We start from the raw sequence: 221,728 nt of genomic DNA, 5'->3' as shown, positions 1-221,728 counted from the left end.
TTCGATCTTGGCGGCCGTGATCCGATCCTGCGTCATGAGCAGCACGCCTTCGGGAGCACGCTCTTCAGTATGCGCTTCTTCAGGGCGTTGGGCTGACCCGTCCGGCTTCGCCTGGACGCCGGCAGCAGCCAGATAGCTACGGGCCATCTGGGGCAGTTGCGGAACCATGGCGCTGACGACGACGCCACCGAAAAGCGCGGCGGCGGCAATGACAATGACCTTCATGGTGTCTGGCTCGCGAACGTGAAGATGAGAGCGACGTGGTTCATTGGAGAACCGCAATGGCCGGAGCCGGCTCCGGGGCCGTGCGCGGGGCCGCAGGACGATCAGGACCGGGCGGCGTGCCCAATGCCTTGAAGAGCCCGACCGAAGCGACGGCCGCCCCCTCGCGCGCATCGGCGAGGTCGAGTTCGGCCTGCCGCAGGTCGGTCTCGGCCTGAAGGCGCTCCGTGAGGCCCGTGAGGCCACCGCGATATTGCCTGTCGGCCAGATCAAGGGCACGACTTGCGGCCGTTACCGCCGTCGATTGCCGTTCGAGCCGGCTGCGCGTCGCACGGATCGTGGCCAACGCGATTTCCACGTCTTCGACTCCCCGCAGCACGGCCGAGCGATAGGCGGCCACGGCCTCCCGCCATTGCGCCTCGCGGGCACGCACGACATTGGCGCGCATGCCCCAGTCGACCAGCGGAATCGAGATGGCCGGTCCGCCAGTGAGCGTCACTGGAGTTCCAAGCAGCGGCTTGCCGAGCAGGTTTCCGGCGATGTCCAGCGTCCCCGCGAGCATGAAGCGTGGGTAGAGGTCCGCCTCGGCGACGTCCGCCTCGGCAGCGCGCTGGGCGATGACAACCTCGGCACGGCGGATGTCGGCGCGCCAGCGCAGGATCGATGTGGGTAAGGGACCAACGGCGGTCGAGATGATCCCGATACCCCTAGAGCGGGTTGCCAGCCGCTCGTCGGGACGGGCCGAACCGGCGAGGGTCGCCAGCCTCTGAAGCGCGACACGCACGGCCAGGTCGGCGGCAGGCGCCCGGGCGCGCGCGGCCTCGTAGGTCGAGCGCGCGCGCTGGACATCGAACTCGCTCGACGTGCCGGCGGTCTGCTGGACGCGGACCGAGTCGAGCAGCGAACGCCGGGCCGCAATCTCGCGCAGGATGACGGCGCGGCGGCCCTGCGCGCCGCGCAGTTCCAGATAGGTCCGGACGACTTCGGCGATCAGGATGAAGCGCGCATCGTGAAGCTCTTCCGACGCCACGAGCGCCGCATGCTCCGCGGCCAGTGCAGAGTTTCGGACCCGGCCGAAGAAGTCGAGTTCCCAGCGCGCATCGAAGCCGGCCTGGAACACCCCCACCGTGCTGCGTGGCGACTCGCCGAAGAAATCCTCGCCGGCCGCATTCAGCCCTTGCGTCGGCCCGGAGAGCCTCGACTGAAGGGTCGCGCTCGCTGCGCCATCGACCGTCGGCAGCCGCTGGGCGCCCTGTGCCCGCGCCAGGGATCGTGCTGCGAAAACACGCTCGCGAGCTTCGTCGAGTGTAGGATTGGCTGCCAGTGCGCTGTCGACCAGCCGATTGATCTCGGGATCCCGATAGCGGCGCCACCAGGTCGCCAACTCGGTTTGCGCCAGAGCCTGGACGCTCGTCTGCCCGTTGCTCCAGCGCGAGGGAAGCGTCACGGAGAGCTGCGCCGAGCGATCCCTCGGAATGCAGCCGGACACGGCAAGGGCTATGGCGCCGGCGGCGGCGCAGCGAAGAAGGACGGTCAAGGTCGGCTGGTCCTGCATGTATCGGTACGGACGCATCCAGGCGTCCGTACCGGAAAGATGGGTCAGAGGACTGCGCGGACCGTGCCGCCGCCGGGAATCTGCAGCTGAACGGCACCCTTCGTGCCGGCAGGTACCGCCACCGGGGCCGTGCCGGTTAGGCGGGAGCCTTCCGCAGCGGTCAGCGGCACCCTGTGGGTAGTGCCGTTGACGACCACGGTCGCTGCGCCAGAGAAGCCAGTCGCGGGAATTGCACGCGAGTTGCCGTCGCTGACGAAGACGTTGATCGTCGTCGAACCATCGAAGACCACCTCGACGTGATGACGAGGACCGGCATCGACTTTCCAGCCGCCGTTGGGGCCGCGCTCAGGGGCGCTGGCCAGGGCTATGGCCGGAATCGAGGCGAAGAGGAGAACAGCGGCGGAGCGCCTGCTGAGCATGATCGAGACTCCTGGAGCTTGAGATCCGCAACACCCTCGCCAACCACGACGGCGAAGATGCACCCACAGATTGATTGTGCATCTGCGAAGGGCAGAATTATCCCTCGCAGAAAAGCCCTGTCGGTGCTTTGCGGTTGTGTTACGAAATATTGCGAGCGGGTCCCTGAATCGGCAGGACAATGATCGCCTCGATACCGCCGCCAGCGCGGTTTCGTATCTCCAAGCTGCCATTATGGGCCTGAACGATCTCGCTGGCGATTGTCAGGCCGAGCCCGAAGCCGCCGGTTTCACTATTTCTTGAAGTCTCCAGCCGCACGAAGGGCTCGAACAGCATCGGAATGCTCTCCTCGGGAACCCCCGGTCCTCGGTCGGCAATGACGATCGTTGCGGCATCCTGTCCTCCAGACAAGGAGACCTCGGCACTACCGGCATACTTGATTGCATTCTGCAGGAGATTGGATAGGGCGCGCTTCAACGCCAGCCGCCGTCCCTTGACGACAAGGCTCGGCGGCGACGACAGCAAGACTTCATGCCCCATGTCCATCGCCTCATCGACGATGGACCCGACGAGCGCAGCCAATTCGACAGATTGCACCCCTTCACCGGCGCGGCCACCCTTCAGGTAGCTGAGCGTCGCCTCGATCATTCGCTCCATCTCGTCGATGTCGTGTTCGAGGGCCGTGCGCAGTTCGTCGTCGCCGAGTTCTTCGAGCCGCAACCTAACGCGGCTGAGCGGGGTACGAAGATCGTGGGACACCGCCGCGAGCGCGTGCGTCCGCGCGCGCAGCTGGCCCTGGATTCGCTTCTGCATGTCATTGAAAGCCGTCGCCAGCGTACGGATCTCACGCGGCCCTTCCTCGGGCACGGTCTCCGCCGAAGAGGTGACGTGAAAGGCTCGTGCCGCCGCGGATACACGCTCGAGTGGCCGGGTGAGCCAGCGGATGAAGACGATCGAGATCATCAGGACCGCGAGCGCGACGAGCGTGGTCGTCAGGATGGTCACCCAGGAGCGTGGCGGGTGATAGTGCGGTGCCAGCACGCCGACATTGATCCAGGTGCGGTCCGGCAGCCGCAGGGCAACGATGGCGACATGCAGCGATGCCGTCGGCGAAGCCTCGAGACCGACGAGAATGTCGCCCGGGTCGGTCAACCGCAGCCGCTCGAGCAATTGTTGCTGCAGGCTTTGCCATTCGCTGCCCAACAGTGTGACGACGCGAGGCCGCACCCCCCAATGCGCCTCCACCGCACCGCTCGAAAGGTCGTGGGCGGTCTGGTCCCGCGCTTCATCGGGAAGGTGCGCGAGCGCCTGGTAGATGGAGACGATCCGGTCGGCGAGACGCTCCTGATTGGCGATCGCGGCCTCGCTGGACAAGGTGGATTCGTAGATCCACTGACTGGACAGTTGAACCGCGGCGATGCCGGCAAGGATGATGATGATGGCCCGGCCGACCAGCGAGTCGAGAATGGACGTCAAGCTCGGGTCACCTTGGGGGAAAAAAGGTAGCCCGCGCCGCGCACGGTCTTGATCATGTCCTCACTGCCGGGGCATGACATCAACTTGCTGCGCAGCCGGCTAACCTGGACATCGATAGACCGGTCATAGCCCGTAGAGACTCGGTTGCGCGCGGTATCCAGCAAATGCTCGCGCGTCAGAACGCGCTGTGGTGCCTCGCAGAACGACACCATCAAGTCGTACTCGCTCGACGACAGGTCGATGACCACACCGCGATTGTCGACGAGCTCGCGGCGGCGCGTGTCCAGCGTCCACCCGTCGAAGCAGAACATCCATTTGTCATGGTCACGGGCAGGTTCCGCCATGGTGCGCCTGAGCACGGCCCTGATGCGAGCCGCCAGTTCGCGGGAACTGCAGGGTTTCCCCAGATAGTCATCGGCGCCAAGTTCCAGCCCGACAATCCGGTCCGTTTCCTCCCCACGCGCGGTCAGAATGACGATGGGAATCGAGGACGCCGCACGCAATTCCCGGCAGAGATCGAGGCCACTGGTACCCGGCAGCATCAGGTCGAGCACGACGAGATCCACGTCGGTGTTCGCCAGCACCTCGCGCATTTCGCGCCCATCCCGGGCCCCCGTCACCTTGAATCCCGACTGGCGCAGGAATTTCGACGTCAGCTGACGGATCTCATGATCGTCATCGACGAGAAGAATATGAGGTTCGCTCATGCCTTGTCGGTCTCACGATGGTGGCACCCAGAACATAACGGGCTTCGAATGTCGCGACTTTGCACTGAGGTTTCAGTTTATTGCGGGCGCTGTGCGCGGAAGCACCGTCGGCAACAATTTGCAACGCGGAAGCGTCGATCCGTAATTCTCCGGACAAACCGCTGCAAAGTGGAGGTGCCAGCTTGGCCGGCGCAGATCAACGAGGTCTGCGCCAACAGGAGATAACGATGCAGCGCGTTCTTGTAACGCTTTCATTCCTGGCGCTTTCCGGCGCCGCCATGGCCAACGGCATCTACCCCACGACCCTGTCGCCCGAAGAGCGGGAACGGCACGAATTTCTCGATGTCCAGCGCGGCATCCGCTCCGGCGTCGCGCCGACCGTGCCGTCGGAGATGATCGGCGCCTCCCGTGAATTCGGAAGGCCGGTGAAGCCGTCGCCGTCCGAGGCCCGCAACATCGCTCCGAACGAGAGCGCTGGCGGCAATTTCTGACCGACCGGTCGCCGGAGGCCTCCCACGGGAGGCCTCATGCGGCCCCAGCGCCGCCATACCAGGCTCACGGGCTATGGCGCGCCGGCCAGCGCGGATGCAGATCGTCGATGACGAACGGGTGCGCATGCCGACCGCCGTCGTGACTTCCGGCGAGATGCGGATGATGTGAGGGCAGGTCGGCATGAACATGAGCGACCGTCTCAGTATCGTCGGCAGGCCATAGCGATCGCGCGAGCAGCACAGCAGCCGCCGCGCCGATTGCGAGAAGAGCTGCCGTCGCGGCCAACCCCAGCACCGCGCCGCCCCACCCCGCCAGTGGATAGGCGACGAGCCAGCAGGCATGCGACAGCGCGAACTGGGCGGCGAACAGCGCCGGCCGGTCCTCAGGATGTGCCGACCGGCGCAGCAGCCGTCCCGACGGCGTCTGAGCGGACGAATAGCCGATGCCGATCACGAACCACAGGGGCAGCATCAGGCCAAACGACGGCAGAGCGGAGGCCGCGAGCGTTCCGACGCCGAGAAGCGCTGCACCGGCCAGCATGGTGGTGCGATCCGACAGATGCTCCAGCATGCGCGGCAAAGCCAGCGCTGAGGCCATGGAGCCCGCGCCGAAGGCGGCCAACGCGAGGGCCGTGCTCTGTTGGCCAAGTCCGAAGGACGCCTGCACATAGACCACTGTATTGACGATGATCAGGGCGCCGGCCATGGCCACGGCGAGGTTGATCGCGAGCAGCCCGCGAAGGCGAGGAGTTGAGAGATAGATGCGAATCCCGCGCGTGGTGCGATCATAGATGCCGCGCGGCTGCACCGGCTTCGGGCTAGGCAGCACGACCGACAGCACCAGCGCCGCCGAGAGCAGGAAACCCACGACCGTCCCGGCGAAGAGATTGTGGAACGACAGGAAGGACAGCAGCGCCGCCGCGAGCGCCGGGCTCGCGACACTCTCCAGGTCGTAGGCCAGCCGCGAGAGGGACAGCGCACGCGTGTAGTCCTTCTCATCCGGCAGAATGTCGGGGATCGTCGCCTGGAGCGTCGGCGTGAAGGCCGCCGAGGCCGACTGCAGCATGAAGATCAGGACATAGACCTGCCAGATCTCCGTGACGAAGGGCAGCAGGACCGCGACGCCCGCCCGCACGAGATCGAGCGCCACCAGCATGGCCCGGCGCGGCACACGCTCGGTGAAGGCAGAGGCGATGGGCGCGACCGTGACATACGCGACCATTTTGATGGCCAGCGCCGTTCCCAGCACGGCGCCGGCATTGGGCCCGGCGAGGGAGAATGCCAGCAGGCCGAGGGCTACGGTGGCCAGCCCGGTGCCGACCAGAGCCACGACCTGGGCGAGGAACAGGTGGCGATAGGTCTGATTGCCAAGGACGCCGAGCATCACAGGTACTTCGTGATCTGCTTGAATTCGTCGATCGGCCGACGCTGTTCGGCACCGACATCCCCCACGGTCGCTTCGAGGCAGTGATCGAGGTGATCCTGGATCAACGTCTTCTTCGCCTGGCCGATGGCCTTCTCGACCGCATGGAGCTGCTGGACAATGTCGAGACAGGGCTGCTCCTGCTCGATCATCGCGATGACCTTGCGCAGATGCCCTTCGGCCCGCTTCAGGCGCTTGGCTATATCGGCGTGGTGCGCGTGGACGTGGCTGTTCATGGGCTTTACCTATCCTCGGGGGGAGGATATTGCAACATGGTGTGATTCGGTGGCGGGCGGCGTTGCGCCGCCATATTCCTGCCGATCTGCACCCTCAAAAGGGAAACGATGTCGACGCGCGCCCGACGCCTGATCTGCCTGCTTCTGGCCGTTCTGGTCGGCCTGTCCGGTCCCGCCTTCTGGAGGGGAGCCGGATCGAGCCATGCCGCCACAGCATCAACGATCTCCGCTCCGGGGGAAGGGCATGGCCATTCCCATTCGCACGATCATGACGGCGACAGCAGCCAGTCCATGCCGCACGGGCCGGATCACTCGCATGTCACTCTGGGGCTGGCGCAGCCATCCAACTACGTGATCGGGCCGGTGCGCGTCGCCATACGGCCATTGCGCCACGCAGCGCCGGCGCTGGACGTGGTCATGCCGTTCGAGCGGCCGCCGCGCACCCTTATGCCGCGCTGATCCGGCGCCGGCTGCGGCCGGCTGTTCTCATATCAACTGGAAATCTCCCATGCGAACCTTTCGCCAGGGGAACGCTGCGGCCGCACGCATCATGCTGCGAAGTCTCGGCTTGCCCCTTCTCATCCTCAGCCTCGCCGTCTCTTGGACGAGCGAGGTCCTCGCGCACGCCGTCGCCGAGGGCGACAAGGGCTACATCCAGGAGATGACGGGGGTGCACCTCGCGCCCTTCGTCTATCTCGGCGCCAAGCACATGGTGACGGGATACGACCACCTGCTGTTCCTGGCAGGCGTGATCTTCTTCCTCTACCGCCTCAGGGACATCGGCCTTTACGTGAGCCTGTTTGCCCTCAGGCATTCGACGACGATGCTGCTCGGCGTCTATTTCAACATCGGGATGAACGCGTTTCTCATCGCTCCCGGCTCCATGACCAGATCGATCAGCCTTACGGACAGCGTGGCGGCCAACTTGTCCAGCGTTTGGACGGTCGGATTTTCGACCGCGCGCTCCAGCCTGCCGATGTAGCTTCGGTCTAGGCCCGCATCGACGGCCAGCGCCTCTTGGCTCAGGCCGCGGGGAACGCGGAGCCTTCTCAAATTCCAAGCGACAATCGCTGCCCCATCCATTTCCGGATAGGGCGTCTTTGCAGACTACAAAAACACGCACTGTAAATCCCGGATTAGCAACTTCCTGCGCCCTCGTCCGAATCATGCGCAGGAACGGGGGAGCGCATGTCCGGCAACAACAACACGACTCTGACCATCATCGGCCTCGTGTCGGTGGCAACAATCTTCGGTGCATATGCCTACGAGAAGGGGCTCTTACCCAAGATCGGTGCTTGGTTCGGATCAGGGGTGATCGCTGGACAGATGCCGGTTTGCGAGAGCAGCACGGCCCGCAGCCTTCTCCGCGAGGCGATCGACAAGTCGCCCCGCGCAATCCAGTCCGGGCTGAAGGTCTCGGAGATTGGGACGATCAAGGACTACGCCGAGGACCCATCTCTGGCCGCAAGCACGACGGTGGAGATGCGCTTCTGCCAGGCCACCGTCTTCACCAACGCCGGGAGCGGCCAGGTGCATTTCGTGATGAAGTGGGTGGACCCCGACAAGTCGCGGCTCTGGCTGGAAACGACCGTCTGGACGTTCTGAGCCTTAACCAGCCGGCTCGTTCGTCTTGTCCTTCATGAAGTCCGGAATTTTCTCCAGCTCCCGTAGTAGCGTGCGCATCTCGTACTCACCATAGTGGGCTGAGACATTCTTCCGCCCGTGCCCGGTGATAGCGTCGAGATTGTCGAGGGCGAGGCCATAGCGTCGGCCCAGCGTCTTCAGGCGGTGTCGCCAGCTGTGGTTCGGTGAAAGACGCTCATCCTTGAGCCCGACGGTGGAACGCACCCAACGGCTCAAAATCTTGGTGGCGTTGCCGCCGCGACTGCCGAAGCGATCTGGCTCAAGATCGGCAAACAGCGGCCCTTCCTTGATTGTTGCGGCGAAGGTCAGGAAGCCCTCTGCAATAAGTGCAGGATGCAGTGGCAGGGCCCGCTCAGAGTTGGCGTTCTTCAACGATCCTGCCTCGGCCGCGAAGACCATGCAGGGAATGTCGTGAATAGTCCGGATGTCCTCGGCCCGAAGTTGGCAGAGCTCAGCCACTCGGGCTCCCGAATAGGCCGCGAGGAACGGCACCCACCGGCGCACCGGATCCTTCTCCTTGCGAGCAGCGGCTAACACCACCTTAGCTTCATCATCCGTGTATGAACGCTTCCGCTTGGCCTGAGCGACCTTCACGTTGATGGTGATCCGCTGAGCAACGTTCTCGGTGAGCCGTCGATTGTCCACGGCCCATTGAAGCAGAGCACGCACCGGCGCGAGCTTAGCGTCGCGGATCGTCTTGCTGCTCCTCTCCTTCGCGATCAAATCGTTCTTCCAGGCGACCAGATCGTCCGCGGTCAGTCGCCTCGCATCGTCGTGGCCAAGGAACATCTTTAGAGCGTTCAGAACCCTCTGATACGAGTAGACCGTCCTTTCGACTGGCTTGCGCTCCCGAGCCCAGCCATCGACCAGTTCGCTGAAGGGAAGTGGCTTACTGGCACCTGCCACGATTGTGCGGTTCGCGCCGGATTGACCGACCTTAGTCGGCCCCGGAGGCGCGTCGACACCACGAGCAACATCGCCCCAGCCCAGCTTCGGCAACATCGCCAATGATGCTCGCTGGAGGCCACGGGAAGCGGCTTTCGCGAGTCGAAGCCTACCGTCGTCATCGACCTGTAAGCCACGCTCAGCTGCGAATTCGTCGGCGCACTCGTAGGCGAACCTCCTCATTGATGAATCAGCGTAATCTTCCACTGGCGTCTTCGTGGGTGGGCGCGGTCGCTGGACCTGTGTCCAGAGGTTTTCGAATTCGGAGATGCGCCAGAACGTCTGTTGGCGATCGCGATGGTGCGAAACCCATCGATCGCAAATCTCCTGTTCGAGTTCCGCTATGAGCGCTTCCGTTAGTCCCGGCGCCGCGCCCTTGCGCATCACGGCCCACTCAGCCTCGATCTCGGCGAGCGCCGCGGCGTGAAGGCGCTTCGCTTCCGCTGGATTCTTGGTGCCAAGGGTTTTCTTAATCTCGGTTTTGCCGAGCGCCGCCCTAAGATCGTCGGGCACGCGCTTGCGGAGCCAGTACATGCCAGTGTCGGGATGCTTGAACGGACGAGACATCGAAAGTGCCATGTGGACCACGCGTATGTACTAGTTGCGCGGCACAAGCCCTTGAAAGTCAAGGAACTATTGAAATCACTGACGTTTTGGGATGGTGGCGGACAGGGCGGGATTCGAACCCGCGATACGGTTCCCCGTATACACACTTTCCAGGCGTGCGCCTTCAACCACTCGGCCACCTGTCCACGGAAGGCGCTGCATAAAGGCCCCGCCGGGCAAATGCAAGGCGCGCGGGCGGTGAATCGCCTCGCGCCTGCGGCGGAGCTCAGCGGCGCAGATACCACTCCAGGAAATGGCGGTTGTCGTTGCGGGGCGCGACGGGGGCCACGGCCTGCGGCGCTGCGGCGCGGGTGGCGAAGCGAATGCCGGATGAGCGCGGCGCGGCCTGAGCGCTGCGCGTGCCGGCGGGGACGGCGGCGACCTGACGGCCCGGCTGGGCGAGACGCATCTGGGCGGTGCGCGGGGCCGCCGCGGCGCTGCGCCCGGCGCGGCTCGCGACGAGGGCGGGCGGGGCCTGCCGCGGCGAGGTGCCCTCGATGACGATGCGGGTGGCGCCGCGCTGGCGGGCGACCATGTCGAAGAGGGTGCGGGCATTGCCGGGAGCGAGGCGGATGCAGCCGTGGCTGTCGACCCGACCGAGCCGGCCGACCATGTTGGTGCCGTGGATGGCGTAGCCGCCGCGGAAGAAGATGGAATGGGGCATGGGGGCCATGCCGTATTTGCGCGAGCGCCAGTTCCGCTCCAGGCGCTGCGGCCGGTAGGAGCCGTTGGGCGTGTTGTAGCCGGCGCGGCCGGTGGAGACCGCCCAGGTGTAGCGGTGCTCGCCGTCGACGACGACGCGCATGGTCTGGCTGGTCTTGTCGACCCGGACGACAATGGAGGCGGCGGCCTCGGCCGTCCACAGGAAGAGGCCGACGAGAAGAGCGGCCGCGCAATGGAATGCACGCATGGATGTCCCCTCCGACGCGATACGAACAGAGCTTCCCTCACGGGGCCGCAGCCAAGTGATTCCCAAAGCGGGGGCCGGTGTAAAGGGGTGAGAAGGCGTCAACCTTAAGACGACCATCACCGGGCGGCCGCACCTTCCTCTCGGAGAGGCCCGGCCGGACCTGCGACAAGGCATCGCCGCGGCGGACAGGAATGGTTAATGACATCCTGACTAGGGTGAGCGCAGACGATTCACGGGACCCCTGCCATGACCCGCCCCCTCCTCATCGCCGCGCTGCTCCTTGCCGCCGCGGCCGGCGCTTCGGCGCAGACGCCCGGCACGGTCACTCCGCGGCCCCTGCCGCCGCTCGCCAATCCGAACGATCCGAATCTGCCGGCCAAGGAGCTGTTCGGCCGCGCCACCACCGGCGCGCCCATGGAGGCGCGGTCCTTCGGCTTCTATTCGCGCGGCTGCGTCGCCGGAGCGGTCGCCCTGCCGGTCAACGGCGAGACCTGGCAGGTGATGCGCCTGTCGCGCAACCGCATGTGGGGCCACCCGGACATGATGGCCTTCCTTGAGCGCTTCGCGGGGAAGGTGCCGCAGGTGTCGCGCTGGCCGGGCATCCTCGTCGGCGACATCTCGCAGCCGCGCGGCGGGCCGATGCTCACCGGCCACGCCTCGCACCAGATCGGCCTCGACGCCGACATCTGGCTCACCCCCATGCCGCGCCGGCGTCTGACGACCGAAGAGCGGGAGATGACCTCGGCGGTGAACATGGTGCGCGCCGACCGGCGCGACATCGATCCGGCGACATGGACCGCCGACCATCTCCGGGTGATCAAGGCCGCGGCGCAGGACCCCGTGGTCGAGCGGGTGCTGGTGAACGCCGCGATCAAGAAGGCGCTGTGCCGCGAGGCGGGCGCCGACCGCTCCTGGCTGTCGCGCGTGCGCCCCGTGCCGGGCCACAACTACCACATGCACATCCGCATCCGCTGCCCGGCGGGCAGCCCGGGCTGCCGGCCGCAGGACCCGCCGCCGACGGCCGACGGCTGCGGCGCCGAGCTCGACTGGTGGTTCACCGATGCGGTTCTGAACCCGCGGCCGAACCCGAACTGGCGGCCGCCGCCGCCGATCACCATGGCGGGGCTTCCCGAGGCCTGCCGGCAGGTGCTCGTGGCGCGGTAGGGCCGGGCTGGCCGACGGTAGGGCCTCCTGGCCCTACTCGGCCGGCACCGCGACGGGCTGGGCCACCGGGCGCTCCTTGATCGGAATGTTGATCAGGCCGGAGCCGATGCAGAACAGGATCGAGAGATACCACATGACCTCGTAGGACCCGGTGCGCTCGTACATGACGCCGCCGAGCCAGGCGCCGAGGAAGCCGCCGACCTGGTGGGAGAAGAAGACGAAGCCGTAGAGCATGGCCATGTAGCGGGTGCCGAACATCAGGGCGACGAGGCCGGAGGTCGGCGGCACGGTGGAGAGCCAGAGAAGGCCCATCAGCGCGGCGAAGACGAGGGCCAGCGCCGTGCTCGGCGGGAAGACGAAGAGCAGGACCACCGCCGCGCCGCGCGAGAAATAGATCCAGACCAGCAGCCAGCGCTTCGACATGCGCGCGGACAGCCATCCGGCACTGAGCGACCCCACGATGTTGAACAGGCCGATCAGCGCCAGAGCGACGCCCGCCACCCAGGCCTCGATGTTCAGGTCCCGCAGATAGGTCGGGTAGTGGGTGGTGATGAAGGCGAGCTGGAAGCCGCAGGTGAAGAAGCCGATGACGAGATAGATGTAGCTCGGATGGGCGAAGGCCTGTTTCAGCGTGGCTGCGATGCTCATCTCCGCGCCCGTGCCCTGGCCGACCCCCGAGGAGGGGCGCGTCGCCAGCGCGAAGGACAGCGGGATGATGAGGACCGGCACGCAGGAGAAGACGAGCAGCGCCGCCTTCCAGCCGAGCATGTCGATGAGGAAGGGCGTCAGCGGCGCGAAGACGAACTGGCCGAAGGAGGAGGCGGCGGTGCCCATTCCCATGGCGGAGGCGCGCCGGCTCTCGGGGAGCAGCTTGGCGAAACAGGCGAGCACGAGGTTGAACGAGACGCCGGCGAGGCCGAGGCCGACCAGCGTGCCGGAGAGGACGTGCATGGCGAGCGGCGGCAGCGGCAGCACCATGCAGGCGAGGCCCAGCCCGTACATGAGCGCGCCGGCCCAGAAGACCTTGAGCGTGCCGAAGCGGTCGGCGATGGCGCCAGCGAAGGGCTGGCCGACGCCCCACATCAGGTTCTGGATGGCGATGGTCAGCGAGAGGATGTCGCGGGTCCAGCCGTTCTCGGTGGAGACCGGCATGAGGAACATGCCGACCACCGAGCGCGGGCCGAAGGAGAGCAGCCCGATCAGGCAGCCGCAGAGGATGATGACGAAGGGGGTACGCCAGCCGTCCTGACGGGTGGATGAGGTCGTTGCGGTCATCGGGGGAGCTCCGGCCCTGCATCGTGCAGCTACACGTCCGGCACTCTAGTTCCGAAGCGGCACCTCCGGAAGCCAAAAGCCGTGATGGCTCCCATACCATTTCCCGATGCCGAGGGCTGGCAGCTGCCGAGGCAGCCGATCAGCTTTCATTGCCGCGCGGAGCGGCGAGCTGAACCTGCGGGCCAGACCCCCAGTTGCGCGGCCGGTAGAACACATGGATGCCGATCTGCTGCAGCCGGTTCATCGAGCGCGCCCACCAGGGCCGGACATAGGTCGCGTGGTAGTGGGTGGCGTGGCCGACTTCCGGCAGCCAGAGCCGCCCGGCCATCATCTCCTTGGCGATGGTGATGGCGCGGGTCCAGGGTCCGGCTTCGGTGGGCACCAGGCTGCGACGACCCTCGCAGGCGAAGGTGAACTGGCAGGCGAGGTAGCGGTGGGCGTTCTGGTAGACGACGCCGCAGACGTCCCGCGGATAGAAGCCGGAGACGGAGCGGTTCAGCACCACCTGGGCGACGGCCATCTGGCCGCGCTCGGGCTCGGAACGGGCCTCCCAGTAGATGGCTTCCGCCAGGCAGCGCTCGGCGCGTGCATGGGCGGGGCCGGACAGGCCGAGGGCGACGGCGGGATGGACGGCGGCGCCGATGCGCGGCGGCGACCGGTCCGCGGACGGCGTCTCAAGGCTCGGCGCGGCGGGCCGCGCGGTGAGGCGGGCGAGCAGGCTGTCGGGGCGGTCGCCGCGGGTGTCGGTGGCGAAGGGGCCGAGAACGGGGTCGAAGCCCGGCACCGGGTCGTGGGTGGCGGTGACGCGGAAGGGGGCGCTCTCCAGCGGCATGGACGGGGCGCCGAAGCCGGCACCGGCGCGGGCGATGGGCCCCTCGCCGCCGACGGCGATGCCGGCCCTGTCCTCGTCGAGGGTGGCGGCGAAGCGCCGACCCTCGGTGATCTCCTCGCCGGCTGCTTCCAGCGGCGGCGGAGCGAGGCCGAGGCGGGCGGCGGGCGGGGCGTCGTCGAGGGTGGCGGAGGGCGAGACCGCGGCGAGCTGCAGGCCGCCGATGGCGAGCGGCGAGTGTTCGGTGTCAGACCCCTCGTCAGGGGCGGCTGGGGTGAAGCGCGAGACCTCCGAGAGGTCGGCGGGGGGCAGGAGGATGGAGGGGTCGTTGTGCAGCGAGCCGATGCTGAGCCTCAGCTTCGGCCGCTCGAGCAGCAGGTCGCCCTTCGCCTCGCGGTTCGGCACGGGATAGATGACGGCGCGGTCCATGCCGGCGCCGAGGGCGGGACCCGGGCGCGGGCCGGCGCGCCTGAGGTCGGCGGCGGGGGCCATGGAGAGGCTGGCGAGGACGAGGCGCGGCGCCTCGGGCTCGGGGGCGACGGGGCGGCTGAAGACGAAGCCGGCGACCGTCGTGGAGGGCCTGACGAGGCTCGCCACGTGGCGGCGCCAGGTCTGGTCGACACCGGCGCGGCGCGCCATGTGGCTGACGAGATCCTGATAGGCGACGGGCTGGGAGGAGAGGAGGAGAAAGGACGCCGCCGCTCCGGGAACGAGCAGGGCCGCCTTGAGGCCGGGCGACGAAGGCCGACGCAACGCACGCATAGGCACGCACTCCACGCAAACGCAACTGACGCCACAGGACCGATGCGAACGCGCACCGCCACGAACACGCCGCGACCGCACAGTGCGGTCATCGACCGCTAACCTTATCGCCCGGGTAACGTTGAGAGCGGGTTAATGGCGCGCCGGTCAGGCGAGGCGGGCCTGGAGCCGGGCCGCGAGCAGGGTCTCGCGCAGGAAGGGGCCGCCGGCGGGCGGCGCCGCCACAGCCCCGGCGAGCGCGAGGCCGGCGGTGCCGAAACGGGTGCGCAGCGCCTCCTCCACCCACTGATCCTGCTGCGCGGCGCGGCGCGCGGCGAGGCGCCCGCCGGCGAGCCAGGCGCGGTGGGCGGCGAGGGCCGCGGCGAGCCTGTCGAGGCCCTCGCCGCTTGAGGAGGAGACCAGCACGACGGGCGCCTGCCAGGCGCCGGCGTCGCGGGCCACCAGCGTCAGCGCGCCCTCGACGTCCGCCTTGGCGCGCTGGGCCGGGGCGCCCATGTCGGCCTTGGTGACGACGATGACGTCCGGCAGTTCCATGACGCCGGCCTTCATGAACTGCAGGCTGTCGCCGGAGCCCGGCTGGATGCAGAGCACCACCGTGTCGGCGACCATGGCGACGTCCGCCTCCGACTGTCCGATGCCGACGCTCTCCACCAGCACCCGGTCGAAGACGGCGCGCATGATCACCATGGCGGCGACCGTCTGGTCGGAGAGGCCGCCGAGCCGGTCACGGGCCGCCATGGAACGGACGAAGACGCCGCGGTCGGAAGGATCGGTGGCGATGCGGGCGCGGTCGCCGAGCAGCGCGCCACCGGTGCGCCGCGAGGATGGATCGACGGCGATGACGCCGACGGTCTCGCCGGCCTTGCGCCAGCCGGAGACGAGGGCGTTGGTGAGGGTCGATTTGCCGACGCCGGGCGGGCCGGTGAGGCCGAGGGTGGCGCCGCGCGCCTCGCGGCAGGCCTCGTCGAGGAAGCCGGCCAGGGCCTCGCTGCCGGCATGGGTCTCGATCGCGGCGAGGGCCGCGGCAAGCGCCCGCTTGCCGCCGCTGCGAACCTCCGCGATCGAGGGCAGGCTCACGCCTGCCCCGCCGCCGCCTTGCCGAGCGCGGCCTGTGCCGCCGCGAGGCGGGCGATGGGCACGCGGAAGGGCGAGCAGGAGACGTAGTCGAGGCCGACCATCTCGCAGAAGTGGATGGAGGCTGGATCGCCGCCGTGCTCGCCGCAGATGCCGAGCTTGATGTCGGGGCGCGTCTTGCGGCCGCGTTCGGCGGCGATCTGCACGAGTTCGCCGACGCCCTCCTGGTCGAGGGAGACGAAGGGATCGACCTCGATGATGCCCTTGGCGAGATAGGGGTTGAGGAAGCTCGCGGCGTCGTCGCGGGAGATGCCGAAGGTCGTCTGGGTGAGGTCGTTGGTGCCGAATGAGAAGAACTCGGCGCTCTCGGCGATCTTGCCGGCCTGAAGGGCGGCGCGCGGCAGCTCGATCATGGTGCCGACGATGTAGTCGAGGCTGGCGCCCGTCTCCTTGATGACCGCCTCGGCCATGGCGACGATGCGCGCCTTGACGAGGTCGAGTTCGGCCTTGGTGGCGACGAGCGGCACCATGACCTCCGGAACCACCGGCCTGCCGCTCTTGCGGCCGGCCTCGACGGCGGCCTCGAAGATGGCGCGGGCCTGCATCTCGGCGATCTCGGGATAGGCCACCGCCAGGCGGCAGCCGCGGAAGCCGAGCATCGGGTTGAACTCGTGCAGCTCCTCGGCGCGCGCCTTCAGCTTCTTCGGGTCGGCGCCCATGGCGGCGGCGACCTCGGCGATCTCGGCCTCGGTGTGGGGCAGGAACTCGTGCAGGGGCGGGTCGAGCAGGCGGATGGTAACCGGCAGGCCGGCCATGATCTCGAAGAGCTCGACGAAATCGGAGCGCTGCATGGGCAGGAGCTTGGCGAGCGCCGCGCGGCGGCCCTTCTCGTCGTCGGCGAGGATCATCTCGCGCATGGCGACGATGCGCTCCTCGTCGAAGAACATGTGCTCGGTGCGGCAGAGGCCGATGCCCTCGGCGCCGAATTCCACAGCGACGCGGGCGTCGGCTGGGGTCTCGGCATTGGTGCGCACCTTCAGGCGACGCACCTGGTCGGCCCAGCCCATGAGGGTGGCGAACTCGCCCGAGAGCTCGGGCTGGAGCATCGCCACCTCGCCGAGCAGCACCTGGCCGGTGGAGCCGTCGATGGTGATGACGTCGCCCTTCTTCAACACCTTGCCGGCGATGGACATGGTCTGGGCCGCGTAGTCGACGCGCAGCGAGCCGGCGCCGGAGACGCAGGGCTTGCCCATGCCGCGGGCGACCACCGCGGCGTGGCTGGTCATGCCGCCGCGGGTGGTGAGAATGCCTTCGGCGGCGTGCATGCCGTGGATGTCCTCCGGGCTCGTCTCGACGCGCACCAGAATGACCTTGTGGCCGCCGGCCTTCATCGCCTCGGCCTCGTCGGAGTTGAAGACGATCTCGCCCTGGGCGGCGCCGGGGGAGGCGGGCAGGCCGGTAGCGAGGACGCGGCGCTCGGCCTTGGGGTCGATGGTCGGGTGGAGAAGCTGGTCGAGGGAGCCGGGCTCGACGCGCGAGACGGCCTCCTCCCGCGTCAGCACGCCCTCGTTGGCCAGTTCCACGGCGATGCGCAGGCTCGCCCGCGCCGTGCGCTTGCCGTTGCGCGTCTGCAGCATCCAGAGCTTGCCGCGCTCGACGGTGAACTCGAGGTCCTGCATGTCGCGGTAGTGCTTCTCGAGCGTCGCGGCCACGGCGATGAACTGCCCGTAGACCTCGGGCAGCGCCGTCTCCATGGAGGGCTTGTCGGAGCCGGCGGCGATGCGGGCCACCTCGGTGATGTTCTGCGGCGTGCGGATGCCGGCGACCACGTCCTCGCCCTGGGCGTTGATGAGGAATTCGCCGTAGAGCTCCTTGGCGCCGGTGGAGGGGTTGCGGGTGAAGGCGACGCCGGTGGCCGAGGTCTCGCCCATATTGCCGAAGACCATGGCCTGGACGTTGACCGCCGTGCCCCAGCTCTCGGGGATGGCGTGGAGGCGGCGATAGGTGATGGCGCGCTGGTTCATCCAGGAGGAGAAGACGGCGCCGACCGCGCCCCAGAGCTGCTCGCGCGGGTCCTGCGGGAAGGGCGCTCCGGTCTCCTCCTCGACGCGGCGCTTGTACTCGCCGACGAGGTGCTTCCAGTCTTCGGCGGAGAGGTCGGTGTCGAGGGTGAGGCCCTTGCGCTCCTTGTAGACCTCCAGGATGTCCTCGAAATTGTGGTGGTCCACGTCGAGCACGACGTTGGAATACATCTGGATGAAGCGGCGGTAGCTGTCATAGGCGAAGCGCTCGTCGCCCGAGCCCTTGCCGAGGGCGGCGACGGTGACGTCGTTGAGGCCGAGATTGAGGATCGTGTCCATCATGCCGGGCATGGAGGCGCGGGCGCCGGAGCGGACCGAGACGAGGAGCGGATTCTCGGCGTCGCCGAAGATCTTGCCCGTGAGGGCGCCGATCTGGGCGAGGCCGGCCTCGACCTGGTCCTTCAGCTCGGCCGGATAGGACCTGCCGTTGGCGTAGTACCAGGTGCAAACCTCGGTGGTGATGGTGAAGCCGGGCGGCACGGGCAGGCCCATGTTGGACATTTCCGCCAGATTGGCGCCCTTGCCGCCGAGCAGGTCGCGCATGCTCGACTGCCCCTCGGCCTTGCCGTCGCCAAAGGTGAAGACCCATTGCGTCATGGTCGGATTCCCGGACTTGTCATGCGCTGCACCGACGCCGGACGGGGCCGATTGCTGCGGCGCGTTTCTTTAGGCGCTTTCGCCCCGCCATTTCAACCGCGCGGCGTCCGGCCTGCCCGCGGCGACGATGATGACGCGACGATGAAGGCTGGATGAATGCGGTGCGGCACGATTATACTGCGACGCAAGAGGATTGTTCCCCGCCCGTGATCAGCGTCATCATTCCCACGCTCAACGACGAACGCCGGCTGGTGCCGACGCTGGCCTCGCTCGTCTCGGGCGCGGCAGACGGGATTGTCATCGAGGCGGTGATCGCCGACGGCGGGTCCGACGACGGCACGGAGGCGGTGGCGGACGTCGCCGGCTGTCGCTTCCTGCGCGGCCCCGCCGACATCGGCGACCGGCTCGCGGCGGCGGCCGGCGGCGCGAAGGCGCCGTGGCTGATGTTCATCCGCCCCGGGGTCGTGCTGGACGAGGGCTGGATCCGCGACGTCCACGGCTTCCTCGACCAGGTGACGCGGCGCCAGGAGGCACACCGTCGGGCGGCGGCCTTCACCCTCGGCGTGGACGATTACGGCTTCGCGGCGAAGGCCAAGCTGGCGCGGGCGCGCTGGAAGTTCCTGCTCGGCGGCGGGGCGGACCCGCGCCAGGGCCTGCTGCTGTCGCGAGACCACTATCGCGCCGTCGGTGGCCACAGGCCGGGCCCCGACAGCGAGAGCGCCCTCGCCCGCCGACTGGGACGCCGGCGGACGCTGACGCTGCGCAGCCGGGCGACGCAGGTCGCCCGGTAGCGGCGGGGTTCATGCGGGAAGGCGCTCGGCATATTCGCCCTTGAGGCGCTGCCATCCGGACCAGAAGGTCTCGCGCGGCTCTCCGGTCAACAGGCTGACCATAACGTCGAGATGCATGTGCCAGCCGGCCGAGACGTTGAGCATGGAATTGCGGTCGACGAGGCGCCGGTGGGTGACGGTGAGCAGCACCTGGTCGCCCTGGGGCGACAGGTCGAAGGCGACCGAGCCGCCCTCCGTGCCCCAGGTGATGACGAGGCGGCGCGGCGGATCGATCTCCAGGACGCGGCCCGCCATGCGATGCTCTTCCGGCAAGCCCTCGGGACGCCGGCCCGGTGGGTCGTCGAGTTCGCCGTTGCGCCAGACGAATTCGAAGGCCGCCCCCGCCTGCGGTTCCAACATCCCGGCGGCCAGCCATTTGCGCCGGAGTTCGCCGTCGACGAGGTAGGACCAGATGCGCTCCGCCGGGCCCGGCAGGAGCCGGCGGATGGTGAGGGTCGCGGGCTCGGTGAGCACTCCATAGGAACTGCGGGTCGCGAGGTCCGTCATGTCTTGTCTCCTGTCGGGGGCTTTGACCTGTTGCTGGCGTCGTCCTCCCGCAGGAGGCGCTCCAGGACGTCGAGGCGGCCGGTCCAGAACCGCTCGTAGAAGCTCAGCCATTCATGGGCGCCGGCGAGAGGGCCGGGGGCGAGGCGGCACCAGTGGGTGCGGCCGCGCACCTCGCGGGCGACGAGGCCCGCCTCCTCCAGCGCCCTGACGTGTTTGGAGGCCGCCGCCAGCGACATGGCGAAGGGCGCGGCCAGCCGGCCGACCGTGGTCTCGCCCTCCGCCAGGGTGCGGAGCATGCTGCGGCGCGTGGCGTCGCCGAGGGCGCGGAAGACGGCGTCGAGGGTATGGGCCTGATGTTCAACCATGAGGTTGAATATCGACCGGCGCGATGCGATTGTCAACCATCTGGTTTAATATTTCCGCCGGGAAACAGAATTGGTATCCGGGCACTTAACATTTACGCCGCGTTATCGAAGTGCAGGCATGCTCGTAGCCCTCACGCCGGAACGCGAGCCCCCATGCTTCCATCGCTCGAAAATCCCGTCGAACAGGTCCTCGCCGCGGTGGAGCAATTGCCGCCGGCGGCGCAGCAGGCCCTGGTGACGGGCATTCTCGGCCAGTTCGGCCCGGACAGGCCGCGCCCCTCGCCCAAGGCGCAGGAGCGGCTCGACCGGATCGTCGCCCACCTGCTGCCGCCCATGCCGATCGACCGGCGCGTCCATTTCGCCCGGGCCTTCGGCGCCCTCGACCTCGACCTGCCGCGCACCTTCGCCGCCATCGACAAGGACGAGGAACTGGTGGCGGAGATCTCGCTCGGCCATGCCACGCCCGAGCCGTCGACCATCCTCAACCTCGGCAAGCAGCGCCGCTACGTCGACACCCGCATCATGGCGGACCGCGAGGACCTGAGCGGGGAAGCCGCCGAGGCCCTGGCCGAGGTGGGCGACGCGCGCACGGTGCGCACCCTCGCCGACAACCGCTTCGTGACGCTGTCGCCGAAGGCCATGTCGCGCATGGTGACGCGCGCCTCGCACGACCCGCAGCTCCAGCAGCAATTGTGCAACCGGCCGGAACTGGGACCCGAGGAGGCGCTGCGGCTCGCCCTGGTCGTGCCCGACAATCTCAAGGCCTGCCTGTTCGAACGGCTCGACCGCGACGCGGTGCAGGAGGCCCAGAAGCTCGCATCCGAGGCGGTGCTCGCCAAGGTGCGGCGCATCCGCCTGCTCAAGGACGTGACCGAAAGCGCCGCCGACGTGCGCCGCGACCTCCGGGACGGCACCAAGTCGCTGGCCGAGGCGCTGACGCTGCTGGCGGCCACCGACCAGGTCATCCCCGCCCTGGAGATCCTCGGCACGGCGCTCGGCATCGAGCGGGAGGCGCTGATCACCGCGCTGGCGCGCGGGCGCGTCGAGCCGTTCGAGGCCATGGCCCGCGCCGTGGCCCTCGACGAGAACGTCTTCGTCTCCCTCGTCGGCTCCTTCTGCCGCCGCTGGCGCCGGGCGGCGCCCGATCCGCGCGGGCTGCTGCGCCGCTACCGCATGCTGACCGACAAGGAGATCGACGCGGAACTGGCTCTGCTGCGCGGTGCAGGGGTCAAGCGCGTCGCCGGACGCCGGCCGCCGACCGAGCCGGTCTCCGTGCCCGTGGCGATCGGCTGAGCGGCAGCCATTGACGGCGGCGGCCGAGGCTGCCACAGCCGCTCGTCATGACAGCCACACGCCTCCTTCTCCTCGCCGCCGGCCTGATGGGCGCTACGGGCGTCGCCTTCGCGGCGATGGCCAGCCATGCCTATGCGGGAACCAGCCTCTCCGTCGCCGCGACCATGCTGTCGCTGCATGCGCCCGCCGTGATCGCGGTCGCGATCGGAAGGAAGGCGGGACTTCTCGCCGACCTGCCGGCGCGCATCGCCGCCTGGGGCCTCGTCGTCGGTACGGCCCTGTTCAGCGGCGACCTCGCCCTGCGCAGCTTCGCCGGCATTCCGGTCTTCCCGATGGCGGCTCCCACCGGCGGCATGGTGATGATCGCCGCCTGGATCGGCGTCGCTCTGGCGGGCGCCGCCGGCGGCCGGCGCGAGGGCTGAGGCACCGGCGGCGCTGCACAGAAGCTGCGCGTCGCTGCCGCTGTTTTGTGCAGATCGGCGGTGCTAGCCTCACGCTCCCTTCGGCAGGCAGGCCTCCCGTGCAGCAGATGTCCCCCGACCGTTACCATTCCCCCGCGTCCGACATCGACGGCCGCGCCGCCTGGCTCCGCCTCGCGGTGGCGCTGGCGCTGGGCACCATCGGCGGCGTCGGCATGTGGTCCGTCGTGGTGGTGATGCCGGCGGTGCAGGCCGATTTCGGCATCGGCCGGGGCGAGGCCGCCCTGCCCTACACGCTCGCCATGCTGGGCTTCGCCGGCGGCGGCGTGCTGATGGGCCGGCTGTCGGACCGTTTCGGCATCATGGCGCCGGTGATCGGCGGCAGCCTGTTGCTCGGGATCGGCTATGCCCTGGCGGCGGCCGCGCCCTCGATCCTCGTCTTCGCCCTGGCGCACGGCCTGCTCATCGGCCTCGGATCGGCGGCGGTGTTCGGCCCCCTCCTCGCCCATGTCTCCTTCTGGTTCGACCGGCGGCGCGGCATCGCGGTGGCCATCGCCGCCTCGGGCAACTACCTCGCCGGAGCGATCTGGCCTCAGATCGTCAGGTTCAGCCTCGACAGCCTCGGCTGGCGGGCGACGCATCTCGTCATCGCCGGCGCCGTGGTGGTGCTGATGGTGCCGCTCGCCCTGCTGCTGCGCCGCCGGCCGCCGGTGGCCGAGGTCGGGGGCACCACCCTCGCCCGCTCCGCCAGCCCGGCCGCTCTCGGCCTCTCGCCGAACATGCTGACGGTGCTGCTCGCCATCGCCGGCATCGCCTGCTGCGTCGCCATGTCCATGCCGCAGGTCCACATCGTCGCCTATTGCGCCGACCTCGGCTACGGCGTGGCGCGGGGTTCGGAAATGCTGTCGCTGATGCTGGCCTTCGGCATCATCAGCCGCGTCGCCTCGGGCTTCGTCGCCGACCGCATCGGCGGGCTCGCCACCCTGCTGCTCGGCTCGACCCTGCAGGGCCTCGCCCTCGTCCTCTTCCTCACGTCGGACGCGCTGACGCCGCTCTACGTCTTCTCCATCCTGTTCGGCCTGTTCCAGGGCGGCATCGTGCCGAGCTACGCGATCATCGTGCGGGAATATTTCGCGCCCGGCGAGGCCGGCACGCGCGTCGGCATCGCGCTGATGGCGACGCTGCTTGGCATGGCCTTCGGCGGATGGATCTCCGGCGTCATCTACGACATCACCCGCTCCTACCAGGCCGCCTTCGTCAACGGAATCCTGTGGAACCTCGTGAACCTCGCCATCGTTGGGTGGCTGCTGATGAGGCGAGAGCGGCTGGCGAAGGCCTGATCGCTCTCGACGCCGGCAAGCCGCGGCCGCATCCTGCGCGCACGGCCGGTCCGAGGGGGATCTCAATGAGCGACAAGACCCGCATCGCGCTCGACGTCCGCGACGTCGAGCAGCTGTTCTCCACCTTCGATCCCTCGCCGTTCCACGACTTCAGCCTCAACACCACCGCCGCCCAGTACATCGCCTCCCAGGCCTGGTACGCGCCGCCCCGGAACCGCTTCGTCATCGCGCTCAGCATCCGCGGCAAGCCGGCCACGGCACGGGACGCGGCCAAGCTCCAGGACGTGGTGCGGGTCCACTTCACGCGCCTGGCCGCCAGCGAGCACCAGAACCTGCGCCAGATGATCCGCACCGGCGTGATCTCGCTCGGCATCGGCCTGTGCGTGCTCGCCTTCTGCACCGCCCTGTCACGCGTCGTCGACAACTCGTCCCTGCCCGACGGCTGGCGCGAGGGGGTGCGCGACGGCATCTCGGTCTTCGGCTGGGTGGCGAACTGGCGCCCGGCGCAGATCCTGTTCTACGACTGGTGGCCGGTGCGCGGGACGCGCGATCTCTACCGCCGGCTGCAGGAGGCCACCGTCGAGCCGGGTACGCCGGGCCCGCACACGGCCGAGGCGGACGAAGTGGCGCCCATCGACACGATGCCGATCGCCGCCGACAGGATCTGACGGCTCACTGGGCGCCGGTGAGGCGGATCGCCGCCGGCCCCATGATGACGACGAAGAGGCAGGGCAGGAAGAAGACGATCATCGGCACGGTGAGCTTCGGCGGCAGGGACGCCGCCTTCTTTTCCGCTTCCGACATGCGCATGTCGCGGTTTTCCTGGGCCATGACGCGCAGGGTGTTGGCGAGCGGGGTGCCGTAACGCTCGGCCTGGATGAGCGCCATGGTGACCGCCCTGACTCCGTCCAGATCGGTGCGCTTGGCGAGGTTCTCATACGCCATGCGGCGGTCCTGGAGATAGCTCAGCTCGGCGGTCGTCAGGGTCAGTTCCTCGGCGAGCGCGATCGACTGCGTGCCGACCTCGAGGCTGACCCGCTTGAAGGCCATCTCGATGGACATGCCGCTCTCCACGCAGATGAGCAGCAGATCGAGGGAATCGGGAAAGGCGCGGCGGATCGACGTCTTGCGGTGTTCGATCTTGTTCTTCAGATACAGCATCGGCAGTTGCAGGCCGATATAGGCGGCGAAGAGCGACAGCAGCACCCGCACGATGGCCGGCTGGCCGAGATCGTTGATGGCGAAGAGATAGACCAGCGCCGCCAGCACTGTGACGATCGGCACGATGAGGCGGAACAGGAGGAAGACCACGTAGGGGGCCTGGCCGCGATAGCCGGCCTGGACGAGCTTGTCCCGCGCTTCCTCCTGCGCCAGGTGCTTGCCGAGTTGCAGCCCGTCGACGATGTACTTCACCCAGGCCTTGGGCGTGCGGCGCACGGCGATGCGCTCGCCGCTGGCCAGCCGCGCCCTCTCCCGCTCGCGGATCCGGTTGCGCTCCACCGAGACGGCCTTCATGCGGCGGCCGAGATTGTCGCCGGCCAGGAGCGGCATGGCGAAGGTGAGGACCGTGGCGCAGACCGCGATGGCGATCAGCAGCTGGATCACGAAATCCCGGTCGTGCATCTTCTCGATGACGAGCTTCAGCATGGTGTCCGTCGCTCCATCAGAAGTCGAAATTGATCATCTTGCGCATGACCATCACGCCGGTGAACATCCAGAACAGGCAGACGGCCAGCAGCAACCGCCCCATGTCCGTGGTCCACAGCAGCGAAATGTATTGCGGGGTCGACAGGTAGACGAAGAACATCACCGCCGGCGGAAGGCAGGCGATGATGGCGGCCGATGACTTGGCCTCCTGGGAGAGCGCAACGATCTTCGACTTCATCTTCTTGCGGTCGCGCAGCACCTTGGAGAGGTTGCCGAGGGTTTCGGAGAGGTTGCCGCCGGCCTTCTGCTGGATCGAGACAACGATGCAGAAGAAGTTGGCCTCCGGCACCGGCATGCGGTCGTAGAGCTTCATCACCGCCTCGTGCAGCGGAATGCCGAGGGCGGTCTGCTCGATGATGTGCCGGAACTCGCTGCGCACCGGCTCCTGCGATTCCGTGGCGACGATGCGGATGCAGTCTCCCAGCGGCAGGCCTGCCTTCACGCCGCGCACGATGACGTCCACCGCATTGGCGAGCTCGTTCAGGAAGGCCAGCATGCGGCGCTTCTTCAGGTGGTTGAGGATCCATTGCGGCAGGCCGAGGCCGAAGACGATGGCGGCGGCGAGGACGGCCAGCGGCGGCATGCCCATGACGAGGGTCACCAGCGCCCCGCCGAGGGCGAGCACGCCGGAGATGATGTAGAACTGCTTCGCCGTCCAGGACAGGCCGGCCTGGGCGATGCGGACCTGCAGCGGCGGCTTGGACGACTTCTGCTGCTTGCGCTCGATCTCCTTCAGCGTGTCCTCGACGCTGAGGCGCTTGGCGGAGGTGTCCTCGGCCTTGGCGCGCGTCGGACGGGCGGCGACCTGGGCCACCGCCTCGCGGCGCTGGTCGGCCTTCACCTCGCCCGAGAGCAGGGGATAGATCAGCGCATAGGCCAGCCCGCCGGCACAGAGAACGGCGAGGCCGATGATGGCGAGTGTGTCGATCTCAGGCATGGGCTCACCTCATCGGCTCGCCGACCTCCGCCGCATCCAGGGCGGCGGCCAGGCGCTTGTCCTCGCCGTAATAGCGGGCGCGGTCCCAGAATTTCGGCCGGCCGATGCCGGTCGAGCGGTGGCGACCCACGATCTTGCCGTGCTCGTCCTCGCCGAGCATCTCGTAGACGAAGAGGTCCTGGGTGATCGGCGTATCGCCCTCCAGGCCCAGCACTTCGGTGACGTGGGTGATGCGGCGCGAGCCGTCGCGCAGGCGGGCCGCCTGGACGATGACGTCGACCGAGCCGACGATGATCTCGCGCACGGTCTTGGCGGGCAGCGAATAGCCGCCCATGGCGATCATCGATTCCATGCGCGACAGGCACTCGCGCGGCGAGTTGGCGTGGATCGTTCCCATCGAGCCGTCGTGGCCGGTGTTCATCGCCTGCAGGAGGTCGAAGACCTCGGGACCGCGGACCTCGCCTACGATGATCCGCTCGGGACGCATACGCAGGCAGTTCTTGACCAGGTCGGTCATGGTGACGCGCCCCTCGCCCTCGAGGTTGGGCGGGCGCGTTTCGAGGCGCACGACGTGGGGCTGCTGCAACTGCAGCTCGGCCGCGTCCTCGCAGGTGATGATGCGCTCGTCCGAATCGATGTAGCGGGTGAGGCAGTTCAGGAGCGTCGTCTTGCCGGAGCCGGTGCCGCCGGAGACCACGACGTTGCAGCGCACGCGGCCGATGATCTTGAGGATCTCGGCGCCCTCCGGCGAGATCGAGCCGTATTTGACGAGCTGCTCGAGGGTCAGCTTGTCCTTCTTGAACTTACGGATGGTGAGGGCGGCGCCGTCGATGGCCAGCGGCGGGGCGATGACGTTGACGCGCGAGCCGTCGGGCAGGCGGGCGTCGCAGATCGGCGAGGATTCGTCGACGCGGCGGCCGACCTGGCTGACGATGCGCTGGCAGATGTTCATCAGCTGCGCGCCGTCGCGGAAGCGCACGCCGGTCTTCGAGATCTTGCCGGAGACCTCGATGTAGACCGTGTTCGGGCCGTTCACCATGATGTCGGCGATGTCGTCGCGGGCGAGCAGCGGCTCCAGAGGCCCGTAGCCGAGAACGTCGTTGCAGATGTCCTCGAGCAGGTCCTCCTGCTCGGCGATCGACATCACGATGTTCTTGATCGTGATGATCTCGTTGACGATGTCGCGGATTTCCTCGCGCGCCGACTGGGCGTCGAGCTTGGCGAGCTGGGAGAGGTCGATGGCCTCGATGAGGGCGCCGAAGACCTGGCTCTTGGTCTCGTAGAAGGAGGACGAGCGCTGGCGGTCCTCGACGGGCGGCAGCGAGGCGGCCGGGGCGATCGGCGGCGACGGCATGGTGGGGGTGCGGGCCGGCTCGGGCGCGCGGGCCGCCGCCGGCGGCGGGCTGCGTTCGAGCGTGCCGCCCCCCGAAGGGGGTTGCCGCCCGATGCCAGATCCGGAATTGCCGCGCTTGCCGAACATGCTGCCTCAGATGATTGCGATCGGCCCTCAGGCCTTCTTGCGGAGCTGGGTGAGCTTCTCGAGAAGGGGGGAGAGAGGGCCGAGGAGCCCAGGCCGCGCCCGCCGCGTGTCGTGACGGCCGGTCAGCGCCAGGGCGAGATCGGTGAACTGCTGGGCGACCCGGTGACCGGGCTCCATCTCGGCGATCATCTGGCCGTTGTTGGCGGCCGTGCCGAAGAGCTGCGGTTCGAAGGGTATGACGGCGATCGGTTCGGCCTCGAGGGCCTTGGCGAAGTCCGTCGGCTTGATCTCCGGGCGCTTGGCGAGCCCGGTCTGGTTGAGGACGTAGCGCGGCGGCGTGTCGTTGGGCCGGGAGGCGCGCAGGAGGTCCATCAGGTTCTTGGCGTTGCGCAGGTTGGCGAGGTCCGGCGCTGCGACGACGAGGATGTCGTCGGCGGTGATGAGGCAACGCCGCGTCCAGCCGGTCCATGCGTGGGGAAGGTCCATCACGATGGAGGGGACCGTCGCCTTGAGGATGTCGAAGAGCGGGTCGAAGGCCTCGGGGCCGAGGTCGCTGACCCGCTCCAGCGTCGCCGGGGCGGCGAGCAGGGACAGCTTGTCCGAGCAGCGCGACAGCAGGCGGTCGATGAAGGCGGTGTCGACACGGTCGGGCGAGAAGACCGCGTCGGCGATGCCCTGCGGCGGGTCCTGGTTGAAGTCGAGGCCGCCGGTGCCGAAGGCGAGGTCCATGTCGGCGATGCAGGTGTCGACGCCGATGTCGCGCGAAATGGCCCAGGCGAGGTTGTGCGCGATGGTGGAGGCGCCGACGCCGCCCTTGGCGCCGATGACGGCGAGGGTGCGGCCGACGGGCTTGGCGCCGTCGCTGGCATAGAGGCCGGAGACCGCGCGGATGATGTCGAGCACGTCCGGCGCGCCGATCAGATATTCGCTGACGCCGCGGGCCATCAGCTCGCGGTAGAGGACGATGTCGTTCACCTGGCCGATGACAATGACCTTGGTGGTGGCGTCGCAGACCTCAGCGAGCTCGTCGAGGTGGCCGAGGATCTCGCCCTTGCGGCCGACGGTCTCGAGAATGACGACGTTGGGTGTCGGGGCCGAGCGATAGGCCTCGACGGCGCCGGGAGCGCCGCCCATCTGGACGCGCACATGGGCCTTGTCCATGCGGCGGTCCTCCGCCGCGTCGGCGATGACGGAGGCCAGTTCCGGCGTCTCGCAGAAGGCCTGCAGCGAGATGCGGGGAACCGGGGCGATCTGCTCGCCGCCGTCGGCGACCTGGATGACGTCCTCTGCCACGGGCTCAGCCTCCGCCCCGCACGGCGCTCTTGATGTCGGTGAGCGGCTGGATGGGGGTGTGAACGGTGTGGGGACCGGGCGACTCGCCGCGGCGGTAGCGGCCGAGAACGGTCTGGCGGCGCGCCGCGTCCGACGGGCCCTCGGCCCGCGGATGCAGGAGGTCGTTGGGATTGGCCACGATGGCCGCCAGATTGTGCTGGGTGGCGCAGCCGTGGTTCCAGTGGGGGCGGTTGAGGGCGCCGGTATTGCCGGGGGCCACGCCGAGGTCCTCGGGCCACTGGCCGCACTGGGAGGCGACGTAGGCACCCTGCGGCCCCACCACGATCGGGTGGCGCAGGCGATAGTCGTGCGGATAGGGGTCGTGCATCGTGGCGACCGACTTGCAGCCGCCGAGTGCGAGAGCGAGGCCCGCCAGGGCCAGCTTCGCAGTGGTGCCGAACGACATGATGCTACCCCTCTGAATGTGCGCGCGGTCAGTCACGGATGAACCCCACCGGGCCGTTGAAGCGCCCGCCGGCGGCCGGCGGCTGGCCGGAGCCGTAGATGCGGTTCAGGCGGCCGATCAGGATGCCGGCCGGGTCGGAGGCGTCCTGGAGATTGTCGTCGGGCCGGGCGAGCTGGTTGGCCGAGGTCGGCCGCACGATGTAGGGCGTCACCATGACCACGAGCTCGGTCTGGCCGCGCTGGTAGTCGCGCGATCGGAAGAGCGCGCCGAGGACCGGGACGTTCAGCAGGCCGGGCGTGCCCGAGATGTTCTGGCGCGTCTGCTCCTGCAGCAGGCCGGCCATGACCATGGTGCCGCCCGAGGGCAGTTCGATGGTCGTGTCGGCCCGGCGGGTGCGCAGACCGCGGACCGTCACGTTGGAAAGCTGCACGGTCAGCTGGTTGTCGATCTCGCTGACCTCGACGCCGACGCGCAGGCTGATGCGGCCTTCCGAAAGCACGACCGGCGTGAAGGCGAGGCCGATACCGAAGGGCTTGAACTCGATGGTGGTGTTGCCGGAAAGATCGCGGCCGGTGGGCACCGGGAACTCGCCGCCGGCGAGGAACTTCGCCTGCTCGCCGGAAATGGCGGTGAGGGTGGGCTCGGCGAGGGTCCGCACGAGGCCGTGCTCCTCGAAGGCCTGGATGGTGCTGGTGAAGACGTTGTTGCCGACCCGCGTGCCGATGACCGCGGCGTTGGACGGGGACGTGCCGTTGGCGTTGTAGCTGCTGGCGGTGAGGAGGCCGTAGACGAAGCCCCCGGCATTGCCGAGATTGCCGGTCGTGCCGGTGAGTGTCGAGGTCGGGTCGAAGGCCGAGAGGTTGACGCCGAGCTGCTTGATGGCGCTCCGCTGGACCTCCGACACGGTCACCTTCAGGTGGACCTGATCGCGGCCGCGGATGGCGATGGCGTTGACCACCTTCTTCTCGTCGCCGACGAGCTTCGTGGCAATGTCGATGGCCTGCTGGGCCTCCAGCGGCGTCAGGACTTGTCCGGAGACCACGACCGCATCGGCGACCGAGCGCACGTCGATGCCGGCGTGAGGCAGGGCGGCGCGCAGGGTCTGGCGCAGGCCGACCAGGTCGCGGCCCACCTCGATGTCGTAGGAGGCGATCTGCCGGCCCTCGGCGTCCAGGAAGAAGACGTTGGTCTGGCCCACGGCGACGCCGATGAGGAAGGCGCGCCGGGCCGAGCGGACCACGGCATTGGCGATGGCCGGATTGGCGACGATGACGTCGCGGGCGTCGCGCGGCAGTTCGACGGGCAGCGACTTGCCGACGCCGAGCGTGATGGTGTTGCTCCCCGTCGCCACGCGCTGCTGGCGCGGCACCTGGCTGTGCTGGGCCATGGCGGGCGCGGCCGCCAGGGCGACGGCCGCCAGCGAGGCCAGGACGAGGCCGAAGCGGCGGCCGGCCGTGATGGAGCAGCGCATCCGGGCGAACATGGTGGCCTCTTTCGGAACGGGAATGATCTGGCGCCGCATGGTCATTCCGCCGCCTGACCGCCGACGACGGACCGCACGCCGTGGCGGACGATGGAGATGCGGCCCTCGCCGGCGCCGAACAGGGCGTCGCCCGTGCCGGCGCCCTCGCCCGCGAGGTTGGAGACGGCGGAGTCGGCGAGGCTGCGCAGCGACAGGGAGAGCGTCCCCAGCTCGCGGGCGAGAGCGAGGGTCTCGGCCTGCGCCGGGGTGAGCTCGAGGGTGGCGGTGCGGCCGACGATGGTCTTCTCGCCGCCGCGCTCCTCGACCGTCTGGTCGACGGCGAGGACGCGCACGTTGCGCAGGACCGTGGCGGTGGAATGGGTCATGCCCTCGGCCGCGGCGGCGGGACCGGTGTTGCGGCGGGCGAGGATGACGTCGACCCGGTCGTTGGGCAGGATGAAGGCGCCGGCGCCGCGCGAGGGATCGTCGATCGGCGCGGCGATGGCGCGCATACCGGGGGTGAGGATGGCGGACATGAAGCCGCGGTTGCCCTTCACCAGCCGGTTCGGGCGGATGGGCTCGCCGGGGACGAAGGTGGTGCGGACGATGGAGCCGACCACCTCGTCCATGGCGGCGGCACCGGTGTCGCCGTTGCGCCGGACGACGAAACTGCCGGTGCCGGCCTCTTCGGGCCAGCGGCGCCAGGTGACGTCGTTGGGCAGGATGATCTTGCCGAGCGGCAGGTCGACATTGGCCACCAGGACCTCGACCGTCGGAATCTGCTGTGCGGGGGCGGCCACCTGCTGGGGCGGCGGGTCGGCGGGACGGCGGTTTCCCATCATCATGGCGGCGAGGCCACCCGCACCGAGCGCCACGGCAATGACCACGATCTGTGCAGGCTTCAAACGCATCCCACGAACCCTCGACGCGACAAGGCGCAACCCGCCTTGGCTCGATGCGGATTCCATCAGGGAAAGGTCAACTTATGGTTAATCGCCGGTGAGCAAATTGACTTAACGGATCGTGAGCGCGCGGCGGCACGCCGGCGCTCAATGCAGGGCGCCCGTCATCCAGAAACTCTGGGGGTAGAGCACGAGGCCCGCGGCCGCGAGGGCGATGCCATAGGGGATGCCGGTCTTCGCGTCGGTCATCCGCGCATACCAACCCTCCCGGAGCAGGAAGGGAGGGTGGAACGGCACACCGCGCAGGGCGAGGAGAGCGAGGGTGAGGAGGCCGCCGAAGAGGGAGGCATAGACCGCGTAGTCGAGGAGCTGGGTCCAGCCGAGCCAGAGGGCGGTGGAGGCCGCGAGCTTGGCGTCGCCGCCCCCCATCCAGCCGAGGGCGAAGCAGACGAAGCCGACGGCGAGGACGAGGAAACCGGCGGCCAGATGCAGGCCGATCACCTGCCAGCTCATGCCGGTGAGAAGGGCGAGGACAAGGAAGCCGGCGACGAGGACCAGCGACACGCGGTTCGAGATGGTCATGGTGAAGAGGTCGCTGGCGGCGGCAAAGGCCATCATCGCCGGGAAGATCAGAAGGATCGCGAACTCGAACATAGGGCCCTCGCAGACGTCGGCATCCGAAGCTTGCCGGGCGCCGGTTTCAGGACAGTGAATGAACCAGCACGGACAGGCCGGTCACCAGGGCCGCGGCCAGAACCAGGACGACGAGACGCAGGTCGCGGTCGCGCGCGCTGCGCATCGCCGCAATCGCGCCCGCATCGAGCGCCGCCGACGCGGCGGCGGGCCGAGGGCGGGATATGGCCGGGATCACGTTCATCGCCTGGACCCTGAAGAGGTCAATGGCCCGCCGGTGGCGGGCCATCGAATTTTGGGGCGAGGCCCGCGATCACTTCATCGCGGTGTTGATGTTGGTGAAGGTGGTGTTGACCTTGCTGCCGAGGTTGTAGACGGCGGTGATCACGACGGCGGCGATGCCGGCGGCGATCAGGCCGTACTCGATGGCGGTGGCGCCCGAATTGTCCTGGGCGAAACGAGCGAAGAGGTTCTTCATGGCTGACTCCTAGTGTCCACGTTGCGCTGTGACGCGCTGTCCGTCGGTTTTTTGTGACCCGTTCGAACTGCGGCCACCGTAGCAGCCACGCCTTGCGCCTTCGTTAAATCGACCTCATGAATTCAGCCCCTCAAGAGCGATCGACATCGTGGTTAATGCGTAATTTATTGCGCACAATATGGTTTCATCGCGTTAATTTTTGTGTTTATATTTCGCCATACAAGAGATATACATGCATTTCTCAAATGCCCGAGATCTTTACGTTGGGTCTTTCTCCCGGCGAGACAAGTAGATCTGCTGTTCAAAGCCGTTGAGCCCGCCCTCAGACCCCGACAATAGCCGCGTGCCCCAGGGCCTCGTCTCCGCTGCGGCGGTGCGCTGGCCGGGGTGTAGACAATTCGCGCCGGAAATGCCGGCCCGAGGCCTGCAGAAACGCAAAACGGCCAGGCACCGCAGCGCCTGGCCGTTCTCGCATTGGCTCCGGAGGTCCCGCCAGCCGGCTGGGACGCCCGGATGGTGATCACTTCAGCTCGCCGTTGATCTTGACGAAGGTGTCGTTGACCTTGCTGCCGAGGCTGTAGACGGCGGTGATGACGACGGCGGCGATGCCGGCGGCGATCAGGCCGTACTCGATGGCGGTGGCGCCCGAAGTGTCCTGGGCGAAACGGGCGAAGAGGTTCTTCATGGCTGACTCCTTGATGTCCACGATGCGCCTTTCGCAAGGCGCCGTCCGCGGGCCGTGTTGACGAGGACCCGTTCGAACTCGCTCGACACTAGCAAGCAGCTCTTTCCCTATCGTTAAAGTGATATCTTGGAATTCCGGGTTTTTTCCGCGTATCTATCGTAGTTAAGATGGGATTTATCGGTCATATAAAATGTCATACAGCATGTAATCTCTGGTTTCTTTCCGTTAAAGACTGTTTCTCTACTAATATTGTTGGTGACACTTGTGAATTGATACTCATTTTTTGCATCTCAATCCTTGATTTTGGTAGTCGCTTCAGCCATTTGAACTGCGCGACACAGCGCTGGCCTGGCCGACAGAGATCACGTCACGACGGTATAATTGCAGCGCGCCACCTCTCCGGCTGCTCCGTACCGGTGCGGGTGGGTGTCCCGCCGCTCCGCGAGGTCTCGCGCTGCCGGGCCGACGCATTGGCAATTCATTCACCATTTTCTGGTTGTCTGGCCGCCGTAGACAGCCCGTCTTGCCGACGAGAGTTTCGATGACATCGACGATCAGGCCCGCCCTCACGACCGGAAGCCGCCTGCGGGCCGGGACGCTGGCCGTCGGCGTCCTGGCCGTGCTCCTGCCCCTCCAGACCGCCCGCGCCACCGAGACGCCGCTCGCCGGTGCGCCCAGCCCGGATCTGGCCGGTGCCATCGCCCAGGGCATGACCGTGACCATCGACCAGGCGCGCGTCATGCGCCTTCCCGCCCATGTCGCCACGCTGGTGATCGGCAACCCGCTCATCGCCGACGCCTCGGTGCAGCGCGGCGGCCTGATGGTGCTGACGGGCAAGAGCGTCGGCTCGACCAATCTCATCGCGCTCGACGCGCGCGGCGAACCGCTGCTGACCATGCAGATCCGCGTGCGCCCGCAGAACGACTCGGTGATGCAGGTGTACCGTGGGGTCAACAGGGAGACCTATTCCTGCGCGCCCGTCTGCGAGCCCACCATCGCCCTCGGCGATTCCAAGGCCTTCTTCGAGACCGCCCTCTCCAATGCACGCACGCGCGACGGGGCGGCCTCGGGTGGAGCGGCTGCCGGAGCGCGCTGACCGCGCATCCGCGAGGTCTTCGCGGCAAAACGCGGCGGTCGGGGCAAGGGTTCGTCAACGGGTTTACGTTAGAACATGCTTCCGGGGACGTCCCTAGGGCGTCCGGGACTGACGGAGGCTGGGGGATGACTGCTGGGTCGGAAAGCTCTCCTCGCGCCGGCTCGCGCAGGTGGGGCCGCATGCGGCTCATGGCGGCGGTGCTGGCGAGGCCGCGCATCGTGCGGCGTTTCCGCCGCGAGGACGACGGCGTCGCCGCGGTCGAGTTCGCCCTGGTGGCGGGTCCCTTCCTGTTCCTGCTCTTCGCCATCATCGAGATGGCCATGGTCTTCTTCGCCGGCCAGGTGCTGGAGACCGCGACCTCCAGCGCCTCGCGCCTCATCATGACCGGCCAGGCGCAGAGCCAGAACTTCGACCAGACCGCCTTCAAGAACGAGATCTGCAAGAAGACCAACGCGCTGATGAACTGCGCCGGGATCGCCGTCGACGTCAGGACCTATACGAGCTTCGGCGGCGCCAGCACCTCCAAGCCGGTCTCCTCGGGCACCGTCAACTATTCCGGCATGACTTACAGCCAGGGCGCCGGGGGCGACATCGTCGTGGTCCGGGCCGTCTACGAATGGCCGGTGCTGATGCCGACCTTCGGTCTGACCATCGGCGACCTCGCCAACGGCAAGCGCCTGCTGATGGCGACGGCCGCCTTCCGCAACGAGCCCTTCTGAGGAGCCGAGATGAGCTTCGCCTCGCCCCTCTCCCGGCTCAGGTCCGCGGCCGCCGGGGCCACCGCCGCCCTCGCGGCCCTGCGCCGCGATTCGCGCGGGGTATCGGCGGTCGAGTTCGCCCTTGTCCTGCCGCTCATGGTGACCCTGTTCCTGGCGACGGTGGAGACGACGCAGGGCCTGCAGGCGGACCGCAAGGTCTCGCTCGCCGCCCGCGCGCTGTCGGACCTGTCCTCCCAGGCGACGGCCATTTCCAATACCGACATGAGCAACATTCTGGACGCGACGGCGGACGTCATCGCGCCCTTCGCGATCGGCAATGCCAAGATCGTCGTCACCGGCATCCAGACCGACATCAACGGCGTCTCGCGCGCCGTGTGGAGCGATGCGCGCAACGCCACGCGCTACACCTGCGGCCAGACCATGACCGTGCCGAGCGAGCTCAAGCCCACCCTCGGCACCACCGGCTTCCTGGTGCTGGCGGAGGTGAGCTACACCTACACGCCGACGGTGGCCTATCTCATCTCCGGCTCGATCCTCCTGTCGGATCGGCTCTATACCCGCCCGCGCATCGGCGAATCGGTCAGCCGCACGCCGAGCCAGGGCTCGGGCTGCATCTGACCTACCAGTCCGGCGCCGTGTCCGCGTCCGGCGGCAGGCCGAGCCGCGCGGCGATGCCCGCCGCGGCCGCCGCCCCGGTGGCGAAGGTCGCCTGCAGCAGGTAGCCCCCCGTCGGGGCCTCCCAGTCGAGCATCTCGCCGGCGACGAAAATCCCCGGGAGAGCCGCGAGTTCGAACCCCTCGCCCAGCGCGTCGAAGCGGACGCCGCCGGCGGTCGAGATGGCACGGTCGAGCGGCCGCACGCCGGAGACGGCGAGAACCGCGTGCTTGACGCGGGCGGCGAGCGCGGGAAGGTCGCGCGGCAGGGTGCCGCCCTCCGTCTCGCGCAGCAGCGCCACGGCCTGGGGGCTGAGCGACAGGCGCTTCTTCAGCACGGCCGACAGCGAGTCCTTCGGCCGGGCGCCGGCGAGCCGCGCGGCGACAGCCTCGGGCGACAGGTCCGGCTTCAAGTCGAGGGCCAGCCGCGCGCCGGCTTCGGCGACAGCCTCGCGAAGGGCGGTGGACAGGGCGTAGATCGCGCCTCCCTCCAGCCCCCCGGCGGTGATCACCGCCTCGCCCCGCACCCGGCGCTCGCCGAGGGAGAACGCCACGGCCTTCAGCGGAGAGCCGGCGAAGCGGGCGGCGAAATCCGCCGACCAGGCGATGTCCACGCCCATGTTGGAGGGGCGGAGCGGCGCGACCGGCACGCCCAGCCCTTCGAGAAGAGAGGTCCAGCCGCCGTCGGACCCCATGCGCGGCCAGCTCGCCCCGCCGAGGGCGAGGAGGGCGGCGTCGAAGCTCACGTCGCTCCGCCCCTCCGGTCCCTCGAGGACCAGGCTCTGCGGGGCGATGCCGACGAGGCGGTGGCGCATGACCAGGCGCACGCCGAGGCCGGCGAGGCGGGCGAGCCAGGCGCGGACCAGGGGCGAGGCCTTGAAGGCGCGGGGAAAGACCCGGCCGGACGTGCCGACGAAGGTCGGCTCGCCGAGCCCCTCGGCCCAGGCGCGCAGAGCGGCCGGCGGAAAGGCGTCGAGCGCGGCCGAGACCCGCGGCGGCAGGGCGGGATAGCGGCCGATGAAAGCGTCCCGCGGCTCGGAATGGGTGAGGTTGAGCCCGCCGCGGCCGGCCAGCAGCAGCTTGCGGGCCGGCGAGGGCATGCGGTCGTAGACGGTCACGGCGGCGCCCGCGGCAGCCAGCCGCTCGGCGGCGAAGAGCCCCGCGGGGCCCGCGCCGACGATCGCCACCGCCGCCGGCCGGCTCATCCGCCGATATGGGCCGCCACGGCCGCCCGCTGCTCCGCATCGAGATGGAGACCGAGCTTGGAGCGCCGCCACAGTACGTCCTCGGCGGTCACCGCCCATTCCTCGCGCCGGAGGTAGGCGATCTCGGCCTCGGTGAGGCCGCCGCCGAAGTCGCGGCCGAGATCGGCCATGGAGGCCGCACCCGCGAGGATGCGGCCGGCGCGGGTGCCGTAGGCGGCGGCGAGGCGGGCGGCCACCGCGGGGTCGAGGAAGGGGTGGCTGCGCCACAGGCTCTCGCCGGCGGCGACGGGGGCGTCGAGATCGATGTCGCCGCCGGGAAGCGGTGCGGCGGCCGTCCAGTCGGCCTTGCCGCGGAGCGCCGGCAGGTCCGCCGCGAGTTCGGCGAGGGCGCCGATGGCAAGCCGGCGATAGGTGGTGATCTTGCCGCCGAAGACCGAGAGGAGCGGCGGCACGTTGCCGCCGCCGTCCTTGTTGAGGACGTAGTCGCGGGTCGCCTCCTGGGCGGCGGAGGCGCCGTCGTCATAGAGCGGCCGCACGCCGGAATAGGTCCAGACCACGTCGGCGGGCGTCACCGGGTCGCGGAAATACTCGCTCGCCGCGGCGCAGAGATAGGCGATCTCCGCCTCGCTCGCCTTCACCGCCGCGGGATCGCCCGCATAGTCCTGGTCGGTGGTGCCGATCAGCGTGAAGTCGCGCTCGTAGGGGATGGCGAAGATGATGCGGTTGTCGGCGTTCTGGAAGATGTAGGCGCGGTCGTGATCGAAGAGCCGGCGCACGACGATGTGCGAGCCCTGGACGAGGCGCACCCGCGCCGGCGGGGTGGTCTTGGCCGCGCCGGTGAGGAAGCTCTCGACCCAGGGACCGGCGGCGTTGACCAGCGCCCGGGCCGCGACGGTCTCGGTGCCGCCGTGGAGGCGGTCCTCGAGGGTAACGTGCCAGAGGCCGCCCTCGCGGCGCGCCGCTACCGCCCGGGTGCGGGTGCGGATGAGGGCGCCGCGGTCGGCGGCGTCGCGGGCGTTGAGCACGACGAGGCGCGAATCGTCGACACGGCAGTCGGAATATTCGAAGGCCTTGCCGTAGCCCGCCTTCAGCGGCTTGCCGGCGGGGTCCGCGGAGAGGTCGAGGGTGCGCGTCGGCCACAGGCGCTTGCGGCCGCCGAGATGGTCGTAGAGGAAGAGGCCGAGGCGCAGCAGCCAGGCCGGCCGCAGGCCCTCGTGGTGCGGCAGCACGAAGCGCAGCGGCCGGATGATGTGCGGCGCGATGGCCCAGAGCACCTCGCGCTCGATGAGCGCCTCGCGCACCAGGCGGAACTCGTAGTGCTCGAGATAGCGCAGGCCGCCATGGATCAGCTTGGTGGACCAGGAGGAGGTGGCGCTGGCGAGGTCGTCCTGCTCCACCAGCATCACCGAAGCACCGCGTCCGGCGGCGTCGCGGGCGATGCCCGCCCCGTTGATCCCTCCGCCGACCACCAGAAGGTCGACCGTCGTCTCGGTCATGCTATTCCCCACGCGCCGCGCGCCAGGCCCCTCGTCTGACGCCTTTTGGCTTCCGCCGCAAGGCCGGGAGGTGGCACAGTGGACGCAATCCGGCAGCGGCCGAGCCGCGCCTTGCATGAGGAAACGCGCATGCCCTCCGATCGGCACCAACCCGTGATCGTCGCCATCGACCAGGGGACGACCTCCTCCCGCGCCATCGTGTTCAGCGCGGAGCTGGAGGTGATGGCGGTGGCGCAGCGCGAGTTCACCCAGCATTTCCCGGCCTCCGGCTGGGTGGAGCACGATCCGGAGGAGATCTGGACGAGCGTCGTGGAGACGACGCGGCAGGCGCTGGCGAAGGCAGGCGTCACCGCCGCCGACGTCGCCGGCATCGGCATCACCAACCAGCGGGAAACCGTGGTCGTCTGGGACCGGGCCACCGGCGAGCCCGTCCACCGCGCCATCGTCTGGCAGGACCGGCGCACCTCGGCCGCCTGCGCCAGGTTGCGCGCCGAGGGCCACGAGGCGCTGGTGCAGGCCCGATCTGGCCTCATCATCGACCCCTATTTCTCCGGCACCAAGCTCGCCTGGATTCTCGACACGGTGCCGGGCGCTCGGGAACGGGCCGAGCGGGGGGACCTCGCCTTCGGCACCATCGACAGCTTCCTGCTGTGGCGGCTGACCGGCGGCAGGGTCCATGCGACCGACGCCACCAATGCGGCGCGGACCATGCTGTTCGACATCCACCGCGGCACATGGGACGAGGATCTTTGCCGGCTTCTGCGGGTGCCGGCGGCCCTGCTGCCCGCAGTGATGGATTGCGCCGCCCCCTTCGGCTCCACCGATCCGGCGCTGTTCGGCGGCGCCATCGCCATCGGCGGCATGGCCGGCGACCAGCAGGCGGCGACGGTGGGCCAGGCCTGTTTCGCGCCGGGCATGATGAAGTCGACCTACGGCACCGGCTGCTTCGCCCTGCTCAACACCGGCGGAGAGGCCGTCGCCTCCCGCAACAAGCTGCTCACCACCATCGCCTATCAGTTGAAGGGCCAGCGCACCTATGCCCTCGAAGGCTCCATTTTCGTCGCCGGCGCGGCGGTGCAGTGGCTGCGCGACGGCCTCGGCATCGTGAAGATGGCAGGCGAGACGGGCGCGCTCGCGGCGGCCTCCGACCCGAACCAGGAGGTCATCCTCGTGCCGGCCTTCGTCGGCCTCGGCGCGCCCTATTGGGACGCGGACTGCCGCGGCGCCATTTTCGGCCTGACGCGCGGGACGGGGCCGAAGGAGATGGCGCGGGCGGCGCTGGAGAGCGTCTGTTTCCAGACCGCCGATCTTCTTGGCGCCATGAAAGCGGACTGGCCGGGAGCGGGCTCCTCCGGCACGGTGCTCAGGGTCGACGGCGGCATGGTCGCCTCCGACTGGACGATGCAGCGGCTCGCCGATCTGCTCGACGCGCCGGTGGACCGGCCGAAGGTTTTGGAGACCACGGCGCTGGGGGCCGCCTATCTCGCCGGTCTCGCGCGAGGCGTCTGCCCGGAGCCGGCGGAGTTCGCGCGGAGCTGGGCGCTGGAGCGGCGCTTCACCCCGGCCATGGAGGCCGCGACCCGCGAGGACAAGCTGGCGCGCTGGAAGGATGCGGTGGCGCGCACGCTGACGCGTCGGTGAGGCCGGGGCCACCCTCCCCTGGAGGGGGAGGGTCGGCGGCCGTCAGGCCGACGGGGTGGGGTGACGCCCGTCAAGGCACTGATGACCGCGTTGCTCTCCCGGCGGGCTCGGTCACCCCTCCCCGATCTCGCTCCGCTCGATCGACCCTCCCCCTCCAGGGGAGGGTGGAAGCCGGCACGTTCGGGCCCTTTCGAAGCGGGCAGACACGTCACGCCCCGTGCGGACGTGAGCGCCGCGCGTCGCCCCTCCTCAACTCAGGTCGAAGGGCACGACCTTGCGCCGGTCGCTCGGCACGCGGATCTCGCGGTCGATCGGCGGCACGGCGCGCTGGTGGCAATTGGCGCGCTCGCAGATGCGGCAGGAGACGCCGATCTTCGCCACGTTCGCATCGGCCTTGAGGTCGATGCCCTCGGAATAGACGATCTCGCCGGCATAGGAGATCTCGCACCCCAGGCCGAAGGCATAGCGCCGCACCGGCGCGCGCCAGTGGGCCGCGCCCTTGGTGACGGCCCGGGCCAGGGAGAGATAGCGCGTGCCGTCCGGCATTTCCGCCACCTGGACGAAGGTGCGCCCGGCCTGTTCGAAGGCCTCGTGGACGTTCCACAGCGGGCAGGCGCCGCCGAAGCGCGCGAACTGGAAGCGGGTCGCCGAGTGGCGCTTGATCACGTTGCCGGCGCGGTCGACCTTGACGAAGTAGAAGGGGATGCCGCGCTGGCCGCCGCGCTGCAGCGTCGACAGCCGGTGGCAGACCTGTTCGAGGCTCGCCCCGAAGATGCGGCCGAGCCAGTCGAGGTCGTGGCGCGTCTCCTTGGCGGCGGCGAGGAAGCGCCGGTAGGGCAGCAGCAGCGCGCCGGCGAAATAATTGGCGAGGGCGACGCGGCCGATATCGGCCGCCGCGCGCGAGCGAAAGCCGGCGGCCGAGACGATGGCGGCCATGGTGTCGGACTGTTCCAGCCGGGCGATGCGGTTGGCGAGCAGGAAGGCGCGGGTGGAGGAATCGAGCGAGCCGTCGAGGGCGATGATGTTGGGCCCGGCCTCGTAGCGCTCCAGCACGTCGTCGCCGAGATTGGCATTGGCGTCGACGTTCAGGCCGTGCCGAGCGGCGAGATAGCCGGCGAGCACCTGGACCCGGTCGCTGGCGGCGGCGAGGCCCAGCCGCTCCGCCAGATCCTCGGCGGCGCGGTCGAGGTCGTCGACGTAGTTGTCGACGTAGTGGAAATAGTCGCGCACCTCCTCGTAAGGCAGCAGGGCGCCGGCGGTTTCCTCGCCCGACGGCGGCAGGATGGGTGCATCGCCCGCCGCCTGGAGGCGTTCGCCGAGGCGGCGCGCCGTCTGGTGCAGGCGCAGGAAGGCCCGGGCGAAGGCGGGGCTGTCGGAGGCGACCCGCTTCAGGTCCTGGAGGCTCGGCGCGGCGTCGGTGAGCAGCGGGTCGGCGGAGGCCTCGCGCAGGTCGGTGACCAGGCGGTCGATGTCGTCGGTGGCGAAGGTGGCGAGGTCGACGCCGAAGGTCTGGCCGAGCGCCACGAGCACGCTCGCCGTCACCGGCCGCTGGTTGTTCTCGATCTGGTTGAGATAGCTGACCGACAGGCCAAGCCGCTGGGAAAACGCTGTCTGGGTGAGGCGCGTCTCCTCGCGCAACCGGCGTAGAGCGGGACCGACGAAGACCTTGCGCGACATGGAACCACTCCGAGCGGCTTGTTCTTTCGTCTTAGCCTAAACCACATTGGCCGTTAGGTGTAGATGCAAAATTTTTGCAATTTTGCAGCATGATCTTTCGCATTTTGACAGCCGGCAGCGGGGTGCTAGCGTCCGCCTCAAGCAAGATCGGAACAACCGGCGCGCCACACGGCCCTTGGAGGAACCGAACATGACTGCCGAAAATCCCATTCGCGAGACTTTGCACTTCGCCGTGCGCCATGCCTTCCCGATCGTCGCGGAGACGATCGAGGCGCTGGTGCGGGCGAGCCATCCCGGCGCCCAGGCGAGCGACCCGTCCAAGGCCAGCCTGGTGATCGCCAGCCTCTCCGACCTCGACGGGCTCGACTGCGCCGAGGGCGCCCGCGTCGCCGTGCTGATCGACCACGCCGACCGCCGTCCCGTGCAGGAGGCGCGCGCCCGTGGCGCCGTCGCCGCCATTCCGCTGGATCTGCCGGCCGACCACCTGCGCGCCGCTCTCGGCAGCGTCATCGCCCAGCGGAGCTGGTGGCCGGTGGTGACCGCCATCGACCCGGAGGGCGACCTGTCGTCGTCGCGCAAGCTCGACGCCCTGTCGGGTCAGCAGTTCAAGGTCCTCGACCTGATGAGCCGCGGCCGCCTCAACAAGCAGATCGCCTACGACCTCGGCATTTCCGAGGGGACCGTGAAGTCGCACGTCTCCTCGATCCTGCGGAAGCTCGGCGTCGAGCGCCGCACCCAGGCCATCGCCACCTTCATCACCGCCCACGAGGCCAGCGCCCGCATGCCGGTGCGCAGCGTGCCGGACGGCGCCGCCGCCCACCTGTCGCGCGCCACCCACGCGGCGCGCTGACACCTCCGCAGCTTCCCTGATGGAATGCCGGACGCCGCTGCCCTAGGGTGGCGGCGTTCGCGTCTGCCGCCCTCGGGGGGACACCATGTCCGCAAGGCTCGTCACCGCCGCCCTCTTCCTCGCCGCATCGACCGCCGGCCTCGCCGCTCAGGACTACAGCGGCTGGTCGTGCCGCGACCTGTGGCTGGAGCGGAACCAGATCTACAAGGATGCCGGCTACTGCTTCTCCACGCCGCGCGCCATCCGCACCTTCGGCAATGCCGGCTGCGTCTATGACCGGCAGGGCGACGTGCCGCTGTCGAACACGCAGCGCCGCATCATCGAGGCGATCATCCGGGCCGAGCGGTTCAACGGCTGCACCGATTGACGGCCGTGGGGCCGACGCGGCGGATCCTGTTCGGGGCTCTGGCGGCACCGCTCCTGGCGCTCCGGCCCGCGGCCGCCGATGACGGCGAGCGCCTCGGCCGTCTCGCCGCGGCCTATCCCGACCACATCGCGCGGCGCGAGGGCGCCGATCTCGTCTGGCGCGACGGCACGCGGATGGCGACGGGTGCCGGCGCGCCGGAGCGCCCCTTCGAGGTCATGCTGCGCGACGCGACCCTCGCCGACCAGATGCGCCAGGCTTACCCGGCCGGCCCTCCGGCGGGGCCGCCGCCGCGCAACCACAGCCCGGGGCGGCTGCGCAACACCGCCTTCTTCGTGAAGATGTATGGCGACTGCCGGCACGGCGGCGCGCAGGGGCGCCACCGCACCGTCACCTGGATGCCGAAGACGCGGCCGCAGGCCCTGCCGGTGACGACGGTCAACGACGTGGCGACGCGGCTGGAGCGCGTCGTCGCCGATCTCGAGGGCCTGCCGGACCGGCTGAAGGCCTATCTCGTGCCCTCGGCGGGCACGTTCAACTGCCGCACGGTGGCCGATACCGGCCTCCTCAGCATGCACGCCCATGCCGCCGCCATCGACCTCGCCGTCGCCCATTCCGACTACTGGTCATGGGCGCGGGCGCGCGGCGACATCCCCTACCGCAACCGCATCCCCTATGCGATCGCCGAGGTGTTCGAGGCGCATCGCTTCATCTGGGGCGGCAAGTGGTATCACTACGACACCATGCATTTCGAATACCGGCCGGAGCTGATCGGCGGGTCTTAGCGCTCCCAGGCCATCTTGCCGCCATAGGCGATCATGACGAGGCCCGTGCCCATGGCGAGGGCGCGGGCGGCGAGGCCGGGCCGGCGGGCGAAGGGCAGAGTCCTCAGCGCCAGGCCCAGAGTGACATAGTAGAGCATCGACATGGCGACCATGATCCCGACCCCGGCAAGGCCGATCGCGAGCGGCTGCTCGGCGAGGCGGGTGACCGCGAAGAGCGACGAGACGAAGACGAGGCTCTTTGGATTGCCGAGCGCCGTGGCGAGCCCGGTGAGGAAGGCGCGCCGTGGCGTGAGCATGGCGGCAGGCGCCCGGGCGGTCTCGGGCAGCGGCGACCAGTTCCGGCGCAGCAACCCGAGGCCCATCCAGGCGAGGTAGAGGCCGCCCGCGACCTTCACCGCCACGGCCGCGGCGGGAAAGAGTTCGAAGAGCCAGAACAGGCCGAAGAGACCGGCGAGGCCCCAGGAAGCGGTTCCGATCAGGATCGCCGCCGCGGTCGCCATGACCGAGGGCGTGGGCGAAGACAGGCCGACCGCCATGAACAGGATCATGTTCGGGCCGGGAGTGATGACGGCGATGAGCCAGAGGCCGGCGAGGGCGAGGAGCGTGTCTGCGGGGGTCATGAGTCCAGCGGCCCAGGCATCGTGTGACTCACCCTATTCGCCATGGCCGGGCTTGTCCCGGCCATCCACGACTTGAACACACCGAGCAAAGGAGAAGTCGTGGATGCTCGGAACGCGCGCGGGCCTGGCGCAACCCAAAAAGGCCGCGTGCAGCCGGGTCAGCCCGCAATCCCGTCCATGCGCACCGGCAGGCCGGCCGCCTTCATGTGCCGCTTCACCTCGCCGATGGTGAAGGTGCCGAAGTGGAAGACGGAAGCCGCCAGCACGCCGGTGGCGCCGCCCTCGGCGACCCCGTCGACGAAATGGTCGAGGGCGCCGACGCCGCCCGAGGCGATCACCGGAACCGGCACGGCGTCGGCCACCGCGCGGGTCAGCTTCAGGTCGAAGCCGGATTTGGTGCCGTCGCGGTCCATGGAGGTGAGCAGGATCTCGCCCGCCCCCAGCGCCACCACCTCGCGGGCATAGGCGACCGCGTCGATGCCGGTCGGCTTGCGGCCGCCATGGGTGAAGATCTCCCAGCGGTCGGCCTCGCCCTCTGCCGAGACCTTCTTGGCGTCGATGGCGACGACGATGCACTGGTCGCCGAACTTGTCGGCGGCGCGACCGACGAAGGCGCGGTCGTTCACCGCGGCGGTGTTGATCGAGACCTTGTCGGCGCCGGAGACGAGCAGGGCGCGGATGTCCTCGACCGTGCGTACGCCGCCGCCCACCGTCAGCGGCATGAAGCAGGCCTCCGCCGTGCGCGTCACCACGTCGAACATGGTACGCCGGTCGTCGGAGGAGGCGGTGATGTCGAGGAAGGTGAGCTCGTCGGCGCCGGCCGCGTCATAGGCCTTGGCGGCCTCGACGGGATCGCCGGCATCGATCAGGTCGACGAACTGGACGCCCTTGACGACGCGGCCGTCCTTGACGTCGAGGCAGGGGATGATGCGGATCTTGAAGGTCATGCTGAAGGCGCATCCGGAATGCCGGCGAAGATGTCCGCCATGGGAAGGGAGAGGGCGAGGGCCGGGACCTCGACCGAGGCCTCGCGGCCCTCGATCATGACGGGGCTCGCCGGAAACCGGCCGTCCTGGCGGAGAAAGAGCCAGGCCCGCGGCTCGTCCTGGGCGCAGATGAGATAGGCCTCGAGGCTCGGGATCTGCAGGTACTCGTCGCGCTTCTCGATCATGTCGATGGCGATGGAGGAGGGCGAGAGGACCTCAGCGATGAAGATCGGCTCGCGCGCAGCGTAATCCTTGCCGGTGCCGACGCCAGCATCGACGAGAATGTCGGGACAGCGGATCCCGTGTTCGGTGCGGACACCGAAATCAGCCGTGGTCAGCAGGTGGGTCGTCCGGTCAAACTTTCCCAGCAGGACGGCAAGCAGATTGGTGCAAATCCGCGCATGGGCCTGGGACACCTGCACCATCATCATGGTCACCTCCCCGCGCGAGAGTTCGACATGAAAGCCCTCGAGCGCGGGCGTGCCGGCGGCCCAGGCGAGGAAGCCGTCGGGGTCGCGGGGCGCGCCTTCGGCGAGGCGCAGGGCGCGGGGTGGCAGCGCGTTCATGGCGCCATGATAACCGAAAGGCGCGGCTTGCGTCACGCCGCGCGGGCGCCGCGCACCAGCGCGATGGCCTCGGCCGGGTCGAGCCGGCCGTCGTAGAGCGCCTTGCCGGTGATGGCGCCCTCGAGCTTCGCCGCCCGCGGCGTCATCAACTGGCGCACGTCGTCGAGGGAGGCGAGGCCGCCGGAGGCGATGACGGGGATGGAGACCGCATCGGCGAGGGCGATGGTGCCGTCCCAGTCGATGCCGGTCAGCATGCCGTCGCGGGCGATGTTGGTGTAGACGATGGCGGCGACGCCGGCGTCCTCGAAGCGGCGGGCGAGGTCGTGGGCGGCGAGGCTCGAGGTCTCGGCCCAGCCCTCGACCGCCACCCAGCCGTCGCGGGCGTCGATGCCCACCGCCACCTGGCCCGGGAAGGCCTTCGCCGCACTCCTCACGAAATCCGGATCGCGCACAGCCGCGGTGCCGATGATGACGCGGGAGACGCCCTTGGCGAGCCAGCCCTCGACCGTCGTCATGTCGCGGATGCCGCCACCGAGCTGGACGGGGAAGGAGGTGGCGGCGCGGATCGCCTCCACCGCCGCGGCATTGACCGGCTTGCCGGCGAAGGCGCCGTCGAGGTCGACGACGTGGAGATAGTCGAAGCCCTGCGCCTCGAAGGCGCGCGCCTGGGCGGCGGGATCGTCGGCGTAGACGGTGGCCTGGTCCATGTCGCCCTGGCGCAGGCGCACGCAGCGCCCCTCCTTCAGGTCGATGGCGGGGAAGAGCCTCATGATGCGGTCTCGAATGCGGTGTGACGAACCCAGCGGGTCTTGGTCAGCCCGTCATCCCCGGCCGAGCGAAGCGAGGGGAAGGGGATCCAGTGGTTGACGGGCGCATGTGCGAGGACGGGAACCACGCCAAGGCTGGACCCCCTTCCCTCGCCCTCCGGGCTCGCCGGGGGTGACGGACAGCGGAAGTCCGCCGTCACGGCCGCCATTCCAGGAAATTGCCGATCAGCGACAGGCCGAGGGTCTGGCTCTTCTCGGGGTGGAACTGCGTACCGACCATGGTGTCGCGGGCGATCATGGCGGTGACCGGCATGCCGTAATCGGCCTCGGCGAGGATCACGTCCTCGGCCGTTGCGGTCAGATGGTAGGAGTGGACGAAATAGGCGTGCAGCCCGTCGGGGCCGGTCGGAATGCCCGCGAGCACCGGGTGATCGCGCGTGACGTTCAGCGTGTTCCAGCCCATGTGCGGGATCTTGAGGCTCGCATCGTCCGGGCGGATCAGGTCGATGTCGCCGGGGACCCAGCCGAGGCCGGCGGAGGTCTCCTTCTCCAACCCGCGGCCGGCCATGAGCTGCATGCCGACGCAGATGCCGAGGAAGGGGCGGCCGCGGCCGCGCACGGCCTCCGTCATGGCTTCCACCATGCCGGGCACGCCGACCAGGCCGCGCTTGCAGTCGGCGAAGGCGCCGACACCGGGGAGGACGATGCGGTCCGCCTTGCGCACGAGATCGGGATCGGCGGTGACGACGACGGGGGCGTTGAGACCGCGCTCGCGCGCCATGCGCTCGAAGGCCTTCTGCGCCGAGTGCAGATTGCCCGAGCCGTAATCGACGATGGCGACGCTCACCGGATGCCCCTCGGGCCCGGCTCCGCCTCGGGGAAGAGGCCGATCACCGGCTGGGACGGAAGGGACGACGCCGGCAGGGCGGCGGCGAAGCGCGGCTCGGTCCGGACGGCCGGGGCGGCCGCTCCGCGTTCGGCGAAATAGCGCCGCTCCGCCTCGTCCTGCGATCCCGCGACGACGACGGCGACCTCGCGCCAGCCGCGGCGGCCGAGCGTCCAGCGCTTCAGGTTCGTCGCCTCGAGCCCGATCAGCAGGCTGAGGGCGGTGGTGATCATGGTGCGCAGCAGCGGCGACAGCCCGACGAGGGTGAGAGCGAGGACGGTGAGGCCCATGAGCGCGAGATAGGCGAACGTCACCAGCCACAGCCGGTGCAGCGGGAACCAGGCCCAGGGGAAGAGGAAGGCAAGGGGCGAGAAGGAATCCGGCACGAACTGGATCGCCTCGTCCTCGCCGCGCCCCGCGGGGGGCAGGTGCACCGTGTAGCTGGTCTGGCGTGCCATCTAGAGCACCCCCTTGGTGGAGGGGATCTCGTCGGCCCGGCGGGGGTCGATCGTGAAGGCTGCCCGCAGCGCCCGGGCGAGGCCCTTGAAGCAGCTCTCGGCGACATGGTGGGCATTGTCGCCGTAGAGCGTCTCGACATGCAGAGTGATGCCGGCATTCATGGCGAAGGCCTGGAAGAACTCGCGCACCAGCTCGGTGTCGAAGGTGCCGATCTTGTGGCGCTGGAATTCGGTGCGGAAGACGAGGAAGGGCCGGCCCGACACGTCCACGGCGACGCGGGTCAGCGTCTCGTCCATGGGCAGGTGGACGTCGGCATAGCGGGTGATGCCCTTCATGTCGCCGAGGGCCTGCCGCACCGCCTGCCCCAGCGCGATGCCGACGTCCTCCACCGTGTGGTGGTCGTCGATGTGGAGGTCGCCCTTCGCCTTCACCGTCAGGTCGATCATGCCGTGACGCGCGATCTGGTCGAGCATGTGGTCGAAGAAGCCGACACCGGTCGAGACCTCGGCGCGGCCGGAGCCGTCGAGGTCGACGGAGACGGTGATGTCCGTTTCCTTGGTGGTGCGGGTGATCTGGCCCTTGCGCATGGCTCTCTCCGGCGGATGGCCGGACTTCTATCGTCCCGCACCCCTTTTGGAAAGGCGAGGCTCGTGGTTTGGTTGCTTTGCGGCCGGTCCGCCCCGTGGCGCTCTCGCCCCGGACGTTTGCATGAGGGGACGCTTCCGATGCCGATCACGTCGACTGCCGCCATCATTGCGGCCCTCGCCCTGACGGGGCTGAGCCTGCTGGTGAGCCTGGCGCGGATGAAGGCGGGGACGGATATCGGCACGGGCACCGATGCCGGCCTCCTGCGGCGCATCCGGGCGCAGGGCAATTTCATCGAATATGTGCCCATGGGCCTCATTCTCCTTGGCCTGGCCGAATATCGCGGCGCGGGGTCGCTGGTCCTGTGGCTCCTGGCGGCGCTGCTCGCGGCGGGACGAGGCGCGCACGCCGCCGGCATGATCGGCGGCTCGACGCCCCTGCGCGGCGTCGGCATGCTCGCCACCTATGGAGCGCTGCTGGGTCTCAGCCTCGTCCTCGCCCTGAGCCTCGTCTCGGGCGCGCCTCTGCGCTAGCCGCCCGCCGCCGGCCAGATTTCGTCGCAACCGCTTGCGCCGGCGCGGCGCCGGTGCAAGGGGACCGCTTGCGCCGCGCGGCGGCCGGCCTACATCTCGTGCTTTCCGGAGCTTCCCCATGTCTTCGCAGAACGACGCCTTTCCCGGCTGGCACGCCACGACCATCTGCACCGTTCGCAAGGGCGGCAAGGTGGTGATCGGCGGCGACGGCCAGGTCAGCCTCGGCCAGACCGTCATCAAGGCCAATGCCCGCAAGGTGCGCCGGCTCGGCCGCGGCGACGTGATCTCGGGCTTCGCCGGCGCCACCGCCGACGCCTTCACCCTGTTCGAGCGGCTGGAGGCCAAGCTCGAGCAGTTTCCGGGCCAGTTGACCCGCGCCGCGGTGGAGCTCGCCAAGGACTGGCGCACCGACCGCTACCTGCGGCGTCTGGAGGCGATGATGATCGTCGCCGACAAGGACGTTTCGTTGATCCTCACCGGCACAGGCGACGTGCTGGAGCCGGAAAACGGCATCGCCGCTATCGGGTCTGGCGGCAACTATGCGCTCGCCGCCGCGCGGGCGCTGGCCGACACCGACCAGGACGCCGAAGCCATCGTGCGCAAGGCGATGACCATCGCCTCGGAGATCTGCGTCTATACCAACGGCAATCTCGTCATCGAGAGCATCGGCTGAGGAGCGCGGGGCGGATCAGGAACAGGACGCGTTTCCGCCCCGCCCCCTTCATGACTTGCGACGCGTCGGCGGCTAAAGTCGCGCCATGACCATGACCTCCTCCCCCTTCCAGCGCATCTCCCCCATGACCGGCCCGGCCGCCCGCGACAGCGGGCCGGCGGGCGGATTTCCCTGGTGGCAGGCGCTGCCGCTGATGCTCCTCCTCCTCGCGGTGCAGGCCGGCGTGCTCTACGCCATGGGCCGGCTGCCGATCTGCGCTTGCGGGACCGTCAAATTCTGGCACGGCATCGTCAACAGTTCGGAGAACTCGCAGCACCTGGCGGACTGGTACACGTTCAGCCACATCGTCCACGGCTTCCTGTTCTACTTCGTCGCCTGGCTCGTCCTGCCGCGGAGTTCGATCTGGACGCGGCTGGTGCTCGCCGTCGTGGTGGAGGGCGCCTGGGAGATCGCCGAGAACACGCCGATGATCATCGAGCGCTACCGCGCCGCCACCATCTCGCTCGGCTACAACGGCGACACCATCGTCAACTCGCTCGCCGACACGGCTGCGATGATCGCCGGCTTCCTCCTCGCCGCGCTGCTGCCGGCCTGGGCGACGATCGGGCTCGCCATCGCCATGGAGGTGGGCGTCGCCGCCGTGATCCGAGACAACCTCATCCTCAACATCATCATGCTGGTGCATCCGATCGAGGCAATCCGGATCTGGCAGCAGGGCGCGGGATGAGCCGGCTCCTTGATCGGCGGGCGACAATCGCCATCTCTCCGCTCTTCCGATCCGCACCGACCCCAGGGTCCCGATGACCGACTTCTCTCCCCGCGAAATCGTTTCCGAACTCGACCGCCACATCATCGGCCAGAAGGACGCCAAGCGCGCCGTGGCCATCGCGCTGCGCAACCGCTGGCGCCGCCTGCAGCTCGACGAGAGCCTGCGCGAGGAGGTGCTGCCGAAGAACATCCTGATGATCGGCCCGACCGGCGTCGGCAAGACGGAGATTTCGCGCCGCCTCGCCAAGCTCGCCAACGCGCCCTTCCTGAAGGTCGAGGCGACCAAGTTCACCGAGGTCGGCTATGTCGGCCGCGACGTGGAGCAGATCGTCCGCGACCTCGTGGAGGTCGGCATCGGCCTGGTGCGCGAGGCCAAGCGCAAGGACGTCCAGGCGAAGGCCCATCTCGGCGCCGAGGAGCGGGTGCTCGACGCCCTCGTCGGCAAGACCGCCTCCCCCGCCACCCGCGAGAGCTTCCGCAAGAAGCTCCGCGACGGCGAGATGGACGACAAGGAGATCGACATCGAGGTGGCGGCGGGCAATCCGCAGGGCATGCCGATGATGGACATTCCCGGCATGCCCGGCGGCCAGATCGGCATCGCCAACCTCAACGACATGCTGGGCAAGATGATGGGCGGGCGCACCAAGCAACGCCGCACCACGGTGAAGGAGGCCTACGAGCCGCTGGTGCAGGAGGAGGCCGACAAGCTGGTCGACCAGGACAATCTGGTGCAGGAGGCGATCCACCTCGTCGAGAACAACGGCATCGTCTTCCTCGACGAGATCGACAAGATCTGCGCCCGCGAAGGCGCCCGCGGCGGCGAGGTGTCCCGTGAGGGCGTGCAGCGCGACCTGCTGCCGCTCATCGAGGGCACGACGGTCGCCACCAAGCACGGGCCGGTGAAGTCGGACCACATCCTGTTCATCGCGTCCGGCGCCTTCCACGTGGCGAAGCCCTCGGACCTCCTGCCGGAGCTGCAGGGCCGCCTGCCGATCCGCGTCGAGCTCAAACCCCTGACGCGGGAGGACCTGCGCTCGATCCTCACCGAGACCGAGGCGAGCCTCACCCGCCAGTCCATCGCCATGATGAAGACGGAGGGCGTCGACCTCGTCCTCACCGACGACGCCGTCGACGCCATCGCCGACCTGGCGGTGGAGGTGAACGCCTCGGTGGAGAACATCGGTGCGCGGCGGCTGCAGACGATCATCGAGCGCGTGCTCGACGACATCTCCTTCACCGCCGCCGACCGCGCCGGCGAGACGGTGACCATCGACGGCGCCTATGTGCGCCAGACGGTCGGCGACCTCGCGCGGAACGCCGACCTCAGCCGCTTCATCCTCTGAGCGGCGGGCGCGTCAGAGCGCGAAGCCGTTCTCGGCGGCGAGCGCCTTGAGGTTCGCCTCGGGGCGGGCACCCATGTGGCTGATGATCTCGGCGGCGCAGAGAGCGCCGAGGCGCAGCGAGGTCTCGTGCGGCAGGCCGCGGGCGAGGCCCGAGAGGAAGCCGGCGGCGAAGAGGTCGCCGGCACCGGTGGTGTCCACCACCTTGTCGACCGGGAAGGCCGGAGCCGAGACGAGGGTTGCCCCCTCCACCGCGATGGCGCCCTGCTCGGACCGGGTGACGACGGCCAGCGCCGCATCGGCGCGCAGCGCATCGAGGGCCGTGGCGAAATCGGCGGTCTGGTAGAGCGACTTCAGCTCGCTCTCGTTGGCGAAGACGATGTCGACGGTCTTCGCCTTGATCAGGCCGAGGAACTCGTCGCGGTAGCGGTCGACGCAGAAGCTGTCGGAGAGGGTGAGCGCCACCTTGCGGCCGGCGCCGTGGGCGATCTCGGAGGCCTTGACGAAGGCCTTCTTGGCCTCCGGCGGATCCCAGAGATAGCCCTCGAGATAGGTGATGCCGGAGGCGGCGATGGTCTCGGCGTCGACGTCGGCGGGCGACAGGTTCTGCGCCGCGCCGAGATAGGTGTTCATGGTGCGCTCGCCGTCGGGCGTCACCAGGATGTAGCAGCGGGCGGTGGCCGGCCCTTCGGCCGCATCGGCGGTGGGGAAGTGGATGCCGGCAGCCTTCATGCCGTGGCGGAACGAGGCGCCGAGCTTGTCGTCGCGGACCTTGCCGAGGAAGGCGGGCTTCAGCCCCAGCATGCCGATGCCGGCGATGGTGTTGGCGGCCGAGCCGCCGGACATCTCCACCGTCTGCGCCATGGCGGCATAGATCGCCTCGGCGCGGGGCTCGTCGATGAGCATCATGCCGCCCTTGGGCACGCCGAGACGGGCGAGGACGTCGTCCTCGGTGCGGGCGAGCACGTCGACGATGGCGTTGCCGATGCCGGCGACGTCGTAGCGGGACTGGGACATGGAGGCTCTCTGAAGCGAAAACGTTGGCGCCCTCTACACGCTGGGGCGGCGGCCGGCAACGGCGCGCCATTGACTTCTCAGCGAAGTTCGGTTGCTTCGACGGGAAGAAGAAGACTGGCGGAGGACGTCCATGCAGATCGGCGTGGTGGGGCTCGGGCGGATGGGCGCGAACATCGCGCGCCGCCTGATGCGGGCGGGCCATGCCTGCGTGGTGCACGACGCCGATCCGGCGACGACGCAGGCGCTGGCGGCCGAGGGCGCGACCGCCGCCGGGTCGCTCGCCGAACTCGTGGCCGCTCTGGCGGCGCCGCGCACCGTCTGGGTCATGCTACCGGCCGGCGACGTCACGGAGAGCGCCCTTGCCGAGCTCATCGGCCTGCTCTCGCCCGGCGACACGGTGATCGACGGCGGCAATACCTACTGGAAGGACGACGTCCGCCGCGCCAAGACGCTGGCGGACCGCGGCCTCTCCTATCTCGACATCGGCACGTCCGGCGGGGTCTGGGGCCTCGAGCGCGGATATTGCCTGATGATCGGCGGCGACAAGGCGGTGGTCGAGAGGCTGGACCCGATCTTCCGGGCGCTCGCCCCCGGCCGCGGGGACATTCCTGAAACGCGCCACCGCGAGGCGCGCGAGAGCACGGCCGAGCAGGGCTATCTCCATTGCGGGCCGAACGGCGCCGGCCATTACGTGAAGATGATCCACAACGGCATCGAATACGGGATGATGCAGGCTTTCGCGGAAGGGTTCGACATCCTGCGCAACGCCGCCTCCCCCCGCCTGCCGGAGGAGATGCGCCTCGACCTCGACGTCGCCGACATCGCCGAGGTCTGGCGGCGCGGCTCGGTCGTGACCTCCTGGCTGCTCGACCTCACCGCCGAGGCGCTCGCCGCCGACCCCGCGCTGTCGCACTACTCCGGCCATGTGGCCGATTCCGGCGAGGGCCGCTGGACGGTGGAGGCCGCCATCGAGCAGGCGACGCCGGCGGAGGTGCTGACCTCGGCGCTCTACACCCGCTTCCGCTCGCGCCAGGACCACACCTTCGCGGAGAAGGTGCTCTCGGCCATGCGCGCGGGCTTCGGCGGCCACCGGGAGCCGAAGTGAGCACGGGCCACACCCTCCCCACCGCCATCATCGTCATGGGCGTGTCGGGCTCGGGCAAGTCGACGGTCGGCCTCGGCCTCGCAAAAGCGCTCGGCTGGGACTTCCGCGACGGCGACAGTTTCCACCCGTCCGCCAACGTCGCCAAGATGCGCTCCGGGGCGCCGCTGACCGACGACGACCGCTGGCCCTGGCTCGACGCCATCGGCACCCATATGGCGGCGCTGGAGCGAACCGGCGGCCATGTGGTCATCGCCTGCTCGGCGCTGAAGCGGGTCTATCGCGACCGGCTCAGGGCTTCGGGCGCGCGCCTGCGCTTCGTGCATCTCGACGGGACCTTCGCGCTGATCGACGCGCGGATGCGGGCGCGGCGCGACCATTTCATGCCGGCGAGCCTGCTGGAGAGCCAGTTCGCGACGCTGGAATCGCCGGCCGCCGACGAGAACGCGGTGACCGTGCCCATCGAGGAGGATCCCGGCGCCATCGTCGCCGCGATCCTCGCCCGTCTCGCGCCCTGAGATCAGCGCCGGCCGGGGAACTTCGCCTTGTTGCGCGCGAGGTCGGCGACGGCGCCGGCCCTGACCGCCGCCATGTCGCATTCGCCGATGACGATGCCGTAGCCGCGCTCGGCGAGCGCGAGCGGATCACGGCCCGGGATCGGGATGGTGCCGAGCACCTTGCCGGCCTTCAGCGTCGCCTCCGCCGCCCGGTCGATGCTCGCCAGCACGTCCGGCTCGGTGAGGCGGCCGAGCTTGCCGAGGGATCCGGCGAGGTCATTGGCGCCGATGAAGAGGCAGTCGGCGCCCGGTAGCGCGGCCATGGCGGCGGCGTTCTGCGAGGCGAGGTCGCTCTCCACCTGGAGGGCCAGGAACGTGTCCTCGTGGGCGGTGTCGATATAGTCCTCGTCGAAGCCGTAGAGGCCGGAACGGGCGACGGAAGCCGAATAGCCGCGGCGGCCGCGCGGCGGATAGAGGCAGGAGGCGATGATGCCCTTCGCCTGGTCCACGGTGTCGATCATCGGCACCATCAGCGAATGGATGCCGGCATCCAGCATCCGCTTGAACATGCCGAAGTCGTGGCTCGGGACGCGCACCATGGCATCGCCCCCGCCCGCCTCCACCGCGCGCACGCAGGCGAGCGTCTCGGCCATGTCGATGGGCGTGTGCTCGGCGTCGATCAGCACGATGTCGTAGCCGGCCAGAGCATAGGTCTCGCAGACCGCGGGCGCGCCGGAAAACACCCAGGCGCCGAGGAGTTTCTCGCCCGCCAGGGCGCGGCGCTTGATGCGGTTGCGGGTCATGGGGTCGTCCTCCGATGCGGCGGGTTTCTCTGCTCCGCCAGGATGGCAGCCGCCGCTTCGATGGCGGCGAGCTCGGGAATGCTGGTCTGGGCTCCGGGCCGGGCGCAGGCGAGGGAGCCGGCGGCGGCGGCGAACTCGATGGCGGTCTCGAGGCCGCGGCGGCGGTCGAGGGCGGCGGCGAGCGCCCCGCAGAACGTGTCGCCGGCGGCGGTGGTGTCGACCACCTCGACCGGATAGGCGGGGGATTCGTGGCGGATGCCGTCGGCCCAGCAGACGGCGCCCTCGGCTCCGAGCGTAACGGCGACCGCGAGGCCGTGGCGGGCCGAGAGTTCGGCGGCCACGGCGTCGGGCTCGCCGGTCACGCCGAGGCCGGCGCCGAGCGCCAGCACCTCGTGTTCGTTGACGACGACGATGTCGAGCAATGCGGCGAGGTCCGCCGAAACGGGCCCCGCCGGGGCGCGGTTGAGCATGACGCGCAGGTCGCGGGCGCGGGCCCAGCGGGCGGCGGCGAGGATCTCCGCCTCCGGCACCTCCCACTGCATGAGCAGCGTGTCGCGCGGCGCCGGCGCCAGCCGGTCCAGCGCCGCAGCCCTGACCGCCGCATTGGCGCCGGCGGCGACGACGATCTGGTTCTGTCCCGCAGGATCGACGGCGATGAAGGCGACGCCGGTCGGGGCGTCCACCGGCGCGACACCCGCGAGGTCGATACCCGCCCCGCCGAGGAGGGAGAGGGCGGGCTCCGCGAAGCCGTCGCGCCCGACTGCTCCGACCAGGGCGACCTCGGCCCCGGCGCGGCGGGCGGCCAGCGCCTGGTTGGCGCCCTTGCCGCCGGGGATGACCTCGTAGCCCGGCCCCGCCACGGTCTCGCCGGCGCGCGGCAGGACGCCGACGCGCGCGACCAGGTCGATGTTGATGGAGCCGAAGACGATGATCATGAGGTGCGGCGGAGGACGGGAGAGAACGCTTGCGCGCCGGGCGGTTTGGGGTCAAGCCGGCGGGCGACAGGGCGGCCTTGCGCGCGGTGGTGTTTTTCATCAGCGCTTTTGATTTGCCCTCGCCCGGCAGCCGCCCCATGTGATCGCCCATGAGCCCACCCGCCGCCATCGCCGTGAAGGACCTGGTCAAGGACTACGGACCCGTCCGGGCCGTGGACGGGCTGAGCTTCGCCGTGGCGCCGGGGTCGACCACCGCCCTGCTCGGCGGCAACGGCGCGGGCAAGTCGACCACCATCGGCATGATCATGGGGCTGGTCCTGCCGAGCGCGGGAACCGTCACCGTGCTGGGGACGGACATGGTGCGGCGGCGCCACGACGTGCTGCACCGGATGAATTTCGAGAGCCCCTACGTGGACATGCCGCATCGTCTCACCGTCCGGCAGAACCTCACGGTCTTCGGCATGCTCTACGGCGTGAAGGATCTCGCCGGCCGGATCGCCGCGCTCGCCGCCGACCTCGACCTCGACGGGCTGCTCGACCGGCCGTCCGGCAAGCTCTCGGCCGGGCAGAAGACCCGCGTGGCGCTGGCCAAGGCGCTGATCAACGAGCCGGAGGTGATGCTGCTGGACGAGCCGACCGCCTCGCTCGACCCGGACACCGCCGACTGGATCCGCGGCCATCTCGAGCGCTACCGCGACCGCCGCGGGGCGGCCATCCTGCTCGCCTCGCACAACATGGGCGAGGTGGAGCGGCTGTGCGACCGGGTCATCATGCTGAAGCAGGGCCGCATCGAGGACGATGCGGCGCCGGCCGAGCTGGTGCGCCGTTACGGGCGCAGCAATCTCGAGGAGGTCTTCCTCGACGTGGCGCGGGGACGAAGGGAGGCCGTGTCGTGAGCGCCCGCACCCGCGTCAAGATCTGCTGCATCTCCTCGCTCGCGGAAGCCGAGATGGCGATCGCCGCCGGCGCCGACGCCCTCGGCATGGTCGCGGCCTCGCCGCCCGGCTCCGGCGCAGCGGACGATGCGACGATCCGGGCCATCACCGCGGAGGTGCCGCCGCCCGTCGCCACCTTCCTCTTGAGCTCGCACCTGACCGGCCTGGCGATGGCCGATCACCTGCGCCATTGCGGCGCCGGCACGATCCAGATCGTCGACCATATCGACCCCTCGGAGATCGCCATCCTCGCCGTGGCCATGCCGGCGGTGCGGCGGGTGCAGGTCATTCACGTGGAGGGGCCATCGGCGCTGGAGCTGATCCCGCGCTACGAGCCCTATGTGCACGCCTTCCTGCTCGATTCCGGCAAGCCCGGCGGCACGATGCGCGAACTCGGGGGCACCGGCCGCACCCACGACTGGGAGGTGAGCTGCGCCTTCGTGCAGGCGACTCGCCGGCCGGTTTTCCTCGCCGGCGGCCTGACGGAGGCCAATGTCGGCGAGGCCATCGCGAGGGTGCGGCCCTTCGGCGTCGATCTGTGCTCGGGGGTGAGGACCGACGGGCGTCTCGATCCGGTGAAGCTCGAAGCCTTCATGGCGGCGGTGAGGGCGGCATGAGCTTTTCCGTCCGGCGCGTCGGGGCGCTGTGCCTGCGCTATCTCTACCTGCTCGCCTCGTCCTGGCCGCGGCTGCTGGAACTCGTCTACTGGCCGGTGCTCAATCTCCTGACCTGGGGCTTCCTGCAGACCTATGCGACGAGCGCCTCCGGCACCACGCTCTTCGTCGGCGGGGCGCTGGTCTCCGGCCTGCTCCTCTGGGAGGTTCTGTTCCGCGGCCAGATCGGCTTTTCGGTGTCGTTCCTCGAGGAGGTCTGGTCGCGCAATCTCGGCAACCTCTTGATGAGCCCGCTGAGGCCGGCCGAATTCGTCGTCGCCCTGATGGTGATGAGCCTCGCCCGCCTCGCCGTCGGCATGATCCCCGCCACCATCCTCGCCATCGCCTTCTTCGGCTTCGACCTCGCGCGGCTGGGGATCGGCTTCGCCGCCTTCTTCGCGCTGCTGGTGGTCACCGGCTGGGCGGTCGGCCTCGTCGTCTGCGGCCTGATCCTGCGCCACGGCCTCGGGGCGGAGAGCCTCGCCTGGACCATCATGTTCGTGTTCTGGCCGCTGTGCTGCGTCTACTACCCCCTGAGCGTGCTGCCGGCCTGGCTGAAGCCCGTCGCCCTCGCCCTGCCGCCGACCCATGTCTTCGAGGGCATGCGCGCGGTGCTGTCGCAGGGTGTCCTCAGGCTCGACCACCTGGCGGCGGCCACCGCCCTGAACGTGGTCTGGATCGTCGCGGCGGCCTTCGCCTTCGCTGCGCTGCTGGACAAGGCGCGGGAGGCCGGCAGCCTGCTCTCCAGCGGCGAGTGATCCCCTCGCCTTTCGTCTCATGTCACCGCAATACCACGTTCACGAGGGGTTAACGGTCTGTCCCGCAGGCTCGGGTTGCACAAGTTGTCGCAGGTCCGTTACAAATTTCGGCAGTGCAGCAATCGAGATTGGAACTTTGCGGGTCCGTCAGGCCTTTCTGGAGGTCAGACCCGACAGGTCGCCGGACGGACAGAGGCGAACTGGACCAATCCTCCCGTCCCCGGAGGCATTTGCGTGCTTTACCACTGGTATGAAGCCACCCACGCCATGCTGTCGCCCTATCGGGCCATGGCGGATGCGACCCGGCTGGCGCTGAACAATCCCGTCAACCCCTTCTCCCACATGCCGATGGCCCGCCAGATGGCGGCGGGCGCCGAGCTGTTCGAGCGGGCGACGCGGCGTTACGGCAAGCCGGACTTCGGCCTGCCGACGACGCTGGTCGGCGGCGAGCGGGTGGCCGTCACCGAGGCCGTCGTCTGGAAGCGCCCCTTCTGCGACCTCCTCCATTTCCAGCGCGCGCTTCCCGCCCGGCACAAGCCGGACCCGAAGGTCCTCATCGTCGCGCCGATGTCCGGCCATTACGCCACGCTGCTGCGCGGCACGGTCGAGACCTTCCTGCCCAATCACGAGGTCTTCATCACCGACTGGGCCGATGCCCGGATGGTGCCGATGTCGGAGGGGCGCTTCGACCTCGACGACTATGTCGACTACATCGTCTCCATGCTCCACTTCCTCGGCCCCGACACCCATGTCATGGCGGTCTGCCAGCCGGCCGTGCCGGTGTTCATGGCGGTGTCGCGCATGGAGGCGGAGGACGATCCCTACGTGCCGACGACGCTGACGCTGATGGGCGGGCCGATCGACACGCGCTCCAACCCGACGGCGGTGAACAAGCTCGCCGAGGAGCGCGGCACCGAGTGGTTCCGCCGCAACGTCATCACCACCGTGCCCTTCCCGCATCCGGGCACGATGCGGCCGGTCTATCCGGGCTTCCTGCAGATCAACGGCTTCATGTCGATGAATCTCGACCGCCACGTCGACGCCCATCGCGAGCTGTTCCGCAACCTCGTCAAGGGCGACGGCGACGGCGCGCAGAAGCACCGCGAGTTCTACGACGAGTATCTCGCCGTCATGGACCTCACCGCCGAGTTCTACCTGCAGACCATCGAGCGGGTCTTCGTCGAGCACCACCTGCCGCGCGGCATCATGATGCACCGCGACCGGCCGGTGGACCCCAAGGCGATCCGCCGCGTCGCGCTGCTCACCGTCGAGGGCGAGAAGGACGACATCACCGGCGGTGGACAGACGCTGGCCGCCCACAGCCTCGCTACCTCGATCCCCGAGGACATGCGCCATCACCATCTGCAGCCGGCGGTCGGCCATTACGGCGTGTTCAACGGCTCGCGCTTCCGCGCCGACATCGCGCCGCGCGTCATGGACTTCATGCGCACCCACGCCTACCGCAAGGCGCAGGCCGCCAAGCCGGCGGCTAAGGAGAAGGCCTCCACGGCCTCCACGGTGCTCAAGATGATCCGCGGCGGTCGCGGCGAAGCGGCCAAGGGCCACTGACCGCCCGAGCCGGCCTCGTGGCCGGGGCGTGGCAGCAGGCGTCGCGACGGCACCGCCGTCGCTGGCCTGGGGCCCGCCGACTCGGATAAAGTCGCCGCCATGTCCATCATCCGCAGGTTGTTCCAGCGCGAGCCCGACCCGTCGGCGATCACCGTGTCGCACGAGGGCGTGCCCTATGCCGTGGAGCTGCGCCGGCTGCCGCAGGCGCGCCGCTTCACGCTAAGGGTGCGTGCCGCCAGCCGCGACGCCGTGCTGTCCATGCCGGCTCGGGCGAAGCTCGCCGACGCGGTGGGCTTCGCCGAGCGGCACGGCGCCTGGATCGCCACCCGCCTCAACCGCATTCCTGAGGCGCTCGGCTTCGCGGAAGGGGCGGTGGTGCCGCTGCGCGGCGTGCCCCACACGGTGGTCCATTGCCCCGGCCGGCGCGGCACCTGCTGGGTGGAGGACGGCGCCATTCTGGTGGCCGGCGACGCCGCCTTCCTGTCGCGCCGCGTTCAGGACTTCCTGAAGCGCGAGGCGCGCAAGGACCTCGAGGCGGCGACGCGGCTCTATGCCGAGAGGCTGGGAGTGAAGGTGACGCGCATCGGCATCCGCGACCAGGCGAGTCGCTGGGGCTCGGCCTCCTCGTCCGGTGCCATCAACTATTCCTGGCGGCTGATCCTGGCGCCGCCCTTCGTGCTCGACTATCTCGCCGCCCACGAGGTGGCGCACCTGCGCGAGATGAACCACTCGCCGCGGTTCTGGCGCATCGTGCGGGACCTGTGTCCCGGCATGGAGGCGGCAAAGGCCTGGCTGCGCGCCAATGGCGCCAACCTGCACCGCTACGGCGCGCCGTAGACGATCTGCTTCTGCACGAAGACCAGGTCGAGCTTGCGGCCGAATTTCTCGCCGATGCCCGGCATGCGGCCGACCTCGATGAAGCCGGCGCGGCGGTGCAGCCGGAGCGAGGCGATGTTGCGGCCCTCGATGCCGCCGATCATCACCTGCTTGCCGTCGGCCCGCGCCCGCGCCAGCAGCGCGCCGATGAGGAGGGAGCCGACGCCGGAGCCGCGCCGGTCGTCGCGCACATAGACGGAATGCTCGACCGCGTGCCGGTAGCCGGACCAGGCGCGGAACTGCAGGTAGGAGCCGAAGCCGACCACCTCGCCGTCGTCTTCGGCGACGAGGACGGGGCTGCCCGCAGCACGGCGATCCTCCAGCCAGGCGTGGCGGCTGGCGAGGTCGACCGGCTCGTCGGACCAGATCGCCGTGCTGGTGGCGATGGCGTGATTGACGATGTCGAGTATGGCCGGCATGTCCGCTTCCGCGGCGTCGCGCACCGTGGCGGTGGAGACCGGCGTGCCGCGCGGCGGCGACAGGTCCTTCAGATAATAGGTGGTGTCGCAGAGGCCGCCGTCGGGCAGCAGGGCGAAGTCGGGCACGAAGCCGAAGCGTGACCAGCCACCGCGCTCATAGACGCGCTTGGCCTCCTCGCTCGCCGTGTCGAGGATGAGGAGCTTGCGCCCGCGCTTCAGCGATTCCTCCTCGATCCGCCGCAGCATGGAGCCCGCGATGCCCTGGCGCCGCCCGTCGGAGTGGACCAGCATCTTCTTCACCTCCGCCCGGTGGGGTTGGTTCGGCGGCATGTCGAGGCCGAGCTGGGCGGTGCCGATGACGCGGTCGCCGAGGAAGGCAGCGACGAGGACGGTGTCGCCGGCGGCGACGCTGTCGGCGACCTTGGCGAAGAAGGCTTCGCCGTCCGCCTGGCCGAAGGGCTTCATGAAGCTGACGGAGGCGCCGTTGGCGACGCAGTCGACGAGCACCTCGGCGAGAGCGGGGATGTGGCGCCGCGCCGCCGCGGCGTCGAGGGTCTCGATCATGATCATCGGCGCAGACCCGCTGGCATGGCGTGGGGAACGAGCACCACACAGTACCGCGCGGGCGCGTCGGTCCGGTTTTCGAAGACGAGCGGCGTGTCGAGCCGCATGACCCGGCAGTCGCCGGGCCCGAGATCCGTCGCCAGCCCGCCATAGGTGAGGGTCAGCGTTCCCTCGAAGACCCAGACGAACTGCTCGACGGGGATGACGACGATGTTGTCGTAGGCGACGCGCTTGCCGGCGGGGAGCATGACCTCGACGATGTCGGTGCCGGAGGCGTTGGGGGGAGCGACGTTGCGGCGGGTGTAGCCCGTCTCGGGATCGGTGCGCACCGCGGTGGCCGCAGCGCGGCGCACCGGGTCTGGCTGGGGCTGCGGCTTCTCGAAGAGGGCGGCGAGGGTGACGCCGAGGGCGGCGCCGAGCTTGACCAGGAGCACCGCGGTGGCGCTCGCCTCGGCCCGTTCGATCCGCGAGATCATGGCGCGCGAGACGCCGGAGAGCGCGGCAAGCTGGTCGAGGGTCAGGCCCTTGGCGGCACGCAGCTCGCGCACCCGCTGGGCGACGATCTGATCGAGCTGGTCCGTCGTGTCGGCGGGGCTATCCATGATTTGAGACTATCATTCTCGGATAATGGAATCAACCCGCGATCAGCCGACGGCCGCGACGATCTCCTCCAGTCGGGCGATGTCCTCGGGGCGGGAGAGGCGATGATCGCCATCCTTGACGAGCGTCACCACCACGTCGTCGCGGGCGATCTTCTCGGCGAGCAGCATGGCGTGGCGCCACGGCACGTCCGGGTCCTCCATGCCCTGGAGGATGTGGACGGGGCAGCCGGTCTCGACCAGGCCGGTGAGGACGAGGTTGCGGCGGCCGTCCTCGATGAGGGCGCGGGTGATGGGATAGCCGCCCTCGTCATAGGCCGAGGGGCGCACCCAGCGGCCCTCGGTCATGATGGTCTGCCGGACCTCCTCGGAAAAGGCCGGCCACATCAGCGCCTCGGTGAAGTCCGGCGCCGGCGCGATCAGCACCATGGCGGTCGGCGGCGCGGCCATGGCGCGGGCGACGAGGAGCGAGATCCAGCCGCCCATGGAGGATCCCACGAGAATGGGCCGAGGGCCCGCGAGAGCGACCACGGCCGCCGCCTCCTCGGCCCAGCGGGAGATGGTGCCCTCCTCGAAATCGCCGTCCGATTCGCCGTGGCCGGAATAGTCGAAGCGCAGGAAGGCGCGGCCGGTGCGCGCCGCGAAGGCGGAAAGCGCCTCGGCCTTGGTGCCCTTCATGTCGGACTTGAAGCCGCCGAGCCAGACGATGGCGGGGCCGCGACCCTCGATGCGGCGCCAGGAGATGCGGCGCGCGGCGGGGCCGGTTCCCACCGTCAGGTAGGAGGGATCGGGAAGGCTGGTCATGGCGGCAGGCTCCGGCAGCAGGCGGTCACGGTCGCCCCTGCCTGACCACGGCTGTGGTATAAGGGCAAGGCCGCCGGCGAAAATGCGGCGAACCATTGACTTCCTCTGCAATTCTACCGATCTTCGCCACCCTCCGGATCATCAGGGATCGGCCGGCGTTCTTCTCCACAGGGGAACGCGGCCGCCCCCGGTCCGGCCCCGTCAACGTCTGAAGGAGACGCCCCCATTCGCAGACCCATGAGAGCCGCCGCCCCCGTCGAGCGTGACGGGCCGCGCATCAACGACATGATCCGTGTCCGCGAAGTCCAGCTGATCGATGCCGAGGGCGAGAACCGCGGCGTGATCCAGACGCGCGATGCCGTCCAGATGGCCGTGGAGGCCGGGCTCGACCTCGTCGAGGTCGCCCCGAACGCCGTGCCCCCCGTCTGCAAGATCATGGACTACGGCAAGTTCAAGTTCCAGGAGCAGAAGAAGGCCGCCGAGGCCCGCCGTAACCAGAAGACGGTGGAGGTCAAGGAGATCAAGCTGCGTCCCGGCATCGACGACCACGACTACGACACCAAGATGAAGGCGATGAAGCGCTTCTTCGAGGAAGGCGACAAGGTGAAGGTGACCCTGCGCTTCCGCGGCCGCGAGATGGCGCATATGGACCTCGGCGTCAGGGTTCTCGACCGCGTCAAGTCCGATACGGTCAACATCGCCAAGGTCGAGCAGGAATCGCGGCTTGAAGGCCGCCAGATGATCATGGTGCTCGCGCCGAAATGAGGCTTGCCGCCTTCGGCGGGCCCCGGCAACGTCACCGACGCCTGCGATCCATTCGCAGGCGTTTTCGTTTCTGAAGAGCCCCGGGCACGGGGCGTCCTGGAGAGAGCCATGAGTGCCGTCGCGGACATCACCACCCTGAGGCGGGAACTCGCGGCCGCGCTGCGGCTCGCGGCGCGCTTCGACCTCAACGAGGGCATCTGCAACCATTTCTCGGTCGTCGTGCCCGGTCCGGACGAGCGCTACCTCATCAACCCCTACGGCATCCATTGGGGCGAGATGCGTCCCGACGACCTGCTGCTGATCGACGGCGAGGGCACGATCCATCAGGGCTGGGGCGAGGTGGAGGCGACTGCGCGCAACATCCACATCGCCGGGCATCGCGCCAATCCGCGCCACCAGGCGATCCTGCACGTCCACATGCCCCATGCCACGGCCTTGACCATGGTGGAGGGCGGACGGCTGGAAATGGCCCACCAGACCGCCTGCCGCTTCCTCGACCGCACCGCCTATCAGGGCTTCGGCGGCGTGGCGCTGAACGCCGAGGAGGGCGAGCGCATCGCCCAGGCGCAGAAGGACAACCCGCATGCCGACGTGATCTTCCTCGAGCATCACGGCGTCACCATCGGCGGGCCGACGGTGGCGGTAGCCTTCGACGACCTCTATTACCTGGAGCGCGCCTGCCGCCAGCAGGTGCTGGCGATGTCGACGGGCCTGCCCTTGAAGATCATCCCGGCCGAACAGGCGAAGCAGACGGCGCGCGAATGGATGCAGGTCCTCGACTACCAGGCGACCAAGCATTTCCAGGCGCTGATGCGCATCAACGGTTTGTGAGGCGGCGCGACCTTCGGCCCATGGCGAGGCCGATTGGAACGATGCTAGAGAGCGGCCCAAGCCCTTGATCGACGTCAAGGCCGCAGCGGATGTGTTCCGGCACATTTGAAGTCCCCCCGACCTCTCGCCGGGGCTCGCACGGATCGACGAGCCATGACCTACGCCCATTTCTTCGAGACCGCGGTCTCCCGCCTGAAGGATGAACGCCGCTACCGGGTCTTCGCCGATCTGGAACGCAAGGTCGGCAAGTTCCCGCAGGCCACCTGGCACTCGCCGCAGGGGCCGCGCGACGTCGTCATCTGGTGCTCCAACGACTATCTCGGCATGGGACACCATCCGCGCGTCGTCGAGGCCATGGCCGAGACCGCCCGCACCATGGGCGCGGGGGCCGGCGGCACGCGCAACATCTCCGGCACCTCCCATCCGATCGTCGAGCTGGAGCGCGAACTCGCCGACCTGCACGGCAAGGAGGCCGCCCTCGTCTTCACCTCGGGCTACATCTCCAACCAGGCCGGCATCTCGACCATCGCCAGGCTGCTGCCCGACTGCCTCATTCTCTCCGACGCGCTGAACCACAACTCGATGATCGAGGGCGTGCGCCAGTCGGGCTGCGAACGCGTGGTGTTCCGCCACAACGACCTCGCCCATCTCGAGGAGCTGCTGGTCGCGGCGGGACCCGAGCGCAACAAGCTGATCGTCTTCGAGAGCGTCTATTCGATGGACGGCGACGTGGCGCCGATCGCCGCCATCTGCGATCTCGCCCAGCGCCACCGCGCCATGACCTATATCGACGAGGTGCATGCCGTCGGCATGTACGGACCGCGCGGTGCCGGCGTCGCCGAGCGCGACGGCCAGATGGGCCGGCTCGACGTCATCGAGGGTACGCTCGGCAAGGCCTTCGGCGTGATGGGCGGCTATATCGCCGGCTCGGCCGCGGTGATCGACGCGGTGCGCTGCCATGCGGCCGGCTTCATCTTCACCACCGCCCTGCCGCCGGCCATCGCCGCGGCCGCCGCCGCCGCCATCCGCCACCTCAAGACCTCCTCCATCGAGCGCGACATGCAGCAGCGCCAGGCGGCGCGCGCCAAGCGCGTGCTGTCGCTGGCCGGCTTGCCGGTGATGACGTCGAGCACCCACATCGTGCCGGTGCTGGTGGGCGACGCGGAGAAGTGCAAGGCGGCGAGTGACCGGCTCCTCGCCGAGCACGGCATCTACATTCAGCCGATCAACTATCCGACCGTGCCGAAGGGCACCGAGCGGCTCAGGATCACCCCGGGCCCCGCCCATACCGATGCGATGATCGACGACCTCGCCGGCGCGCTCATGCAGGTGTGGATGGATCTGGGGCTGCCGCTGCAGCGCTACCAGGCCGCCGCCGAATAGGGGTCAGGCGGGAAGGGCCTCGCTGGCGCGCATGCGCGCCAGCGGCAGGCGGGAAATCACCCTGTCGATCTCGGCCGGGCGCATGAGGCGGAAGCGCACCGGCGCCTTGTGGACGTCGGTGAGCGGCTTGCCCGCGGTGACGCGCCAGGCGTGAACCAGTATCTCATAGGTCTCGGCATCGACGCCGGCGATGTGGCAGATGGCGCCGAGCGCCTTCTCGTCGTCGCGCTCGAGGATCTTGCGGCCGGCGTCGCGGTCGCGGCCGATGCAGCGCATGAGGAGGTCCATGGCGGGGACGATCTGCCGCTCCTCGGCGAGGGCCTGGAGCTGCTCGAGAAGCTCGTCGCCGCTCGGCACGTCGCGGGAGACGGCGGCGCCGAACTTCGTCGCCAGATCGGCCGGGCAATCGGCGCGCTGGGTCAGCATGGACCGCACGGTGGGGTCTGCGCCATGGCGCGCCACGATCTCGGCGAAGCCGTCCGTGGTCAGTTGCGCGCCGGGATTGCGCACCAGCGTCACCACGGTCGCCGCCTCGCCCATCTCGACGATGGCGCGGGCGAGGAGGGCGGAGACCTTCTGCCGCTTGGCGATGATCTGCATGTGCTCCTGACGGTCCGGCGCGCAGACCCGCAGCATGATCTCGTCGGGCAGGTCGGGAGCGTTGAGGATGGCCTCGGCGACGGCGATGACGTCGCAGGCGAGCGTGGTGGCGGCCTCCGGCAGGGTGCCGGCGCAGCGGGCGAGGCGCGGCGATGCGCGCACCCGGCTCGGCATGGGCGCATCGCGCAGGGCTTCGGCGACGATGTTGTCGAGGACGAGGGCCTTGCGCGATTCAGCGTCGAGCCGCTCGCGCGTGATCTCGTCAACGAGCTCCTCCACCAGCGCCCCGCGCAGCTTGGGCGCGAGAGCGCCGATCATGGAATTGATCGGCTTCAGGGCTTCGTCGAACGGCGTTGTCATCCACCATGACCTTTGGGTCAGGATGACGCAGATGTCTTAATCAGCTCTGAACCGGTCCCGCCCGTCGCCGGCCGGCGTGAACCCGAGGGCGCGCAGCGCCTCGCCCGCATCGGCGACGGCCTCCTCGAACAGCGCGAGCACGTCCGGGCGGCGCGGCGCGCGCGCCACGGCGAAATCGTAGTGCTCTTCCGCCAGCGGAATGAAGCCGAGACCGAGAGGCCGGGCGGCGGCGGCGATTGCGACACCCCAGTCGGCGCGGCCCTGGGCGACGGCGGCGACGACGGCATTGTGGGAGCGCGGCTGGTTCCAGTAGCCGGGCGGCGTGCGGCCGGCGAGGAGCCCGTCCAGCAGCACCCGCGTGCCGGCGCCGGTGTTGCGGTTGACCATCAGGCAGTGGGGATCGGCGAGGGCGGCGGCGAGCGCCGCCTCGGGCGTCGCGGCGCCCGCGAAGCGGGGATCGTCGGCGCGGTGGACGATGCCCTGCATGCGTCGCCAGCCGGGCACCAGGCGCATCTCGGCGGTCAGGAAGGGCGTGTTGTAGCGGCCGGTGGCGGGATCCAGCAGGTGGATGGGGGCGACGTCGCATTCGCCGCGCCTGAGGGCCGAGAGACCCCCGAGGCTGCCGAGCGCCAGCGAGCGCGCGGTGATCCCCCGGGCGGCGAGGCGCTCGACGACCGCGTCGAGGCCGGTGCAATGGCTGCCCATGACGGCGAGGTCGGGCGGGGCGACATGGGGGGCGAACAGCGTCACCGTGGTCTCGGTGCCGGCGGGCATGGCCTCACTCAGCGCGTCGATGGCGAGGAAGCCGTCGGCCTGGCTGAAGGCGGTCACCGCACCCGAACCCTTGCCGACGGGATAGGCGACCAGCCCGTCGGCGCCGTCGGACAGCGCCACCATGACGAATTCGGTGCGGCCAAGATCGGAGGGGATGCGTGCCGGCACGCGGGCGGTGACGGCCGTCTCCGCCCGTTCCGGCAGGCCGGCGAGAATGCGCAGCACCGGCGCGACGATGTCGTGGAAGGTGAACATGGCCGAGGTCGGAAAGCCCGGCAGGACGACCACGGGCTTGCCGTCGCAGACGGCGAGGCAGAGCGGCTTGCCCGGCTTCAGGGCGACGCCGTGGGCGACGATGCCCGGTGCGCCCAGCGCCCCGACGATGCGGTAGGTCAGGTCGCCCGCGCCCTTGGAGGTGCCACCGGACAGGATGACGGCGTCGCAGCCGGCGTGGGCCTGGCGGATCGCCGCCTCCAGCGCCGCGGCGACGTCGGGCACGGCGCCGAAGCGGACGGCGATGCAGCCGTTCTCCTCCAGCGCCGCGGCGACGATGGGGCCGTTGGAATCGTAGATCGCGGCGGGCCGCAGCGGCTGGCCCGGCGCCACCAGTTCGTCGCCGGTGGAGATGACGGCGACGCGCGGCTTCCGCCAGACCGTCGCCGTGGCCGCGCCGACGGCGGCCAGCATGCCGATCTCGCGCGCGCCGACCACGGTGCCGCGGCGCAGCAGGGTCTCGCCGCGGGCGATGTCGGAGCCGGCGAAGGCGATGTTCTGGCCGGGCCCCACGGCGCGCCCCACGGCCAGGCGGCCATCCGCCTCCAGCGTGGTGTGCTCGATCATCACCACGGCGTCGGCTCCGCGCGGCACGGGGCCGCCGGTGGCGATGGGGGTGGCCGTGCCGACGGCGACCGTCAGCCGGGGCGCGGTGCCGCAGGCGATCGTCTCGTCGTTGAGGGCGAGCAGGACCGGCGCGCCTTCGGAGGCGGCGGCGACATCGGCGGCGCGGACCGCGAAGCCGTCGACCACGGACCGGTCGAAGGGCGGCGTGTCGACCGGCGCGGCGATGGTTTCGGCGAGAACGCGGCCGGCCAGCGCGTCGAGTGCCACGGTCTCGACGCCCACCGGCCGCGACTGCAGCGCGGCGCGGAAACGCGCGACGGCCTCGTCGCGGGACAGGACTTGCAGGAACTGGTCCTGCACGGTGGCGGCGCTGGGGGTCATCGCGGTTCGAAGGGCTCCGTGAGGGGCATGGCGGCGAGCATGGATCCGGCGGCGGCGCCTTCGCTGGCGGGGCCGAGGACGGCGACGGCATCGGCCGCGAGAAGCGCCGCGAGCGTGATCCGCCCGACGCCGAGCGGCTCCCAGCCCTCCGCGGTGGCGCGCAGCAGGGCGAGATCGGCAAGGCCGACCTGCGAGACGATCTTGCGGGTGAGCGGACGGGAGAGGGAGCGCAGGCCACGCCCGGCGGCGGCGGCGAGGAAGGGCATCACCAGCGCGAAGAGCCCCGCGGCGAGGGCGTCGAACCGGGGCGAGAGGACCAGGGTGCGGCGATCCGCGTCGAGGACGAGCACAGCCTCGCCGCCGGGCTGGAGCGCCGGGCCCGCCCCGGGAGCGTGTTCGGCCGGGTCGCGGGCGAGCCGGAGGACGAGATCGGCGGGCAGGGCCTCCGTGACCATGCAGCCCGCCTGCGCCAGCCACGCCCGCAGCCAGGCGGCCGCAGGACCGTCCGCCTCGCCGGTGACGGCGACACGCGGGCGGCGGACCGAGACGCTGGCGATGCCGGCAAGCGTCAGAGCGAGAACCGCCTCGGCCGTGATCGTCGTCCCCGCGGCGACGATCGCCGCGTCGGCGGCAAGGTCGCTGCCGGCCAGGGCCGCGCCCTCGCCCGGATAGGCCGGCTGGCCGATCTCGTGGAAGGGGCCGCTCGCCGCCACAGCATCGGCGGGCAGCACCGCGTCGGCGCCGGCGGGCAACTCGTCCCCGGACAACACCGGGGGCGGCGGCGCGGCCAGCAGGATCGGCGCGTGAGGCGAGGCGCCGATGAGGCCGGCGCTGGCGACCGCGATGCCGCGGCGCAGGGCGAGCGGCCGGACAGGCACGGCCGCCGGTGCCCGCAGCGTCGCGGCCGCGACCCATCCCGCGGCATCCGCCACCGGGAGGAGTTCGGCTGCGACGGGGTGCAGCCCGGCGAGCAGGCGCGCGAGGACCTCATCGAGCGGACGGAGGGCGGATGGGGACGACATGAGCGTCATATGGGGCATGGCGGCGACAAGTCACCGGTTCAGTCGCACGATGCCCGCCGACGCGACATCGTAGCCGCCCAGCGCCTCGGCGCGGCGGGTGAAGGCCGGTTCGCGCAGGAAGCCGAAGAGCCGCTGGGCCGGAGGCTCGAAAAAGGTGCGGCGGCGCAGGACGAGATCGAAGCGCTCCCAGACCAGCGGCACGAAGTCGAGCCCGTGCATGGCGGCGACCGCCCGGGTGGCGATGCCGCAATCGATCTCCCCGCCGCGGATCGCCAGGGCGAGGTCGGGGCCGGTCGGATAGGCCACGGGGGCGCGGCGCAGACTCTCGAGGGCGAGGCCGGCGCGCGCCGCCACCGCCGCGAGCAGGAGCTGGGCGCCGGCACCCGTGGGCCTGAGGCCGATGCGGGCCTCGCGCCGGGCCACGTCGGCGAGGGTGCCGAGGCCGAGGGGGTTGCCCGCGGCGACCAGAAATCCCTGTTCCCGGCGCGCGAAGCCGATGACCACGGCGTCGTGCAGACCGGCGCGGGCGGCGACGCCCGCGATGTTGGCCGCCTCGTCGTCCCCCTCGCCGTGCAGGTGGATGGCGGCGGCGGCCACCTCGTTGCGCTCCAGCCGATCGAGGCCGGACTCAGACCCTTCGGCGAGGAGCGCGAGGCCCGAGGCGGATTGCCGGAGGCTCCATTCCAGCAGGGGATCGTGGCTGCCGCCGACGATGGGCGGCGCGGGTTCGGCGACGAAGCCGTCGGGCTTCGCCAGGCCCGCCGCCACCCAGCGGTCGAGGGCGGCGCGGGGGAAGAGCCATTTGCCCGTGACCTTGGAACAGGGGACGTCGCCGTTCGCCACGAGTTCATAGAGCTTGCGCTCCTTCAGCCGGAGATAGGCGGCCGCTTCATCCGTGGTGAGGAAGACATCATCCTGCATGAATATGCTCTGGAACGCATTTATTCCGGATTTGCTTCTACCTACGCAAAATCTGTAGATTGCGCAAGCATCTGCCTCGGAGCCTGCTCGCCGTGGACCTCGCCCAGTCCTTCAGCGCCGCCCTGGGGCTCATCCTCGGCGGCGACCCTGCCTTCCTCGCCATCGTCGGCCTGTCGCTGACGGTGACGCTGTCGGCGGTCGCCATCGCCGCCCTGATCGGCCTGCCGCTCGGCGCCCTGCTGGCGCTGGCGCGTTTTCCCGGCAGAGGCGCGGTCATCGTGCTGGTCAACGCGCTGATGGGGCTGCCGCCTGTGGTCGCCGGGCTGCTCGTCTTCCTGGTCCTGTCCCGGTCCGGACCGCTCGGAGCCCTCGGCCTCCTCTTCACGCCGACAGCCATGGTGGTGGCGCAGGCGCTTCTCGTGCTGCCCATCGTGATCGCCATCACCCGCCAGCTCACCGAGGATCTCCACGGCGAATATCGCGAGCACCTCGCCTCCCTCGGCCTGGCGGGCTTCAGGGCCATCCCGACCCTGCTCTGGGACGGCCGCTTCGCCCTCGCCACGGCCATCCTCGCCGGGTTCGGACGGGCCAGCGCCGAGGTGGGGGCCGTGCTCATCGTCGGCGGCAACATCGCCGGCTACACCCGCACCATGACCACCGCCATCGCGCTGGAGACGTCGAAAGGCGACCTGCCGCTGGCGCTCGGTCTCGGCATGGTCCTCATCCTGCTGACGCTCGCCATCAACGCCGTCACCTATGGCGCGAGCCGGGTCGGCGCGCGCTTCGCGGGATGAGCGGCATGCGCGACACCCCCTCCATTCTGCCGCTGACGGTGACCGACCTCGTCTTCGAAGCCGGCGGGCGACGGCTGGTCGACCGCATCGGCTTCACCGTCGCGCGCGGCGGCCTCACCGTGCTGATCGGCCCCAACGGCTCGGGCAAATCGCTGACGCTGCGGCTCTGCCACGGCCTGCTGACGCCGGCCGCCGGAACCGTCTCCTGGGCGGCGGAGCTGGGGACGATCGCCGGCGTGAAGCGCCATGCCATGGTGTTCCAGAAGCCGGTCATGCTGCGCCGCTCGGCCCGCGCCAACATCCTCCATGCCCTGGCGGCGGCGGGGCTCGGGCGCGGCGAGCGGGCGGAGCGCTGCGCCGAGGCGCTGGAGCGCTTCGGCCTCGGCGTCCTCGCCGACCGGCCGGCGCGGCTGATGTCGGGCGGGGAGCAGCAGCGCCTCGCCATCGCGCGCGCCTGGGCGCTGCGCCCGCAGGTGCTCTTCCTCGACGAGCCGACCTCGCAGCTCGACCCCGGCGCCACCCGGCAGATCGAGGAGATGCTGGCGGCGCTGCGCGGCGAGGGCATGACGCTGGTCATGGCGACGCACGACATGGGCCAGGCGCGCCGCCTCGCCGACCGGGTGCTGTTCCTCCACCGCGGGCGCCTCGTCGAGGACGCCGAGGCCCACGCCTTCTTCACCGGCCCGGACAGTCCCGAGGCCCGCGCCTTCATCGCCGGCGACATCGTCTGGTGACCCGCCGAAGACCCTGAGGAGACGACCATGCTGACCAAGAGGCATCTGCTGGCCGCGACGGCCGCGCTCATCGCCTGCGGCGCCGCCGCCCTGGCCCAGGACGCCCGTCCGGCCGCCCCGGCCCAGGCGCAGACGGGCACCCGCTTCATCACCGTGGCCTCGACGACGTCGACGGTCGATTCCGGCCTGTTCAACCACCTGCTGCCGCTGTTCCGGGCGAAGACCGGCATCGAGGTGCGCGTCATCAGCCAGGGCACCGGCCAGGCGCTCGACACAGGACGGCGGGGCGACGCCGACGTGGTCTTCGTGCACGCGCGCGCGGCCGAGGAGACATTCGTCGCCGATGGGTTCGGCGGGCCGCGGCGCCCGGTCATGTACAACGACTTCGTCCTCATCGGGCCGAAGTCCGACCCCGCCGGCATCAAGGGCTCGCGCGACATCGCCGCAGCGCTGACCGCCATCCAGACGAAGGCCGCCCCCTTCGTCTCGCGCGGCGACCGCTCCGGCACCCACCAGGCCGAGCTCGCCCTGTGGCGCGCGGCCAATATCGATCTCGCCGCCACCCGCGGCACCTGGTATCGCGAGATCGGCCAGGGCATGGGCGCGGCGCTCAACACCGCCGGCGGCATGAACGCCTACGTCCTCTCCGACCGCGCCACCTGGCTCTCCTTCCGCAACCGCGGCGATCTCGACATCCTCGTGGAAGGCGACCGGCGCCTGTTCAACCAGTACGGCATCATGTTGGTGAACCCGCAGCGCCACCCGCACGTCAAGCAGGCCGATGCCCAGGCCTTCATCGACTGGATCGTCGGGCCGGAGGGTCAGAAGGCCATCGCCGACTACAAGATCAACGGCCAGCAGCTCTTCTTCGCCAACGCTTCCGACACGGGGGCGTGAGACCTCCGGAGCGACGACGCGACCGTGGCACGGCGCCGCGGCGCCGTGCTATGCACCGGCCGACCTCGCAAGCTCCGGTGCCATGCCCGCAACGCCGCCCCTCATCGTTCCGAACCCCGCCGATCCCCGCCTCACCCAGCGGGTGACGGGCGTCAACGAACGCGGCGAGCGGATCGAGACCTCGGTCACGGTCGAGCGGCCGCTGACGCTCTATCTGAACGCCCAGGAGATCGTCACCATGATGACGATCGGCGACTATCCGGATTACCTGGCGATCGGCTACCTGCTCAACCAGAACATGCTGAAGCCCACCGACGTCGTCACCGAGGTCGAGTACGACGAGGACCTCGAGGTGGTGGTGGTGCGCACGGAAGAGCACACCAATTTCGAGGCGAAGCTGAGGAAGCGCACCCAGACGTCGGGCTGCGCCCAGGGCACCGCCTTCGGCGACCTGATGGAGGCGCTGTCGGAGATCACCCTGCCGCAGGCGGAGTTCCGCACCTCCTGGCTCTACCGGCTGACCCACGCCATCAACACCATGCCCTCCCTCTATCTCGAGGCTGGCGCCATCCATGGCTGTGTGCTTTGCCGGCAGGACCAGCCGCTGGTCTATATGGAGGACGTCGGCCGCCACAATGCGGTGGACAAGATCGCCGGCTGGATGTTCCGCCACGGCGAGAGCGGCGCCGACAAGATTTTCTACACGACGGGGCGGCTGACCTCGGAAATGGTCATCAAGACGGTGCGCATGGGCATTCCCATCCTCGTCTCGCGGTCGGGCTTCACCGCCTGGGGCGTCGAGCTCGCGCGCCAGTGCGGCCTCACCCTGATCGGCCGGGCCAAGGGCAAGCGCTTCGTGGCGCTGGCCGGCGAGGACCGCATCGTCTTCGACCAGGACCTCGCCTATGTCGAGGAGGAGAGCGCGCGCCACCGGCGCAAGGGCGCGGAGGACTGAACGTTTGGCCCATCCCGAAACCCTCGGCGTGCTGCTGGCGGGCGGCCTCGCCCGGCGCATGGGCGGCGGCGACAAGCCGCTGAAGACGCTTGGGGGCGTCACCCTGCTCGACCGCGCGGTGGCACGCCTCGCGCCGCAATGCGACGGCCTCATCGTCAACGCCAACGGCGACCCCGCGCGCTTTTCGGGCCTCGGCCTGCCGGTGGTGGCGGACACCGTGGAAGGCTTCGCCGGGCCGCTCGCCGGCATTCTGGCGGCGCTGGAATGGATGGCGGCACATCGGCCGCAGACGGGCTGGCTCTTGTCGATCCCCACCGATTCGCCCTTCCTGCCGGCGGACCTCGTCCCCCGTCTCCATCAGGCGCGCGAGGCCGCGGGGATGCCGCTCGCCTGCGCCCGTTCCGGCGACCAGACCCATCCGGTCGTCGGCCTCTGGCCGGTTTCGCTGGCGGCGGATCTGCGCCATGCGCTGGTGGTGGAGGACCTGCGAAAGATCGACCGCTGGACGGCGCGCCACGGCATCGCCGAAGCCGTCTGGCCGACCGCCCCCTACGATCCCTTCTTCAACGCCAACAGCCCCGAGGACCTCGCCGAGGCCGAGACCGTCCTCGCCCGCTTTCCCGCGGCCTAAAGGCTCAGCGCAGCAGGGCGTAGGAGAGGAAGGCGACGGTGTCGCCGGCCGCAACGCGCTCGACCGCCTCGGGCAGTTCCACGAGGCCGTCGGTCTCGGTGAGCGAGGTGATGACGCCGGCGCCGTCACGGGGGTGCTTCACCGCCTCGACGGCCCCGTCAGCGCCGCGCCGCAGCGCCACCCGCACATATTCCCGCCGTCCGGCCTTCTTCCTGTAGGGGAAGGCGCAGCGGACGGGCAGCGCCAGCGGCCGCTCCGGGGTGCCGCCCGCCAGGACCGTGAGGAACGGCCGGACGACGTGGGCGAAGGTGACGAAGACGGCGACGGGATTGCCGGGCAGGCCGATGAAGGCGGCGGCCTCGCCGTCGCCGCCGGCGGGGATCACGCCCATGGCGACGGGGCGGCCGGGCTTGATGGCGAGCCGCCAGAAGGTCAGGCTGCCCACCTGTTCCACCGCCGCCTTGACGTGATCCTCCTCGCCCGTCGAGACCCCGCCCGAGGTGAGGATGAGGTCGTGGTGGGCCGCCGCATCGCGAAGGGCCGAGGCCATGGTCGCGCGGTCGTCGGGCAGGATGCCGAGATCGGTGACGTCAGCGCCGAGCCGGCGCAGCAGCGCCTGCATCATGAAGCGGTTGGAATCGTAGAGCTGCGCCGGGCCGAGAGCCGCCCCTGGCGAGACGATCTCGTTGCCGGTGGAGAAAACCGCGACCCGCACGCGGCGGCGGACGGCGAGCCGGGTGACGCCGAGGGCTGCCGCCAGGGCGATGGTCTCGGGCGCCATCATGCGGCCGGCGGCGAGCGCCCGGTCGCCAGCCGGCAGGTCTTCGCCCGCCGGGCGGCAATTGGCGCCCGCGGAGAGGCCGGGCGGCAGGATCACCGCATCGCCGTCGAGACGCACGTCCTCTTGCATGAAGACGGTGTCGCAGCCCTCGGGCATGGGCGCGCCGGTGAAGATGCGCACGGCCTCGGCGGCGCGGGAGGCAGCGGCCTCGGCGCCGGCCGGCACGCGCGAGCCGACGGTGAGGCGCGTCTCCGCGCCCTGCGTCAGGTCGGCGAAGCGGACCGCGTAACCGTCCACCGCCGAGTTGAAGAAGGGCGGCAGGCTGACGGGGGCGACGAGGTCCTCGGCGAGGATGCGGCCGTCGGCCTGGACGAGCGGGACCACCTCGGTCTCGGCGACGGGGCGCAGGCCCTCGCCGACACGGGACAGCGCCTCCTCGACGGAGAGGAGCTGGCCGCCGAAGGCGAACTGGTCGGAGGAGAGCTGGGCCATGGCGTCAGGAGGCCCGGGCCGATTTGCGCGGCTGACGCGCGAGTTCGATCGGCGCGGATGCGCGCAGCCGGCCGACGACCTCGGCGAGGGGCTCGGCAGCGGCGGCCAGGAGGCCGGCGGCGGCCTCCGCGTCATCGAGCCCGACGCGCGGGCCGGTCCAGCCCGGCGGCTCCGCGTCGCAGATCAGGCCGCGGACATGGGAGACGTCGGGGAAGAGCCAGGGCTTGCCGTTGGCGGCGCGATGGATCTCGACCTTGGGATGGGCCTCGCGCTTGAAGCCCTCGACGATGACGAGATCGACCGGGGAGAGCCGGGCCAGGAGATCGGCGAGGCGCGGCTCCTCCTCGTCACGCAGCTCGTGCATCAGCGCCCAGCGGCGGCCGGAGGCGACGAGCACCTCGCGGGCTCCCGCCTCCCGATGGGCATGGGAATCCTTGCCCGGCTGGTCGATGTCGAAGGCGTGATGGGCGTGCTTGACGGTGGAGACGGCGAGACCCCGCCCGGTGAGCACGGGAATGACCCGGGCCAGCAGCGTCGTCTTGCCCGCTCCGCTCCAGCCGGCCAGTCCCACCACCTTCATCGCGCCTCAGCCTCCGATCGTCGTTCGCCGGGACACTAGGGCGGCGGCGACGGCGCCGCCAGCCCCTGAAACGACGACGCCCGGCCTTGCGACCGGGCGTGCCTGACGAGGATGGGTCGCCCGCTTATTCGGCCGGCTGGCCGGCGGCGTGGGGATGCACGGCGCCGCGCGCCAGCTTCTCCTCGACCCAGAGCGAATGGTGCTCCTTGGCCCAGTTGAGATCGACCTCGCCGGAGGTCATGGCGTCCGCCGCTCCCTCCATGCCGATGGAGCCGATATAGATGTGGGCGATCATGGCGGCGATGAGCAGAACCGCGACGACCCCGTGGACGATGTTCCAGAACTGCAGGGCGAGCACGCCGCCGGCCGAGGCCGGGAAGAGCATGTAGACGCCCGACAGGGAGAGCAGGCCGCCGCCGACGATCACCGACCAGAAGATGAGCTTCTGTCCGGCGTTGAACTTCTTGGCGGGGGGATGCTCGCCGCCGACGAGGCCGCCGCCCTTCTTGAACCAGACGATGTCCGTGCCGTCGGGGATGTTGTGGATCACCCAGGTGACGAACATGAAGACCAGCCCGAGCATGAAGGGCCAGGCGAGGTAGTTGTGGGCGTATTTGGCCCACTGCGACAGGGCGGCGAAGGCGCCCTCGCCGACGATCGGCGCCAGGATGAACTTGCCGAAGGTGACGTTCAGCCCCGACAGGGCGAGGATGATGAAGCAGCCCGCCGTGAGCCAGTGGATGAAGCGCTCGAAGGTGGAGAAGCGCAGGATGGAGGCGCCGGAGCGGCCGGCCTCGATCATGATGCGGCCGCGCACCAGGTAGAAGAGGGTGAGCGCCGCCAGCATGCCGAGGATGGCGATGGCGCCGATCCAGTGCATGGTGCCCTGGTGGAAGGCCCGCCAGGCCTGGCCCTGGGGCTGGATGAGATTGCCGGCACCCGCGTCGGGAATGGTGATGCGGCCGGAGAGCGTGGTGCCCTGGCCGGGCGTGCCCGCCTGCAGGGCCTGCATCAGCTGCTGCTCCTTGACGGAGGCGGCGGTCGGATTCACGGAAGCCGGCTGCTGGGCGAAGGCCGGCGCAGCGACGAAGACGGCCATTGCAACGGCGAGGGCTGCAACGAGAGACCGAAGCGAGACGCGCATCGGATGGTCCTCCCTGCGGACGGTCCGCACCCTGCGGCCATCCGGAATTGACGAGGCGATGAGGCGGCGGGCGAACCCGCCGCCGCGACGGATCAGATGGCGATGGTTTCCTTGTAGGCCGTCTGCCAGCCCCAGGCGCCGGAGCCGTAGCCGCGCTTCAGCACGCGCTCCTTGTAGATGGTCGCGATCATGTCGCTGTCGCCGGCGAGCAGCGCCTTGGTGGAGCACATCTCGGCGCAGAGCGGCAGCTTGCCCTCGGCGAGGCGGTTGGCCCCGTAGGAGGCGTATTCGGCGGCGGAGCCGTCGGCGAGGGGGCCGCCGGCGCAGTAGGTGCACTTGTCCATCTTGCCGCGCGAGCCGAAATTGCCGACGCGCGGATATTGCGGTGCGCCGAAGGGGCAGGCGTAGAAGCAGTAGCCGCAGCCGATGCACAGCTCCTTGGAGTGGAGCACGACCGCATCCGCCGTGGTGTAGAAGCAGTTCACCGGACAGACCGCCGCGCAGGGCGCGTCGGTGCAGTGCATGCAGGCCATGGAGATGGAGCGCTCGCCCGGCTTGCCGTCGTTGAGGGTGACGACGCGCCGGCGGTTGATGCCCCACGGCACGTCGTGCTCGTTCTTGCAGGCGGTGACGCAGGCGTTGCACTCGATGCAGCGATCAGCGTCGCAGAGGAATTTCATGCGGGCCATGGTTCGGTCCTCCCTCTCACGCCGCCTGGATCTGGCAGAGCGTGGCCTTGCCTTCGTGCATGCCCGTCACCGGGTCGTAGCCGTAGGTGGTCACGGTGTTGACGCTCTCGCCGAGGACGATCGGATCGGCCCCCTGCGGATAGTTCTTGCGCTGGTCCTCGCCCTGGTACCAGCCACCGAAGTGGAACGGCATCCAGGCGACGCCGGGACCGACGCGCTCGGTGACGAGCGCCTTGACCCGGGCGCGGCCGCCCTCGGGGCCGGCCACCCAGACCCAGCCGCCGTCGGCGATGTTGCGCTGGGCGGCATCCCGCGGGTTGATCTCGACGAACATGTCCTGCTGCAGCTCGGCGAGCCACTTGTTGGACCGCGTCTCCTCGCCGCCGCCCTCATATTCGACCAGGCGGCCGGAGGTGAGGATGATCGGGAACTGGCGGGCGATGCCCTTGTCCACGGCGCCCTTCTGGTAGGTCGTGTGGAGGTTGGGCATGCGCAGGTTCCGCTCGTCGGCGCGGGCCGGATACTTGGCCACGAGATCGGGGCGGGGCGTGTAGATCGGCTCGCGATGGATCGGCACGGGATCGGGCAGGTTCCAGGCGATGGCGCGGGCCTTGCCGTTGCCGAAGGGCACCACGTTCTTCTGCAGGCAGACGCGCTGGATGCCGCCCGACAGGTCGGTGGCCCAGGACACCGCGCCGACATTGGCGCCGCCCTGGCGTTCGATCTGCGCCTTCTCCTCCGCCGTCAGGTCGGCGTCCCAGCCGAGGCGCTGGAACACGGCATAGGTGAACTCCGGATAGCCGTCCTGGATCGGGGAATCGAGGTTCCAGGAGTTCTGCGCCAGCAGGGTCTCGCCGTTGCGCTCCAGGCCGAAGCGCGGACGGAAGGCGCCGCCGCCGTCCATCATGCGCAGGTTTGTGTTGTAGAGGATGTGCGTGCCGGGGTGGCGGACCTCCGGCTTGCCCCAGCAGGGCCAGGGCAGGCCGTAATAGTCGCCGCCGATGTCGGCGAGCTCCTTCGGCGCGCGCAGGGTGACGATGTCGAACTTGTCCTGGTTCGCCATGTGCGCCTTGATGCGCTCCGGCGACTGGCCGGTATAGCCGGTGGACCAGCCGCCGCGGTTGATCTCGCGCAGGATGGATTCGGCCTGGGGCTCGTCGCCGTACTTGCCCTTCACCATCTGGATGTTCTTGAACATCTCGCCGGCGAAGCCGAGCTTCTGGGCGAACTTGTAGATGATCCAGTAGTCGTTGGCCGATTCGAAGATCGGCTCGACCACCTTCTCGCCCCACTGGATGGAGCGGTTGGAGGCGGTGCGCGACCCGTCACACTCGAAGTTGGTGCAGGCGGGCAGGATGTAGGTGCCGTCGCGCCGGTTGCCGAGCGAGACGAAGTTGGTCGGATGGGGATCGACCACCACGAGCAGGTCGAGCTTGCCGAGGCCCTCGACCGCGCCGGGCACGCGCGGGATCGTGTTGCCGCCGTGGCCCATGACGAACATGGCCTTGACGTTGTCCTTCTGGTCGACCTGCTCGCCGGGGAGCAGGGTGGCGTCGAACCAGCGGGTGGAGGGGATGCCCGAGACCTCCATGTTCTGCTTGCCCGTGCGGGCGCCGCGCCCGGCCTTGGCCGGCACGTCGTCGAAGCGGGAGACGAAATAGTCGTAGGGCACGTCCCAGACGCGGGCCCAATGGCGCCACGCGCCCTCGACCAGGCCGTAATAGAGCGGCAGGTTGCCGACATCGAGGCCGAGGTCGGTCGCACCCTGGACGTTGGTGTGGCCGCGGAAGATGTTGGCGCCGGTGCCGGCGGAGCCGACGTTGCCGGTGAGCAGGAGCAGCGTGCAGTAGGCGCGCACGTTGGCGGTGCCGACCGTGTGCTGGGTGGCGCCCATGCACCAGATCAGCGTCGAGGGCTTCTCGGTGGCGAAGAGCTTGGCGACCCGCTCGAGCTGCGCGCCGGGAACGCCGGTGACGTCCTCGACGGTCTTGGGGTCCCACTTCTCCACTTCCTTCAGCGCCTCGGACATGCCGTAGACGCGCTTGGCGAGGAAGTCCTTGTCCTCCCAGCCGTTCTTGATGATGTGCCACATGATGCCCCAGATCACCGGAATGTCGGTGCCGGAGCGGATACGCACATATTCGGTCGCATGGGCCGCGGTGCGCGTCATGCGGGGGTCGATGACGATCATGTTGGCGCGGTTCATCTCCTTGCCGCTCAGCACGTGCTGCAGCGAAACGGGATGGGCCTCGGCGGGGTTGCCGCCCATGATGATCATGGTCTTGGAGTTGCGGATGTCGTTGTAGGAGTTCGTCTGGGCGCCGTAGCCCCAGGTGTTGGCGACGCCCGCCACGGTGGTGGAGTGGCAGATGCGGGCCTGGTGGTCGACGTTGTTGGTGCCCCAGAAGGCGGCGAACTTGCGGAACAGATAGGCCGCCTCGTTGGTGAACTTGGCCGAGCCGAGCATGTAGACGGAATCGGCGCCGGACTTGCCGCGGATCTCCATCATCTTGTCGCCGATCTCGTTGAACGCCTGGTCCCACGAGATGCGCTGCCACTGGCCGCCGACGAGCTTCATCGGATATTTGACGCGGCGCTCGCCGAAGACGAGCTCGCGGGAGGCGGCGCCCTTGGCGCAGTGGGTGCCGCGGTTGATCGGGCTCTCCCAGGCCGGCTCCTGGCCGGTCCAGACGCCGTTCTGCACCTCGGCGCGCACGGTGCAGCCGACCGAGCAGTGGGTGCAGAGGTTCTTCTTGACCGTGATGGCGACGCCCGGCTGGGGCGCGGCGACGGCCTCGGCGCGGCGCACCGCGCCCAAAGTCAGCGAGCCGACGGCGATGGCGCCGGCGGCGGTGAGGCCCGAGCGGGCGAGGAAGGTACGGCGATCCATCACACCGGAGGTCAGGCCGCCGGCGAGGCCGGCGAGACGGGTGCGGGCGGCGTCCTCGGACTTGCGCTTGATGAGCATGGGGGGGCGCCTCTCAGTAGCGGTTGGTGCGGTAGAAGGCCTGGACGTGCGCCGAATTGGCCTGGTAGCGGGCCTTGGTGCGCTCGTCGCGGCTTTCACGGGTGACGGCCTGGGCCTCGGCGGGCTCGGAGCCGACCACGGCGGCCGCGGCGACGGCCGAGGCACCGGTCATCGCCTTGAGGAAGTCGCGGCGGGCCGGAGCTCCGGCGTTTCCCTTGGTTTTGGCATGATCCGACATGGTCGTGTCCTCCCATTCGTCCTCCGCGCCTCAGGCGTCGAAGGAGAAAGCCTCGTCTTCGATGGCGACGAACAGCCGGCCGACCGCGCCCACCGCGGCGTAGAAAGGCCTGTTCGTCATCGATTCCAGATCCGCGAAGAAGCGGCCGGCCCAAGGCTTCAGATGCGCCTCGAAGAAGGCCTTCTCCGTCTCGTAGCCCTCGCCGATCGTCCGCGCGGCGAGGTTCGCCATCACGTCGAAGAGCAGGGCGATATGGTCTTCCGGCTCGCGCGACCCGTCCTCGCGAATGATGCCGAGGTCGACGAAGGACTGCCGCACGGCGGCGAGCGGCCGCTCGTGCAGGAAGCCGGTCAGATAGTAGGAGGCGTAGGGCAGCAGTTCGCCGCGTCCGACGCCGACGAAGAGGTCGAAGAACTCGCGGCCGACCTTCTCCTCGTCGGTCTCGGCGGCCGCCCGTGCCAGGGCGAGATGGGCCATGCCGAGGGCCGAGACGTCGCCCTTCAGCTCGGCGACCTGGCGCAGAACCTCGGCGGTCGGCACGCGGAAGAGCAGGAGGGCGAGCAGTCCGTATTCGGCGGAGCGCAGCCGGTCCATCTCGTCGGTGCCGGCCTTGTCGCGGGCAGCCTCCATGGCGACGGCGATGGAGGAGCGGCTCTCGGGATAGAGGTCGGGGCGCAGAACATGGCGGCCGACCCCGGAGACCTTCTCGACGGCGATGACGCGCTCGGGCGGAACGCGGCTCCAGCTCGAGACGGAGGGCTGCGAAATGCCGAGCGCCCGCGCCAGGGCACCCACCCCGCCGACCGCCTTGATCGCTTCCTCTAGTCCCCGCTCACGCACTGCTGCCCAATCCCTTGGAACCCGACCGGCGCTGTCCCGCGCCTTGGTCATAGGCTGACCACATTTGCCTTAGAATAGCTACAAGCTATGAGGGGTGATGGCAAGCGATCATAGGGCCTTCCTAACCCGGCAGCGCCCCTCCGTGGCGGCGACCGACAGGCCGCAAGTCCTTCGTTTCACTCGCACTCTTGTGCACCGCAGCAGGGGCCTTCGCGTCTTCCCCGCCGATTTCCTGTGCTTTTCCAGACGTCTTTTCCGAGGCGCCGGATACCTCCGTGCGCACGACTGCCGTGCCAGGGAAGGATTGCTGCATCGCAGCATCGGCAGGGGCGTTTGCCGAACCGGATTGCGACACATTGTCGTGTTCGCCTGCCGCCGTCGCCGCATCGGCCTCAGGCGCCTTGCCAAGGGCCCGGTCGAACATCTCGGCGACCTCCCGGATGGCGTCCCGGCCGGTTTCCATCGGGCCGAATCCCGGTGCGCCGCCGGGCGTGTTGTAGTCGTAGGCGTAGTCGAGCGCCGGGCTGACATAATCGCGGATCGCCGGGTCGAGGAGCCACATGCGCTGGAGCGCGGCGTTGCGGATGCCGGTCGGCACCCAGGGCTGCATGAAGGCCGAGAGGCTCTGGCCGGGAACGAGATCCTCGATGCGGGGAAGCTGTGCCAAGAGGTCGTCCAGCGCCTGGCCCTCGGGCAGGGGCGCGGCGGCGGGTTCTGCGGCCGGCGCCGGAGGTTCGGGTGCCGGGGCTGGCTGGCGCTTCAGCCGCGACCAGCGGGAGAGAAACCCCTTGTCGGCACCGCTCACGACCGCCTCCCCGGCTGGCGGGCGGGGTGGCCGAGGCCGTAATCCGGCTCGGCATGCGGGTCCTTGCGGTCGCGCTTGCGCTTGAAGAAGGGCTGGTCGACGTGGTGCGCGTCGACGAAGGCCTGGAGATCGACGGCGATCTCGTGCGGCATGGGCAGGGCCTCGACCTTGTCGGTGACCACGTCCACGAAGGCCTCGCCCTCATAGGGATCCACCGTGGCGCCGGCCACGGTCCAGGCGCCGTCGGCGCCCTCACGCAGCGCCACCCAGACGGCGGGGCGGCCGGAGACGAGATTGTCGCGATAATGGGCCGTCTCGCCGGAATGGAACGTGATGTCCGCGGGGCCGATATACCAGCGTTCCACCGCCCCTTCGGCACCGATCCGCGTGCCCGGCGCGACGGCGGGAAGGCCGGGGAGCACCGCCTCGGGAAGCCATTCGAAATCGACCCAGGGATTGTTCAGCTTGCGCTTCACGGCGACGATGCCGACGGTCAGGTGCTGGACGGGCATGGGCGTCTCCTCAGGCCGCCTGCCGGCCGGCGAGCGGCAGGCCGACGATCAGGTTCTGCGGCTTGACCCGGAGGATCATGTCCTCGGTCAGCGCCATGATGAGATAGACAGGCTTGCCGGCTAGCTTGGGATCGACGGTGCGCGGATCGGCGAAATCGAGCCGGAACAGGCCGCAGACGCGGCTCTGGTCGGCCGGGTCCACCGCCTCGCCCCGCCACAGCCTGTTGCCGATGGCGGTCGCCTCGGCGTCGAGGCCGACGAACCAGCGCCAGTCCCCGTCTTCGATGCGCTCGATCGGAGCGATGGTGGTCTCGACGCCGAGCATGTGGGCGATCCAGGTCTCCAGCGCCCGGCACAGGGCCTCGCGGGAGCGCGGGTCGCCGCCGAGGTTGAAGACCATGGAGAAGGCGTCCGAGCGCGACCAGTAGGTGGGCGCGGTCTCGTCGGTCATCACCTCGAGGTCGCCCATGGCGTCGGTACCCATCATCGCGGCGAGCGGCGAGGTGTGGAGCAGCGCCTGCCGTTCGGCCTCGAAGCTCTCGATCAACTCTTGGTCGGCGAGCAGCAGCGCGCCGTCCTTGAGCGAACCCTTCTGCGGGCGGAACAGCAGTTCGGCGGCGCGCAGGACGAAGGGATCCTCGCAGCCGTCCAGCGCATTGCGCAGGACGAGATGGACGAGCTGGTTGAGGAAGAGCGGCGGCACGCCCTTCGCGCCCTGGCGGACGATGGAGAGATAGGCCGCCTCGACGCTCGGATGGGCGAGGAGCCGGTCGCGGAAGCCGATCATGAAGCGCCAGTTCTCGCGGGCGTCCTCGTCGGCGAGGGCGTCGATCATGGCGGCGGTCACGGGGCGGCGGGGCGCGGCCATCAGTTCGGCGTGGAGCGCGCGCTCGGCGGTGCAGGCCTCTGGCGGCGGCACCAGTTCGGGGCGGGCGAGATAGGCGAGGATCATCTCGTCGGTGACGGCAAGACCGCCGCCCTCGACGCGGCGGGTCATGTGATGGCCGGAGGAGACCCAGAACTCGGTGACGGTGCGGGTGTCGGTGGTCATTTGCGGGCCGCCATCATGTCGATCAGGTCCACCCGCTCCTCGGGGCCGTCCTCCACCTCCTCGTGGAAGGTGAAGGCGCGGGCCGTGGCGTGCAGACTGTCGGCGCCGGCGGTCTTTTCGCGGGCGGCGAGGGTGCGGAACTGCTCGCGAATCTCGCCGGCCTCGAGGGCCCGGTACATGGCGACGAGCGTGCCCTCGGGATGCTCGGCGAGGGAGGCGGCGAAGGCGATCTCCTCCGCCGCCGCGGCGCGGGCCGCGTCCATGTCGGGGGCGCCGAGGCGGTCGACGAGATGGCGGGCGAGGCTGTCGACGGCGGCGGCGCGCTCCTCGGCGCGGATCGGCTGGGCGACGACGAGGGTCGAGAAGCCGAGGGAGGAGACGCCGGCGAAGCCGGAGCGGAAGGCGGCGCGTTCCTTGCCGGCGAGGGCGGCGACGTCGCGGCCCCAGAACAGGAAGGAGCCGGTGACGGCCCACTCGCCCGGTTCGGCGGCGACGGGGAACACGAAGGTGTCGGACGGGTCGAGGCGGATGGTCCGCAGCATCATCACAGCTTCGGCCCTCCCGTGTCGCGGTCGAGCCAGGCGGCGGCCGTCAGCCCGGCGAGGAAGCCGATGCGGCGCTCCATGTCGCCGACCGCAGGACGGATGATCAGGTCGCCGTCGGGCGCGATCGAGAGCGTGTCGCCCGGACGGTCCTTGGCGAGGCGCTGGACATAGTCCGCGACGACGGGCGCGAAGCCCTGGTGCTGGACGATGTCGACGGCGCGCAGCAGGAAGCGGGCGAAGCTCTCCACCAGCATAGCCGGGCCGACGCCCTCGAAGCCCTCCTCGTCGAGGGCGGCGGCGGTCGGCGCCTGTCCCGGCTCCATGAGGCCGGAGAAGGAGACGCGCACGCTCGCCGCGAAGACCAGCCAGTCCGGCACCTCGTCCTCGGCGCAGCGCTTCGGCCAGCCGAGCCTGCCGCCGCCGACGAGGCCGCCGTCGAAGCGGATCGCGTCGGGAAAGGCGAAGGCGACGCTGCGCTCGGGCGGGCAGAGGGCGGCGATGGCGTCGGCGGTGGCGTTCATCCCCATGAAGAAGGCCTTGCGCGCCTCGGCCAGCGGCTGGTCCGGCTCAAGGATCACGGCGAATTCGGCGAGGTCGAAACGTCGCACCCAGACGAGCGTCCCGGCGCCCTCCTCCGCCGCCGTGCGGCAGGCATGGGCAAAGGCGTCGCCCGATTCGCGCAGGGGAACGGCGCGGAAACCGGGCGGCAGGTCGAGCGTCGAGGGGGCGCGGAGCGTGACGAGGGCCATGAAGTCCCTTGTTTCGGGGGCGCGGCGACAGGCCGGTCTGGTTCTTTTGACTGCTTCCAATATATGAAGATGACGCGTGGCGGAAAGAGCCGCGGCCCGGAGAGCGCAATGACGGCAGGCACCACATTCCTCTGCTCCTGCGAGGAAACCATGCCGCTGCATGGGGAAACGGTGGCGAAGGCGTGCCGGACCAAGGTCCGCACCGCCGACCAGCTGTGCCGCAAGGAGCTCGACTTCTTCAAGGCGGTGGTGGCCCAGGGCGGCGACGTCACGGTGGCCTGCACCCAGGAAGCGCCGCTCTTTTCCGAAGTGGCCGAGGATCTCGGCCATGCAGGCCGGCTGACCTTCGCCAATGTGCGGGAGCAGGCGGGCTGGTCGGCGGATGCGGCGAAGGCCGGCCCGAAGACGGCGGCGCTGCTGGCGGCGGCGACCGTCGAGATGCCGCCGATCCAGGCCGTGACGCTCGAATCGAAGGGCGTCGCCCTCGTCTACGGCCGCGACGAGGTGGCGGTGGAGGTGGCGCGCCGGCTCTCGGCGAGCCTCGACGTCACCGTGCTGCTGACCCGGCCGGGCGAGGTGGCGCCGCAGCGCGAGACCGCCTTTCCCGTGGTGAAGGGCACGATCATCGCGGCGCGCGGCCATCTCGGCGCCTTCGCGCTCGTCGTCGACGACTATGCCCTGGCCGCGCCCTCGTCGCGGCGGAGCTATCTGTGGCAGGCGCCGCGCAACGGCGCCTCCTCCACCTCCGACCTCGTCATCGACCTCTCGGGCGGCGTGCCGCTGTTCCCGGCGCATGAGCTGAGGCCCGGCTACCTGCGCGCCGACCCGCGCGATGCGGCGGCGGTGGAGAAGCTGATCGGTGAGGCCTCGGGCCTGGTCGGCACCTTCGACAAGCCGCGCTTCGTCACCTTCACCGCCGATCTCTGCGCCCATTCGCGCAACAAGATCACCGGCTGCACCCGCTGCCTCGACCTCTGCCCGACCGGCGCCATCAGCCCGGACGGCGACCACGTCGCCATCGATCCCGCCGTCTGCGCCGGCTGCGGCCAGTGCGCCGCCGCCTGCCCGACGGGCGCGGCCGCCTATGCGCTGCCGCCGGTCGACGCCATGCTCGGCCGTCTCAGGGCGCTTCTGACGACCTATACCGGCGCCGGTGGCACCGGCGCGGTGCTGCTGGTCCACGACGGCGACCACGGCCTGCCGCTGATCGACGCGCTGGCGCGGTTTGGCGCCGGCCTGCCGGCTCATGTGCTGCCGCTTCAGGTGAACGAGATCACCCAGGCCGGGCCGGAGCTCTTCGCCGCCGCCCTGGCCTATGGCGCGGCTGGCGTCGCCGTTCTCGGCCGCGCCAGGCCGAAGCACGACCTCCTCGGGCTGATGCGGACGCTGGAGACGACGCGCTCCGTCGTCGCGGCGCTCGGCTACGGCGCCGACGTGATCAGGCTGGTGGAGACAGACGATCCCGACATGCTGGCGGAAGCCCTCGCGGTGCCCTTCGCCGCGACGCCCTCGCCGAAACCCTCGACCTTCCTGCCGATGGGGACGAAGCGCGGCCTGCTCGAACTCTCCGTCCTCGAGCTGCACGACGCCGCGCCGGCGCCGGTGGACGTCATCCCGCTCCAGGCGGGCGCGCCCTTCGGCAAGGCCCATGTCAACGTGGAGGCCTGCACGCTCTGCCTCGCCTGCGTCTCCGCCTGCCCGACGGCGGCGCTGTCGGACAATCCCGACCGGCCGATGCTGCGCTTCACCGAGAGCCTCTGCGTCCAGTGCGGCCTGTGCGAACAGACCTGCCCGGAGGACGCCATCGACCTCGTGCCGCAGCTCGACTTCGTCGCCTGGCGCGAGCCGCGGCGGGTGGTGAAGGAGGAAGAGCCGTTCCACTGCACTGCCTGCGGCAAGGCCTTCGGCACCAAGTCCACCATCGAGCGGATCGCCGCCAAGCTCGAGGGGCACTGGATGTTCTCCGGTGCCAATGCGCGGCGGCGGGAGGCGCTGTTCATGTGCGAGGACTGCCGCGTCGAGCGCGTGGTCAACGAGGGCTTCGACCCCTATGGGGCGCAGGAACGCCCGCGCGTGCGCACGAGCGAGGACTATCTGGCCGAGGCCAAGGCCGGCAAGGACGGGCTCAACTGAGCTATTCCGCGCCGGTCGCCTTGGCGATGAAGTCGACGAGGGCCTTGAGGTCGTCCGGGTCGGTCACCTGCTGCTCGGGCATCTTGGTGCCCGGCGTATAGGCGTTCGGCCCGATCTCGAAGAGGCGGGCGATGGTCTCCTTGGTCCAGACGATGTCCATGCCGCGCAGGGCCGGCGAATAGTCGTAGCCCGGCGCGGTCGCGATGCGCCGGCCTATGACGCCGTGCAGCGTCGGGCCGGCGCGGTTGCCGTCGTCGGGGCCGAGCGTGTGGCAGGCGGAACAGGCGCGGAAGACCTCGGCGCCCGGATGGTCGGCGAGGCCGGCGAGGCGGTCGGAGGGACGGGCCATCACCACCGCGCCGAGATGCTCGCCGGTGGAGGCGAGCCAGCGCCGCACCAGGCGGTCGCCGCCGCCGGTCATGAGTTCGTCCGTGCCGGGGCGGAAGGCGAGCGACCAGACCGGAAGGCCGGGCCCCACCAGCACACGTTCGACGGTGCGGGAAGCGCGGTCCACCAGCGCCACCGAACCACGGATGCCGGCCGCGGCGACGCGCCGGCCGTCGGGCGAGAGGGCGACGGCGACGATGGGCGTCTCGGCGGCGGCGACCTCGCCGCGACGGGTTCCGTCGGGCGCGAGGAAGCGCAGCCTGCCGTCGGCGCCGCCGGCGAGGATCTCGCCGTCGGGCGCCACCGCGAGACCCGCCACCGGCAGGCCGAGATCGATGCTGCGGGCGGTCCCGCCGGCGAGCGGGGTGATGCGCAGCGCCGCGTCGTGGCCCCCGGAGACGATCGCGGCGCCGTCGGGGGTGAAGGCGACGGCGTTCACCGGCCCGCGATGGCCCGAGAGGACGCGGGCCTCGCCGCCGCCGAGCGGCGTCACCCGCACCGTGCCGTCCCAGGACGCGGAGGCGAGCAGGCGTCCGTCGGGCGAGAGGGCGAGGCCGGCCACCGGGCCCGTATGACCCTCGATCCGGCCCTCCGGCTCGGCACGCCCCGGGCGCCAGAGAAGGACGCGGCCGTCCTCGCCGCCGGTGACGAAGCGCCCGTCGGGCAGGGCCAGCGCGGCGTTGACGGAGCTGTCATGGCCGCGCAGCACCGCCAGGGCGAGGCCGCGCTCGAGGTCCCAGAGGATGGCGGAGGTGTCGAACGATCCCGACAGCGCCATGCGCCCGTCCGGTGCGGCGGCGAGGGCGCGCACCGGGCCGCCATGCCCGCGCAGCTCCTGGGCGGTTGCGGGGGAGACGATCAGGGCCAGGAGGAGGAGCAGGCAGGCGCGCATCGGGACTCCGTGGCTCGGCGAATGCCCCTAAGGGTGGCGGAGACGGCCGCCGGATCAAGCCCGCCGCCGATCACAAGGTTCCCAATGCCGGGAATGCGCGGCTGATGCCCGCCCTGCCGCCTCGACTTCGCCGGCGCCCCCTCCCTAAGATCGCCGCGCCCCGGAAGCCCCGCATCCGCTGATCGAGAACCGACATGACCCCTGCTTCTGCCGCCGGCACCTTCGACCTCGTCATCCGCAACGGCCGGGTCATCGATCCGGAGAGCCGGCTGGACCGCGTCTGCGACGTGGCCGTGGCGAAGGGCCGCATCGCCGCCGTCGGCGCCGTGAGCGGCGATGGCACCCGCGAGATCGACGCCTCCGGCCTCGTCGTGGCGCCGGGCTTCATCGATCTCCACGCCCACGGCCAGACGGTCGCCGCCGACCGCATGCAGGCCTTCGACGGGGTGACGACGACGCTGGAACTGGAGGCGGGCGTTCTTCCCGTGGCGCTCTGGTACGAGAACCAAGCGAAGAAGGGCCGCGTCCTCAACTACGGCACGGCGGCGAACTGGGCCTTCGCCCGCATCGCGGCCATGCTCGGCATCGAGCCGGAGGCCGATCTCGGCTTCATGGGCCGCAATTCCAACGACAAGCGCTGGATCGACAACGTCGCCACCGACGCGGAGATGAAGGAGATCATCCGCCGCATCCGCCAGGGCCTCGATGAGGGCGGCATCGGCATCGGCATCCTCAACGCCTATGCGCCGGGCGCCGGCGTCAAGGAGATGTCGGCGGTCTGCTCGCTCGCCGCCGACTATGGCGTGCCGACCTATACCCACGTCGCCTATGCCTCCAACATCGACCCGAGGAGCTCGATCGAGGCCTATACGCGCCTCGTCGGCTATGCCGGCTCGACCGGCGCCCACATGCACATCTGCCACTTCAACAGCACCAGCCTGCAGGACGTGGAGCGCGCCGCGGCGCTGATCCGGAAGGCGCAGGACCTCGGGCTGAAGATCACCGTGGAGGCCTATCCCTACGGAACCGGCTCGACCGTGCTCGGCGCCACCTTCTTCGCCGACCCGGCCTTTCCCGAGCGCACCGGCGGCACCTACGAATCCATCGAGATGGTCGATACGGGCCGCACCTTCCACAACCGCGAGGACCTCCTGGCGGCACAGGCGCAGGACCCCGGCTCGCTGGTGCTCTGGCACTTCCTCGACGTCGAGGCCAATACCCGCCATCGCGATCTCCTCGACGTCTCCGTGCTCTATCCCGGCGGGGCCATCGCTTCCGACGCCATGCCGTGGACCAATCCGGACGGCTCGGTCTATGACGGCGAGGCCTGGCCGCTTCCCGAGGGCACGAGCTCGCATCCGCGCTCGTCGGGCACGTTCACGCGGTTCCTGCGCCAGTATGTGCGCGAGCGGGAGATGCTGCCGCTCATCGACGGCCTCGCCAAATGCACGCAGATCCCCGCCGACATCCTGGCGGAGAGCACGCCGGCCATGCGCACCAAGGGGCGGCTCAAGGCCGGAGCCGACGCCGACATCGTCGTCTTCGACTACGACACGCTGACCGACCGGGCCGAGTTCAAGGCGATGAACCGTGCCTCGGAGGGCATGCGCCACGTCATCGTCAACGGCGATGCGGTGATCTCCGATGGCGCACTGGTGCGGGATGCGCGGCCGGGCCGGCCGGTCCGCCGCCCCGTCAAGGCGGCCTGAGCGGGGCATGGCCGTTCCGGTCATCCTCGTCACCGGCTTTCTCGGGGCGGGCAAGACGACCCTGATCAACCATCTCCTCACCGCCAGCCGGGGCCGGCGGCTCGCGGCGGTGGTCAACGATTTCGGCGCGATCAACATCGACGCCGACCTGATCGCCGAGAATGCCGACGGCGTCATGAGCCTTTCCAACGGCTGCATCTGCTGCTCGCTGCAGGGTGACCTGCTGCGGACCCTCTCCGGCCTGCTCAGGCGCGAGCCGCCGCCGGAGGCCATCGTCATCGAGACGAGCGGCGTGTCGGACCCGGCCGAGGTGGTGCGCAGCCTGCTCGATCCCGTGGTCTGGAAGGACGCCATGCTGGAGACCGTGGTGGCGGTGGCCGATGCGCGGGCGCTCGCCGACGACCCCGCCCTGCTCGACGACGCGCTCTGCCGCTCGCAGATCGCCAGCGCCGACATCGTCGCGCTGAACAAGGCCGATCTGGTCGACGAGGGCGACCTCGCCCGCGCCCGCGCCGCCGTCGCGGCGCTGAAACCGGCGCGGGTGATCTTCCCCGTGGAGGAGGGACGCATCGCCCCGGAACTCGCTTTTGCCGGCGGCGGGCACGATCCTGTGGCGCCGGACAGCCGCGCGACGGAGCGGGCGCGCTTCGCCACGCCTCGCTTCGAGACGACGGCCTTCACCGCCGAGAAGCCGCTGGACCTCGCGGCCTTCCAGGCGGCGATCGGCCGGCTGGCGCCGCACCTGGTGCGCGCCAAGGGCTTCGTGACCTTCGCCGGGCAGCCGGCCCGGCCCATGCTGTTCCAGCTGGTGGGCGAGCGCGCCACCCTCGGTCCGGCGCCGGCGGGCCTTGCGGGCGGGGCGGTCCGGCTCGTGCTGATCGGCGAGATGGGCCGGCTCGACGCGACGGTCGCGCACTCCATGCTCGCCGCCTGCATCGCCCCCGAGGCGGGGTCCTGAGCCGGGACAGTATCGCTGGGAGGGACGGCAAGTCGACCGGCGGAGGCACTGGGGCCTTGGAGCGAGCGGTGCTATTCGCTATGGCTCGTCGCCGCCCCGCCGGACCGAGGACGGCAGGTGGCAGGTGAGGACGCAGGTGGCCGAGGTATCACTGGACGGTGTCAGCAAGGCCTTCGGCACCCAGAACGCGGTGTCGGCCGTGTCGTTCGACGTGGCGCCGGGCCATCTCGTGGCGCTCCTCGGCCCCTCCGGCTGCGGCAAGTCGACGACGCTGCGGCTGATCGCCGGTCTGGAATCGACGACCGGGGGCGCCATCCGCATCGGCGGACGCGACGTGACCCATGCGGCACCGGCCGAGCGCGGCGTCTCCATGGTGTTCCAGAGCTACGCGCTGTTTCCGCATCTCACCGTGGCGCAGAACATCCTGTTCGGCCTCGAGGTGCGCAAGGTGCCGAAGGCGGAGCGGGCGAAGCGGCTGGAGAAGGCCGCCGGCATACTCGGCCTCTCCCAGCTCCTCGACCGCAAGCCCTCGCAGCTCTCCGGCGGCCAGCAGCAGCGCGTCGCGCTGGGGCGCGCCATCGTCGCGGAGACGCCGGTCTGCCTGATGGACGAGCCGCTCTCCAATCTCGACGCGCAGCTTCGCCTGGAGATGCGGCGCGAGATCCGCGGCCTGCAGCGCCGTCTCGGCGTCACCATGATCTACGTCACCCACGACCAGGTGGAGGCCATGACCATGGCCGACCGCGTGGTGCTGATGCGAGCCGGCCATGTCGAACAGCACGGCACGCCGGAGGAGCTCTACAACCGCCCGGCGACGATCTTCACCGCGCGCTTCGTCGGCACGCCGCCGATGAACGTCGTCCCGGCCACCGCCTTCGGCGCGAGGGTGGCGGCGCGGGCGCCGGCCGGGCGCGATCCCGCCTCGCTCTCGCTCGGCGTGCGACCGGAGCATCTGCGACTGGCGGATGACGGAATTCATGCAACCGTCACATCGGTCGAATACCTCGGGGCCGACAGCCTCGTCGAAGCCCGTATCGCGGACCAGCCGCTGATCGTGCGCGTGCCCGGAAAGATCGGGCTCGGCGAGGGTCAGACCATCGGCCTCGAGTGGGACAGCGACCATGAGCACTTTTTCGACACGGCGACCGGCAAACGGTTATGATGAGCCGGCACACAACAAAGATGTTCAGGGAGATCACGCCATGTCCAACCGCATCGACCGCCGTACGCTGCTGAAGGCCGGCAGCGCGCTCGCCGCCGCGCCCATCGGCGGCTCCTTCCTCGCCGCCCCGGCCCTCGCCCAGGGCAAGGTCGAGGTCTCGTTCTTCTATCCGGTGGCGGTGGGCGGCCCGATCACCAAGCTGATCGACGCCTATGCCGCCGACTTCGCCAAGGAGAATGCCGGCATCACGGTGAAGCCGATCTATGCCGGCACCTACCAGGAGACCATCGTCAAGGCGATCACCGCGCACAAGAGCGGCACGCCGCCGGTGACCTCGGTGCTCCTATCCACCGACATGTTCACGCTGATCGACGAGGACGCCATCGTTCCCTTCGACGATTTCATCAAGTCGGATGCCGACAAGGCCTGGCTGGCGAGCTTCTTCCCCGGCTTCATGGAGAACAGCCAGACCGGCGGCAAGACCTGGGGCATCCCCTTCCAGCGCTCGACCATCGTGCTCTACTGGAACAAGGATCTGTTTAAGGAAGCCGGCCTCGACCCCGAGAAGCCGCCGCAGACCTGGGCCGAGCAGGTCGCCTTCGCCGAGAAGCTGACCAAGCGCGACGGCGCCAACACCACCCAGTGGGGCCTGCAAATCCCGTCCTCCGGCTTCCCCTACTGGCTGTTCCAGGCCCTCGCCATCCAGGCGGACGCCGTGCTGATGAACAAGGAGGGCACCCGCACCGCCTATGACGCGCCGGGCGTCGTCGAGGCGCTGCAGTACTGGGTGGACCTCTCCCGCAAGCACAAGGTGCACCCGACCGGCATCGTCGAGTGGGGCACCACGCCGCGCGACTTCTTCGAGAAGAAGTGCGCGATGATGTGGACCACCACGGGCAACCTCACCAATGTGCGCACCAATGCCAAGTTCCCCTTCGGGGTCGGCATGCTGGCAGCGGGCAAGCGGCGCGGCAGCCCCACGGGCGGCGGCAACTTCTACCTGTCGAAGAAGGCCTCGCGCGCCGAGCAGGAGGCCGCCTTCAAGTTCATCCAGTGGATCACCACCCCGGAGCGGGCCGCCAAGTGGGGCATCGACACCGGCTACGTCGCGGTGCGCAAGGATTCCTGGGATACGCCGGCGATGAAGGAGTATGTCGCCGGCTTCCCGGCCGCGGCGGTCGCCCGCGATCAGCTCCAGTACGCGGTGGCCGAGCTCTCGACCCACGAGAACCAGCGCGTCACCAAGGCTCTCAACGACGGCCTGCAGGCCGCCCTCAACGGCACCAAGACGCCGGAGGCCGCCATGAAGGACTCGCAGGCCGAGGCCGAGCGGATTCTGCGCTCCTATCGCTGATGCCCTGCCGGGCGGTCGCGTGAAGCGGCCGCCCGCCAACCCCGCCGTGAGCCGCTTGCAGTACCGCACCCAGACCCGCACCTGGATCCACGCCTGGCTGATGCTGGGGCCCTCGCTCGCCCTGCTGATCCTGTTCACCCACTGGCCGGCGGTGAACACGCTAATCGACAGCGTCTATTCGACGCCGCGGCCGCGCCGGCCCTCGCGCTTCGTCGGGCCCGCCAATTTCGAACAGATGATGGCCGACCCCATCTTCTGGCAGGCGATGTGGAACAACCTGTGGTTCGCGCTCGGGACGATCCCGACCTCCATCGCCCTCGCCCTACTGATGGCGGTGTGGGTCAACGACCGGATCGCCGGCCGGACGCTGGTGCGCATGGCCTATTTCACGCCGACCGTGCTGCCGATGATCGCGGTGGCCAACATCTGGCTGTTCTTCTACACGCCGCAATACGGGCTGCTGGCGCAGATCCTCGGCGCCTTCGGCATCACGGGGCCGAACTGGCTCGGCTCCAACGAGACCGCGCTCTTCGCCGTCACCGTCGTGGCGGTGTGGAAGGAAGCCGGCTTCTTCATGATCTTCTATCTCGCGGCGCTGCAGACCATCTCGCCGAGCCTCGCGGAAGCGGCCGCGCTGGAGGGCGCGTCCCGCTGGACCTATTTCCGCCGGATCCAGTTCCCGCTGCTGATGCCGACGACGCTCTTCGTGCTGGTCAACGCGGTCATCGGCGCCTTCCGCACCATCGACCACATCTTCGTCATGACCCGCGGCGGGCCGGACAACGCCACGGCACTGCTGCTCTTCTACATCTACCAGGTCGGCTTCTCCTTCTGGGACACGGGCTATGCGGCGGCGCTGACTGTCGTGCTGCTCGCCCTGCTCGGCCTCCTCGCCCTCATCCAGTACGGCGTGCTCGAACGCCGCGTGCACTACCGGTGAGGGCGGCATGAGCGAGGTCTATGCACCGCGGGGCTGGGGCAAGGTGGCGGAGACGGCGGGCGCCTGGCTCCTCGCGCTGATCTGGATCGCGCCGCTCGCCTATGCGGTGTGGACGGCCTTCCATCCGTCGGAATTCTCCACGCGCTTCGAGCTGTTCGCGCCGCTCACCCTCGACAATTTCAAGCGGGCCTGGGAGGCGGCGCCCTTCGCCCGCTACTTCCTCAACACCTTCCTGCTGGTGACGGGCGTGCTCGCCTGCCAGCTCGTGCTCTGCACGCTCGCCGCCTTCGCCTTCGCGCGCTACGAGTTCCCCGGCGCGACGGTGGTCTTCGCCCTCGTCCTCGCCCAGCTCATGATCATGCCGGACGTGCTGATCGTCGAGAACTACAAGACGATGAGCCGCCTCGGCGTGCTCGATTCCATTCCCGCCATCGGCCTGCCCTATGTCGCCTCGGCCTTCGGCATCTTCCTGTTGCGGCAGACCTTCAAGATGGTGCCGAAGGAGCTTGACGACGCGGCGCGGGTGGAAGGGGCAAGCCCCATGCAGGTGCTCTGGCGGGTCTATGTGCCGCTGGGCCGGCCCGTCTACATCGCCTATGGCCTCGTCTCCGTCAGCTATCACTGGAACAACTTCCTCTGGCCGCTGATCGTCACCAATTCGGTGGAATCGCGACCGCTCACCGTCGGCCTGCAGGTCTTCTCCTCCACCGACCAGGGCATCGACTGGGCGATCATCTGCGCCGCGACGCTGATGACCTCGGCGCCGCTGCTGATCGGCTTCCTGCTGTTCCAGCGCCAGTTCGTGCAGAGCTTCATGCGCGCCGGCATCAAGTAGGCCGACACAAACCGACACGATCCGTCGACAGCCCCGAAACAGGGGACCCGCATCCTCCGGCCATCGTCACCAGCCAGGGGTTGCCCATGCCTGCCGTCCAAGACCGTCCTTCCACCACCGCGCCGCGCGGCCGCGACTTCACCGCGCCGCTGAGGGCGCCGCTGTTCTGGACCTTCGTCGCCGCCCTCGCCGCCGTCATCATCGCCATGTCAATGGTGCTGGCCGAAGCGGCCCAGCCCGGCGCGCAGCGCGGCCAGGCCCGCGAGGCCTGCGGCGGCGAGGTGCAGCGCCTCTGCCAGGGCGTCTCGCCGGGTGGCGGGCGCCTGGTGCAGTGCCTGAAGGCGCGCGAGGCCGAGCTCAGCGCCACCTGCCGCGGCTTCATCGCGTCGCGACGCTGATCTCCCTCGTTTCCGAGATCCCGAGGGCCGCGCGCATGCTCTCCCCGAGATGACGTGGCCCGAGGGACCCGAGGCCGGAGGCGGACCCCTCCGGCCTCCCCCGCGACCGGACGGACAATGCCGGAAGGTCCGCCCCCTCAGGCGGTTCTGTCCGCGTCGCGGGTCAGCGGCACCGTGAATTCGAGCCGCGCCCCGCCGGTCGGCGCATCGCCGACCCGCACCGATCCGCCGAGGTCGTCGGCCACCTTGCGGACGATGGCGAGGCCGAGGCCGGCGCCTCCGGATTCGCGGTTACGCGAGGTCTCGAGCCGCAGGAAGGGCTCGAAGACGCGCTCGCGGTCGGCGGGCGGGATGCCCGGCCCATCGTCGTCGACGATGAGGGTGGCCCACCCGTCTTGCGTCGCGATCCTGACCCAGGCGTGGGGCGCGTAGCGCAGGGCATTGGACAAGAGGTTGATGACGGCGCGGCGCAGCGCCAGGGCGTCTCCGGCCACGGTCACGTCGTCGCCGGTCTCCACCTCGAAATGCACGGTGCGTCCCGCGGAGGTCAGACTCTGGCACTCCTCCCCCACCAGTGCGACGAGATCGACCAGCGCGACGTCGCGGGCCGGCGGCACCGGCCGGGCGAGCTCCATCGTGTTCTCCAGCAGCGCCTCCATGGAGCCGAGATCGGCGAGTGCGGCGTCGCGGGCGGGGGCCGGCGGCAGCGCCTCGATCCTCAGGCGCAGACGGGCCGCCACGGTCCTCAGGTCATGCGACATGGCGCCGAACATGAAGCTGCGGGACTGGACGAGGGAGGCGATGCGCTCCTGCATGGCGTTGAAGGCGCCGGCGAGCCTCCTGAGATCGGGAGCGCCCCGGGGCGTCACCTTCTGCGGCTTCACCGTCGCCGCGAAGGATTCCGCCGCGGTGACGAGCTCGCCCACCGGCCTGACTTCCCGCCAGACCAGCATGAGCCCGGCCGCGGCGATGACGAAGCCGAGCCAGCCGGCGGCGATGCCGACCGGCAGGCCGAACAGCCGGCGCGGCACGCGGCCGCGGCCGCGCACCAGCAGGTGGTCGCCGTCGTTCAGCAGCACGGCGATGGAGAAGGGCCGGAGCCCATAGAACCAGCGCGCCCCGATCCGCGCCCAGGGCCTGAGGTTCTGGTCATGGGCGACGATGCTGACCTGGCGGCCCGCGAGGGCGGGTTCGAACCGCTGGAGGATCGCGGTCGCCTGGGGAGAGAGCACCGTCTCCGGGCGGGGGGCCTCCGAGGTGATGGTGATCTGCGTGTCGGGGCCCTCCACCGCCCGCTCGATCGTGTCGCGGAACTGCGGCGAGGTCTCGATGAGCGTGACGATGGCGGCGACCTGGGCGGGCAGCGGAAAGCGCGAGTCGACGTCCTCCGGCGCGGTCATGTTGATGACCGCAAGCGCGACGAGCTGAAAGGCGACGAGGCTCGCGGCGAGGACGAAGAGGATGCGCGCGGCAAAGCCGAGGCGGAACATGGCGCCTCCCTTTCGTCAGGCGTCCTGCACGGGGGACGCGAACATGTAGCCGCCGTTGCGGACGGTCTTGACCAGGTGCGGCGGCGCGCCGGCCTCGGTGAGCTTGCGGCGCAGGCGGCTGACGACGATGTCGACGGCCCGGTCGAAGGCCGCGGCCGGGTCGGCCCGCGTCAGGTCCATGATCTGGTCGCGCGACAGGACGCGGAAGGGCCGGGTGGCGAGGCAGGCCAGCACGTCGAACTCGCCGGTGGTGAGGTCCACCAGCAAGCCCGCGGGCGAGACGACGCTGCGGGCGCCGAGGTCGAGGATCCAGCCCTGGAAGGCGACGCGGCTCTCGCCGTCGGAGACGCGGCTGCCGCGGCGCAGGATGGCGCGGATGCGGGCGACCAGCTCGCGGCTGGAAAAGGGCTTGGTGACATAGTCGTCGGCGCCGAATTCGAGGCCGAGAATGCGATCGACCTCGTCGCCGCGGGCGGTGAGCATCAGGATGGGAAAGGGGTGGCGGTCGCGCAGCCGGCGGCAGATCGACAGGCCGTCCTCGCCGGGCAGCATGACGTCGAGGATGACGAGGTCGGGCTGGAAGCGGGTCAGCTCGCGGTCGAGCGCCACGCCGTTCTCGGCCGTCGCCACCATGAAGCCGGCGGCCGTGAGGTGGTCGCTGAGGAGCTCGCGCAGGGCGCGGTCGTCCTCCACCACCAGGATGGCGCGCTGGTGGACGGGAGGGGCGGCGGTGGTGGCGGGGCTCGGCTGCATCGGATCGTCTCGGCCCGCCGAGGATGCGGGGCGCCGCGCGCCGCCGCAAGGGCCGGAGGCCCCGTGAAAAAAACCGAAACAAAGCGAAGCCGCGCGAGACGGCGGCGGAATGGCGGCGCCACCGGGCCATGGCGTGATGGGGCCATCGCAACCCCGTCCAAGGAGACGACGATGCCCCTCAGCCCGACCGCCGGCCGCAGCCTCGGCGCCGCCGCCCTCGCCCTCACCGCCGCTCTTCTGGCGCCCGCCTCCTCCGCCCGGGCCCAGACCGTGATCATCGGCCGCCCCTACTACCGTCCGCCGGTCGTGGTCGTCCGGCCGCCCGTGGTGGTCGCGCCCTATCGCCCCGTCTATGTCGCGCCCTATCGCCGCGTCTATGTGGCGCCCCGGCCGGTCTATCGCGGCCCGGTCTATGGCCCGCGCCCCTACACCGTGACCCGCTATCACGGTCCGCGCTGCAGCGGCGTCGTCGTCCGTGGCCCCTATCGCGGCGGCGCCGCGGTGCGCTGCTGATCCCGGCGCCGGAACGAGGACCCGTCATGTTCCAGTCCCTGCGTCTTGCGGCCGCCGTGGTGGCCGTCCTCAGTGCCCCCGCCATAGGGGCGGACATCGCCCGCATCGCCCCGCCGCTGCCGCCCCTCCTGCCATCGCCTCCCCCGGTCTGGGTCTGGACCGGCTTCTACGGCGGCGCCAATGTCGGCTATGGCTGGGAGAACGCTTCGTCTCCCACCTTCTCCGGCTCGTCGCCGCTCATTCCCGTGCTGCAGGGCATGGCGACCGACGGCCTGCGCTACGAGGGCCAGGGCGCCCTCGGCGGCGTCCAGATCGGCTACAACCACCTCGTCTGGCCGCGCGTGGTGGTGGGCGTGGAGACGGACATCCAGCTCGCCGGCATTCGCCGCTCCGGCCAGGCGACGAACGTGCTCGGCACGGGCGTCGCCGGCGACTTCTCCCGCTCCACCGACTGGCTCGGCACGCTGCGCCTGAGGGCCGGCTTCCTGGCCACGGAGCGTGTGCTGGTCTATGCCACCGGCGGCCTCGCCTATGGCGGCGCGCGGTTCGCGGCGAACGCGACGGACGGGCTCGGGCAGAGCGTCTCCGTCTCGCGATCGGAGACGCGGTTCGGCTACACGCTGGGCGCCGGCACCGAGGTGCTGCTGACGCGCAACGTCTCGGTGAAGGCGGAATATCTCTTCTACGACCTGGGCAAGGTGCGGGCGACCGCCGCCGACCTCATCCCCGGCACGCCGTCCGACGCGGCGGCGGAGATCCGCGCCAGCGGCCACGTGCTGAGGACCGGCGTCAACTACCGGTTCTGACGCGCCGCAGCCAAGCCGGGCGGGGAGATTGACTCCGCCCGGTCCGCGGCGGTAGCTCAACCGCATGTGGCTTTTCCGTGGCGATCGTTTCCGGGCGGCGCGCAGCATCCTGGCTGCGACGCTGGTCTATGTGATCGCCGCGACGGGCCTGCTCGGCTCGGTGGCGCGGGCCGCGGGCGGCCTCGACTCCTCCGGCTTCGTCGTCATCTGCACCGTGGACGGCCAGTCCATCGGCCATGACGGCAGCCAGCCGGCGACCAAGGCCTCGGCCGCCCATCACTGCGGCCTGTGCAACGCCACCGCCTGGGACGATTCGCGCATGCCGTCGCTCGCCGGCACGGCCGTCGAGGCGCCGGTGGCGCCGCGCGTCCCCGGGCGCAGCTATGATCCCATCCTGCCGGCCCACGCCTTCGAGGGCTGGCTCGGCACGCGCTCCCCGAGAGCCCCGCCCGCCTTCGCCTGATCACGACCTCTCCCCCGGCGCGCGGCCCCTCCGGCCGCCGCCTGTCGTCATCTCGCGCTCCAAGACATCCATCATGACCCGATTCAACCTGCCGCGCGCCGGGCTCGTCGCCCTTGCCGCCGCCTCGCCGCTCGCCATCGCCACGGCCATGGCCCAGACCACCGAACTGCCGACCATCACCATCGAGGGCCAAGCGCCCGCCGGCTCCGGCGGAACCCTGACCTCGCCGTCGCTCGCCGAGCAGCGCCGCGCCGTCAACAGCACGGCCGGCTCGGTCTCGCACATCGACGCCGAGACCACCCGCAACACCTATGCGACCAATCTGCGCGACGTGCTGCAGGACACGCCCGGCGTCCTGGTGCAGAACCGCTACAGCCAGGAGGTCCGCCTCTCGATCCGCGGCTCGGGCCTCGCCCGCGCCTTCCACACCCGCGGCATCGAGATCCTGCAGGACGGCGTGCCGACCAACCTCGCCGACGGCTCCGGCGACTTCTACCAGATCGACCCGCTGGCGCTGCGCGCCATCGAGGTGTTCCGCGGCGGCAACGCCCTGCCCTTCGGCTCCTCGACACTCGGCGGCGCCATCAATTTCGTCACGCCGACCGCCCGCACGGCGACGGCGCCCAACGTCTTCAGCCTGGAGGCCGGCTCCTTCGGCACGATCCGCGGCCACGGTTCGGTATCGCGCGTCATGGGCGACTGGGACTTCCACGCCTCCGGCACGGTGACCCATTCCGACGGCTGGCGCGCCCACGAGCAGCAGACCCTCGGCCATTTCAACGCCAATGTCGGCCGCCGCATCTCGGACCGGGTGGAGACGCGCTTCTACTTCGGCGCCTACTACACCGACGTGAAGCTGCCGGGCTCGCTCACCTACGGACAGGCGATGAGCAATCCGCGGCAGGCGGCCGCCTCGGCCGTCTCGGGTGACCAGGCGCGCAACACCTATGTGCAGCGTTTCGCCAACGTCACGTCCATCAAGCTCGACATCGGCCAGCTCGACATCACCAGCTGGGCGATCCACAAGCACCTGAACCACCCGATCTACCAGGTGCTGGACCAGGACGGCTGGACCTACGGCATCTCGCCGCGCTTCACCGGCTCGTTCAACCTCGGCGGCTACCGCAACGACCTCGTGGTGGGTGCCCGGATCTTCGCCGGCACCAACCAGGCTCTGCAATATCTCAATGCCGGCAATGCCGTGCGCGGCGCCCAGACGGTCGATGCCCGGCAGAACGCCGCCAATTACGAGGCCTGGTTCGAGAACCGGTTCTTCGTGCTGCCGCAGCTCGCGCTCACCGCCGGCCTCAAGGGCTATGTGGCGAAGCGCGAATACTCCGGCACGATGAACATGAACACGACGCCGGTCGCCGTGGATACCGGCGTGACCTATTCGGGGGTGAACCCTCGGGTCGGCGTGTTGTGGGAGCCGGTCCGCGACGTGCAGGTCTTCGCCAACGTGACGCGCTCGTCCGATGTGCCGGACTTCTCCGACCTGACGCAGACGACGGCGACCACCACCGCCTTCGTGCCGCTGAAGGCGCAGACCGGAACGACGGTCGAGATCGGAACCCGCGGGCGCTTCGGCGCCTTCTCCTGGGAGGCCACCGCCTGGCGCGCCGAACTGAGGAACCAGATGCTCCAGTTCAACACCGGGCCGGGAATTCCCGCTTCGACCTTCAACGCAGACCGCACCCGGCTGCAGGGCGTCGAACTCGCAGCCAGCCTGGATCTGTCGCGCAACCTCACCGGCAACGGCGACCGGCTGACCCTGAAGCAGGTCTGGACCTGGTCGGACTTCCGCTTCGTGAACGACGCCAGCTACGGCAACAACCGCCTGCCGCTGACGCCGGAACACGTGCTGCGGACGTCGCTGACCTATGCCCATCCGGCGGGGTTCTCGATCACACCGTCGGTCGACATCGTGCCGCAGGGCGCCTTCGTCGACTATGCGAACACGTTCCGCGTGCCGGGCTATGCGCTGTTCAACGTCAGCGCCAGCGCCAGGCTACCGAACGGCGGCGAGGCCTTCGTCGACATCCGCAACATCGCCGACAAGCGCACGGTCTCCGACTTCGCGCCGGTCGTTCTCTACAATGCGGCGACCACGTCGACCTTCTATCCGGCAACCGGCCGCAGCCTCTATGGCGGCGTGCGCGTGAAGTTCTGATGTTATGATGTTACACCCCGGCCGGATTCCCGATCCGGCCGGACGCTCCCCTTCGCGAGAACCCGAGGCCCATGCTGCTCGACAGCGCCATCCGCGAGAGACGTGACGACCCGCCGGACGGCGGGACGCTGCCGGTCGCGCCGGTGCGGATGGGGGCTGGCGCGGACGGTGAAGCACCGCCGGTGCGGATCACAGACGACCTGCCCGGCGACGTGCCGCCGTTCACCCTCGTTCCGGACAAGCCGGCACCCGCGCCGCGGGCCGCGAGCCGCTGGCTCTCGCCCGCCAGCGGCCTCGGGTCGGTGTTGCTGCACGGGGCGGCCCTCGCCACCTTCCTCGCCCTCGCCACGCCGAAGGTCCCCCAGGCCGACCTGCCGTCGGTGGAGGTTGAACTGGTCGAGCCCGACGCCGAACCGCCGGCGGCGGCCGCCGCTCCCGCCGTTCCTGCCGAGACGCCCCCCACCGAAACGCCTCCGGCCGAGATTCCCCTGCCGGCGCTCGAGGACATGCCGCTGCCGGCCGAGCTGACGCCGCCGGAGCCGGTGTCCGAGCCGCCAGACGTCGACCTGCCACCGGCCGACACCGCGCTTCCGCCTCTCCCCGCCGAGCTGACCGCGCCGGCCCCGCCGGCCGTCGATCCGGCGACCGTCACCATCGACCCGCCGCCGGTCGCGGAGCTTCCCCTGCCGGCCGAGCTGACGCCGCCGCCCACGCCGCGGGTCGAGCCGGTGCCGCTTCCACAAGCGACGCCGCCGGTTCGGCGCGAGCCCGCGAGGCCGCCTGTCCAGCGGGAGCGGACAGAACGCCCGCCGCCGCGCCGGCAGCCGCCGCCGGCTGCCCGTCCGCCTTCCGCCGCCTCGGCAGGCCGCGGCGTGACCTCGCAGAGACCCGCCCGCAGCGCGACGCCGCCGCCGAGCTATCTCGGCCAGGTGATGGCCCGGCTGCACCGTGCCAAGCCGGTCGGCACCGGCCAGCAGGGCCGCGCCGTGGTGCGCTTCTCCATCCTGCGTTCCGGTGCGGTCGGCGCGGTCGGCCTCGCCGTGTCCTCCGGCAACAGCGCCGTCGACCAGGCCGCGCTCGCCATGGTGCGGCGCGCCGCACCCTTCCCGCCGCTGCCGGCCGAATTCGGTCCGGCCACCATGCCCCTCACCGTTCCCGTCAACTTCCGCTGATCCGAGAATTTCCCATGAGACATGCCCTTCTCGCCGGCCTTCTGCTCGCCGCTTCCGCCATCCCGCCGGCCCTTGCCCACGTGACCCTCGAGCGGGGCGAGACGGCACCGGGCTCCTACAAGGCGGTGCTGCGCGTGCCGCACGGCTGCGGCACGCAGGCCACCACCGGCATTGCCGTGACGATCCCGGAGGGCGTGCATTCGGTGAAGCCGCAGCCGAAGCCCGGCTGGACGCTGGCGACCACCGTGCGGCCCTATCAGCGTGCCTATGTCAATCACGGCCGCGAGGTGCGCGAGGGTGTCGCCGAGATCGCCTGGTCGGGCGGGTCGTTGCCCAACGAGCATTACGACGAGTTCGTCTTCGTCGGCCAGGTGGACGCCTCGCTGGCGTCGGCCGGCCAGATCTACTTTCCCGTGGTGCAGACCTGCGCCAACGGCGAGAGCCGCTGGACCGAGATCCCCGCGGCCGGCAGTCAGGCCCGTCTCGCATCGCCCGCCCCGGTCCTGCGGATCGCGGCGGCCGGTGCCCCGGCCCATGCGGCCTCGACCATGCGGGCGGGCACGCTCACCATCGCGCAGCCCTGGGTCCGCGCGACCCCCGGCGGGGCGCGGGTCGCCGGCGGCTATCTCACGGTGACGAACGGCGGCAGCGCGCCCGACCGCCTCGTCGGCGGCAGCGCCGCCTTCGCCGAACGCGTCGAGATCCACGAGATGGCGACGCAGAACGGCGTCATGACGATGCGGGCCCTCGGCGGCGGCCTCGTCATCGCGCCCGGCCAGTCCGTGGAGCTGAAGCCCGGCGGGCTGCACGTCATGTTCATGGGGCTGCGGACTCAGCTCACCGAAGGCCGGAGCGTGAAGGTGACGCTGGAGTTCGAGAAGGCCGGCAAGGTCGAGGTCGAGATGGCAGTGGGCGGGATCGGTGCCCGCGCGGCGCCGGCCGGCGAGCATCACCACCACTGACGGCGGAGGGGGCCGGAGCGCCCCCTCACAACCCCATCTGGCGGCTGGCGAGATCCTTCATGATCTCCTCGGTGCCGCCGCCGATGGCGTTGACCTTCACCTCGCGGTAGATGCGCTCGACCTTGGCGCCGCGCATGTAGCCGGCGCCGCCGAAGATCTGCACGGCCTCCGAGGCGCAATGGGCGAGGGTCTGGGTCGCCTGGTTCTTCAGCAGGCAGATCTCCGCCACCGGATTCTCGCCCTGTTCCAGCCGCCAGGTGAGCAGATCCAGCCAGGCCTGGGAGGTCTCGACCTTCTGGTGCATGTCGACGAGCTTGTGGCGGATGACCTGGTGCTGGGTCAGCGGCTTGCCGAAGGTGACGCGCTGGCGCGCATAGGCCGTGGCCTCGTCGAGGCAGACGCGGGCGAGGGCGATGCAGCCCGCCGCCATGGTGATGCGCTCGTGGTTGAAGTTGCGCATGATGATCTTGAAGCCGGCCCCCTCCTCGCCGAGGAGGTTGCCGACAGGTACGTGCACGTCGTCGAAATGCAGCGTCGCCGTGTCCGAGGCCCACCAGCCCATCTTCTTCAAAGGGGTGCGGGTGAAGCCGGGACATTCGCGCTCGACGACGAGGAGGCTGACGCCGCCGGGACCCTCTCCTCCGGTGCGCACCGCCACCGTGTAGAGGTCCGCCCGCATTCCCGAGGTGATGAAGGTCTTCTCGCCATTGACGACGTAGTGGTCGCCGTCGCGGCGGGCGGTGGTCCTGAGGTTCGCGACGTCAGAGCCGCCGCCGGGCTCGGTGATGGCGAGCGCAGAAATGGTCTCGCCGGCGAAGATGCCGGGCAGGAGGCGGGCCTTCAGCGCCTCGGATCCCGCATTGACGATGGGCGGCGTGCCGATCGCGTGGCTCATCAGGCTGGCATTGATGCCGCCGGCCCCGTGACGGGCGAGCTCCTGGGTGGCGATGATCCACATGAATCGGTCGGCGGGGGTGCCGCCGTATTCCTCCGGAAAACCGAGACCGATCAGGCCGATGGCCGCCGCCTTGCGGTAGAGATCGCGGGGGAATTCCTCGGCCTCGTCCCACTGGCTGGCGAAGGGCTCGATCTCGCGGGCGACGAAGCGGCGGACCTGATCGCGGAAGGCCTCGTGGTCGGCCGTGTGGAAGGGATGACGGGCCATGGCGGCTCCCGACGGCGGGGCGCCGTCATGCTGCGGACGAGAGACGCCGCCGGCAGGGCCGGCGGCGTCGGGATAGGTCGGCGTCAGTTGGTCGGCGCGGCGCCGGCCAGCCAGCTGCGGGTCACGACCCAGCGGCCGTTCTGCACCTGCGACAGACGGGCGTCGTTGTTGCAGAGCCGGTTCTGCGCGGTGATGTTGCAGGGCCGCGTCTCGAAGGGCGTCTGGGCCGGCGGGTTGGTCTCCACCGCGCGCAGGAAGCTCTCCACCGTCAGCGCCTGGCCCGCCTTGTTCGCCGACTGGAAGAAGGCGTCGCCGATCTGCCAGCCATAGGCGGAGAAGACCGTGGGGTCCTCGCCGAACTTGGCCTTGTAGCGGGTGGCCCAGTCGCGGATCTCCTGGCTCGGATCGTCCGGATAGGGATGGGCGGTGGTCATCATGGCGTAGAAGCCGTTGGCGACCGGGCCGCCGAGGGCCGGGATCAGGTGCGTGTAGGCGGCGGAGGTGCCGACGAAGGTGGCGTCGAGGCCGACCTTGCGCGCCTCGGCGAGCACGCCGACCGTCTCGCGGATGATGGTGCCCATCAGGACGAGGTCGCAGTTGGCCGCCTTCATGCGGGCGACCTGCGAGGAGAATTCGGTGGCGCCGCGCTTGTAGGTGGTGCGCTCGACATAGGTCTGGTTGACCGTGCCGAGGGCGGTCTCCCCGCCGCGCATGACCTCGAGGCCGAATTCGTCGTCCTGGTAGACGACGCAGACGCGCTTGGCGTTCTTCTCCTTGATGATGTCCGGCAGGGTGGTGCGCACCTGGTCGAAATAGGAGGCGGCGAAGGCGAGCTTCAGCGGGGTGGGCGGCATGTACATTTCACGCGCCGCGGTGACGGGGAAGAAGTTCGGCACGTTGCGCTCGAACTGGATCGGCATCGCCGCCATGTTCTGCGCCGTGCCGATATGGCCGACCATGGCGAAGATGCGGTCGGAATTGACCAGTTTCTGCGCGGCGAGCAGGGCCTTGCGGGGGTCGTAGGCGCTGTCCTCGACGATGAGGCGGACCTGGCGGCCGTGGATGCCGCCGCGGGCGTTCAGCTCCTCGAAATACATCTGCAGGCCGTTGCGGGTCTGCTTGCCGTAGGCGGCGAGCGGGCCGGACAGGTCCTGGATCGTGCCGAGGGTGATCTGGTTGGCGGCGACGCCCTGGGTCTGGGCGAACGCCGTGCCGGCGGCAAGGGTCGCCGCAAGCGCAAGGCCTGTGGTCAGTGACGACTTCATGGTTTCCTCCATCTGGTGGGCCCTGTTGGTCCGGGGCTTGTTCTGTTCGGCCGGTCGGGCGGCCTTGAGCGGATGCTAGTCGAAAGACCGCGGCGCCGGTAGCCGGTCAGGCCGCGGCGCTGCGGTACATGCCGGCGATGAGGTCGGCATATTTCTTCTGCACGAGGTTGCGCTTCAGCTTCATCGTGGGGGTCAATTCCTCATCCTCGGCGGTGAGCCGCTGGTCGATCAGGCGGAAGGTCTTCACCTGCTCGACGCGGGCGAACTTGGCGTTGACCCGGTCGACCTCCGACTGGATCAGCGCGACGACCTCCGGGGCCCGGCACAGGCTCGCATAGTTGGAGAAGGGGATGTCGTTGTCCTGGGCGAACTTCTCGACGTTCTCCTGGTCGATCATCACCAGCGCCGTGAGATAAGGCATCCGATCACCGATGATGACGGCGTCGGTCACGTAGGGCGAGAACTTCAGCTCGTTCTCGATCTCGGAGGGCGTGATGTTCTTGCCGCCGGCAGTGATGATGATGTCCTTCATCCGGTCGGTGATGCGGAAGAAGCCCTCGTTGTCGACTGTGCCGACGTCGCCGGTATGGAGCCAGCCGTCGACGATGGTCTCGGCGGTCTTCTCCGGCTGGTTCAGGTAACCCTTGATGATGGTAGGACCCCGGGCGAGGATTTCGCCCCCCGGGCCGATCTTCATCTCGATGGCGCTGGTGGGGCGGCCGATCGTGCCGGGCTTGACCTTGTCCACCGGCACGACCGAGCCGGCGCCCGAGGTCTCGGTCATGCCCCAGACCTCGAGCATCGGCACCCCAAGGGCGAAGTACCAGCGGATGAGGTCGGGCGAGATCGGCGCGGCGCCGGTGACGAGGAACCGGCAGCGATGGATGCCGATGGCCTTGCGGACGTTGTTCAGCGCCAGCCAGCGGCCGAGCGCCACCTTGATGCGCAGGGCGGGCGGCACGGGCCGTCCCTCGATCAGCAGTTCGGCAGCCTCGCGTCCCTGCTCGATCGCCCAGCCATAGAGCGCCCGCTGCAGCGGCGTCGCTTCCTTCAGGCGGATCATCACGGCGGAGTAGAACTTCTCCCAGATGCGCGGCACCGCGAAGAAGATGGTGGGCGCGATCTCGCGCACATTGTCCGGAACGGTCTCGGGGTTCTCGACGAAGTTCAGCGTCGCCCCGGAATAGAGCGCCAGGAACTGGCCGCCGACGCGCTCGGCCACGTGGCAGAGCGGGAGGAAGGCCATGCGCTGGTCGTCCTCGTTCTGGCGGATCGACTCGTTGGAGATGACGGCGATGGCCGAGAGGATGTTGCGATGGGTGATCATCGCGCCCTTCGGCTTGCCCGTGGTGCCGGAGGTGTAGACGAGGATGGCGAGGTCCTCCGGGCCGCGCGAGGCGAGACGGCGGTCCCATTCAGCCGGATCGGCGGCATCGGCCTCGCGGCCGAGGGCGCGCAGGGCGTCCAGCGTCATCACCTGCGGGTCGGAGAAGTGGCGCAGGCCCTCGGTCTCCATGACGATGATCCGGGCGAGCGAGGGCACCGCGTCGCGGACGGCGAGGATCTTGTCGAGCTGCTCCTCGTCCTCGACGAAGACGAAGCGCGAGGCGGAATCGGCGAGGAGATATTCGCACTGCGGCGGGGCGTCGGTCGGGTAGATGCCGTTGGAGACGCCGCCGGCGCAGATCACTCCGTAGTCGGCAAAGGACCACTCTTGCCGGGTGTTGGCGAGGATGGAGGCAACGTCGCCGGGCTTCAGGCCGAGGGCGACCAGACCCATGCCGATCTCGCGCACGACGGCGCCCATGGCGGTCCAGCTCGTCTCCTTCCAGAGGCCGAATTCCTTCTGCCGGACGGCGACCTTGCCCGCGCGCTGGCGCACCGCCGCGGCGAAGACCTGGGAGACCGTGTCGCCGGGCGGAATGGCGGCGGGGCGAATGGCCTGGTTCGGCCAGATATCAAACATGGCGGCCTCCCGAGCAGAGGGATCTGCGGGTCGCATGGCGGGGTGGGAGTGCCGGCCGCTCGCACCGAAACGGGATCATGCCGGGGAAGAGAGGTGCCGCCATCGCCGTCACCGCCACATCTTCTTCTTCTTCCAGCGGCGTTCGCCGCGGACCCCGGCCTCCTTCTGGCCGAGGTAGAATTCCTTCACGTCGTCCTTCTCGGCGAGCACCGCGGCCCTGTCCTCCATGACGATGCGGCCGAGCTCGAGGATGTAGCCGTAGTCGGCGGTGGCCAGCGCCAGCGCGGCGTTCTGCTCGACCAGGAGGATGGTGACGCCCTCCTCGCGGTTGATGCGCTTGACGATGGCGAAGATCTCCTGGGTCAGCTTCGGCGAGAGGCCGAGGGACGGCTCGTCGAGGAGGAGGAGATCGGGCCGCGACATCAGCGCCCGCGAAATGGAGAGCATCTGCTGCTGGCCGCCGGAGAGGAGGCCCGCATCCTGCTCCGAGCGCTCCTTCAGGATGGGGAAGTAGCGCTCCATCCGCTCGATGTCGCGGGCGACCTCGTCCCGGTCGGAGCGGGTATAGGCGCCCATCAGCAGGTTGTTGCGGACCGACAGGAGCGGAAAGACCTCGCGGCCCTCGGGCGCCTGGCTGAGGCCGCGACGGACGATGTCGGCGGGGTCGCGGCGCTCGATATGTTCGCCTTTGAAGAGGATGGAGCCCTTCTGCGGGTCGAGGATGCCGGAGATGGTCTTGAGGATCGTCGTCTTGCCGGCGCCGTTGGCGCCGAGCACGGTGACGATGGAGCCCTTGGGCACGGAGAGCGAGACGCCGCGGATGGCCTTTACCGCCCCGTAGGCGGCTTCCACGTTGGCGAGGGTGAGGATGGGCTCGGTCATGACGCGGCCCTTTCCGCCACGGCCTCGGCCGCCGCCGGCGTGCCGATATAGGCCTCGACCACGGCCGGGTGGTGCTGCACCTCGGCGGGCGATCCCATGGCGAGCACGCGGCCCTGGTTCATCGCCATGACCCGGTCGGAGACGCGGGAGACGAGGGTCATGTCGTGCTCCACCATGACGACGGTGATGCCGAGGTCGCGGGTGATGTCCTCGATCCAGAAGGCCATGTCCTCGGTCTCCTCGACGTTGAGGCCGGAGGAGGGTTCGTCCAGCAGCAGGAGCTTCGGGCGGGTGCAGAGGGCGCGGCCGAGCTCGACCACCTTGCGGGCGCCGTAGGGCAGCCCGGCGACGGTGGCGTCGCGGTGGACCGCGAGGTCGAGGAGGTCGATCACCTCCTCCACCTTCTCGCGCAGCGCGACTTCCGCCCGCTTCACCGAGGGCAGGAAGAGCGCCTCGGCGAGCGGGTTGGTGGTGCGATGGACATGGGCGCCGATGAGGAGGTTCTGCAGGACGGTGGCGTGCTCGAAGAGCTCGATGTTCTGGAAGGTGCGGGCGATGCCGAGCCCGGCGACCCGGTGCGCGGGAAGCTTCGTGATCTCCTCGCCCTCCAGCATCACCCGGCCGGCGGTCGGGTTGTAGATGCGGCTGATGATGTTGAAGACGGTGGTCTTGCCGGCGCCGTTCGGGCCGATGATGGTGAAGACCTCGCCCTTGCCGACGGTGAAGCTCACCCCGTCGACGGCCTTGAGACCGCCGAACTGCACCGCGATGGATTCGGCCTCGAAGAAGGGCGCGCTCATTTCAGCCGGTCCGATTTCTGGAAGGCCTTCTGCCGGCGGAACATGCCCTTCCGGTAGAAGGGGAAGAGGTCGAAATAGGCCCGCGTCTTCAGCCAGGCGCCGTAGATGCCGAGCGGCTCGAAGAGGACGACGAGGATCAGCACCGCGCCGAAGACGGTGGGCTGAAGGCCCGTGGCCTCGGCGAGGAAGGCCGGCAGCAGCGGCTTCACCGCGTTGATCACCTGCGGCAGGGCGATGAGGAAGGCGGCGCCGTAGATGGCACCGTGGACCGAGCCGAGGCCGCCGATGACCACCATCATCACCAGCTCGATCGACTGCACGACGGTGAACTGGTCGGGCGAGAGGAAGCGGATGTTGTGGGCGTAGAGCGCGCCGGCGACACCGGCGAAGGCGGCGGAGATGGCGAAGGACAGCGTCTTGTAGAAGGCGAGGTTGACGCCCATCGACTGGGCCGAGATCTCGGAATCGCGGATGGCGACGAAGGCGCGGCCGGTGGGCGAGCGCAGCAGGTTGACGACGATCAGCGTCGCGGCGAGGGCGAAGGCGAGGCAGAGATAGTAGAAGCTCGGCCCGTCGGCGAAGCGCCAGCCGAAGAGGCTCACCGGCGGCACCATCAGACCGGCATTGCCGCCGGTGACGTGCTCGGCGCGGGCGATGATCTCCTCGATGATGGTGCCGAAGGCGAGGGTGGCGATGCCGAGATAGAGCCCCTTCACCCGGAGCGCCGGCAGGCCGACGATGATGCCGACGACCGCCGCGAAGAGCGCCGCCGCCGCGACGCCGACGACGAAGGGCACGCCCGCCGTCACCAGCACCCCTTGCGTATAGGCGCCCACCGCCATGAAGGCGGCATGGCCGAGGGAGAGCTGGCCGGTGAAGCCGGCGAGCAGCATGAGGCCGAGGGCGACGATGGCGTAGATGCAGACCTGGGAGAGCTGGGTCAGGACATAGGGCGAGACGAAGGCCGGCGCGACGAGCAGCAGCGCCATGAGCAGGCCGTACCAGAAGACCTGGCCGCCGTGCTGGACGAGCTCGATGTCCTGCTCGTAGCGCGTCTTGAAGATGAAGCGCATGGCGTCAGACCTTCTTCGCCAGGCGCTCGCCGAACAGGCCGTTCGGCTTGAGCACGAGCATGGCCAGAACGACCATGAAGGGCGCCGCGTCCTTGAAGCCCTCCATCAGGTAGAAGCCGGCGAGGGATTCCACGATGCCGATGATGAGCCCGCCGACGATGGCGCCGGGCAGGGACGTGAAGCCGCCGATCACCGCGGCCGGGAAGGCCTTGATGCCGATGAAGCCCATATTGGCGTGGATGAAGGTGAGCGGCGCCAGAAGGATGCCGGCGATGGCCGCCACCGCCGCCGAGATGGCCCAGATGAGGCTGGAGAGCCGCTTCACCGGAATGCCCATGTAGTAGGCCGCCAGCTGGTTCTGGCTCATGGCCTGCATGGCGATGCCGATCTTGGTGTAGCGGAAGAGCGCCGCGAGCAGGCCGCAGAGCACGACGGTCACGGCGATGATGACAAGGTGCTCGGCGGAGATGACGAGCCCGCCGAAGCGGAACACCTCGCCGCGGAAGGGAACGGGTAGGCTGTGGGTGTCGGTGCCGATCACCGGGATCATGGTGACGAGCCCGCGGGCCATGTAGCCGAAGCCGATGGTGACCATGACGATGGCGACCGCCGACTGGCCGAGAATGGGCCTGAGGATGATGCGTTCGTTGAGGAAGCCGATGAGGGCGGTGACCGCCATGGCGACGATGATCACCGCCCAGTAGGGCATGCCGAGGGTGGTGGCGGCGAAGAGGCCGGCGAAGCCGCCGATCATCAGCAACTCGCCCTGGGCGAAGTTTACCGTCTCGGTGGCCTTGTAGATGAGCACGAAGCCCAGCGCGATGAGGCCGTAGATGCACCCCTGCGCGAGCCCGCTGATCACCAGCTGGATGAACTGCACCTGCCCTCTCCCTGGACGGCGTTTCCCGATGTTCTTTCACGGCCGGTATTCCGGCTCGTAGGCACGTCTCGGCTCGAAGCCTTGCCGCAATCGGCTCAGGCCGCAAGCCTCAGGATGGCCCGCGCCTCGGCGGGGCCGGCGACCTCGCGGCCGGTGGCGCGGACGAGGCCGGCGATCTCCTCGATCAGCGGTCCGTTGGAGGCGACCTTGGCGCCGTCGGCCCGGTAGAAGGTGTCCTCGAGGCCGGTGCGCATGTGGCCGCCGAGTTCGGCGCAGCGCCGGTGCAGCGCCCAGATGCCGGCGCGACCGATGGCGGTGACCTGCCAGTTGGCCTCCGGCGCCTTGAGCTTCAACAGGATGGGCAGGAGGTCGGGATCGGCGGGCATGCCGGATTCGACCCCCATGACGAAATTGTACTGGAGCGGCGCGGTGGTCATCCCGGTGTCGCGGTACATGGCGACGGCGCGGACGATGCCGGTGTCGAAGCACTCGAATTCCGGCAGGGTGCCGGTGCCCTTCATGACGTCGAGATAGGCCTTCACCTTCTCGACCGGGTTGTCGAAGAGCATGGGCGGCCAGGCCCAGGTGCCGTCCGCCTTGACCTTCAGATAGTTCAGCGAGCCGGCGTTGCAGGCGGCGATCTCCGGGCGCGTCTCGCGGATGCAGGCGAGGGCGCCGGCATAGTCGGGCCCGACAACGCCGGAGGTGTGGTTGATCACGACGCCGGGGCAGGCGTCGCGGATGGCGGCCTGCACCTCGGCTGACAGAGCCGGGTCCCAGGAGGGCAGGTGGCCCTTGCCCTCGCCCTGCTGGCGCAGGTGGATGTGCATGACGGACGCGCCGGCGTCATAGGCGCGCCGCGCCTCGGCCGCCATCTCGGCCGGCGTCACCGGCACCGAATGCTGATTCGGGTCGGTCAGGACGCCGTTGAGGGCGCAGGTGATGATGGCCTTGTCGCTCATCGTCTGGGGCTCATGGTCCGCCGCCTCGGGTAGGTCGGCGGCCATGTTCCGATCCGCGGGACGCGTCGTCTTGCGTTAAGCGGCTAGGCGCAAATGGAAAGCCGCCGCGGGACGGCGGCGGCTTCCGGTTCCCGGCGGGGCCGGATCAGGCGTGGGCGGGGCGGGCGAAGAGGCCGAACAGGCCGGGCTCGCGCTGCCAGGCATCGGCCGCCACCGCCAGGGACATGAAGCCCCAGAAGGCGAGATACTCGATGCCGCCGCCGGCCCAGAACCAGCCGAGGCCGCGGGTCGCCACGATGGCATAGGCGGCCACCGCCAGAAGGCCCGCGGAGACGACGCCGAGATACTTCGTGCCGACGCCCAAGATCAGGCCGATAGCGCAGACGGCTTCCATCACCATGGCGAGGAGCACGAAGAAGGCCGGCGGATGGAAGCCCGCCTTGGCGAAGAAGGCGACCGTGCCGGCATAGCCGGTGATCTTGCCGATGACATGAGGAATGTAGAACAGGCCGCAAAGAACACGGACGGCATCCATCGGACGCCTGACGTCAAAATTCGGAGTGAAATCGGACATGGGACTGCCTCGGTCGGCTCGCCCGCCGCGCCATTGCAGCGGGGAAACGAGGCGGATCATGACCTGCGGAGCGGCCCGGCCGATTGAGCGAGGTCAAGCGGGAACCTTGCGCAAACGCCTGTTTTCAATCGCGTTTTCGCACGATCAAGCTCAGCGCCAGACGGGCTTCCGTTTTTCCTGAAAGGCCGCGATGCCCTCCTTGGCATCCTCGGTCGCGGCGGTGAGCGCGATCTGGCCCTCGGTGAAGGCTATCGCTTCGTCGAAGCTCATGGCGTGGATGGCGCGCATCGCATATTTGCCGCGGCGGATCGCCATGGGCGACTTGTCGGCCAGCCGGCCGGCGAGCCAGGCAACCTTGTCGTCGAGCGCGCCCCGCGGCACCACGTGGTTGAGGAGGCCCGCGGCGCGCGCCTCATCCGGCGTGAAGGGCTCGCCGGTGAGGCACCATTCCGCCACCAGTCGGCGGGGCACGATCTGCTGCAGCAGGCTCAGCACCTGCATGGGGAAGACCCCGACCTTCACCTCCGGCAGGCCGAAGACGACGTCGTCGGCCGCCACCGCCATGTCGGTCATGCACAGGAGCCCCATGCCGCCGGCCATGCAGGTGCCGTTGACGCGGGCAATGGAGGGCTTGGTGCCGTTCTGGGCGAGACGCAGGAGATCGGCATAGTCGCTGGTCGGCTTGGACAGGTCCTGGAAGAAGCTCTGGCCGCCGCCGAGATCGGCCCCCGCGCAGAAGGCCTTATCGCCGGCGCCGGTGAGGACGATGACCCGGATGTCGGGATCGTCGTGAGCGGCGTGCCAGCCGGCGGCGATGCCGGCGACCACCTCGGCGTTCATGGCGTTGCGCTTGTCCGGCCGGTTGATGGTGATGGTGAGTACGTGGCCGGATCTTGCGGTGAGGACGGCGTCTGACACGGGTGTTCTCCCTCAGGATGCCGTGGGCGTGATGGCGGCGAGCAGCCGGCCGGTGGTGACCTGCTCGCCTGCGGTGACGGCGACCTCGCCGACCGTGCCGGTGACAGCGCTGGCGTGGACATGCTCCATCTTCATCGCCTCCAGCGTCACGACGGGCTGGCCGGCCGTCACCGACTCGCCGGCCGCGACATGGACGGCGACGACGCGCCCGTTCATGGCGGCAAGGATGCGGCCATCCGAACCATCCGCGCCGGCGCGGCTGGCCGGAGCGCGGGTGAGGTCGCGGACGATGACCTGGTCGGGGCCGCGCTGGAGGAAGAGGCGATCACCGTCGCGCTGATAGGGGACCTCGTCGGCGACGCCGTCATGGATGAACCGGCACCGGGGCGTCTCCTTGCGAAAATCCGGCCGCATCTCGTCAAAGCGAATGACGTAGTCGGTGCCGCCATGGCTGAGGCGGCAGGTGCCGTCGCGCTCCTGCTGAACGGCGACGGTGTGGCGGCGGCCGTCGATCTCCAGGACCATCGGAATGGGCCATGGTGGCCCGAGATGACGGGGCCGATAGCGGTTGCGGTCGGGCGTCTCGTCATCATGCAAGACCGCCGCCGCGAGAACGGCATCCGGAAGGCCCTGCTGTTCCGGGCGCGCGAGGTCGGCGCCATGATCGGCGATGAAGGCGGTGGTCGCCCGGCCTTCGGCGAAGACGGGATGCGCGAGAGCTCGCGCCAGGAAGCCCTGGTTGGTCATGACCCCCAGGCTTGCGAAGCGGTCCAGCCAGGCCATGAGCTTGGCGCGCGCCTCCTCGCGGGTGCTCTCGTGGACGATCACCTTGGCGACCATGGAATCGTAGTAGGGTGGCACCTCCGCCCCCACGGCCATGGCGGTGTCGACCCGGGCATAGGGCTCGATACATTCCGGCCAGGTGTGGAAGCGGCCCGACTGCGGCAGGAAATCCTGCGCCGGATCCTCGGCGCAGAGGCGCACCTCGATCGTATGGCCGAAGGCCGGAGCCCGCGCGTCGTGCTGCGCAATCGCCTCGCCCGCGGCGATCATCAACTGCCACCGGACGAAATCCCGCCCGACATTCAGCTCGCTGACGCGATGCTCCACCTGCAGGCGGGTGTTCATCTCCATGAAGTAGAACTGGCCGTCGCGGTCGAGCAGGAACTCGAGCGTGCCGGCCCCCTCGTAGCCGAGCGCCTTCACCGCCTTGACGGCAACCTCGCCCATCCGGTGGCGCAGGTCATGCGAGACGGCCGGCGAGGGAGCCTCCTCGATCAGCTTCTGATGGCGGCGCTGGATGGAGCAGTCGCGCTCGCCGACGTGCCAGGCATTGCCATGGCGGTCGCCGAAGACCTGGATCTCGATGTGCCGCGGTGCCTCGATCGCCTTTTCGAGCAGCACCGTTCCGTTGCCGAAGGCATTCGCCGCCTCCGACCGCGCGCTGCGCAGCGCCTCGGCGAACCGGGCGGCTTCGCGCACCAGGCGCATGCCGCGGCCGCCGCCGCCCGCCACCGCCTTGATCATGACGGGATAGCCGATGGCCTCCGCCTCGGCCGCGAGGCGCTCGTCGGACTGGTCGTCCCCCTGGTAGCCCGGCACGACGGGCACGCCCGCCGCCTGCATCAGGGCCTTGGCGCGGGCCTTGTCGCCCATGGCCTCGATGGACTCAGGGGATGGCCCGACGAAAACGATGCCCGCCTCGCGGCAGGCGCGGGCAAAGGCGGCATTCTCGGCGAGAAAGCCGTAGCCGGGATGGATGGCCTCGGCACCGGTCGCCTTGGCGGCCGCGATGATGGCGGGGATGTTCAGGTAGGATTCGGCGGGCAGCGGCCCACCGATCAGCACGGCGCGGTCGGCGGCATGGACATGCCGGCTCCGCGCATCGGCGCTCGAATAGACGGCGACGGTCTCGAGACCCATCTCGCGAGCTGTGGCGAAGATGCGCAGGGCGATCTCGCCACGATTGGCGACGAGCAGCCGGCGGAACGGGGTGGCGACGACCGGCGGGGACGTGAGCGGGATGACGGTCATGGTCACGGCCTCGCCACCGAGAACTGCATGGGCACGGTCTGCCGGCGCGCCGCCTCGCGGCAGGTCGCGAGCGCTTCGGCGAGGACGGCGCGGGTGTCGCGCGGATCGATGACGCCGTCGTCGAGGAGGCGCGCCGAGGTGGTGAAGACGTCCATCTGGCTCTCGAAGAGTTCGGTGATCTGAGCCTTCATGGCGGCGATCTGCGCCTCGTCCGCCTCCTTTCCGCGCCGCGCGGCGCCGGCGCGGGTGACGATGGCCATGGTCTCGGCGGCCTGCTCGGCGCCCATGACCGCGGTGCGGGCATTGGGCCAGGAGAAGCAGAAGCGCGGATGGAAACCGCGGCCGCACATGCCGTAATTGCCGGCTCCGTAGGAGGCGCCGCAATAGAGGGTGATCTGCGGCACGGTGGCGTTGGTCACCGCCTGGATCATCTTGGAGCCGTGCTTGATCATGCCGGCCTCCTCATAGGCACGGCCGACCATGAAGCCGGTGGTGTTGTTGAGGTAGAGGATGGGGGTCTGCGACTGGCAGCAGGCCTGGATGAAGTGCGTCGCCTTGTTGGCGCCTGCGGGATCGAGCGGTCCGTTGTTGGTGATGATGCCGACGGGGTGACCCTCGATCGTGGCGTGGCCGCAAACGGTGGCCGGGCCGAAGCCTTCACCGAAGGCGAGAAAATTCGAGCCGTCGACGATGCGGGCGATGACCTCGCGCATGTCCACCGGGCGCTTCAGGTCGGCCGGCATGATGCCGAGGAGCTCCTCGGCGTCATGGAGCGGGGCCGCGAAGTCCCGCTCGCGGGGGGCGGGGTCCCGATTCCAGTCGAGGGAGGCGACGATCTCGCGGGCGATGCGCAGGGCGTCGCGGTCGTCCTCGGCGAGATAGTCGCCGAGGCCGGAGACGGTGGTGTGCATCTCGGCGCCGCCGAGATCCTCTTCCGAGGCTATCTCGCCGGTGGCGGCCTTTAGAAGGGGCGGCCCCGCGAGGAAGGCGCGGGTGCGGCCGCGCACCATGACGATGTAGTCGGAGAGGCCGGTCTGGTAGGCACCGCCGGCGGTCGAAGAGCCGTGGGTGACGGTGATCACCGGCAGGCCCGCCGCCGACAGGCGAGCGAGGTTGCGGAAGATCTGGCCGCCATGGACGAAATGCTCGACCCGGTAGCGCAGCAGGTTGGCGCCGGCGCTCTCGACGAGCTGGATGAAGGGCAGCCGGTTCTCCAGGGCAAGCTCCTGGACGCGGAGCTGCTTTTCGAGGCCCATCGGCTGGAGCGCCCCGGCATCGATGCCGGAATCGGAGGCCGAAATCATGCAGCGCACGCCGGAGACGAAGCCGATGCCGGCGATGACGCCGCTGCCGGGCACGCTCTTCTCAGGGTCGGCGCTGTCCATCAGGTAGCCGGACAGCGCGCAGAGTTCGAGGAAGGGCGCGCCGGGGTCGAGCAGAAGGCCGATTCGCTCGCGCGGCAGGAGCTGGCCGCGCTCGTGGAACCTGGGGCCTGCGGCGGCGGAGGCGCGGCGGGCGCGCTCCTCGAGGGCGCCGGTGCGGGCGAGCAGGGCGAGCATGGCCGCCCGGTTGGCGGCGAAAGCCTCGCCGGTCGGGGCGATGCGGGTCTCGATCACGGCCATGACGCGGCTCATTCCTCGCTCAAGTGCCGGCAGACTGGCGGGCGGGCGGCCACTCGTCTTGTGCGGAGTGGCTGATGCGGGGTTTGCGGGTGGTGCGGAGGACAATGACCTGGCGCAGGGACGGAAGAGGCCCCTCACCCTTCCCTCTCCCCGCGAGCGGGGAGAGGGGACTTCGACGTCCCGCCCCTTCTGTCTCCGCAGTGCCTGGCGCAACGGACGGATCGGAGTCGCGGCGCCAGAGCCCCCTCTCCCCGCTTGCGGGGAGAGGGTAGGGGTGAGGGGTCGGTAAAGCCTTGCCGCCGTCTCAGAAGCCCGGTTTCACGCCCTGTTCCGCGGCAGCCTTCCCCTGCGCGGCGAGCGCGCGACGATAGCCGTCGCGGGCCTTGAGGCGCTGCCAGTAGGCGGCCGTCTGCGGCTGGAAGTCCCTCGCGAGGCCGATTACCTCGGCCAGCATCAGCGCATAGCCCACCGCGATGTCGGCCACGGTGAACCGGCCGCCGGCCAGCCATTCGTGCTGCGTGAGATGGGCGTCGAGCATGCGCATCCGCCCGTGGAACCATTTGGCATAGTCATCGGCGACCTGCGGCTGGCGGCGCTCCGGCGGCTCGAACCGGCCGTAGCGCAGCACCAGGGCCTGCGGGAAGGTCAGCGTCGCGTCGCTCTGGTGCAGCCAGTTGAGCCAGAGGCCGTAGTCGGGCTCGTCCGGCCTCACTGCCAGAGGCGTCGGCCCGTGGCGCACGGCGAGATATTCGCAGATCGCCGCGGATTCGCTCATGCGGGTGTCGCCGTCGACGAGGAAGGGCACGGTGCCCAGCACGTTGACGTCGAAATAGTCCTTGGCGAAGGCCCGCGGCGGAAAGGGCAGCACCTTCAGCTCGTAGGGAAGGCCCATTTCCTCCAGCGTCCAGAGCGGCCGGAAGGAACGGGCGGACAGGCAGTGATAGAGGATCATTGGCGGTTGCTCATGCCCGGCAGGGTGCCCATCGCCTTGGCGATGATGGAGAGCATGACCTCGTCGGCGCCGCCGGCGATGGAGGTCAGGCGCGCGTCGCGATAGTAGCGGGTGACGGGCGTCTCGTTCATGTAACCCATGCCGCCCCAGTACTGCATGCAGGCGTCGGAGATCTCGCGGCCGATGCGCCCGGCCTTCAGCTTGGCCATGGAGGCCAGCGTCGTCATGTCCTCGCCGGCCATCATCTGCTCGGCGGCGCGGTAGATGAGCGAGCGCAGCAGCTCGACCTCCGTCTTCAGCTCGGCGAGGCGGAAATGCACCACCTGGTTGTCGAGGATGGAGCGGCCGAAGGCCTGACGGCCGCGGGTGTATTCGATGGTCTGGTCGATGATCCATTCGGCCGGCTTCAGGCAGGCCGCCGCGCCCCAGAGCCGCTCCTCCTGGAACTGCATCATCTGGTAGGTGAAGCCCTTGCCTTCCTCGCCGATGCGGTTGCGCTTCGGCACGCGCACCTCGTCGAAGAAGATCTGCGCCGTGTCGGAGGCGCGCATACCGAGCTTGTCGAGGGTGCGGGCGACGGTGACGCCCTTCTCCTTCATCGGCACGCAGATGAGCGACTTGTTGCGGTGGGCAGGTCCCTCGCCGGTGTTGGCGAGGAGGCAGATCCAGTCGGCCTGGGCGCCGTTGGTGATCCACATCTTGCCGCCGGTGATGACGTAGTCCTCGCCGTCCGAGCGGGCCGTGGTCTTGATGGAGGCGACGTCCGAGCCGGCGCCGGGCTCGGAGACGCCGATGCAGGCGACCTGCTCGCCCGCCACGGCGGGCGCCAGGAACTCACGCTTGACGTGGTCGGAGCCGAAGCGGGCGAGGGCCGGCGTCGCCATGTCGGTCTGCACGCCGATGGCCATGGGCACGGAGCCGCAATGGATGCCGCCCACCTCCTCGGCCATGAGCAGGGCATAGGAATAGTCGAGGCCCATGCCGCCGTATTCGACCGGCTTGTTCAGCCCGAGATAGCCGGCCGCGCCGAGCTTGCCGAACAGATCATGGGCGGGAAAGCGGCCCTCCGCCTCCCAGGCGTCGACATGCGGGTTGATCTCGGTGGCGATCAGCTTCTGCAGGCTGCGCCTGACCTCGTCGTGTTCGGCGGTGAACAGCATGGCGGCAACGGGCTCCGGTGGGTGTCCGGCGGCAAGGCTAGGGCCGGCGCGCGCCCGCCGGCTTGCGTGGACTGGTCATGCGGAGAGCGCCGGGGCGCCGCGGAAGATCTCGAGTTCGCGGGATCCCGAGAAGATGGCGCGGGGTTTGAGGCCGTAGAAGCGGCGGATCGAGTGGGAAAAATGGGTCGAGTCGGGATAGCCGATGTCCAGCGCCAGATGGGCCATGTTGATGGTCTCGTTGGCGAAGTTGAGCAGGTGGCGGGCCCGCTTCCAGGCCCGGCAGGCGCGGAAGGCGATCCCGGTCTCCTGTTTGAAGAGGTGCAGGAAGCGCGACACCGAGAGATTGACGAGGCCGGCGCAATCGGCGGCGGTGAGCCCCTCTCCCGGCCTGTCGCCGAGGGCGGCCAGCACCCGCAGGATGCGCGGATCGACAGCGCGCGGCTGCAGGGGGGCGCCGAAGACGGCGGTGTCGAACGCGGCCGAGGTCATGCCCTGGGTCGGCCGCTGGGCGCGCAGGCGGGCGCAGGCGTCTCGCAGGGTCCGCGCCAGCGCCGCCTCCTCCATGGCACCGAGGGCCGCCGTCAGCCGCGCCAGGGCGGCGGGATCGACCGATTCCGGCTCGACCAGCACGCCGACCACGCTCGGATGCTCCGGCTCGATGCTGTGTTCGCAATAGGCCGGCATCACCGCGGCCTCGACCATGCGGTCGGGCTTTCCTGCGACGGAAAGCCTCAGCCGTCCCTCCATACCGGCGAAGACGATGAAGGCGCCGAGGGTGCGCTTCTTCGGCCGGCCGAGGAGCCCCGCATAAAAGACGCGTTCGGGTCCGACCAGCATGAAGCGCCCGGCGCCGGGCTGCGATCCTGGCATGCACGTTCCTCCGGCCTGTTCTCGTTTTGCGCCGACTATAGCGCGGCCGGCCGCCGTGACCACCGCGCCGAACGATACAGGTGGCAGGACAGGTTGCTGCCCCAATTGCGGCTTAGCCTAAAGACTAGCGCGCGGCTGCCCTGCGTCTGAAGCGTTGCTCGCCCCCCCCAACCTTCGGCTTATGGCCGCTCCGGCGAACCCTGTAGAATTCGCCCCGCCCTTCTGGAGGAATTGATATGAAACGCCGCAATTTCCTGGCCGCTTCGGGTGCCGGCCTCGCCGCCGCCGCCGTCGCGGCCCCCGCCGTCGCCCAGTCGTCGCCCGAGATCAAGTGGCGCCTGACGTCCAGCTTCCCGAAGTCGCTCGACACGATCTACGGCGGCGCCGAGACCATCGCCAAGCAGGTCGCGGAGCTCACCGACAACAAGTTCCAGATCCAGGCCTTCGCCGCCGGCGAGATCGTGCCCGGCCTGCAGGCGCTCGACGCCGTGTCCAACAACACGGTCGAGATGTGCCACACCTGCTCCTACTACTACGTCGGCAAGGACCCGACCTTCGCCATCGGCACGGCCGTGCCCTTCGGCCTCAATGCACGCCAGATGAACGCCTGGCTGTTCCAGGGCGGCGGCAACGAGCTCTTCAACGAGTTCTACAAGAAGTACAACATCCACGCGATGCCCGCCGGCAACACCGGCGCGCAGATGGGCGGCTGGTTCCGCAAGGAGATCAAGACCGTCGAGGACCTGAAGGGCCTGAAGATGCGCATCGCCGGCATCACCGGCCAGGTGCTCAGCAAGCTCGGCGTCGTGCCGCAGCAGGTCGCCGGCGGCGACATCTACCCGGCGCTGGAGAAGGGCACCATCGACGCCGCCGAGTGGGTCGGCCCCTATGACGACGAGAAGCTCGGCTTCAACAAGGTGGCGCCGTTCTACTACTATCCCGGCTGGTGGGAGGGTGGCCCGACCGTCCACGCCATGGTCAACATCGAGAAGTGGAACGCGCTGCCGAAGGCCTACCAGGCGGCGCTGACCAACGCCTGCACCACCGCCAACACGGTGATGGCGGCGAAGTACGACCTGCAGAACCCGGCCGCCCTGCGCCGCCTGGTCGCCGCCGGCACGCAGCTGCGCCCCTTCTCGCAGGAGGTGATGGAGGCCTGCTTCACCGCCGCCAACCAGCTCTACGGCGAGATCAGCGCCAGGAACCCCGACTTCAAGAAGATCATCGACGCCATGCAGGCGACGCGGTCCGAGCAGTATCTGTGGTGGCAGGTCGCCGAGTTCACCTACGACGCCTTCATGATCCGCGCCCGCGCCCGCGCCGGCCGCTGATCGCCTTCCCATCTCCGACGACGGGAGGCCGCGTCCGCAAGGGCGCGGCCTCTCGGCCGTTTGGGGGGTCGGAAGGGCCGGAAAGGGAGCCCTGCCGGAATGGGCGGGCTCCGGGTCTGGCGCAAGACGGTCGATCGGTGGCAGTTTGCCCGCCCGGCCCGGTCCCACACGGGGACCGGTTCCCGTCTTGCATCCGCGGAGGACGACACCGATGTCCAACAATCTCAAGTTCTACATCAACGGCGAATGGGTCGCCCCGACCGGCAGCGCGACCCTCGACGTGATCGATCCGTCCACCGAAGAGCCCTTCACGAAGATCGCGCTCGGCACCGAGGCCGACGTCGACAAGGCGGTGAAGGCCGCCCGCGAGGCCTTCAAGACCTTTTCCCAGACCACCAAGGAGGAGCGGCTGGCGCTGATGCGCAAGCTCCTCGAGGTCTACAACAAGCGCTTCGCCGACGTCGCGGACGCCCTGTCGCGCGAAATGGGCGCGCCGAAGAAGCTCGCCCACACGGCCCAGGCCGGCATGGGCACGGCGCATCTGTCCAAGATGATCGAGACGCTCGAGAACTTCGAGTTCGAGGAGCTGCGCGGCACGACCCTCATCGCCAAGGAGCCGATCGGCGTCGTCGGCATGATCACGCCGTGGAACTGGCCGATCAACCAGATCATGTGCAAGGTCGCCCCGGCTCTCGCCGCCGGCTGCACCATGGTGCTGAAGCCGAGCGAGATCGCGCCGATCAACGCCATCATCTTCGCCGAGATCATGCACGAGGCCGGCGTGCCGAAGGGCGTGTTCAACCTCGTCAACGGCGACGGTCCGACGGTCGGCGAGGCGATCGCCCGCCACCCCGGCGTCGACATGGTGTCCTTCACCGGCTCGACCCGCGCCGGCGTGCTGGTGGCCAAGGCCGCCGCCGATACGGTGAAGCGCGTCCACCAGGAGCTCGGCGGCAAGTCGGCCAACATCATCCTGCCCGACGCCGACATCGCCAAGGCGGTGAAGCTCGGCGTCGAGGGCATGATGCGCAACTCCGGCCAGTCCTGTAACGCCCCGACGCGCATGTTCGTGCCGGCCGCAAAGCACGACGAGGCCAAGCAGGTCGCCAAGGAGACCGCCGAGAAGCTGAAGGTCGGCCCGGCCTCCTCCGAGGAGAGCTGGATGGGCCCCGTCGTCAGCGAGGTGCAGTTCAACAAGATCCAGAAGCTCATCGAGAGCGGCATCAAGGAGGGCGCGGAGGTCGTCACCGGCGGCACCGGCCGTCCGGAGGGTCTCAACCGCGGCTATTACGTGCGCCCGACGGTGTTCGCCGGCGTCACCGACGACATGACCATCGCCCGGGAGGAGATCTTCGGACCCGTCCTGTCGATCCTGCCCTACGACAGCGAGGAGGAGATCGTCGAGCGCGCCAACAACACGCCCTACGGCCTCGCCTCCTACGTGCAGTCGGGCTCTCTAGAGAAGGCGCGCAAGCTCGCCGCGCAGATGCGCTCGGGCAACGTCTACATCAACTATCCCGCCTGGGACGCCGGCGCGCCCTTCGGCGGCTACAAGCAGTCCGGCAACGGCCGCGAATATGCCGAGTTCGGCCTCGAGGAATTCCTCGAGATCAAGGGCACGGTGGGCTACGGCGCCGCCTGAGCCTTCTATCCGATTGCGGCAGGTGAAGGGGCGGCCTCGGGGCCGCCCTTTTTCATGTCCCCCTCAGCGCGAGCCGACATCCTCGCCGCCGAGCTCGCGCAGCACCGTCTCGATCTCGGCGATGTGGCCACGGCTTAGGTCGACGGAAACCCGCAACCTGCCGTGAAGGGCCGGCGCACCGCCCGAGCCCGGCTTGCCGACATCGGCCCCGGACCGGTCGGTGCCGGCGGAATTGTCCGAGCCCTCGGGCTCGACGAAGACGTCGGCACGATTGACCTTGTGCTGCTGCACGATGTGCTCGACCGCGGTCTCCGCCTTTTCGCGCGTCGCGAAGGTCGCAGACACGGTCCGCACGCTTTCATCCGCCATCTCGTCCGTCTCCGGGTCGATCGTCGCCGGCGCCCGGGGGCGCCCTCGCCGGGAAGAAGCGGCACGGCGGGACTTTGTTCCGGGCGGCAAGGCCGCAGATGGGCGGCGTGCGTGGTGCGGGTAGGTCGGCACCGCAAGAGGTAATGGATCACGGACGCGCGACCCGCGCTCACAAAAATGCGACTGTGCAACGATGCAACCACTCGATTGCGTCAGTTATTGCATTTTCTCAAGTTCGTGATTGGCAAGTGATCGCCGACGGGCCCATTTCACCGTTGTCGACGGCGGACACCTCCCGCCGACACACCAACACCTTCCGGGTGGCGCGTGTCCCTCCCCGCCCGGTTCCGACTGGAGTACGTCATGAAGAAGATCATCCTCGCCGCCACCCTGCTGGCGCCCCTCGCCACCGCCGTGCCCGCTCTCGCCCAGGTCGACGCCTCGGCCAACGTCGCGGTCACCCCGGCCCGTGAGGCCCCGCGCGAGTTCACCTCCCGCCGCATCCTCGAGGTTCCTGCCGCCCTGAACCGCGGCGAGCAGAGCCAGATCAACCGCCAGGGTCAGTCCGGCAATTTCTGATCACGCAACCCGGGCAGGGCGGGCATCAGCCCGCTCGCCCCAACCCCCGACCGGCAGGGACATGAGAGCCCGCCGGACATCTGAAGGAGACATGTCATGAAGAAGATCATCCTCGCGGCCACCCTGCTGGCCCCCCTCGCCGCCGCTCCCGCCTTCGCCCAGGTCGAGGCCACCGAGCGCAACACGGTGACGCAGTACCAGACGCAGTCGCCCCGCGAGTTCACCGCGCGCCGCGGCTACGAGGCGCCGGCTTCGCAGGCCCAGCAGGCCCCGAACAACCAGCTGCAGGGCGGCAATTTCTGACGCCTTACAGACCTGAGAGACTGCCGAGCGCCGGGGCCCATCGCCCCGGCGCTTTCGCGTGCGCCGCAGACGGAACGGGGCAAACCTCGGGCGGAGACCTGGGGGTGACGGAGAATGGTACAGCCGCCCCGGATCGAACGGGGGACCTCCAGAGCCACAATCTGGCGCTCTAACCAACTGAGCTACGGCTGCACATGCCCATGGGAGGAAACCTCCCGAGCGGCGCGCAACCTAGTCCGAAGGGGCTGGCAATGCAAGGCGCGCGAGACGGGGCGGGAGCCTCCCCGGTTCATTTTTTCAAGCCTTTGACAGAGAAAGCGAATTTCGCCGCCCGGACCAGGCCGCATGAGAAAAAAGCCCGGGCGGGGGCCCGGGCTTCGAGGTGTGACCGCAGCTGCAAGACGCGGTCGGGGAGATCGTGGAGGGCGCCACCTTCAGAGGCGGCGGCCGGATCAGGCGGTGGCGCTCTTCAGAGCCTTGCCGACCTTTTCCTTGACCGGCTCGACGGTGTCGGTGGCGGTCTTCTGGGCGAGAGCGGACAGGTCCTTGCCCTGGGCCTGGAAGGTTTCGAACAGCTTGCGGGCATAGGCCGTCTGAAGCTCGATGACCTCGGCGAGCGACTTGGCGCCCATGAGGTCGCGGGCATGGTCGAAACCGGCGTTCATGTTGATGCGGGCGGCTTCGAGGGCCTTCAGGTTGAAGTCCTTCATGCCGGCGGTGGCGGTGGAATAGGTGTCCTCCACCAGGTCGGTGGTCTCTTCGGCAGCCGCCTTCATCTTGGCGTAGCCGTCCTTGAGCTGGGCGACGGCCTTGTCGGCGGCCTCGCGCATGGCGGCGGGAACCTCGACCTTGCTGAAGTCGAAGGGAGCAGTGTCGAACTTCGGCATCTCGAACTTGGTGAGGTCGAAGGTCGGGAAGGGGAAGATGGCGGCGGTCGCCGGCTTGTCGGTCTTCGGCGCTTTGGCAGCCTGGCTCATGATGGGCCTCCTCGCGGGGACGCTTGAACGGTATGTCGTCGCTTCCGCTTCCCCGCTGGAGGTGGCACGACGAGCCGGTCCGCATGTCGTTCGCAGACCATCACGCCGCCAATATAGGCACGTTCATGGTGCAATGCAATAAAATATTGCGTCGCACAACTGCTGAGACAGGTCAGTCCTTGCCTTTACCGGCGGCGGGCGACAGGGCATCGCCGAGTTCGCGAGCCTGCTGTTCCATCGCCTTCATCTGGTCCTGCAGGAAGCGCGTCTGGATATCCATCACCTCGGCCATGTCGCGCGCCTGAACCAGGCGCTGGGCATAGGCGAAGCTGGCGGCGACGTTGGTCTCGGCGAAGGCGATCGCCTTGCGGCCGATGTCGTGGACGCTGGGTTGGAGCGGACCGGCCGAGGCGTCCATGGCCGAGACGGTGCGCTGGGCGGCCCCGACGAACCCGTCGAAGGCCTTGCGGGCCTGTTCCACGCTCTTGTCGGCGAACTCCCGCATCTCCTGCGGAATCTCGTAGGCCCCAGGGGTCTTGCCGGACATGCAAACCTCCCGAATCGCGGCCGCCCGTGGCGACGTCGCGTCATCATGGCCCGCGCGCAAGCGGCGCGAAAGCTCCCGCGAGCTACGCGCGGGGAAGAGCTGTGGATCTCACCCGCCGCCCGCCTCGCCCGGCGGGCGGAGCCGGGCGAGCTCGCCGCGGACCAGGGACAGTTCGGCGACGATGGTGTCCAGCCGGGCGCGCAGTTCGGCCTCGGCACCCGCCGGATGGGTGAGCTTGGGCTGGCCCTCGTCCGTCTCCGCGTCGAGCGCCGTGACGACCACGCCGATGAAGAGGTTGAGCGCCATGAAGGCGGTGATCACCATGAAGGTGATCAGCACGAACCAGCTGTAGGTGAAGCCCTTCTCGGTCAACGGCTTGACGATACCGCCGGACCAGTCGTCGAAGGTCATGGCCTGGAACAGCGTGTAGGTGGAGGCGCCGATGCTGCCGAAATGGTCGGGCAGGGCCTGGCCGTAGAGCTTCGTCACGATGACCGCGAAGACGTAGAAGATCAGGCCGAGCAGCAGGCCGATCGATCCCATGCCGGGCATGGCGGCGATGAGGCCGCCGACGACGCGGCGCAGCGAGGGCACGGCGGTGACGAGGCGCAGGACGCGCAGGATCCTGAGGGCCCGCAGCACCGAAAGGCTGTCGGTGGCGGGGACGAGGGCAATGGAGACGACGAAGAGGTCGAACAGGCTCCAGGGATCGCGGAAGAAGGCGCCGCGCTTCACGGCGATGCGGGCGATGATCTCGGCGACGAAGATGGTGAGAATGACGTGGTCGATGGTGGTGAGGAGACCGCCGATCTGGGCCATGACCGTGGGACTGGTCTCCAGCCCCAGGGAGATGGCGTTGATCACGATGAGGACGACGATGGCGGTCTCGAACCGCGGGTGCTCGATCAGGGCGCGCAGCTTGGCGATCATGGGATGAATCGGTCTCGGGACTGGATTTACCCTGCCTAACACGGGTCCTTGACTGCCGCCACGGCAGCGCGGGCAGAGAAGGGCGAGCCAGAGGTCAGGATTAACCCTAACTTCGGGTTGACGAAGGGGAAGCGCCTCCGCGGCGTGGACGTTTCGGCTCTGTTCCGACACAATCCCTCAACAGATCATTTACCAATGGGGCGTGCCGTCGGCGGCACGCCGCGCCTCGTGCCCGGGATCGACCGCATGACATCCCCGCTCCCCCACCTGTCGACGATCCTGGCGGAGCCGGACGTCGCACGCCTGCTGGCGGAACCCGGCCCCTGGTGGCTGTGGACCGCGGATGCGAGCCGTCTGCTGGTGGCCAACACGACCGGCGCGCGCGCCATGGGCGCCGGCGGCCTCGCCGCCGCACTCGACCGCGACTATTCCGCCACCCACGCCTTCGCCGCGCAGATCGCCCGCCTGGCGCCGACGCTTCCCGCCGACGGAACGCCGCGCAGCGAGCGGCTGCGCATCGCCGGCCGTTTCGGCTCCGAGAGCGTCGTCGCGGAGGCCTTCCGCCTGCGCGCCGGCGAGGCCAGCCTCATCGCCGTGCGCCTGCCCTCGATGCGGCAGGGATCGGCCCGCGACGCGGCCCTCGGCCTGGTCGCGACGCTCCGTGTGCCCGCCCTCGCCTTCGACCGCGCCGGCCGCCCGCTGGCGGCGAGCGAGGAGGCCTCCGCAGTGGCGCAGACGCCGCTGGCGGATCTGGTCGGGCCGGCAGCCGGTCCGCTTTTCGACCGCCTGGCGGCCGAGGGCCGCGCGACCATCGACCTGGTGAACGGGCCGATGACGGTGCTGGCCCTGCCGGAGGGCGAGGTTCTCGTCGCATTTCTCGCGCCCCTCGCCCGGGTCTTGCCGGAAACGGGCTTGCGCCTGGTGGCGGGCGGCGGTGCGCCGGCCATGCCCGCGGCCGAGGCGATACCCGCGGACGAGCCTGCGGCGGTGGAGCCGGACGCCGGCGGTCAGGCCTCGGACGAGGCCCCCCACCGGCCGGAGCCCGCCGAGGCGATCGCGACCGACCTGCCGTCGCCCCTGGAGCCGACCCCGACCGAAACGACCCTCGCCGCGGCGGCGGAGCCCCCGACCGGCGAGACCGCCGACGTCACGACGGAGGCGCCCGCTGCGGCCTCGGACGACGCAGCGGCCGAAACGCCGCCGTCCGATCCCGCTCCGGTGGTCGTCGCGCACGACGCCGCAGACGACCATCTCGCACCGCCGCAGCGCTTCTCCTGGCGGATGGACGCGGATTATCGCTTCCACACCATCGCGCCCGACGAGGTCGCGGCACCGGCCGGCGAGACCTTCGCGGCGGCCGTCGACCGTTTCGGCCTCGATCCGCAGGGCACCTTCACCGCCGCCGTGACGGCGCTGCGCCCCTTCAGCGGCGTGCCCGCCCTCTGGCCGCTCGGCGGCGGACGGCGGCGGCTCGCCGTGACGCTCGCCGCCTTCCCGACCCTGCGCGACGGCGCCTTCCAGGGCTATGCCGGCTTCGGGCTGGTGGTCGAGGAGGCGGAAGCTGCCGCGCCGGATGCGCCCCTGGCCGAGGAGGCGGCAGACGAGATCACCGACGCGCCGGCTGAAGCCGCGCCGGAGGGCGAATTGGCCCCGGCGGTGGCTGAGCCCGCCCCCGAAACGACGGAGAGCGCGCCCGAGGCCGAAGCTCCCGCCGCCGACGCCCCTTCCGCCGTCCTGCTCGTCGCGGGGCCGGACGAGGCGGCGAGCCGCGAGGCGGACAGCACGACCGAAGCCTCCGAGACCGCGGCGGCGGACGATGTCGCTGCCACGGCTGAACCCCCGGCGCCTCGGGCCGAGGAACCGGTGGCCGACACTGCGGCCGCCGAGACTGCAGCGGACGAGCCGCAGTCGGACGAGGCCCCCCTTCCCGCCGCCCCGGTGCTCGACGCGCCTGCGGCCGATCCGGTTTCGATGGACGGTTCGTCGGCCGAAAAGTTGACGGCTGACGACGTCGCGACCGGCGAGCCCCACGACGCCGACGCCGTGGCGGAAGACCCGGCAATCGAGCCGCGCGATCCGGCGACGGACAGGCCGGTGGCCGGTTCGGAAGCGGCCGACGCGCCCGCTGCGGCGACCGGCGAGGTGCCGCCCGCAGCCGAACCCGACGCCACCCGCCCCGCGGCGGAAACGCGCCCTGTCCTGACGGTCCACACCAATCCGCCGAACGTTGTCGCCCTGCGCACCTCGGTCGGACAGGACATCAAGCGGCCGCAGCTCTCCCCCGGCGAGCGCAACGCCTTCCGCGAGATCGCCCGCGCCCTCGGCGCCCGCACCGACGATGCCGTTCCGGCCGACCCCCAGGGCCCCCGCACCCCGGACCCGTTGCCGCCCCCGGCCGAGCAGTCCGGGTCGACTCCGTCGATGGACGAGCCCGTCTCCGAGCCCGCCGCAGAGCCCACGGACCTGCCGCAGACGGCGTCCCCGGCGACCGCCGGCGAGGCTGCCACCACGTCCTTCGTCGATTCCGGGACGCCCTTCGGCCCGCTGCCGAGCGCCTTCGGCACCGAGGCGACGGCGGGCGAGCCCGGCCGGGGCGCCGATCTCGCGGCCCTTCTCGACAAGGTGCCGACCGGGCTCATCGTCCATCGCGGCAACGCCGTGCTCTTCGCCAACCGCACCCTGCTCGACTGGGTCGGCTTCGTCGACGCCGCGGCGCTGGAGGAAGCGGGCGGCGTGTCGCGCCTCTTCGCCGGCGGGACCGAGGACGGCGGAGAGGCGGTCACGCTGACCACCGCAGAAGGCCGCGACGTTCCGGTGGAGGCGCATCTGTCGCGCGTCACCTGGGACGGGCAGTCCGCCTTCCTGTTCACGCTGACCCGCGCATCCGTGTCTGACGCCGCCGCCGACCAGGAATCGGCGACGCTCAGCGAATTGCGCGGCCGGCTGGAGGAGGTCGAGCAGATCCTCGACACCGCCACCGACGGCATCGTCATCGTCACCTCGGACGGAGCGATCGAGAGCATGAACCGCTCGGCAGAAGCCCTGTTCGGTTATGAATCGGCGGAGGTGAAGGGGCTGTCGGTGACGACGCTCTTCGCGCCCGAAAGCCACCGCTCGGCCCTCGACTATTGCGACGGGCTCCTGTCCAACGGCGTCGCCAGCGTGCTCAACGACGGCCGCCAGATCATCGGGCGGGTCAAGCAGGGCGGCCTCATCCCGCTCTACATGACCATGGGCCGGACGGGCCCGGCGGCCCGGCCGAAGCTCGCCGCCGTGTTCCGCGACATGACCAACTGGAAGAAGGCGGAGGAGGACCTCATCGCCGCCAAGCGCCAGGCGGAGCAGGCGTCGTCGCAGAAGTCGGACTTCCTCGCCAAGATCAGCCACGAGATCCGCACGCCGCTCAACGCCATCATCGGCTTCTCCGAGGTGATGATGGAGGAGCGCTTCGGCCCCGTCGGCAACGAGCGCTACCGCGACTATCTGAAGGACATCCACGCCTCGGGCGGCCATGTCCTGTCGCTGATCAACGACCTGCTCGACCTCTCCAAGATCGAGGCCGGCAAGCTCGAGCTCGCCTTCACCAGCGTCGACCTCAACGACATGGTGCAGTCGACGGTGGCGATCATGCAGCCGCAGGCGAACCGCGAGCGCGTCATCATCCGCTCCTCGCTGCAACCGCGCCTGCCGAACGTGGTGGCCGATTCCCGCTCGCTGCGGCAGATCGTGCTGAACCTCCTGTCCAACTCGGTGAAGTTCACCCCGGCCGGCGGGCAGATCATCGTCTCCACCGGCCTGTCGGATGCGGGCGAAGCGGTGCTGCGGGTGCGCGACACCGGCGTCGGCATGACCGAGACCGAACTGAAGGCCGCCATGGAGCCCTTCCGCCAGGTGGCGACGTCCAGCCCGCGCGCCGCCAAGGGCACGGGCCTCGGCCTGCCGCTGACCAAGGCGCTGGTGGAGGCGAACCGGGCGAGCTTCGGCATCTCCTCGACGCCGAACCAGGGCACGCTGGTGGAGGTGGTGTTCCCGCCGACGCGCGTGCTGGCGGAGTGAACCCGGCAACCGCTTGAATCGCCTCGCGCCGCATGCGAGGAAGCCGGCCTCCGGGGCGGCAGACGGCCGCCCCTGCTCTGGGATTCCACCACCATGGCGACCTTCAAGCCGCTCGTCTTCTCGGGCATGCAGCCTTCCGGCGACCTGCACCTCGGCAATTACCTCGGCGCCCTGGTGAACTGGGTGGCGATGCAGGAGACCCACGATTGCATCTATTGCGTCGTCGACATGCACGCCATCACCGTCTGGCAGGACCCGAAGGCGCTGCAGAAGGCGATCCGAGAGGTCACCGCCGCCTATATCGCCGCCGGCATCGACCCGAAGCGCTCGATCCTGTTCAACCAGAGCCAGGTGCACGAACACGCCGAGCTCGCCTGGGTGTTCAACTGCATCGCGCGGATGGGCTGGATGAGCCGCATGACGCAGTTCAAGGACAAGGCCGGCAAGGACAAGGAGAACGCCTCTCTCGGCCTCTTCGCCTATCCGAGCCTGATGGCCGCCGACATCCTGGCCTATCGCGCAACCCACGTGCCGGTGGGCGAGGACCAGAAGCAGCACCTGGAACTGACCCGCGACATCGCCATCAAATTCAACAACGACTATGCCGAGCGCATCGCCGAGCTCGGCCTGGGCGACGCCTTCTTCCCCGTCACCGAGCCCGTGATCATGGGACCGGCGACGCGTGTGATGAGCCTGCGCGACGGCACCAAGAAGATGTCGAAGTCGGACCCTTCGGACTATTCGCGCATCGCGCTCACCGACGACGCCGACACGATCGCGCAGAAGATCCGCAAGGCCCGCACCGATCCGGAAGCGCTGCCCTCCGAGGAAGCCGGCCTGAAGGGCCGGGCGGAGGCCGACAACCTCGTCGGCATCTTCGCGGCGCTCGCCGGGCGGACCAAGGCGGACGTGCTTGCCGAGTTCGGCGGCGGCCAGTTCTCCGGTTTCAAGACGGCGCTGGCCGACCTGTCGGTAGCCAAGCTCTCGCCGATCACCTCGGAGATGAAGCGCCTCGTGGCCGATCCCGGCGAGATCGACCGCATCCTCGCCGACGGCGCGGCGCGGGCCCGTGCCATCGCCCGCCCGGTCATGGACCAGGTGAAGGACATCGTGGGGTTCGTGCGGGGCGGTTGAGCCTAGGGGGCCTCGACGGGGACAGCCTTGACCTCCCGGAAAGCCTGGCTCCCGTCCGGAGCCATGTACTTCCAGTGTTGAAGCACACCAAGCCCGGTGTGGGCGTAGTCGATCTGCGCCTTCAGGCGGCGCACGTCCGCCTCTGACACTTCGAGCCGGACCTTGAGGTTATGCTCCTCCCCGGACAAGAGATACGTGATCGACATCTGCCAGATGCCGGGTTCGGCGGAGAAGTCTGCTTGGGCAGACGAGCGAATTTTGCTCATCATTTCGGCCGAGAACAGGGTCCGAACAGGAAATGCGTTCTGCACGTTCGCCGCGTTCGCCATCAGGTAATTGTTGATGTCGAACAGCAGTCCCGGCAGCGTGTTCGACGGGAAAACGAACGAATAATCGCACGACACCCGACTGGCCGGCGCTACGGTGATGATCTGGGTTTGCGGGACCGACCCATTGCACTGCGCAATTCCTTCCAACAGCAGGGTTTCCTGTCTGCCGGACGGCAAATCCACTCTCGCACCCGCGACGGAAAAATGCCGCTCGGACAGCGAATCGTTGATCATATGTATTCGCGCGAATATATTCGTCACTCCAACCCATTGACCCACGTAGACTTTCTGGCTGACCTCCATTCTGCTCCTCAAGCCCCACAAGGGCGAAACGACGGCCGCTGCCAGACCGATGATCGGCAGCCACTTCAGGGGGAGCGCCGACAGGAGCGATTGCCAGTATGGCGGGGTTCTTCGAACTTTCTCCCACTCGGTTTCCCGTATCTCGCCGCCGGCGATAAACGGAAGCCAGTATTCCTCCACGAAATCGCGAGAAAAATAGCTGCTGTGGGAAAATTTGCTAAAGCGGTCATGGATACCGGCAGTGCCGAAACCAAACGTGCCGGAGGCCCCATATCCCCAGGTGACCGATTTCGCGAGGACGGGCAGGACATCGTGGGTGCCGCAGTCGTTCAAAATAGGACTGGGGCCGAGCTGTGCGCGAAAAGGCGCGATCCTGAAATCGTCGGGCACGATTGATCCACAGAAGATCACCCTGTGGAAGACGATGTCCGGCTCATTCAAGGCTTTCACAAGGGCGTAGGTCCCAAAACTGTGGGCTATCGCCGAAATCCGCGCGTTTGGATATCGCACCCTCAGGTCCCGATACTCACGCACCAGCCTTGCAACTGCCTTCTGGCGTGTGAAGAAAGGCGATAGAAATCGAATTAGATCAAAATAGCCGTATCTGATGGGCTGAACGCGCAATTTCGGCACCGATGAAAGAACCGATGCGACCATTTCTGCCCAGGCCGCATGAGTCCTGATACCATGTATCAGCAGCACTACTTCAGTTGGCTCGGTGGGTTGGTGCGACGGCAGCGAAGGTTCATTCTCGGGCATGTGCGCCTCTAGGTGAACACCAGAAGAGGCTTTCACAACTCCTAAACCCGGTAAAGTACCGCGGCGATCTTTTCACGGTGGCGCTTTTGCCGCTCCATCCAGCAGCCCGGGAGCTGGCGGCCACCCGCCGGGCGGAACGCTCGGCGTGACGTTTGATGGTTGACTCCTTTCGCCCACATTCGGAGTGTGGCGCGGAAATTTCTCCGGCAATACAGTTCCGCCGGAGCCTACCGGGAGCCTTTCCAATGACCCTTCTCGCCCGTGGCGTCTTCGGCGCCGCCCTTCTCGCGCTCGGCGCCGGCGCCGCGAGCGCCCAGCAGCTGGCGCCCTCGCCGACGCTGGACGCCATCCGCGCCCGCGGCCATCTGGAATGCGGCGTGCACCTCGGCCTGCCGGGCTTCTCCTTCGCCAACGACAAGGGCGAGTGGACCGGCCTGGATGTCGACTTCTGCCGCGCCGTGGCCGCCGCCGTGCTCGGCGATGCCAACAAGGTGCGCTACACCCCGACCTCCGTGCAGCAGCGCTGGCCGGTGCTGCAGTCGGGCCAGGTCGACCTCCTGTCGCGCAACACCACCATCACCTACTCGCGCAACGCCACCCTCGGCGTGAACTTCCAGGGCATCAACTTCTACGAGGGCCAGACCTTCATCGTGCGCACCGCCTCGGGCGCCAAGAAGCCGACCGACCTGGAGAACGCCTCGATCTGCGTCGCCGCCGGCTCGACCGAAGAGCGCACCGCCGCCGACTATTTCCGCGAGCGGAACATCAAGGTCTCGATCATCAACTTCCAGAAGAACGACGACGCCATCGCCGCCTACGATGCCGGCCGCTGCGACAGCTACACCGCTGGCGTCGGCGCCCTCGCCGGCCAGCGCATCAAGCTGAAGACCCCGGGCGAGCACACGATCATGACGGAGCTGATCTCGAACGATCCGCAGGGCCCGGTCACCCGCTGGGGCGACGAGCGCTGGCAGGCCGTCGTGCGCTGGGTGCTCAACGGCATGATCGCCGCCGAACAGCTCGGCGTCACCTCGAAGAACGTCGAGGACATGCGCGCCAATTCTAAGAATGCCGAGATCCGCCGCCTGCTCGGCGCCGACGGCAATTTCGGCGCCATGCTCGGCCTGCCGAACGAGTGGATGTTCAACGCCATCAAGCAGGTCGGCAATTATTCCGAGAGCTACGAGCGCACCGTCGGCAAGGGCTCCCCGCTGGGCCTGGAGCGCGGCTCCAACCAGCTCTGGACCCGCGGCGGCCTGCTGTTCACCCCGCCCTTCCAGTGACCGGCACGCGCTGATCCGCGCCGCCATCGGCCTCCCGCCCCGGCGGGAGGCCGTCTGCCGTTCCAACCGCCGGCCACCGACGTGACCCGTTACTTCTACGACAAGCGCGTGCGCGAGATCTTCTGGCAGGTGGCCCTTCTGGCCGGCCTCGCCGTGACCATCGTCCTCGTGGTGCGCAACGCCTCGCAGAACATGGTCAATGCCGGCATGGCCTCCGGCTTCGATTTCCTGTGGCGGACGTCCGGCATCGACGTGCCCTTCGTGCTGACCTCCTACACGCCCGAGTCCAACATCCTCGCGCTCCTCTGGGTCGGCGTCGCCAACACGCTGGTGATCACCTTCGTCGCGGCGATCGCCGCGACGCTGCTGGGCTTCGTCATCGGCGTCGCCCGGCTCTCGCCGAACAAGCTGCTCTCGGGCCTCGCGGGGGCCTATATCGAGTTCGTGCGCAACATCCCGCTGCTGTTCTTCGTGCTGTTCTGGTATTTCGGGGTCATCGCCGCCCTGCCGGGACCGCGCCAGTCCATCGGCCTCTTCGCCGTCGCCTTCCTCAACAACCGCGGCCTGACCATCCCGATCCCGACCGACGGGACGGCGTTCCGCATCGCCGCCGTCGTGGTCCTCGCCGGCTTCCTCGCCCAGGCGGCCATCGCGGTCTGGGCGAAGCGGCGGCGCGACGCCACCGGCGCCATCTTCCCCGTGTGGGCGACGGGCCTCGCCCTGTTCCTCGGCGTTCCGGCGGTGGCATTCGGCGTCGCCGCCGTGGTGAGCGCCTGGGACGTGCCGGCGCTGCGCGGCTTCAATTTCCGCGGCGGCTTCGTGCTGGTGCCGGAGTTCGTGGCGCTCTTCGCCGCGCTCGCCACCTATACCGCCGGCTTCATCGCCGAAATCGTGCGCGGCGGCATCCAGTCCGTCGTCAAGGGCCAGTGGGAGGCCGCCTATGCGCTCGGCCTCCGGCCCAACCGGGCGCTCAACCTCGTGGTCATTCCGCAGGCGATGCGGGTGATGATCCCGCCGCTCACCAGCCAGTATCTCAACGTGCTGAAGAACTCCTCCTTCGGAGCCGCCATCGCCTTTCCCGAGCTGGTCAGCGTCTTCGTCGGCTCCGCCCTGACCAATACCGGCCAGGCCATCGAGATCATCGCCATCACGCTGGCGATCTATCTCGCCCTCGGCCTGGCGGTCTCCGCCTTCATGAACTGGTACAATGCCCGCACGCGGCTGGTGACCCGATGACCGCCGCCGGCACCCTCGGCGTCAGGCCGCTGCGCGCCTCGCTCATCCGGCGCCTGAAGGCCGATTATTTCTCGACGCCGCTCAACGCGCTCGTGTCGCTCGCCTGCCTCGCCGCCATCGTTGCGATCGTGGTGCCGCTCGTCCGCTGGGCCGTGATCAACGCGGATTTCGCCGGCACGACGCGGGCCGACTGCACCGGGGGCGGCGCCTGCTGGGTCTTCGTCAAGGCGCGGTTCGGCCAGTTCATGTACGGCTTCTACCCGCCCTCCGAGCGCTGGCGGGTCAATCTCGCCGCGCTGCTGATGATCGGCGCGACGGCGCTCTCCTTCTGGCCGGGCCTGCCGCGGCGGGCGCTCACGGTGCCGCTCCTCTGGGCCGGGCTCCTCGTCGTCGCGGCCTGGCTGCTCGCCGGCGGCGCCGGCCTGCCGCGGGTCGAGACCCGCCAGTGGGGCGGGCTGATGCTCACCGTGTTCCTGTCGGTCTATGCCGGAGCTCTGGCCGTGCCGCTCGGCATCCTGCTCGCTCTCGGCCGCCAGTCGGAGCTGCCGGTGATCCGGCTGGTGGCCACCATCTTCATCGAATTCTGGCGCGGCGTGCCGATCATCACCGTGATCTTTCTCGCGTCCCTCCTCCTGCCCCTCGTCATGCCGGCGGGTTGGGACATCGACCGCCTGATCCGCGCTCTCGTCGGCCTCGCCTTCGTCATCGCGGCCTATATGGCGGAGGCCGTGCGCGGCGGCCTGCAGGCGGTGCCGAAGGGGCAATGGGAGGCAGCGAGCGCCCAGGGGCTCGGCTACTGGCAGACGACGGGGCTCATCGTCCTGCCCCAGGCGCTGCGCATCTCCATGCCGGCCATGACCAACGAGTTCATCGCGCTGGTGAAGAACACCTCGCTGGTTTCCATCGTCTCGATCTTCGACCTCCTCGGCATCGCCCAGGCCTCGCTCGCCGACCCCGCCTGGGTGGGCATGAACATGGAGGCCTATGCCTTCGCCGGCACGGTCTACTGGCTCATCTGTTTCGGCCTGTCGCGCTGGTCGCGGCACCTCGAGACGTCGCGCAAGACGACGCACTGATTCCGCAATTTTCTAATCGGTCATATGGGGGATACGTTTAAGCCCCCGGTTGTAGATCGTCATTCAGTGGGTAATGCTCTTTGTTGGAGGCTGGCGCGGTCTTCAGACCATTGTCTCCTCCATTGACAGATTTTCTTCGCTTCTGGAGTGTGCAGATGGTCGACGAAGATCCCAAACTGATCATTGACGCATGTAAACAGCAATTTGAGTTCCACGCGAAGTGGTCTCAGATTTATCATGATTGCGAGATCAAGATTGGCGTGGGAGCAGTAGGAATATCATCCCTATCGGCCATTTCTAGCATGCACAGGAATTTAGTCGACATATTGAAAATAAACACTCTTGGATTTAGCATAAATCCTTTAGCTGTACTCATCATTTTTATCAGTGTAGCGACCATTATTTCACTCATCGGCTATTTTCGATACTATGAATTATGTGATATATATGCAAAAGAATTTCGGAAGGTTATATTTGAGAAGTCGGGCTGCAGCGTTGTACTAGATGACGTCACAATGCGAACGGATTCTGTATTCAAACATAAATATCGAATATTGTCAAATAATTATCTCGTAAACGCGCACCATTTTGTGCTCATTGGCGTTCATATAATGTTTCTTTTAATCGGCATCATGATGATATTTCGACAGCAGTGACTTTGACGCGGAGGTGCGTTGACTTGCGATCTATGACCTCGTTTGTCTTCTTGTCGCGTGATTCTCGTCCTTGAAAGTCTGTTCCAGGGTCGCGTTGCGAGTCTTGAGCCACGGCGCTAGTTCTGCCCTCCACAGTGCGTCCGGAACCTCAGACAAATGAACATTCCCACTCCGCCGGCCACCGGCCCGCTCTCCGACATCAAGGTCGTCGAGCTCGGCTCCTTCATCGCCGGGCCCTATTGCGGCCAGCTCCTCGCCGACATGGGCGCGGACCTCATCAAGTTCGAGGATCCCGGCAAGGGTGACCCGATGCGGCAATGGGGCTTCGCCAAGAAGGACGGCGCCTCGGTCTGGTGGCCGGTCATCGGCCGCAACAAGAAGAGCGTCACCGTGGACCTGAGGAAGGGCGAGGGACAGGAGATCCTGCGCCGGCTCCTCACCGAGGCCGACGTACTGCTGGAGAATTTCCGGCCGGGCACGCTGGAGAAATGGGGCCTCACCGTGGAGGCCCTGCACGCGCTCAATCCGAAGCTCGTCATCGCCCGCGTGTCGGGCTACGGCCAGTACGGGCCCTATGCGGAGAAGGCGGGATTTGCCGCGGTCGCCGAGGCCATGGGCGGCATGCGCACCATCAACGGCTATCCGGACCGGCTGCCGACGCGCACGGGCCTGTCGATCGGCGACACGCTGGCCGGAATCTACACCGCCTTCGGCATCGTCTCCGCCCTCCACCAGCGGGAGCGCGACGGCCGCGGCCAGGTGATCGACGTCGGCCTTACCGACGCCATCCTCGCCTCCATCGAAGGGATCGTGGCGGAATATTCGGTCACCGGCCATGTGCGCGGCCGCACCGGCCTCACCTCGCCGGGCTTTGCCCCCTCCAACATCTATCCGACGCTCGACGGCCACCACATCGTCATCGGCGCCAATGCCGACACCATCTGCAAGCGGCTCTTCGCCGTCATGGGCATGGACTTCCTGATGGAGGACCCGCGCTTTGCGACCCACGGCGCCCGCGGCCAGCCGGACAACCAGGCGGAGATCGACCGCATCATCGCCGACTGGACGCGCACCAAGCCGCGCGACGAACTGTTGAAGCTGCTCGATGGCGCCTCGGTGCCGGCGGGCGGGGTGAACGATGCCGCGGCGGTGGCGGCGGACCCACACTTCCGTGCCCGCGACATGATCGTCGAGGTGGAGGCGCAAGGTCTCGGCCGCATGCTGATGCAGGGCATCGTGCCGAAGCTCACCCGCACCCCCGGCGCCATCCGCTGGACCGGGGCGAAGCTGGGGGAGCATACGGACGCGGTGCTGGCGGCGGCCGGCTACTCGGCCGAGGAGATCGCGGCGATGCGGACGGGCGGGGTGCTCTGAGAAGAAGAGTTTGGCTGCGGCGCGGGGCGTTCTGCATCGGCAAGTGCGTCCTTCGAGGCTCGCTACCCGACGATGCTGACGCATCGCCGGGAGCTCGCACCTCAGGATGAGGAGGGAGTGCCTGGCAGGAACGCTGTCCCGGCGGCACGGGTGAGTGCAGGTCTCAGCCCTCCTCATCCTGAGGTGCGAGCCCAAAGGGCGAGCCTCGAAGGACGCACTTGCCCGACGCAGGTCATGGCGCCAAAAGGTTCCAGCCTCCTCAAGTTCCCCACGGCCCCGAATTGACTTCCCCCGCCTGCCCGCGTGAGATCGGCCGATGAGCACCGATCTCGACGCCCTGTTCATGGCCCGCACCGTCGCCCTGTCGCGCGAGCACATGCAGGCCGGCCACGGCGGGCCCTTCGGCGCCGTCGTGGTGATGGACGGCAAGGCGGTGGCCGAGGGCTGGAACCAGGTCACCTCCACCAACGACCCTACAGCCCATGCCGAGGTCGTCGCCATCCGCCGCGCCTGCACGGCGCTGAACCGCTTCGACCTGAAGGGCGCGACCCTCTATTCGAGCTGCGAGCCCTGCCCCATGTGCCTCACCGCGGCGCTGTGGGCGCGGGTCGACCGCATCGTCTACGGCAACACCCGCGAGGATGCCGCCGCCATCGGCTTCGACGACGCGCCGTTCTATGCGGAGGTGGCGCGCGCGCCCGCCGTCACCATGGCGCGCATGGACCACCGGCCCTCGGCGGAGGCGCGCGGCGTCTTCCTCGAATGGGCCGCCAAGCCCGACAAGGTCGCCTATTGATGGCCCCGCTCCTGGAGGCCCAGGGCATCGTCCGCAGGTTCGGCGCGCTCGTCGCCAACGACCATGTCGACCTCGCCGTGGCGCGCTCCGAGATCCACGCCCTGCTCGGCGAGAACGGCGCCGGCAAATCGACGCTGGTGAAGATCCTCTACGGCCTGCTGCAGCCCTCGGAAGGGACCATCGCCTGGCAGGGCCGGCCGGTGACCATCGCCAGCCCGGCCGAGGCCCGCCGCCTCGGCATCGGCATGGTGTTCCAGCACTTCTCGCTGTTCGAGGCCCTGACGGTGGCGGAAAACGTCGCCATGTCGCTGCCGGCCGATACCCCCATGGCCACCATCGAGGCGGAGGTGGCACGGCTGTCGCGCGCCTATGGCCTGCCGCTGGAGCCGAAACGCGAGGTGTGGCGCCTGTCGGTCGGCGAGCGGCAGCGCATCGAAATCGTCCGTGCCCTCTTGCAGGACCCGAAGCTCCTCATCCTCGACGAGCCGACCTCGGTGCTGACCCCGCAGGAGGCGGATCAGCTCTTCGTCACGCTCGAGGCGCTGAAGGCGGAGGGGCGCAGCATTCTCTACATCTCCCACAAGCTCGACGAGGTGCGCCGGATCTGCGACCGCGCCACCGTCCTGCGCCTCGGCAAGGTGGTGGCGGCGGCGAACCCGCGGCAGGAGACCGCGGCGAGCCTCGCCCGGCTGATGGTCGGCAGCGAGGTGAAGGAACTGCGCACCGCCGCCCATGCGCCGGGCACCGACCGGCTGGTGGTGCAGGGCCTGTCGCTACCTGCCGCCGACACCCACGGCACGGCGCTGCAGGACATCGCCCTCACGGTGCGCGGCGGCGAGATCGTCGGCATCGCGGGAATCGCCGGCAACGGCCAGGACGAGCTCTTCGCCGCCCTGTCGGGGGAGAGGGCGAGCCCGCACCAGAGCATCCGCCTCGACGGCCGTTCGGTCGGGGCGCTCGGCGTCACCGCCCGCCGCCGGCTGGGCGCCGCCTTCGTGCCGGAGGAGCGGCTGGGCCATGCCGCGGCGCCGGGATTCACCCTCACCGAAAATGCCCTGCTCTCCGGCCACGCCACCAGCGGCTTCATCCGGCGCGGGCTGATCGATCGCGGCGCACTCGCCGACTGGGTGGCGCGGGTGGTCGCCGCCTTCGACGTGAGGATGAGCGGGCCCAACCCGCCGGCGCGGGCGCTGTCCGGCGGCAACCTGCAGAAATTCGTCGTCGGACGCGAGATCCTGCGCGAGCCGAAACTGCTGGTGGTGGCCCAGCCGACCTGGGGCGTCGACGCCGCGGCGGCGGCGACCATCCGTCAGGCGCTGGTGGACCTCGCCGGCCGCGGCGCGGCGGTGCTCGTCGCCAGCCAGGATCTCGACGAACTCTTCGCCCTTTCCGACCGGCTCGCGGTGATCTCGGAGGGGCGTCTGTCGGAGCCCCGTCCCACGGCCACGCTCGACCGCGAGACCGTCGGCCTGATGATGGGCGGCATTCACGGGGTGGCGGCGTGACGGCGGCGGGATTTCAGGTATCCGGGACGGTATGCCCCATCTCCGGGAGGCGCCCATGCGCCTGATCCTCGAACGCCGCGACGACCGCCCGCTGTGGCTCTCCCTCGCCTCGCCGCTGGCCGCCGTCGGCCTGACGCTGGTCGCCGGCGCCATCCTCTTCGCCCTGCTCGGCAAGAACCCGCTCGCCGCGCTGAAGGTCTTCTTCGTCGATCCCCTGAGCGATGGCTGGGCGCTGCAGGAGCTTGGCGTCAAGGCGACGCCGCTGATCCTCATCGGCGTCGGCCTGACGCTCTGCTACCGCGCCAATGTCTGGAACATCGGCGCCGAGGGCCAGCTCGTCATGGGCGCCGTCTTCGGCTCCTGGCTGGCGCTCGCCACCCACGGCGCGCCGAACGGTCCCTGGGTCATCGCCCTCATGCTCGCCCTCGGCGTTCTCGGCGGCATGGCCTGGGCGCTGATCCCGGCCCTGCTCAAGGCGCGGCTCGGGGTGAACGAGATTCTGACCAGCCTGATGCTTGTCTATGTCGCCGAACTCGCCCTCGACTATCTGGTGCGCGGCCGCTGGCGCGATCCCAAGGGCTTCAACTTCCCGCAATCGGTGAATTTCGAGCCGGAGGCGACCATGCCGCTGTTGTTCGAGGCGGGTCGCCTGCATCTCGGCTTCCCCATCGCCGTCGCCGTGGCCCTCGCCGCGGCGCTGATGATGGGACGCAGCCTCAGGGGCTTCGAGATCCGCCTCGCCGGAGAGGCGCCGCGCGCCGCCCGTTTCGCCGGCTTCGACACGGCGCGCACGACGCTCCTCGTCTTCGCCGTCTCAGGCGGCCTCGCGGGGCTCGCCGGCATGATCGAGGTGGCCGGTCCCATCGGGCAGCTCCAGCCCTCCATCTCGCCCGGCTATGGTTTCACCGCCATCATCGTCGCCTTCCTCGGGCGGCTGAACCCCATCGGCGCGCTGATCGCCGGCCTGTTCCTGGCGCTCACCTTCATCGGCGGCGAGAACGCGCAGATCGCCATGCGCATCCCCCTCGACTTGACGCGCGTCTTTCAGGGGCTGCTGCTGTTCTTCGTGCTCGGCTGCGACACGTTCCTGCTCTACCGGCTGCGGCTGGCGCCCGCCGCGAGGGCCGCCTGATGGGCATGACCGAAGCGATCCTCCTCACCATCATCACCGCGGCGACGCCGCTGCTCATCGCCGCGCTCGGCGAACTGGTGGTGGAGCGTTCGGGGGTGCTCAATCTCGGCGTCGAGGGGATGATGATCGTCGGCGCCGCCACCGGCTTCGCCGCCGCCGTCCTGACGGGGTCGACCCTCGTCGGCGTCCTCGCGGGCATCGCGGCAGGCATGATTCTCGCCGCCATCTTCGCCGCGCTCGCCCTCGGCCTGGCGGCGAACCAGGTGGCGACGGGCCTCGCCCTCACCATCCTCGGCATCGGCCTGTCGGGCCTCATCGGCCGTGACTTCGTCGGTGCGCGCCGCGACCCGCTGGCGAAGATCGCGGTCCCATGGCTCTCCGACCTGCCGATGGTGGGCAAGGTGCTCTTCGCGCAGGATCCGATCGTCTATGCCTCGGCGCTGCTGGCGGTGGGGGTCTGGTGGTTCCTGTGGAAGACGCGCGCCGGCCTCGTGCTCCGGGCGGTGGGCGAAAGCCACGGCGCCGCCCATGCGCTCGGCTATCCGGTGCTGAGGATCCGCCTCCTCGCCGTGCTGTTCGGCGGCGGCTGCGCCGGCCTCGCGGGCGCCTATCTGTCGCTAGCCTATACGCCCTTCTGGTCGCCGGGCATGACGGCGGGCCGCGGCTGGATCGCGCTCGCCATCGTCGTCTTCGCCGGCTGGCTGCCGCTGCGGGCGGTGATCGGCGCCTATCTCTTCGGCGGCGTCACGGTGCTGCAACTGCACGCCCAGGCGCGCGGCTGGGGCATTCCGAGCCAGGCCATGTCGGCGCTGCCCTACCTCGCGACCATCGCCGTGCTCGTCGTCATCGCCCTCCGGCGACAGGGCGAGGCGCAGGCGCCGGCCTCCCTCGGCACGCCCTTCGTTCCCGACCGCTGAACGCCGCCGCAGCCCCTCCCCGGCACCGCGACACCGGGGCCGGAGTCGATTTGAAACCCGCATTCATTCCAAGGGTTTAACGGCAGCTCAGCGCTGCTGCCCGAGGGTGTTCCCGAACGTCATGGACGGCCGGTCGCATTGACTTGTCCCAAGGCAGTCCTTACCCCTTGGACCATAAGAAGAAGGCTTCGAAGCGCCGCCGATCGGCGGCGCCGGATCGAACAGAACATCGGAGGAGCCCCATGGCTCTGCGCATTTCCGGCAAGAATCTCGACATCGGCGAGGCGCTCCGCGACAGGATCGCCGGACGGGTCAACGAGGCGGCGCAGCGCTATATCGACGGGCGGGTGACGGGCCACGTCACGGTGGAAAAAGAGGCGCACGGCTTCCGCACCATCGCCGCCCTCCATCTTCCCACCGGCATGTCCCTGCAGGCCGAGGCCTTTGCACCGGACGCCTATGCCGCCTGCGACCTCGGCGTGGAGCGGATCGAGAAGCGCCTCAGGCGCTATGCGCGCCGGCTGAAGGACCGTGCCGGGCACCATGCCCAGCCCGCCGGCATCGAGATGCCCTATGTCGTCATCGAGGCTCCGAAGGAGGAGACCGAGGACGAGGGCGCGAACGGCGCCTTCGAGCCGGTCATCATCGCCGAGCAGACCTCGTCCATGCGGCGCATGACCGTCGCCGACGCCGTGCTGGAGCTCGACCTGACCGGCGCCGCCGCGCTCGTCTTCCATCACGCTGTTCACGGCCGCGTGAATGTGGTCTACAGGCGCGCGGATGGCCATGTGGGTTGGATCGACCCGCCGGCCATGGCGAACGGCTCCGCCTGAGCGCGTCATGGCACCGTCATTGCATGGAGTTTAATGGCGGGCCCTGACGAATCGGTCCGCGTCCTATCCGAGAAGGCAGCCATGCCGCTTCCAGACATCATAGCCGAAGGCGCGATCATTCCCGCCCTCAGGGCGACCTCGAAGAAGCATCTGCTCCAGGAACTCGCGGCCCGTGCGGCCGCCCTGACCGGCAGGCCCGCGCAGGACATTTTCGACACGCTGAACGAACGCGAAACCCTGGGCTCCACGGGCGCCGGCAGCGGAATCGCCATTCCCCACGGCAAGCTGCCCAAGCTGGAGCGGGTCTTCGGCCTGTTCGCGCGGCTGGAGCGCCCGGTGGATTTCGACGCCATCGACGGCCAGCCGGTCGACCTCGTCTTCACCCTGCTGGCGCCCGAGGGCGCCGGCGCCGACCACCTGAAGGCGCTGTCGCGAATCGCCCGGCTCACCCGCGATCCCGGCAATGTGCAGAAGCTGCGCAACGCCCGGGACGAGGCGACGCTGCGCGCCCTTCTCGCCAGCCCGCCGGAAACCCACGCGGCGTGAGAGGCCTCGTCCTCTCCGCCTGCCTGATGGCGGCGGGGCTCGGCCTCGCCGAGGCGGCCCCGCGACGCATCGTCTCCCTCAACCTCTGCGCCGACCAGCTCGTGCTGGCGCTCGCCGACCGAAGCCAGATCGCCGCCCTCTCCTCGCTCGCCCGCGACCCCGGCGTCTCGGCGGCGGCCGAGGCCGCGCGCGACCTGCCGCAGACCGGAGGGACGGCCGAGGAAGCCCTGGCGCTGCGGCCGGACCTCGTCCTCCTCGGTCCGCTCGACAGGCTGGGAACGGGGCGCGTCCTCGCAGCGCGTGGCCTCAAGGTGGAACGCCTCCCGCTGCCCCGCTCGCTCGACGAGGCGGCGGCCCTGGTGCGGCACACGGCCGCGCTGCTCGGCCATCCCGAGCGCGGCGAGGCCCTGGCGCAAGCGCTCGACCTGCCGGTGGCTCGCGACGGCAGGACCGTCACGGCGCTGCCCTACGAGCGGCGGGGCTATGCGGCGGGGCCGCACTCGATCCTCGGTGAACTCGCGGCGCGGGCAGGCTTCGCCCACGCCGCTCCCACGACCGGCCTCGGCGGCTTCGTCAGCCTGGAAACGGTGGTGGCGCGGCGTCCCGACGTGCTGATCCTCGGCGAGGGCGCCCCCGGCGCCGCCGACCAGGGCGCCGCACTTCTCGCCCATCCCGCGCTCGCGCGGCTCTACCCGCCGCAGAAGCGGGTGGTGGTGCCGGACGCGCTGACCCTCTGCCCGGGCCCGGGATTCGTCGCGGCCTTTCGCCTCATGGAAGAGGCCCGCGCCGGCCTCGCCCGGTGATCCGGGCACCGAACCGCCGCAATTGGCGGCCAGCATTGTCTGCTCGCGGCTTGCCGGGCGGGCGGGCCCAGATAGACTGGACGGGACCGACAGGGTCCCGACCGATGCCAGAGCGGAGACAGCGTGTCCGAGCGGATCGCCTTCGACGATTGTCTGCAACTCGTGCTGAAGCTCGACGCCATGAAGCCGGCGGAGAGCCAGCCGAAGCGGCTCGACGCGCTGTTCCGCGACCTCGCGCGGTTCAAGCCGCACCAGCCCGCCTATGAGCTGCAGGACCTGATCTGGGCGATCTGGACCAATCACGAGGACGACTATGCCGACGAGGCGATGGAACAGGCGATCAACGCCATCGCCCTGAAGGACTACGACGTCGCCCAGCTCGTGCTCGACGCGCTGGTGGACGCCCGTCCGGAATGGTCGGAGGCCTGGAACAAGCGCGCCACCCTCAACTTCATCCGCGGCGACGACGCCTATGCGGTGCGCGACGTGATGGAGGCGCTGAAGCGCGAGCCGCGCCATTTCGGCGCGCTGTCCGGCTTCGCCCAGATCTGCCTGCGCCACGGCCGCGAGATGGAGGCGCTGATCGCCTTCGAGGCGGCGCTGGCGGTGAACCCGCACCTGGAGGGGGTCGCCGCCCTCGTCGCCGAGATGCACGCCAACGGCGGGCGCGTCCTGCACTGAGACGGCTGCCCCGGCGCGCGCGAAGCGGATAAGGCTCGGGTCCCTCCCGCCGGCGCGCCCTGATCCCCGTGTTCCTCCTCTCCCTCATCCTGAAGGCCGCGACCACCGCGATCATCGTCGTCGCGGCCTCGCTGGTCGCCGAGCGCTCGCGCCCCTTCATCGCCGCGCTTGTCCTCGCCCTGCCGGTCTCGACCGGGCCGGCCTATGTGCTGCTGGCACTCGACCACGACGCCGCCTTCATCGCGCGCGCGGCGCTGTCGAGCCTCGCCGGCAACGTCGCCATCGTGCCGGCGGCGCTCGCCTATGCCTTTCTCGCCCGGCGCGGCGCCCGCCTCGCCACCGCCTATGCCGGCATGCTCGCCGCCTGGCTCGCCGGCGTCCTCGCGGTGAAGGCCTTCGACTGGACCATCGGCTCGGCGCTGATCCTCAACCTCGTGGTCTTCGCCGGCGCGGCGGCGCTGACCTGGTCGTGGCGGAGCGGCGAGAAGCCGCCGGCCATGCGCCGGCGCTGGTTCGACATCCCGCTGCGCGCCGCCATCGTCGTCTCGGTCGTGGTCGGCGTCATCCTCGTGTCGGAGCGGGTGGGGCCGGCGGCGACCGGCATGGCGGCGCTGTTCCCCGCGAGCTTTTCCAGCTTCATCCTGCTGATGCACCGCCGCCTCGGCGGCCCGGCGGTGGCGGCCGCCTTCGTCAACGGCATGACGATGATCTTCGGCTTCACCGGCTACCTGCTCGTCATGCACCTCTTCGCGCTGCGCGGCGAGGTGTGGACGGGCATGGCGCTCGGCCTCGCCATCCCGCTCGCCTGGTCGGCGCTGCTTCTGATGCTGAACCGCGTCAGGGCGTCCTGACGCGCCGCGCCTTCAGCGCATAGAGCGCCTCGTGGGCCTCGCGGGGCGTCATGTCGTCGGGGTCCATGCCGTCGAGGAGGTCGAGGACCGGGTCGGGTGCGGGCGCGGCGACGGGCCGGGGCGCCACGGCGAAGAGGGGCAGGTCGTCGACCATGCGCCGCGTCGGTGCCGACCTGTCGGTCGCCTCGAGTTCGGCCAGCACCTGCCGCGCCCGCTCGACGACCGAGGACGGCAGGCCGGCGAGCTTCGCCACCTGGATGCCGTAGGAGCGGTCGGCGGCCCCTTCCGTCACCTCGTGCAGGAAGATCACGTCGCCGCGCCATTCCTTCACCCGCATGGTGGCGTTGGAGAGCCGGTCGAGGCGGCGCGAGAGCACGGTCAGTTCGTGGAAATGGGTGGCGAAGAGCGCCCGGCAGCGGTTGGTCTCGTGCAGGTGCTCCACCGCCGCCCAGGCGATGGAGAGGCCGTCGAAGGTGGCGGTGCCGCGCCCGATCTCGTCGAGGATGACCAGGGCGCGCGGGCCCGACTGGTTGAGGATCGCCGCCGTCTCGACCATCTCGACCATGAAGGTGGAGCGGCCGCGGGCGAGGTCGTCGGCGGCGCCGACGCGCGAGAACAGCCGGTCGACGATGCCGATATGGGCCGAGGCCGCCGGCACGTAGGCGCCGGCCTGGGCGAGCACGGCGACGAGGGCGTTCTGACGCAGGAAGGTCGATTTGCCCGCCATGTTGGGGCCGGTGATCAGCCAGATGCGGCCGCGCGGCTCGTGGCTCTTGCCGTCGCTGCCCGAGAGGTCGCAGTCGTTGGCGACGAAGGGGGCGCGGCCGCGGATCGCCTGTTCCACCACAGGATGGCGCGCCTGTTTCACCGCGAAGGCGAGCGAATTGTCGACCAGCGGCCGGCACCAGGTCTCCTCGGCGGCGAGGGTCGCGTTGGAGGCGGCGACGTCGAGCACGGCGACGGCGCCGGCGGCGGCGCGGATGGCGTCCGAGCGGTCGAGAACGGCGCGCTCCAGCTCGGCGAAGATGTCGAGCTCGATGCCGAGCGCCCGGTCGGCGGCACCGGCGATCTTCGCCTCGAGCTGGCCGAGCTCGGTGGTGGAGAAGCGCATCGCCCCCGCCATGGTCTGGCGGTGGATGAAGGTCTCGTTCAGCGGCGCCTTCAGGAAGGTCTCGCCGTGCTGCTGGGCGACCTCGACGAAATAGCCGAGCACGTTGTTGTGCTTGACCTTGAGGGTTCGGATGCCGGTCTCCTCGGCGTAGCGGGTCTGCAGCGAGGCGATGACGCGGCGGCTCTCGTCGCGCAGCGCCCGCGTCTCGTCGAGGCCGTCGCGGTAGCCGGGGCGCACGAAGCCGCCGTCGCGCTTGAGCAGCGGCAGGTCCTCGGCGAGCGCCGCCGCCAGGTGGGCGGCGAGCGCCGCATCGGGGAGAGCGAGGCCCTCGGCCGCGGCGGCGAGTTCGCCCGCCGCCGTGCCGGCGACGAGGTCGGCGAGGCTCGCGGCGGCGACGAGGCCCTGGCCGATGGCGGCGAGGTCGCGCGGGCCGCCGCGGTCCATGGCGATGCGGGTCAGGGCGCGGGCCATGTCCGGCGCGTTCTGCAGGCGGGCGCGGATCTCGGCGCGCAGGGCGGGCGCCTCGACGAGGGCCTCCACCGCATCGAGCCGGGCGGCGATGGCGGCGGGATCGGTGAGGGGGCTGGCGATGCGGGCGGCGAGGAGGCGGGCGCCCGCCGCGGTCACCGTGCGGTCGACGGCGGCGAGGAGCGAGCCATGCCGCTCGCCGCCGAGGGTGCGCACGAGTTCGAGATTGGCGCGGGTCGCCGCGTCGATGAGCATGGCGGCGCCGGCCGGCTCGCGCACCGGCGGGGAGAGCGGCGCCCGCGTGGCGATCTGGGTGCGCTCGACATAGGTGGCGACGGCGGCGGCCGCCGAGAGTTCGAGCCGGGTGAAGGCGCCGAATCCGTCGAGCGTGCCGACACCGAAATAGGCGGCGAGCCGGCGTTCGGCGCTGGCGCCGTCGAAGAGGTCGCGCGGGGTGGGAGAGACCGCCTTGAAGCCGCGCCAGAACTCGGCGAGGGCGGGATCGGAATAGAGCACGTCGGAGACGACGATCTCGCGCGGGTCGATGCGGGCGATGTCGGCGGAGAGGCGGGCGCCGTCGGTCTCGGCGACGCGGAACTCGCCGGTGGAGATGTCGACCCAGGCGAGGCCGTAGCCGTCGCCGGGTCCGACCGAGGCGGTGCGGGCGCGGGCGACGGCGAGGAGGAAGTTGCTGCGGCGGGGCTCGAGCAGCGAGTCCTCGGTGAGCGTGCCGGGGGTGACCAGGCGGACGACGTCGCGCTTCACCACCGATTTGGAGCCGCGCTTCTTGGCTTCCGCCGGGTCCTCGACCTGCTCGCAGACGGCCACCTTGAAGCCGAGCTGGATGAGGCGCTGGAGATAGTCGTCGGCGGCGTGGATCGGCACCCCGGCCATGGGGATGTCCTCGCCGAGATGCTTGCCGCGCTTGGTCAGCGCGATGCCGAGGGCGCGCGAGGCGGCCACCGCGTCGTCGAAGAACAGCTCGTAGAAATCGCCCATCCGGTAGAACAGCAGCGAATCGGGGTTCGCGGCCTTGATCTCGATGTACTGCTCCATCAGCGGCGTGACACGGCCTTCCGCTTCGGCGGGCGGGGTCGGGGCCGGCGGGTGGTCGGGAGCGTCAGACATCGGCGGCGACGCTCGCAGGTGGCGACCGCGAATTCAACCTGGAGCGGCACACCGCCCACAGGCTTTGGCGTCAGGGGTCGGGCCGCACGCACGTTTCGGGCCGTTGGGACGCAAGCCCTCGCCCTCACACAATCCGCGCGAGATCCGCCTGCACCGCCTGCAGCCGTGGCAGGAATTCGCGGACCAGAGCGTCGGGCGGGAAGCGGGCGGCTTGCGTGCCGATATTGACCGCCGCGAGAACCCGTCCGGCGCGGTCCACCACCGGCACGGCGATGGAGGTGAGGCCGAGTTCCAGCTCCTGGTCGATGACCACGTGTCCCTCGGCGCGGGCGCGCGCCAAAACCGCCATGACCTCCTCGACCCCGGTGATGGTGCGGGCGGTCAGCGCCGGCCGGGGGGACGCCGCGACCCTCGTCCGCGCCTCCGTCTCGGGGAGCGCCGCCAGCAGCACGCGGCCCATGGAGGTGCAATAGGCCGGCAGCCGCGCGCCCACCGCGAGGCCGACCGACATGATGCGCTTGGTGGCGGCGCGGGCGACATAGACGATCTCGCCGCCGTCGAGGATGGAGGCGGAGGAGCTCTCGCCGATGGCCTCGCTCAGCCGCTCCAGCGCGCTCTGCAACACGGCGGTGAGCGGGGTGGAGGCGAGATAGGCGTAGCCGAGCTTGAGCACGCGCGGGGTGAGGGTGAAGAAGCGCCCATCGGTCTCGGCATAGCCGATACGGGCGAGGGTGATCAGGCAGCGGCGGGCGGTGGCGCGGGTGAGGCCGGTCATGCGCGCCACGTCGGCGATGGTGAGGCGCGGGTGGGCGGCATCGAAACAGGCGATCACCGCCAGGCCCTTTTCGAGGCCCAGCATGTGGTCGCGATCGACCTGGAGGAAGCGGGAGGCCGGCTGGTCCACGGAGGCTCGCGGGTCTTGTGCGGTCACCGCACAGTGTCGCCCGTCCCCGGCCGCCCGGCAATGGTGGCGGGGCATTTTCCTCCGGCCCCGGATGTGCCATCTGGAGCGCATCCACGACCCATCCGCAGGCCCCCATGACCCTCCGCCTCCTCGTCGTCGAAGGCAATACGGCCGCCGACCGCGCCCGCCATGCCGCCCATCGCGGCGCCACGCCGTCCGAGGCCTATGCCGAGGTGCTGCGCGCGCTCGCGCCGGACGCCGTGATCGACCTCGCCTTCCCCGCCGATCCCGGCGCCAACCTGCCGGATTCCGGCGGCCTCGAGGGCTATGACGGGGTGGCGCTCACCGGCTCCTCGCTGAACCTCTACGACATGACCCCGGCCATCCGGTCGCAGATCGATCTCGCCCGCGCCGTCTTCGCCTCAGGGACGCCGGTCTTCGGCTCGTGCTGGGGCCTGCAGGTCCTGACCACCGCGGCGGGCGGCGTCGTCCGACGCAACCCCAAGGGCCGCGAGATGGGCTTCGCCCGCAAGATCACGCCGACCGAGGCGGGGCGCGCCCATCCGCTGCTGGCCGGACGGCCCGCCGCTTTCGACGCGCCGGCGGTGCATCAGGACGAGGTGGAGACCATGGCGCCGGGCACGGTGCTGCTCGCCTCCAACGGCATGAGCGAGGTGCAGGCGGTGGAGATCCGCGTCGGGCCGGCCACCGCCTGGGCGGTGCAGTACCACCCGGAATTCTCGCTCGGCGAGGTCGCCGCCATCGGCCGGGCCATCGCGCCGCGGCTGGTGGAGGAGGGCTTCTTCGAGGACGGCGAGGCGGCGGCGCGGTGGAGCACCGATCTCGACGCCCTGGAGGCCGATCCGGCGAACCGCACCATCGCCTGGCGCCACGGCTTCGACCGCGACGTGCTCGACCCCGCCGTGCGGCGCACCGAACTCGTCAACTGGCTCGCCGCGCAGGTGCGGCCGGCCAAGAGTCGGCGCGGCCGGGGCTGAGGCTTCAGGCGTCCATCTTCAGGGCGGCGATGAAGGCTTCCTGCGGGATGTCGACCTTGCCGAACTGGCGCATCTTCTTCTTGCCCTCCTTCTGCTTGTCGAGAAGCTTGCGCTTTCTCGAGATGTCGCCGCCGTAGCACTTGGCGGTGACGTCCTTGCGCAGGGCGGAGATGGTCTCGCGGGCGATGACCTTGGCGCCGATGGAGGCCTGGATCGGGATCTTGAAGAGGTGCTGCGGGATGAGGTCCTTCAGCTTCTCGCACATGGCGCGGCCGCGGCTCTCGGCGCGGTTCCTGTGGACCAGCATCGAGAGGGCGTCGACCGGCTCGCCGTTGACGAGGATCGACATCTTCACGAGGTCGCCCTCGCGATAGTCGGTGATCTGGTAGTCGAAGGAGGCGTAGCCCTTCGAGATCGACTTCAGCCGGTCGTAGAAGTCGAAGACGACCTCGTTGAGCGGCAGGTCGTAGGTGACCATGGCGCGCGAGCCGACATAGGTCAGGTCGATCTGCACGCCGCGGCGGTCCTGGCAGAGCTTCAGCACCGAGCCGAGATAGTCGTCCGGCGTCATGATCTTGGCGCGGATCCACGGCTCCGAGATGATCTCGATCTTCATCGGATCGGGCATGTCGGCGGGGTTGTGCAGCTCGATCAGCGAGCCGTCGCGCTGCAGGATCTGGTAGACGACGGAAGGGGCGGTGGCGATGAGGTCGAGGTTGAACTCGCGCTCCAGCCGCTCCTGGATGATCTCGAGGTGGAGCAGGCCGAGGAAGCCGCAGCGGAAGCCGAAGCCGAGGGCGGCCGAGCTCTCCATCTCGAAGGAGAAGCTGGCATCGTTGAGCCTGAGGCGGCCCATGGCGGCGCGCAGGTCCTCGAAGTCGGCGGCGTCCTGGGGGAAGAGGCCGCAGAAGACCACCGGCTGGGCCGGCTTGAAGCCGGGCAGCGCCTGGGCCGTGGGCTTCTTCTCGTCGGTGATGGTGTCGCCGACGCGGGTGTCCGCCACCTCCTTGATCGAGGCGGTGATGAAGCCGACCTCGCCGGGGCCGAGGTCCGCCACGTCCTTCATCTTCGGGGTGAAGACGCCGATCTTGTCGATGTCGTAGACGGCGTCGGTGCCCATCATCTTGATGCGCTGGTTCTTCTTCATCACGCCGTCGATGATGCGGACGAGCACGACGACGCCGAGATAGGGGTCGTACCACGAGTCGACCAGCATGGCCTTGAGCGGGGCCGCGCGGTCGCCCTTCGGGGCGGGGAGCCGGGTGACGATGGCCTCCAGCACGCCCTCGATGTTGATGCCGGTCTTGGCCGAGACCTCAATGGCGTCGGAGGCGTCGAGGCCGATGACGTCCTCGATCTGCTGCTTGACCCGGTCCGGCTCGGCGGCCGGCAGGTCGATCTTGTTGAGGACGGGGACGATCTCGTGGCCGGCATCCAGCGCCTGGTAGACGTTGGCGAGCGTCTGGGCCTCGACCCCCTGGGAGGCGTCGACGACGAGGATCGAGCCCTCGCAGGCGGCGAGCGAGCGCGACACCTCGTAGGCGAAGTCGACGTGGCCGGGCGTGTCCATCAGGTTCAGGACATAGGTCTTGCCGTCCTTGGCCGGATAGTCGAGGCGCACGGTCTGCGCCTTGATGGTGATGCCGCGCTCCTTCTCGATGTCCATGTTGTCGAGAACCTGCTCGGTCATCTCGCGCGCGGTGAGGCCGCCCGTCACCTGGATGAGGCGGTCGGCGAGCGTCGATTTGCCGTGGTCGATATGGGCCACGATCGAGAAGTTGCGGATGAGGTCGAGCGGCGTGTCGGTCATGGCCCGCACATAGCAGCGAAGCGGCCGGTTTGGAAGGATTGCGACGCCGTGACGCCCGCGCGGGCCCTGCCCCGAGGGTCCCCGGCTTGCCAAGTCGGGCGCCCGGGTGCGACATAGCGCCTGTTGCGGTGCACAGAGAGGCCACGATGACCCGCAAGCGCGAAGCCTATCATTCCGGCCACACGCCCAAGTTCATGGTGGTGGTGGACGACAGCCCCGAATGCGACCGCGCCATCGTCTTCGCCGCCCGCCGGGCCTCGCGCACCGGGCACCGGCTGCAGATGCTGGCGGTGGTGGAACCGAAGATCGGAGACGGCCAGGCGCTGTTCGGCGTCGCCGACGTCATGCGCGCGGAAGCCCATGCCGATGCGCGCGCCAAGCTCGACGCGGCGGCGGACCGCGCCATGAAGCTCGTCGGCGTCGAGCCGGAACTGGTGGTGCGCGAGGGCACGCTCGCAGAGGCGATCATCGCCCAGATCGAGGACGATCCCGACGTCTCCATCCTCATCCTCGCCGCCGGCGCGGGCAAGGACGGGCCGGGCCCGCTCGTCTCCGGCCTGGCGCGGACCGCCGGCTCCTATCCCATTCCCGTCGCCATCGTGCCCGGCCAGCTCTCCGACGAGGAGATCGAGGCCCTGGCCTGACGGCGCCTCACCAGGTCAGTTCGGCCACGGCCACACGGTTCTCGGCGGCGCTCCAGGCGCGCGCCACGATGCGCTCCTCGTTGAAGAGCCCGACCACGGCGCGCCCGATCTCGGAGGCCGGCAGGCGCAGCGTCGTCGCCGCGTCCGTCGCCACGCCGCGCTTCACGTCGGCCGGCTCGCGGCCGTCGAGCAGCACGACGTCGCGGGGAATGCCGAAGTAACCGCGCGGGCGGGTCATCTGCACCACGGCTCCCGCGGCGCGGTCCGCCTCGGAGAGCGGCCGCGCCGGGCGCAGATGCACCACGGCGGAAGAGCGCGGGAAGGGCGAGCGGTAGATGTGCGTCACCGGATGGCCGGGCACGGCGAGGACGAATTCCAGCGCGTCGGTGGGGCGGACGGTGACCGGGCCCCAGCGGCCGTCGGCCGCCGTGCCGACGTCGAGCAGGGGCTCGCCGCGGCGCTCGCCGGTGGCGGCATCGACGCGGAACAGGCTCAGCTTCGCGCCTTCCACCGGGCGGTTGGTGGGCACGCCGCCGGGATTGCCGGTGACGAGGCCGGAGAGCCGCACCTCGGCTTCCGGCGCGACGGCGAGGGCGGCGGGCTCGCGGCCGGCGATGAAGCGGTGGATCTCGCGGAAGGCGCGGGGGTGGAAGGCGACCTCGCGGTGGTCGAGCTGGCCGAGAGCGATGTTGGTGGCCCCGCGCAGCGTCGGACCCTCCGCCGTGATGCGGGTGGCGACGCCCGGCCGGCCGACGAAGGCGCCGTCGGCCTGCGCGAACTTGTCGTTGCCGTCGCTGCGCAGGGTCAGGAAGGCGGTGCCGTCGACCACGTCGGTGTCGCGGCGGTTGAGCTTGGTGAGGAAGGGGCCGCGGCCGTTGAACTCGCTGCCCGGGCTCGCCTCCCAGTTGAAGACGCCGCGGTTCGGCGTGCCGCAGAGCACCGCGTGGCTGACCTTCGCGGCGCCGCCGGCCTCGACGACGTAGTTGCGCACCGCATTGCCGCCGCGGGAGCTGGCGACGAGGGCGATGCGGGCCGCGCCGGTGCGGGCGATCAGCGCCTCCACCTCGGCGGCGAGCTCGCGAAGCTGGTCGGCGGTGCCGGAGCGGCCGGCCTGGGGCACGGCGTCGTCGTTGCGGGAGAGCGGATCGGTGAAGTTGAAGGCGTGCAGCCGCTCCCGCGGCCAGCCGTTCGTCTCGAAGCGCCAGAGCGTCGTCATCCAGAGGGCGGCATGGTCGCCGTTGCCGTGGACCAAAAGGACGGGAACGGGGGCGGCGGGCTGGGCGCGGGCGGGCAGGACGGCGGCGATGGCGAGGGTCGAGCCCGTCGCGAGGATCTGGCGGCGTGTCGGCATTGGACATTCTCCCCGGAGATGAGACTGGTGCAGACCGCCGCCGCGTCAACCCGGCCGGGCGCTTTCCTGTTGACGCGGCGGTTGCGGATCGCCACATCTTGAACAGGGTCAGTATTTTGAATCATTCCAATCGGCCCGGCCTTGAACCGGCGCACGGGGGACCATCATGTTCATCCAGACGGAAGCCACGCCCAATCCGGCGACGCTGAAATTCCTGCCCGGGCGCACCGTGCTCCCCGAGGGCACGCTGCACATGCCCAATGCCGAGGCGGCCCGCCAGTCGCCGCTGGCCGAAAAGCTCTTCGCCATCGACGGCATCGCCGGCGTCTTCTTCGGCAACGACTTCATCACCGTGACCAAGGGCGGGGCCGAGTGGCCGCACCTGAAGCCGGCGATCCTCGGCGCGATCATGGAGCACTTCATGTCGGGCCAGCCGCTGCTGCGCACCGACACCTCGCTGGCGCCGAGCGGCGACGAGGAGTTCTTCGATCCCGCCGATGCCGGCACCGTCGACACGATCAAGGAACTGCTGGAGACGCGGGTGCGCCCGGCGGTGGCGGCCGACGGCGGTGACATCACCTTCCGCGGCTACAGGGACGGCATCGTCTATCTCGCCATGCAGGGCTCCTGCGCCGGCTGCCCCTCCTCCACCGCGACGCTGAAGCACGGCATCCAGAACCTGATGCGCCACTTCCTCCCCGACGTGCGGGAAGTCCAGGCGATCTGACGGCGCAGTTACCGGCGGCCCTTTTCGGCCCGCCTGCGAGGGTGTAGCACCGCATCATGCTGGTTCTCGCCCTCGACACGGCCCTCGGCGCCTGTTCGGCCGCCGTCCTCGACACCGCGTCGGGGCAGATTCTCGCGGCCCTCTCGGAGCCGATGGAGCGTGGCCATGCCGAGCGGCTGATCCCGCTCGCCGCCGAGACCTGCGCCGCCGCCGGCGTCGCGCCCGCCGCCTGCAACCGCTTCGTCGCCACCACCGGCCCCGGCAGCTTCACCGGCCTCAGGGTCGCCGTCGCCGCGGCCCGCGCCATGGCGCTCGCCGCCGGCGGCGAGGCGGTGGGCCTCTCCACCCTCGCCGCCCTCGCCGCACCCTGGCACGGCCGCCCTGAGGCGCTGGCGGTGCTGACCGCCGTCGATGCCCGCCACGGCCACGTCTATGCCGCCCTCACGGCGCCCGACGGCACCGCCATCGTGCCGCCCTCCTATCTCCCCGTTCACGAAGCCGCCCGGCTGGCGGCGGCGCGTCCCGTCGCCGTGGTCGGACCCGGAGCCGAGGCCGTGCTCGCCGCCTGGCCGGAGGGCGCCGCCCTGCCCGCCGTGCTCGACGGACGGACGGCGCCCGACATCGCCGTCGTCGCCCGGCTGGGGGCCATGGCGGATCCCGCCGCCTCCCCCTGCCGGCCCCTCTATCTGAAGGCGGTGGACGCCAAGCCGCAGGCCGCGCGACCGGGTGCGGCGGAGGCGCGGCCATGATGTCCCTCGCCGACCTCGTGGTCTGGTGGCCGAGGTCCGAGCCGGTGCTGGCGCGGGCGACGACCGGGGATTGCGAGGATCTCGCCGCCATCCACGCCGCCTCATTCCACCGCGGCTGGGGCGCGGAAGACCTGGCGACCATGCTGCGCGACCCCGCCGTCGTCGCCCATGTCGCGCGCCGCCGCACGACGGCGCCCGCCGGCGGCTTCATCCTCAGCCGCATCGCCGCGGACGAGGCGGAGATTCTCACGGTGGCGACGGCACCGCGGTTGCGCGGCCGCGGCTATGGCGGACGGCTGGTGGCTGCCCACCTGCCCGACCTGATGCGGGCCGGGGTGCGCCGTCTCTTTCTGGAGGTCGAGGCGGAGAACGCCCCCGCCCTCAAGCTCTACGAGAGGGCCGGTTTCGTCCCCATCGGCCGGCGCAAGGGCTACTACCGCACGGCCACCGGCACGGCCGACGCCGTCACCATGCGGCGCGACCTTCCGGCGATCTGAAACCGCGCCGCGCGACGTGAAATTTCCCGCCGCCGTTCCCGTTCTGGACTCTTAGACCGCGAGTCCCCGCAAGGTTAGATTGGACCTGATTCGCGCCGCGGGCGGCACCGGCGCGCGATCCCCGATCCCACTCGCGTGCCGCACCGTGACGTAAGGATACGAGATGCCGGGCCTGTCGAGGGTCGACGACGCATCCGGTGGGGACAACGGACCGCGACCGGGGCCGACATGGCGGGCCTTGCGGCTCGTCCCGGCAACCGCCGCCGCCCTTCTCGCCAGCACTGCCCTGGTGGCGGCGAGCGAGGCGGGTCCGACCCTCTCCGAGGTGGTCGGCGCCATCCGTGCCCACGAATGGGCGGCTTTCGGGCTCAATGTCGGCGTCGTCGTCTTCGGCGTCGTGACCGCCATCGCGCTCCTGCGCACGCGCGCCAGCGCCGCCGCGGCCGGGCGCCAGGCCCGCCGTGAAATCAACGAACTCCGGCTCGCCCTCGACCGCAATGCCGAACTCCTGACCCTCGATCCGCACGTGGTCGTCGTCTGGGGCGGCGACCGCGACGAGCCCGAGATCGCCGGCGACGTCTCGCTCGTCACCGACCTGCCGGCGGCCCGGCGCGTGCTCGCCTTCGGCTCCTGGCTGCCGGCGGATAGGGCGGCGGAGCTGGAACGTGCCGTCGACGCGCTGCGCGCCTCCGGAACCCCGTTCCGCCTCGACGTGGTGAGCCAGGGCGGCCGGCCGATCGAGGCCGAGGGCCGGCCCATCGGTGGACGCGCCGTTCTCCGCCTGCGCCTCGTGGGGGGTGTGCGCGAAGAGCTGATGCAACTGCGCGCCGGCCACGATGCGCTGGTGCGCGAGACGGCGACGATCCGTTCTTTCCTCGGCGCCCTCGCCCTGCCGGTCTGGCTGCGCGATGCGGAGGGGCGCATCACCTGGGTCAATACTGCCTATGCCGCCGCGACGGATGCCGCCGACGGCGTGCGGGCGGTGGCGGCCGGCCACGAATTGCTCGATCCGGCCGACCGCAACGAGGCGGCGCGCTGCCGCTCCGCCCGTGTGCCCTTCGCCCGCCGCGTGGCGGCGGTGGCGGCGGGACAGCGGCGCATCTTCGACATCATCGAGACGCCGGCGGGAGCCGGATCGGCCGGTCTCGCCGTCGACGTCACAGAGCTCGAGACGGTGCGCTCCGAACTCTCCGTCGAGATGGAGACGCACAAGCGCACCCTCGACCAGCTCGCGACCGCCGTGGCCATCTTCGACGCCGGCAAGCGTCTCGTCTTCAACAACGAGGCCTTCCGCCAGCTCTGGGACCTGGAACCCGCCTTCCTGCACCAGGGCCCCACCGACGGCGACATTCTCGACCGGCTGCGCGAGCGCCGGCTGCTGCCCGAGCAGTCCAACTACCGGGAATGGAAGAAGACCCTGCACGGGGTCTACGAGGCGGTGGACACCGAGCCGCGCATCCTCGAATGGCCGCTGCCCGACGGGCGTTTCCTGCGCGTGGTGCAGAACCCCGACCCGGCCGGCGGCGTCACCTATGTCTTCGAGGACCTGACCCAGCGCCTGCAGCTCGAAACCCAGGTCCAGGCGCTCGGCCGCGTCCAGCGCGAGACCATCGACAATCTCGACGAGGCGGTGGCGGTGTTCGGCTCCGACGGCCGCCTGTCGCTGTCGAACCGCGCCTTCGCCGCCCTGTGGGAGTTCGACGCCAAAGTCCTGGACGGACGGCCGAAGATCGACCAGATCGCCAGCCTATGCATGCCCTATGTCCGTGACGGCGGCATCTGGTCCGACATCCGCGCCGCGGTGACGGCGCTCGCCGACGAGCGGCGTCAACGCTCGTTCCGCATCGAGCGCACCGACGGTTCGGTGCTCGACACCGGCACGGCGCCGCTGCCGGGGGGGGCCACCCTCGTCACCTTCCGTAACGTCACCAACATGGTGATGGTCGAACGGGCCCTGACCGAGCGCAACGAGGCGCTGGAATCGGCGGCGAAGCTGCGCAACGACTTCGTTCACCACGTCTCCTACCAGCTGCGCACGCCGCTCACGACCATCATCGGTTTCGCCCAGGTGCTGGACGACCCGTCCATCGGGCCGCTGAACGACAAGCAGCGCGAATATCTCGGCTATATCGGCGCTTCCTCCGCCTCGCTCCTATCGATCATCAACGACGTGCTCGACCTCGCCACCATCGATGCCGGCGTGATGGAGCTCGAACTCGGCGAGGTCGACATCCGCACCACCATCCAGGCGGCGGTGGAGGCGGTGCGCGATCGCATCGCCGAGAACCAGATCCGCATCGAGACGCGCATCGCCCGCGACATCGGCACGTTCCGGGCCGACGCCCAGCGCGTGCGCCAGGTGCTGTTCAACCTCCTCTCCAACGCCATCGGCTTCTCCGACCGCGGCGGCCTCGTCGTGCTGGACGCGGCGCGCGAGGGCGAGGAAATCGTCTTCAAGGTGCGCGACCAGGGGGCGGGCATCGCCCCCGACATGGTCGGCCGCATGTTCGAGCGCTTCGAGACCCGCTCCACCGGCACGCGACACCGCGGCGCCGGGCTCGGCCTCTCCATCGTCCAGAGCTTCGTCCAGCTGCATCGCGGCCGCATCGAGGTGGAAACGGCGCCGGGCAGCGGCACGCAGGTGAAGGTCACCTTCCCGGCCCATCTCGAGGACTTCTCCAAGGCCGCCGAATGACCGAACCCTTCCGTCACATCCGCATGCTCGCCAACGAGGCGGAGACGCGCGAACTCGCCATGGACCTCGCCATGGCCGCCCAGGCCCACGACGTCGTGACGCTGGAGGGGGATCTCGGCGCCGGCAAGTCGACGCTCGCCCGCGCCCTCATCCGCGCCATCGCCGAGGACGAGAAGCTCGACGTGCCGAGCCCGACCTTCGCGCTGATCCAGCCCTATGACCTGAAGCGCCTGCCGGTCATCCACGCCGACCTCTATCGCGTCACCTCGCCGGACGAGATCGCCGAACTCGGCTGGGACGAGGCGGCCGAGGGCGCGCTGCTCATCGTCGAGTGGCCGGACCGCCTCGGCGGCGCCCTGTCCGGCGACCGGCTGGAGGTGGCGCTGACCCTCGTCCCCGCCCGCGGTCCCGGCGCCCGCCAGGCGGTGCTGACCGGCCACGGCGCCTGGGCCGGGCGGCTGGCGCGGCTGGTGGCGCTGCGCGGCTTCCTCAACAATGCGGGATGGGGCGGCTCGCTGCGCCGCCATCTGCAGGGCGACGCCTCGACGCGCTCCTACGAGCGCCTGCTCGACGGCCAGCGCCGCGCCGTGCTGATGAACGCGCCGAAGAAGCCGGACGGCCCCCCGGTGAAGAACGGCCTGCCCTACAGCCGCATCGCCCATCTCGCCGAGGACATGGTGCCCTTCGTCGCCATGGCCGAGGGCCTGCGCGACATCGGCCTGTCCTCCCCCGAGATCGAGGCCGTCGATCTGGACCAGGGATTTCTCATCATCGAGGATCTCGGCGGCGAGGGCGTGATCCGCGACGGCGCACCCCTGCCTGAGCGCTACATGGCGGCGGTGGACGTGCTGGCGCTGATCCATTCGCGACCGCGCCCGGCGACGCTGGCGACGCCGAAGGGCGCCTATGCGCTGCCGGCCTACGACAGGGAGGCGCTGACCATCGAGGTGGAACTGCTCCTCGACTGGTATCTGCCGATGAAGGACGCGCGCATTCCCGCGAGCGAAAAATACGTCTTCCTGCAGCGCTGGGGCGAGCTCTTCGCCGAGGTGGAGGCGGCGCCGCAGACCTGGGTGCTGCGCGACTTCCATTCGCCCAACCTCATCTGGCTCGCCGGCCGCGACGGGGTGGAGAAGGTCGGCCTGATCGATTTCCAGGACGCCGTGATGGGGCCGGCCGCCTACGACGTCGCCTCGCTGCTGCAGGACGCGCGCATCACCGTGCCGGAGGAGCTGGAGCTGCAATTGCTGTCGCGCTACGCCACGGCGCGCAAGGCCTTCGATCCCGGCTTCGACATGGCCGCCTTCGCCAGGCTCTACGCCATCATGGGTGCGCAGCGGGCGACCAAGATCCTCGGCATCTTCGCTCGCCTCGACAAGCGCGACGGCAAGCCGCAATACCTCGCCCACCTGCCGCGCATCTGGGCCTATCTGCAGCGCTGCCTCGCCCATCCGGCCCTCGCCCAAGTGAAGCGCTGGGTCGACGACCGGGTGCCGCCGCCGTGATCGCCGTCGACAGCGCCATGGTGCTGGCGGCGGGGCTCGGCACCCGCATGCGGCCGATCACCGACCGCATCCCGAAGCCGCTGGTGCGGGTGGGGTCCAAGACCCTGCTCGACCACGTGCTGGATCCGCTCGCCGAGGCCGGCGTGACGCGCGCCGTGGTCAACGTCCACCACCTCGCCGACCAGATCGAGGCGGCGGTGGCGGGGCGCGAGAGGCCCGAGGTGGTGATCTCCGACGAGCGGGCGCAGATTCTCGATTCCGGCGGCGGCGTCGCCCGCGCCCTGCCGCATCTCGGCGAGACCTTCCTGATCCGCAACGCCGATTCCTTCTGGACCGACCGGGGGCCGTCCAACCTCGTGCGGATGATCGAGGCCTTCGACCCCGACCGCATGGACACCCTGCTGCTGCTGGCCCCGATGGAGGGCAGTGTCGGCTTCGACGGGCCGGGCGACTTCTTCCTCGACGCCGACGGCCGCCTGACCAGGCGCGGATCGGCAGCGCGGGCGCCCTATGCCTATGCCGGCGCGGCCATCATGCGGAAGGCCGATTTCGCCGGCCGCGCGGACGGCGAGATCTTCTCGCTCAACGCCCTGTGGAACGCCTCGCTAGCCAAGGGCCGCCTGCGCGGGCTGGTCCTGGACGGGCTCTGGCTCCACGTCGGCACGCCGGACGCCATCGGCGAGGCGGAGCGGGCGCTGAAGGGGTAAGGCCGCGGCAGCCGGTCGGGCCAGACGCCGTCATCTCCGACCTGCCTGGACGTCATAGTCCCCTCTCACCGCATGCGGGGAGAGGGTAAGGGGCAGAGCCACCAATCCGGCCCCGATCCGGCTTCCACCGGATGCCGCCAGGCGCCGAGAGGCACGATGCTGTCACCATCGCTCGTGCCACGAGAGGTAGGAGAGGCGCATGGCCATGGCGCTTCGCTTCCGGGGACCGTCTCCGCGGACCACCGCGCGTGCTCGCCGGCTCCGGCGCGAGGCCACGCCGGCCGAAAAACGGCTTTGGAACCAGATCAAGGATCGCCGCCTCGCCGGGCACAAGTTTGTCCGCCAGGTGCCGATCGGGCCCTATTTCACCGATTTCGTCTGCCGCGAGGCTCGCCTGGTGGTGGAGGTCGATGGCGGGCAGCACTGCGAGTCCGCCCACGACCTGCGGCGCGACGCGTTTCTCCGGGCGGAGGGTTTCGAGGTCCTGCGGTTCTGGAACGTCGATATCTTCGGCGCCATGGACGGGGTTCTCACGGCGATCCTCGCGCGCCTGCCGCCGACCGGCGAGGTCTGAGCGGCGATCTGAAGTGGCCCTTCACTCATAGAGGCGGTCCAGTTGCCCCTCACCCCTACCCTCTCCCCGCATGCGGGGAGAGGGGGGCACCGGTGGCGCAACACAGCCTGAACCGTCGTGCCGGGCATTGCGGCTGCGGAAGGAACAGGACGTCGAAGTCCCCTCTCCCCGCGAGGGGGGAGAGGGTAAGGGTGAGGGGCAGAGGGGCGAGAATCCGGCCACGGTCCCCCCGCCTTCCCTTTTGCGCCCTCAGGGTGTATGTGCCCGCCTCCTCATTCACTTCCACCCGGTCCGACCCCGGGCGAAGGACCAAAGACCATGGCCAAGCGTTTCGACACGGGCTCCGGCCCGTCCCAGCGGCAATTGCGCGTCGGCGAGCTGATGCGCCACGCCCTCTCCGAAGTGCTCTCACGCGGCGAGATCCACGATCCGGTCCTGCAGACCCACGTGGTCACCGTGCCGGAGGTGCGCATGTCGCCGGACCTGAAGATCGCCACCTGTTTCGTCATGCCGCTGGGCGGCAACGACCAGCAGGAGGTGATCCAGGCGCTGGCCCGCAACAAGCGCTTCCTGCGCGGCGAGCTCGCCCACCGCACCAACCTGAAATTCGCCCCCGACCTGCGCTTCCGCATCGACGAATCCTTCGAGGAGGGCTCGCGCATCGACCGTCTCCTGGAGAGCGACGAAGTGCGCCGCGACGTGCAGAAGGACGACGAGGCATGAACCAGCCGCGCTCGAAGAAGGTGGACGTGCACGGCTGGGTCGTCCTCGACAAGGATTTCGACCAGACGTCCACCCATGCGGTGTCGCAGGTGCGGCGCCTGTTCAACGCCAAGAAGGGCGGCCATGCCGGCACCCTCGACCCGCGCGCCACCGGCCTGCTGCCGATCGCGCTGGGGGAGGCGACGAAGACCGTTCCCTTCGTCATGGACGGCCGCAAGACCTACCGCTTCACGGTGGCCTGGGGCACGGAGACGAGCACCGACGACACCGAAGGCGAGGTGACCGCCCGGTCCGACCTGCGGCCCACCCGCGAGGCGGTGGAGGCGCTGCTGCCGCGCTATACCGGCACGATCATGCAGGTGCCGCCGAAATTCTCCGCGATCAAGGTGGGCGGCGAGCGCGCCTACGACCTCGCCCGCGACGGCGAGGAGGTGGTGCTGGAGGCGAGGCCCATCACCGTGGACAACCTGCGGCTCACCGCCTTCTCGGCCGAGAGCGCCGAGTTCGAGGCCGAATGCGGCAAGGGCACCTATGTCCGCGCCATCGCCCGCGACATCGGCCGCGACCTTTCCTGCCTCGGCCACGTGACGGCGCTCCGGCGCACGCGCGTCGGCCCGTTCGGGGAAGACGACACCGTCACGCTGGAGGAGCTGCGCGAACTCGCCGAGGGCAAGATCGCGGGCCAGACGCTGGAGGATGCGCTGCTGCCCGTCGAGGCGGCGCTCGCCGAGGTGCCGGAGGTCAAGGTGACGCGCGACGTCGCCGCCCGCCTGCTGCGCGGCCAGAGCACCATCCTGCGCGGCCGCGACGCGCCGATCGAGGGGGCCGTCTGGGCGTCGTCCGCGGGCGATCCCATCGCCCTGTGCGAGGTCGAGGCCGGCGAACTCGTGCCGAAACGCGTCTTCGTCTTCGGGCCGTGAGGACGGCGCGGAGCCCTTTCGCGAAAGAGCACGTTGACGGGTCCCGCCGCACTCGCTATGAGAGCCGCCTTCGCCCAGATGGCGGAATTGGTAGACGCACTGCTTTCAGGTAGCAGCGCCGCGAGGCGTGGAGGTTCGAGTCCTCTTCTGGGCACCAATTTCACGTTTCAGACGATCCGAGATCGTCGAGAAACCCGCAGAAAAGCCCGGTTCGCCGGGCTTTTTTGTTGTCTGGGGGTCCGCCTTCGCGAAAATGCGTCCGGCCGGGTGCAACCGTTGCGGCGGAGTCTGTCTCGAGATCATCGCGGCGATGGCGCCACGCCAGCCGGCGGATCCCGACAGATGCCGCTTTCGGACACAGTGGATCAGGGGCATACGCCCCCGTCCCTCGTCATGCAGGCGACGGAGGCGGCCCGGCTCGTGGGCCCCGTCAACGCGTCAGGGTGCGCCGCGCAGGCAGTTGTCCAGGGCCCGCTGGCGGGACTGGCGGTGGGCAGCCACCGTCTGTTCCGGGGCTCCCCGGCACCAGTTGAGGTGGCCCGCATGATTGGTGCTGTACCAGCCGCTGGCCGGGCACTGAGACTGCCGGGCCCGATTGGCGACGTTCACCGCGTGGTCGGCGTAATCACGGCAGAAACGGTCGAACTGCGCCTGGGGGTTCGCCCGCGCAAGGCAAGCGTTCAGCGCCTGCTGGCGGGATTGGCGGCCGGCGGCCACCGCCTGCTCCGGGGCGCGAAGGCACCAGTTGTAGTGGAGCGCCCGGTCGGCGACGAAGTCGTTGCGGAATGCGCGGTGCGGCGCGCACCCGGCTTGGGCAGCCCGGTTGGCCGCACTCACCGCATGGTCGGCATAGTCGCGGCAGAAGCGTTCGAACTGCGCCTGCTGGGCGAAGCCCGTGGTGGACGAGAGGGGCGTCAGGGCCGCCACAGTAACGAGGGCCAGAAGCCCCATTCGGATGCGCATCGTGCCCTTCTCCCGTGAAGGCTGCTTCGGCAAACCACACCCTCGTCCACACCGAAGCTTCGGCGTCGCGGCGCTGCCTCAACGAACTGTTGAACGGTATCAGGATCGGCCGGCGACCTGACGAGGTCAAGCACTTCCCATTCCGCAGCGGGAGGGAACGACCTTCGTGGACCGAGGAAGGCGGCGGATGAACGGCGGCCACTGGCAGCCGAGGGCGTCTTTCCAGAGAGACCATGCGGGGAACATTCGTCTCCGCCGGGGGTTGTCGGGGTCCTGACCATCCGCGAGGACTCCCCCGATGAAAGCTCTCACCCTCGGCGCGCTTGCCGCCGCCCTCCTCTTCTCCGCTCCCGCCTTCGCCCAGGACGTGCGCATCCGCGCCGGCGAGGGCGGCGTGTCGATCCGTACCGACGACGGCCGCCCGGGCTATCGCCGTGACCGCCGCCCCGACCGCGTCATTATCCGCGAGCGCCGCTCGCCCCGCGTCGTGATCCGCGAGCGCGAGCGCTGCCGCAACGTGGTGATCCGCACCGAGCGGCCGAACGGCACGGTGGTGGTGCGCCGCGAGCGCCGCTGCGGCTGATCGCGCCGGCCATCATCCGACGACCACAGGCGAGGCGCTCCCGCGAGGGGGCGCCTTTCGTCATTCGGATATGCGGTCAGAGTTCCTCGTCGGCCTCGACGATGAAGCGCACGCCCATGCTGGCGCCGTCACGCCAGACGACGGCGCAGCGACGCTGGGCCTGCCGGCCCACGGCAAGCCGGAGCAGGAATTCATCGGGCACGCCTTCCGGCTCGCGCGCCACCAGGCGGGCGCCGGTCTGCGACACGTCGAGGAGGGTGCAGGCGATTTCCGCGCCGTCCGCCAGACGCTCGATCCGCGCCTTGTAGCGCAGGTCTTGCCGGCGCCCGCGCCGACGGTCACGCGTGTTCGAAGCGGCAGGAAGCGCCATGCAGAGATCCATCCTCGGGCCCAACCTGCCACGCAGCCCCTTGCGGAAGTCTTGACGCCAGGGGAGGCCGCCGCTCAGCCGCCGGAGAGGCGCTCGATATCGGCGCCGACGGCGGAGAGCTTGGTCTCCAGCCGCTCGAAGCCGCGGTCGAGGTGATAGACGCGGTTGACGGTCGTCTCGCCCTGGGCCGCGAGCGCCGCGATGACGAGGGACACCGAGGCGCGCAGGTCCGTGGCCATGACCGGAGCGCCCTTCAGCGTGTCGACGCCCTCGATGGTGGCGGTCTGCCCGTCGAGATGGATGTGGGCGCCGAGGCGGGCGAGCTCCTGCACGTGCATGAAGCGGTTCTCGAAGATCGTCTCGGTGATGCGCGAGGTGCCCTTGGCCCGGGTCATCAGGCCCATGAGCTGGGCCTGCAGGTCGGTGGGGAAGCCGGGGAAAGGATCGGTGGTCACCGCCACCGGGCTGATGCCGTGGCCGTTGCGCTTCACGCGGATGCCCTCGTTGGTCGAGGAGATCTCGGCGCCGGCCTCCACCAGCACGTCGAGGGCGGACTGCAGCAGCTCGGGCCGGGCGCCCTCCAGCAGCACGTCGCCGCCGGCCATGGCGACGCACATGGCATAGGTGCCGGTCTCGATGCGGTCTGCCACCACGGCGTGGTGGGCGCCGCGCAGGCGCGAGACGCCGGTGACCTCGATGGTGGAGGTGCCGTGGCCCTTGATGCGGGCGCCCATCTTGATGAGGCAATCGGCGAGGTCGACGATCTCCGGTTCGCGGGCGGCGTTGTGGATGACCGTGGTGCCCTCGGCGAGGGAGGCGGCCATGAGCGCCACGTGGGTGCCGCCGACGGTGACCTTGCCGAAGTCGATCTCGGCGCCCTTGAGGCCCTTGTCGGCGGAGACCACCGCATAGCCGGCGTCGATGTCGATGGTGGCGCCGAGGCGCTCCAGCGCCATGAGGAGGAGGTCCACGGGGCGCGTGCCGATGGCGCAGCCGCCGGGCAGCGAGACCTTGGCGCGGCCCATGCGCGCGACGAGCGGGGCGATGACCCAGAAGCTCGCCCGCATGGTGGAGACGAGCTCATAAGGGGCGGTGGTGTCGACGATGGAGCGGGCGTTGAGGCGCACGGTCTGGCCGGTCAGCACCTCGTCGCCGTTGCGCTTGCCGGCGATGGTGACGTCGACGCCGTGATTGCCGAGGATGCGGGCGAGGTTCGACACGTCGGAGAGGCGCGGCACGTTGGCCAGCGTCAGCTCGTCCTCGGTGAGGAGCGAGGCGATCATCAGCGGCAGCGCGGCGTTCTTGGCGCCCGAGATCGGGATGGTGCCGTGAAGCGGGCGGCCGCCCGTGATGCGGATGCGGTCCATGCGGAACTCCTCGGAGGGAGGGCTGGCCTCGACTGGCGCCCGTCGTCGAATCGCCCGGCAGCGTTTCAGCACGTTGCCGCCCGGCGGGGGCCTTCGTCTAGCCGACCAAAGGAGGCGAAACAAGGAAGCAGGCGCGGCGGAATTCCGCCCGCCCGTTCAGCCCGCTTCGTCCTCGCCTGCGGCGCGGCCGCGCGCCTGCTCCTTGCGGCGCTTCAAATTGGCCTTGAGCTGGGCGGCGAGGCGCTCGGCGCGGGCATCCCTGGGCTTCGGCGGGGCGCCGCCCGCCTTGCCGCTGCCCGCTTCATCCGCCGCGTCGCCGCTCCTGGCCATCGCCGCTCCCCGTCCGCATCCGCGCCGCGACGATGCCGCGACGGGCGGCCCGGCGCAACGCCGTCGTCACCACCGCACGGCAAATCGCAGACCCGCCCTTGCATCGCGCCGCACCCTGTGGCAGGGAAGCGTCCCGTTCGCACCGCGCATCGTTTCGCGCCTCCGGTGCCCTCGCTGCGGTAGCTCAGTGGTAGAGCACTCCCTTGGTAAGGGAGAGGTCGAGAGTTCAATCCTCTCTCGCAGCACCATCTTCCTGCCAACCGAACTGAGACCATATCGGCTTCACCGATTTGCCTGTGCCAGCGACCGAAGGAGCACGGCTGACGTCCTCCCCATCATCGATGGTCCGGGCCTCCGGGGTCAGGTCCCTCGGGGGCATCGCCAAGGCCCTTAGCGAGCGCGGTGTGCCCGCTGCGAAAGGAGGCGGCAGGTGGACAGCGGAGCAGGCGCGGAGGCTGTTACAGAGGGCGTGACGCGAATATGCGGCGCGTCTGCGCGGCATCTGTCTTGTTGCGTCCTACTGGCCGGACGGCTGCCTTCTCCCCACCAAATGCTTCACACCCCGGGCCGCTGCTGCCCAGATGAAGGCTGCGACGAGTTTCAACAAAGCAACTTCAACCCATGGGAGCTGCCGGCCTGTCCCGCTGACAATCAAAGCCAGAATGCCAGTGACCGCCCCGGCAACAAGGAACGCCGCTAGAACAACCTCGCCCCATCCCCGGGCAAGCCAGCCCAGAAGTAGGGCCGGTATCAGCAGCATAGGGTCGATCCCGTTACCCACCAGCCGCGCCAACAACACCATGGGGTCCATAAGCACTGTCTTTCCAAACGCCTCTACCTCGCTAAGGATGTAGCCTACCAAAATTCAACTGGGGAGCCCATGGCGGTCCTAACCACAACATGTGGACACTGCGGCACGGAGAAGATTGGGCTGCATGTCAAGGCGTACGCCCAAGCGGGCGGAGGCGTTGCCGCCTTCACGACCTGCCCCAAGTGCACCCAACCGGCGGTCCATCTGCTTCGTCCGGGCCCGCAGGCAAGAGCAACCGAAGGTTGGTTCAATACATCGGCCGCGAAGGCCGACGGCAGCGATACCCTTACTCACTCCGGTTGGGCAATCCGCGCGTCCTATCCGGCGGCATCAACGCCGCAGGCCCCCGACCACTGCCCGGAGGACATAGGCCGGGTCTACATCGGCGCGAGGATGGCGCTACTTCGAGGAGAGTTGGATGCGGCAGGCATGCTGATCCGCAAGGTTCTGGAGGTAGCAACCAAGCGGGTCCTTCCTCAAAGCACTGGCACCCTTGCCAGCCGGATAGACGAGATGGCAAAGGGCAACCTCATCCCAGAGGCCGTCAAAAGCTGGGCACACCAAATCCGCATCATTGGCAACGACGCCGCGCACGACGCAGGTGAGCCGCCAAAGGCGGAAGTGGCGGAAGCCATTGAGTTTGCCGATGCGTTCCTCATCTACGTCTTCACGATGCCCGAGCGCGTCCGGCAGCGGCATTCCCGTCGCAACGGTACACCGTAGACCGTGGGACAACGCTGTGGTACAGCACCACGAAGGTGGTGACTTAAACCACTGATTTTGTTATGGATACAGCGTCGGACGGGGAATTCAATCCTCTCTCGCAGCACCATCTTCCTTCCCTGCTCCCCGCCCCCGTGATTGCCCATCACCGCCGCCGTTCCAGGCTCTTCAGGAAGACGATGAAGTCCTCGATTTGGTCGAAGCGAAACTGCGGCATGGAGGGGTGGCCGGTCATGATGCCCTCGGCGAGGGCTTCCGACAGGTTCTCCACCGCATAACTGCGATGAAGGTCGCGGAAGGGCGGAGCGGCCGTCAGCGGGCTCGGCGAGACGCGGTCGATGGCGTGGCAGGTGGCGCAGTGGGTGCGGGCGAGCGTCAGGCCGCGCTGGATGCTGGCGGCCGTGGCAGGGGCCGCGGACACGGCCAGGCCCAGGGCGAGGACGGCGGCGAGGACGGCGCGACAACCTCCGGCAAGGGGGGATCGGCTCGGCATGGTGGCGCCTCCGGTGGTCCGGTCCGGCGGGGCCGATGCGCGGGATGCGCAGGAGGGTCATCCGGGGACGGTACCCCCGTGATGATGACGAAGGACACGGACAAGACCTTGTCCTCGATCAACTCCGCCGCCCGGACGGGCGGGGGTCACGTCACGTCCGCTCCAGCTTCGCCGCCTTGGCCGGATCGAACCACCAGGTCGCCGGCACGCCGCGGGCATATTTGGGCTTGCGCTCAGGGAACCCGAACTGGTCCCAGTAGGCGATCCAGTGGGAGGCCTTGTACCAGTTGGGCACCCAGTAGCGGCCCGCGCGCAGCACGCGGTCGAGGCAGAGGCAGAGCGTCGTCAGCTCGGGGCGGGTGTTCACCGCCAGGATCTTCTGGATGAGCGCGTCGACCACGGGATCGGCGATGCCGGCGAGGTTCTGCGAGCCCGGCTGCTTGCCGCTCTCCGAGCCGAAGAAGGTGCGCAGCGATTCGCCGGGGGTGAGCGAGAGCGAATAGCGGCGGATGGTGAGGTCGAAGTCGTAGTCCTTAAGGCGCGACTGATACTGGGCCGAATCGACCCGGCGGATGGTCGCCTCGATGCCGAGGCGCCTCAGGTTGGCGACGAAGGGCTGGGTGTGGCGCTCCAGCGAGTTGTCGTAGTCGAGGAACTCCACCGTCATCGGCTTGCCGGCGGGATCGAGGAGGCGGTTGTCCTTCAGGGTGAAGCCCGCCTCGCGCAGGAGCTGGGTCGCCCGGCGCAGCAGGTTGCGGTCCTGGCCGGAGGCGTTGGACACCGGCGGCACGTAGGGCTCGTCGAAGACCTCATCCGGCACCTTGCCGCGGAACGGCTCGAGGATGGCGAGCTCCTCCGCCGAAGGCTTGCCCACCGCCATCATCGGCGAGTTCTGGAAAAAGGAATGGGTGCGCTTGTAGCTGTCGAACATGACGTTCTTGTTCGTCCATTCGAAGTCGAAGGCGAGGCCGAGGGCCTCGCGCAGCTTCGGGCTGGCGAATTTCTCGCGCCTTGTGTTGATGAACCAGCCCTGGGCGCCCGAGGGCGTCTCGTCGGGAACCTCGCGGCGGACGACGCGGCCGTCCCTGGCGGCGGGGAAATCATACTGCGTCGCCCAGGCGCGCGAGGTGAACTCCTCGCGGAAGGTGTAGGTGCGGCTCTTGAAGGCCTCGAAGGCGACGTCCCGATCGCGGAAGAACTCGACGCGGATGACGTCGAAATTGTTCTGGCCGACGGAGACGGGCAGTTTCTCGCCCCACCAGTTCCTGACGCGCTCGTATTCGATGAAGCGGCCGGCCTCGAAGCGGCCGACCTTGTAGGCGGCGGAGCCCAGCGGCACGTCCATGGTGGAGGCCTCGAAGTCGCGGTTCGCGTACCAGGCCTTGGACAGGATGGGCAGGCCGGCGACGGTGAGCGGCAGGGAGCGCGAGCGCCCCTTGGCGAAGGTGACGGCCACCACCTTCGCGTTCTCGGCGGTGGCGCCCGCGATGTCGCGCAGTACGACGCGCAGCAGCGGGTGGCCCTTCTCCTTCAGGGTGAGGATCGACCAGGCGACGTCCTCCGCGGTGATGGGCGTGCCGTCGTGGAACCGCGCGATGTCGCGGAGCGTGAAGCGGTAGGTGAGGCCGTCCTCGGAGATGGCGACTTTTTCGGCGGCAAAGCCGTACATGGCATCGGGCTCGTCGCCGCCGCCGGCCATGAGGCTCGAAAAGATGTCGTCGAGCCCGGGCGGGGCGTCGCCGCGCAGCACGAGGGTGTTCAGCGTGTTGAAGGTGGTCGGATTCTGGTTGTAGGACCAGGTGGAGGCGGTGTGGATGAAGGTGCCGCCCTTCGGCGCCTGCGGATTGACGTAGTCGAAATGCGGGAACCCCGCGGGATATTTCAGGTCGCCGAAATAGGAGATGCCATGGCTCTCGCCGGCGGCCTGCGCGAGGGCACGGCGACCGAGAAGGCCCGCTCCGGCGCCGGCGGCGGCGAGGGTCAGGACGGAACGGCGGGTCAGGCGCGGCATGGCGGGGTCCTTCCGGTCAGGTCGGCGTGAAGGGTAGAGGCTCGGCGCAGCCTGTCAAAGGCCGGCGACCGCGTCCGGCCGCCGCCCCTCACCCCAGCGGCAGCACGTTGGTGTGCTTCACCTGCGCCAGGGCGAAGGAGCTCTCGATGGAGGCGATGCCGTCGAGCCGGGTCAGCCGGGCCTTGAGGAAACGCTCATAGGCCGGCAGGTCGGCGCAGACGACGCGCATGAGATAGTCGCGCTGGCCGGTCATCAGATAGCATTCCATCACCTCGGGCCAGCGCGACACGGCCTCGGCGAAGCGGTCGAGATCCTCCTCGCGCTGGCGCTCCAGCTTGATGGAGATGAAGACGGAGACCGGCAGGTCGACCGCCTTCTGGTCGACCACCGCCACATAGCCGCCGATGATGCCCGCCTCCTCCAGCCGCCGCACGCGCCGGAGGCAGGGAGTGGGCGACAGGCCGACCTTCTCGGCGAGGGCCTGGTTGGTCATGCGGCCGTCGCGCTGGAGTTCGGCGAGGATGCGGCGGTCGATGGCGTCGAGCCGGGTCATGAGCAGAACCTGCCAGGATAGGAGGCCATCCTGGCAGATCATGCTCATTGTGTCGCCCCTGTCAGATGCTTTTTGGCAGGAGGCTGCCGGGGCCTTTCGGCATGATGACGCACCCTGAACGGACACCGCCCGCCATGACCGACCGTCTCGCCGCCCTCGCCGCGCTGGAGCAGAAGATTCTCTGGCTCGCCTCGTGGACGATCCACAACGCCAACCACCTGCGCGACAACGCGGACGGGCTGAAGGTCGGCGGCCACCAGGCCTCCTCCGCCTCGCTCGCCACCATCATGACAGCGCTCTATTTCGCCGTGCTGCGGCCGGAGGACCGGGTGGCGGTGAAGCCGCATGCGAGCCCCAACTTCCACGCCATCCAGTATCTCCTCGGCAACCAGACGCGGGAGAAGCTGGAGGCCTTCCGCGGCTTCAAGGGGGCACAGAGCTATCCCTCGCGCACCAAGGACATCGACGACGTGGACTTCTCCACCGGCTCGGTCGGCCTCGGCGTGGCGCAGACGCTGTTCTCGTCCCTCGCCCAGGACTATGTGCGCGCCCACGGCTGGGGTCTGGAGCGACCCGAAGGGCGCATGGTGGCGCTGATCGGCGACGCGGAGATGGACGAGGGCAACATCTACGAGGCGCTGATCGAGGGCTGGAAGCACGGTCTCCGCAACACCTGGTGGGTGGTCGACTACAACCGCCAGAGCCTCGACGCCGTGGTGCGCGAGGGGCTGTGGGAGCGCTTCGAGGCCATGTTCCGCAATTTCGGCTGGGACGTGGTGATTCTGAAGTATGGCAAGCTGCTGGAGGCGGCCTTCGCCGAGCCCGGCGGGGAGGCCCTGCGGCAGTGGATCGACACCTGCCCGAACCAGCTTTACGCGGCGCTCTGCTACCAGGGGGGAGCGGCCTGGCGGAAGCGTCTGGAAGACGACATCGGCGACCAGGGCGCGGTGACGGCCCTGATCGGCCGGCGCTCGGACGCCGAACTCGCCCGGCTGATGACCAATCTCGCCGGCCACGACATGCCCTCGCTGCTCGAGGCCTTCGAGGGCATCGACCACGACCGCCCGGTCTGCTTCATCGCCTATACGATCAAGGGCTTCGGCCTGCCCTTCCAGGGCCACAAGGACAACCATGCCGGCCTGATGACGCCGGCGCAGATGGAGGCCTTCCGCGCCGCCATGAAGGTGCGGCCGGGCCATGAATGGGACCGGTTCGAGGGGCTCTCCGTGCCGGCGAAGACGCTGGAGACCTTCCTGAAGGGCGTGCCCTTCGCCGCACGCGGCCGCCGCCGCTTCCACGGCGCCAAGCTGCCGATCCCGGCGAAGCTCGCCGTGCCGATGCAGCCGGCCATGTCGACCCAGCAGGGCTTCGGCCTGATCCTCAACGAGATCGCCCGTGGCAGCGAGCCCTTCGCCGAGCGCATCGTCACCTGCTCGCCCGACGTCACCGTCTCGACCAATCTCGGCGCCTTCGTCAACCGGCGCGGGCTGTTCGCGCGCGAGGCGCTGGCGGACACGTTCAAACAGGAACGGATCCCCTCCACCTTCACCTGGGACTTCTCGCCGAAGGGCCAGCACATCGAACTCGGCATCGCCGAGATGAACCTGTTCATCCTCCTGTCGGCGCTGGGTCTCACCCATTCCATCCACGGCGAGCGGCTGCTGCCCGTCGGTACGCTCTACGACCCCTTCATCCAGCGCGGCCTCGATGCCCTGAACTACGCCTGCTACCAGGACGCGCGGTTCATGCTGGTGGCGACGCCCTCGGGCGTGACGCTCGCCCCCGAGGGCGGCGCCCACCAGTCCATCGCCACGCCGCTGATCGGTATGGCGCAGGACGGGCTCGCCGCCTTCGAGCCCGCCTTCGTCGACGAGCTCGCCGCCATCATGCGCTTCGGCTTCGACTACATGCAGCGCGACGGCGAGGGCGATCCGGACGAGGAGACCTGGCTGCGCGACGAGACGGGCGGCTCGGTCTATCTGCGCCTGTCGACCCGCACCCTCGACCAGCCGCAGCGCGCCATGGACGAGGCGCTGGCGAGCGACGTGATCAACGGCGCCTACTGGCTGCGGCGGCCCGGCGCCAATGCCGGCGTCGTCATCGCCTATATGGGCGCCACCGCTCCGGAGGCGATCGCAGCCGCAGGCCTGCTGGCGGAGAGCCACCGGGACGTCGGCGTCCTCGCGGTGACCTCGTCCGACCGGCTCAATGCCGGCTGGACGGCGGCCGAGCGGGCGCGCCAGCGCGGCCATCACCACGCCACCAGCCATGTGGAGCGCCTCCTCGGCGGCCTCACCCGCGATTGCGGCCTCGTCACCGTGGTGGATGGCCATCCGGCGACGCTGGCCTGGCTCGGCGCGGTGCACGGCCATCGGGTGAAGTCGCTCGGCGTCGAGCATTTCGGCCAGACCGGCACGGTCGGCGACCTCTACCGTCACCACGGCATCGACACCAACGCCATCCTGCATGCGGCGCAGGCGATCCTCGGGGCACGGCCGGTCCGGTATCTCAAGGCGCTGGCGTGAGGCGTCCCGGCGCGGGACAACAGGGTTAACCGCGCGAACGCCCGCTTCACCCCGGACGCTGACCGGGTTCCGTCGCCGCGGCCAGTTGGATGGCGTTTGCGCTCCTGCGTCACCGGACAGAGTGGCAACGCGGCCGCGGTTCCGATTCGGACGCTGTTCGTTCCTGTTGGGGTCCGCAGGTTAACGAGACGATCCGCGGGCGCGCGACGCCGCCGGCCCGGGCGAGAGGATGTGAGGGCGCAGCCCTGCCCCGATTCGATACGCTCCGGTGAAGATCCGCGCCTCCCGGCCGCCGCGCTGATGCGACGGCGGATCCGCAGACCGTCTGTTCCGGCGGATATTCGGCAGGACAGGCGCGGAACATTGCCGGCGACCCGATTCGGTCCCGGTTCGTTCGCCGGTTGATCCCGAGGTTAACGGGCCGGCGGCGATCGCCCATTCCCCTGGGCTGTAAGCCCGGCACAGGCCCGTCGGCGTTGCCCCCTCCCCGAGGACGAGCGGACTGGCCGGCAGGACGTGTCATGGAGGGGCGGCTGGCCGTCGGCAGCGATGCCCGGCGCCTCCGGGACATTGTCGCCCCGTCCGCCGGGACGGCAGGCGCGAGGAGCCGGACGCGGGACGGGCGGGAAGCGCGGGGAACCGCGGCGACGACCCGGATCCGGACCCGCGACGGCGGCTGCAGCCTATCATGCCGCGCGACCGCTGCTCCGAAACGGCACGCGGCGGTTAAGGGTTCAGGGCGCGACAGCCCTTCCGGGAGCCAAGCCCGGCCGCCGTCCCGGCGCGACCTCGCCGAAACGAGCCCCGCAAGGCCCGAACAAAGAATGATCCGGCGGATGGACGTGATTCGGACGGGTTTCGTTCCCGCCCCGATCCGGAGGTTAAGGCGGCGAACCCGGACAGGGTCAGCTGCGGCCTGGACGGGCCGGCGGCATGACGAGACGATCCCTGCGGCAGGCGCGCCGGTCGATCTCCTCGCAGGCGGTGAAGTTCATGTCGCGGCCGATGCAGATGCGCACCTCGCGCAGCCGGCGCTGGTCGCATTGCACGGCGATCATCTCGCGGGTGAGGCCGGGATTGGCCCTCACGAAGGCCTCTTCCACCTCGTCGGGCGTCACGGTGAGCGGCTCGGCGATGCTCTCGAACTGCGCGGGGATGCGCACCTTGGCCCGCGCCTGGCGCACCTGCTCGAAATAGGCTCCCGCCGAGCGGGCGCCCGAACAGGTGCCATGCTTCGACCACTGGTGCCGGACGAGACCGGGCGCCGGCATGATGTCGAGCATGGAACTGACGGTGCGGTTCTCCAGCGCCGGGGCCGGCACCTGGCAATATTCGGGGAAGCCGCGGTGGAACTGCGGCCAGAGGCCATGGACGACGAAATGGAAGGGACGGTCGCCGGCGCATTGCATGGAGCGCGAGGTGCGCTCGCTCGTGGCCTCGCAGAAGGAGGGCGACCAGGACAGGGCGAGGACGTAGAAGTCGAACTCGCCGGGCGTCGCCCCCGGCCGGGCCTGGGCGTGGGCCGGCGGCGTTGCCGCGAGACCGAGAAACAGCGGGCCGGCGGCGAGCCACGCCGCGGCGCGGCGGGACCAGGCGAGCATGCGGGCGACCATGGGCAACCTCCCCCCTCTCAACGGATGGAGGCTAGCCGCGGCACCGGAACAAAGCAAGAACCGGCACGGGCCCCCCGTATTCCTCCGGATCAGGGCCGCGCCATGCGGCAGGCCGGGTCGAAGCTGCGGCCGCGGTCGAGGCCGTGGACGCACCATTCGACGCCCCAGGTGGCGCCGATCATGCCCTGATCCTCCAGGATGGCGTAGCTGACCGTGCGCACACGGCCGTCGGAGAGATGGGCGCGGGCGGTGCAATACCGGCGCGGAATGAGGTTCTGGCCGTGCGGATTGCTGACGACGAGGCGCACCCGGTCGAAGCCGCGGATGCCGAGCGAGGAGTGCCAGAAGCGCGCCTCCTTCTCGGCGAAGGTCTCCTGGATGCGCTCCAGCGCCGCCGGCTCGTCGCAGGGCAGCAGCCGGTTCTGGAAGCGCGGGTCGCGGAACAGGACCACGCCGACGGGCCCGCGCATGCGCAGGTCGTCCTCCACGGCGCCGGGATAGGCCGCGCCCGGCACGCGGCTCGTGGTGTAGGTGGAGCCGGCGAGCCCGCGCGGCCCCCCGTCGTTGAAGGCGAGGGTCTGGGCCCCGGCCGCCGGGACGCCCGCGAGGGCGGCGAGGACGAGGGCGAGAAGGCGGGTCCGCATGGCTGCTGTTCCGGAGACGGATCGGGATGATGACGGACGATCCATGCGCCGCCCGCCCCGGTCAAGAGCGGCGGGGCCACAGCGGGCGGGAATTCGCCGTCATCAGTCCGTCAGGGCCGGCGGATGCGGACATAGAGCGCGCCCGCCCCGCCATGTCCGACGGAGGCCTCCTCGAAGCCGATCACCAGCGACCGCATCTCCGGGAGGGCCAGCCATTGCGGCACCACCCGGCGCAGCACGCCGCGGGCGGCATAGGGATCGGGCCTGAAGGCGTCCTCGTCGAGTTCGCGCAGCCGCTTCGGCGCGCCCTTGCCGGTGATGACGATGACGAGGCCGTGGCCGGCCGCCTGCGACTGGCGCAGGAAGGCGATGAGCCGCCGATGGGCCGCGTCCTGGGTCAGGCCGTGAAGGTCGATGCGGGCGTCGGCGTCGCGCCGGCCGCGGGCGAGCTTGCGCTTCAGGCCCTTCTCCAGCGCCGCCAGCGGCGGCGGAGGCGGCACGGCGGGAACGATGGAGCGGGCCGCGGCCGGCGGGCGCGCCGGCTTGTCCGCGGCGGGCGCCGGCGCGGGTTCCGGATCGGCGGGCGGCGCGATGGCGCGGGCGGGGTCGAGCGGCTTCACGCCCGCCGCCACATGGGTCCAGAGCCGGCGGTCCTCCGCCGAGAGGGTGCGCGGGCGGCGGCTCACGGCGCGGTCTCCGGGCGCGGCTCGGGAACCGGCACGGCGGCGGCCTCGGGCGACAGGGCCTTCGGCAGCAGCACGTACCAGTCGGCGCGGTGTCGGATGCGGCCCGCCGTCGAGCCGGCCTCCACGCCGGTGCCGAGATAGAGGTCGCCGCGCGCCGGGCCGACGATGGCCGAGCCGGTGTCCTGCATCACCATGAGGCGGCGGAAGGGCTCGCCGGTTTCCGCCTGCCCCGTCGGCAGCATGGCGCTGATGAAGACCGGCGTGCCGTAGGCGTGGACGTTGCGGTCCACCGCGATGGTGCGCCAGTCGGTCACCGGCACGCCCTGGGCGCCCACCGGCCCCTCCTCGGCGGAGAGCTCGCCCTTCACCTGGAAGAAGACGTAGGAGCGGTTCTGCCAGCGCACGTCGCGGGCGGCTTCCGGGTTCTCGGCCATCCAGGTGCGGATGAAGTCCATCGACATCTGCTCGCGGGTGGCCAGGCCCCGCTCGATCATGACGCGGCCCACCGGCACGTAGCGATGGCCGTTGTGGGCGGCATAGCCGATGCGCAGCGTGCCGCCGTCGGGAAAGCGCAGGCGGGCCGAGCCCTGGATCTGGGTGAACATGACGTCGGTCTGGTCGCGGGCCCAGGCGATCTCCAGGCCGCGGCCGTCGAGGGCACCCTGCTCGATCTCCGCCCGGTCGAAATAGGGCAGGAAGCGCCCGCCCACCCAGCGTCCGGCGCCGGAGCGGGCGTCGAAGCCGGCGGTGCGGCCGCGGGCGGAGGAGAGGTCGTCGGGGCGAGTCAGGAAGGGGGCGGAGAAGGCCTCGGTCTTCTCGCGGGACGCCAGCACCTCCGGCTCGTAATAGCCGGTGAGAAAGCCGTCCTCCTCGATCCTCTCGCCGAAGCGGGCGATGCGGAGGGGCCGGAACTCCGCCTCGAAGAAGGCGCGGGCCGCGGCGGCGTCGACCGGATCGGGCAGCGCGAGCGCCCGCGGGCAGATGTCGCGCAGGGCCCGCCAGACGTCCGGCGAGGCGCGCGGCGGCGCGCGCGAGGCGAGGATCGGGCGGCAGGAGCGGCGGAAGGCGGCGAGCGTCAGGTCCTGGCGGTCCTCGGCCCAGCCGGGCAGGCTCTCGAAGCCGACCGCCTCGCTCCAGGTCTCGGGAAAGACGAAGGGGAAGCCGGAGGCATGGGGCGGGGGCGGCGCGAAACCGCCGTCGGCGAGGGGTGGGGTGGGGGCCGCCTCGGCAGACGGCGGCACGGCCGGAGCCTCGGCGGTCGGCGCGGCGGGCTCGGAGGCCGGCTCTTCGGGAGCGGGCGCCACCGGCGCGGGACGCGGCAGCAGGAGCAGCAGGTCGTTGGAGCCGGCGCGAGCCGGCGCGGAGGGCGCCAGGGCGGCCGCCGCGAGCACCGCGAGCGCCAGAACCGGGACGGCCATGGCGGAGAGCGGGCGGTTGCTCATGGTCGGCCCCGGGGGAGCGGAAGGGCGGCTCAGCCGCCCGCTTCGGTGGCGATCAGGCGCCAGTTCGGATCGCGGTCGGTGACGTTGCGGGCGAAGGTCCACACGTCCGTCACGTCGGTGACGCGCTCGGGCGAGCCGTCGATCACGGCGCCGGCGCGGTCGCGGGTGGCGGTCACGAGCTGGGAGACGAACTTCATCGTCACCTGCGCCTGGTCGCCGCGGACCTGGGCGTCGACGATCTCGGCCTTCTCAATGCCGACGAAGCGGGTCTCGACCTGCTCGCCGCGGGTCTCGCGGTCGCGGATGGCCGCCTCGAAACCCTCGAAGACGTCCTTGGCGAGGAGGTCGCGCAGGGTCTTGCGGTCGCCGCCGGCGAAGGCCAGCACGATCATCTCATAGGCGGCGCGGGCACCGCCGACGAAGCCTGCCGGCTCGAAGGAGGGATCGCGGGCGGCGATGGCGTCGAAGCCGCGGGCGAGCGGCGTGCCGGCGGGGGCCATGTCGCCCCAGCGCGGGGCGGCGGGATCGGCCGGCATGGGGACGGGCGGTGCGCCGTTGCGGGCCGGCATCGGAATGACCTCGCCGCCGGGAGCGGGGGGCCGGCCGGCGGGCGGCAGGTTGTTGTCACGCGGCTGGAACGGATCGCGCTCGTGCCCGGTCTTCGTCCCCAGCACGCTGCGCAGGCGGAAGAAGATGAACACCGCAAGGGCGAGGAAGATGATCGTGTAGATGTCGAACACGTTGCTCATGATCGCCGGTGAGAGGGGCCAACCCGCCGCATCCGAGATGCCGCGAACGGATGCTCAGTGTAAGCACTTTCGAAGACGCAAATAAGGCATTTTTTTCGGTTTGCCAGTCCGCCGTGCGGTCGTGCCGCATCGGACCGCCCGCGGGCGGTCCGCCGGTTGTGCGAGAACGCGTCGTTCCGGCAGCGGTTCCTGCGCCCCGCCTCAGAACTGCTTGGCGAGGCGGGGATCGAGGGCGTCGCGCAGGCCGTCGCCGAGAAGGTTCACGGCGAGGACGGTGATCGACAGGAAGATGGCCGGGATCAGCACGATGTAGAACTTCACCTGCCAGAGCGCCCGGCCCTCGGCCATGATGTTCCCCCAGGAGGGAATGATGGGCGGGGTGCCGGCACCGATGAAGGAGAGGATCGCCTCGGTGATCATTGCCGAGGCGCAGATATAGGTCGCCTGGACGATGATGGGGGCGAGCGTGTTCGGCAGGATGTGCTTGAGGATGATCATCGGCGTGCGGGTGCCGGCCGCCACGCCAGCATCGACATAGGGCTGTTCGCGCAGGGACAGCACCACGCCGCGCACCAGGCGGGCGACGCGCGGCACCTCGGCGATGGTGATGGCGAGGATGACGTTGCCGACCGAGCCGCGCGTCAGCGCCATCAGCGCCACGGCGAGCAGGATGGAGGGGATCGACATGATGCCGTCCATGACGCGCATGATGACGGCGTCCGCCGCGCGGATGAAGCCGGCGACGAGGCCGACCATCAGGCCGAGGACGGAGGCGAGGATGGCCACCGAGAAGCCGACCACCAGCGAGACGCGGGCGCCGTAGAGCACGCGGGAATAGATGTCGCGGCCGAGCATGTCGGTGCCGAACCAGAACTGCGCCGAGGGCTCGCGGGTGCGCAGGCGCGTCGAGATCGCCGTCGGGTCGGTGGTGCCGAGGAAGGGCGCGAAGATGGCCATGAGGATGACCGCCGCCACCAGGAAGCCGCCGATGGCAATGGTGGGATAGCGGCGGATGAGGCGCCAGAGGCCGACGCGGCGCTTGCCGCCGTCGACGGCGCCGCCGTCGGCGCCGAGGGTTGCGGTTGTATCGGGGCTATGCGCGGTCAATAGCGGATCCTCGGATCGACGAGCGTGTAGACGAGATCAACGGCGAGGTTGACCAGGACGTAGACGAAGGAGAACAGCAGGACGAGGCCCTGGATGACGGGATAGTCGCGCCTCAGGATGGCATCCACCGTCAGGCGGCCGAGGCCGGGAATGGCGAAGACGCTCTCGGTGACCACGGCGCCGCCGATCAGCAGCGCCACGCCGATGCCGATGACGGTGATGATCGGCACCGCGGCGTTCTTCAGCGCGTGCAGGAAGAGCACGCCGCGCTGGCCGATGCCCTTGGCCCGCGCCGTGCGGATGTAGTCCTGCTGAAGGACCTCCATCATGGTGGCGCGGGTGATGCGGGCGATCAGCGCCACATAGACCATTCCCAGGGCGATGGCCGGCAGGATCAGGTTCTGCAGCCAGGGCCAGAGCCCCTGGGCGATCGGCGTGTAGCCCTGCACGGGAAGCCAGTCGAGCTCGAGGGCGAAGACGTAGGCGAGGATGTAGCCGACGACGAAGACCGGCACCGAGAAGCCGAAGACGGCGAAGGCCATGATGCCGCGGTCGATGACGGTTCCCGCCTTCCAGGCCGAGAGGACGCCGAGCGGTACGGCCACCGAGACGGCGAGGATCAGCGTCACCACCATGAGCGAGAGCGTCGGCTCGATGCGCTGGGCGATGAGCTGGGTGACCGGCAGGCCGGTGAAGATGGAGGTGCCGAGGTCGAAGCGGGCGATCTGCCAGACCCATTCGCCGAAGCGGATGAGGAAGGGCCGGTCGAGGCCGAGGCTCTGGCGGATCTTCTCGACGTCGGCGGGGGTCGCCTGGTCGCCGGCGATCACCGCCGCGGGATCGCCGGGGGCTATGTAGAGCAGCGAAAAGACGAACAGCGCCACGACGGCCATGACGGGAATCGTCGCGACGATGCGGCGGACAACATAAACGAACATGAACGGGTTCTTTTCATGTGATGCACCGGGAGCGGGAGGAGCCCGCCCCCGGTGAATGGCGGTGTCAGGACTTGCGGTGTCAGGACTTGGAGACGCCCCAGAAGAAGGGCAGCGGCGCCGGCGCGATGCCGGTGACGTTGCTGCGCCAGGCCTGGTAGTTCTGGAAGAAGCCGGTGGGCGCGAAGACCACGTGGTCGAGCGCGGCCTTGTTGAGCTTGCCGATGACCGCCTTCTCCGCGTCCAGGGTCGGGGCGTCGAACCAGGCGGTGACCTGGTCCTCGACCTCCTTGGATTCCGGCCAGCCGAACCAGGCGCCGGCGCCGTTGGCGCGCACCGCCGTGTAGGAGGCCGGGTTCACGCAGTCGGCGCCCGCGTGCCAGGAGTGGAACACGTTCCAGCCCCCCTGGCTCGGCGGCGTCTTCTGGGCGCGGCGGGCGCCCACCGTCCCCCAGTCGGTGGCGACGAAGTCGACGTTCATGCCGAGCTTCTTCAGGAGATCGTGGGTGACGTCGCCCTGCGCCTTCACGAAGGCGAGGTCCTGGGCGACGACGCAGACGACCTTCTCGCCGTTGTAGCCGGCCTCGGCGAGCAGCTTCTTGGCGCCCTCGATGTTGCGCGGGCCCTTGAGGATCTCGCCGCCCTCCTCCGTGTAGAGCTGGGTGCCCGGCGTGAAGAAGCCGGGCAGGCGCTTCCACAGGTTGTCGTCGGAGCCGACGATGGCGCGCATGTAGTCCTCCTGGTCCATGGCCATGAGGATGGCGCGCCGCGCCTTGACGTTGTCGAAGGGCGCGTGGAGGTGGTTCATGCGGAAGGTGCCGATGTTGCCGAGCGGGTCGGCGATGTCGAGCTTGATGTTCCGGTTGCGGCGCAGGATCGGGATGAGGTCGGAGATCGGCGTCTCCCACCAGTCGATCTCGCCCGACTGCAGCGCCGCCGAGGCGGTGCCGGCATCGGGCATGATGATCCACTCGATGCGGTCGAGCATCATGCGCTTGCCGCCGGCGAGCCAGGAGGCCGGCTCTGCGCGCGGCACGTAGTCGGTGAAGCGCTCGAACACCGCCTTGGCGCCGGGGACCCACTCGTTGCGCAGGAATTTCATCGGGCCGGAGCCGATATATTCGGTGATCTGCTGGAACGGATCGGTCTTGGCGATGCGCTCCGGCATGATGAAGGAGCAGGGCGAATTGTTCTTGCCCAGCGCCAGCAGCATCTTCGGATAGGGGCGCGAGAGCACCCAGCGGAACGTGCGGTCGTCCACCGCCACCAGTTCCTTCTGGATGGCCTTGATCATCAGGCCCATCGGGTCGCGGGCCGACCAGCGGGTGAGCGAGGCGACGCAGTCCTTGGCGAGGACCGGTGCGCCGTCGTGGAACTTCAGGCCCGGACGCAGCTTGAAGGTCCAGGTGAGCCCGTCGGAGGAAACCTCCTCGGATTCCACCATCTGGCGCTGCGGGGTGAGCGTGTTGTCGACGCCGTAGAGCGTATCCCAGACGAGGGCCGCGGCATTGCGCACCACGTACTGGGTGCCCCAGATCGGATCGAAATTGGCGAGATTGGCCTGCGGCACGAAGCGCAGCGTCTTCGCCGCCGCGCTCTGGGACAAGGCCGGAACGGCGAGGCCGCCCGAGGCGGCGACGAGGCCGGCGCCGGCTCCCGCCTTGATGAAGGTTCTGCGGTCCATCGTGATACTCTCCCCTGGAAGTCCGGTCCCGCATTGAAGGCGGCTGGGACGGCGCAAACCCGCCCGACAGACGGCCCGAAGGTTTTTCCGGGTCCCGGACGGCGCAGCCTAGCGCTTGGCAAGGGGCGTGCCATAGGGGCTTTTCCTAGGACGCTGCCTTGCATCAGGGCGGAGAAGGCCGCGCGGGCCGGGCGCAACTGCACAAATTGGCGCCAGGACTGCCATTTCGGCAGGAATGCCATGCATTCGCGGCGCATGTTTATTTTTTACCGGCCCCAGGGGGTGCGACAATTTCGTCCTGCAGGACGGCGTTCCGGGGGAGTGAAACGCCCGAGCCTTGAGGCGATCAGTGGCTTGTGCGTTTATCGCCCATACGTCCGTATATCGCACTTGACAGGATCGGCCCCGGCGGTGAGGACTGCTTTCGAGGAACAACCCAGGTGGAGCCGCCCAGGCATGGCCGCGTTCATGTCCCTGCGCGATGTCCTCGCCACCCATCCCAAGCACGGCGACCGCCTCGCCATGAAGGGGTTCATCCCCTCTGTCGCGGCCCTCGAAGGACGCACCGGGCTGGTGCAGGATGCCGAAACACGCGGCTGACGAGACCGCGACAGGGAGAATGTCATGGCCGATGTCTTCATCTGCGACGCGGTGCGCACCCCCATCGGCCGCTACGGCGGCGCGCTCGCCAAGGTCCGCGCCGACGATCTCGCCGCCGTGCCGCTGAAGGCGCTCCTCGCCCGCCATCCCGGCATTGCCGGCGCCATCGACGAGATCGTCTTCGGCTGCGCCAACCAGGCCGGCGAGGACAACCGCAACGTCGCCCGCATGGCCTCGCTGCTGGCGGGCCTGCCCGACAGCGTTCCCGCCATGACCGTCAACCGGCTCTGCGCCTCGGGTCTCGATGCGGTTGGAGCCGCAGCCAGGGCGGTGAAGGCCGGCGACATCGACCTCGCCATCGCCGGCGGCGTCGAGAGCATGACGCGGGCGCCCTTCGTCATGGGCAAGGCGGGGGAGGCCTTCTCCCGCTCCGCCGAGATCTTCGACACCACCATCGGCTGGCGTTTCATCAATCCGCTGATGAAGACCCAGTACGGCGTCGATTCCATGCCCGAGACCGGCGAGAACGTCGCCGAGGAGTTCCAGGTGTCGCGCGAGGCGCAGGATGCCTTCGCGCTGGCATCGCAGCAGAAGGCGGGCAGGGCCATGGCCTCGGGCTATTTCGCCGAGGAGATCGTGCCGGTCGAGATTCCCGGCGGCAGGGCCGGCCCCACCATCGTCGACAGGGACGAGCATCCGCGGCCCGAGACCACGGCCGAGGGCCTCGCCAAGCTGAAGGCCTTCGTGCGCCAGCCGGGCACGGTCACCGCCGGCAACGCCTCCGGCGTCAACGACGGTGCCTGCGCCATGATCATCGCCTCGGCCGCGGCGGTGGAGAAATACGGCCTCACCCCGCGTGCCCGCATCCTCGGCGCGGCGTCCGCCGGCGTGCCGCCGCGGATCATGGGCATCGGCCCGATCCCGGCGGTGAAGAAGCTGGTCGAGCGGCTCGGCATCAAGGTGTCGGACTTTGACGTCATCGAGCTCAACGAGGCCTTCGCCAGCCAGGGCATCGCCGTGCTGCGGGGCATCGGCGTGCCGGAGGATGCGGACCACGTGAACCCCAACGGCGGGGCCATCGCGCTGGGACATCCGCTCGGCATGTCGGGAGCGCGCATCGCCGCCACCGCCGTGCACCAGCTCGAGAAGACCGGCGGCCGCTACGGCCTCGCCACCATGTGCGTCGGCGTCGGCCAGGGCGTGGCGCTGGCGGTCGAGCGCGTGCAATAGATCGCTTCGCTGCGGCCCGGCGCGCGCCGGGCCGTGGCCGTCGAGCCCCCGTCGGCCAATTCCCGAACGAGACCTGCGACAGGCAGGCGCGATCCAACCGAGAGGAACCCTGACGATGGCCCTGGTTCTGCCCCGCGGCTCCACGGCGGCCCATCCGCCGAGCCTGCATCCCGCCTATACGAGCACCGTGCTGCGCGCGCCGCAGCAGCCGCTCGTCCTCGTGCCGCACACGCTCACCGAACTCACGGGCCCGGTCTATGGCCACGGCAAGGTGCGCGACAGCGACGCCGACCTCACCGCCCAGCATGCCGGCGAGCCGCTGGGCGAGCGCATCATCGTCTCCGGCCGCGTGCTGGACGAGGACGGCCGCCCGGTGCCGAACGCCCTGGTCGAGCTGTGGCAGGCCAATTCCGCCGGCCGCTACGTCCATGTGCGCGACCAGCACCCCGCCCCGCTGGATCCGAATTTCACCGGCGCCGGGCGCTATCTCACGGCTGAGGACGGCCGCTACCGCTTCACCACGGTGCGGCCGGGCGCCTATCCCTGGCGCAACCACCACAATGCCTGGCGGCCGGCCCATATCCACTTCTCGGTCTTCGGCCCGACCTTCCTGTCGCGGCTGGTCACCCAGATGTATTTCCCCGGCGACCCGCTCTTTCCCTACGACCCGATCTTCAACGGCATTCCCGACGCGAAGGCGCGGGAGCGGCTGATCGCCCGCTTCGACCTCGAGACGACCCAGCCGGAATGGGCGCTGGGCTACCAGTTCGACATCGTGCTGCGCGGCCGCGAGGCGACGCCGACGGAGGAACCGCATGAGCACTGACAGCGCGGGCGGCCGCCCCGAGGGTATCTCGCCGTCGCAGACGGTGGGTCCCTTCTTCCATTACGGCCTCACCCCCGGGAAGGCCTATTCCCACGTGCCCGTCTCCGTCGACGGCCAGGTGGCGGAACCGGGAACGCCGGGCGAGAAAATCGTCCTCACCGGCCGCGTCATCGACGGTGCCGGCGAGCCCGTGCCCGACGCCATGCTGGAGATCTGGCAGGCGGACGCCGACGGGCGCTACGCCCATCCGAATGACGGCCGGGCGCGACAGAGCAACAGCTTCATGGGGTTCGGCCGCTCCGACACGGACGCCCAGGGCACCTATCGCTTCGTCACGGTCCGGCCCGGCCGGGTGCCGGGCCCCGGCGGCGGCGAGCAGGCGCCGCACATCCTCGTCGCGGTGTTCGGGCGGGGCATGCTGAAGCAGCTCTTCACGCGCGTCTATTTCGAGGACGAGGCGTCGAACGCCGAGGATCCGATCCTGGCGCTGGTGCCCGAGGCGCGTCGCGGAACGCTGATCGCTCGGAAGAACGGCCACACCTTCACCCTCGACATCCGCCTGCAGGGCGAGGGCGAGACGGTGTTCTTCGACGTGTGATCCCTCGGAGAGGGTGGAAACAGCCCTCGTCGTCATGGCCGGCTTGTCGCCATCCACGACTTGAACACCGCAGCTTGAAGAGAATGCGTCATGTCCGGGACAAGCCCGGGCATGACGCGTCGAAGAGACCTACCCCCGCGCCGCGACCGCCACGGCGGCGCCGGCCACCACCGCGCCGGTGCCGCGGTTGACCATGCGCATGGCGCGCGGGCTGGCGATGAAGCGCCGGGCGCGGGCGGCGGCCAGGGCATAGGTCCACATGGCCGTGGAGAGAATCGCCATCATCACCACGGCGAGCTCCGCCGCGAGCAGCGGCGTGAGGGTACCGAGGTCCACCACCAGCGGCAGGATCGAGACGAAGAAGACCATGACCTTGGCATTGCCCATGGTCAGGGCGAGGCCGCCGAGGAAGAGCTTCCAGCCCTCGCCGCGCGCGGCGGGTGATTCCTGCGGGGCGGCGGCGGGCGCGGTCCAGAGCTTCCAGGCGAGCCAGAGCAGATAGGCGACGCCGGCATATTTGATGGCGAGGAACAGCGGCTGGGCGTTCTGGGCGAGGGCGGCGAGGCCGAGCGCGACCAGGGCGAACCAGACGAGGTCGCCGGCGACGATGCCGAGGATGAAGGGCGCGGTGCGCCTCAGCCCCACCGCCAGGGTGCGCGCCACGATGGCCGCCACGGCCGGCCCCGGCGAGAAGGTCGCCATGGCGTACACGCCGCAGAAGAGCAGGAAGCCGGAGAGGGTCATGACGGGATCCGGGTTCAGGCGCCGAGCAGGACGCCGTTCAGCACCGCCGCATACTGGCAGCCGGCGGCGACGAGGACGAAGCCGTGCCAGATGGCGTTCTGGAAGCGCAGGGAGTGCCAGAGGTGGAAGACCACCCCGGCCGAATAGATGAGCCCGCCCACCACCAGCAGCACGATGGCCGCCGTCGGCAGAACGGCGAAGACCTGGTGGGCGACGATGACGCCGCTCCAGGCGATGGCGAGGTAGAGGAAGACGGTGACGCGGTCGTAGCGGCCGGGGGCGAAGAGCTTCAGCGCCGCCCCGGCAAAGCCGGCGATCCACACCGCCGCCAGCATGGCGTGTGCGGTGGGGGTGGCGACGTGCACCATGAAGGGTGTGTAGGTGCCGGCGATCAGCATGAAGATGGCGGCATGGTCGAAGCGGCGCAGGATCCACTTGGTGCGCGACACCGGCCACATGTTGTAGGCGGCCGAGCAGCCGATGACCGCGACGAGGCTCGCGGCATAGACCGCCAGGGACGAGATGGTGGCGAGCTCGGCCCGGTAGAGGGCGACGCCGATCAGCGCCCCCGCGGCAAAGAGCGCGAAGACGGCACCGAGCACGTGGATGACGCCGTCGGCGACCATTTCCGCGCGGTCATAGTGCCAGGTCATGCCCTGCGGCCGGCCGTCCGTCATCCAGGCGAGGTCCTCACGTTCGAACCGGGGCTCCTGTGGCAAGTCCGCCGCGCCGCGGTGGTTCCTTCCCGTCCCGGGCTGGCCAGCATGCCGCTCGCCGCCGGGAGGTCAAGCCCGGCCGTCGGGCCCGACGCCGGCATGGGCGAGCACCTTGCGCATCACGGTGGGAAAGGCCTCGCCGGCGATCTCGCCGGCCGCGATCCAGCGCATGCCGGGTGCGGGCGGCGTGCCGGACGGGGCGTCGGCGCGGAAAACGGTGAGCTCCAGGGGAAAATGGGTGAAGACGTGGCCGACGGTTCCCGGCAGCCGGTGTAGGGCGAGCGGCAGCGGCGCTGCCGCCAGCGCCGCGGCCTCGTCGAAATCGGCCGACCATGCGGTGCCGGGGACTTCCGTCATGCCGCCGAGCAGGCCCTTCGGCGGACGGGTGCCGACGAGGAGGGCGCCGTCCGCCCGGACCACGACGAAGGCGGCGCCGCGACGCAGCGTCCCGGTCTTCTTCGGCGCCTTCTTCGGGTAGGCCTCCTGACTGCCCTCGGCGGCTGCGGCGCAGAAGGGGCGCAGCGAGCAGAGCGCGCAGGCCGGCCGGCGCGGCGTGCAGATGGTGGCGCCGAGGTCCATCATGGCCTGCGCGAAGTCGCCGGGACGGGTGGGGTCGAGCATGTCGGCCACCAGCGCCCGGATCAGCGGCTTGGCGCCCGGCAGGGGCTCGTCCACCGCCTCGAGCCGCGTCACCACCCGCTCGACATTGCCGTCCACCACGGGCGCGGCCAGGTCGAAGGCGATGGCGCCGACCGCCGCCGCCGTATAGTCGCCCACTCCCGGCAACGCCCTGAGCCCGGCGATCTCGGCGGGAAAGCGTCCGTCATGGTCGCGCGCCACGGCGATGGCGCAGGCGTGGAGATTGCGGGCGCGGGAATAGTAGCCGAGCCCGGCCCAAGCCTTCATCACCTCCTCCACCGGTGCCGCCGCGAGATCGGCGACCGTCGGCCAGCGGGCGAGGAAGGCGGCGAAATAGGGCGCCACCGCCTTCACCGTGGTCTGCTGCAGCATGATTTCGGACAGCCAGACGCGATAGGGGTCCACCGGCTCGCCGGGCAGGGCGCGCCAGGGCAGGTGGCGGCGATGGCGGTCGTACCAGGCGAGCAGCGCAGCGGCCGGGGCTGCGCTCTCCTGTGCGGGCTTCGTCCGTGCTATGGTGGCGCGCGTCATCGGTGGACCCTCGCCCAGCGCGGGCGCCGCCGCAACGCCACCTTCCGTCCCGGCGCCCGAAAACCCACAGCCTCCATGAAATCGCCCTATCGTCCCAAAGGCCCGCGGCCGCTCGCCGACATCGCCGCCGCCCCCATCGGGCAGGCGCTGCAGCAGGCCGGCTTCGCCTCGACGGAGGTGGTGACGCGCTGGGACGAGATCGTCGGCGAGGACCTCGCCCGCCGCTCCGCCCCGGTGAAGATCGCCTGGCCGCGCCGGCCCGAGGGTCGCAGCGAGCCGGAGCCGGGGACCCTGCATGTGCGGGTGGAGGCGCCCTTCGCCCTGGAGATCCAGCACATGACCCCGGTCATCGTCGAGCGGGTCAACGCCTTCATGGGCTGGCGCTGCGTGGCCGGCGTGCGGCTGACGCAGATCCCGCTCAGGGCCAAGCCGAAGCCGCGGGAGGCGCCGCGTCCGCCCGCCGACGAGGCGCGGCTGAAGGCCGCCCTCGACGGCTTCGAGGACGAGGAGCTACGCGCCGTCATCGCCCGATTCGGCCGGGCGGTGGGCGGCGCGCGCTGAACGGACCTGCGCCGCCGCAATGACGCCACGGACCCGGTCTGCTATGTGAGGCGTTGTCGATGCGGGGACCGGCCCGAAGCCGACCCGCCGGCACGACCATCCGCAGGAGCCGCCATGACCCGCATCGCCGTTCTGGCCTTCACCGCCCTCCTCGCCACCGCCCCCGCCGTCTGGGCGCGCGGCGCCGGCCTCGAGGACGAGACCCGCGACCGGGTGCTACTGGTCCACCAGAGCCGCGGCACGCTGGCGCCCGGCACGCGGCCGAAGTGCTTCCCCGCGCGGATGGACGACACGGTGGCCTCCAGCCAGTACCAGTGCCCCTGGGACAGGCCGAACGGCCGCTCCCGCCTGCCCACGGCGCGCAGCCTCTGGGGCATCCTCGGCGGCTATTGAGCCGTCACGCCTCGACCGTGAAGCGGTCGCCCTCGAAGACGTAGACGACGCCCTGGCGGACGAAGACCTCGGAGGCCCGGGCGCGGTCCATGGTGCCGCGCAGCGCCATCAGCGTGCGGCCGACACCGCCGTGGGAGACGATGACGCTAGGGCGTTCGAGGGTCGCGATGAAGGCGCCGAGCCGGGTGGCGACATCCTCGTAGTTCTCGCCCTCGGGCGGCTTGGTGTGCCACTTGTCGGCGAGGCGCGAGGCGGCGATGGCGGGCGAATGGGCCTCCACCTCCGGCCAGGTCAGGCCCTCCCAGGCGCCGAAGGACAATTCCTTCAGCCGGTCGTCCATGCGGTAGGCCGGCGGATGCAGCCCGAGGCGGCCGCGCATCAGCTCCATGGTCTCGCGGGTACGGGTGAGCGGGCTGGACCAGAAGGCGAGGTCCTCGTAGCGCGGCTCCAGCCGGGCGAGGATGGCGCCGACCTCCTCGGCCTGGACCCGGCCGACGTCGTTGAGGGGAATGTCGCGCTGGCCCTGCAGCCGCCCCTCGGCGTTCCAGTCGGTCTCGCCGTGGCGGACGAAATAGAGCTTGTGGGTCATGGCTGCACGATGGGGGCTGGCGACGACGTCCCTATGGCGGCTCGCCGCGAAGATGTCGAGGATAAGTGCTTGACCCGCCCCGCCGGACGCGCCACCTCGGGCACGACCGCCACCGGATGACGCGCCCTTGACCCCCTCGCCCCATCTTCGCCCCGGCCTTCTCGCCCTCGTCGCCACGCTCGTCGTCGACCAGGCCTTCAAGGTCTTCATGCTCCAGGTGGTGGGGATCACCTCGGGACAGACGATCACCATCCTGCCGGTGCTCGACCTCGTCATGGCGTGGAACTACGGCGTCTCCTTCGGCATGTTCCAGCAGGACAGCCTGTTGGGCCAATGGGCGCTGGTGCTGTTCAAGGTCGCCGCCGTGGCCCTGATCGGCTGGTGGCTGTGGCGGGCCGAGAGCCCGATGACGGCGGTGGCGCTCGGCCTCATCGCCGGCGGGGCGGTGGGCAACGGCCTCGACCGGGTGCTCTACGGGGCGGTGGCGGACTTCTTCGCCTTCCACATCACCACCGCCAGCTGGCAGTTCCAGTGGTACGTGTTCAACCTCGCCGATGTCGGCATCGTTGCGGGCGTTGCCCTGCTTCTGTATGAGTCCCTCTTCGGCGGCCGGCCGGGTGCCTCGAAATCGGCACGATCCTGACGGATAGAGCCGGCTGCACAGCGGCGCCCCGGGGCGCCGGGTCCATTCAAGGCCGGGCTCGTCTCTCAGCCAGGCCGTTTCAAGGGATGACCGAGACATGACGCGCATCCGCACCGTGATCCTCGCCACGACCCTCGGCGTCGCCGGCACCACCGGCGCCTTCGCCCAGCAGGGGGACGGCCCGAGCTTCGAGGCCAACGTGATGGGCGGCCTGCTCAGCGGCCTCGGCCTGGTCGAGACCGCGCGCCCGCCGATCGACTACCGCGAGCGCGCGCCGCTGGTCCTGCCGCGCAACAACGCCCTGCCGCCGCCGCAGGATTCGGCGGCCGCCCGCAACCCGAACTGGCCCAACGATCCCGACGTGGCCCGGGCCCGCGCCGCAGGCCTGGCCGCCAATACGCCCATCCAGCGCGACGAGTTCGGCCGCACCATGACCAACGGCGAGCTGCGCTCCCGCCAGGGCGGCTGGTTCGGCGGCGGCCCGGTGGACACGACCCGCGACCGCTCGCAGGCGCAGATTTCCGGCCCGGCCACGGTCGACGAGATGCGCGTGGCGCCGATCTGGTCGCAGGTCGGTTCGCTGTTCGGCTCCTCCTCGCGCGACCAGGTGGTGCCCTTCCCCGGCGAGCCGCCGCGCCGCCGTCTGGTCGAGCCGCCGCCGGGCTACCGCACCGCCTCGCCCGACGCGCCCTACGGGCCGGTCGGCCGCCGCCCGGACGATCCGCAGGCGCCCAACGCCCGTCGTCCGTCGGGCCAGGACCCGGCGGGTCCGGGGACCTGAGCGCGGAGCCGTCACGATGCTCAACCGCCTGACTTCCGGCCGGCCGAACGACGGTGAGGCCGAGCTGCGTTACCTGGACGCCGATTTCCGCATCGTGCGTCCGGGCACCTTCGTGCGCTGCGCCGTCACCGGCCAGCCGATCCCGCTCGACGACCTGAAATACTGGAGCGTTGCCCGGCAGGAGGCCTATTCCGGCCCGCCCGCCGTGCTCCAACGGCTGCACCCCGAGCGCTTCAAGACCTTCGTGGCGCGGTGACGCGATCGAGGAGAGCCGCCGCGGCCGCCTCCTCCTCCACCTTCAGACTGACGGGAACCACGCGCGTCGCCGCCGCCAGCCGGTCGAGGGCGGGCGAGCCCTTCAGCTTGACCGCATCCTTCTCGGTGGTGACCAGCGGCAGGCCGGTGCGCGCCGCCTCCGCCAGCAGCCGCTCGGCATCGGCCTCGCCATAGGCGTGATGGTCGGCGAAGGGGCGCAGCACCGCGTTGCGGGCACCCGCCGCCCCGAGGGTCTCGACGAATTTCGCCGGCCGGCCGATGCCGCAGAAGGCGAGCACGTCGCGGCCGGAGAGCCAGGCCGCCGTCTCCGCCTCCACGACCAGCCGCCCGCGCAGGACCGGACGCCCGGCCTCGGCCGCGAGCGCCGCGAGGGCCTCCCCCGCCTCGCCTTCTCCCACCACCAGCAGCGCGTCGGCGCGGGCGAGCTGCGGCCGGAACGGCGCGCGCAAGGGCCCTGCCGGCAGGACGCGGCCGCTGCCGAGGCCGGCGGCGCCGTCCACCACCAGGACGGACAGGTCCTTGGCGAGGGCCGGGTTCTGGAAGCCGTCGTCCATGACGATGAGGCCGGCGCCCCGCGCCACCGCAAGGGCCGCGCCCGCCGGGCGGTCGCGCGCCACCACGGTGGGGAAACGGCGCGCATGGAGCAGCGGCTCGTCGCCCACATCGGCGGGACCGTGGACCGCCGGATCGACCACGACGGGCCCTGCGAGCCGGCCGCCATAGCCGCGGGCGAGGATGGCGGGGGAGAGGCCGCGGGCGGTGGCGAGGGCGGCGAGCCATTGCGTCGCCGGGGTCTTGCCGGACCCGCCGACGGTCGGGTTGCCGATGCAGATCACCGGCACGCCGGCGCGGGCACCCGGGCGGGCCATGCGGGCGAGGGTGACGGCACCGACGACGGCGCCGAGCGGGGCCAGCAGCCTGCCGGCGGGCGCCTGCGGGTCCGACCAGAAGCCGGGCGCCTTCACCGCGGGCGCTCCATCAGCCGCTCCGCATGGCGAGGGTGAGGAAATAGGGCTCGATGGCGGCGAGGGTGCGGTCCAGCGCGCCGCCGAGGCCGGTGACGGTCTCGCCCGCCGCCTCGCGCTGGCGGAGGCGCTCGCGCTGGTCGGTGAGCAGCATGAGGGCGGCACCGGCGAGGTCCTCGGCGCCGGAGACCTGGCGCGCCGCCCGGTTCTCCGCGAGAGCGGCATAGACGGCGGCGAAGTTGAAGACGTGGGGACCGTGGAGGATGGCGGCACCCAGCTTGGCCGGCTCGATCGGGTTCTGCCCCCCGTGGCGGATCAGCGAGCCGCCGAGGAAGGCGACGGGGGCGGCGCGGTAGAACAGCCCCATCTCGCCCAGGGTGTCGGCGACATAGACGGCGTGGCGCTGGCCCGGCAGTTCGCCGAGCGAGCGGCGGCAGGCCTGCAGTCCCGCCGCCTCGGCCAGGGCGGCGATGGTCTCGCCGCGCTCGGGATGGCGGGGGGCGACGATGGTGAGGAGGTTGGAGAGCCGCGGCGCCATCATGCGGTGCGCCGCGAGCACGATCTCGTCCTCGCCCTCGTGGGTGGAGGCGGCGAGAAAGACCGGGCGCCGGCCGATGGCGCCGGCGAGCGCCATGGCGGCCCCCGGCTCGGCCTCGGGGGCCGGCACGTCGAACTTCAGGTTGCCGGTGGTGGAGACGCGCGGTGCGCCGAGGGCCTCGACGCGGCGGGCGTCGTCAACCGTCTGCATCAGACAGAGCTCGAAGCGCGAGAACAGCGCCTTGATGGAGCGCGGCACGCGCTGCCAGCCGCGGAAGGAGCGTTCCGACATGCGCCCGTTCACCTGGATGAGGGGCGTGCCGCGGGCGGTGGTGCGCAGGATGAGGTTGGGCCAGAGCTCGGATTCGGCGAAGATGGCGAGGTCGGGCCGCCAGTGGTTCAGGAAGCGCTCGATGAAGGCCGGCACGTCCCAGGGCATGAACTGGTGGATGGCGCCGGGCGGCAGGCGCCGGGCGGCGAGAGCGGCGGCGGTGCGCGTCACCGTGGTGACGAGGACGGTGACGCCGCGGGCCTGCAGGCGCTCGACCAGCGGGATGATGGACAGGAGTTCGCCGACGCTCGCCCCGTGCAGCCAGATCAGCCGGCCCGGCGGCCTCTCCTCGGTGGCGAAGCCGCGCCGCTCCTGGATGCGCTCCGGATCCTCCTTGCCGCGCTTCAACCGGCTGCGGGCGAGGAGCGGCGCCGCCGGGCCGAGGAGGGCGGTGAGCCGGCCGTAGGCGCGCAGGGTCAGCGGGGTCCGGACGGGGCGATCACGCATCGGCCTGGCCCGATGCCGGCGTCCGGGCGGGGCGGGCGGTGACGGCGGCGGCGTCGCGGGCCGCCTCGAGCCGGGCGAGGGTCTCCTTCGACCAGAGCTCGGGCTCCGCCCGTCCCTCGGCGATGTCGTAGGCACGACCGGTGGCGGCGTCGAGCGCGGCCTCGACGGCCCGGCGATAGCCCTCCAGCGCCACCTGGTCGGCATCGGCCGGCACCCAGATGGGCGGACCGGCGACGGCGGCGCCGCGCGAGAAGGGCAGGTTGACGCTCGCCTTGTCCCAGGACCTCAGGTCGATGCGCCGGGCAGTGGCCACGGCGATGGGCAGGATGGGACGGCCGCTCTGCTTGGCCAGCATGACGATGCCGAGCCCGGCCTTCTTGGCGATCTTCGGAACGTCCGCGGTCAATGCCACGGTCTCGCCGTCGGCCAGCGCCTCCAGCATCTGGAAATAGGCGCTCACGCCGCCCTTGCGAGCGAACTGGCCCTTGTGGTCGCCGGAGCCGCGGATGGTGCGCACGCCGAGCTTCTCGGCGGCGATGGCGTTCATCTCGCCGTCGGCGGAGCGCGAGATCAGCACCGCGGCGCGATACTGCGGCCGCCTGACGAAGGGCGAGAGGAAGTGCTGGCCGTGCCACATCGCGAAGATGACCGGCAGGTTGTCGTCGGCATAGTCGTAGATGTTGGGCGGATCGAGCGCGAACCGTCCGGTGCGCCAGACCAGGCGCAGGTATCCGGCGAGCAGCGAGCCCGCTGCCGACCGCACCCGCTGGGAGCGCGCCAGACGCTTGAGGAAGGACACCGGGCCGGAGCGCCGCCGGTCAGGCCGCGTCCGGATCGAGCAGGCGGTGCAGGTGAACGATGAAATAGCGCATGTGCGCATTGTCCACGGTCTGCTGGGCCTTGCCCTTCCAGGCGGCGTGAGCGGTGGCGTAGTTCGGGTAGATGCCGACGATGTCGAGCTTGGAAAGATCGCGGAACTCGGTTCCGTCCAGCTTCGTCAGCTCGCCGCCGAACACCAGGTGCGGGAGTTGCTTGGACTCGCCCGTCGCAGTCATGATGATGGTCTTCCCCTCAGCTCGTCCCGCCGCGGCGGCGATCTTCCCCGGCGACCTGCCGAAGAAGCCCATGCAGCGGAAAACCGGCACAAACGAGCGGAAAATGCGTAGGAACCGGCCTGTTGTAGCAGGGCACGGCTCCGTCGAGGCCGGTCAGTGATGCTCCTGCTTCGTGCACCAAAAGATCGGCCGCCGCAAGGTCCCAGTCATGACTCTGGCCGCCCGCGAAGCCCGCGTCGATCTCGCCGGCCGCCACCTTGGCGAAGCGCAGGGCGAGGGAATGGATCTTCGGCAGGGCCCGGGCCCCGGCGTTCTCGGCCCTGACCGTCATGGGCTTGGGACCTGCCACCACGGCGCCCTCGACGCGGTCGCGGCCGAGGGGGCTGAGCGGCCGGCCGGAGACGCTGGCGCCGTGGCCGAGGGCGGCGACGAAGATGCGCCCGGCCACCGGCTCGGCCAGCGCCGCGGCCACCGGCCGCCCGTCACGCACCACTGCGAGCGAAATGGTCCAGTCCGGCAGGCCTGCTGCGAAGGCGCGGGTGCCGTCGATCGGATCGACGATGAAGACCTCGCGCCGGTCGAGGCGGGAGGGATCGTCGGCCGTCTCCTCCGACAGCCAGCCGAAGCCGGGGCGCGCCTCCATGAGGCGGCGCTTGAGGAAACGGTCGACGGCGATGTCGGCCTCCGTCACCGGCGAGGCGCCGGCCTTGGTCCAGCTCCGCATGCCGCGGCGGGCATAGTCGAGCGCCATGGCGCCGGCCTCTCCGGCCAGCGCCTCCAGCATGTCGCGCAGGACGATGTCGTCAGCGTCCGGCAACGGTCAGCCCCTCCACCAGCACGGTGGGGGCGTCGGTGCCCCGCCGGAAGACGAGGTCGTCGGCCGGGGTGAGGCTGGCGAACATGTCGACGAGATTGCCGGCGATGGTGATCTCAGCGACCGGATAGGCCAGTTCGCCGTTCTCGATCCAGTAGCCGGAGCAGCCGCGGGAATAGTCGCCGGTGACCATGTTGACGCCGCTGCCGATCATGTCGGTGACGTAGAGCCCGTCCTTGACGGCGCCGATCATCTCGGCCGGGCTCACCGTGCCGGCGGCCAGGTGGAGGTTTGTCGCGCCCGGCGCGGGCGGGCCGCCGGTACCGCGATGGGCGTGGCCGGTGGTCCTGAGGCCGAGTTCGGCGGCGGTGGCACTGTCGAGCAGCCAGCTCGTCAGCACGCCGTCCTCCACCAGGGTCAGCGGGCGGGCCGCCACGCCCTCGCCGTCGAAGGGCCGGGAGCGCAGGCCGCGACGGCGCAGCGGGTCGTCGATGATCATGACGCCCGGCCGGAACAGCCGCTGTCCCAGCTTCTCGCGGAGGAAGGAGGTCTTGCGGGCCACCGCCTGGCCGTTGGCGGCGGCGGCGAGATAAGAGGGGAAGCTCGCGGCGGTGCGCTGGTCGAAGATCACCGGCACCTTGCGGGTGTCCACCTTGCGCGGATTGATCCGTCGCACGGCGCGCTCGCCGGCACTGCGCCCGATCGCCTCCGGGTCCTCGAGATCGGCACGGTGGCGCACGCCGCTGTAGTCGTAGTCGCGCTCCATGCCGGTGCCTTCGCCGGCGATGGCGGTGACCGAGAAGGAGGTGGAGGAGCCGAGCGTCGCGCCCTCGAAGCCGGTGGAGGTGACGAGGGCGAAGCCGCCGATGCCGGCGCCGGCGTCGGCGCCGCCGGATTTCGTGACGCCCTTCACCGCGAGGGCCGCCGCCTCGGCGCGGCGGGCGAGGTCCTCGAGGTCGGCCACCGCGGTCATGACGGGATCGATGAGGTCGAGATCGGCCCAGTCGCGGGCGAGGTCAGCCGGGTCGACGAGCCGGGCATAGGGGTCCTCGGGGGCGACGCGGGCGATGGCGACGGCACGCTCGGCGAGGGCCTCGACATCCTCCCGCGGGTCGTTGGAGGAGACCGAGGCGCTGCGGCGGCCAACGAAGACCCGCAGGCCGATGTCGTCGCCCTCGGAGCGCTCGGAGCTCTCCACCTTGCCGTCGCGCAGTTGCACGCCGACGGAAACCCCGCACACCGCCATGACGTCGGCGGCATCTGCGCCGGCCTTGCGGGCCGCAGCGACGAGGCGGCGGCCTTGCTCGAGAAGCAGGCCGGTATCGAGGAGGTCGGACATGACGGGCCTTGGGCGCGATTGGGGGAGTTCCCCTCGTGTAGGCATCGCAGGCGCCGGTTTCAAGGCGGGGCCGGTGCGCCGGACGGGGCGATCAGGCTTCGTTCATCCTGTTCGGCAAGGAGCACGCAACCACGCCTCCCAAGCATTGGGAAAGCACATCGCCCAAGGCTTTCTCAAGCATGCGCGAAGGTCTCCAACTGTCGCGATCCGATTGAGGTCCGCTTAACCGTCCACCTTAAGCGGTCGGACAAGAAATGCTGCGACAGTCTTCCCAACGACGGGGCGAGAGCCGGTTCGAGCCGGCCGAAGACCCCAAGGGAGCATGCAAGTGTTGCGTCAGACAGAGCCCGGCGTCCTCGCCGCCGGGATCGGGGCCTCTTTGCGCCTCGATCCCGCCCAGCTGCCCACCCGCTACGCCGCGCCCGACAGGGGCGCGGACGGCGGCCAGCGGTCCATCGATCTCCATGCCGATCGGGTGGTGATCCGCCGCACCGCCAGTGGCGCCCGGATGAAGCTGCAGCTTCCCGTCTCGTCCTATCGCGGCATCGCCGTCCGGGTCAGCGACGACGCCTCGCAGGCGGCGGACAGCGTCGAGGTGGTGCTGGTCCATGCCGACCCCGCCCTCAGCGTGCCGCTGGTCTCCATGGCCGATGCCGACGACGTGGTCGCCGACTGGCAGCTCTGGGGCGAGGCGCTGCGCCTGCCCCTCCTCATCGAGGACCCGGACGGGGCGATGCGCGAGGCCTTCCCGCGCATGGGCGCCGTCATGTTGGGACGGCCGGGCCCGCGCCGCCGCCGTCGCTCCACCCTGAAGGACCGCCGGCCCTCCGCCCTGATGCGCCGCAAGGCCTGCGACGGCGTCGCCGGCCGGCCGGTCTATCGCGAGCGCGAGATCATCGCCCGGAACTGACCTCTCGCAGAACTGTGACCGCTGCGGCGCCCTCTCGCCGCAGCCCTGATGTTGCCACCGACCGGTGCCACAGCTATGGCCTTGACCTTGCCCCCGCGGCGATCTTGAGGAACCAGCCATGCTGTCGCGCAGACATTTCATCGAAGGCTCGGCCGCTCTCGGCCTCGTCGCCGCTTTCGCACCCGCGGCGCTGGCCCAGCGCCGCACCCAGACCGAGACGGTCGACGTCGCCCAGCTCATGCAGCCGGGCCCACTCGGCGACGTCTGGCTCGGCAAGGCCGACGCGCCGGTCACCATCGTCGAATACGCCTCCCTCACCTGCGGCCACTGCGCCAGCTTCCACACGGGCACGCTGCCCGAGCTGAAGAAGAAGTACATCGAGACCGGCAAGGTGCGTCTCGTCTTCCGCGAGTTCGCGCTCAACCAGCTCGACGCCGCCGTCTATATGCTCACCCGCTGCGCCCTCAACGCCGACGGCAAGGCCGGAGAGGGCGTCGACCAGGCGCGCTATTTCGCGCTCATCGACGTGTTCTTCCAGCAGCAGCGGACCTGGGCCTTCGGCGGCAATCCGCTGGAGGCGGTCACCGCCATCACCCGCCAGGCCGGCATGACCCAGGCGCAGTTCGAGGCCTGCCTCAACAACCAGGCGATCCTCGACGCGCTCAACGCCACGCGCGAGCGGGCGGCCTCCGCCTTCGGCGTGGAATCGACCCCGACCTTCTTCGTCAACGGCAAGCGGGTGCTTGGCGCCCAGCCGGCGGCCGAGTTCGAGAAGATCATCGACCCGCTGCTGCCGGCCTGATCGGCCGCTCGCCTTTTCGGCTTGGGAAAGCCGCCGGGTCCGCCCGGCGGCTTTTTCGTGGGATGAGGCAGGTCGCGGCGGGTGGGCGCACCTGTTCAGAGGGACCAGATCGCCCCGGCGCAGGGCCTTGCTCGCCCTCAAGTGCGTCCTTCGAGGCTCGCCCTGCGGGCTCGCACCTCAGGATGAGGAGGTCGGGTGATCTCCATCAGGGTTCGCATGAGGTTCGGTTGTCCGTGACTGCTGGCCGCCATGCAGGACACCGACCTCCTCATCCTGAGGTGCGAGCCCAACGGGCGAGCCTCGAAGGACGCACTTCGGTTCTGCCGAGCCATTGTTTGTCGGGTCGGAACATAGCCGACGACGAAGAGCCAAGGCGGACTCCGCGTCGACAACGAAAAAGCCGCCGGGAGCGACCCGGCGGTTTTCGAGATTGGAGCGGGCGGAAGCCCGGATCTTCAGTTCAGCTTCGCCTTGATCTCGGCGATGCCGGAGGTCATCAGCTTGTCTCCGCCGGACCCGCGGGCCATGTCGGCGAGGACCGAACCGGCGGCGGTGGTGGCGACGTCGGCAGCGGCGGCGCGCACGTCGGCGATGGCCTGGGCCTCGGCCTGGGCGATCTTGGTCTCCGCCATCTTGGTGCGGCGGGTGACGAATTCCTCGATCTTGGCCTTGCCTTCGGCGGCGAGACGCTCGGCGTCGGCCTTGGCGGCCGTGACGATGTCGCGGGCCTCCTGCTCGGCGCTCTGCTGACGCCGACGATAGTCGGCGACGATGGCCTCGGCCTCCTCGCGCAGCCGCTTGGCCTCGGCGAGTTCGGCGGCGATGCGGTTGGAGCGCGCGTCGAGGGCGTTCACGAGCTTGGTGTGGGCGCCCATCTTCCAGGCGATGGCGAAGAAGATGACGAGGCCGATCCAGATCGGCAGATATTCGCTCATCTCGTCCCCCTCAGCGCTTCAGGGCGGCGTCGACCGCCGCTTCGAGACGGCCGGTGTCGGCACCGGTGCCGGCCAAGCGCTCGACGATGGCCTGGGCGGTGTCGACCGCGATGGCGCGGACGTTGCCCATGGCCGCCGTGCGGGCGGCGCTGATCTGCGCCTCCGCCGCGGAGAGGTCGGCGGCGAGCTTGGCCTCGAGAGCCTTGCGCTCGGCATCGGCCTCGGCGGTGATCTTGGCACGGGTCTCGGCGGCGATCGCCTGGGAGCTGGCACGCGCTTCCGCGAGGGCCTTCTCATAGGCGAGGGTGGCCGCGTCGGCCTCGGCCTTCATGGCCTGCGCCGCCGCGAGATCCCCGGCGATGCGGCTGGCCCGGTCCTCGAGGATGCCGCCGATGCGCGGTGCGATGAAGCGCGACATCAGGACGTAGAGCAGGCCGAAGGCGACCGCGAGCCAGAGCAGCTGCGACCCGTAGGTTTCCACGCGGAAGGCCGGGAAACCGCCCTTGGATGGGACCTGGGTCCCGGTAGTGGTGTTCGTCGCCATTGCGGGACCCTATCGGCGCGATCGGGCCGGAAGGCCGTCACGCGGAAACGAGAGCCGGCCGGAGCCGGGCGGGAACGCCGGAGCGAGCGCGGTCCGGGACCCGCAGGGGGTCCCGGCGCGATCGATGCGTCCGCCGCGGATCAGACCACGAAGAGCAGGACGAGGGCGACGACGAGCGCGAAGATGCCGAGACCTTCAGCGAGGGCCGCGCCGACGATGGCGTTGGTGAACTGGCCGGCCGCAGCCGACGGATTGCGCAGGGCGCCGGCAACGAAGTTGCCGAAGATGTTGCCCACGCCCATGGCCGCGAGGCCCATGCCGAGGCAGGCGAGACCAGCGCCGAGGAACTTGGCTGCAACCGGATCCATTTTGAACTCCTGTGAGGTGTTGGGAGCGAAGGGAGGAAGGGGAACCCGCCGTCACCGATCAGTGATGGCCAGGATGGAGGGCGTCGTTGAGGTAGATGCAGGTCAGGATGGTGAAGACATAGGCCTGCAGGACAGCGACGAGCAGTTCGAGCGCGGTGAGCGCGGTGATCATCAGCACGGGCAGGGTGGCGCCGAGCATGCCGAGGGCGCCGGCACCCGCCATGGCGGTGACGAAGCCGGCGAAGACCTTCAGCGCGATGTGGCCGGCGGTCATGTTGCCGAAGAGACGAAGGGACAGCGAGATCGGGCGGGAGATGAAGGAGATCACCTCGATCACGACGATCAGCGGCAGGATCACCTTCGGCAGGCCCGAGGGCGCGAAGAGGGCGAACCAGTGGGTGCCGTGCTTGACGATGCCGTAGATGATGACGGTGGAGATCACCAGCAGCGCCAGGGCGGCGGTGACGATGATGTGGCTCGTCACCGTGAAGGCGCCGGGCACCATGCCGATGAGGTTGGCAAAGAGCACGAACATGAAGAGCGAGAAGACGAGGGGGAAGAACTTCATCCCCTCGGTGCCGGCCGTTTGTCGGACCGTTCCGGCGACGAATTCGTAGGCGAGCTCGGCCATGGACTGCATGCGCGTCGGCACGAGGCGGCGGCCGGAGGTCGTCAGCAGCAGGAAGGCCGCCGTCAGGCCGACGATGATGAACATGTGCAGGGCGGAATTGGTGAAGGAGAAATCACCCGTGCCAACCCGGATCGGAACGATGGGGACGAGCTCGAACTGTTTGATCGGATCGGCCATCGCCGGTCTGCTCCCGCATGCGGTCTAGTCGAGGGTCGGAACGGCCTCTCAGCCTTCCCGATTGGCCCGCTGCGCCGACTTGACGAGGTTGTAGATTCCCGTCGCGAAGCCCAGCAGAAGAAACACGATGAGACCCCAGGGCCGCGTTCCGGCGAAACGGTCCAGCAGCCAGCCGATCAGCGCCCCGGCCAGCACGCCGGAGACGAAATCGGCCGAGAAGCGGAAGAGCTTCACCAGCCCGGACGGCGCCTGGGCCGCCCGGCCGTCCGGCGCTGCTCCCCCAGACCGCTCGCGCTCGATGGCTTCGAGCCGGGATTCAAGGGCGCGCCGCCGCGCGTCGAGGTCGGAATCCGGAGGAGACGTTCCCGGCGTCTTGCCGTCGTTGTCGTCACCTGACGCCATGGCCAGCCTCCTCGGCCGGCTCGTCGTCAGGGCGCATCGACGGTAGGTCGCCGGACTGCCACCCCCCGAAAGCCGGGCACACCTATAGTGATGCCACGAAAACGTGTCAAGGACGGGACGAAACAATATAAATCATTGGAATACCTTGAGTATTTAGCCCTCGCGGCAATTGTGCGGCCTGCTCTGCGACATCGACGGCGCAGTGCAGCATCTATCGGGCAATGCTCGCCTTTCGCCGGTGGCCGGGACCCGGGCGCCTCAGCCGCGCGCCATGCGGGCGACGACGGAGGCGCGGTTCTCCACCCCGAGCTTCTCGAAGATGTGGATGACGTGGGTCTTGACGGTGGCGAGACTGATGGCGAGCGCGTCGGCGATGTCGCGGTTGGTGCGGCCGGCGCAGATGAGCCCGACCACCTCCTGTTCGCGGGCGGTGAGGCCGTGCTCCTCCGGCGCCGGGGCGGCGGGCAGGTTGAACTCGATATAGCCGTGCGCCGCCCGTGCTGCGGCGAGGTCGCCGGCGCGGGCCGAGCGGCCCGCCGGCCAGGTCAGGCAGAGGCCGGCGGCGATCCGCCCCTCGCGGCGGAAGAACAGCTCGACGATGTCGCCGATGCCGTGGGCGGCGCAGGCGGCGGCATAGGCGGCACCCTCCCGCGCCCGCGGCCGCACCACGTCCGTCGACAGGCAGGACACGGTGAGGTCGCTGTCGCGCAGGCGGCGGGCGTGGAAGGGGTCCACCGCGTGCAGGCGCCGGACATAGTCGCGGTGGAAGCCGCGGAGATCCTCGTCCATGTGGAAGTCGTGCAGGTTGCAGTCGGCGTCGACGCGGTAGAAGGCGCAGCCGCCGGCGTGGAGCAGCGTCTTGGCGAAGTGCATGGCGGCGGCGACCGCGTGGGGCGTGCTGGACATCGGGAGAGACCGTCCGGACGGGGTGTGACGCGTGCGAGGCGAGCAAGAAGCACGCCACCGGCATGGTGAGGGTCGCCCGCCCTGGCGGTCAACCGAAAGGTCGATTGCCGGGGAACGGCTGCCGGAGGACCATCCCGCGTCCAGCGGAGGGTGAAACCATGGCGTCCGAAAGCAAAGCCGCGGCCGGGGTCGCGCCGGTCCATCCGCTCGATCCCCTGTCGACGGCGGAGATCGCCGCGGCCCGCGCCATCCTGATGGAGAGGAAAGGGCTGCCGGAGACGACGCGCTTCGCGGCCCTGCAGCTCGACGAGCCGACCAAGGCGGAGATCGCCGCCTGGTCGCCGGGCCGGCCGATCCGCCGCCGCGCCTTCGCCGTCACCATCGACAACGCCACCGGCGCCGTGCACGAGGCGCTCGTCGACATCGGCGCGGCCTCGGTCGTCGCCTTCGCCACCCGGGACACGAAGGCCGCGCCCTACGGCCAGCCGGCGGTGATCATCGAGGAGTTCTTCAAGGCCGGCGACATCGTCAAGGCGGACCCCGGCTGGCGGGCCGCGATGAAGCGGCGCGGCCTGACCGACGCGGAGATCGCCCTCGTCCAGGTCGACCCCTTCTCCGCCGGCTATTTCGGCCGCGAGGCCGAGCTCGGCCGCCGCCTCGTCAGTGCCGTCAGCTATTGGCGCGAGCACGTCAACGACAACGGCTATGCCTCGCCGATCGAGGGGGTCGTCGCCCTCGTCGATCTCGTCGAGAACCGAGTGGTCCATCTCGTCGACGAGGAGGAGATCGTCCCGATCCCGCGGAAGCGGCGTAACTACGACCGCGGCTCGCTTCCCAGCCCCCGCACCGACCTGAAGCCCCTCAACATCGTGCAGCCGGAGGGGCCGAGCTTCACCGTGGAGGGCTGGAAGGTGACCTGGCAGAACTGGTCGTTCCGCCTCGGTTTCACGCCGCGCGAGGGGCTGGTGATCCACCAGCTCGGCATCACCGACCGGGGCCGCCTGCGGCCCATCATGCACCGCGCCAGCGTCACCGAGATGGTGGTGCCCTATGCCGACCCGACCACCAACCATTTCTGGAAGAGCGCCTTCGACGCCGGCGAATACGGCCTCGGCAAGCTCGCCAACGCCCTCGAGCTCGGCTGCGACTGCCTCGGCCTGATCCGCTATTTCGACGTGCCCATGGCGGACGACGCCGGCAACCCCATCGTCATGCCCAACGCCATCTGCATGCACGAGGAGGATTACGGCCTCCTGTGGAAGCATTACGAGCTGCGCACCGGCGTCTTCGAGGCGCGACGCTCGCGCCGGCTCGTCATCTCGTTCTTCGCGACCGTCGGCAATTACGACTACGGCTTCTACTGGTATCTCTACCAGGACGGCACGATCCAGCTCGAGGCCAAGCTTACCGGCATCATCCAGACGGCGGCGGTGGCGCCGGGGAAGACCTATCCCTGGGGCGGCATGGTGGACGAGGGCCTCGGCGGCCCGACCCACCAGCACTTCTTCAACGTGCGCATGCACATGGCCCTCGACGGCGAGGGCAATACGGTGACCGAGCACGAATTCGTGCCGCGGCCCTGGGGCACCGACAACCCCTATGGCAACGTCTTCGACACGACCTCGCGGGTCCTGTCGAACGAGCGGGACGCCGCCCGCGAGGCGGACGGCAAGACCGGCCGCTACTGGAAGATCACCAATCCCAACGTGACCAACAGCGTCGGCAAGCCGACCGGCTACAAGCTCGTCGTGCAGCCGAGCCCGCTGATGCTGGCGCAGGAGGGCTCCACGGTGGCCCAGCGCGGCGGCTTCGCCACCAAGCACGTGTGGGTGACGCCCTTCGACCCGGCGGAGAAATATGCCAGTGGCGACTATCCCAACCAGCACGCCGGCGGCGACGGCCTGCCGGCCTATGTGAAGCAGGGCCGCTCCATCGAGAATGCCGATCTCGTGGTCTGGCACTCCTTCGGCCATACCCACGTGTGCAAGCCGGAGGATTTCCCGGTCATGCCGATGGAATATGCCGGCTTCATGCTGAAGCCCAACGGCTTCTTCGCCGAGAACCCGGCGATGGACCTGCCCCCGGAGAAGAACCACGCCAGCGTGCAGGACGGGACGGGCGAGGGCGAGGGGTCCTGCTGCTGCGGGTGAGGCGGGGCTATTCCGCGGCTGTCTTTGGTGCGCGGCGGCGTGTCGATCCATCCTTCGCCCGCTTTGCTTTGTTCGCCGTCATGTAGGACCGCAGCACCGCGTTGATATGCGTCTGGTAAGGCCCCTTCTGCGCCTTGAAGAAGTCCAGCACGTCCTCGTCGAGACGGATGGAGATTGCCGTCTTGCGCGGCGGCGGCGTCCATTCGGACACCTTTCCGACGAAGACCGGCGTCGAATTGGCGAGGTCGAAATCGGAGTCGGGATCTTCCGCGATGGCGCGCTCGATGTCTTCGTCGGTCATGGCGCGCACCCGTTCCCAATCGGACTCGTCCTTGAGCTTACCCGACCGGATGTCCTCCAACGTGACGCGCGTAATCTTCTCTTTCATCGGGTCGTGCCGGCCTCGCGGAGATGATCCGCTTGGCCTCTCCTCTCGGGGTCCAGACAACGGCAACGAGTCGATGCCTTACAGGGCCTATTGTGATCCATCGCTCTTCATTGCGGTCTGACCGCCTGAGCGCGGCAGGAGCGAGGAACACCGTGATAGCAATCCGGAAGTCGATGCCGTGCTTTGCGATATTGGCGAGACGTTTGTTTTCATCCCACTCGAATTCCATGATGAACCCCAACGAACAAGGTCGGATTTAGCACCCTGCCCTGGGTCTCATCCGTTCGTCCGTTTCATCATGGTCAGCGGGCAGGACTACACATGTATATACGACGTCGGAACCGCGGTCCAGTCCGTCGTCGTAGTCCGCCACGGTTGGACTCCGTTTTCGCCTGCCGAGTTGTACCAACATCGCACGTCAGCCCCGTGGGGCCTGAGGCGGTGGGGAGCGTGAGGCGGGCGGGCGCTGGCACACCTCTCCTTGGTGGGAGGTGAAGAGCCGTAGCGCGATCGGTCTTCGGCCGCAGTTGCCGAACATGCCGGAACATTACATGACCAGCGTCACGCTGTCAAGGACTTTAGTCCTAGAGACTGAGAGCACCTTTTGGCCTGTTCCGTCCCTCTCCGCCATGGCCGGGCTCGTCCGGGCTATCGAGGTTGAGGTTCGAGAGTCGAGCTGCGTCGACAAGCCTTTCGGGCAGAGCGCCGGCACACCTCTCCCCGGTGGGGAGAGGTCGACGAGCGCAGCGAGGCGGGTGAGAGGGACATAGTCCGATAGAACCTCGCCCCCTCACCCGGCCTTCGGCCGACCTCTCCCCGCCGGGGAGAGGTGAAGCGGCGCCCCTCACTCCGCGGCGATGAGCTGCTCGGCCCGCCCGAGATCCACGCTCACCAGCGTCGAGACACCACGCTCGGCCATGGTGACGCCGAACAGGCGGTCCATGCGGCTCATGGTGATGGGATTGTGGGTGATGACGACGAAGCGCGTGTCGGTGGTGCGCGCCATCTCGTCGAGCAGGTCGCAGTAGCGCTCGACATTGGCGTCGTCGAGCGGCGCGTCGACCTCGTCCAGCACGCAGATCGGCGCGGGATTGGTGAGGAAGACGGCGAAGATCAGGGCGATGGCGGTCAGCGCCTGCTCGCCGCCGGAGAGCAGCGACAGGGTCTGCGGCTTCTTGCCCGGCGGACGGGCGAGGATGTCGAGGCCGGCCTCCAGCGGATCGTCGGATTCGACGAGCTGCAGCTCGGCCGTGCCGCCGCCGAACAGGGTGGTGAAGAGGCGCTGGAAGTTCTCGTTGACGGTGGCGAAGGAGGCGAGCAGGCGCTCGCGGCCCTCGCGGTTGAGCGAGCCGATGCCGGCGCGCAGCTTCTTGATGGCCTCGACCAGGTCGTCACGCTCGCGGACCATGCCGTCGAACTGCGCCTGAACCTCGGTCAGCTCGTCGTCGGCGCGCAGGTTGACGCCGCCGAGCCGCTCACGCTCCCGGCGGAGCCCGTCGAGCTGGTCCTCGACGCGGCGGGCGTCGGGCAGGTCCGCATCGACGGCGAGGCCGGCGATGCGCAGCAGGGCCTGGGGCTCGGCCTCGAACTTCTCGGCGATCTCGGCGCCGATCTCCTGGAGGCGCTGGCGAGCGGCCTCGAGCCGCGCCTCGGTGCGGGCGAAGGCCTCGCGGGCCGCCGTCATGGCGTCGAGGGCGGCGCGGGCGGCGCGGTCGGCGGCGGCGAGCGCCGTCTCGCCGGCGGCGAGGGCATCGGCGGCGGCGCGCTGGGCGGCCTCGCCCTCCTGGATGCGGGCGATGATCTCGCGGCGCTGCACGGCGAAGGTGTCGGGGGCCTCCGCGAGGGTTTTGGCCTCGGTGCGCGCCTCGGCGAGGCGCTGGTCGAGGGCGGCGACCTGGCGGCCGGCATTGGCCTGGCGCTCGGTCCAGGCGGCCCGGTCGCGGGCGATCTCCGCCAGCCGGCGGGCGCGCATCTCCGCCTCGCGGGTCAGGCCCTGGGCATGGGCGCGGGCCTCGGCGAGGATGGCCCGGTTCTGCGCCACCTCGGCGCGGATCTCGGCGAGGGCGGCCTCCAGTTGCGCGGTCTGCCCGAGCCCCTGCAGCGCGGTGACGGCATCGGCCTTCACGGCCACCGCCTCGTCGATGCTCGCCTTCAGCCGCGAGCGGGCCTCCACCAGGGCGGCGAGGCGGGTGACGATGCCGGCGGCGGCGCGCTCGGCGCCGGCGAGCTGGTCGCGCAGGGCGTCGGCCCGGCGCTGGGCGGCGCGCCAGCCGTCACGGGCGGCCTGCTCGCGCTCGGCGGCGGCCTTGACGAGGCCGAGGGCCACGTCGGCCAGCTTGCGCAGGTCGGCGGCCTTCTCCTTCGCAGTCACCAGGTCCTTTTCCAGGTCGCCGAGGCGGTTGCGCTCGGCGAGGCGGCGGGCGGCGGCGGTGGGCGCATTGGCGGCGACGACGAAGCCGTCCCAGCGCCACAGGTCGCCCTCCCGGGAGACGAGGCGCTGGCCGGGTTTCAACAAGGCGGCGAGGCGAGGGCCGTCGGCCTTGGCGACGAGGCCGATCTGGGCGATGCGGCGGGAGAGCTCGGCCGGCGCCTTCACCTGGGCCGAGAGCGGCTCGGCGCCTTCCGGCAGGGCGGGATCGCCGGATCCGTCGGCACCAGCCCAGCGCTGCGGCGAGGCGTCGGCGGTCGGCGCGTCGAGATCATCGCCGAGGGCGGCGCCCAGCGCCGTCTCGTAGCCGCGGGCGACCGTGATGGCCTCCAGCACCGGCGGCCATTTCGAGGCATGACTGACGTTGAGCACCTTGGCGAGGGTGCGCACCTCGGTGTCGATCCGCTGCACGAGGCGCTCGGCGTCGGCGAGCGGCCGGCGGGCCTCGCCCTCCTGGGACCTGGCCGCGGCATGGGCCTGTTCGGCGGCCACCGCCTCGGCCTCGGCGGCGGTCAGCGCCGACGTGGCGGCGGCGAGCTCGGCGCGCAGCGCGTCGAGGCGGGCGGCGTGGTCGGAGCCGGCCTCCAGCTTCGCCGTCTCGGCGTCGATCTCGGCGAGCTGGCCTTCGAGCCGCATCAGCCTTTCGGAGGCGTCGCGGATCGAGCGTTCGAGCTGGTTGCGGCGGGCGACGATCTCGGCGAGCGCGGAGGTCGCTTCGGAAAAGGCCTTCTCGGCGGCGGCGAGGATCGCCTCGGCGGCGGCGACCGCGGCGGCGGCCGACGCCTCGGCGGCCTTCGCGCCCTCGCCGGTGGCGGCGAGTTCGGCCTCCTCCGCGGCGAGGCGGGCCATGACGCCCTCGGCATCGGCGCCCAGCGCCTTTTCGCGGGCGAGGTCGCCGTCGAGCTGGGCGATGCGGCGGTCGAGTTCGGCCATGCGTTCGCGGGCGCGCCGTTCCTCACCCTCGAGCTGGTCGCGGGCGGTGACCAGCCGGTGCAGCGCAGCGCCGGCCTTGGCCGCCTCGTCGCGCAGGGCGGGCAACCGGTGGGCGGCAACCGCCTGGTCCTTCGCCGCCTCGGCCTGGCCGGTGGTGCGCTCGGCGACGACGCGCGTCTCCAGCTCGACCAGCCGCTCGGCCTCGCGGACCAGCTCGCCCGCCTCGCGGAACTTGAGCCAGGCGAGGGTCGCCTCGGCCTTGCGGATGTCGGCGGAGAGGCCGCGGTAGCGGACCGCCTGGCGGGCCTGGCGCTTCAGGCCGTCGAGCTGGCTCTCGATCTGGGAGAGGACGGTCTCCAGCCGGTCGAGATTGGTCTCGGCGCCCTTCAGCCGCGTCTCGGCCTCGTGGCGGCGGGCATGCAGGCCGGCAATCCCGGCGGCCTCCTCGAGGATGCGGCGGCGGGCCTGGGGCTTGGCGCTGATGATCTCGCCGATCTGACCCTGGCGGACCAGGGCCGGCGAGCGCGAGCCGGTGGAGGCGTCGGCGAAGAGGATCTGCACGTCGCGGGCGCGCACCTCGCGGCCGTTGATCTTGTAGAGCGATCCCGCCTCGCGCTCGATGCGGCGGGAGACCTCCAGCACGTCGTGATCGTTGAACTGGGCGGGGGCGAGGCGGCGGGAATTGTCGACGGTGAGCATCACCTCGGCGGTATTGCGCGCCGGGCGGTTGCCGGACCCGGAGAAGATCACGTCGTCCATGCCGGAGGCGCGCATGTTCTTGAACGAGTTCTCGCCCATGACCCAGCGCAGGGCCTCGACCAGGTTCGACTTGCCGCAGCCGTTCGGGCCGACGACGCCGGTGAGCCCGGGCTCAATGAGGAAGTCGGTCGGCTCGACGAAGGTCTTGAAGCCGTGAATGCGCAGACGGGAGAATTTCATCGCACCTGTCTGTCCGTGGCCGCCCCAGATGAGGGTTTCAGACTGCCACGGATCGGCGGCCGACGCCACATCTAGCGTTGGACAACCGTACCACCCTCAACATCTTGCTGTTGAAAGCGGGACGCAGCCGACCGATCCCCCGCGCTGCGCCGCAGTGCAGCGGCAGGCTGCCGCAGCGCACGGCAACCCCCTACGACCCTTTGCCGGCATGATGTAGAAAGAGTGTGGGAATCAAAGGGATGGAGCCAATCCATCCGAGGAGGAAACCATGGGCGCAAAGCCCCAACCGACGCCGCCCAAGGGCGTCAAGCTCGAAGACCGCTACGGCCAGGTCGGCCTCAAAGCGGTGGCGGGCGCGATCAAGTCGCCGAAGCCGGCCAAGGCCGGCTGACCGCCACCATGCCGCACACATGAAAACGGCGGCCGATCGGCCGCCGTGCTCGTCCCGGGCCGGTCGTCCGCGCTGTCAGCGGACGATGACCTTGGTGCCGACGCCGACGCGATTGTAGAGGTCGATGGCGTGCTCGTTGTGCATGCGGATGCAGCCCGAGGACACGGCCTCGCCGATCTGCAGCGGCGAATTGGTGCCGTGGATGCGATAGAGCGTGTCGCGGCCGTTCTGGTAGAGGTAGAGGGCGCGCGAGCCCATCGGGTTCTGCGGGCCGCCCTCCATGAACACCGGAAGGGTCGGCCAGCGGCGGCGCATCTCGGCCGGCGGGGTCCAGGTCGGCCACTCGGCCTTGCGCTGGATGGTGGCGGTGCCGGTCCAGCCGAAAGCCTCGTTGCCGACCGCCACCTGATAGCGGATCGCCGTGCCGCCCTCCTCGACGAGATAGAGGTGCTTGCTCGAGGTCTCGACGACGATGGTGCCGGGGCGCTCGGTGGTGCGGTAGGGCACGCGCAGCGGCATGCGCCAGTAATCCATTTCCACCTGCGGCGCCTGCGCCATCAGGGTGCGATCACGCTCGGAGATCGGCTGGGTCGAGCTGACCGTCTGGTTGTTGCAGCCGGCCAGAGCCAGCGCCACGATTGCAAGAACGCCCCACCGCATGTTCAGACCCTTTCACGGAACGACGTCGAACACGCCGCCACTGCAGCGCGCATTGTTCCAGCCACGAGAAGCTTGTGGCGAAGCCTTGACGTCAGGTCAACGCGGCGGCGCTCCCCGAGAGGGCGAAAGCCCTGAAACTGTTGCAATTTTGCCATGCCGCGGCGGGCCGGAGGCGGCTGCGGGCGCCGCGAAGCCGGCTCGCCGCCGCCACGATCGCTCCATGATCGCAACCCAGAGCCGCCGCAACGGCCCTCTAGCCTGTCTTCTCGTCGGGGCCGGCCCATGCAACCCGCCCGCGACGAATGGAGACGATGATGAAAACCGCCACGGCGGCCCCTATTGCCCTTCCCAAGCCGGCCAGCGAGCCCCTGGAGGATCGTTACCGGACCATCGGCATATCAGCGGTCGCCGCTGCCGCGCCCTTCATCAAGGCCCGCAAGCCTGCCCCCGCTCCCCGGACCGGGGACTATCCGCTCTCCATGGACTGAGGGTTTCTCCGGCTCCGGCCGGGCTTTCAGACCTCCCGCATGCCTCTCCTGAACGACTTCGGGCCGGTCTTCGTGACCGGCCCTTTTTTTTGGCTCAGCCGGTGCGCCAGGCGTTGAGCAGCGACAGGGCGATCGCCACCATGACGCAGGCGATGAGGCCGTCGAGAACCCGCCAGGCGGCCGGACGGGCGAAGACCGGCGCCAGCAGCCGCGCTCCGAAGCCGAGCCCGTAGAACCACAGGAACGAGGCGGTCATGGCGCCGCCGGCGAAGGCGGCGCGGGCAGAGCCGGTGTGGCGGGCCGACAGCGAGCCGACGAGAACCACCGTGTCGAGATAGACGTGCGGATTGAGGAAGGTGAAGGCGAGGGTCGCCGCCACGACCCGGCCGACGTCCTGCGTCTCCGGCGGCGCCGCGGTCAGGCCATCGGGGCGCAGGGCGCGCCTGGCCGCGAGCGCGCCATAGGCGAGGAGGAAGGCGGCGCCGCCGAGGGTCGCGACCGTCAGGAGCACGGGGGAGCGGGCCACGAGCGAGCCGAGCCCGGCGACGCCGGCGAGGATCAGCACGGCATCCGACAGGGCGCAGAGCGTCGTCACCAGCAGGACGTGGCGGCGCATCAGGCCCTGGCGCAGCACGAAGGCGTTCTGGGCACCGATGGCGACGATGAGGCCGAGGCCGAGGAGGAAGCCGGTCAGGGCCGCCTGCAGCGATGCGGAGAGATCCATGCGCCGTGGGTAGAGGCGGGCTGCGCCGCCCGCAAGCCCGCAGGGCCCGACCGTCACGCTCCCGTCACGGATCGGCGTCACGCCGCGGCATGCTTCCCATCGCCTGCCGGAGCCGGTAAGCGATCGGGGCGAGCCGGGTGCGGAGCGATGCCGACATGCTGAATGCCTATGCCGTTGAGAACGAGGCGCTGGTCCGGATCGAGACCACGCCCGAGACGGTCCCGCCCCAGGTCGTCTGGGTCGACCTGTTCCAGCCGTCGCAGCAGGAGGACAAGGCACTGGAGCGCTGCCTCGGCATCGAGATCCCGACCCGCGAGGAGATGCAGGAGATCGAGCCCTCCAGCCGTCTCTATGTCGACCACGGCGTGCGCTACATGACGGCGACGACGCTCTGCAACACCGAGCTCGGCACCCCGAAGCTGACGCAGATCTCCTTCGTGCTGGCGCCGACACGCCTGATCACCGTGCGCTACGACACGCCGAAGCCCGTCAACCTGTTCCTCAATCGGGCGCAGAAGCCCGGCACCGTCCAGGGCAACCCGGAATCGATCCTCACCGGCCTCCTCGACACCATCATCGACCGCGTCGCCGACATCCTCGAGAAGGTCAGCGAGGAGATCGAGCAGGTGTCGGCGGACATCTTCCGCAAGGACGCCCGGCGCCGCGATAAGGCCTTCCAGGACGTGCTGCAGACCCTCGGCACCAAGGGAGAGCTGGTCTCCAAGGCGCGCGAGAGCCTCGTCTCCATCAACCGCCTCCTCCTGTTCCTCGCCACCGAGGTGGAGGGCAACAAGGTCGGCAAGGACGTGCGCGCGCTGCTGAAGAGCCAGAGCCGGGACAGCGATTCCCTCACCCAGCACTGCGATTCCCTGTCGAACAAGATCACGTTCCTGCTCGACGCGACGCTCGGCCTCATCGGCATCGAGCAGAACAACATCGTCAAGATCTTCGCCGTGCTGTCGGTCGTGTTCATGCCGCCGACGCTGGTCGGCACCATCTACGGCATGAACTTCAAGCAGATGCCCGAACTCGCCTGGGACTTCGGGTATCCCATGGCGATCACGCTGATGATCCTGTCGGGCGTGCTGCCCTATCTCTATTTCCGCAAGAAGGGCTGGCTGTAGCGCCAGCCCCTGTCGCAGCCGGATCAGGCGGTCGCCAGGCGGCGGGCGCCGACGACCTGCAGCTCGGCGAGGATGCCGACGAAGACCGCCTGCGCGGCGACGAAGACCATGCCGAGGGCATTCGGCGTGACGGAGCCGGAGAGCAGCAGGCCGAAACTCAGGATCACCCAGAGGGCGTTGAGGCCTGCGACCGTCAGCCCGAGGGCACGGCTCGCCGGCTTGCGCGTCGCGGCATAGGCCACCAGCGCCACGAAGGGGATGAAGGAGAGGCCGACGCCCCGCAGCAGCGGAACGGGGAGGTTCAGGAGCGGCCCCAGCGTGCCGGCGGCGGCGATCAAGGCAAGGCCCATGGCACCGGAGGTGACGGCGTCGAAGGCGAGCACGCGGCGCAGGAAGGTCTCGGCGTCGGAAGCACGGAAGAGAGCGTAAGCGAAGGACATGGCGGGCTCCTCGGTCGGTTTCGCGGGCGGGGAATCCCGGTCCGCAGGACCCCGACGATGGCGGCCGACCGGCATGGGGTCGATTACCCCAGAGGTCATTGGTCGGCGGCCGCAGCCGGGGCTAGTCTTGCCCCATGACCACAGGTTCCGCCGCCGCCTCGCCCGCCCGCCGCACCGTCGGCGACCACCTGCGCGACTGGCGCCAGCGCCGCCGCCTCAGCCAGATGGACCTCGCCCTCGACGCGGAGGTCTCCACCCGCCATCTCAGCTTCGTCGAAACGGGGCGCGCGGCTCCGAGCCGGGAGATGATCCTGAAGCTCGCCGAGCGGCTCGACATCCCGCTTCGCGACCGCAACGTGCTGCTGGTCGCCGGCGGCTTCGCGCCGGTCTTCCCGGAGCGGCAGCTCGACGATCCCGGCGTCGCCGCGGCGCGGCGGGCGGTCGACCTCGTCCTCGCCGGGCACGAGCCCTATCCGGCGGTGGCCCTCGACCGGCACTGGTCCATCGTCGCCCACAACCGCGCCATCGGCCCGTTTCTGGAAGGCTGCGCGCCGGAGCTGCTCGAAGCGCCCATCAACATGGTGCGGCTGTCGCTGCACCCCCGGGGGATCGCGCCGCGCATCGTCAATCTCGGCGAGGTGCGCGCCCACGTGCTGGCGCGGCTCAGGCGGCAGATCGAACTGACCGCCGATCCGGTGCTGGCGGCGCTGCTCGCCGAGGTCTCGGCCTGGCCGGTGCCCTTCTCCCAGCCGCACCCGAAGAAGGGCCAGGAGGCTGGGGAGCTGTTCATCCCGGTGAAGCTGCAGACGGCGGCGGGACTGCTGACGCTGATCACCACGACGACGGTGTTCGGCACGCCGGTGGACGTGACGCTGGCCGAGCTCGCCATTGAGACCTTCCTGCCGGCGGATGCCGAGACGGCGGAGCGGCTGCGGGCGATGGCGGGGTGAGGGCAGCAGGCAATAGGCAATCGGTCGAACCGACTGCCGTTTGCCGACTGCCTCACACGTGCTGGCCGCCGTTGATGTGGATCTCGGCGCCGTTGAGATAGCTCGAGGTCTCGGTGCACAGCACGTAGATGATCTTGGCGACCTCATCCGGCGTGCCGAGGCGGCGCATGGGGATCTGCTCGACGATCCTCTCGGTGCCGGGGGAGAGGATCGAGGTGTCGATCTCGCCGGGAGCGATGGCGTTGACGCGGATGCCGTGGAGGGCGAAATCGGCCGCCATTTCGCGGGTGAGGCCGGCGAGCGCCGCCTTGGAGGTGGCATAGGCGGCGCCGGCGAAGGGATGGACCCGCGAGCCGGCGATGGAGGTGACGTTCACCACCGAGCCCTTGGCCTCGGCGAGCTCCTTCAGCAGGCCGCGGGCCAGCAGGATCGAGGAGAAGAAATTCACCTGGAAGACCTGCTGCCAGACCTTCAGGGGCGTGTGCAGCGAGTTGAGGCGGGCACCGCCCTCCCCCTTCGGCGAGATGCCGGCATTGTTGACGAGGGCCTCGAGCCTCCCGCCGACGAGGCGGCCGCGGATCTCGTCGATGGCGCGCTCGGTGTCGTCGGGATCGGCGAGGTCGACCTGGATATGGTCCTCCGGGCCCATTTCCCAGGGGCAGTTCTCCGGGAAGGGCTGGCGCGAACAGGTGATGACCCGCCAGCCGGCCGAGGAGAAGCGCTTGACGGTGGCGTGGCCGATGCCGCGGCTCGCACCGGTGAGGAGCAATGTTCGGCGGATCTGGTTCACGGTGCATCCTCGGTCGCTGCCGGCACCCTCCCAGGGCGCCGGCGCCCTTCATAGAACCATCGGCCCGGTCTGCCTATGGCTCGAGGGGGGCGATCAGGGGTAGAGCCGGGTCTTGCGCGCCCAGGGGCCGGCCGGATCGGCGCGGGTGAACTGCACCCGGTCGTGCAGGCGGAAAGGCCGGTCGTGCCAGAACTCCATGGAGACGGGCAGGATGCGGTAGCCGGTCCAGTGCGGCGGACGGGGCACCTCGCCGACGGCGTGTTTGGCGGTGTAGAGCGCCACGGCCTTCTCCAGCGCGAAGCGGCTCTCCAAAGGGCGCGACTGCTGGCTCGCCCAGGCGCCGATGCGGCTGCCGCGGGGCCGCGAGGCGAAATACTCGTCCGCCTCGGCGTCGGTGACCCGCTGCACCGGGCCGCGCACCCGCACCTGGCGGCGCAGCGACTTCCAGTGAAAGACCACGGCGGCCTTCCTCTGGCCGTCGAGCTCGGTGCCCTTCTGGCTCTCGGTGTTGGTGTAGAAGACGAAGCCTGCGGGATCGACGCCCTTCAGCAGCACCATGCGGACGTTGGGAAGGCCCTGCGCATCGACCGTCGCCAGCGCCATGGCGTTGGGATCGTTGGGCTCGGAGCGGGCGGCGTCGGCCAGCCATTGGTCGAAGAGCGCGAAGGGCTCTTCAATTGTCGTAAAATCGTCCTGATCCGAACCGGACATTAACGAACTCCGATGTTGACTGCGCACCAGAGCGGATCAGCTCCGGAGTTGCAGGCGTATGGGCGACACGAGTGGCGTTCGCCATGTCTATAGCGAAAGCGGCGAGGCGCGCCCATGCCTGCCGGCGCGCGACCGGCCATGCCCGAACCGCCTGACGGTTTTCGTCGTAGCGGGGGCCTGCCTGTTCCTGCAGGGCTGCACCGTCGCCCTGCCGTCGCTGTGGGAGCGCGCCAACGTGGCGCCGCCCGGCACGGCGCAGATGGCCCAGCCCGCCGGCGACGATACGGTGACCACCGGCTCCGTGCGTCGCCCCGCCGAGGCCCCGGCGACGACGCCGGCAGGCTCGCTCCCCATTCCGCAGGCCGACTGGGACGCCGCCAAGGGCGTGTTGATGCAGGCCCTCGCCGACCCCGCCGACACGCCGAGCCTGCCCTGGTCCAACGCCCAGTCCGGCATGAGCGGCACGGTTACCGCCCTGCAGCGCGCCGGCGGCAATGCCGGCCAGACCTGCCGCGACTTCCTCGGCAGCGCCATCAAGGAGGGCAAGGAGGTCTGGTTCGACGGCCGCGCCTGCCGCACCACCGGCCCCTGGGCGGTGCTGGAACTCAGGCCCTGGCGGCGCAGCTGAGCCGTTGCGGTCGCGAACTTGTGAACGGGCGGCATCGCCCCCACATTGACGACCGAACCCACACACCGCCGGGTGTCCTCCCGGGCACCCTTCCTCAAGGACGACCATGGCTCGCGATCCCTACGACGTCATCGGCGTCGCGCGCTCGGCGAGCGCCGACGAGATCAAGCGCGCCTTTCGCAAGAAGGCCAAGGCGCTTCATCCCGATGCCAATCCCAACGATCCCAAGGCGCAGGACCGCTTTGCGGAACTGAACAACGCCTACGAACTCCTGTCGGATGCCGACAAGCGGCGCCAGTTCGACCGCGGCGAGATCGACGCCGAAGGCAAGCCGCGCTTCGCCGGCTTCGAGGGTTTCGGCGGTGGCCGCCCGCGCGGGGGGCCGGGCGCCGGCGCAGGCCCGCACGGCGAGACGATCTTCGAGACCTTCTCGTTCGGCCGCGACGGCTTCCAGCGCGGCGGCGGGCGGACGGGCGGCCAGCCGGGCGGCCCGCCGCCGATGGACGATTTCTTCGACATCCTCTCCGGCATGACCGGCGGCACGAAGGGCGGTCGCGGCCGCTCGCCCTTCGGCGACGATTTCTCCGCTCCGCCCTCGGGCGAGGACGTGACGCTGACCATCAAGGTGCCGTTTCTGGACGCCGCCCGCGGCTCCACCCAGCGGGTGGTGCTTCCGACAGGCGAATCGGTCGACCTGAAGATCCCGCCGGGCACGCGGGACGGCCACCGCATGCGCCTGCGCGGCAAGGGCAAG

At 69.8% G+C, this 221,728-nt stretch carries 225 protein-coding genes, 4 tRNA genes and 2 pseudogenes (2 of these 231 running past the window's edge); 103 read left to right on the top strand and 128 right to left on the bottom strand.

Features of this window, described 5'->3' with window-relative positions; translation table 11 throughout:
• From C6569_RS19575 to C6569_RS19555, 5 genes are all read right to left on the bottom strand, one after another.
• Positions 1-225: the 5' portion of an efflux RND transporter periplasmic adaptor subunit gene (locus C6569_RS19575; protein WP_106750443.1), read on the bottom strand. 1,020 nt of this gene lie to the left of the window's left edge; the window shows 225 of its 1,245 coding nt (coding positions 1-225); it begins with the start codon at positions 223-225; its stop codon lies beyond the left edge, outside the window.
• A gap of 40 nt (positions 226-265) precedes the next feature.
• The gene (locus C6569_RS19570; protein WP_181313822.1) at positions 266-1,759 is read right to left on the bottom strand and encodes an efflux transporter outer membrane subunit; all 1,494 of its coding nucleotides are present in this window, start codon (positions 1,757-1,759) and stop codon (positions 266-268) included.
• 62 nt (positions 1,760-1,821) lie between these two features.
• A complete protein-coding gene (locus C6569_RS19565; protein WP_106750441.1) occupies positions 1,822-2,196 on the bottom strand; it encodes a hypothetical protein in 375 nt (124 codons plus the stop codon).
• Positions 2,197-2,335: 139 nt separating this feature from the next.
• On the bottom strand, positions 2,336-3,670 hold the full coding sequence (locus tag C6569_RS19560; protein WP_106750440.1) for an ATP-binding protein: 1,335 nt from the start codon (positions 3,668-3,670) through the stop codon (positions 2,336-2,338).
• Positions 3,667-4,377: a response regulator gene (locus C6569_RS19555; protein ID WP_106750439.1), complete on the bottom strand. Its 711-nt coding sequence runs from the start codon at positions 4,375-4,377 to the stop codon at positions 3,667-3,669. Before C6569_RS19555 ends, C6569_RS19560 begins: the two co-directional genes overlap by 4 nt.
• A gap of 182 nt (positions 4,378-4,559) precedes the next feature.
• On the opposite strand from C6569_RS19555, the gene C6569_RS19550 reads away from it, so the two are divergent.
• Positions 4,560-4,868, top strand: a complete 309-nt coding sequence (locus tag C6569_RS19550) for a hypothetical protein (RefSeq protein ID WP_146144849.1) — start codon at positions 4,560-4,562, stop codon at positions 4,866-4,868.
• Between the two features lie 64 nt (positions 4,869-4,932).
• On the opposite strand, the gene C6569_RS19545 is transcribed toward C6569_RS19550, so the two are convergent.
• Both C6569_RS19545 and C6569_RS19540 read right to left on the bottom strand, forming a co-directional pair.
• Positions 4,933-6,252 (bottom strand): MFS transporter, encoded by a 1,320-nt coding sequence (locus C6569_RS19545; protein ID WP_106750437.1) that lies wholly within the window; start codon positions 6,250-6,252, stop codon positions 4,933-4,935.
• Positions 6,252-6,527 carry a metal-sensing transcriptional repressor gene (locus tag C6569_RS19540; RefSeq protein WP_106750436.1) on the bottom strand — a complete coding sequence of 92 codons (276 nt, stop codon included), beginning with the start codon at positions 6,525-6,527 and terminating at the stop codon, positions 6,252-6,254. Before C6569_RS19540 ends, C6569_RS19545 begins: the two co-directional genes overlap by 1 nt.
• A 108-nt stretch (positions 6,528-6,635) precedes the next feature.
• On the opposite strand from C6569_RS19540, the gene C6569_RS21810 reads away from it, so the two are divergent.
• Complete coding sequence (locus C6569_RS21810) at positions 6,636-6,986, top strand: hypothetical protein (RefSeq protein ID WP_146144848.1); 351 nt, start codon at positions 6,636-6,638, stop codon at positions 6,984-6,986.
• Between the two features lie 91 nt (positions 6,987-7,077).
• Positions 7,078-7,398, top strand: a pseudogene (locus tag C6569_RS19535) (HupE/UreJ family protein); the annotation flags it as partial.
• Here C6569_RS19535 and C6569_RS19530 read toward each other — a convergent pair.
• A complete protein-coding gene (locus tag C6569_RS19530) occupies positions 7,365-7,610 on the bottom strand; it encodes a helix-turn-helix domain-containing protein (RefSeq protein WP_106750435.1) in 246 nt (81 codons plus the stop codon). The pseudogene C6569_RS19535 and the gene C6569_RS19530 overlap by 34 nt on opposite strands.
• A gap of 105 nt (positions 7,611-7,715) precedes the next feature.
• Here C6569_RS19530 and C6569_RS19525 point away from each other — a divergent pair, with 105 nt between their 5' ends.
• Positions 7,716-8,132: a hypothetical protein gene (locus C6569_RS19525; RefSeq protein ID WP_106750434.1), complete on the top strand. Its 417-nt coding sequence runs from the start codon at positions 7,716-7,718 to the stop codon at positions 8,130-8,132.
• A gap of 3 nt (positions 8,133-8,135) precedes the next feature.
• Here C6569_RS19525 and C6569_RS19520 read toward each other — a convergent pair whose 3' ends face one another.
• The 3 genes from C6569_RS19520 to C6569_RS19510 all read right to left on the bottom strand — a co-directional run bounded on the left by C6569_RS19520 (position 8,136) and on the right by C6569_RS19510 (position 10,632).
• Positions 8,136-9,695, bottom strand: coding sequence for a DUF6538 domain-containing protein (locus C6569_RS19520; RefSeq protein ID WP_245898164.1), 1,560 nt, complete (start codon positions 9,693-9,695; stop codon positions 8,136-8,138).
• Between the two features lie 83 nt (positions 9,696-9,778).
• Positions 9,779-9,868 (bottom strand) — tRNA-Ser (locus C6569_RS19515).
• 80 nt (positions 9,869-9,948) lie between these two features.
• Positions 9,949-10,632, bottom strand: coding sequence for a L,D-transpeptidase (locus C6569_RS19510; RefSeq protein WP_245898163.1), 684 nt, complete (start codon positions 10,630-10,632; stop codon positions 9,949-9,951).
• A gap of 246 nt (positions 10,633-10,878) precedes the next feature.
• Here C6569_RS19510 and mepA point away from each other — a divergent pair, with 246 nt between their 5' ends.
• Positions 10,879-11,796: a penicillin-insensitive murein endopeptidase gene (gene mepA, locus C6569_RS19505; RefSeq protein ID WP_106750432.1), complete on the top strand. Its 918-nt coding sequence runs from the start codon at positions 10,879-10,881 to the stop codon at positions 11,794-11,796.
• Positions 11,797-11,829: 33 nt separating this feature from the next.
• Here mepA and C6569_RS19500 read toward each other — a convergent pair whose 3' ends face one another.
• From C6569_RS19500 to ppdK, 4 genes are all read right to left on the bottom strand, one after another.
• Positions 11,830-13,071: an MFS transporter gene (locus tag C6569_RS19500; protein ID WP_106750431.1), complete on the bottom strand. Its 1,242-nt coding sequence runs from the start codon at positions 13,069-13,071 to the stop codon at positions 11,830-11,832.
• Between the two features lie 139 nt (positions 13,072-13,210).
• The gene (locus C6569_RS19495) at positions 13,211-14,662 is read right to left on the bottom strand and encodes a cell wall hydrolase (RefSeq protein ID WP_106750430.1); all 1,452 of its coding nucleotides are present in this window, start codon (positions 14,660-14,662) and stop codon (positions 13,211-13,213) included.
• Between the two features lie 147 nt (positions 14,663-14,809).
• Positions 14,810-15,739: an ArgK/MeaB family GTPase gene (locus C6569_RS19490; RefSeq protein ID WP_106750429.1), complete on the bottom strand. Its 930-nt coding sequence runs from the start codon at positions 15,737-15,739 to the stop codon at positions 14,810-14,812.
• Positions 15,736-18,414: a pyruvate, phosphate dikinase gene (gene ppdK, locus C6569_RS19485; RefSeq protein WP_106750428.1), complete on the bottom strand. Its 2,679-nt coding sequence runs from the start codon at positions 18,412-18,414 to the stop codon at positions 15,736-15,738. The genes C6569_RS19490 and ppdK overlap by 4 nt, the downstream gene beginning before the upstream one ends.
• 206 nt (positions 18,415-18,620) lie before the next feature.
• Between ppdK and C6569_RS19480 the strand changes: the two genes are divergently transcribed.
• Positions 18,621-19,205, top strand: coding sequence for a glycosyltransferase (locus C6569_RS19480; protein ID WP_181313821.1), 585 nt, complete (start codon positions 18,621-18,623; stop codon positions 19,203-19,205).
• A 9-nt stretch (positions 19,206-19,214) separates the two neighbouring features.
• Here the strand turns inward: C6569_RS19480 and C6569_RS19475 are convergent, their stop codons facing one another.
• Together C6569_RS19475 and C6569_RS19470 are read right to left on the bottom strand one after the other, a co-directional pair.
• Positions 19,215-19,751: an SRPBCC family protein gene (locus C6569_RS19475; protein ID WP_106750426.1), complete on the bottom strand. Its 537-nt coding sequence runs from the start codon at positions 19,749-19,751 to the stop codon at positions 19,215-19,217.
• Positions 19,748-20,116 carry an ArsR/SmtB family transcription factor gene (locus C6569_RS19470; RefSeq protein ID WP_106751150.1) on the bottom strand — a complete coding sequence of 123 codons (369 nt, stop codon included), beginning with the start codon at positions 20,114-20,116 and terminating at the stop codon, positions 19,748-19,750. Before C6569_RS19470 ends, C6569_RS19475 begins: the two co-directional genes overlap by 4 nt.
• Before the next feature lie 153 nt (positions 20,117-20,269).
• Here C6569_RS19470 and C6569_RS19465 point away from each other — a divergent pair, with 153 nt between their 5' ends.
• From C6569_RS19465 to C6569_RS19450, 4 genes are all read left to right on the top strand, one after another.
• The gene (locus C6569_RS19465; protein ID WP_181313820.1) at positions 20,270-21,409 is read left to right on the top strand and encodes a DUF2336 domain-containing protein; all 1,140 of its coding nucleotides are present in this window, start codon (positions 20,270-20,272) and stop codon (positions 21,407-21,409) included.
• Between the two features lie 47 nt (positions 21,410-21,456).
• Entirely contained in the window at positions 21,457-21,831 is a 375-nt protein-coding gene (locus tag C6569_RS19460; protein ID WP_106750424.1) for a DUF423 domain-containing protein, read from the top strand.
• A gap of 107 nt (positions 21,832-21,938) precedes the next feature.
• On the top strand, positions 21,939-23,168 hold the full coding sequence (locus C6569_RS19455; RefSeq protein WP_106751149.1) for an MFS transporter: 1,230 nt from the start codon (positions 21,939-21,941) through the stop codon (positions 23,166-23,168).
• Between the two features lie 65 nt (positions 23,169-23,233).
• On the top strand, positions 23,234-23,836 hold the full coding sequence (locus tag C6569_RS19450; protein WP_106750423.1) for a hypothetical protein: 603 nt from the start codon (positions 23,234-23,236) through the stop codon (positions 23,834-23,836).
• A 4-nt stretch (positions 23,837-23,840) separates the two neighbouring features.
• Here the strand turns inward: C6569_RS19450 and C6569_RS19445 are convergent, their stop codons facing one another.
• From C6569_RS19445 to C6569_RS19395, 11 genes are all read right to left on the bottom strand, one after another.
• Positions 23,841-24,815 carry a type II secretion system F family protein gene (locus tag C6569_RS19445; RefSeq protein ID WP_106750422.1) on the bottom strand — a complete coding sequence of 325 codons (975 nt, stop codon included), beginning with the start codon at positions 24,813-24,815 and terminating at the stop codon, positions 23,841-23,843.
• A 16-nt stretch (positions 24,816-24,831) separates the two neighbouring features.
• Positions 24,832-25,812 carry a type II secretion system F family protein gene (locus tag C6569_RS19440; RefSeq protein ID WP_106750421.1) on the bottom strand — a complete coding sequence of 327 codons (981 nt, stop codon included), beginning with the start codon at positions 25,810-25,812 and terminating at the stop codon, positions 24,832-24,834.
• 4 nt (positions 25,813-25,816) lie between these two features.
• On the bottom strand, positions 25,817-27,292 hold the full coding sequence (locus C6569_RS19435) for a TadA family conjugal transfer-associated ATPase (RefSeq protein WP_106750420.1): 1,476 nt from the start codon (positions 27,290-27,292) through the stop codon (positions 25,817-25,819).
• A gap of 27 nt (positions 27,293-27,319) precedes the next feature.
• Positions 27,320-28,585: a CpaE/TadZ family protein gene (locus C6569_RS19430; RefSeq protein ID WP_106750419.1), complete on the bottom strand. Its 1,266-nt coding sequence runs from the start codon at positions 28,583-28,585 to the stop codon at positions 27,320-27,322.
• Between the two features lie 4 nt (positions 28,586-28,589).
• Positions 28,590-29,030 (bottom strand): CpaD family pilus assembly lipoprotein, encoded by a 441-nt coding sequence (locus C6569_RS19425; RefSeq protein ID WP_106750418.1) that lies wholly within the window; start codon positions 29,028-29,030, stop codon positions 28,590-28,592.
• A gap of 28 nt (positions 29,031-29,058) precedes the next feature.
• Entirely contained in the window at positions 29,059-30,552 is a 1,494-nt protein-coding gene (locus C6569_RS19420) for a type II and III secretion system protein family protein (RefSeq protein WP_181313819.1), read from the bottom strand.
• Between the two features lie 2 nt (positions 30,553-30,554).
• The gene (gene cpaB / locus C6569_RS19415; RefSeq protein WP_245898162.1) at positions 30,555-31,403 is read right to left on the bottom strand and encodes a Flp pilus assembly protein CpaB; all 849 of its coding nucleotides are present in this window, start codon (positions 31,401-31,403) and stop codon (positions 30,555-30,557) included.
• A 138-nt stretch (positions 31,404-31,541) separates the two neighbouring features.
• On the bottom strand, positions 31,542-32,048 hold the full coding sequence (locus C6569_RS19410) for an A24 family peptidase (RefSeq protein WP_106750416.1): 507 nt from the start codon (positions 32,046-32,048) through the stop codon (positions 31,542-31,544).
• A gap of 46 nt (positions 32,049-32,094) precedes the next feature.
• The gene (locus C6569_RS22035; protein WP_181313818.1) at positions 32,095-32,271 is read right to left on the bottom strand and encodes a hypothetical protein; all 177 of its coding nucleotides are present in this window, start codon (positions 32,269-32,271) and stop codon (positions 32,095-32,097) included.
• 69 nt (positions 32,272-32,340) lie between these two features.
• Complete coding sequence (locus C6569_RS19400; RefSeq protein WP_106750414.1) at positions 32,341-32,505, bottom strand: Flp family type IVb pilin; 165 nt, start codon at positions 32,503-32,505, stop codon at positions 32,341-32,343.
• Positions 32,506-33,025: 520 nt separating this feature from the next.
• Positions 33,026-33,190: a Flp family type IVb pilin gene (locus tag C6569_RS19395; RefSeq protein ID WP_106750413.1), complete on the bottom strand. Its 165-nt coding sequence runs from the start codon at positions 33,188-33,190 to the stop codon at positions 33,026-33,028.
• A 541-nt stretch (positions 33,191-33,731) separates the two neighbouring features.
• Between C6569_RS19395 and C6569_RS19390 the strand changes: the two genes are divergently transcribed.
• From C6569_RS19390 to C6569_RS19380, 3 genes are all read left to right on the top strand, one after another.
• On the top strand, positions 33,732-34,286 hold the full coding sequence (locus C6569_RS19390; protein ID WP_245898161.1) for a pilus assembly protein N-terminal domain-containing protein: 555 nt from the start codon (positions 33,732-33,734) through the stop codon (positions 34,284-34,286).
• Positions 34,287-34,465: 179 nt separating this feature from the next.
• Entirely contained in the window at positions 34,466-35,005 is a 540-nt protein-coding gene (locus C6569_RS19385) for a TadE/TadG family type IV pilus assembly protein (protein ID WP_245898160.1), read from the top strand.
• A gap of 9 nt (positions 35,006-35,014) precedes the next feature.
• The gene (locus C6569_RS19380; protein ID WP_106750412.1) at positions 35,015-35,623 is read left to right on the top strand and encodes a TadE/TadG family type IV pilus assembly protein; all 609 of its coding nucleotides are present in this window, start codon (positions 35,015-35,017) and stop codon (positions 35,621-35,623) included.
• A 1-nt stretch (position 35,624) separates the two neighbouring features.
• On the opposite strand, the gene C6569_RS19375 is transcribed toward C6569_RS19380, so the two are convergent.
• Both C6569_RS19375 and glpD read right to left on the bottom strand, forming a co-directional pair.
• Positions 35,625-36,863 (bottom strand): TIGR03862 family flavoprotein, encoded by a 1,239-nt coding sequence (locus C6569_RS19375; RefSeq protein WP_106750411.1) that lies wholly within the window; start codon positions 36,861-36,863, stop codon positions 35,625-35,627.
• Positions 36,860-38,359 (bottom strand): glycerol-3-phosphate dehydrogenase, encoded by a 1,500-nt coding sequence (glpD, locus tag C6569_RS19370; protein ID WP_106750410.1) that lies wholly within the window; start codon positions 38,357-38,359, stop codon positions 36,860-36,862. Before glpD ends, C6569_RS19375 begins: the two co-directional genes overlap by 4 nt.
• Positions 38,360-38,488: 129 nt before the next feature.
• On the opposite strand from glpD, the gene glpK reads away from it, so the two are divergent.
• A complete protein-coding gene (gene glpK / locus C6569_RS19365; protein WP_106750409.1) occupies positions 38,489-40,000 on the top strand; it encodes a glycerol kinase GlpK in 1,512 nt (503 codons plus the stop codon).
• Positions 40,001-40,249: 249 nt separating this feature from the next.
• Here glpK and C6569_RS19360 read toward each other — a convergent pair whose 3' ends face one another.
• The gene (locus tag C6569_RS19360; RefSeq protein ID WP_106750408.1) at positions 40,250-41,677 is read right to left on the bottom strand and encodes a helix-turn-helix domain-containing protein; all 1,428 of its coding nucleotides are present in this window, start codon (positions 41,675-41,677) and stop codon (positions 40,250-40,252) included.
• A 190-nt stretch (positions 41,678-41,867) separates the two neighbouring features.
• Between C6569_RS19360 and C6569_RS22100 the strand changes: the two genes are divergently transcribed.
• The 3 genes from C6569_RS22100 to C6569_RS19345 all read left to right on the top strand — a co-directional run bounded on the left by C6569_RS22100 (position 41,868) and on the right by C6569_RS19345 (position 43,676).
• Positions 41,868-42,527, top strand: coding sequence for a response regulator transcription factor (locus C6569_RS22100; RefSeq protein WP_106750407.1), 660 nt, complete (start codon positions 41,868-41,870; stop codon positions 42,525-42,527).
• 85 nt (positions 42,528-42,612) lie between these two features.
• The gene (locus C6569_RS19350) at positions 42,613-42,894 is read left to right on the top strand and encodes a YARHG domain-containing protein (RefSeq protein ID WP_106750406.1); all 282 of its coding nucleotides are present in this window, start codon (positions 42,613-42,615) and stop codon (positions 42,892-42,894) included.
• Between the two features lie 5 nt (positions 42,895-42,899).
• Positions 42,900-43,676: a M15 family metallopeptidase gene (locus tag C6569_RS19345; RefSeq protein ID WP_106750405.1), complete on the top strand. Its 777-nt coding sequence runs from the start codon at positions 42,900-42,902 to the stop codon at positions 43,674-43,676.
• Here C6569_RS19345 and C6569_RS19340 read toward each other — a convergent pair.
• From C6569_RS19340 to hisB, 7 genes are all read right to left on the bottom strand, one after another.
• Positions 43,673-44,296, bottom strand: a complete 624-nt coding sequence (locus C6569_RS19340) for a LysE family translocator (RefSeq protein ID WP_106750404.1) — start codon at positions 44,294-44,296, stop codon at positions 43,673-43,675. The genes C6569_RS19345 and C6569_RS19340 overlap by 4 nt on opposite strands.
• 158 nt (positions 44,297-44,454) lie before the next feature.
• Positions 44,455-45,243 (bottom strand): imidazole glycerol phosphate synthase subunit HisF, encoded by a 789-nt coding sequence (hisF, locus tag C6569_RS19335; protein WP_106750403.1) that lies wholly within the window; start codon positions 45,241-45,243, stop codon positions 44,455-44,457.
• Positions 45,240-45,848, bottom strand: a complete 609-nt coding sequence (locus tag C6569_RS19330) for a Uma2 family endonuclease (RefSeq protein ID WP_106750402.1) — start codon at positions 45,846-45,848, stop codon at positions 45,240-45,242. The genes hisF and C6569_RS19330 overlap by 4 nt, the downstream gene beginning before the upstream one ends.
• Positions 45,849-45,880: 32 nt before the next feature.
• Positions 45,881-46,618, bottom strand: coding sequence for a 1-(5-phosphoribosyl)-5-[(5-phosphoribosylamino)methylideneamino]imidazole-4-carboxamide isomerase (hisA, locus tag C6569_RS19325; protein WP_106750401.1), 738 nt, complete (start codon positions 46,616-46,618; stop codon positions 45,881-45,883).
• Between the two features lie 193 nt (positions 46,619-46,811).
• A complete protein-coding gene (gene hisH / locus C6569_RS19320) occupies positions 46,812-47,462 on the bottom strand; it encodes an imidazole glycerol phosphate synthase subunit HisH (protein WP_106750400.1) in 651 nt (216 codons plus the stop codon).
• Complete coding sequence (locus tag C6569_RS19315) at positions 47,459-47,959, bottom strand: DUF2628 domain-containing protein (protein ID WP_106750399.1); 501 nt, start codon at positions 47,957-47,959, stop codon at positions 47,459-47,461. Before C6569_RS19315 ends, hisH begins: the two co-directional genes overlap by 4 nt.
• Positions 47,960-48,547, bottom strand: coding sequence for an imidazoleglycerol-phosphate dehydratase HisB (gene hisB / locus C6569_RS19310; RefSeq protein WP_106750398.1), 588 nt, complete (start codon positions 48,545-48,547; stop codon positions 47,960-47,962).
• A gap of 138 nt (positions 48,548-48,685) precedes the next feature.
• On the opposite strand from hisB, the gene C6569_RS19305 reads away from it, so the two are divergent.
• From C6569_RS19305 to hslU, 4 genes are all read left to right on the top strand, one after another.
• Positions 48,686-49,078 carry an MAPEG family protein gene (locus C6569_RS19305; RefSeq protein WP_106750397.1) on the top strand — a complete coding sequence of 131 codons (393 nt, stop codon included), beginning with the start codon at positions 48,686-48,688 and terminating at the stop codon, positions 49,076-49,078.
• A 118-nt stretch (positions 49,079-49,196) separates the two neighbouring features.
• A complete protein-coding gene (gene hslV / locus C6569_RS19300) occupies positions 49,197-49,751 on the top strand; it encodes an ATP-dependent protease subunit HslV (protein ID WP_106750396.1) in 555 nt (184 codons plus the stop codon).
• 124 nt (positions 49,752-49,875) lie between these two features.
• Positions 49,876-50,478, top strand: a complete 603-nt coding sequence (locus tag C6569_RS19295; protein ID WP_106751145.1) for a DUF2585 domain-containing protein — start codon at positions 49,876-49,878, stop codon at positions 50,476-50,478.
• Positions 50,479-50,551: 73 nt separating this feature from the next.
• Positions 50,552-51,862, top strand: a complete 1,311-nt coding sequence (gene hslU / locus C6569_RS19290) for an ATP-dependent protease ATPase subunit HslU (RefSeq protein ID WP_106750395.1) — start codon at positions 50,552-50,554, stop codon at positions 51,860-51,862.
• 12 nt (positions 51,863-51,874) lie between these two features.
• Here hslU and C6569_RS19285 read toward each other — a convergent pair whose 3' ends face one another.
• The gene (locus tag C6569_RS19285) at positions 51,875-52,876 is read right to left on the bottom strand and encodes an adenosine kinase (protein WP_106750394.1); all 1,002 of its coding nucleotides are present in this window, start codon (positions 52,874-52,876) and stop codon (positions 51,875-51,877) included.
• Between the two features lie 130 nt (positions 52,877-53,006).
• On the opposite strand from C6569_RS19285, the gene gnd reads away from it, so the two are divergent.
• Together gnd and C6569_RS19275 are read left to right on the top strand one after the other, a co-directional pair.
• Positions 53,007-53,981 (top strand): phosphogluconate dehydrogenase (NAD(+)-dependent, decarboxylating), encoded by a 975-nt coding sequence (gnd, locus tag C6569_RS19280; protein ID WP_106750393.1) that lies wholly within the window; start codon positions 53,007-53,009, stop codon positions 53,979-53,981.
• A complete protein-coding gene (locus C6569_RS19275; protein WP_342750241.1) occupies positions 53,978-54,496 on the top strand; it encodes a gluconokinase in 519 nt (172 codons plus the stop codon). The genes gnd and C6569_RS19275 overlap by 4 nt, the downstream gene beginning before the upstream one ends.
• Before the next feature lie 2 nt (positions 54,497-54,498).
• On the opposite strand, the gene C6569_RS19270 is transcribed toward C6569_RS19275, so the two are convergent.
• Both C6569_RS19270 and C6569_RS19265 read right to left on the bottom strand, forming a co-directional pair.
• Positions 54,499-55,278, bottom strand: coding sequence for an HpcH/HpaI aldolase family protein (locus C6569_RS19270; protein WP_106750392.1), 780 nt, complete (start codon positions 55,276-55,278; stop codon positions 54,499-54,501).
• Positions 55,275-56,213 (bottom strand): ribokinase, encoded by a 939-nt coding sequence (locus tag C6569_RS19265; RefSeq protein WP_106750391.1) that lies wholly within the window; start codon positions 56,211-56,213, stop codon positions 55,275-55,277. The genes C6569_RS19270 and C6569_RS19265 overlap by 4 nt, the downstream gene beginning before the upstream one ends.
• A gap of 149 nt (positions 56,214-56,362) precedes the next feature.
• Here C6569_RS19265 and C6569_RS19260 point away from each other — a divergent pair, with 149 nt between their 5' ends.
• The 5 genes from C6569_RS19260 to C6569_RS19240 all read left to right on the top strand — a co-directional run bounded on the left by C6569_RS19260 (position 56,363) and on the right by C6569_RS19240 (position 60,965).
• Positions 56,363-57,109: an ABC transporter ATP-binding protein gene (locus C6569_RS19260; RefSeq protein WP_106750390.1), complete on the top strand. Its 747-nt coding sequence runs from the start codon at positions 56,363-56,365 to the stop codon at positions 57,107-57,109.
• Positions 57,106-57,765 carry a phosphoribosylanthranilate isomerase gene (locus C6569_RS19255; RefSeq protein WP_106750389.1) on the top strand — a complete coding sequence of 220 codons (660 nt, stop codon included), beginning with the start codon at positions 57,106-57,108 and terminating at the stop codon, positions 57,763-57,765. Before C6569_RS19260 ends, C6569_RS19255 begins: the two co-directional genes overlap by 4 nt.
• Complete coding sequence (locus C6569_RS19250) at positions 57,762-58,559, top strand: ABC transporter permease (protein ID WP_106750388.1); 798 nt, start codon at positions 57,762-57,764, stop codon at positions 58,557-58,559. The genes C6569_RS19255 and C6569_RS19250 overlap by 4 nt, the downstream gene beginning before the upstream one ends.
• 234 nt (positions 58,560-58,793) lie before the next feature.
• Positions 58,794-60,128, top strand: a complete 1,335-nt coding sequence (locus C6569_RS19245; RefSeq protein ID WP_106750387.1) for a polyhydroxyalkanoate depolymerase — start codon at positions 58,794-58,796, stop codon at positions 60,126-60,128.
• Positions 60,129-60,227: 99 nt separating this feature from the next.
• Complete coding sequence (locus C6569_RS19240; protein WP_106750386.1) at positions 60,228-60,965, top strand: M48 family metallopeptidase; 738 nt, start codon at positions 60,228-60,230, stop codon at positions 60,963-60,965.
• Here the strand turns inward: C6569_RS19240 and C6569_RS19235 are convergent.
• The 4 genes and pseudogenes from C6569_RS19235 to C6569_RS19220 form a co-directional block, all read right to left on the bottom strand.
• A complete protein-coding gene (locus C6569_RS19235) occupies positions 60,950-61,423 on the bottom strand; it encodes a GNAT family N-acetyltransferase (RefSeq protein ID WP_106751143.1) in 474 nt (157 codons plus the stop codon). The two genes, C6569_RS19240 and C6569_RS19235, sit on opposite strands and share 16 nt — an antisense overlap.
• Before the next feature lie 195 nt (positions 61,424-61,618).
• Positions 61,619-61,888, bottom strand: a pseudogene (locus tag C6569_RS22305) (GNAT family N-acetyltransferase); the annotation flags it as partial.
• 101 nt (positions 61,889-61,989) lie between these two features.
• The gene (locus C6569_RS19225) at positions 61,990-62,589 is read right to left on the bottom strand and encodes a helix-turn-helix domain-containing protein (protein ID WP_106750385.1); all 600 of its coding nucleotides are present in this window, start codon (positions 62,587-62,589) and stop codon (positions 61,990-61,992) included.
• Positions 62,590-62,631: 42 nt separating this feature from the next.
• Positions 62,632-63,390 carry an alpha/beta hydrolase gene (locus C6569_RS19220; RefSeq protein WP_106750384.1) on the bottom strand — a complete coding sequence of 253 codons (759 nt, stop codon included), beginning with the start codon at positions 63,388-63,390 and terminating at the stop codon, positions 62,632-62,634.
• Positions 63,391-63,615: 225 nt separating this feature from the next.
• Here C6569_RS19220 and infC point away from each other — a divergent pair, with 225 nt between their 5' ends.
• The 3 genes from infC to hemA all read left to right on the top strand — a co-directional run bounded on the left by infC (position 63,616) and on the right by hemA (position 66,369).
• On the top strand, positions 63,616-64,155 hold the full coding sequence (gene infC, locus C6569_RS19215; RefSeq protein WP_215905838.1) for a translation initiation factor IF-3: 540 nt from the start codon (positions 63,616-63,618) through the stop codon (positions 64,153-64,155).
• Positions 64,156-64,263: 108 nt separating this feature from the next.
• Positions 64,264-64,986, top strand: a complete 723-nt coding sequence (locus C6569_RS19210; RefSeq protein ID WP_106750382.1) for an aldolase — start codon at positions 64,264-64,266, stop codon at positions 64,984-64,986.
• A 153-nt stretch (positions 64,987-65,139) separates the two neighbouring features.
• Entirely contained in the window at positions 65,140-66,369 is a 1,230-nt protein-coding gene (gene hemA / locus C6569_RS19205; RefSeq protein WP_106750381.1) for a 5-aminolevulinate synthase, read from the top strand.
• Between the two features lie 3 nt (positions 66,370-66,372).
• Here the strand turns inward: hemA and C6569_RS19200 are convergent, their stop codons facing one another.
• From C6569_RS19200 to C6569_RS19185, 4 genes are read right to left on the bottom strand one after another with little or no spacing between them, the layout of a single operon-like run.
• Positions 66,373-67,329 carry a DUF2336 domain-containing protein gene (locus C6569_RS19200; protein WP_106750380.1) on the bottom strand — a complete coding sequence of 319 codons (957 nt, stop codon included), beginning with the start codon at positions 67,327-67,329 and terminating at the stop codon, positions 66,373-66,375.
• A gap of 36 nt (positions 67,330-67,365) precedes the next feature.
• Entirely contained in the window at positions 67,366-69,324 is a 1,959-nt protein-coding gene (locus C6569_RS19195; protein ID WP_106750379.1) for a molybdopterin biosynthesis protein, read from the bottom strand.
• On the bottom strand, positions 69,321-70,346 hold the full coding sequence (locus tag C6569_RS19190; RefSeq protein ID WP_181313817.1) for a MoeA family protein: 1,026 nt from the start codon (positions 70,344-70,346) through the stop codon (positions 69,321-69,323). Before C6569_RS19190 ends, C6569_RS19195 begins: the two co-directional genes overlap by 4 nt.
• Positions 70,347-70,376: 30 nt before the next feature.
• Positions 70,377-71,267, bottom strand: a complete 891-nt coding sequence (locus C6569_RS19185; RefSeq protein ID WP_106750377.1) for a helix-turn-helix transcriptional regulator — start codon at positions 71,265-71,267, stop codon at positions 70,377-70,379.
• 59 nt (positions 71,268-71,326) lie between these two features.
• Between C6569_RS19185 and C6569_RS19180 the strand changes: the two genes are divergently transcribed.
• The 5 genes from C6569_RS19180 (at position 71,327) to mobA (ending at position 75,278) form a co-directional block, all read left to right on the top strand.
• Positions 71,327-72,061, top strand: coding sequence for an ABC transporter permease (locus tag C6569_RS19180; protein ID WP_425440685.1), 735 nt, complete (start codon positions 71,327-71,329; stop codon positions 72,059-72,061).
• Between the two features lie 5 nt (positions 72,062-72,066).
• On the top strand, positions 72,067-72,795 hold the full coding sequence (locus C6569_RS19175; protein WP_106750376.1) for an ATP-binding cassette domain-containing protein: 729 nt from the start codon (positions 72,067-72,069) through the stop codon (positions 72,793-72,795).
• A 27-nt stretch (positions 72,796-72,822) separates the two neighbouring features.
• Positions 72,823-73,692 (top strand): ABC transporter substrate-binding protein, encoded by an 870-nt coding sequence (locus tag C6569_RS19170; RefSeq protein ID WP_106750375.1) that lies wholly within the window; start codon positions 72,823-72,825, stop codon positions 73,690-73,692.
• An 82-nt stretch (positions 73,693-73,774) separates the two neighbouring features.
• Entirely contained in the window at positions 73,775-74,647 is an 873-nt protein-coding gene (gene fdhD / locus C6569_RS19165; RefSeq protein WP_106750374.1) for a formate dehydrogenase accessory sulfurtransferase FdhD, read from the top strand.
• A 58-nt stretch (positions 74,648-74,705) separates the two neighbouring features.
• Positions 74,706-75,278, top strand: a complete 573-nt coding sequence (mobA, locus tag C6569_RS19160; RefSeq protein WP_245898363.1) for a molybdenum cofactor guanylyltransferase MobA — start codon at positions 74,706-74,708, stop codon at positions 75,276-75,278.
• Between the two features lie 4 nt (positions 75,279-75,282).
• Here mobA and C6569_RS19155 read toward each other — a convergent pair whose 3' ends face one another.
• From C6569_RS19155 to C6569_RS19100, 12 genes are all read right to left on the bottom strand, one after another.
• Entirely contained in the window at positions 75,283-76,551 is a 1,269-nt protein-coding gene (locus tag C6569_RS19155) for a molybdopterin molybdotransferase MoeA (protein WP_106750372.1), read from the bottom strand.
• 4 nt (positions 76,552-76,555) lie between these two features.
• On the bottom strand, positions 76,556-77,131 hold the full coding sequence (mobB, locus tag C6569_RS19150; protein ID WP_106750371.1) for a molybdopterin-guanine dinucleotide biosynthesis protein B: 576 nt from the start codon (positions 77,129-77,131) through the stop codon (positions 76,556-76,558).
• 124 nt (positions 77,132-77,255) lie between these two features.
• The gene (locus tag C6569_RS19145; RefSeq protein ID WP_106750370.1) at positions 77,256-78,275 is read right to left on the bottom strand and encodes a formate dehydrogenase subunit gamma; all 1,020 of its coding nucleotides are present in this window, start codon (positions 78,273-78,275) and stop codon (positions 77,256-77,258) included.
• 92 nt (positions 78,276-78,367) lie between these two features.
• The gene (gene fdh3B / locus C6569_RS19140) at positions 78,368-78,964 is read right to left on the bottom strand and encodes a formate dehydrogenase FDH3 subunit beta (protein WP_106750369.1); all 597 of its coding nucleotides are present in this window, start codon (positions 78,962-78,964) and stop codon (positions 78,368-78,370) included.
• A gap of 16 nt (positions 78,965-78,980) precedes the next feature.
• A complete protein-coding gene (locus tag C6569_RS19135) occupies positions 78,981-81,932 on the bottom strand; it encodes a formate dehydrogenase subunit alpha (protein WP_106750368.1) in 2,952 nt (983 codons plus the stop codon).
• A gap of 13 nt (positions 81,933-81,945) precedes the next feature.
• The gene (locus C6569_RS19130) at positions 81,946-82,170 is read right to left on the bottom strand and encodes a twin-arginine translocation signal domain-containing protein (RefSeq protein ID WP_106750367.1); all 225 of its coding nucleotides are present in this window, start codon (positions 82,168-82,170) and stop codon (positions 81,946-81,948) included.
• Positions 82,171-82,200: 30 nt separating this feature from the next.
• Entirely contained in the window at positions 82,201-83,010 is an 810-nt protein-coding gene (locus C6569_RS19125) for a Cro/CI family transcriptional regulator (RefSeq protein ID WP_106750366.1), read from the bottom strand.
• 121 nt (positions 83,011-83,131) lie between these two features.
• Positions 83,132-83,815 carry a DUF3306 domain-containing protein gene (locus tag C6569_RS19120; RefSeq protein ID WP_106750365.1) on the bottom strand — a complete coding sequence of 228 codons (684 nt, stop codon included), beginning with the start codon at positions 83,813-83,815 and terminating at the stop codon, positions 83,132-83,134.
• Positions 83,812-84,327, bottom strand: a complete 516-nt coding sequence (locus C6569_RS19115; protein WP_106750364.1) for a DUF3305 domain-containing protein — start codon at positions 84,325-84,327, stop codon at positions 83,812-83,814. Before C6569_RS19115 ends, C6569_RS19120 begins: the two co-directional genes overlap by 4 nt.
• 10 nt (positions 84,328-84,337) lie before the next feature.
• Complete coding sequence (locus tag C6569_RS19110; RefSeq protein ID WP_106750363.1) at positions 84,338-85,378, bottom strand: DUF6352 family protein; 1,041 nt, start codon at positions 85,376-85,378, stop codon at positions 84,338-84,340.
• A complete protein-coding gene (locus tag C6569_RS19105; RefSeq protein ID WP_106750362.1) occupies positions 85,375-85,923 on the bottom strand; it encodes a DUF6505 family protein in 549 nt (182 codons plus the stop codon). Before C6569_RS19105 ends, C6569_RS19110 begins: the two co-directional genes overlap by 4 nt.
• Positions 85,923-86,672 carry a biotin/lipoate--protein ligase family protein gene (locus tag C6569_RS19100; RefSeq protein WP_106750361.1) on the bottom strand — a complete coding sequence of 250 codons (750 nt, stop codon included), beginning with the start codon at positions 86,670-86,672 and terminating at the stop codon, positions 85,923-85,925. Before C6569_RS19100 ends, C6569_RS19105 begins: the two co-directional genes overlap by 1 nt.
• Before the next feature lie 108 nt (positions 86,673-86,780).
• Between C6569_RS19100 and C6569_RS19095 the strand changes: the two genes are divergently transcribed.
• Positions 86,781-88,805: a 4Fe-4S binding protein gene (locus C6569_RS19095; RefSeq protein ID WP_106750360.1), complete on the top strand. Its 2,025-nt coding sequence runs from the start codon at positions 86,781-86,783 to the stop codon at positions 88,803-88,805.
• 1 nt (position 88,806) lies between these two features.
• Here C6569_RS19095 and C6569_RS19090 read toward each other — a convergent pair whose 3' ends face one another.
• Complete coding sequence (locus C6569_RS19090; protein ID WP_106750359.1) at positions 88,807-90,084, bottom strand: c-type cytochrome; 1,278 nt, start codon at positions 90,082-90,084, stop codon at positions 88,807-88,809.
• Between the two features lie 194 nt (positions 90,085-90,278).
• Here C6569_RS19090 and C6569_RS19085 point away from each other — a divergent pair, with 194 nt between their 5' ends.
• The 7 genes from C6569_RS19085 to C6569_RS19055 all read left to right on the top strand — a co-directional run bounded on the left by C6569_RS19085 (position 90,279) and on the right by C6569_RS19055 (position 97,440).
• Complete coding sequence (locus C6569_RS19085; protein ID WP_106750358.1) at positions 90,279-91,793, top strand: amidohydrolase family protein; 1,515 nt, start codon at positions 90,279-90,281, stop codon at positions 91,791-91,793.
• Between the two features lie 7 nt (positions 91,794-91,800).
• Positions 91,801-92,751, top strand: coding sequence for a CobW family GTP-binding protein (locus tag C6569_RS19080; protein ID WP_106750357.1), 951 nt, complete (start codon positions 91,801-91,803; stop codon positions 92,749-92,751).
• Between the two features lie 136 nt (positions 92,752-92,887).
• Complete coding sequence (locus tag C6569_RS19075) at positions 92,888-93,913, top strand: ABC transporter ATP-binding protein (protein ID WP_106750356.1); 1,026 nt, start codon at positions 92,888-92,890, stop codon at positions 93,911-93,913.
• Positions 93,914-93,953: 40 nt separating this feature from the next.
• Positions 93,954-95,267: an ABC transporter substrate-binding protein gene (locus tag C6569_RS19070; RefSeq protein WP_106750355.1), complete on the top strand. Its 1,314-nt coding sequence runs from the start codon at positions 93,954-93,956 to the stop codon at positions 95,265-95,267.
• Positions 95,268-95,367: 100 nt separating this feature from the next.
• A complete protein-coding gene (locus C6569_RS19065) occupies positions 95,368-96,207 on the top strand; it encodes a carbohydrate ABC transporter permease (protein ID WP_106751141.1) in 840 nt (279 codons plus the stop codon).
• A 7-nt stretch (positions 96,208-96,214) separates the two neighbouring features.
• On the top strand, positions 96,215-97,042 hold the full coding sequence (locus C6569_RS19060) for a carbohydrate ABC transporter permease (RefSeq protein WP_106750354.1): 828 nt from the start codon (positions 96,215-96,217) through the stop codon (positions 97,040-97,042).
• Positions 97,043-97,128: 86 nt separating this feature from the next.
• Positions 97,129-97,440 carry a cysteine rich repeat-containing protein gene (locus C6569_RS19055; RefSeq protein WP_106750353.1) on the top strand — a complete coding sequence of 104 codons (312 nt, stop codon included), beginning with the start codon at positions 97,129-97,131 and terminating at the stop codon, positions 97,438-97,440.
• A gap of 137 nt (positions 97,441-97,577) precedes the next feature.
• Here the strand turns inward: C6569_RS19055 and C6569_RS19050 are convergent, their stop codons facing one another.
• Together C6569_RS19050 and C6569_RS19045 are read right to left on the bottom strand one after the other, a co-directional pair.
• A complete protein-coding gene (locus C6569_RS19050; protein WP_106750352.1) occupies positions 97,578-98,930 on the bottom strand; it encodes an ATP-binding protein in 1,353 nt (450 codons plus the stop codon).
• A gap of 15 nt (positions 98,931-98,945) precedes the next feature.
• Complete coding sequence (locus tag C6569_RS19045; protein ID WP_106750351.1) at positions 98,946-99,683, bottom strand: response regulator; 738 nt, start codon at positions 99,681-99,683, stop codon at positions 98,946-98,948.
• 171 nt (positions 99,684-99,854) lie between these two features.
• On the opposite strand from C6569_RS19045, the gene C6569_RS19040 reads away from it, so the two are divergent.
• From C6569_RS19040 to C6569_RS19015, 6 genes are all read left to right on the top strand, one after another.
• Entirely contained in the window at positions 99,855-100,196 is a 342-nt protein-coding gene (locus tag C6569_RS19040; protein WP_106750350.1) for a hypothetical protein, read from the top strand.
• 26 nt (positions 100,197-100,222) lie between these two features.
• Positions 100,223-101,002: an outer membrane protein gene (locus C6569_RS19035; protein WP_106750349.1), complete on the top strand. Its 780-nt coding sequence runs from the start codon at positions 100,223-100,225 to the stop codon at positions 101,000-101,002.
• A gap of 64 nt (positions 101,003-101,066) precedes the next feature.
• Positions 101,067-101,465, top strand: coding sequence for a DUF2946 family protein (locus tag C6569_RS19030; RefSeq protein ID WP_106750348.1), 399 nt, complete (start codon positions 101,067-101,069; stop codon positions 101,463-101,465).
• Positions 101,466-101,538: 73 nt separating this feature from the next.
• Complete coding sequence (locus tag C6569_RS19025) at positions 101,539-103,635, top strand: TonB-dependent receptor family protein (protein WP_106750347.1); 2,097 nt, start codon at positions 101,539-101,541, stop codon at positions 103,633-103,635.
• A 71-nt stretch (positions 103,636-103,706) separates the two neighbouring features.
• Positions 103,707-104,807, top strand: a complete 1,101-nt coding sequence (locus C6569_RS19020) for an energy transducer TonB family protein (protein ID WP_106750346.1) — start codon at positions 103,707-103,709, stop codon at positions 104,805-104,807.
• 14 nt (positions 104,808-104,821) lie between these two features.
• On the top strand, positions 104,822-105,769 hold the full coding sequence (locus C6569_RS19015) for a DUF1775 domain-containing protein (protein ID WP_106750345.1): 948 nt from the start codon (positions 104,822-104,824) through the stop codon (positions 105,767-105,769).
• Between the two features lie 25 nt (positions 105,770-105,794).
• Here C6569_RS19015 and C6569_RS19010 read toward each other — a convergent pair whose 3' ends face one another.
• The 15 genes from C6569_RS19010 to C6569_RS18940 form a co-directional block, all read right to left on the bottom strand.
• Positions 105,795-106,934, bottom strand: a complete 1,140-nt coding sequence (locus C6569_RS19010) for an acyl-CoA dehydrogenase family protein (protein WP_106750344.1) — start codon at positions 106,932-106,934, stop codon at positions 105,795-105,797.
• A gap of 83 nt (positions 106,935-107,017) precedes the next feature.
• The gene (locus C6569_RS19005; RefSeq protein WP_106751140.1) at positions 107,018-108,199 is read right to left on the bottom strand and encodes an ABC transporter substrate-binding protein; all 1,182 of its coding nucleotides are present in this window, start codon (positions 108,197-108,199) and stop codon (positions 107,018-107,020) included.
• Between the two features lie 106 nt (positions 108,200-108,305).
• The gene (locus C6569_RS19000; RefSeq protein ID WP_106750343.1) at positions 108,306-110,165 is read right to left on the bottom strand and encodes an AMP-dependent synthetase/ligase; all 1,860 of its coding nucleotides are present in this window, start codon (positions 110,163-110,165) and stop codon (positions 108,306-108,308) included.
• Positions 110,166-110,273: 108 nt separating this feature from the next.
• Positions 110,274-111,047, bottom strand: coding sequence for an ABC transporter ATP-binding protein (locus C6569_RS18995; RefSeq protein WP_106750342.1), 774 nt, complete (start codon positions 111,045-111,047; stop codon positions 110,274-110,276).
• Entirely contained in the window at positions 111,044-111,847 is an 804-nt protein-coding gene (locus tag C6569_RS18990; RefSeq protein ID WP_106750341.1) for an ABC transporter ATP-binding protein, read from the bottom strand. Before C6569_RS18990 ends, C6569_RS18995 begins: the two co-directional genes overlap by 4 nt.
• Complete coding sequence (locus C6569_RS18985) at positions 111,844-112,920, bottom strand: branched-chain amino acid ABC transporter permease (RefSeq protein WP_106750340.1); 1,077 nt, start codon at positions 112,918-112,920, stop codon at positions 111,844-111,846. Before C6569_RS18985 ends, C6569_RS18990 begins: the two co-directional genes overlap by 4 nt.
• Before the next feature lie 4 nt (positions 112,921-112,924).
• Positions 112,925-113,800, bottom strand: a complete 876-nt coding sequence (locus C6569_RS18980) for a branched-chain amino acid ABC transporter permease (protein WP_106750339.1) — start codon at positions 113,798-113,800, stop codon at positions 112,925-112,927.
• 95 nt (positions 113,801-113,895) lie between these two features.
• A complete protein-coding gene (locus C6569_RS18975; protein ID WP_106751139.1) occupies positions 113,896-114,762 on the bottom strand; it encodes a beta-keto acid cleavage family enzyme in 867 nt (288 codons plus the stop codon).
• Positions 114,763-114,907: 145 nt separating this feature from the next.
• Positions 114,908-115,336 (bottom strand): DoxX family protein, encoded by a 429-nt coding sequence (locus tag C6569_RS18970; RefSeq protein WP_106750338.1) that lies wholly within the window; start codon positions 115,334-115,336, stop codon positions 114,908-114,910.
• A gap of 150 nt (positions 115,337-115,486) precedes the next feature.
• Entirely contained in the window at positions 115,487-116,254 is a 768-nt protein-coding gene (locus C6569_RS18965; protein ID WP_106750337.1) for an enoyl-CoA hydratase/isomerase family protein, read from the bottom strand.
• Between the two features lie 12 nt (positions 116,255-116,266).
• Positions 116,267-118,288 carry an acetyl/propionyl/methylcrotonyl-CoA carboxylase subunit alpha gene (locus C6569_RS18960; RefSeq protein ID WP_106750336.1) on the bottom strand — a complete coding sequence of 674 codons (2,022 nt, stop codon included), beginning with the start codon at positions 118,286-118,288 and terminating at the stop codon, positions 116,267-116,269.
• 2 nt (positions 118,289-118,290) lie between these two features.
• The gene (locus tag C6569_RS18955) at positions 118,291-119,910 is read right to left on the bottom strand and encodes an acyl-CoA carboxylase subunit beta (RefSeq protein ID WP_106750335.1); all 1,620 of its coding nucleotides are present in this window, start codon (positions 119,908-119,910) and stop codon (positions 118,291-118,293) included.
• Between the two features lie 304 nt (positions 119,911-120,214).
• Complete coding sequence (locus C6569_RS18950; RefSeq protein ID WP_106750334.1) at positions 120,215-120,862, bottom strand: glutathione S-transferase family protein; 648 nt, start codon at positions 120,860-120,862, stop codon at positions 120,215-120,217.
• Entirely contained in the window at positions 120,859-122,022 is a 1,164-nt protein-coding gene (locus tag C6569_RS18945; protein ID WP_106750333.1) for an acyl-CoA dehydrogenase family protein, read from the bottom strand. The genes C6569_RS18950 and C6569_RS18945 overlap by 4 nt, the downstream gene beginning before the upstream one ends.
• Before the next feature lie 75 nt (positions 122,023-122,097).
• Entirely contained in the window at positions 122,098-122,892 is a 795-nt protein-coding gene (locus C6569_RS18940) for a helix-turn-helix domain-containing protein (RefSeq protein ID WP_106750332.1), read from the bottom strand.
• Positions 122,893-123,128: 236 nt separating this feature from the next.
• Between C6569_RS18940 and C6569_RS18935 the strand changes: the two genes are divergently transcribed.
• On the top strand, positions 123,129-124,223 hold the full coding sequence (locus C6569_RS18935; RefSeq protein ID WP_106750331.1) for a TRAP transporter substrate-binding protein: 1,095 nt from the start codon (positions 123,129-123,131) through the stop codon (positions 124,221-124,223).
• A gap of 211 nt (positions 124,224-124,434) precedes the next feature.
• Positions 124,435-125,865 (top strand): aldehyde dehydrogenase family protein, encoded by a 1,431-nt coding sequence (locus tag C6569_RS18930; RefSeq protein ID WP_106750330.1) that lies wholly within the window; start codon positions 124,435-124,437, stop codon positions 125,863-125,865.
• Positions 125,866-125,928: 63 nt separating this feature from the next.
• On the opposite strand, the gene C6569_RS18925 is transcribed toward C6569_RS18930, so the two are convergent.
• On the bottom strand, positions 125,929-126,219 hold the full coding sequence (locus tag C6569_RS18925; protein ID WP_245898159.1) for a hypothetical protein: 291 nt from the start codon (positions 126,217-126,219) through the stop codon (positions 125,929-125,931).
• A gap of 378 nt (positions 126,220-126,597) precedes the next feature.
• Here C6569_RS18925 and C6569_RS18920 point away from each other — a divergent pair, with 378 nt between their 5' ends.
• Both C6569_RS18920 and C6569_RS18915 read left to right on the top strand, forming a co-directional pair.
• Positions 126,598-126,813 carry a hypothetical protein gene (locus tag C6569_RS18920; RefSeq protein ID WP_106750328.1) on the top strand — a complete coding sequence of 72 codons (216 nt, stop codon included), beginning with the start codon at positions 126,598-126,600 and terminating at the stop codon, positions 126,811-126,813.
• Between the two features lie 96 nt (positions 126,814-126,909).
• Positions 126,910-127,116 (top strand): hypothetical protein, encoded by a 207-nt coding sequence (locus C6569_RS18915; RefSeq protein ID WP_106750327.1) that lies wholly within the window; start codon positions 126,910-126,912, stop codon positions 127,114-127,116.
• A gap of 115 nt (positions 127,117-127,231) precedes the next feature.
• Here the strand turns inward: C6569_RS18915 and C6569_RS18910 are convergent.
• From C6569_RS18910 to C6569_RS18895, 4 genes are all read right to left on the bottom strand, one after another.
• Positions 127,232-127,308 (bottom strand) — tRNA-His (locus tag C6569_RS18910).
• A 260-nt stretch (positions 127,309-127,568) separates the two neighbouring features.
• Complete coding sequence (locus C6569_RS18905) at positions 127,569-128,093, bottom strand: phasin (protein ID WP_106750326.1); 525 nt, start codon at positions 128,091-128,093, stop codon at positions 127,569-127,571.
• 172 nt (positions 128,094-128,265) lie between these two features.
• On the bottom strand, positions 128,266-128,640 hold the full coding sequence (locus C6569_RS18900; RefSeq protein WP_106750325.1) for a phasin: 375 nt from the start codon (positions 128,638-128,640) through the stop codon (positions 128,266-128,268).
• Positions 128,641-128,748: 108 nt separating this feature from the next.
• Complete coding sequence (locus C6569_RS18895) at positions 128,749-129,570, bottom strand: ion transporter (protein ID WP_181313816.1); 822 nt, start codon at positions 129,568-129,570, stop codon at positions 128,749-128,751.
• 246 nt (positions 129,571-129,816) lie between these two features.
• On the opposite strand from C6569_RS18895, the gene C6569_RS18890 reads away from it, so the two are divergent.
• Together C6569_RS18890 and trpS are read left to right on the top strand one after the other, a co-directional pair.
• Positions 129,817-133,626, top strand: a complete 3,810-nt coding sequence (locus C6569_RS18890) for an ATP-binding protein (RefSeq protein ID WP_146144847.1) — start codon at positions 129,817-129,819, stop codon at positions 133,624-133,626.
• Positions 133,627-133,719: 93 nt separating this feature from the next.
• Entirely contained in the window at positions 133,720-134,760 is a 1,041-nt protein-coding gene (gene trpS / locus C6569_RS18885) for a tryptophan--tRNA ligase (protein WP_106750323.1), read from the top strand.
• A gap of 2 nt (positions 134,761-134,762) precedes the next feature.
• Here the strand turns inward: trpS and C6569_RS18880 are convergent, their stop codons facing one another.
• A complete protein-coding gene (locus C6569_RS18880) occupies positions 134,763-136,151 on the bottom strand; it encodes a hypothetical protein (protein WP_146144846.1) in 1,389 nt (462 codons plus the stop codon).
• A gap of 245 nt (positions 136,152-136,396) precedes the next feature.
• Here C6569_RS18880 and C6569_RS18875 point away from each other — a divergent pair, with 245 nt between their 5' ends.
• The 13 genes from C6569_RS18875 to C6569_RS18815 all read left to right on the top strand — a co-directional run bounded on the left by C6569_RS18875 (position 136,397) and on the right by C6569_RS18815 (position 149,840).
• The gene (locus C6569_RS18875; protein WP_106750321.1) at positions 136,397-137,434 is read left to right on the top strand and encodes an amino acid ABC transporter substrate-binding protein; all 1,038 of its coding nucleotides are present in this window, start codon (positions 136,397-136,399) and stop codon (positions 137,432-137,434) included.
• Positions 137,435-137,515: 81 nt separating this feature from the next.
• Positions 137,516-138,670, top strand: a complete 1,155-nt coding sequence (locus C6569_RS18870; protein WP_106750320.1) for an amino acid ABC transporter permease — start codon at positions 137,516-137,518, stop codon at positions 138,668-138,670.
• Positions 138,667-139,746 (top strand): amino acid ABC transporter permease, encoded by a 1,080-nt coding sequence (locus C6569_RS18865; RefSeq protein ID WP_106750319.1) that lies wholly within the window; start codon positions 138,667-138,669, stop codon positions 139,744-139,746. Before C6569_RS18870 ends, C6569_RS18865 begins: the two co-directional genes overlap by 4 nt.
• An 812-nt stretch (positions 139,747-140,558) precedes the next feature.
• Positions 140,559-141,776: a CaiB/BaiF CoA transferase family protein gene (locus C6569_RS18860; protein ID WP_106750318.1), complete on the top strand. Its 1,218-nt coding sequence runs from the start codon at positions 140,559-140,561 to the stop codon at positions 141,774-141,776.
• Between the two features lie 316 nt (positions 141,777-142,092).
• A complete protein-coding gene (locus C6569_RS18855) occupies positions 142,093-142,572 on the top strand; it encodes a nucleoside deaminase (protein ID WP_106750317.1) in 480 nt (159 codons plus the stop codon).
• Positions 142,572-144,077 carry an ABC transporter ATP-binding protein gene (locus tag C6569_RS18850; protein ID WP_106750316.1) on the top strand — a complete coding sequence of 502 codons (1,506 nt, stop codon included), beginning with the start codon at positions 142,572-142,574 and terminating at the stop codon, positions 144,075-144,077. Before C6569_RS18855 ends, C6569_RS18850 begins: the two co-directional genes overlap by 1 nt.
• Before the next feature lie 55 nt (positions 144,078-144,132).
• A complete protein-coding gene (locus C6569_RS18845) occupies positions 144,133-145,209 on the top strand; it encodes an ABC transporter permease (protein WP_106750315.1) in 1,077 nt (358 codons plus the stop codon).
• Positions 145,209-146,126: an ABC transporter permease gene (locus C6569_RS18840; RefSeq protein WP_106750314.1), complete on the top strand. Its 918-nt coding sequence runs from the start codon at positions 145,209-145,211 to the stop codon at positions 146,124-146,126. Before C6569_RS18845 ends, C6569_RS18840 begins: the two co-directional genes overlap by 1 nt.
• 242 nt (positions 146,127-146,368) lie before the next feature.
• Complete coding sequence (gene hpf, locus C6569_RS18835) at positions 146,369-146,959, top strand: ribosome hibernation-promoting factor, HPF/YfiA family (protein ID WP_106750313.1); 591 nt, start codon at positions 146,369-146,371, stop codon at positions 146,957-146,959.
• A gap of 81 nt (positions 146,960-147,040) precedes the next feature.
• Positions 147,041-147,505, top strand: a complete 465-nt coding sequence (gene ptsN / locus C6569_RS18830) for a PTS IIA-like nitrogen regulatory protein PtsN (protein WP_106751137.1) — start codon at positions 147,041-147,043, stop codon at positions 147,503-147,505.
• Entirely contained in the window at positions 147,502-148,308 is an 807-nt protein-coding gene (locus C6569_RS18825; protein WP_106750312.1) for an ABC transporter substrate-binding protein, read from the top strand. Before ptsN ends, C6569_RS18825 begins: the two co-directional genes overlap by 4 nt.
• Before the next feature lie 123 nt (positions 148,309-148,431).
• The gene (locus tag C6569_RS18820; RefSeq protein WP_106750311.1) at positions 148,432-148,989 is read left to right on the top strand and encodes a tetratricopeptide repeat protein; all 558 of its coding nucleotides are present in this window, start codon (positions 148,432-148,434) and stop codon (positions 148,987-148,989) included.
• A 68-nt stretch (positions 148,990-149,057) separates the two neighbouring features.
• Complete coding sequence (locus C6569_RS18815) at positions 149,058-149,840, top strand: hypothetical protein (RefSeq protein WP_106750310.1); 783 nt, start codon at positions 149,058-149,060, stop codon at positions 149,838-149,840.
• Here C6569_RS18815 and mutS read toward each other — a convergent pair.
• Entirely contained in the window at positions 149,827-152,547 is a 2,721-nt protein-coding gene (gene mutS / locus C6569_RS18810) for a DNA mismatch repair protein MutS (RefSeq protein ID WP_215905765.1), read from the bottom strand. The genes C6569_RS18815 and mutS overlap by 14 nt on opposite strands.
• Before the next feature lie 124 nt (positions 152,548-152,671).
• A complete protein-coding gene (locus tag C6569_RS18805) occupies positions 152,672-153,406 on the bottom strand; it encodes an IclR family transcriptional regulator domain-containing protein (protein ID WP_106751136.1) in 735 nt (244 codons plus the stop codon).
• A gap of 179 nt (positions 153,407-153,585) precedes the next feature.
• On the opposite strand from C6569_RS18805, the gene C6569_RS18800 reads away from it, so the two are divergent.
• Complete coding sequence (locus C6569_RS18800) at positions 153,586-154,449, top strand: type 1 glutamine amidotransferase (protein ID WP_106750308.1); 864 nt, start codon at positions 153,586-153,588, stop codon at positions 154,447-154,449.
• 4 nt (positions 154,450-154,453) lie between these two features.
• On the opposite strand, the gene lepA is transcribed toward C6569_RS18800, so the two are convergent.
• On the bottom strand, positions 154,454-156,259 hold the full coding sequence (gene lepA, locus C6569_RS18795; protein ID WP_106750307.1) for a translation elongation factor 4: 1,806 nt from the start codon (positions 156,257-156,259) through the stop codon (positions 154,454-154,456).
• Positions 156,260-156,405: 146 nt separating this feature from the next.
• Between lepA and C6569_RS18790 the strand changes: the two genes are divergently transcribed.
• Positions 156,406-156,903, top strand: a complete 498-nt coding sequence (locus C6569_RS18790; RefSeq protein WP_106750306.1) for a universal stress protein — start codon at positions 156,406-156,408, stop codon at positions 156,901-156,903.
• Positions 156,904-156,910: 7 nt separating this feature from the next.
• Here C6569_RS18790 and C6569_RS18785 read toward each other — a convergent pair whose 3' ends face one another.
• On the bottom strand, positions 156,911-158,254 hold the full coding sequence (locus C6569_RS18785) for a hydrolase (protein ID WP_106750305.1): 1,344 nt from the start codon (positions 158,252-158,254) through the stop codon (positions 156,911-156,913).
• Between the two features lie 166 nt (positions 158,255-158,420).
• Between C6569_RS18785 and C6569_RS18780 the strand changes: the two genes are divergently transcribed.
• The 10 genes from C6569_RS18780 to C6569_RS18735 all read left to right on the top strand — a co-directional run bounded on the left by C6569_RS18780 (position 158,421) and on the right by C6569_RS18735 (position 167,508).
• Positions 158,421-158,981: a NifU family protein gene (locus C6569_RS18780; RefSeq protein ID WP_106750304.1), complete on the top strand. Its 561-nt coding sequence runs from the start codon at positions 158,421-158,423 to the stop codon at positions 158,979-158,981.
• A 56-nt stretch (positions 158,982-159,037) separates the two neighbouring features.
• Positions 159,038-159,730 carry a tRNA (adenosine(37)-N6)-threonylcarbamoyltransferase complex dimerization subunit type 1 TsaB gene (gene tsaB / locus C6569_RS18775; RefSeq protein ID WP_106750303.1) on the top strand — a complete coding sequence of 231 codons (693 nt, stop codon included), beginning with the start codon at positions 159,038-159,040 and terminating at the stop codon, positions 159,728-159,730.
• The gene (locus C6569_RS18770) at positions 159,727-160,227 is read left to right on the top strand and encodes a GNAT family N-acetyltransferase (RefSeq protein ID WP_245898158.1); all 501 of its coding nucleotides are present in this window, start codon (positions 159,727-159,729) and stop codon (positions 160,225-160,227) included. Before tsaB ends, C6569_RS18770 begins: the two co-directional genes overlap by 4 nt.
• A 238-nt stretch (positions 160,228-160,465) precedes the next feature.
• Entirely contained in the window at positions 160,466-162,922 is a 2,457-nt protein-coding gene (locus C6569_RS18765; RefSeq protein ID WP_245898157.1) for a sensor histidine kinase, read from the top strand.
• Complete coding sequence (gene tsaE / locus C6569_RS18760) at positions 162,919-164,427, top strand: tRNA (adenosine(37)-N6)-threonylcarbamoyltransferase complex ATPase subunit type 1 TsaE (protein WP_106750301.1); 1,509 nt, start codon at positions 162,919-162,921, stop codon at positions 164,425-164,427. Before C6569_RS18765 ends, tsaE begins: the two co-directional genes overlap by 4 nt.
• Before the next feature lie 17 nt (positions 164,428-164,444).
• Positions 164,445-165,134, top strand: a complete 690-nt coding sequence (locus tag C6569_RS18755) for a nucleotidyltransferase family protein (protein WP_106751134.1) — start codon at positions 164,445-164,447, stop codon at positions 165,132-165,134.
• A 199-nt stretch (positions 165,135-165,333) separates the two neighbouring features.
• On the top strand, positions 165,334-165,708 hold the full coding sequence (locus C6569_RS18750; RefSeq protein ID WP_245898156.1) for an endonuclease domain-containing protein: 375 nt from the start codon (positions 165,334-165,336) through the stop codon (positions 165,706-165,708).
• Positions 165,709-166,026: 318 nt separating this feature from the next.
• The gene (gene rbfA, locus C6569_RS18745; protein WP_106750300.1) at positions 166,027-166,431 is read left to right on the top strand and encodes a 30S ribosome-binding factor RbfA; all 405 of its coding nucleotides are present in this window, start codon (positions 166,027-166,029) and stop codon (positions 166,429-166,431) included.
• A complete protein-coding gene (gene truB, locus C6569_RS18740; RefSeq protein WP_106750299.1) occupies positions 166,428-167,351 on the top strand; it encodes a tRNA pseudouridine(55) synthase TruB in 924 nt (307 codons plus the stop codon). The genes rbfA and truB overlap by 4 nt, the downstream gene beginning before the upstream one ends.
• Before the next feature lie 72 nt (positions 167,352-167,423).
• A tRNA-Leu gene (locus tag C6569_RS18735) sits at positions 167,424-167,508 on the top strand.
• 281 nt (positions 167,509-167,789) lie between these two features.
• Here C6569_RS18735 and C6569_RS18730 read toward each other — a convergent pair.
• On the bottom strand, positions 167,790-168,314 hold the full coding sequence (locus C6569_RS18730) for a hypothetical protein (RefSeq protein ID WP_146144845.1): 525 nt from the start codon (positions 168,312-168,314) through the stop codon (positions 167,790-167,792).
• Between the two features lie 298 nt (positions 168,315-168,612).
• Between C6569_RS18730 and C6569_RS18725 the strand changes: the two genes are divergently transcribed.
• The gene (locus tag C6569_RS18725) at positions 168,613-168,897 is read left to right on the top strand and encodes a hypothetical protein (protein ID WP_106750297.1); all 285 of its coding nucleotides are present in this window, start codon (positions 168,613-168,615) and stop codon (positions 168,895-168,897) included.
• Positions 168,898-168,973: 76 nt separating this feature from the next.
• On the opposite strand, the gene C6569_RS18720 is transcribed toward C6569_RS18725, so the two are convergent.
• The 3 genes from C6569_RS18720 to C6569_RS22025 all read right to left on the bottom strand — a co-directional run bounded on the left by C6569_RS18720 (position 168,974) and on the right by C6569_RS22025 (position 170,964).
• The gene (locus C6569_RS18720) at positions 168,974-169,267 is read right to left on the bottom strand and encodes a PilZ domain-containing protein (RefSeq protein WP_181313815.1); all 294 of its coding nucleotides are present in this window, start codon (positions 169,265-169,267) and stop codon (positions 168,974-168,976) included.
• 74 nt (positions 169,268-169,341) lie between these two features.
• Entirely contained in the window at positions 169,342-170,634 is a 1,293-nt protein-coding gene (gene murA / locus C6569_RS18715) for a UDP-N-acetylglucosamine 1-carboxyvinyltransferase (protein ID WP_106750295.1), read from the bottom strand.
• Between the two features lie 156 nt (positions 170,635-170,790).
• Complete coding sequence (locus C6569_RS22025) at positions 170,791-170,964, bottom strand: hypothetical protein (RefSeq protein WP_181313814.1); 174 nt, start codon at positions 170,962-170,964, stop codon at positions 170,791-170,793.
• A gap of 173 nt (positions 170,965-171,137) precedes the next feature.
• On the opposite strand from C6569_RS22025, the gene C6569_RS18710 reads away from it, so the two are divergent.
• Positions 171,138-171,212, top strand: a tRNA-Thr gene (locus C6569_RS18710).
• Between the two features lie 632 nt (positions 171,213-171,844).
• Complete coding sequence (locus tag C6569_RS18700) at positions 171,845-172,498, top strand: DUF4145 domain-containing protein (RefSeq protein ID WP_106750293.1); 654 nt, start codon at positions 171,845-171,847, stop codon at positions 172,496-172,498.
• A gap of 145 nt (positions 172,499-172,643) precedes the next feature.
• On the opposite strand, the gene C6569_RS18695 is transcribed toward C6569_RS18700, so the two are convergent.
• The 3 genes from C6569_RS18695 to C6569_RS18685 all read right to left on the bottom strand — a co-directional run bounded on the left by C6569_RS18695 (position 172,644) and on the right by C6569_RS18685 (position 175,555).
• Positions 172,644-172,991 (bottom strand): c-type cytochrome, encoded by a 348-nt coding sequence (locus C6569_RS18695; RefSeq protein ID WP_106750292.1) that lies wholly within the window; start codon positions 172,989-172,991, stop codon positions 172,644-172,646.
• A 151-nt stretch (positions 172,992-173,142) separates the two neighbouring features.
• Positions 173,143-175,002: an extracellular solute-binding protein gene (locus C6569_RS18690; protein ID WP_106750291.1), complete on the bottom strand. Its 1,860-nt coding sequence runs from the start codon at positions 175,000-175,002 to the stop codon at positions 173,143-173,145.
• 88 nt (positions 175,003-175,090) lie between these two features.
• On the bottom strand, positions 175,091-175,555 hold the full coding sequence (locus C6569_RS18685) for an Lrp/AsnC family transcriptional regulator (RefSeq protein WP_106751132.1): 465 nt from the start codon (positions 175,553-175,555) through the stop codon (positions 175,091-175,093).
• A 134-nt stretch (positions 175,556-175,689) separates the two neighbouring features.
• On the opposite strand from C6569_RS18685, the gene C6569_RS18680 reads away from it, so the two are divergent.
• Complete coding sequence (locus tag C6569_RS18680; RefSeq protein WP_106750290.1) at positions 175,690-178,080, top strand: transketolase-like TK C-terminal-containing protein; 2,391 nt, start codon at positions 175,690-175,692, stop codon at positions 178,078-178,080.
• Positions 178,081-178,985: 905 nt separating this feature from the next.
• Here the strand turns inward: C6569_RS18680 and C6569_RS18675 are convergent.
• From C6569_RS18675 to C6569_RS18640, 8 genes are all read right to left on the bottom strand, one after another.
• On the bottom strand, positions 178,986-179,693 hold the full coding sequence (locus C6569_RS18675) for a ribonuclease T2 family protein (RefSeq protein ID WP_245898155.1): 708 nt from the start codon (positions 179,691-179,693) through the stop codon (positions 178,986-178,988).
• A gap of 89 nt (positions 179,694-179,782) precedes the next feature.
• Positions 179,783-180,337 carry a hypothetical protein gene (locus C6569_RS18670; RefSeq protein ID WP_106750289.1) on the bottom strand — a complete coding sequence of 185 codons (555 nt, stop codon included), beginning with the start codon at positions 180,335-180,337 and terminating at the stop codon, positions 179,783-179,785.
• Between the two features lie 110 nt (positions 180,338-180,447).
• A complete protein-coding gene (locus C6569_RS18665; protein ID WP_106750288.1) occupies positions 180,448-181,023 on the bottom strand; it encodes a Smr/MutS family protein in 576 nt (191 codons plus the stop codon).
• The gene (gene mltA / locus C6569_RS18660) at positions 181,020-182,465 is read right to left on the bottom strand and encodes a murein transglycosylase A (RefSeq protein ID WP_106750287.1); all 1,446 of its coding nucleotides are present in this window, start codon (positions 182,463-182,465) and stop codon (positions 181,020-181,022) included. Before mltA ends, C6569_RS18665 begins: the two co-directional genes overlap by 4 nt.
• A 29-nt stretch (positions 182,466-182,494) precedes the next feature.
• Positions 182,495-183,214: a Tim44/TimA family putative adaptor protein gene (locus C6569_RS18655; protein WP_106750286.1), complete on the bottom strand. Its 720-nt coding sequence runs from the start codon at positions 183,212-183,214 to the stop codon at positions 182,495-182,497.
• Between the two features lie 201 nt (positions 183,215-183,415).
• Entirely contained in the window at positions 183,416-184,321 is a 906-nt protein-coding gene (locus C6569_RS18650; protein WP_245898154.1) for an ABC transporter permease, read from the bottom strand.
• On the bottom strand, positions 184,318-185,259 hold the full coding sequence (locus C6569_RS18645) for an ABC transporter permease (protein WP_106750285.1): 942 nt from the start codon (positions 185,257-185,259) through the stop codon (positions 184,318-184,320). The genes C6569_RS18650 and C6569_RS18645 overlap by 4 nt, the downstream gene beginning before the upstream one ends.
• 79 nt (positions 185,260-185,338) lie before the next feature.
• Positions 185,339-186,940: an ABC transporter substrate-binding protein gene (locus C6569_RS18640; RefSeq protein ID WP_106750284.1), complete on the bottom strand. Its 1,602-nt coding sequence runs from the start codon at positions 186,938-186,940 to the stop codon at positions 185,339-185,341.
• A gap of 456 nt (positions 186,941-187,396) precedes the next feature.
• Between C6569_RS18640 and C6569_RS22020 the strand changes: the two genes are divergently transcribed.
• From C6569_RS22020 to pcaG, 4 genes are all read left to right on the top strand, one after another.
• Complete coding sequence (locus C6569_RS22020) at positions 187,397-187,540, top strand: hypothetical protein (RefSeq protein WP_181313813.1); 144 nt, start codon at positions 187,397-187,399, stop codon at positions 187,538-187,540.
• A 24-nt stretch (positions 187,541-187,564) separates the two neighbouring features.
• Entirely contained in the window at positions 187,565-188,770 is a 1,206-nt protein-coding gene (gene pcaF, locus C6569_RS18635; RefSeq protein WP_106750283.1) for a 3-oxoadipyl-CoA thiolase, read from the top strand.
• Between the two features lie 115 nt (positions 188,771-188,885).
• Positions 188,886-189,596 carry a protocatechuate 3,4-dioxygenase subunit beta gene (gene pcaH / locus C6569_RS18630; protein ID WP_106750282.1) on the top strand — a complete coding sequence of 237 codons (711 nt, stop codon included), beginning with the start codon at positions 188,886-188,888 and terminating at the stop codon, positions 189,594-189,596.
• Positions 189,586-190,194, top strand: a complete 609-nt coding sequence (gene pcaG, locus C6569_RS18625; protein WP_106750281.1) for a protocatechuate 3,4-dioxygenase subunit alpha — start codon at positions 189,586-189,588, stop codon at positions 190,192-190,194. The genes pcaH and pcaG overlap by 11 nt, the downstream gene beginning before the upstream one ends.
• A gap of 129 nt (positions 190,195-190,323) precedes the next feature.
• On the opposite strand, the gene C6569_RS18620 is transcribed toward pcaG, so the two are convergent.
• The 3 genes from C6569_RS18620 to mutY form a co-directional block, all read right to left on the bottom strand.
• A complete protein-coding gene (locus C6569_RS18620) occupies positions 190,324-190,938 on the bottom strand; it encodes a LysE family translocator (protein ID WP_106750280.1) in 615 nt (204 codons plus the stop codon).
• Between the two features lie 14 nt (positions 190,939-190,952).
• On the bottom strand, positions 190,953-191,615 hold the full coding sequence (trhA, locus tag C6569_RS18615; RefSeq protein WP_106750279.1) for a PAQR family membrane homeostasis protein TrhA: 663 nt from the start codon (positions 191,613-191,615) through the stop codon (positions 190,953-190,955).
• A 108-nt stretch (positions 191,616-191,723) separates the two neighbouring features.
• A complete protein-coding gene (mutY, locus tag C6569_RS18610) occupies positions 191,724-192,824 on the bottom strand; it encodes an A/G-specific adenine glycosylase (RefSeq protein WP_106750278.1) in 1,101 nt (366 codons plus the stop codon).
• A 75-nt stretch (positions 192,825-192,899) separates the two neighbouring features.
• Between mutY and C6569_RS18605 the strand changes: the two genes are divergently transcribed.
• Both C6569_RS18605 and C6569_RS18600 read left to right on the top strand, forming a co-directional pair.
• Positions 192,900-193,385, top strand: coding sequence for a DUF721 domain-containing protein (locus C6569_RS18605; RefSeq protein ID WP_106750277.1), 486 nt, complete (start codon positions 192,900-192,902; stop codon positions 193,383-193,385).
• A gap of 114 nt (positions 193,386-193,499) precedes the next feature.
• A complete protein-coding gene (locus C6569_RS18600; RefSeq protein ID WP_106750276.1) occupies positions 193,500-193,778 on the top strand; it encodes a hypothetical protein in 279 nt (92 codons plus the stop codon).
• 4 nt (positions 193,779-193,782) lie between these two features.
• On the opposite strand, the gene C6569_RS18595 is transcribed toward C6569_RS18600, so the two are convergent.
• Positions 193,783-194,367 (bottom strand): histidine phosphatase family protein, encoded by a 585-nt coding sequence (locus tag C6569_RS18595; protein WP_106750275.1) that lies wholly within the window; start codon positions 194,365-194,367, stop codon positions 193,783-193,785.
• 127 nt (positions 194,368-194,494) lie between these two features.
• On the opposite strand from C6569_RS18595, the gene lspA reads away from it, so the two are divergent.
• The 3 genes from lspA to C6569_RS18580 all read left to right on the top strand — a co-directional run bounded on the left by lspA (position 194,495) and on the right by C6569_RS18580 (position 196,047).
• On the top strand, positions 194,495-195,010 hold the full coding sequence (gene lspA, locus C6569_RS18590) for a signal peptidase II (protein WP_106750274.1): 516 nt from the start codon (positions 194,495-194,497) through the stop codon (positions 195,008-195,010).
• A gap of 97 nt (positions 195,011-195,107) precedes the next feature.
• Positions 195,108-195,791, top strand: coding sequence for a hypothetical protein (locus C6569_RS18585; protein ID WP_106750273.1), 684 nt, complete (start codon positions 195,108-195,110; stop codon positions 195,789-195,791).
• A gap of 16 nt (positions 195,792-195,807) precedes the next feature.
• On the top strand, positions 195,808-196,047 hold the full coding sequence (locus tag C6569_RS18580; protein WP_106750272.1) for a DUF2093 domain-containing protein: 240 nt from the start codon (positions 195,808-195,810) through the stop codon (positions 196,045-196,047).
• On the opposite strand, the gene lpxK is transcribed toward C6569_RS18580, so the two are convergent.
• The 6 genes from lpxK to C6569_RS18550 are packed head-to-tail and all read right to left on the bottom strand — an operon-like array spanning position 196,025 to position 201,555.
• Entirely contained in the window at positions 196,025-197,032 is a 1,008-nt protein-coding gene (gene lpxK / locus C6569_RS18575; RefSeq protein ID WP_106750271.1) for a tetraacyldisaccharide 4'-kinase, read from the bottom strand. The two genes, C6569_RS18580 and lpxK, sit on opposite strands and share 23 nt — an antisense overlap.
• Positions 197,033-197,045: 13 nt before the next feature.
• Entirely contained in the window at positions 197,046-198,347 is a 1,302-nt protein-coding gene (locus C6569_RS18570; RefSeq protein WP_106750270.1) for a 3-deoxy-D-manno-octulosonic acid transferase, read from the bottom strand.
• Positions 198,340-199,146, bottom strand: a complete 807-nt coding sequence (locus C6569_RS18565; RefSeq protein ID WP_245898153.1) for a lysophospholipid acyltransferase family protein — start codon at positions 199,144-199,146, stop codon at positions 198,340-198,342. The genes C6569_RS18570 and C6569_RS18565 overlap by 8 nt, the downstream gene beginning before the upstream one ends.
• Before the next feature lie 19 nt (positions 199,147-199,165).
• Positions 199,166-199,402: a DUF4170 domain-containing protein gene (locus C6569_RS18560; protein ID WP_106750268.1), complete on the bottom strand. Its 237-nt coding sequence runs from the start codon at positions 199,400-199,402 to the stop codon at positions 199,166-199,168.
• A 16-nt stretch (positions 199,403-199,418) separates the two neighbouring features.
• Positions 199,419-200,219 carry a 3'(2'),5'-bisphosphate nucleotidase CysQ gene (locus C6569_RS18555; RefSeq protein WP_245898152.1) on the bottom strand — a complete coding sequence of 267 codons (801 nt, stop codon included), beginning with the start codon at positions 200,217-200,219 and terminating at the stop codon, positions 199,419-199,421.
• Positions 200,206-201,555 carry a TldD/PmbA family protein gene (locus C6569_RS18550; RefSeq protein ID WP_106750267.1) on the bottom strand — a complete coding sequence of 450 codons (1,350 nt, stop codon included), beginning with the start codon at positions 201,553-201,555 and terminating at the stop codon, positions 200,206-200,208. Before C6569_RS18550 ends, C6569_RS18555 begins: the two co-directional genes overlap by 14 nt.
• Before the next feature lie 328 nt (positions 201,556-201,883).
• Here C6569_RS18550 and C6569_RS18545 point away from each other — a divergent pair, with 328 nt between their 5' ends.
• Together C6569_RS18545 and C6569_RS18540 are read left to right on the top strand one after the other, a co-directional pair.
• Complete coding sequence (locus C6569_RS18545) at positions 201,884-202,465, top strand: DUF6101 family protein (RefSeq protein ID WP_245898151.1); 582 nt, start codon at positions 201,884-201,886, stop codon at positions 202,463-202,465.
• Positions 202,466-202,583: 118 nt separating this feature from the next.
• Entirely contained in the window at positions 202,584-203,267 is a 684-nt protein-coding gene (locus tag C6569_RS18540) for a DsbA family protein (RefSeq protein WP_106750265.1), read from the top strand.
• Between the two features lie 455 nt (positions 203,268-203,722).
• Here C6569_RS18540 and C6569_RS18535 read toward each other — a convergent pair whose 3' ends face one another.
• From C6569_RS18535 to C6569_RS18510, 6 genes are all read right to left on the bottom strand, one after another.
• The gene (locus C6569_RS18535; RefSeq protein ID WP_106750264.1) at positions 203,723-204,202 is read right to left on the bottom strand and encodes a F0F1 ATP synthase subunit B family protein; all 480 of its coding nucleotides are present in this window, start codon (positions 204,200-204,202) and stop codon (positions 203,723-203,725) included.
• Positions 204,203-204,212: 10 nt separating this feature from the next.
• Positions 204,213-204,746 (bottom strand): F0F1 ATP synthase subunit B family protein, encoded by a 534-nt coding sequence (locus C6569_RS18530; protein ID WP_106750263.1) that lies wholly within the window; start codon positions 204,744-204,746, stop codon positions 204,213-204,215.
• A gap of 140 nt (positions 204,747-204,886) precedes the next feature.
• On the bottom strand, positions 204,887-205,114 hold the full coding sequence (locus tag C6569_RS18525) for a F0F1 ATP synthase subunit C (RefSeq protein ID WP_106750262.1): 228 nt from the start codon (positions 205,112-205,114) through the stop codon (positions 204,887-204,889).
• Between the two features lie 58 nt (positions 205,115-205,172).
• Positions 205,173-205,922 (bottom strand): F0F1 ATP synthase subunit A, encoded by a 750-nt coding sequence (locus C6569_RS18520; protein ID WP_106750261.1) that lies wholly within the window; start codon positions 205,920-205,922, stop codon positions 205,173-205,175.
• A 48-nt stretch (positions 205,923-205,970) separates the two neighbouring features.
• Complete coding sequence (locus tag C6569_RS18515; protein ID WP_106750260.1) at positions 205,971-206,324, bottom strand: AtpZ/AtpI family protein; 354 nt, start codon at positions 206,322-206,324, stop codon at positions 205,971-205,973.
• A gap of 258 nt (positions 206,325-206,582) precedes the next feature.
• Complete coding sequence (locus C6569_RS18510) at positions 206,583-207,230, bottom strand: helix-turn-helix transcriptional regulator (protein ID WP_106750259.1); 648 nt, start codon at positions 207,228-207,230, stop codon at positions 206,583-206,585.
• A 158-nt stretch (positions 207,231-207,388) separates the two neighbouring features.
• Between C6569_RS18510 and C6569_RS18505 the strand changes: the two genes are divergently transcribed.
• Complete coding sequence (locus C6569_RS18505; RefSeq protein WP_106750258.1) at positions 207,389-209,380, top strand: primary-amine oxidase; 1,992 nt, start codon at positions 207,389-207,391, stop codon at positions 209,378-209,380.
• 7 nt (positions 209,381-209,387) lie between these two features.
• Here C6569_RS18505 and C6569_RS18500 read toward each other — a convergent pair whose 3' ends face one another.
• The 3 genes from C6569_RS18500 to C6569_RS18485 all read right to left on the bottom strand — a co-directional run bounded on the left by C6569_RS18500 (position 209,388) and on the right by C6569_RS18485 (position 214,068).
• Entirely contained in the window at positions 209,388-209,768 is a 381-nt protein-coding gene (locus C6569_RS18500) for a BrnA antitoxin family protein (RefSeq protein ID WP_106750257.1), read from the bottom strand.
• Complete coding sequence (locus C6569_RS18495; protein WP_106751128.1) at positions 209,719-209,997, bottom strand: BrnT family toxin; 279 nt, start codon at positions 209,995-209,997, stop codon at positions 209,719-209,721. The genes C6569_RS18500 and C6569_RS18495 overlap by 50 nt, the downstream gene beginning before the upstream one ends.
• Before the next feature lie 615 nt (positions 209,998-210,612).
• Positions 210,613-214,068, bottom strand: a complete 3,456-nt coding sequence (locus C6569_RS18485) for a chromosome segregation SMC family protein (protein WP_106750255.1) — start codon at positions 214,066-214,068, stop codon at positions 210,613-210,615.
• Between the two features lie 268 nt (positions 214,069-214,336).
• On the opposite strand from C6569_RS18485, the gene C6569_RS22440 reads away from it, so the two are divergent.
• Positions 214,337-214,459 carry a hypothetical protein gene (locus tag C6569_RS22440; RefSeq protein ID WP_281260366.1) on the top strand — a complete coding sequence of 41 codons (123 nt, stop codon included), beginning with the start codon at positions 214,337-214,339 and terminating at the stop codon, positions 214,457-214,459.
• Between the two features lie 75 nt (positions 214,460-214,534).
• On the opposite strand, the gene C6569_RS18480 is transcribed toward C6569_RS22440, so the two are convergent.
• Entirely contained in the window at positions 214,535-215,119 is a 585-nt protein-coding gene (locus C6569_RS18480; RefSeq protein WP_106750254.1) for a L,D-transpeptidase, read from the bottom strand.
• Positions 215,120-215,433: 314 nt separating this feature from the next.
• On the opposite strand from C6569_RS18480, the gene C6569_RS22015 reads away from it, so the two are divergent.
• Positions 215,434-215,607: a hypothetical protein gene (locus C6569_RS22015; protein ID WP_181313812.1), complete on the top strand. Its 174-nt coding sequence runs from the start codon at positions 215,434-215,436 to the stop codon at positions 215,605-215,607.
• Positions 215,608-215,701: 94 nt separating this feature from the next.
• Here C6569_RS22015 and C6569_RS18475 read toward each other — a convergent pair whose 3' ends face one another.
• Positions 215,702-216,331, bottom strand: a complete 630-nt coding sequence (locus C6569_RS18475) for a LysE/ArgO family amino acid transporter (RefSeq protein ID WP_106750253.1) — start codon at positions 216,329-216,331, stop codon at positions 215,702-215,704.
• A gap of 155 nt (positions 216,332-216,486) precedes the next feature.
• On the opposite strand from C6569_RS18475, the gene corA reads away from it, so the two are divergent.
• Positions 216,487-217,455 carry a magnesium/cobalt transporter CorA gene (gene corA / locus C6569_RS18470; RefSeq protein ID WP_106750252.1) on the top strand — a complete coding sequence of 323 codons (969 nt, stop codon included), beginning with the start codon at positions 216,487-216,489 and terminating at the stop codon, positions 217,453-217,455.
• A gap of 23 nt (positions 217,456-217,478) precedes the next feature.
• Here corA and C6569_RS18465 read toward each other — a convergent pair whose 3' ends face one another.
• Positions 217,479-217,895: a hypothetical protein gene (locus C6569_RS18465; RefSeq protein ID WP_106750251.1), complete on the bottom strand. Its 417-nt coding sequence runs from the start codon at positions 217,893-217,895 to the stop codon at positions 217,479-217,481.
• A gap of 134 nt (positions 217,896-218,029) precedes the next feature.
• Between C6569_RS18465 and C6569_RS18460 the strand changes: the two genes are divergently transcribed.
• Complete coding sequence (locus tag C6569_RS18460; protein ID WP_106750250.1) at positions 218,030-218,845, top strand: helix-turn-helix domain-containing protein; 816 nt, start codon at positions 218,030-218,032, stop codon at positions 218,843-218,845.
• A gap of 52 nt (positions 218,846-218,897) precedes the next feature.
• Here the strand turns inward: C6569_RS18460 and C6569_RS18455 are convergent, their stop codons facing one another.
• Together C6569_RS18455 and pdxH are read right to left on the bottom strand one after the other, a co-directional pair.
• Positions 218,898-219,635 (bottom strand): SDR family NAD(P)-dependent oxidoreductase, encoded by a 738-nt coding sequence (locus tag C6569_RS18455; RefSeq protein ID WP_106750249.1) that lies wholly within the window; start codon positions 219,633-219,635, stop codon positions 218,898-218,900.
• Between the two features lie 93 nt (positions 219,636-219,728).
• A complete protein-coding gene (pdxH, locus tag C6569_RS18450) occupies positions 219,729-220,346 on the bottom strand; it encodes a pyridoxamine 5'-phosphate oxidase (RefSeq protein ID WP_106750248.1) in 618 nt (205 codons plus the stop codon).
• 58 nt (positions 220,347-220,404) lie between these two features.
• Here pdxH and C6569_RS18445 point away from each other — a divergent pair, with 58 nt between their 5' ends.
• Together C6569_RS18445 and C6569_RS18440 are read left to right on the top strand one after the other, a co-directional pair.
• Positions 220,405-220,974, top strand: coding sequence for an RT0821/Lpp0805 family surface protein (locus tag C6569_RS18445; RefSeq protein ID WP_106750247.1), 570 nt, complete (start codon positions 220,405-220,407; stop codon positions 220,972-220,974).
• A gap of 106 nt (positions 220,975-221,080) precedes the next feature.
• Positions 221,081-221,728: the 5' portion of a DnaJ C-terminal domain-containing protein gene (locus C6569_RS18440; protein WP_106750246.1), read on the top strand. Its footprint extends 363 nt past the window's final position; only the first 648 of its 1,011 coding nucleotides appear in the window; its start codon is at positions 221,081-221,083; its stop codon lies beyond the right edge, outside the window.

This window comes from Phreatobacter cathodiphilus (assembly GCF_003008515.1).
Taxonomy (GTDB): domain Bacteria; phylum Pseudomonadota; class Alphaproteobacteria; order Rhizobiales; family Phreatobacteraceae; genus Phreatobacter; species Phreatobacter cathodiphilus.
Note: the sequence above shows the minus strand (reverse complement) of the source record. Positions and strands in the feature narration are given on the sequence as shown.

Coding starts and splice junctions, on each gene's coding strand:
- C6569_RS18990 (WP_106750341.1), bottom strand. CDS start 111,847: ATGAGCGCGCCCTTCTTCGAGGCCGAATCCATCGCGGTGCAGTTCGGC.
- C6569_RS18955 (WP_106750335.1), bottom strand. CDS start 119,910: ATGGCCGTGATCGAGACCCGCATCGCCCCGACCGGCGAGGCTTTCGCC.
- C6569_RS19400 (WP_106750414.1), bottom strand. CDS start 32,505: ATGAAGAACCTCTTCGCTCGTTTCGCCCAGGACAATTCGGGCGCCACC.
- C6569_RS18505 (WP_106750258.1), top strand. CDS start 207,389: ATGGCGTCCGAAAGCAAAGCCGCGGCCGGGGTCGCGCCGGTCCATCCG.
- C6569_RS22025 (WP_181313814.1), bottom strand. CDS start 170,964: ATGGCCAGGAGCGGCGACGCGGCGGATGAAGCGGGCAGCGGCAAGGCG.
- C6569_RS18640 (WP_106750284.1), bottom strand. CDS start 186,940: ATGGACCGCAGAACCTTCATCAAGGCGGGAGCCGGCGCCGGCCTCGTC.
- C6569_RS19035 (WP_106750349.1), top strand. CDS start 100,223: ATGTTCCAGTCCCTGCGTCTTGCGGCCGCCGTGGTGGCCGTCCTCAGT.
- C6569_RS19495 (WP_106750430.1), bottom strand. CDS start 14,662: ATGCGTGCGTTGCGTCGGCCTTCGTCGCCCGGCCTCAAGGCGGCCCTG.
- C6569_RS19105 (WP_106750362.1), bottom strand. CDS start 85,923: ATGATGCTGCGGACCATCCGCCTCGACCCGTCCGACACCTTCGTGTTC.
- C6569_RS22035 (WP_181313818.1), bottom strand. CDS start 32,271: ATGAACGTGATCCCGGCCATATCCCGCCCTCGGCCCGCCGCCGCGTCG.
- C6569_RS18670 (WP_106750289.1), bottom strand. CDS start 180,337: ATGCGGACCCGCCTTCTCGCCCTCGTCCTCGCCGCCCTCGCGGGCGTC.
- C6569_RS18445 (WP_106750247.1), top strand. CDS start 220,405: ATGGGCGACACGAGTGGCGTTCGCCATGTCTATAGCGAAAGCGGCGAG.
- C6569_RS18560 (WP_106750268.1), bottom strand. CDS start 199,402: ATGACTGCGACGGGCGAGTCCAAGCAACTCCCGCACCTGGTGTTCGGC.
- mobB (WP_106750371.1), bottom strand. CDS start 77,131: ATGAAGGTGGTGGGACTGGCCGGCTGGAGCGGAGCGGGCAAGACGACG.
- mutS (WP_215905765.1), bottom strand. CDS start 152,547: ATGTCTGACGCTCCCGACCACCCGCCGGCCCCGACCCCGCCCGCCGAA.
- C6569_RS19315 (WP_106750399.1), bottom strand. CDS start 47,959: ATGGCACGCCAGACCAGCTACACGGTGCACCTGCCCCCCGCGGGGCGC.
- C6569_RS19135 (WP_106750368.1), bottom strand. CDS start 81,932: ATGCTCATCAAGCGCAAGTCCGAGGACGCCGCCCGCACCCGTCTCGCC.
- C6569_RS18940 (WP_106750332.1), bottom strand. CDS start 122,892: ATGCCAGGATCGCAGCCCGGCGCCGGGCGCTTCATGCTGGTCGGACCC.
- C6569_RS19500 (WP_106750431.1), bottom strand. CDS start 13,071: ATGACCGCAACGACCTCATCCACCCGTCAGGACGGCTGGCGTACCCCC.
- C6569_RS18780 (WP_106750304.1), top strand. CDS start 158,421: ATGTTCATCCAGACGGAAGCCACGCCCAATCCGGCGACGCTGAAATTC.
- C6569_RS19270 (WP_106750392.1), bottom strand. CDS start 55,278: ATGACCCGCAACCGCATCAAGCGCCGCGCCCTGGCGGGCGAGAAACTC.
- C6569_RS19420 (WP_181313819.1), bottom strand. CDS start 30,552: ATGCGGCGCCAGATCATTCCCGTTCCGAAAGAGGCCACCATGTTCGCC.
- C6569_RS19395 (WP_106750413.1), bottom strand. CDS start 33,190: ATGAAGAACCTCTTCGCCCGTTTCGCCCAGGACACTTCGGGCGCCACC.
- C6569_RS19525 (WP_106750434.1), top strand. CDS start 7,716: ATGTCCGGCAACAACAACACGACTCTGACCATCATCGGCCTCGTGTCG.
- C6569_RS19210 (WP_106750382.1), top strand. CDS start 64,264: ATGAGTGCCGTCGCGGACATCACCACCCTGAGGCGGGAACTCGCGGCC.
- C6569_RS19170 (WP_106750375.1), top strand. CDS start 72,823: ATGCTGACCAAGAGGCATCTGCTGGCCGCGACGGCCGCGCTCATCGCC.
- C6569_RS21810 (WP_146144848.1), top strand. CDS start 6,636: ATGTCGACGCGCGCCCGACGCCTGATCTGCCTGCTTCTGGCCGTTCTG.
- C6569_RS18540 (WP_106750265.1), top strand. CDS start 202,584: ATGCTGTCGCGCAGACATTTCATCGAAGGCTCGGCCGCTCTCGGCCTC.
- C6569_RS18580 (WP_106750272.1), top strand. CDS start 195,808: ATGCTCAACCGCCTGACTTCCGGCCGGCCGAACGACGGTGAGGCCGAG.
- C6569_RS18475 (WP_106750253.1), bottom strand. CDS start 216,331: ATGGATCTCTCCGCATCGCTGCAGGCGGCCCTGACCGGCTTCCTCCTC.
- C6569_RS18700 (WP_106750293.1), top strand. CDS start 171,845: ATGGCGGTCCTAACCACAACATGTGGACACTGCGGCACGGAGAAGATT.
- C6569_RS18550 (WP_106750267.1), bottom strand. CDS start 201,555: ATGTCCGACCTCCTCGATACCGGCCTGCTTCTCGAGCAAGGCCGCCGC.
- C6569_RS19530 (WP_106750435.1), bottom strand. CDS start 7,610: ATGGATGGGGCAGCGATTGTCGCTTGGAATTTGAGAAGGCTCCGCGTT.
- C6569_RS18600 (WP_106750276.1), top strand. CDS start 193,500: ATGACCCGCATCGCCGTTCTGGCCTTCACCGCCCTCCTCGCCACCGCC.
- C6569_RS18785 (WP_106750305.1), bottom strand. CDS start 158,254: ATGCCGACACGCCGCCAGATCCTCGCGACGGGCTCGACCCTCGCCATC.
- C6569_RS18460 (WP_106750250.1), top strand. CDS start 218,030: ATGACCACAGGTTCCGCCGCCGCCTCGCCCGCCCGCCGCACCGTCGGC.
- C6569_RS19435 (WP_106750420.1), bottom strand. CDS start 27,292: ATGTTCGGCAAGCGCGGCAATTCCGGATCTGGCATCGGGCGGCAACCC.
- C6569_RS19390 (WP_245898161.1), top strand. CDS start 33,732: ATGACATCGACGATCAGGCCCGCCCTCACGACCGGAAGCCGCCTGCGG.
- C6569_RS18800 (WP_106750308.1), top strand. CDS start 153,586: ATGACCCTCCGCCTCCTCGTCGTCGAAGGCAATACGGCCGCCGACCGC.
- C6569_RS19005 (WP_106751140.1), bottom strand. CDS start 108,199: ATGAAGTCGTCACTGACCACAGGCCTTGCGCTTGCGGCGACCCTTGCC.
- C6569_RS19040 (WP_106750350.1), top strand. CDS start 99,855: ATGCCCCTCAGCCCGACCGCCGGCCGCAGCCTCGGCGCCGCCGCCCTC.
- C6569_RS18895 (WP_181313816.1), bottom strand. CDS start 129,570: ATGATCGCCAAGCTGCGCGCCCTGATCGAGCACCCGCGGTTCGAGACC.
- C6569_RS19010 (WP_106750344.1), bottom strand. CDS start 106,934: ATGGCCCGTCATCCCTTCCACACGGCCGACCACGAGGCCTTCCGCGAT.
- C6569_RS19065 (WP_106751141.1), top strand. CDS start 95,368: ATGCTGGGGCCCTCGCTCGCCCTGCTGATCCTGTTCACCCACTGGCCG.
- fdh3B (WP_106750369.1), bottom strand. CDS start 78,964: ATGGCCCGCATGAAATTCCTCTGCGACGCTGATCGCTGCATCGAGTGC.
- trhA (WP_106750279.1), bottom strand. CDS start 191,615: ATGACGGACGGCCGGCCGCAGGGCATGACCTGGCACTATGACCGCGCG.
- C6569_RS19375 (WP_106750411.1), bottom strand. CDS start 36,863: ATGAGCCGGCCGGCGGCGGTGGCGATCGTCGGCGCGGGCCCCGCGGGG.
- C6569_RS22100 (WP_106750407.1), top strand. CDS start 41,868: ATGACTGCCGAAAATCCCATTCGCGAGACTTTGCACTTCGCCGTGCGC.
- C6569_RS18790 (WP_106750306.1), top strand. CDS start 156,406: ATGACCCGCAAGCGCGAAGCCTATCATTCCGGCCACACGCCCAAGTTC.
- C6569_RS19000 (WP_106750343.1), bottom strand. CDS start 110,165: ATGTTTGATATCTGGCCGAACCAGGCCATTCGCCCCGCCGCCATTCCG.
- C6569_RS19220 (WP_106750384.1), bottom strand. CDS start 63,390: ATGACCAGCCTTCCCGATCCCTCCTACCTGACGGTGGGAACCGGCCCC.
- C6569_RS19050 (WP_106750352.1), bottom strand. CDS start 98,930: ATGTTCCGCCTCGGCTTTGCCGCGCGCATCCTCTTCGTCCTCGCCGCG.
- hisA (WP_106750401.1), bottom strand. CDS start 46,618: ATGAGGCTCTTCCCCGCCATCGACCTGAAGGAGGGGCGCTGCGTGCGC.
- C6569_RS18530 (WP_106750263.1), bottom strand. CDS start 204,746: ATGGCGACGAACACCACTACCGGGACCCAGGTCCCATCCAAGGGCGGT.
- C6569_RS18860 (WP_106750318.1), top strand. CDS start 140,559: ATGAACATTCCCACTCCGCCGGCCACCGGCCCGCTCTCCGACATCAAG.
- C6569_RS19070 (WP_106750355.1), top strand. CDS start 93,954: ATGTCCAACCGCATCGACCGCCGTACGCTGCTGAAGGCCGGCAGCGCG.
- C6569_RS18645 (WP_106750285.1), bottom strand. CDS start 185,259: ATGTTCGTTTATGTTGTCCGCCGCATCGTCGCGACGATTCCCGTCATG.
- C6569_RS19555 (WP_106750439.1), bottom strand. CDS start 4,377: ATGAGCGAACCTCATATTCTTCTCGTCGATGACGATCATGAGATCCGT.
- C6569_RS18685 (WP_106751132.1), bottom strand. CDS start 175,555: ATGACCCGGCTCGACGCCATCGACCGCCGCATCCTCGCCGAACTCCAG.
- C6569_RS19200 (WP_106750380.1), bottom strand. CDS start 67,329: ATGACAACGCCGTTCGACGAAGCCCTGAAGCCGATCAATTCCATGATC.
- C6569_RS18730 (WP_146144845.1), bottom strand. CDS start 168,314: ATGCGCATCCGAATGGGGCTTCTGGCCCTCGTTACTGTGGCGGCCCTG.
- C6569_RS19465 (WP_181313820.1), top strand. CDS start 20,270: ATGCTTCCATCGCTCGAAAATCCCGTCGAACAGGTCCTCGCCGCGGTG.
- C6569_RS19225 (WP_106750385.1), bottom strand. CDS start 62,589: ATGGATAGCCCCGCCGACACGACGGACCAGCTCGATCAGATCGTCGCC.
- C6569_RS19410 (WP_106750416.1), bottom strand. CDS start 32,048: ATGTTCGAGTTCGCGATCCTTCTGATCTTCCCGGCGATGATGGCCTTT.
- C6569_RS19025 (WP_106750347.1), top strand. CDS start 101,539: ATGACCCGATTCAACCTGCCGCGCGCCGGGCTCGTCGCCCTTGCCGCC.
- C6569_RS19055 (WP_106750353.1), top strand. CDS start 97,129: ATGCCTGCCGTCCAAGACCGTCCTTCCACCACCGCGCCGCGCGGCCGC.
- C6569_RS18985 (WP_106750340.1), bottom strand. CDS start 112,920: ATGCGCTTCATCTTCAAGACGCGCTACGAGCAGGACATCGAGCTCGTC.
- C6569_RS18465 (WP_106750251.1), bottom strand. CDS start 217,895: ATGTCCTTCGCTTACGCTCTCTTCCGTGCTTCCGACGCCGAGACCTTC.
- C6569_RS18680 (WP_106750290.1), top strand. CDS start 175,690: ATGACCGACCGTCTCGCCGCCCTCGCCGCGCTGGAGCAGAAGATTCTC.
- C6569_RS19090 (WP_106750359.1), bottom strand. CDS start 90,084: ATGCGCGCCTGCCTGCTCCTCCTCCTGGCCCTGATCGTCTCCCCCGCA.
- C6569_RS18585 (WP_106750273.1), top strand. CDS start 195,108: ATGACGCGCATCCGCACCGTGATCCTCGCCACGACCCTCGGCGTCGCC.
- C6569_RS19145 (WP_106750370.1), bottom strand. CDS start 78,275: ATGCGCGTCTCGCTTCGGTCTCTCGTTGCAGCCCTCGCCGTTGCAATG.
- trpS (WP_106750323.1), top strand. CDS start 133,720: ATGGCGACCTTCAAGCCGCTCGTCTTCTCGGGCATGCAGCCTTCCGGC.
- C6569_RS18655 (WP_106750286.1), bottom strand. CDS start 183,214: ATGAGCAACGTGTTCGACATCTACACGATCATCTTCCTCGCCCTTGCG.
- C6569_RS19020 (WP_106750346.1), top strand. CDS start 103,707: ATGCTGCTCGACAGCGCCATCCGCGAGAGACGTGACGACCCGCCGGAC.
- mepA (WP_106750432.1), top strand. CDS start 10,879: ATGACCCGCCCCCTCCTCATCGCCGCGCTGCTCCTTGCCGCCGCGGCC.
- C6569_RS18900 (WP_106750325.1), bottom strand. CDS start 128,640: ATGTCCGGCAAGACCCCTGGGGCCTACGAGATTCCGCAGGAGATGCGG.
- pcaH (WP_106750282.1), top strand. CDS start 188,886: ATGGCCCTGGTTCTGCCCCGCGGCTCCACGGCGGCCCATCCGCCGAGC.
- C6569_RS18880 (WP_146144846.1), bottom strand. CDS start 136,151: ATGCCCGAGAATGAACCTTCGCTGCCGTCGCACCAACCCACCGAGCCA.
- C6569_RS18840 (WP_106750314.1), top strand. CDS start 145,209: ATGGGCATGACCGAAGCGATCCTCCTCACCATCATCACCGCGGCGACG.
- C6569_RS19380 (WP_106750412.1), top strand. CDS start 35,015: ATGAGCTTCGCCTCGCCCCTCTCCCGGCTCAGGTCCGCGGCCGCCGGG.
- glpK (WP_106750409.1), top strand. CDS start 38,489: ATGCCCTCCGATCGGCACCAACCCGTGATCGTCGCCATCGACCAGGGG.
- fdhD (WP_106750374.1), top strand. CDS start 73,775: ATGCCCGCAACGCCGCCCCTCATCGTTCCGAACCCCGCCGATCCCCGC.
- C6569_RS19185 (WP_106750377.1), bottom strand. CDS start 71,267: ATGCAGGATGATGTCTTCCTCACCACGGATGAAGCGGCCGCCTATCTC.
- C6569_RS18950 (WP_106750334.1), bottom strand. CDS start 120,862: ATGATCCTCTATCACTGCCTGTCCGCCCGTTCCTTCCGGCCGCTCTGG.
- C6569_RS19450 (WP_106750423.1), top strand. CDS start 23,234: ATGAGCGACAAGACCCGCATCGCGCTCGACGTCCGCGACGTCGAGCAG.
- C6569_RS19565 (WP_106750441.1), bottom strand. CDS start 2,196: ATGCTCAGCAGGCGCTCCGCCGCTGTTCTCCTCTTCGCCTCGATTCCG.
- pcaG (WP_106750281.1), top strand. CDS start 189,586: ATGAGCACTGACAGCGCGGGCGGCCGCCCCGAGGGTATCTCGCCGTCG.
- C6569_RS18905 (WP_106750326.1), bottom strand. CDS start 128,093: ATGAGCCAGGCTGCCAAAGCGCCGAAGACCGACAAGCCGGCGACCGCC.
- C6569_RS19425 (WP_106750418.1), bottom strand. CDS start 29,030: ATGTCGTTCGGCACCACTGCGAAGCTGGCCCTGGCGGGCCTCGCTCTC.
- C6569_RS19440 (WP_106750421.1), bottom strand. CDS start 25,812: ATGCCTGAGATCGACACACTCGCCATCATCGGCCTCGCCGTTCTCTGT.
- C6569_RS19360 (WP_106750408.1), bottom strand. CDS start 41,677: ATGTCGCGCAAGGTCTTCGTCGGTCCCGCTCTACGCCGGTTGCGCGAG.
- gnd (WP_106750393.1), top strand. CDS start 53,007: ATGCAGATCGGCGTGGTGGGGCTCGGGCGGATGGGCGCGAACATCGCG.
- C6569_RS18605 (WP_106750277.1), top strand. CDS start 192,900: ATGAAATCGCCCTATCGTCCCAAAGGCCCGCGGCCGCTCGCCGACATC.
- hisF (WP_106750403.1), bottom strand. CDS start 45,243: ATGACCTTCAAGATCCGCATCATCCCCTGCCTCGACGTCAAGGACGGC.
- C6569_RS18515 (WP_106750260.1), bottom strand. CDS start 206,324: ATGGCGTCAGGTGACGACAACGACGGCAAGACGCCGGGAACGTCTCCT.
- C6569_RS18930 (WP_106750330.1), top strand. CDS start 124,435: ATGTCCAACAATCTCAAGTTCTACATCAACGGCGAATGGGTCGCCCCG.
- C6569_RS18595 (WP_106750275.1), bottom strand. CDS start 194,367: ATGACCCACAAGCTCTATTTCGTCCGCCACGGCGAGACCGACTGGAAC.
- C6569_RS18695 (WP_106750292.1), bottom strand. CDS start 172,991: ATGCCGAGCCGATCCCCCCTTGCCGGAGGTTGTCGCGCCGTCCTCGCC.
- tsaB (WP_106750303.1), top strand. CDS start 159,038: ATGCTGGTTCTCGCCCTCGACACGGCCCTCGGCGCCTGTTCGGCCGCC.
- C6569_RS19295 (WP_106751145.1), top strand. CDS start 49,876: ATGACCGGCCCGGCCGCCCGCGACAGCGGGCCGGCGGGCGGATTTCCC.
- C6569_RS19385 (WP_245898160.1), top strand. CDS start 34,466: ATGCGGCTCATGGCGGCGGTGCTGGCGAGGCCGCGCATCGTGCGGCGT.
- C6569_RS18890 (WP_146144847.1), top strand. CDS start 129,817: ATGACATCCCCGCTCCCCCACCTGTCGACGATCCTGGCGGAGCCGGAC.
- C6569_RS19250 (WP_106750388.1), top strand. CDS start 57,762: ATGAGCTTTTCCGTCCGGCGCGTCGGGGCGCTGTGCCTGCGCTATCTC.
- C6569_RS18620 (WP_106750280.1), bottom strand. CDS start 190,938: ATGACCCTCTCCGGCTTCCTGCTCTTCTGCGGCGTGTACGCCATGGCG.
- C6569_RS19260 (WP_106750390.1), top strand. CDS start 56,363: ATGAGCCCACCCGCCGCCATCGCCGTGAAGGACCTGGTCAAGGACTAC.
- glpD (WP_106750410.1), bottom strand. CDS start 38,359: ATGACCGAGACGACGGTCGACCTTCTGGTGGTCGGCGGAGGGATCAAC.
- C6569_RS19115 (WP_106750364.1), bottom strand. CDS start 84,327: ATGCCCGTCCAGCACCTGACCGTCGGCATCGTCGCCGTGAAGCGCAAG.
- C6569_RS19240 (WP_106750386.1), top strand. CDS start 60,228: ATGTCCATCATCCGCAGGTTGTTCCAGCGCGAGCCCGACCCGTCGGCG.
- C6569_RS19175 (WP_106750376.1), top strand. CDS start 72,067: ATGCGCGACACCCCCTCCATTCTGCCGCTGACGGTGACCGACCTCGTC.
- C6569_RS18920 (WP_106750328.1), top strand. CDS start 126,598: ATGAAGAAGATCATCCTCGCCGCCACCCTGCTGGCGCCCCTCGCCACC.
- C6569_RS18520 (WP_106750261.1), bottom strand. CDS start 205,922: ATGGCCGATCCGATCAAACAGTTCGAGCTCGTCCCCATCGTTCCGATC.
- tsaE (WP_106750301.1), top strand. CDS start 162,919: ATGACCGAACCCTTCCGTCACATCCGCATGCTCGCCAACGAGGCGGAG.
- rbfA (WP_106750300.1), top strand. CDS start 166,027: ATGGCCAAGCGTTTCGACACGGGCTCCGGCCCGTCCCAGCGGCAATTG.
- C6569_RS19340 (WP_106750404.1), bottom strand. CDS start 44,296: ATGACCCCCGCAGACACGCTCCTCGCCCTCGCCGGCCTCTGGCTCATC.
- C6569_RS19015 (WP_106750345.1), top strand. CDS start 104,822: ATGAGACATGCCCTTCTCGCCGGCCTTCTGCTCGCCGCTTCCGCCATC.
- C6569_RS19265 (WP_106750391.1), bottom strand. CDS start 56,213: ATGATCATCGTCTTCGGCTCCATCAACATCGACCTGGTCGCGCGCGTC.
- corA (WP_106750252.1), top strand. CDS start 216,487: ATGCTGAATGCCTATGCCGTTGAGAACGAGGCGCTGGTCCGGATCGAG.
- C6569_RS18935 (WP_106750331.1), top strand. CDS start 123,129: ATGAAACGCCGCAATTTCCTGGCCGCTTCGGGTGCCGGCCTCGCCGCC.
- truB (WP_106750299.1), top strand. CDS start 166,428: ATGAACCAGCCGCGCTCGAAGAAGGTGGACGTGCACGGCTGGGTCGTC.
- C6569_RS19060 (WP_106750354.1), top strand. CDS start 96,215: ATGAGCGAGGTCTATGCACCGCGGGGCTGGGGCAAGGTGGCGGAGACG.
- C6569_RS18970 (WP_106750338.1), bottom strand. CDS start 115,336: ATGTCCGATTTCACTCCGAATTTTGACGTCAGGCGTCCGATGGATGCC.
- C6569_RS18690 (WP_106750291.1), bottom strand. CDS start 175,002: ATGCCGCGCCTGACCCGCCGTTCCGTCCTGACCCTCGCCGCCGCCGGC.
- C6569_RS19110 (WP_106750363.1), bottom strand. CDS start 85,378: ATGACCACCGACACCCGCACCGTCACCGAGTTCTGGGTCTCCTCCGGC.
- C6569_RS19030 (WP_106750348.1), top strand. CDS start 101,067: ATGTGGCTTTTCCGTGGCGATCGTTTCCGGGCGGCGCGCAGCATCCTG.
- ptsN (WP_106751137.1), top strand. CDS start 147,041: ATGCCGCTTCCAGACATCATAGCCGAAGGCGCGATCATTCCCGCCCTC.
- C6569_RS18750 (WP_245898156.1), top strand. CDS start 165,334: ATGGCCATGGCGCTTCGCTTCCGGGGACCGTCTCCGCGGACCACCGCG.
- C6569_RS19285 (WP_106750394.1), bottom strand. CDS start 52,876: ATGTCCCAGTCCCGCTACGACGTCGCCGGCATCGGCAACGCCATCGTC.
- C6569_RS19235 (WP_106751143.1), bottom strand. CDS start 61,423: ATGCCGGCCATACTCGACATCGTCAATCACGCCATCGCCACCAGCACG.
- C6569_RS18495 (WP_106751128.1), bottom strand. CDS start 209,997: ATGGAATTCGAGTGGGATGAAAACAAACGTCTCGCCAATATCGCAAAG.
- C6569_RS19470 (WP_106751150.1), bottom strand. CDS start 20,116: ATGGTTGAACATCAGGCCCATACCCTCGACGCCGTCTTCCGCGCCCTC.
- C6569_RS18485 (WP_106750255.1), bottom strand. CDS start 214,068: ATGAAATTCTCCCGTCTGCGCATTCACGGCTTCAAGACCTTCGTCGAG.
- C6569_RS18480 (WP_106750254.1), bottom strand. CDS start 215,119: ATGCGGTGGGGCGTTCTTGCAATCGTGGCGCTGGCTCTGGCCGGCTGC.
- C6569_RS18755 (WP_106751134.1), top strand. CDS start 164,445: ATGGTGCTGGCGGCGGGGCTCGGCACCCGCATGCGGCCGATCACCGAC.
- C6569_RS19520 (WP_245898164.1), bottom strand. CDS start 9,695: ATGGCACTTTCGATGTCTCGTCCGTTCAAGCATCCCGACACTGGCATG.
- C6569_RS18525 (WP_106750262.1), bottom strand. CDS start 205,114: ATGGATCCGGTTGCAGCCAAGTTCCTCGGCGCTGGTCTCGCCTGCCTC.
- hslV (WP_106750396.1), top strand. CDS start 49,197: ATGTCTTCGCAGAACGACGCCTTTCCCGGCTGGCACGCCACGACCATC.
- C6569_RS19510 (WP_245898163.1), bottom strand. CDS start 10,632: ATGCGTGCATTCCATTGCGCGGCCGCTCTTCTCGTCGGCCTCTTCCTG.
- C6569_RS18975 (WP_106751139.1), bottom strand. CDS start 114,762: ATGAGCGACAAGGCCATCATCACCTGCGCCCTCAACGGCGTCCTGACC.
- hslU (WP_106750395.1), top strand. CDS start 50,552: ATGACCGACTTCTCTCCCCGCGAAATCGTTTCCGAACTCGACCGCCAC.
- C6569_RS22440 (WP_281260366.1), top strand. CDS start 214,337: ATGGGCGCAAAGCCCCAACCGACGCCGCCCAAGGGCGTCAAGCTCGAA.
- C6569_RS19455 (WP_106751149.1), top strand. CDS start 21,939: ATGTCCCCCGACCGTTACCATTCCCCCGCGTCCGACATCGACGGCCGC.
- C6569_RS18850 (WP_106750316.1), top strand. CDS start 142,572: ATGGCCCCGCTCCTGGAGGCCCAGGGCATCGTCCGCAGGTTCGGCGCG.
- C6569_RS18510 (WP_106750259.1), bottom strand. CDS start 207,230: ATGTCCAGCACGCCCCACGCGGTCGCCGCCGCCATGCACTTCGCCAAG.
- ppdK (WP_106750428.1), bottom strand. CDS start 18,414: ATGACGCAATGGGTCTTCACCTTTGGCGACGGCAAGGCCGAGGGGCAG.
- C6569_RS18725 (WP_106750297.1), top strand. CDS start 168,613: ATGAAAGCTCTCACCCTCGGCGCGCTTGCCGCCGCCCTCCTCTTCTCC.
- C6569_RS22020 (WP_181313813.1), top strand. CDS start 187,397: ATGGCCGCGTTCATGTCCCTGCGCGATGTCCTCGCCACCCATCCCAAG.
- C6569_RS19195 (WP_106750379.1), bottom strand. CDS start 69,324: ATGACCCCCAGCGCCGCCACCGTGCAGGACCAGTTCCTGCAAGTCCTG.
- C6569_RS19460 (WP_106750424.1), top strand. CDS start 21,457: ATGACAGCCACACGCCTCCTTCTCCTCGCCGCCGGCCTGATGGGCGCT.
- C6569_RS19330 (WP_106750402.1), bottom strand. CDS start 45,848: ATGAACGCGCTGCCACCCCGCGCCCTGCGCCTCGCCGAAGGCGCGCCC.
- C6569_RS18960 (WP_106750336.1), bottom strand. CDS start 118,288: ATGACCGTCATCCCGCTCACGTCCCCGCCGGTCGTCGCCACCCCGTTC.
- C6569_RS19545 (WP_106750437.1), bottom strand. CDS start 6,252: ATGCTCGGCGTCCTTGGCAATCAGACCTATCGCCACCTGTTCCTCGCC.
- mltA (WP_106750287.1), bottom strand. CDS start 182,465: ATGAGCAACCGCCCGCTCTCCGCCATGGCCGTCCCGGTTCTGGCGCTC.
- C6569_RS18500 (WP_106750257.1), bottom strand. CDS start 209,768: ATGAAAGAGAAGATTACGCGCGTCACGTTGGAGGACATCCGGTCGGGT.
- C6569_RS19305 (WP_106750397.1), top strand. CDS start 48,686: ATGCCGATCACGTCGACTGCCGCCATCATTGCGGCCCTCGCCCTGACG.
- pdxH (WP_106750248.1), bottom strand. CDS start 220,346: ATGTCCGGTTCGGATCAGGACGATTTTACGACAATTGAAGAGCCCTTC.
- C6569_RS22015 (WP_181313812.1), top strand. CDS start 215,434: ATGAAAACCGCCACGGCGGCCCCTATTGCCCTTCCCAAGCCGGCCAGC.
- C6569_RS19080 (WP_106750357.1), top strand. CDS start 91,801: ATGGCCGTTCCGGTCATCCTCGTCACCGGCTTTCTCGGGGCGGGCAAG.
- C6569_RS18570 (WP_106750270.1), bottom strand. CDS start 198,347: ATGCGTGATCGCCCCGTCCGGACCCCGCTGACCCTGCGCGCCTACGGC.
- C6569_RS19085 (WP_106750358.1), top strand. CDS start 90,279: ATGACCCCTGCTTCTGCCGCCGGCACCTTCGACCTCGTCATCCGCAAC.
- C6569_RS18535 (WP_106750264.1), bottom strand. CDS start 204,202: ATGAGCGAATATCTGCCGATCTGGATCGGCCTCGTCATCTTCTTCGCC.
- C6569_RS19100 (WP_106750361.1), bottom strand. CDS start 86,672: ATGGCCCTCGTCACGCTCCGCGCCCCCTCGACGCTCGACCTGCCGCCC.
- C6569_RS18720 (WP_181313815.1), bottom strand. CDS start 169,267: ATGGCGCTTCCTGCCGCTTCGAACACGCGTGACCGTCGGCGCGGGCGC.
- C6569_RS18995 (WP_106750342.1), bottom strand. CDS start 111,047: ATGACCGAGCCCATCCTCACCCTCGCCAACGTGGAAGCCGCCTACGGG.
- hpf (WP_106750313.1), top strand. CDS start 146,369: ATGGCTCTGCGCATTTCCGGCAAGAATCTCGACATCGGCGAGGCGCTC.
- C6569_RS18675 (WP_245898155.1), bottom strand. CDS start 179,693: ATGGTCGCCCGCATGCTCGCCTGGTCCCGCCGCGCCGCGGCGTGGCTC.
- murA (WP_106750295.1), bottom strand. CDS start 170,634: ATGGACCGCATCCGCATCACGGGCGGCCGCCCGCTTCACGGCACCATC.
- hisB (WP_106750398.1), bottom strand. CDS start 48,547: ATGCGCAAGGGCCAGATCACCCGCACCACCAAGGAAACGGACATCACC.
- C6569_RS18845 (WP_106750315.1), top strand. CDS start 144,133: ATGCGCCTGATCCTCGAACGCCGCGACGACCGCCCGCTGTGGCTCTCC.
- mobA (WP_245898363.1), top strand. CDS start 74,706: ATGGGCGGCGGCGACAAGCCGCTGAAGACGCTTGGGGGCGTCACCCTG.
- C6569_RS19445 (WP_106750422.1), bottom strand. CDS start 24,815: ATGCTGAAGCTCGTCATCGAGAAGATGCACGACCGGGATTTCGTGATC.
- C6569_RS19130 (WP_106750367.1), bottom strand. CDS start 82,170: ATGTCGGATCATGCCAAAACCAAGGGAAACGCCGGAGCTCCGGCCCGC.
- C6569_RS19045 (WP_106750351.1), bottom strand. CDS start 99,683: ATGCAGCCGAGCCCCGCCACCACCGCCGCCCCTCCCGTCCACCAGCGC.
- C6569_RS18915 (WP_106750327.1), top strand. CDS start 126,910: ATGAAGAAGATCATCCTCGCGGCCACCCTGCTGGCCCCCCTCGCCGCC.
- C6569_RS18865 (WP_106750319.1), top strand. CDS start 138,667: ATGACCGCCGCCGGCACCCTCGGCGTCAGGCCGCTGCGCGCCTCGCTC.
- C6569_RS19475 (WP_106750426.1), bottom strand. CDS start 19,751: ATGACGGACCTCGCGACCCGCAGTTCCTATGGAGTGCTCACCGAGCCC.
- C6569_RS18875 (WP_106750321.1), top strand. CDS start 136,397: ATGACCCTTCTCGCCCGTGGCGTCTTCGGCGCCGCCCTTCTCGCGCTC.
- C6569_RS19190 (WP_181313817.1), bottom strand. CDS start 70,346: ATGTCGTCCCCATCCGCCCTCCGTCCGCTCGATGAGGTCCTCGCGCGC.
- C6569_RS19350 (WP_106750406.1), top strand. CDS start 42,613: ATGTCCGCAAGGCTCGTCACCGCCGCCCTCTTCCTCGCCGCATCGACC.
- C6569_RS19095 (WP_106750360.1), top strand. CDS start 86,781: ATGACGGCAGGCACCACATTCCTCTGCTCCTGCGAGGAAACCATGCCG.
- hemA (WP_106750381.1), top strand. CDS start 65,140: ATGACCTACGCCCATTTCTTCGAGACCGCGGTCTCCCGCCTGAAGGAT.
- C6569_RS19155 (WP_106750372.1), bottom strand. CDS start 76,551: ATGGCCCAGCTCTCCTCCGACCAGTTCGCCTTCGGCGGCCAGCTCCTC.
- C6569_RS18855 (WP_106750317.1), top strand. CDS start 142,093: ATGAGCACCGATCTCGACGCCCTGTTCATGGCCCGCACCGTCGCCCTG.
- C6569_RS18805 (WP_106751136.1), bottom strand. CDS start 153,406: ATGCTGGGCCTCGAAAAGGGCCTGGCGGTGATCGCCTGTTTCGATGCC.
- C6569_RS18945 (WP_106750333.1), bottom strand. CDS start 122,022: ATGCTGTTCACCGCCGAACACGACGAGGTCAGGCGCAGCCTGCAGAAG.
- C6569_RS19540 (WP_106750436.1), bottom strand. CDS start 6,527: ATGAACAGCCACGTCCACGCGCACCACGCCGATATAGCCAAGCGCCTG.
- pcaF (WP_106750283.1), top strand. CDS start 187,565: ATGGCCGATGTCTTCATCTGCGACGCGGTGCGCACCCCCATCGGCCGC.
- cpaB (WP_245898162.1), bottom strand. CDS start 31,403: ATGCGTTTGAAGCCTGCACAGATCGTGGTCATTGCCGTGGCGCTCGGT.
- lepA (WP_106750307.1), bottom strand. CDS start 156,259: ATGACCGACACGCCGCTCGACCTCATCCGCAACTTCTCGATCGTGGCC.
- mutY (WP_106750278.1), bottom strand. CDS start 192,824: ATGACGCGCGCCACCATAGCACGGACGAAGCCCGCACAGGAGAGCGCA.
- C6569_RS18770 (WP_245898158.1), top strand. CDS start 159,727: ATGATGTCCCTCGCCGACCTCGTGGTCTGGTGGCCGAGGTCCGAGCCG.